This is a genomic window from Mammaliicoccus sp. FSL K6-3158 (assembly GCF_038005105.1).
Classification (GTDB): Bacteria; Bacillota; Bacilli; order Staphylococcales; family Staphylococcaceae; genus Mammaliicoccus; species Mammaliicoccus sciuri.
This window is the reverse complement of record NZ_JBBOSL010000001.1, coordinates 346,028-576,713: the sequence shown is the minus strand read 5'-3', so window position 1 is coordinate 576,713 and position 230,686 is coordinate 346,028. Positions and strand designations below refer to the sequence as shown.

Annotated in this window: 222 protein-coding genes, 6 tRNA genes, 3 rRNA genes, 1 pseudogene and 2 riboswitches (2 of these 234 cut by a window edge); of the genes and pseudogenes, 77 read left to right on the top strand and 155 right to left on the bottom strand. The window is 33.0% G+C overall.

Going from position 1 to position 230,686, the window contains the following annotated elements; genetic code table 11:
* The 23 genes from glmM to MHH94_RS02560 all read right to left on the bottom strand — a co-directional run.
* On the bottom strand, positions 1-944 hold the 5' portion of the coding sequence (gene glmM / locus MHH94_RS02670; RefSeq protein ID WP_058592390.1) for a phosphoglucosamine mutase. It extends 409 nt beyond the left edge of the window; only the first 944 of its 1,353 coding nucleotides appear in the window; the start codon lies at positions 942-944; its stop codon lies off the left edge, out of view.
* Positions 945-965: 21 nt separating this feature from the next.
* Positions 966-1,901 (bottom strand): CdaR family protein, encoded by a 936-nt coding sequence (locus tag MHH94_RS02665; protein ID WP_058592391.1) that lies wholly within the window; start codon positions 1,899-1,901, stop codon positions 966-968.
* The gene (cdaA, locus tag MHH94_RS02660; protein WP_025907437.1) at positions 1,902-2,708 is read right to left on the bottom strand and encodes a diadenylate cyclase CdaA; all 807 of its coding nucleotides are present in this window, start codon (positions 2,706-2,708) and stop codon (positions 1,902-1,904) included. It abuts the gene before it with no gap.
* 142 nt (positions 2,709-2,850) lie between these two features.
* Positions 2,851-3,756, bottom strand: coding sequence for an arginase (gene rocF / locus MHH94_RS02655; RefSeq protein WP_058592392.1), 906 nt, complete (start codon positions 3,754-3,756; stop codon positions 2,851-2,853).
* A 186-nt stretch (positions 3,757-3,942) separates the two neighbouring features.
* Positions 3,943-4,015, bottom strand: a tRNA-Lys gene (locus tag MHH94_RS02650).
* A gap of 4 nt (positions 4,016-4,019) precedes the next feature.
* A tRNA-Gln gene (locus MHH94_RS02645) sits at positions 4,020-4,094 on the bottom strand.
* Positions 4,095-4,098: 4 nt separating this feature from the next.
* Positions 4,099-4,182 (bottom strand) — tRNA-Tyr (locus MHH94_RS02640).
* A gap of 16 nt (positions 4,183-4,198) precedes the next feature.
* Positions 4,199-4,274 (bottom strand) — tRNA-Val (locus MHH94_RS02635).
* An 8-nt stretch (positions 4,275-4,282) separates the two neighbouring features.
* Positions 4,283-4,354, bottom strand: a tRNA-Glu gene (locus MHH94_RS02630).
* Position 4,355: 1 nt separating this feature from the next.
* Positions 4,356-4,430, bottom strand: a tRNA-Asn gene (locus MHH94_RS02625).
* Between the two features lie 19 nt (positions 4,431-4,449).
* Positions 4,450-4,564 (bottom strand): 5S ribosomal RNA (gene rrf, locus MHH94_RS02620).
* 199 nt (positions 4,565-4,763) lie between these two features.
* Positions 4,764-7,690 (bottom strand): 23S ribosomal RNA (locus MHH94_RS02615).
* A 249-nt stretch (positions 7,691-7,939) separates the two neighbouring features.
* Positions 7,940-9,492: ribosomal RNA gene (locus MHH94_RS02610) — 16S ribosomal RNA — on the bottom strand.
* Together the 16S, 23S and 5S rRNA genes with 6 tRNA genes alongside form the textbook arrangement of a ribosomal RNA operon.
* 415 nt (positions 9,493-9,907) lie before the next feature.
* A complete protein-coding gene (locus tag MHH94_RS02605; RefSeq protein ID WP_048540107.1) occupies positions 9,908-10,558 on the bottom strand; it encodes a KinB-signaling pathway activation protein in 651 nt (216 codons plus the stop codon).
* A gap of 15 nt (positions 10,559-10,573) precedes the next feature.
* Positions 10,574-11,635 carry an Mrp/NBP35 family ATP-binding protein gene (locus tag MHH94_RS02600; protein ID WP_049321026.1) on the bottom strand — a complete coding sequence of 354 codons (1,062 nt, stop codon included), beginning with the start codon at positions 11,633-11,635 and terminating at the stop codon, positions 10,574-10,576.
* A gap of 129 nt (positions 11,636-11,764) precedes the next feature.
* On the bottom strand, positions 11,765-13,234 hold the full coding sequence (locus MHH94_RS02595; RefSeq protein ID WP_048540103.1) for an MDR family MFS transporter: 1,470 nt from the start codon (positions 13,232-13,234) through the stop codon (positions 11,765-11,767).
* Between the two features lie 70 nt (positions 13,235-13,304).
* On the bottom strand, positions 13,305-13,772 hold the full coding sequence (locus MHH94_RS02590) for a SepA family multidrug efflux transporter (RefSeq protein ID WP_048540101.1): 468 nt from the start codon (positions 13,770-13,772) through the stop codon (positions 13,305-13,307).
* Between the two features lie 32 nt (positions 13,773-13,804).
* A complete protein-coding gene (gene sdrM, locus MHH94_RS02585; RefSeq protein WP_058591252.1) occupies positions 13,805-15,145 on the bottom strand; it encodes a multidrug efflux MFS transporter SdrM in 1,341 nt (446 codons plus the stop codon).
* 3 nt (positions 15,146-15,148) lie between these two features.
* On the bottom strand, positions 15,149-16,738 hold the full coding sequence (locus MHH94_RS02580; RefSeq protein ID WP_119469685.1) for an amidohydrolase: 1,590 nt from the start codon (positions 16,736-16,738) through the stop codon (positions 15,149-15,151).
* Positions 16,739-16,848: 110 nt separating this feature from the next.
* On the bottom strand, positions 16,849-17,250 hold the full coding sequence (locus MHH94_RS02575) for a TipAS antibiotic-recognition domain-containing protein (RefSeq protein WP_119469684.1): 402 nt from the start codon (positions 17,248-17,250) through the stop codon (positions 16,849-16,851).
* 130 nt (positions 17,251-17,380) lie between these two features.
* Positions 17,381-17,623 (bottom strand): hypothetical protein, encoded by a 243-nt coding sequence (locus MHH94_RS02570; RefSeq protein WP_048540094.1) that lies wholly within the window; start codon positions 17,621-17,623, stop codon positions 17,381-17,383.
* Between the two features lie 9 nt (positions 17,624-17,632).
* The gene (trhA, locus tag MHH94_RS02565; RefSeq protein WP_048540092.1) at positions 17,633-18,331 is read right to left on the bottom strand and encodes a PAQR family membrane homeostasis protein TrhA; all 699 of its coding nucleotides are present in this window, start codon (positions 18,329-18,331) and stop codon (positions 17,633-17,635) included.
* Between the two features lie 14 nt (positions 18,332-18,345).
* On the bottom strand, positions 18,346-19,533 hold the full coding sequence (locus tag MHH94_RS02560; RefSeq protein WP_119469683.1) for a UTP--glucose-1-phosphate uridylyltransferase: 1,188 nt from the start codon (positions 19,531-19,533) through the stop codon (positions 18,346-18,348).
* A 180-nt stretch (positions 19,534-19,713) separates the two neighbouring features.
* On the opposite strand from MHH94_RS02560, the gene MHH94_RS02555 reads away from it, so the two are divergent.
* Positions 19,714-19,866 carry a hypothetical protein gene (locus tag MHH94_RS02555; protein ID WP_167388692.1) on the top strand — a complete coding sequence of 51 codons (153 nt, stop codon included), beginning with the start codon at positions 19,714-19,716 and terminating at the stop codon, positions 19,864-19,866.
* 50 nt (positions 19,867-19,916) lie between these two features.
* Here MHH94_RS02555 and MHH94_RS02550 read toward each other — a convergent pair whose 3' ends face one another.
* Positions 19,917-20,408, bottom strand: a complete 492-nt coding sequence (locus tag MHH94_RS02550; protein ID WP_048540088.1) for a metal-dependent hydrolase — start codon at positions 20,406-20,408, stop codon at positions 19,917-19,919.
* A gap of 275 nt (positions 20,409-20,683) precedes the next feature.
* Entirely contained in the window at positions 20,684-21,415 is a 732-nt protein-coding gene (locus MHH94_RS02545; RefSeq protein WP_058591256.1) for a hypothetical protein, read from the bottom strand.
* Between the two features lie 157 nt (positions 21,416-21,572).
* On the opposite strand from MHH94_RS02545, the gene hutG reads away from it, so the two are divergent.
* Positions 21,573-22,562 carry a formimidoylglutamase gene (gene hutG / locus MHH94_RS02540; RefSeq protein WP_058591257.1) on the top strand — a complete coding sequence of 330 codons (990 nt, stop codon included), beginning with the start codon at positions 21,573-21,575 and terminating at the stop codon, positions 22,560-22,562.
* Between the two features lie 3 nt (positions 22,563-22,565).
* On the top strand, positions 22,566-23,477 hold the full coding sequence (rarD, locus tag MHH94_RS02535) for an EamA family transporter RarD (RefSeq protein WP_078355139.1): 912 nt from the start codon (positions 22,566-22,568) through the stop codon (positions 23,475-23,477).
* Between the two features lie 60 nt (positions 23,478-23,537).
* Here rarD and argF read toward each other — a convergent pair whose 3' ends face one another.
* Positions 23,538-24,539 (bottom strand): ornithine carbamoyltransferase, encoded by a 1,002-nt coding sequence (gene argF, locus MHH94_RS02530; protein WP_048540081.1) that lies wholly within the window; start codon positions 24,537-24,539, stop codon positions 23,538-23,540.
* 226 nt (positions 24,540-24,765) lie between these two features.
* Here argF and MHH94_RS02525 point away from each other — a divergent pair, with 226 nt between their 5' ends.
* The 3 genes from MHH94_RS02525 (at position 24,766) to MHH94_RS02515 (ending at position 26,238) form a co-directional block, all read left to right on the top strand.
* Complete coding sequence (locus MHH94_RS02525; RefSeq protein ID WP_025904965.1) at positions 24,766-25,032, top strand: SunI/YnzG family protein; 267 nt, start codon at positions 24,766-24,768, stop codon at positions 25,030-25,032.
* A 145-nt stretch (positions 25,033-25,177) separates the two neighbouring features.
* A complete protein-coding gene (locus MHH94_RS02520; protein WP_058592539.1) occupies positions 25,178-25,900 on the top strand; it encodes an SDR family NAD(P)-dependent oxidoreductase in 723 nt (240 codons plus the stop codon).
* 11 nt (positions 25,901-25,911) lie between these two features.
* Positions 25,912-26,238, top strand: coding sequence for a heme oxygenase (locus tag MHH94_RS02515; protein WP_107617029.1), 327 nt, complete (start codon positions 25,912-25,914; stop codon positions 26,236-26,238).
* A gap of 55 nt (positions 26,239-26,293) precedes the next feature.
* Here MHH94_RS02515 and MHH94_RS02510 read toward each other — a convergent pair whose 3' ends face one another.
* A complete protein-coding gene (locus MHH94_RS02510) occupies positions 26,294-27,652 on the bottom strand; it encodes a YjiH family protein (RefSeq protein ID WP_048540075.1) in 1,359 nt (452 codons plus the stop codon).
* A gap of 359 nt (positions 27,653-28,011) precedes the next feature.
* Between MHH94_RS02510 and MHH94_RS02505 the strand changes: the two genes are divergently transcribed.
* On the top strand, positions 28,012-29,169 hold the full coding sequence (locus MHH94_RS02505) for an MFS transporter (protein WP_119650274.1): 1,158 nt from the start codon (positions 28,012-28,014) through the stop codon (positions 29,167-29,169).
* A 43-nt stretch (positions 29,170-29,212) separates the two neighbouring features.
* On the opposite strand, the gene MHH94_RS02500 is transcribed toward MHH94_RS02505, so the two are convergent.
* From MHH94_RS02500 to MHH94_RS02455, 10 genes are all read right to left on the bottom strand, one after another.
* Complete coding sequence (locus MHH94_RS02500; protein ID WP_058592199.1) at positions 29,213-29,725, bottom strand: Asp23/Gls24 family envelope stress response protein; 513 nt, start codon at positions 29,723-29,725, stop codon at positions 29,213-29,215.
* 61 nt (positions 29,726-29,786) lie between these two features.
* The gene (locus tag MHH94_RS02495; protein ID WP_369919472.1) at positions 29,787-30,014 is read right to left on the bottom strand and encodes a DUF2273 domain-containing protein; all 228 of its coding nucleotides are present in this window, start codon (positions 30,012-30,014) and stop codon (positions 29,787-29,789) included.
* A gap of 21 nt (positions 30,015-30,035) precedes the next feature.
* Positions 30,036-30,575 carry an alkaline shock response membrane anchor protein AmaP gene (amaP, locus tag MHH94_RS02490; RefSeq protein WP_048540111.1) on the bottom strand — a complete coding sequence of 180 codons (540 nt, stop codon included), beginning with the start codon at positions 30,573-30,575 and terminating at the stop codon, positions 30,036-30,038.
* Between the two features lie 179 nt (positions 30,576-30,754).
* Positions 30,755-31,771: a FecCD family ABC transporter permease gene (locus MHH94_RS02485; RefSeq protein ID WP_048540071.1), complete on the bottom strand. Its 1,017-nt coding sequence runs from the start codon at positions 31,769-31,771 to the stop codon at positions 30,755-30,757.
* A complete protein-coding gene (locus tag MHH94_RS02480; protein ID WP_048540068.1) occupies positions 31,768-32,772 on the bottom strand; it encodes a FecCD family ABC transporter permease in 1,005 nt (334 codons plus the stop codon). The genes MHH94_RS02485 and MHH94_RS02480 overlap by 4 nt, the downstream gene beginning before the upstream one ends.
* Positions 32,773-32,786: 14 nt before the next feature.
* Positions 32,787-33,590 (bottom strand): ABC transporter ATP-binding protein, encoded by an 804-nt coding sequence (locus tag MHH94_RS02475; RefSeq protein ID WP_232156825.1) that lies wholly within the window; start codon positions 33,588-33,590, stop codon positions 32,787-32,789.
* Between the two features lie 207 nt (positions 33,591-33,797).
* Positions 33,798-34,634, bottom strand: a complete 837-nt coding sequence (locus MHH94_RS02470) for a YitT family protein (protein ID WP_048540065.1) — start codon at positions 34,632-34,634, stop codon at positions 33,798-33,800.
* A 425-nt stretch (positions 34,635-35,059) separates the two neighbouring features.
* Positions 35,060-36,013: an L-lactate dehydrogenase gene (locus MHH94_RS02465; RefSeq protein ID WP_048540064.1), complete on the bottom strand. Its 954-nt coding sequence runs from the start codon at positions 36,011-36,013 to the stop codon at positions 35,060-35,062.
* 23 nt (positions 36,014-36,036) lie between these two features.
* A complete protein-coding gene (locus MHH94_RS02460) occupies positions 36,037-37,635 on the bottom strand; it encodes an L-lactate permease (RefSeq protein WP_058592200.1) in 1,599 nt (532 codons plus the stop codon).
* A gap of 284 nt (positions 37,636-37,919) precedes the next feature.
* Complete coding sequence (locus MHH94_RS02455) at positions 37,920-39,641, bottom strand: ABC transporter ATP-binding protein (protein ID WP_075578423.1); 1,722 nt, start codon at positions 39,639-39,641, stop codon at positions 37,920-37,922.
* Between the two features lie 185 nt (positions 39,642-39,826).
* Here MHH94_RS02455 and pbp4 point away from each other — a divergent pair, with 185 nt between their 5' ends.
* Both pbp4 and MHH94_RS02445 read left to right on the top strand, forming a co-directional pair.
* The gene (gene pbp4, locus MHH94_RS02450; RefSeq protein ID WP_058592202.1) at positions 39,827-41,194 is read left to right on the top strand and encodes a penicillin-binding protein PBP4; all 1,368 of its coding nucleotides are present in this window, start codon (positions 39,827-39,829) and stop codon (positions 41,192-41,194) included.
* Positions 41,195-41,282: 88 nt separating this feature from the next.
* On the top strand, positions 41,283-42,032 hold the full coding sequence (locus tag MHH94_RS02445) for a M50 family metallopeptidase (protein ID WP_058592203.1): 750 nt from the start codon (positions 41,283-41,285) through the stop codon (positions 42,030-42,032).
* 357 nt (positions 42,033-42,389) lie between these two features.
* On the opposite strand, the gene MHH94_RS02440 is transcribed toward MHH94_RS02445, so the two are convergent.
* The gene (locus tag MHH94_RS02440) at positions 42,390-43,040 is read right to left on the bottom strand and encodes a metal-dependent transcriptional regulator (RefSeq protein WP_058592204.1); all 651 of its coding nucleotides are present in this window, start codon (positions 43,038-43,040) and stop codon (positions 42,390-42,392) included.
* Positions 43,041-43,184: 144 nt separating this feature from the next.
* Here MHH94_RS02440 and MHH94_RS02435 point away from each other — a divergent pair, with 144 nt between their 5' ends.
* From MHH94_RS02435 to mntC, 3 genes are read left to right on the top strand one after another with little or no spacing between them, the layout of a single operon-like run.
* On the top strand, positions 43,185-43,898 hold the full coding sequence (locus MHH94_RS02435) for a metal ABC transporter ATP-binding protein (protein ID WP_058592205.1): 714 nt from the start codon (positions 43,185-43,187) through the stop codon (positions 43,896-43,898).
* Positions 43,895-44,719: a metal ABC transporter permease gene (locus MHH94_RS02430; protein ID WP_058592206.1), complete on the top strand. Its 825-nt coding sequence runs from the start codon at positions 43,895-43,897 to the stop codon at positions 44,717-44,719. Before MHH94_RS02435 ends, MHH94_RS02430 begins: the two co-directional genes overlap by 4 nt.
* 10 nt (positions 44,720-44,729) lie before the next feature.
* On the top strand, positions 44,730-45,647 hold the full coding sequence (gene mntC / locus MHH94_RS02425) for a manganese ABC transporter substrate-binding lipoprotein MntC (protein ID WP_084756666.1): 918 nt from the start codon (positions 44,730-44,732) through the stop codon (positions 45,645-45,647).
* Between the two features lie 160 nt (positions 45,648-45,807).
* On the opposite strand, the gene MHH94_RS02420 is transcribed toward mntC, so the two are convergent.
* From MHH94_RS02420 to MHH94_RS02385, 8 genes are read right to left on the bottom strand one after another with little or no spacing between them, the layout of a single operon-like run.
* Positions 45,808-46,299, bottom strand: coding sequence for a Na+/H+ antiporter subunit G (locus MHH94_RS02420; protein WP_025906003.1), 492 nt, complete (start codon positions 46,297-46,299; stop codon positions 45,808-45,810).
* Positions 46,277-46,570: a monovalent cation/H+ antiporter complex subunit F gene (locus MHH94_RS02415; protein ID WP_078355149.1), complete on the bottom strand. Its 294-nt coding sequence runs from the start codon at positions 46,568-46,570 to the stop codon at positions 46,277-46,279. The genes MHH94_RS02420 and MHH94_RS02415 overlap by 23 nt, the downstream gene beginning before the upstream one ends.
* On the bottom strand, positions 46,570-47,052 hold the full coding sequence (locus MHH94_RS02410; protein WP_048540046.1) for a Na+/H+ antiporter subunit E: 483 nt from the start codon (positions 47,050-47,052) through the stop codon (positions 46,570-46,572). The genes MHH94_RS02415 and MHH94_RS02410 overlap by 1 nt, the downstream gene beginning before the upstream one ends.
* Before the next feature lie 2 nt (positions 47,053-47,054).
* Positions 47,055-48,551: a Na+/H+ antiporter subunit D gene (locus tag MHH94_RS02405; RefSeq protein WP_058592208.1), complete on the bottom strand. Its 1,497-nt coding sequence runs from the start codon at positions 48,549-48,551 to the stop codon at positions 47,055-47,057.
* On the bottom strand, positions 48,544-48,891 hold the full coding sequence (locus tag MHH94_RS02400) for a Na(+)/H(+) antiporter subunit C (protein WP_048540042.1): 348 nt from the start codon (positions 48,889-48,891) through the stop codon (positions 48,544-48,546). The genes MHH94_RS02405 and MHH94_RS02400 overlap by 8 nt, the downstream gene beginning before the upstream one ends.
* The gene (locus MHH94_RS02395; RefSeq protein WP_025906014.1) at positions 48,888-49,313 is read right to left on the bottom strand and encodes a monovalent cation/H+ antiporter subunit B; all 426 of its coding nucleotides are present in this window, start codon (positions 49,311-49,313) and stop codon (positions 48,888-48,890) included. Before MHH94_RS02395 ends, MHH94_RS02400 begins: the two co-directional genes overlap by 4 nt.
* Positions 49,300-51,699, bottom strand: a complete 2,400-nt coding sequence (locus MHH94_RS02390; RefSeq protein ID WP_058592209.1) for a DUF4040 family protein — start codon at positions 51,697-51,699, stop codon at positions 49,300-49,302. Before MHH94_RS02390 ends, MHH94_RS02395 begins: the two co-directional genes overlap by 14 nt.
* 18 nt (positions 51,700-51,717) lie before the next feature.
* Positions 51,718-52,269 (bottom strand): tyrosine-type recombinase/integrase, encoded by a 552-nt coding sequence (locus tag MHH94_RS02385; RefSeq protein ID WP_048540039.1) that lies wholly within the window; start codon positions 52,267-52,269, stop codon positions 51,718-51,720.
* Between the two features lie 136 nt (positions 52,270-52,405).
* Here MHH94_RS02385 and MHH94_RS02380 point away from each other — a divergent pair, with 136 nt between their 5' ends.
* Complete coding sequence (locus MHH94_RS02380) at positions 52,406-52,615, top strand: DUF1659 domain-containing protein (protein WP_025906021.1); 210 nt, start codon at positions 52,406-52,408, stop codon at positions 52,613-52,615.
* Between the two features lie 31 nt (positions 52,616-52,646).
* Positions 52,647-52,862 carry a DUF2922 domain-containing protein gene (locus tag MHH94_RS02375; RefSeq protein WP_048540037.1) on the top strand — a complete coding sequence of 72 codons (216 nt, stop codon included), beginning with the start codon at positions 52,647-52,649 and terminating at the stop codon, positions 52,860-52,862.
* 54 nt (positions 52,863-52,916) lie between these two features.
* Here MHH94_RS02375 and MHH94_RS02370 read toward each other — a convergent pair whose 3' ends face one another.
* Positions 52,917-53,246, bottom strand: coding sequence for a MarR family transcriptional regulator (locus tag MHH94_RS02370; RefSeq protein WP_048540035.1), 330 nt, complete (start codon positions 53,244-53,246; stop codon positions 52,917-52,919).
* 263 nt (positions 53,247-53,509) lie between these two features.
* On the opposite strand from MHH94_RS02370, the gene MHH94_RS02365 reads away from it, so the two are divergent.
* The gene (locus MHH94_RS02365) at positions 53,510-55,690 is read left to right on the top strand and encodes an AraC family transcriptional regulator (protein WP_088592181.1); all 2,181 of its coding nucleotides are present in this window, start codon (positions 53,510-53,512) and stop codon (positions 55,688-55,690) included.
* A gap of 79 nt (positions 55,691-55,769) precedes the next feature.
* Here the strand turns inward: MHH94_RS02365 and MHH94_RS02360 are convergent, their stop codons facing one another.
* From MHH94_RS02360 to panD, 9 genes and pseudogenes are all read right to left on the bottom strand, one after another.
* Entirely contained in the window at positions 55,770-56,732 is a 963-nt protein-coding gene (locus tag MHH94_RS02360; protein WP_049320945.1) for an LCP family protein, read from the bottom strand.
* A 246-nt stretch (positions 56,733-56,978) separates the two neighbouring features.
* Positions 56,979-57,275, bottom strand: a complete 297-nt coding sequence (locus MHH94_RS02355; protein ID WP_058592212.1) for a hypothetical protein — start codon at positions 57,273-57,275, stop codon at positions 56,979-56,981.
* A gap of 419 nt (positions 57,276-57,694) precedes the next feature.
* Positions 57,695-58,546 (bottom strand): MurR/RpiR family transcriptional regulator, encoded by an 852-nt coding sequence (locus MHH94_RS02350; protein ID WP_340839541.1) that lies wholly within the window; start codon positions 58,544-58,546, stop codon positions 57,695-57,697.
* A gap of 5 nt (positions 58,547-58,551) precedes the next feature.
* Positions 58,552-59,988: a PTS transporter subunit EIIC gene (locus tag MHH94_RS02345; RefSeq protein WP_107603445.1), complete on the bottom strand. Its 1,437-nt coding sequence runs from the start codon at positions 59,986-59,988 to the stop codon at positions 58,552-58,554.
* A gap of 19 nt (positions 59,989-60,007) precedes the next feature.
* A complete protein-coding gene (gene murQ, locus MHH94_RS02340; protein WP_179135360.1) occupies positions 60,008-60,892 on the bottom strand; it encodes an N-acetylmuramic acid 6-phosphate etherase in 885 nt (294 codons plus the stop codon).
* 27 nt (positions 60,893-60,919) lie between these two features.
* Positions 60,920-61,942 (bottom strand): annotated as a pseudogene (locus tag MHH94_RS02335) (MupG family TIM beta-alpha barrel fold protein); the annotation flags it as partial.
* 430 nt (positions 61,943-62,372) lie between these two features.
* Entirely contained in the window at positions 62,373-64,799 is a 2,427-nt protein-coding gene (locus MHH94_RS02330; protein WP_232156832.1) for an MMPL family transporter, read from the bottom strand.
* A 186-nt stretch (positions 64,800-64,985) separates the two neighbouring features.
* On the bottom strand, positions 64,986-65,345 hold the full coding sequence (locus MHH94_RS02325; RefSeq protein ID WP_048540020.1) for a DUF1304 domain-containing protein: 360 nt from the start codon (positions 65,343-65,345) through the stop codon (positions 64,986-64,988).
* 12 nt (positions 65,346-65,357) lie between these two features.
* Complete coding sequence (gene panD / locus MHH94_RS02320; protein WP_058592217.1) at positions 65,358-65,741, bottom strand: aspartate 1-decarboxylase; 384 nt, start codon at positions 65,739-65,741, stop codon at positions 65,358-65,360.
* Positions 65,742-65,935: 194 nt separating this feature from the next.
* Between panD and MHH94_RS02315 the strand changes: the two genes are divergently transcribed.
* Complete coding sequence (locus tag MHH94_RS02315) at positions 65,936-66,769, top strand: aldo/keto reductase (protein ID WP_078355157.1); 834 nt, start codon at positions 65,936-65,938, stop codon at positions 66,767-66,769.
* 350 nt (positions 66,770-67,119) lie between these two features.
* Positions 67,120-67,476 carry a transcriptional regulator, SarA/Rot family gene (locus MHH94_RS02310; protein ID WP_078355158.1) on the top strand — a complete coding sequence of 119 codons (357 nt, stop codon included), beginning with the start codon at positions 67,120-67,122 and terminating at the stop codon, positions 67,474-67,476.
* Positions 67,477-67,627: 151 nt separating this feature from the next.
* Here the strand turns inward: MHH94_RS02310 and MHH94_RS02305 are convergent, their stop codons facing one another.
* The 7 genes from MHH94_RS02305 to MHH94_RS02275 form a co-directional block, all read right to left on the bottom strand.
* Complete coding sequence (locus MHH94_RS02305) at positions 67,628-68,236, bottom strand: AAA family ATPase (protein WP_084756660.1); 609 nt, start codon at positions 68,234-68,236, stop codon at positions 67,628-67,630.
* Positions 68,233-69,090, bottom strand: a complete 858-nt coding sequence (locus tag MHH94_RS02300) for a class II fructose-bisphosphate aldolase (RefSeq protein WP_048540012.1) — start codon at positions 69,088-69,090, stop codon at positions 68,233-68,235. The genes MHH94_RS02305 and MHH94_RS02300 overlap by 4 nt, the downstream gene beginning before the upstream one ends.
* A 13-nt stretch (positions 69,091-69,103) precedes the next feature.
* Positions 69,104-70,393: a PTS sugar transporter subunit IIC gene (locus MHH94_RS02295; RefSeq protein WP_340839536.1), complete on the bottom strand. Its 1,290-nt coding sequence runs from the start codon at positions 70,391-70,393 to the stop codon at positions 69,104-69,106.
* A gap of 15 nt (positions 70,394-70,408) precedes the next feature.
* On the bottom strand, positions 70,409-70,714 hold the full coding sequence (locus MHH94_RS02290; protein ID WP_048540009.1) for a PTS sugar transporter subunit IIB: 306 nt from the start codon (positions 70,712-70,714) through the stop codon (positions 70,409-70,411).
* Positions 70,711-72,795, bottom strand: coding sequence for a BglG family transcription antiterminator (locus MHH94_RS02285; protein ID WP_232156840.1), 2,085 nt, complete (start codon positions 72,793-72,795; stop codon positions 70,711-70,713). Before MHH94_RS02285 ends, MHH94_RS02290 begins: the two co-directional genes overlap by 4 nt.
* Before the next feature lie 571 nt (positions 72,796-73,366).
* Positions 73,367-74,251 carry a 5'-nucleotidase, lipoprotein e(P4) family gene (locus MHH94_RS02280; RefSeq protein ID WP_058592221.1) on the bottom strand — a complete coding sequence of 295 codons (885 nt, stop codon included), beginning with the start codon at positions 74,249-74,251 and terminating at the stop codon, positions 73,367-73,369.
* 122 nt (positions 74,252-74,373) lie between these two features.
* On the bottom strand, positions 74,374-75,342 hold the full coding sequence (locus MHH94_RS02275) for an ABC transporter substrate-binding protein (protein WP_078355162.1): 969 nt from the start codon (positions 75,340-75,342) through the stop codon (positions 74,374-74,376).
* Positions 75,343-75,447: 105 nt separating this feature from the next.
* Here MHH94_RS02275 and MHH94_RS02270 point away from each other — a divergent pair, with 105 nt between their 5' ends.
* Positions 75,448-75,939, top strand: a complete 492-nt coding sequence (locus MHH94_RS02270) for a GNAT family N-acetyltransferase (RefSeq protein ID WP_078355163.1) — start codon at positions 75,448-75,450, stop codon at positions 75,937-75,939.
* A 13-nt stretch (positions 75,940-75,952) separates the two neighbouring features.
* Positions 75,953-76,948, top strand: coding sequence for an LLM class flavin-dependent oxidoreductase (locus MHH94_RS02265; RefSeq protein WP_058592224.1), 996 nt, complete (start codon positions 75,953-75,955; stop codon positions 76,946-76,948).
* A 318-nt stretch (positions 76,949-77,266) separates the two neighbouring features.
* On the opposite strand, the gene pruA is transcribed toward MHH94_RS02265, so the two are convergent.
* From pruA to MHH94_RS02235, 6 genes are all read right to left on the bottom strand, one after another.
* Positions 77,267-78,817, bottom strand: coding sequence for an L-glutamate gamma-semialdehyde dehydrogenase (gene pruA, locus MHH94_RS02260; RefSeq protein ID WP_107616852.1), 1,551 nt, complete (start codon positions 78,815-78,817; stop codon positions 77,267-77,269).
* Between the two features lie 229 nt (positions 78,818-79,046).
* Positions 79,047-79,949 carry a homocysteine S-methyltransferase gene (gene mmuM / locus MHH94_RS02255; RefSeq protein WP_107616853.1) on the bottom strand — a complete coding sequence of 301 codons (903 nt, stop codon included), beginning with the start codon at positions 79,947-79,949 and terminating at the stop codon, positions 79,047-79,049.
* Positions 79,933-81,261, bottom strand: coding sequence for an amino acid permease (locus tag MHH94_RS02250; RefSeq protein WP_058592254.1), 1,329 nt, complete (start codon positions 81,259-81,261; stop codon positions 79,933-79,935). Before MHH94_RS02250 ends, mmuM begins: the two co-directional genes overlap by 17 nt.
* 401 nt (positions 81,262-81,662) lie before the next feature.
* Entirely contained in the window at positions 81,663-82,175 is a 513-nt protein-coding gene (locus MHH94_RS02245; RefSeq protein WP_058592227.1) for a thioredoxin domain-containing protein, read from the bottom strand.
* Positions 82,176-82,325: 150 nt separating this feature from the next.
* A complete protein-coding gene (locus MHH94_RS02240) occupies positions 82,326-82,526 on the bottom strand; it encodes a cold-shock protein (RefSeq protein ID WP_025905033.1) in 201 nt (66 codons plus the stop codon).
* 205 nt (positions 82,527-82,731) lie between these two features.
* The gene (locus MHH94_RS02235; protein WP_058592228.1) at positions 82,732-83,418 is read right to left on the bottom strand and encodes a 2,3-diphosphoglycerate-dependent phosphoglycerate mutase; all 687 of its coding nucleotides are present in this window, start codon (positions 83,416-83,418) and stop codon (positions 82,732-82,734) included.
* A 150-nt stretch (positions 83,419-83,568) separates the two neighbouring features.
* Between MHH94_RS02235 and MHH94_RS02230 the strand changes: the two genes are divergently transcribed.
* Both MHH94_RS02230 and MHH94_RS02225 read left to right on the top strand, forming a co-directional pair.
* Positions 83,569-83,955: a CidA/LrgA family protein gene (locus MHH94_RS02230; RefSeq protein WP_058592229.1), complete on the top strand. Its 387-nt coding sequence runs from the start codon at positions 83,569-83,571 to the stop codon at positions 83,953-83,955.
* A complete protein-coding gene (locus MHH94_RS02225) occupies positions 83,952-84,635 on the top strand; it encodes an LrgB family protein (RefSeq protein WP_058592230.1) in 684 nt (227 codons plus the stop codon). Before MHH94_RS02230 ends, MHH94_RS02225 begins: the two co-directional genes overlap by 4 nt.
* A 297-nt stretch (positions 84,636-84,932) precedes the next feature.
* Here the strand turns inward: MHH94_RS02225 and MHH94_RS02220 are convergent, their stop codons facing one another.
* On the bottom strand, positions 84,933-85,778 hold the full coding sequence (locus MHH94_RS02220) for a MurR/RpiR family transcriptional regulator (protein ID WP_232156844.1): 846 nt from the start codon (positions 85,776-85,778) through the stop codon (positions 84,933-84,935).
* Between the two features lie 205 nt (positions 85,779-85,983).
* On the opposite strand from MHH94_RS02220, the gene MHH94_RS02215 reads away from it, so the two are divergent.
* From MHH94_RS02215 to MHH94_RS02190, 6 genes are all read left to right on the top strand, one after another.
* Positions 85,984-87,471: an aldehyde dehydrogenase family protein gene (locus MHH94_RS02215; protein ID WP_107603317.1), complete on the top strand. Its 1,488-nt coding sequence runs from the start codon at positions 85,984-85,986 to the stop codon at positions 87,469-87,471.
* Positions 87,472-87,489: 18 nt separating this feature from the next.
* Positions 87,490-88,380: a 4-hydroxy-tetrahydrodipicolinate synthase gene (gene dapA, locus MHH94_RS02210; protein ID WP_078355170.1), complete on the top strand. Its 891-nt coding sequence runs from the start codon at positions 87,490-87,492 to the stop codon at positions 88,378-88,380.
* Positions 88,381-88,396: 16 nt separating this feature from the next.
* Positions 88,397-89,746 (top strand): protoporphyrinogen/coproporphyrinogen oxidase, encoded by a 1,350-nt coding sequence (locus MHH94_RS02205; protein WP_088592172.1) that lies wholly within the window; start codon positions 88,397-88,399, stop codon positions 89,744-89,746.
* Positions 89,747-89,819: 73 nt separating this feature from the next.
* On the top strand, positions 89,820-91,145 hold the full coding sequence (locus MHH94_RS02200; protein WP_078355172.1) for an MFS transporter: 1,326 nt from the start codon (positions 89,820-89,822) through the stop codon (positions 91,143-91,145).
* A gap of 9 nt (positions 91,146-91,154) precedes the next feature.
* A complete protein-coding gene (locus tag MHH94_RS02195; RefSeq protein WP_078355173.1) occupies positions 91,155-91,922 on the top strand; it encodes a threonine/serine exporter family protein in 768 nt (255 codons plus the stop codon).
* Positions 91,923-91,931: 9 nt separating this feature from the next.
* The gene (locus MHH94_RS02190) at positions 91,932-92,393 is read left to right on the top strand and encodes a threonine/serine exporter family protein (protein ID WP_078355174.1); all 462 of its coding nucleotides are present in this window, start codon (positions 91,932-91,934) and stop codon (positions 92,391-92,393) included.
* Positions 92,394-92,705: 312 nt separating this feature from the next.
* Here MHH94_RS02190 and hxlB read toward each other — a convergent pair whose 3' ends face one another.
* A complete protein-coding gene (hxlB, locus tag MHH94_RS02185) occupies positions 92,706-93,245 on the bottom strand; it encodes a 6-phospho-3-hexuloisomerase (RefSeq protein ID WP_048539985.1) in 540 nt (179 codons plus the stop codon).
* Position 93,246: 1 nt separating this feature from the next.
* Complete coding sequence (gene hxlA, locus MHH94_RS02180) at positions 93,247-93,879, bottom strand: 3-hexulose-6-phosphate synthase (protein WP_025905795.1); 633 nt, start codon at positions 93,877-93,879, stop codon at positions 93,247-93,249.
* Positions 93,880-93,991: 112 nt separating this feature from the next.
* Between hxlA and MHH94_RS02175 the strand changes: the two genes are divergently transcribed.
* The 4 genes from MHH94_RS02175 to MHH94_RS02160 all read left to right on the top strand — a co-directional run bounded on the left by MHH94_RS02175 (position 93,992) and on the right by MHH94_RS02160 (position 95,971).
* Positions 93,992-94,345, top strand: a complete 354-nt coding sequence (locus MHH94_RS02175; RefSeq protein WP_037589866.1) for a winged helix-turn-helix transcriptional regulator — start codon at positions 93,992-93,994, stop codon at positions 94,343-94,345.
* A 60-nt stretch (positions 94,346-94,405) separates the two neighbouring features.
* Positions 94,406-94,960 carry a DUF4256 domain-containing protein gene (locus tag MHH94_RS02170; RefSeq protein ID WP_078355177.1) on the top strand — a complete coding sequence of 185 codons (555 nt, stop codon included), beginning with the start codon at positions 94,406-94,408 and terminating at the stop codon, positions 94,958-94,960.
* Positions 94,961-95,118: 158 nt separating this feature from the next.
* Entirely contained in the window at positions 95,119-95,574 is a 456-nt protein-coding gene (locus MHH94_RS02165) for a LytTR family DNA-binding domain-containing protein (protein WP_049320586.1), read from the top strand.
* Positions 95,575-95,587: 13 nt separating this feature from the next.
* Positions 95,588-95,971 (top strand): DUF3021 domain-containing protein, encoded by a 384-nt coding sequence (locus MHH94_RS02160; RefSeq protein WP_107603314.1) that lies wholly within the window; start codon positions 95,588-95,590, stop codon positions 95,969-95,971.
* Between the two features lie 442 nt (positions 95,972-96,413).
* Here MHH94_RS02160 and MHH94_RS02155 read toward each other — a convergent pair whose 3' ends face one another.
* Positions 96,414-96,749 carry a hypothetical protein gene (locus tag MHH94_RS02155; protein WP_078355179.1) on the bottom strand — a complete coding sequence of 112 codons (336 nt, stop codon included), beginning with the start codon at positions 96,747-96,749 and terminating at the stop codon, positions 96,414-96,416.
* 391 nt (positions 96,750-97,140) lie between these two features.
* The gene (locus tag MHH94_RS02150) at positions 97,141-98,934 is read right to left on the bottom strand and encodes an AIPR family protein (RefSeq protein WP_232156845.1); all 1,794 of its coding nucleotides are present in this window, start codon (positions 98,932-98,934) and stop codon (positions 97,141-97,143) included.
* Positions 98,935-99,192: 258 nt separating this feature from the next.
* Between MHH94_RS02150 and MHH94_RS02145 the strand changes: the two genes are divergently transcribed.
* Entirely contained in the window at positions 99,193-99,573 is a 381-nt protein-coding gene (locus MHH94_RS02145; protein WP_107603294.1) for a hypothetical protein, read from the top strand.
* 33 nt (positions 99,574-99,606) lie between these two features.
* Here MHH94_RS02145 and MHH94_RS02140 read toward each other — a convergent pair whose 3' ends face one another.
* From MHH94_RS02140 to isdC, 7 genes are read right to left on the bottom strand one after another with little or no spacing between them, the layout of a single operon-like run.
* A complete protein-coding gene (locus MHH94_RS02140) occupies positions 99,607-99,957 on the bottom strand; it encodes an antibiotic biosynthesis monooxygenase (protein ID WP_232202367.1) in 351 nt (116 codons plus the stop codon).
* Positions 99,958-99,977: 20 nt separating this feature from the next.
* Positions 99,978-100,697 carry a class B sortase gene (gene srtB, locus MHH94_RS02135; RefSeq protein WP_107601822.1) on the bottom strand — a complete coding sequence of 240 codons (720 nt, stop codon included), beginning with the start codon at positions 100,695-100,697 and terminating at the stop codon, positions 99,978-99,980.
* Entirely contained in the window at positions 100,681-101,466 is a 786-nt protein-coding gene (locus MHH94_RS02130; protein ID WP_340839508.1) for an ABC transporter ATP-binding protein, read from the bottom strand. The genes srtB and MHH94_RS02130 overlap by 17 nt, the downstream gene beginning before the upstream one ends.
* Positions 101,447-102,421, bottom strand: coding sequence for a FecCD family ABC transporter permease (locus MHH94_RS02125; RefSeq protein WP_075578398.1), 975 nt, complete (start codon positions 102,419-102,421; stop codon positions 101,447-101,449). The genes MHH94_RS02130 and MHH94_RS02125 overlap by 20 nt, the downstream gene beginning before the upstream one ends.
* Before the next feature lie 12 nt (positions 102,422-102,433).
* Positions 102,434-103,318 carry a heme ABC transporter substrate-binding protein IsdE gene (isdE, locus tag MHH94_RS02120; RefSeq protein WP_078355183.1) on the bottom strand — a complete coding sequence of 295 codons (885 nt, stop codon included), beginning with the start codon at positions 103,316-103,318 and terminating at the stop codon, positions 102,434-102,436.
* Positions 103,315-104,865: an NEAT domain-containing protein gene (locus MHH94_RS02115; RefSeq protein ID WP_340839505.1), complete on the bottom strand. Its 1,551-nt coding sequence runs from the start codon at positions 104,863-104,865 to the stop codon at positions 103,315-103,317. The genes isdE and MHH94_RS02115 overlap by 4 nt, the downstream gene beginning before the upstream one ends.
* A complete protein-coding gene (isdC, locus tag MHH94_RS02110) occupies positions 104,865-105,548 on the bottom strand; it encodes a heme uptake protein IsdC (RefSeq protein ID WP_084756644.1) in 684 nt (227 codons plus the stop codon). The genes MHH94_RS02115 and isdC overlap by 1 nt, the downstream gene beginning before the upstream one ends.
* A gap of 230 nt (positions 105,549-105,778) precedes the next feature.
* Positions 105,779-105,887, top strand: a riboswitch (TPP riboswitch).
* Between the two features lie 67 nt (positions 105,888-105,954).
* Here isdC and MHH94_RS02105 point away from each other — a divergent pair.
* From MHH94_RS02105 to MHH94_RS02085, 5 genes are read left to right on the top strand one after another with little or no spacing between them, the layout of a single operon-like run.
* The gene (locus tag MHH94_RS02105) at positions 105,955-106,548 is read left to right on the top strand and encodes a thiamine phosphate synthase (RefSeq protein WP_445668858.1); all 594 of its coding nucleotides are present in this window, start codon (positions 105,955-105,957) and stop codon (positions 106,546-106,548) included.
* Positions 106,541-107,650 carry an NAD(P)/FAD-dependent oxidoreductase gene (locus tag MHH94_RS02100; protein ID WP_084756643.1) on the top strand — a complete coding sequence of 370 codons (1,110 nt, stop codon included), beginning with the start codon at positions 106,541-106,543 and terminating at the stop codon, positions 107,648-107,650. Before MHH94_RS02105 ends, MHH94_RS02100 begins: the two co-directional genes overlap by 8 nt.
* Positions 107,647-107,847, top strand: coding sequence for a sulfur carrier protein ThiS (thiS, locus tag MHH94_RS02095; protein WP_025905802.1), 201 nt, complete (start codon positions 107,647-107,649; stop codon positions 107,845-107,847). The genes MHH94_RS02100 and thiS overlap by 4 nt, the downstream gene beginning before the upstream one ends.
* A 1-nt stretch (position 107,848) precedes the next feature.
* Positions 107,849-108,616, top strand: a complete 768-nt coding sequence (locus MHH94_RS02090) for a thiazole synthase (protein WP_340839496.1) — start codon at positions 107,849-107,851, stop codon at positions 108,614-108,616.
* A complete protein-coding gene (locus MHH94_RS02085) occupies positions 108,616-109,614 on the top strand; it encodes a ThiF family adenylyltransferase (RefSeq protein WP_058592246.1) in 999 nt (332 codons plus the stop codon). Before MHH94_RS02090 ends, MHH94_RS02085 begins: the two co-directional genes overlap by 1 nt.
* Before the next feature lie 284 nt (positions 109,615-109,898).
* Here MHH94_RS02085 and MHH94_RS02080 read toward each other — a convergent pair whose 3' ends face one another.
* Positions 109,899-110,252, bottom strand: coding sequence for a DUF488 domain-containing protein (locus MHH94_RS02080; RefSeq protein WP_078355188.1), 354 nt, complete (start codon positions 110,250-110,252; stop codon positions 109,899-109,901).
* Between the two features lie 149 nt (positions 110,253-110,401).
* Here MHH94_RS02080 and MHH94_RS02075 point away from each other — a divergent pair, with 149 nt between their 5' ends.
* Positions 110,402-112,357, top strand: a complete 1,956-nt coding sequence (locus MHH94_RS02075) for a fructose-1,6-bisphosphatase (protein ID WP_078355189.1) — start codon at positions 110,402-110,404, stop codon at positions 112,355-112,357.
* A 550-nt stretch (positions 112,358-112,907) separates the two neighbouring features.
* Here MHH94_RS02075 and MHH94_RS02070 read toward each other — a convergent pair.
* The 8 genes from MHH94_RS02070 to MHH94_RS02035 all read right to left on the bottom strand — a co-directional run bounded on the left by MHH94_RS02070 (position 112,908) and on the right by MHH94_RS02035 (position 127,077).
* Complete coding sequence (locus MHH94_RS02070) at positions 112,908-114,908, bottom strand: CocE/NonD family hydrolase (protein WP_106417874.1); 2,001 nt, start codon at positions 114,906-114,908, stop codon at positions 112,908-112,910.
* 94 nt (positions 114,909-115,002) lie between these two features.
* Entirely contained in the window at positions 115,003-116,766 is a 1,764-nt protein-coding gene (locus tag MHH94_RS02065; RefSeq protein WP_058592249.1) for an ABC transporter ATP-binding protein, read from the bottom strand.
* A complete protein-coding gene (locus MHH94_RS02060) occupies positions 116,750-118,540 on the bottom strand; it encodes an ABC transporter transmembrane domain-containing protein (RefSeq protein WP_078355191.1) in 1,791 nt (596 codons plus the stop codon). Before MHH94_RS02060 ends, MHH94_RS02065 begins: the two co-directional genes overlap by 17 nt.
* 422 nt (positions 118,541-118,962) lie before the next feature.
* Positions 118,963-119,589 (bottom strand): LysE family translocator, encoded by a 627-nt coding sequence (locus tag MHH94_RS02055; RefSeq protein ID WP_048540705.1) that lies wholly within the window; start codon positions 119,587-119,589, stop codon positions 118,963-118,965.
* A 68-nt stretch (positions 119,590-119,657) separates the two neighbouring features.
* Entirely contained in the window at positions 119,658-120,464 is an 807-nt protein-coding gene (locus MHH94_RS02050; protein WP_119650192.1) for a glutamate racemase, read from the bottom strand.
* A 15-nt stretch (positions 120,465-120,479) separates the two neighbouring features.
* Positions 120,480-120,875, bottom strand: a complete 396-nt coding sequence (locus MHH94_RS02045) for an acyl-CoA thioesterase (RefSeq protein ID WP_088592162.1) — start codon at positions 120,873-120,875, stop codon at positions 120,480-120,482.
* A gap of 212 nt (positions 120,876-121,087) precedes the next feature.
* Positions 121,088-125,278: an SdrD B-like domain-containing protein gene (locus MHH94_RS02040; protein WP_340839485.1), complete on the bottom strand. Its 4,191-nt coding sequence runs from the start codon at positions 125,276-125,278 to the stop codon at positions 121,088-121,090.
* Between the two features lie 359 nt (positions 125,279-125,637).
* On the bottom strand, positions 125,638-127,077 hold the full coding sequence (locus MHH94_RS02035) for a 6-phospho-beta-glucosidase (protein WP_119650189.1): 1,440 nt from the start codon (positions 127,075-127,077) through the stop codon (positions 125,638-125,640).
* A 143-nt stretch (positions 127,078-127,220) separates the two neighbouring features.
* Here MHH94_RS02035 and MHH94_RS02030 point away from each other — a divergent pair, with 143 nt between their 5' ends.
* On the top strand, positions 127,221-127,922 hold the full coding sequence (locus MHH94_RS02030; protein WP_078355197.1) for a GntR family transcriptional regulator: 702 nt from the start codon (positions 127,221-127,223) through the stop codon (positions 127,920-127,922).
* A gap of 42 nt (positions 127,923-127,964) precedes the next feature.
* On the opposite strand, the gene MHH94_RS02025 is transcribed toward MHH94_RS02030, so the two are convergent.
* On the bottom strand, positions 127,965-128,555 hold the full coding sequence (locus tag MHH94_RS02025; protein ID WP_216352661.1) for a histidine phosphatase family protein: 591 nt from the start codon (positions 128,553-128,555) through the stop codon (positions 127,965-127,967).
* 171 nt (positions 128,556-128,726) lie between these two features.
* On the opposite strand from MHH94_RS02025, the gene MHH94_RS02020 reads away from it, so the two are divergent.
* The 5 genes from MHH94_RS02020 to MHH94_RS02000 all read left to right on the top strand — a co-directional run bounded on the left by MHH94_RS02020 (position 128,727) and on the right by MHH94_RS02000 (position 133,673).
* Positions 128,727-129,362 (top strand): FMN-dependent NADH-azoreductase, encoded by a 636-nt coding sequence (locus MHH94_RS02020; RefSeq protein ID WP_025906904.1) that lies wholly within the window; start codon positions 128,727-128,729, stop codon positions 129,360-129,362.
* Positions 129,363-129,702: 340 nt separating this feature from the next.
* The gene (gene ahlS, locus MHH94_RS02015; RefSeq protein ID WP_048540794.1) at positions 129,703-130,551 is read left to right on the top strand and encodes an AhlS family quorum-quenching N-acyl homoserine lactonase; all 849 of its coding nucleotides are present in this window, start codon (positions 129,703-129,705) and stop codon (positions 130,549-130,551) included.
* Between the two features lie 26 nt (positions 130,552-130,577).
* On the top strand, positions 130,578-131,708 hold the full coding sequence (locus tag MHH94_RS02010) for a zinc-dependent alcohol dehydrogenase family protein (RefSeq protein WP_208182632.1): 1,131 nt from the start codon (positions 130,578-130,580) through the stop codon (positions 131,706-131,708).
* Between the two features lie 276 nt (positions 131,709-131,984).
* Entirely contained in the window at positions 131,985-133,268 is a 1,284-nt protein-coding gene (kynU, locus tag MHH94_RS02005; protein WP_078355200.1) for a kynureninase, read from the top strand.
* A gap of 27 nt (positions 133,269-133,295) precedes the next feature.
* Positions 133,296-133,673: a GtrA family protein gene (locus MHH94_RS02000; protein WP_058590670.1), complete on the top strand. Its 378-nt coding sequence runs from the start codon at positions 133,296-133,298 to the stop codon at positions 133,671-133,673.
* A 51-nt stretch (positions 133,674-133,724) separates the two neighbouring features.
* Here MHH94_RS02000 and lrgB read toward each other — a convergent pair whose 3' ends face one another.
* The 4 genes from lrgB to MHH94_RS01980 form a co-directional block, all read right to left on the bottom strand.
* Positions 133,725-134,426 (bottom strand): antiholin-like protein LrgB, encoded by a 702-nt coding sequence (gene lrgB, locus MHH94_RS01995; protein WP_058612607.1) that lies wholly within the window; start codon positions 134,424-134,426, stop codon positions 133,725-133,727.
* Positions 134,423-134,839 carry an antiholin-like murein hydrolase modulator LrgA gene (gene lrgA, locus MHH94_RS01990; RefSeq protein ID WP_058590672.1) on the bottom strand — a complete coding sequence of 139 codons (417 nt, stop codon included), beginning with the start codon at positions 134,837-134,839 and terminating at the stop codon, positions 134,423-134,425. The genes lrgB and lrgA overlap by 4 nt, the downstream gene beginning before the upstream one ends.
* Positions 134,840-134,959: 120 nt before the next feature.
* Positions 134,960-135,682 carry a response regulator transcription factor LytR gene (locus tag MHH94_RS01985; protein WP_058612605.1) on the bottom strand — a complete coding sequence of 241 codons (723 nt, stop codon included), beginning with the start codon at positions 135,680-135,682 and terminating at the stop codon, positions 134,960-134,962.
* Positions 135,682-137,436, bottom strand: a complete 1,755-nt coding sequence (locus tag MHH94_RS01980) for a sensor histidine kinase (protein ID WP_078355202.1) — start codon at positions 137,434-137,436, stop codon at positions 135,682-135,684. The genes MHH94_RS01985 and MHH94_RS01980 overlap by 1 nt, the downstream gene beginning before the upstream one ends.
* A gap of 132 nt (positions 137,437-137,568) precedes the next feature.
* Between MHH94_RS01980 and MHH94_RS01975 the strand changes: the two genes are divergently transcribed.
* A complete protein-coding gene (locus tag MHH94_RS01975) occupies positions 137,569-138,351 on the top strand; it encodes a putative hydro-lyase (protein ID WP_078355203.1) in 783 nt (260 codons plus the stop codon).
* Positions 138,352-138,593: 242 nt separating this feature from the next.
* Here MHH94_RS01975 and kynA read toward each other — a convergent pair whose 3' ends face one another.
* The 5 genes from kynA to MHH94_RS01950 form a co-directional block, all read right to left on the bottom strand.
* Positions 138,594-139,436 (bottom strand): tryptophan 2,3-dioxygenase, encoded by an 843-nt coding sequence (kynA, locus tag MHH94_RS01970; protein WP_025906919.1) that lies wholly within the window; start codon positions 139,434-139,436, stop codon positions 138,594-138,596.
* Positions 139,437-139,438: 2 nt separating this feature from the next.
* Positions 139,439-140,059: a cyclase family protein gene (locus tag MHH94_RS01965; RefSeq protein ID WP_080964666.1), complete on the bottom strand. Its 621-nt coding sequence runs from the start codon at positions 140,057-140,059 to the stop codon at positions 139,439-139,441.
* A 125-nt stretch (positions 140,060-140,184) separates the two neighbouring features.
* Positions 140,185-141,546, bottom strand: coding sequence for a gluconate:H+ symporter (locus MHH94_RS01960; protein WP_107609315.1), 1,362 nt, complete (start codon positions 141,544-141,546; stop codon positions 140,185-140,187).
* A gap of 24 nt (positions 141,547-141,570) precedes the next feature.
* Positions 141,571-142,938, bottom strand: a complete 1,368-nt coding sequence (locus MHH94_RS01955) for a four-carbon acid sugar kinase family protein (RefSeq protein ID WP_340839458.1) — start codon at positions 142,936-142,938, stop codon at positions 141,571-141,573.
* 9 nt (positions 142,939-142,947) lie between these two features.
* Positions 142,948-143,823: an NAD(P)-binding domain-containing protein gene (locus MHH94_RS01950; protein WP_088592156.1), complete on the bottom strand. Its 876-nt coding sequence runs from the start codon at positions 143,821-143,823 to the stop codon at positions 142,948-142,950.
* 114 nt (positions 143,824-143,937) lie between these two features.
* Between MHH94_RS01950 and MHH94_RS01945 the strand changes: the two genes are divergently transcribed.
* Positions 143,938-144,540: a GntR family transcriptional regulator gene (locus tag MHH94_RS01945; RefSeq protein ID WP_058590681.1), complete on the top strand. Its 603-nt coding sequence runs from the start codon at positions 143,938-143,940 to the stop codon at positions 144,538-144,540.
* 153 nt (positions 144,541-144,693) lie between these two features.
* Here MHH94_RS01945 and abc-f read toward each other — a convergent pair whose 3' ends face one another.
* Positions 144,694-146,307: a ribosomal protection-like ABC-F family protein gene (abc-f, locus tag MHH94_RS01940; protein WP_340839454.1), complete on the bottom strand. Its 1,614-nt coding sequence runs from the start codon at positions 146,305-146,307 to the stop codon at positions 144,694-144,696.
* 233 nt (positions 146,308-146,540) lie between these two features.
* Entirely contained in the window at positions 146,541-147,053 is a 513-nt protein-coding gene (gene isaB, locus MHH94_RS01935; RefSeq protein WP_078355212.1) for an immunodominant staphylococcal antigen IsaB family protein, read from the bottom strand.
* 614 nt (positions 147,054-147,667) lie between these two features.
* On the opposite strand from isaB, the gene MHH94_RS01930 reads away from it, so the two are divergent.
* Positions 147,668-148,405 carry a transglycosylase family protein gene (locus MHH94_RS01930; RefSeq protein WP_340839450.1) on the top strand — a complete coding sequence of 246 codons (738 nt, stop codon included), beginning with the start codon at positions 147,668-147,670 and terminating at the stop codon, positions 148,403-148,405.
* Positions 148,406-148,484: 79 nt separating this feature from the next.
* Here the strand turns inward: MHH94_RS01930 and MHH94_RS01925 are convergent, their stop codons facing one another.
* Entirely contained in the window at positions 148,485-149,045 is a 561-nt protein-coding gene (locus MHH94_RS01925; protein WP_340839448.1) for an RBBP9/YdeN family alpha/beta hydrolase, read from the bottom strand.
* Between the two features lie 18 nt (positions 149,046-149,063).
* A complete protein-coding gene (locus MHH94_RS01920; protein ID WP_048540757.1) occupies positions 149,064-149,426 on the bottom strand; it encodes a helix-turn-helix domain-containing protein in 363 nt (120 codons plus the stop codon).
* A gap of 266 nt (positions 149,427-149,692) precedes the next feature.
* Here MHH94_RS01920 and MHH94_RS01915 point away from each other — a divergent pair, with 266 nt between their 5' ends.
* Positions 149,693-150,610, top strand: coding sequence for a nucleoside hydrolase (locus tag MHH94_RS01915; protein ID WP_107616994.1), 918 nt, complete (start codon positions 149,693-149,695; stop codon positions 150,608-150,610).
* Between the two features lie 426 nt (positions 150,611-151,036).
* On the opposite strand, the gene MHH94_RS01910 is transcribed toward MHH94_RS01915, so the two are convergent.
* Both MHH94_RS01910 and MHH94_RS01905 read right to left on the bottom strand, forming a co-directional pair.
* Positions 151,037-152,419, bottom strand: coding sequence for an amino acid permease (locus MHH94_RS01910; RefSeq protein WP_058590689.1), 1,383 nt, complete (start codon positions 152,417-152,419; stop codon positions 151,037-151,039).
* Between the two features lie 213 nt (positions 152,420-152,632).
* Entirely contained in the window at positions 152,633-153,823 is a 1,191-nt protein-coding gene (locus tag MHH94_RS01905; protein WP_058590690.1) for a CynX/NimT family MFS transporter, read from the bottom strand.
* 116 nt (positions 153,824-153,939) lie between these two features.
* On the opposite strand from MHH94_RS01905, the gene MHH94_RS01900 reads away from it, so the two are divergent.
* On the top strand, positions 153,940-154,500 hold the full coding sequence (locus MHH94_RS01900; RefSeq protein WP_058590691.1) for a helix-turn-helix domain-containing protein: 561 nt from the start codon (positions 153,940-153,942) through the stop codon (positions 154,498-154,500).
* Between the two features lie 32 nt (positions 154,501-154,532).
* Here the strand turns inward: MHH94_RS01900 and MHH94_RS01895 are convergent, their stop codons facing one another.
* From MHH94_RS01895 to MHH94_RS01885, 3 genes are all read right to left on the bottom strand, one after another.
* On the bottom strand, positions 154,533-155,393 hold the full coding sequence (locus tag MHH94_RS01895) for a fructosamine kinase family protein (protein WP_058590692.1): 861 nt from the start codon (positions 155,391-155,393) through the stop codon (positions 154,533-154,535).
* 76 nt (positions 155,394-155,469) lie between these two features.
* Positions 155,470-155,769: a winged helix-turn-helix transcriptional regulator gene (locus tag MHH94_RS01890; protein ID WP_048540747.1), complete on the bottom strand. Its 300-nt coding sequence runs from the start codon at positions 155,767-155,769 to the stop codon at positions 155,470-155,472.
* A gap of 45 nt (positions 155,770-155,814) precedes the next feature.
* Entirely contained in the window at positions 155,815-156,729 is a 915-nt protein-coding gene (locus MHH94_RS01885) for an LCP family protein (protein ID WP_340839439.1), read from the bottom strand.
* 163 nt (positions 156,730-156,892) lie between these two features.
* Here MHH94_RS01885 and MHH94_RS01880 point away from each other — a divergent pair, with 163 nt between their 5' ends.
* Genes MHH94_RS01880 through MHH94_RS01870 form a run of 3 tightly spaced genes read left to right on the top strand, consistent with a single transcriptional unit; the run spans position 156,893 to position 159,162 of the window.
* Positions 156,893-157,468 carry a phosphatase PAP2 family protein gene (locus MHH94_RS01880; RefSeq protein ID WP_058590695.1) on the top strand — a complete coding sequence of 192 codons (576 nt, stop codon included), beginning with the start codon at positions 156,893-156,895 and terminating at the stop codon, positions 157,466-157,468.
* A 50-nt stretch (positions 157,469-157,518) separates the two neighbouring features.
* Positions 157,519-158,211, top strand: a complete 693-nt coding sequence (locus tag MHH94_RS01875; RefSeq protein WP_058590696.1) for a GNAT family N-acetyltransferase — start codon at positions 157,519-157,521, stop codon at positions 158,209-158,211.
* A 57-nt stretch (positions 158,212-158,268) separates the two neighbouring features.
* A complete protein-coding gene (locus tag MHH94_RS01870; protein ID WP_058590697.1) occupies positions 158,269-159,162 on the top strand; it encodes a VOC family protein in 894 nt (297 codons plus the stop codon).
* Between the two features lie 47 nt (positions 159,163-159,209).
* On the opposite strand, the gene tenA is transcribed toward MHH94_RS01870, so the two are convergent.
* From tenA to MHH94_RS01855, 3 genes are all read right to left on the bottom strand, one after another.
* Entirely contained in the window at positions 159,210-159,887 is a 678-nt protein-coding gene (gene tenA / locus MHH94_RS01865; protein ID WP_325880319.1) for a thiaminase II, read from the bottom strand.
* A 256-nt stretch (positions 159,888-160,143) separates the two neighbouring features.
* Entirely contained in the window at positions 160,144-160,875 is a 732-nt protein-coding gene (locus tag MHH94_RS01860; RefSeq protein WP_084756183.1) for an epoxyqueuosine reductase QueH, read from the bottom strand.
* 96 nt (positions 160,876-160,971) lie between these two features.
* Positions 160,972-161,490: an NUDIX hydrolase gene (locus tag MHH94_RS01855; RefSeq protein WP_153654030.1), complete on the bottom strand. Its 519-nt coding sequence runs from the start codon at positions 161,488-161,490 to the stop codon at positions 160,972-160,974.
* 134 nt (positions 161,491-161,624) lie between these two features.
* Here MHH94_RS01855 and MHH94_RS01850 point away from each other — a divergent pair, with 134 nt between their 5' ends.
* A complete protein-coding gene (locus MHH94_RS01850; RefSeq protein WP_107602969.1) occupies positions 161,625-162,404 on the top strand; it encodes a class I SAM-dependent methyltransferase in 780 nt (259 codons plus the stop codon).
* A gap of 86 nt (positions 162,405-162,490) precedes the next feature.
* On the opposite strand, the gene MHH94_RS01845 is transcribed toward MHH94_RS01850, so the two are convergent.
* The 13 genes from MHH94_RS01845 to MHH94_RS01785 all read right to left on the bottom strand — a co-directional run bounded on the left by MHH94_RS01845 (position 162,491) and on the right by MHH94_RS01785 (position 177,230).
* Positions 162,491-162,838: a DUF2200 domain-containing protein gene (locus MHH94_RS01845; protein WP_107602970.1), complete on the bottom strand. Its 348-nt coding sequence runs from the start codon at positions 162,836-162,838 to the stop codon at positions 162,491-162,493.
* A gap of 68 nt (positions 162,839-162,906) precedes the next feature.
* Positions 162,907-163,302, bottom strand: a complete 396-nt coding sequence (locus MHH94_RS01840; protein WP_107602078.1) for a PTS sugar transporter subunit IIA — start codon at positions 163,300-163,302, stop codon at positions 162,907-162,909.
* A gap of 18 nt (positions 163,303-163,320) precedes the next feature.
* Positions 163,321-164,178 carry a PTS system mannose/fructose/sorbose family transporter subunit IID gene (locus MHH94_RS01835; RefSeq protein WP_232156874.1) on the bottom strand — a complete coding sequence of 286 codons (858 nt, stop codon included), beginning with the start codon at positions 164,176-164,178 and terminating at the stop codon, positions 163,321-163,323.
* A complete protein-coding gene (locus MHH94_RS01830) occupies positions 164,165-165,067 on the bottom strand; it encodes a PTS mannose/fructose/sorbose/N-acetylgalactosamine transporter subunit IIC (RefSeq protein WP_048540851.1) in 903 nt (300 codons plus the stop codon). Before MHH94_RS01830 ends, MHH94_RS01835 begins: the two co-directional genes overlap by 14 nt.
* 27 nt (positions 165,068-165,094) lie before the next feature.
* A complete protein-coding gene (locus tag MHH94_RS01825; RefSeq protein ID WP_107609371.1) occupies positions 165,095-165,571 on the bottom strand; it encodes a PTS system mannose/fructose/N-acetylgalactosamine-transporter subunit IIB in 477 nt (158 codons plus the stop codon).
* The gene (locus tag MHH94_RS01820) at positions 165,572-167,356 is read right to left on the bottom strand and encodes a glycoside hydrolase family 35 protein (RefSeq protein WP_107609370.1); all 1,785 of its coding nucleotides are present in this window, start codon (positions 167,354-167,356) and stop codon (positions 165,572-165,574) included.
* Between the two features lie 22 nt (positions 167,357-167,378).
* Positions 167,379-168,320: a tagatose 1,6-diphosphate aldolase gene (locus MHH94_RS01815; protein ID WP_340839425.1), complete on the bottom strand. Its 942-nt coding sequence runs from the start codon at positions 168,318-168,320 to the stop codon at positions 167,379-167,381.
* Complete coding sequence (locus MHH94_RS01810; RefSeq protein WP_088592145.1) at positions 168,317-169,252, bottom strand: 1-phosphofructokinase family hexose kinase; 936 nt, start codon at positions 169,250-169,252, stop codon at positions 168,317-168,319. Before MHH94_RS01810 ends, MHH94_RS01815 begins: the two co-directional genes overlap by 4 nt.
* Before the next feature lie 12 nt (positions 169,253-169,264).
* The gene (locus tag MHH94_RS01805) at positions 169,265-170,365 is read right to left on the bottom strand and encodes an SIS domain-containing protein (RefSeq protein WP_107609368.1); all 1,101 of its coding nucleotides are present in this window, start codon (positions 170,363-170,365) and stop codon (positions 169,265-169,267) included.
* Between the two features lie 55 nt (positions 170,366-170,420).
* Positions 170,421-171,131: a GntR family transcriptional regulator gene (locus tag MHH94_RS01800; protein ID WP_058592184.1), complete on the bottom strand. Its 711-nt coding sequence runs from the start codon at positions 171,129-171,131 to the stop codon at positions 170,421-170,423.
* A 98-nt stretch (positions 171,132-171,229) separates the two neighbouring features.
* Entirely contained in the window at positions 171,230-172,408 is a 1,179-nt protein-coding gene (locus MHH94_RS01795; RefSeq protein WP_119493424.1) for a YbfB/YjiJ family MFS transporter, read from the bottom strand.
* 387 nt (positions 172,409-172,795) lie between these two features.
* Positions 172,796-176,032, bottom strand: coding sequence for an NEAT domain-containing protein (locus tag MHH94_RS01790; RefSeq protein WP_340839417.1), 3,237 nt, complete (start codon positions 176,030-176,032; stop codon positions 172,796-172,798).
* A gap of 196 nt (positions 176,033-176,228) precedes the next feature.
* Positions 176,229-177,230 (bottom strand): NADP-dependent oxidoreductase, encoded by a 1,002-nt coding sequence (locus tag MHH94_RS01785; protein ID WP_048540835.1) that lies wholly within the window; start codon positions 177,228-177,230, stop codon positions 176,229-176,231.
* A 259-nt stretch (positions 177,231-177,489) separates the two neighbouring features.
* Between MHH94_RS01785 and MHH94_RS01780 the strand changes: the two genes are divergently transcribed.
* The gene (locus tag MHH94_RS01780) at positions 177,490-178,869 is read left to right on the top strand and encodes an amino acid permease (protein ID WP_088592142.1); all 1,380 of its coding nucleotides are present in this window, start codon (positions 177,490-177,492) and stop codon (positions 178,867-178,869) included.
* Positions 178,870-178,966: 97 nt separating this feature from the next.
* The gene (locus tag MHH94_RS01775) at positions 178,967-179,254 is read left to right on the top strand and encodes a putative quinol monooxygenase (protein ID WP_325882349.1); all 288 of its coding nucleotides are present in this window, start codon (positions 178,967-178,969) and stop codon (positions 179,252-179,254) included.
* Positions 179,255-179,751: 497 nt separating this feature from the next.
* Here the strand turns inward: MHH94_RS01775 and MHH94_RS01770 are convergent, their stop codons facing one another.
* Positions 179,752-181,245: a CoA transferase gene (locus tag MHH94_RS01770; protein WP_340839412.1), complete on the bottom strand. Its 1,494-nt coding sequence runs from the start codon at positions 181,243-181,245 to the stop codon at positions 179,752-179,754.
* 126 nt (positions 181,246-181,371) lie between these two features.
* Between MHH94_RS01770 and MHH94_RS01765 the strand changes: the two genes are divergently transcribed.
* On the top strand, positions 181,372-181,962 hold the full coding sequence (locus tag MHH94_RS01765; protein ID WP_142242764.1) for a TetR/AcrR family transcriptional regulator: 591 nt from the start codon (positions 181,372-181,374) through the stop codon (positions 181,960-181,962).
* A gap of 27 nt (positions 181,963-181,989) precedes the next feature.
* On the opposite strand, the gene MHH94_RS01760 is transcribed toward MHH94_RS01765, so the two are convergent.
* The 4 genes from MHH94_RS01760 to MHH94_RS01745 all read right to left on the bottom strand — a co-directional run bounded on the left by MHH94_RS01760 (position 181,990) and on the right by MHH94_RS01745 (position 187,096).
* Entirely contained in the window at positions 181,990-183,309 is a 1,320-nt protein-coding gene (locus MHH94_RS01760; protein WP_048540826.1) for an Nramp family divalent metal transporter, read from the bottom strand.
* Positions 183,310-183,438: 129 nt separating this feature from the next.
* A complete protein-coding gene (locus MHH94_RS01755) occupies positions 183,439-184,707 on the bottom strand; it encodes an MFS transporter (protein ID WP_048540824.1) in 1,269 nt (422 codons plus the stop codon).
* 196 nt (positions 184,708-184,903) lie between these two features.
* Positions 184,904-185,722, bottom strand: coding sequence for a MetQ/NlpA family ABC transporter substrate-binding protein (locus MHH94_RS01750; protein ID WP_078355234.1), 819 nt, complete (start codon positions 185,720-185,722; stop codon positions 184,904-184,906).
* Between the two features lie 82 nt (positions 185,723-185,804).
* Positions 185,805-185,910: riboswitch (SAM riboswitch) on the bottom strand.
* Between the two features lie 475 nt (positions 185,911-186,385).
* Positions 186,386-187,096 (bottom strand): MerR family transcriptional regulator, encoded by a 711-nt coding sequence (locus tag MHH94_RS01745; RefSeq protein WP_340839407.1) that lies wholly within the window; start codon positions 187,094-187,096, stop codon positions 186,386-186,388.
* 287 nt (positions 187,097-187,383) lie between these two features.
* On the opposite strand from MHH94_RS01745, the gene MHH94_RS01740 reads away from it, so the two are divergent.
* From MHH94_RS01740 to MHH94_RS01705, 8 genes are all read left to right on the top strand, one after another.
* Positions 187,384-189,012 (top strand): APC family permease, encoded by a 1,629-nt coding sequence (locus MHH94_RS01740; protein ID WP_078355236.1) that lies wholly within the window; start codon positions 187,384-187,386, stop codon positions 189,010-189,012.
* A gap of 347 nt (positions 189,013-189,359) precedes the next feature.
* The gene (locus MHH94_RS01735) at positions 189,360-191,345 is read left to right on the top strand and encodes a BglG family transcription antiterminator (protein WP_232156889.1); all 1,986 of its coding nucleotides are present in this window, start codon (positions 189,360-189,362) and stop codon (positions 191,343-191,345) included.
* Positions 191,346-191,364: 19 nt separating this feature from the next.
* On the top strand, positions 191,365-191,832 hold the full coding sequence (locus MHH94_RS01730) for a PTS sugar transporter subunit IIA (protein WP_106417298.1): 468 nt from the start codon (positions 191,365-191,367) through the stop codon (positions 191,830-191,832).
* Positions 191,833-191,889: 57 nt separating this feature from the next.
* The gene (locus MHH94_RS01725; protein ID WP_058592174.1) at positions 191,890-192,168 is read left to right on the top strand and encodes a PTS sugar transporter subunit IIB; all 279 of its coding nucleotides are present in this window, start codon (positions 191,890-191,892) and stop codon (positions 192,166-192,168) included.
* A gap of 84 nt (positions 192,169-192,252) precedes the next feature.
* Positions 192,253-193,512: a PTS galactitol transporter subunit IIC gene (locus tag MHH94_RS01720; RefSeq protein ID WP_048540810.1), complete on the top strand. Its 1,260-nt coding sequence runs from the start codon at positions 192,253-192,255 to the stop codon at positions 193,510-193,512.
* A 20-nt stretch (positions 193,513-193,532) separates the two neighbouring features.
* Positions 193,533-194,564, top strand: a complete 1,032-nt coding sequence (locus MHH94_RS01715) for a zinc-binding dehydrogenase (protein ID WP_058592173.1) — start codon at positions 193,533-193,535, stop codon at positions 194,562-194,564.
* Positions 194,565-194,605: 41 nt separating this feature from the next.
* Positions 194,606-194,764: a hypothetical protein gene (locus tag MHH94_RS01710; protein WP_088592136.1), complete on the top strand. Its 159-nt coding sequence runs from the start codon at positions 194,606-194,608 to the stop codon at positions 194,762-194,764.
* 26 nt (positions 194,765-194,790) lie between these two features.
* A complete protein-coding gene (locus tag MHH94_RS01705; RefSeq protein WP_340839397.1) occupies positions 194,791-195,828 on the top strand; it encodes a galactitol-1-phosphate 5-dehydrogenase in 1,038 nt (345 codons plus the stop codon).
* Positions 195,829-196,078: 250 nt separating this feature from the next.
* Here MHH94_RS01705 and MHH94_RS01700 read toward each other — a convergent pair whose 3' ends face one another.
* Both MHH94_RS01700 and MHH94_RS01695 read right to left on the bottom strand, forming a co-directional pair.
* A complete protein-coding gene (locus MHH94_RS01700; protein ID WP_340839396.1) occupies positions 196,079-196,957 on the bottom strand; it encodes a nuclease-related domain-containing protein in 879 nt (292 codons plus the stop codon).
* Between the two features lie 104 nt (positions 196,958-197,061).
* Positions 197,062-197,568: a hypothetical protein gene (locus MHH94_RS01695; protein WP_075578358.1), complete on the bottom strand. Its 507-nt coding sequence runs from the start codon at positions 197,566-197,568 to the stop codon at positions 197,062-197,064.
* Between the two features lie 117 nt (positions 197,569-197,685).
* Between MHH94_RS01695 and MHH94_RS01690 the strand changes: the two genes are divergently transcribed.
* Positions 197,686-198,270 carry a LysE family translocator gene (locus MHH94_RS01690; protein ID WP_058592169.1) on the top strand — a complete coding sequence of 195 codons (585 nt, stop codon included), beginning with the start codon at positions 197,686-197,688 and terminating at the stop codon, positions 198,268-198,270.
* Between the two features lie 43 nt (positions 198,271-198,313).
* On the opposite strand, the gene MHH94_RS01685 is transcribed toward MHH94_RS01690, so the two are convergent.
* A complete protein-coding gene (locus MHH94_RS01685) occupies positions 198,314-199,099 on the bottom strand; it encodes a MurR/RpiR family transcriptional regulator (protein WP_078355241.1) in 786 nt (261 codons plus the stop codon).
* A 112-nt stretch (positions 199,100-199,211) separates the two neighbouring features.
* On the opposite strand from MHH94_RS01685, the gene pfkB reads away from it, so the two are divergent.
* The 3 genes from pfkB to lacD are packed head-to-tail and all read left to right on the top strand — an operon-like array spanning position 199,212 to position 202,959.
* Entirely contained in the window at positions 199,212-200,147 is a 936-nt protein-coding gene (pfkB, locus tag MHH94_RS01680) for a 1-phosphofructokinase (protein WP_078355242.1), read from the top strand.
* Between the two features lie 5 nt (positions 200,148-200,152).
* Positions 200,153-202,027 (top strand): fructose-specific PTS transporter subunit EIIC, encoded by a 1,875-nt coding sequence (locus MHH94_RS01675; protein WP_232156893.1) that lies wholly within the window; start codon positions 200,153-200,155, stop codon positions 202,025-202,027.
* Positions 202,024-202,959 carry a tagatose-bisphosphate aldolase gene (lacD, locus tag MHH94_RS01670; RefSeq protein ID WP_078355244.1) on the top strand — a complete coding sequence of 312 codons (936 nt, stop codon included), beginning with the start codon at positions 202,024-202,026 and terminating at the stop codon, positions 202,957-202,959. The genes MHH94_RS01675 and lacD overlap by 4 nt, the downstream gene beginning before the upstream one ends.
* A gap of 197 nt (positions 202,960-203,156) precedes the next feature.
* Here lacD and MHH94_RS01665 read toward each other — a convergent pair whose 3' ends face one another.
* Positions 203,157-204,800: an alpha-keto acid decarboxylase family protein gene (locus MHH94_RS01665; protein ID WP_106417655.1), complete on the bottom strand. Its 1,644-nt coding sequence runs from the start codon at positions 204,798-204,800 to the stop codon at positions 203,157-203,159.
* A 214-nt stretch (positions 204,801-205,014) separates the two neighbouring features.
* Here MHH94_RS01665 and MHH94_RS01660 point away from each other — a divergent pair, with 214 nt between their 5' ends.
* A complete protein-coding gene (locus tag MHH94_RS01660; protein WP_025906982.1) occupies positions 205,015-205,461 on the top strand; it encodes a MarR family winged helix-turn-helix transcriptional regulator in 447 nt (148 codons plus the stop codon).
* 56 nt (positions 205,462-205,517) lie between these two features.
* Here MHH94_RS01660 and MHH94_RS01655 read toward each other — a convergent pair whose 3' ends face one another.
* On the bottom strand, positions 205,518-205,739 hold the full coding sequence (locus MHH94_RS01655; RefSeq protein WP_048540559.1) for a hypothetical protein: 222 nt from the start codon (positions 205,737-205,739) through the stop codon (positions 205,518-205,520).
* A gap of 7 nt (positions 205,740-205,746) precedes the next feature.
* Positions 205,747-206,922, bottom strand: coding sequence for a DUF418 domain-containing protein (locus MHH94_RS01650; protein WP_232181819.1), 1,176 nt, complete (start codon positions 206,920-206,922; stop codon positions 205,747-205,749).
* Positions 206,923-207,056: 134 nt separating this feature from the next.
* On the opposite strand from MHH94_RS01650, the gene MHH94_RS01645 reads away from it, so the two are divergent.
* The 3 genes from MHH94_RS01645 to MHH94_RS01635 are packed head-to-tail and all read left to right on the top strand — an operon-like array spanning position 207,057 to position 209,551.
* Complete coding sequence (locus MHH94_RS01645; protein ID WP_058592166.1) at positions 207,057-207,716, top strand: response regulator transcription factor; 660 nt, start codon at positions 207,057-207,059, stop codon at positions 207,714-207,716.
* Between the two features lie 4 nt (positions 207,717-207,720).
* Positions 207,721-209,184, top strand: coding sequence for a sensor histidine kinase (locus MHH94_RS01640; RefSeq protein WP_058592165.1), 1,464 nt, complete (start codon positions 207,721-207,723; stop codon positions 209,182-209,184).
* A 13-nt stretch (positions 209,185-209,197) separates the two neighbouring features.
* Positions 209,198-209,551: a hypothetical protein gene (locus MHH94_RS01635; RefSeq protein WP_078355249.1), complete on the top strand. Its 354-nt coding sequence runs from the start codon at positions 209,198-209,200 to the stop codon at positions 209,549-209,551.
* Between the two features lie 224 nt (positions 209,552-209,775).
* On the opposite strand, the gene yidC is transcribed toward MHH94_RS01635, so the two are convergent.
* Complete coding sequence (gene yidC / locus MHH94_RS01630; protein WP_048540554.1) at positions 209,776-210,534, bottom strand: membrane protein insertase YidC; 759 nt, start codon at positions 210,532-210,534, stop codon at positions 209,776-209,778.
* Positions 210,535-210,563: 29 nt separating this feature from the next.
* Positions 210,564-210,833, bottom strand: a complete 270-nt coding sequence (locus tag MHH94_RS01625; protein ID WP_037590157.1) for a hypothetical protein — start codon at positions 210,831-210,833, stop codon at positions 210,564-210,566.
* A gap of 169 nt (positions 210,834-211,002) precedes the next feature.
* Here MHH94_RS01625 and MHH94_RS01620 point away from each other — a divergent pair, with 169 nt between their 5' ends.
* Entirely contained in the window at positions 211,003-211,926 is a 924-nt protein-coding gene (locus tag MHH94_RS01620) for an ABC transporter substrate-binding protein (RefSeq protein WP_107609362.1), read from the top strand.
* Positions 211,927-212,086: 160 nt separating this feature from the next.
* On the opposite strand, the gene MHH94_RS01615 is transcribed toward MHH94_RS01620, so the two are convergent.
* The 6 genes from MHH94_RS01615 to MHH94_RS01590 form a co-directional block, all read right to left on the bottom strand.
* A complete protein-coding gene (locus MHH94_RS01615; protein WP_232181818.1) occupies positions 212,087-213,451 on the bottom strand; it encodes an MFS transporter in 1,365 nt (454 codons plus the stop codon).
* A 16-nt stretch (positions 213,452-213,467) separates the two neighbouring features.
* Positions 213,468-214,031, bottom strand: a complete 564-nt coding sequence (locus MHH94_RS01610) for a cysteine hydrolase family protein (RefSeq protein WP_340839374.1) — start codon at positions 214,029-214,031, stop codon at positions 213,468-213,470.
* A 117-nt stretch (positions 214,032-214,148) separates the two neighbouring features.
* On the bottom strand, positions 214,149-215,120 hold the full coding sequence (locus tag MHH94_RS01605; protein WP_106417806.1) for a FecCD family ABC transporter permease: 972 nt from the start codon (positions 215,118-215,120) through the stop codon (positions 214,149-214,151).
* Complete coding sequence (locus MHH94_RS01600) at positions 215,117-216,103, bottom strand: FecCD family ABC transporter permease (RefSeq protein ID WP_058592158.1); 987 nt, start codon at positions 216,101-216,103, stop codon at positions 215,117-215,119. Before MHH94_RS01600 ends, MHH94_RS01605 begins: the two co-directional genes overlap by 4 nt.
* 70 nt (positions 216,104-216,173) lie before the next feature.
* The gene (locus tag MHH94_RS01595; protein WP_078355254.1) at positions 216,174-217,112 is read right to left on the bottom strand and encodes an ABC transporter substrate-binding protein; all 939 of its coding nucleotides are present in this window, start codon (positions 217,110-217,112) and stop codon (positions 216,174-216,176) included.
* A 210-nt stretch (positions 217,113-217,322) separates the two neighbouring features.
* A complete protein-coding gene (locus MHH94_RS01590) occupies positions 217,323-218,672 on the bottom strand; it encodes an amino acid permease (RefSeq protein WP_048540547.1) in 1,350 nt (449 codons plus the stop codon).
* A gap of 242 nt (positions 218,673-218,914) precedes the next feature.
* Here MHH94_RS01590 and add point away from each other — a divergent pair, with 242 nt between their 5' ends.
* Complete coding sequence (gene add, locus MHH94_RS01585; protein WP_084755960.1) at positions 218,915-219,892, top strand: adenosine deaminase; 978 nt, start codon at positions 218,915-218,917, stop codon at positions 219,890-219,892.
* A 56-nt stretch (positions 219,893-219,948) separates the two neighbouring features.
* Here the strand turns inward: add and MHH94_RS01580 are convergent, their stop codons facing one another.
* The 3 genes from MHH94_RS01580 to MHH94_RS01570 are packed head-to-tail and all read right to left on the bottom strand — an operon-like array spanning position 219,949 to position 221,398.
* A complete protein-coding gene (locus tag MHH94_RS01580; protein ID WP_084755962.1) occupies positions 219,949-220,323 on the bottom strand; it encodes a hypothetical protein in 375 nt (124 codons plus the stop codon).
* Positions 220,324-220,351: 28 nt separating this feature from the next.
* Complete coding sequence (locus MHH94_RS01575; protein WP_232179647.1) at positions 220,352-220,741, bottom strand: hypothetical protein; 390 nt, start codon at positions 220,739-220,741, stop codon at positions 220,352-220,354.
* A 27-nt stretch (positions 220,742-220,768) separates the two neighbouring features.
* The gene (locus MHH94_RS01570) at positions 220,769-221,398 is read right to left on the bottom strand and encodes an NDxxF motif lipoprotein (RefSeq protein WP_232181814.1); all 630 of its coding nucleotides are present in this window, start codon (positions 221,396-221,398) and stop codon (positions 220,769-220,771) included.
* 173 nt (positions 221,399-221,571) lie between these two features.
* Here MHH94_RS01570 and bioB point away from each other — a divergent pair, with 173 nt between their 5' ends.
* Both bioB and MHH94_RS01560 read left to right on the top strand, forming a co-directional pair.
* Positions 221,572-222,534, top strand: coding sequence for a biotin synthase BioB (gene bioB, locus MHH94_RS01565; protein WP_078355259.1), 963 nt, complete (start codon positions 221,572-221,574; stop codon positions 222,532-222,534).
* Between the two features lie 148 nt (positions 222,535-222,682).
* Complete coding sequence (locus MHH94_RS01560) at positions 222,683-224,044, top strand: CitMHS family transporter (RefSeq protein ID WP_048540542.1); 1,362 nt, start codon at positions 222,683-222,685, stop codon at positions 224,042-224,044.
* 426 nt (positions 224,045-224,470) lie between these two features.
* Here MHH94_RS01560 and MHH94_RS01555 read toward each other — a convergent pair whose 3' ends face one another.
* The 4 genes from MHH94_RS01555 to MHH94_RS01540 form a co-directional block, all read right to left on the bottom strand.
* Positions 224,471-225,409, bottom strand: a complete 939-nt coding sequence (locus MHH94_RS01555) for a mechanosensitive ion channel (RefSeq protein WP_048540541.1) — start codon at positions 225,407-225,409, stop codon at positions 224,471-224,473.
* 206 nt (positions 225,410-225,615) lie between these two features.
* Positions 225,616-225,945, bottom strand: coding sequence for an excalibur calcium-binding domain-containing protein (locus MHH94_RS01550; RefSeq protein ID WP_058592151.1), 330 nt, complete (start codon positions 225,943-225,945; stop codon positions 225,616-225,618).
* A gap of 154 nt (positions 225,946-226,099) precedes the next feature.
* Entirely contained in the window at positions 226,100-226,579 is a 480-nt protein-coding gene (locus tag MHH94_RS01545; protein ID WP_058592150.1) for a GNAT family N-acetyltransferase, read from the bottom strand.
* Positions 226,580-226,691: 112 nt separating this feature from the next.
* Entirely contained in the window at positions 226,692-227,021 is a 330-nt protein-coding gene (locus MHH94_RS01540; RefSeq protein ID WP_025907313.1) for a DUF4889 domain-containing protein, read from the bottom strand.
* Between the two features lie 192 nt (positions 227,022-227,213).
* On the opposite strand from MHH94_RS01540, the gene MHH94_RS01535 reads away from it, so the two are divergent.
* Positions 227,214-228,104 carry a fructose bisphosphate aldolase gene (locus MHH94_RS01535; RefSeq protein ID WP_058592149.1) on the top strand — a complete coding sequence of 297 codons (891 nt, stop codon included), beginning with the start codon at positions 227,214-227,216 and terminating at the stop codon, positions 228,102-228,104.
* A gap of 87 nt (positions 228,105-228,191) precedes the next feature.
* Here the strand turns inward: MHH94_RS01535 and MHH94_RS01530 are convergent, their stop codons facing one another.
* The 4 genes in view from MHH94_RS01530 to srlE are tightly spaced (at most 17 nt apart) and all read right to left on the bottom strand, a layout consistent with a single transcriptional unit that may run on beyond the window.
* Positions 228,192-228,581, bottom strand: a complete 390-nt coding sequence (locus MHH94_RS01530) for a transcriptional regulator GutM (RefSeq protein ID WP_232181813.1) — start codon at positions 228,579-228,581, stop codon at positions 228,192-228,194.
* Between the two features lie 17 nt (positions 228,582-228,598).
* Positions 228,599-229,594, bottom strand: coding sequence for a 2-hydroxyacid dehydrogenase (locus MHH94_RS01525; protein WP_325880336.1), 996 nt, complete (start codon positions 229,592-229,594; stop codon positions 228,599-228,601).
* A 5-nt stretch (positions 229,595-229,599) separates the two neighbouring features.
* Entirely contained in the window at positions 229,600-230,658 is a 1,059-nt protein-coding gene (locus MHH94_RS01520; protein ID WP_232181811.1) for a zinc-binding dehydrogenase, read from the bottom strand.
* A 16-nt stretch (positions 230,659-230,674) separates the two neighbouring features.
* A protein-coding gene (gene srlE, locus MHH94_RS01515; RefSeq protein WP_232181810.1) for a PTS glucitol/sorbitol transporter subunit IIB crosses the window boundary here: on the bottom strand, positions 230,675-230,686 show its final stretch. Its footprint extends 1,011 nt past the window's final position; only the last 12 of its 1,023 coding nucleotides appear in the window; its start codon lies off the right edge, out of view; its stop codon occupies positions 230,675-230,677.

Sequence of the window (230,686 nt, the reverse complement as noted above, 5' to 3'; positions counted from 1 at the left end):
TCTACAACATATCTATCTCCAACTTTAGTTTTGTTAGATTTAATGCCTTTTTCTTCTAGTGCTTTATAGAAACCTAAATTACTCATCACTGTTGAAACGACCATGTTATCTTTTAATTCACCATTTTGTGCCATATCTTCAGCTAACACATACATGATTTGGTCACCGTCAACGATTTGTCCTTTATCATCTACAGCAATGATTCTATCCCCATCACCATCAAAAGCTAAACCAAGATCTGCACCATGTTCAATAACAGCTTTTGCTAATTCTTCAGGGTGTGTAGAACCAACATTTAAGTTAATATTATAACCATCTGGCTTACAACCAATTGTTTCGCTAGTTGCTTCTAAATCACCGAATAAATATGGCGCAAGAGAATAAGTAGCACCATGTGCACCATCTAGGACAATTTTCAATCCATCTAAATCTCCATCAACAGTTGATTTAATATAGCTTATATATTTTTGTGCACCTTCAAAGTAATCCGAAATATGATTTAATTGGTTACCTGTTGGTCTTGGTAAATTGTCTTCTGTAGAATCTAATAAGTTTTCAATTTCTAATTCTTCATCATCCGTTAATTTGAAACCATCTGGACCAAAGAATTTAATACCATTGTCAGCTACTGGATTGTGTGACGCACTGATCATAACACCTAAATCTGCATCCACTTCTCTCGTTAAATAAGCTACACCTGGTGTTGAAATAACGCCTAATCTCATGACTTCTGCACCAATTGATGAAAGACCTGCGATTAGAGCTGCTTCTAACATTTCCCCAGAAACACGTGTATCTCTACCTACTAATACTTTAGGATTTTCACTACCATGTTTCTTCGATAATACATAACCACCAAATCTACCTAATCTAAATGCGATTTCTGGTGTTAACTCTGAATTAGCTACACCTCTAACACCATCTGTACCAAAATATTTGCCCATTATAATTCTCCTTTAATTCCATTAGTTTTTAGAAGTTTCTATTTTTGCTTCAACATTTTTAAATTCTGCTTCGTCCACACCATCAGGCAAGCTAAGATTTATTTTCTTAGTTGTATCACCGTCAACATTAGAAATATCGACAGGTACATCTATTGATCCTATACCATCAATCACGTTTCTCGAACCATATATTTTAACTTCGTTTTTATCTAAAGTAATATCATCAATATTTATATTTTTAGATGCACTACCTTTTGTAACAGGATTTAATGTCACAGTTTTACTAGATCTTGCAACTTTAATATTTACGTTAACAGTATCTGGTCTAATCTGAACGTCAAGTTTATTTAAATTGCTATCAAGCACACTGATACCCGCTTTTTCGGTCGTATCATCTGTTAATTGCTTCGTTTCATCTAAAGTAGCTTTAACATAAGCAATTTTATTAAGTTCTTCTTGTCCACCTGTAATTGTTACTTGTGATGGATTAACAGTTTCTCCTACTAGCTCATATCCAGAAGCAATTCTGTTTTGGTTAATCTCTGCTTCAATTGGATATTTTTTAGAAACTTTGTCTTGTAACGTTACATTTGCGCTTTTAGGCACAACTGTCGCTTTAAGTTCATCACTTAGTCCTTTGATTTTAAAGTTTTCTTTATATTGTCCTACTGATTTATTTTTCAAATCCAATTCTACTTTAAAATTCAATAATTTTTCAGCCTGTAATATTGTTGATTGTGGACCAGAAACTTTTACATCTACTGTTTTAGGTGCGCCAGATAAATATAATTCTTTTGTATTATAGATTGTATCTACCGGAACATCTTCTATTACATGATCTGAACTTTTCAAAGCATTTTCTGAAAACAAGCTACCGAACACATTATTCACAGATAAGAACATGAGTAGCGCTAAAATTAAAGCTACAAAACGTAAACCCCATTTAGATTCTAGCATCTACTTCACATCCTTTCTGTTTTGAACAGAACCAAACCAATGCTCAACTAGTAACTCTCTAAAGGCTTCACTTGATATTTCTTTTCTTAACCGACCATCAATTGTTACAGATATTGAACCTGTTTCTTCTGATACTACAACTGTAAATGCATCTGATACTTCTGAAATTCCTACAGCTGCTCTATGACGCGTCCCTAAACTTTTAGAAATTTTTTGACTGTCAGATAACGGCAAATAACTTGCTGCTGTAGCAATTTTTTGTTCCCGTATGATCATCGCACCATCATGTAATGGTGTATTTGGAATAAAAATATTTGTGAGTAATTCTTGAGAAATATCAGCATTAATAGGTATACCAGTTTCTATGTAGTCTTGAAGTCCTGTTTCTTTCTCAAATACAATTAATGCACCTATTCTTCTTTTGGCCATATACTGAACAGCTTTATCAACACTATCAGTTAACCTTTCTTGTTCTGCTGATGTCGCTACATTTACTCGTTTAAATAGACTTCCTCGCCCTAATTGTTCCAACGCTCTTCTAAACTCTGGTTGGAATATTACAATGATTGCTAAAAATCCCCATTGCAATACAAAATCAAATAAAAGCGTAGTAGTCGTCAAATTCAAAAAATTACTTACTGTTCTACCAATTATGATGAAAAATATACCTTTTAATAGTTGTATCGCTTTTGTACCTTTAACGACAGTTATAATTAAGTACAATACATACCATACAATAATTAAATCAAGTATACCTGTTATAACTTTTAAGGCACTTAATTCACCAAAAATGTCAGGTAACTGCATAGTATCTCCTCCGTGTTTCATTTACCTAGTGCTTATTATAACAATTTTTGAGATATATTGTTAATTTAATTATATATAAAACAAAAAAAGCCTCTATAAAAGAGACTTCTTCATTAAAGTATATTTTATCCGTGATTGTCAATTATAATAATTTCTCTCCAAAGAATGATCCCATTAATCCAATTGCTTGATGAGCCGTTTTATTATATTCATCGATAAGAGGATTTACTTCAACTAGATCAGCAGATACAATTAAGTTTGACTCATGAAGTAACTCCATAGCTAAATGACTTTCTCTATATGTTGCGCCTCCCGGTACTGTTGTGCCCGTACCAGGCGTTTCGACTGGATCTAATGCATCAACATCCAATGAAAGATGTACACCATCCGTTTTATCTTTTAAGTAATCTATCGTTTCAGATATAACTTGATTCATGCCAAGTTTATCTATATCTGCCATTGTATATGTACGTATGCCTGATTTTTTAATATATTCCTTCTCACCATCATCTAAATCTCTCATACCAATTAGAACGATATTTTCAGGTTTTACTTTATTCTTATAACCACCGATATTCATTAATTCATCATTACCTTCACCTAATAAGACTCTTAATGGCATTCCATGAATGTTCCCACTCGGTGAAGAATCTAATGTATTTAAATCTCCATGTGCATCATACCAAATAACCCCAAGATTACTATAATGTTTACTGATACCAGCTATTGATCCAATTGATAATGAATGATCTCCACCTAAAATTAAAGGAAAGTTACCATTATTCATTGTTTCATTTACGGATTCATATAAGTTATTTGAAAATGAAATCACTTCATCTAAATTTCTTAAACCTTCTTGTTCGCTTTTATATTTTTTCATATCTATAGTAGGTGATTCAACATTACCTTTATCTATGACATTGTGACCTATATTTTCTATTCTCTCAATCAAACCAGCATATCTCAATGCATCTGGCCCGAAATTAACACCTAATTTCCTTTGACCAAAAGCAGTTGGCGCACCGATTATTTCAATGTTCTTTTTCATAATTTCAAATCCCCCTTAATTTGCATTACTATTATATTCTAGTATATGTAAGCACTTACATCAAGATATATAAGGTTTTATGGATAATATTAATATATTCCAAATATTTATACGTATATACATCATTTTATGCATATTTTTCTTCAATAAAAAAGAGACATTAGTTAAACTAATGTCTCTTACATATGAGCCATAGAGGATTCGAACCTCTGACCCTCTGATTAAAAGTCAGATGCTCTACCAACTGAGCTAATGGCTCTTAATGGCTGGGCTAGCTGGATTCGAACCAGCGAGTGACGGAGTCAAAGTCCGTTGCCTTACCGCTTGGCTATAGCCCAAAGATGGTGGAGGGGGGCAGATTCGAACTGCCGAACCCGAAGGAGCGGATTTACAGTCCGCCGCGTTTAGCCACTTCGCTACCCCTCCAGCTTATGAAATTAAATGGTGGAGAATGACGGGTTCGAACCGCCGACCCTCTGCTTGTAAGGCAGATGCTCTCCCAGCTGAGCTAATTCTCCATAAATAATGACCCCTACGGGATTCGAACCCGTGTTACCGCCGTGAAAGGGCGGTGTCTTAACCGCTTGACCAAGGGGCCATGGCTCCACAGGTAGGACTCGAACCTACGACCGATCGGTTAACAGCCGATAGCTCTACCACTGAGCTACTGTGGAATAATAAAATTAAATATTTGCCCGGCAACGTCCTACTCTCGCGGAACGTAAGCCCAACTACCATCGGCGCTAAAGAGCTTAACTTCTGTGTTCGGCATGGGAACAGGTGTGACCTCTTTGCTATCGTCACCAGACAAATTATTGCTTGAGTCAATCGTTTACATAATTCCTCATCACTGCTGTCTTCCTCATTCATTTACGAAAGTAAACTCATTTGTCATCCATTGTGATTCGTTGTCTATAAGCGTTTTCTCTACGCAATACAAATTGAAATGTATTACACATTCAAAACTAGATAGTAAGCAAATTTTACGGCTAAAACCGATTTAAAATTTGATTAAGTCTTCGATCGATTAGTATTCGTCAGCTACACACATTACTGCGCTTACACCCCGAACCTATTAACCTCATCATCTTTGAGGGATCTTATAACCGAAGTTGGGAAATCTCATCTTGAGGGGGGCTTCATGCTTAGATGCTTTCAGCACTTATCCCGTCCATACATAGCTACCCAGCTATGCCGCTGGCGCGACAACTGGTACACCAGAGGTATGTCCATCCCGGTCCTCTCGTACTAAGGACAGCTCCTCTCAAATTTCCTACGCCCACGACGGATAGGGACCGAACTGTCTCACGACGTTCTGAACCCAGCTCGCGTACCGCTTTAATGGGCGAACAGCCCAACCCTTGGGACCGACTACAGCCCCAGGATGCGATGAGCCGACATCGAGGTGCCAAACCTCCCCGTCGATGTGAACTCTTGGGGGAGATAAGCCTGTTATCCCCGGGGTAGCTTTTATCCGTTGAGCGATGGCCCTTCCATGCGGAACCACCGGATCACTAAGTCCGTCTTTCGACCCTGCTCGACTTGTAGGTCTCGCAGTCAAGCTCCCTTGTGCCTTTACACTCTGCGAATGATTTCCAACCATTCTGAGGGAACCTTTGAGCGCCTCCGTTACTCTTTAGGAGGCGACCGCCCCAGTCAAACTGCCCGCCTGACACTGTCTCCCACCATGATCAAATGGTGCGGGTTAGAAAGTCAACACAGCCAGGGTAGTATCCCACCAGCGCCTCCACGTAAGCTAGCGCTCACGTTTCAAAGGCTCCTACCTATCCTGTACAAGCTGTGCCAAATTTCAATATCAGGCTACAGTAAAGCTCCACGGGGTCTTTCCGTCCTGTCGCGGGTAACCTGCATCTTCACAGGTACTATGATTTCACCGAGTCTCTCGTTGAGACAGTGCCCAAATCGTTACGCCTTTCGTGCGGGTCGGAACTTACCCGACAAGGAATTTCGCTACCTTAGGACCGTTATAGTTACGGCCGCCGTTTACTGGGGCTTCGATTCGTAGCTTCGCAGAAGCTAACCACTCCTCTTAACCTTCCAGCACCGGGCAGGCGTCAGCCCCTATACATCACCTTACGGTTTAGCAGAGACCTGTGTTTTTGATAAACAGTCGCTTGGGCCTATTCACTGCGGCTCTTCAAGGCTTGCACCCTAAAAAGCACCCCTTCTCCCGAAGTTACGGGGTCATTTTGCCGAGTTCCTTAACGAGAGTTCGCTCGCTCACCTTAGAATTCTCATCTTGACTACCTGTGTCGGTTTGCGGTACGGGCACCTATTTTCTAACTAGAGGCTTTTCTTGGCAGTGTGAAATCAACGACTCGTCGGATACATGATCCAACTCCCCATCACAACTCAACCTTACGAGTGCCGGATTTGCCTAACACTCAGTCTTATTGCTTGGACGTGCACTCCAACAGCACGCTTCGCCTATCCTACTGCGTCCCCCCATCGTTCAAACAATCATAGGTGGTACAGGAATATCTACCTGTTATCCATCGCCTACGCCTATCGGCCTCGGCTTAGGTCCCGACTAACCCAGAGCGGACGAGCCTTCCTCTGGAAACCTTAGTCAATCGGTGGATGGGATTCTCACCCATCTTTCGCTACTCACACCGGCATTCTCACTTCTAAACATTCCACATGTCCTTACGATCATGCTTCGACACGTTTAGAACGCTCTCCTACCATTATCCTTACGGATAATCCACAGCTTCGGTAATATGTTTAGCCCCGGTACATTTTCGGCGCAGTGTCACTCGACTAGTGAGCTATTACGCACTCTTTAAATGATGGCTGCTTCTAAGCCAACATCCTAGTTGTCTGGGCAACGCCACATCCTTTTCCACTTAACATATATTTTGGGACCTTAGCTGGTGGTCTGGGCTGTTTCCCTTTCGACTACGGACCTTATCACCCATAGTCTGACTCCCAAGTTAAATTATTTGGCATTCGGAGTTTGTCTGAATTCGGTAACCCGAGAGGGGCCCCTCGTCCAAACAGTGCTCTACCTCCAATAATCATCACTTGAGGCTAGCCCTAAAGCTATTTCGGAGAGAACCAGCTATCTCCAAGTTCGATTGGAATTTCTCCGCTACCCACACCTCATCCGCTCACTTTTCAACGTAAGTCGGTTCGGTCCTCCATTCAGTGTTACCTGAACTTCAACCTGGACATGGGTAGATCACTTGGTTTCGGGTCTACGACCAGATACTCATTCGCCCTATTCAGACTCGCTTTCGCTACGGCTCCACATTTACTGCTTAACCTTGCATCAAATCGTAACTCGCCGGTTCATTCTACAAAAGGCACGCCATCACCCATTAACGGGCTCTGACTATTTGTAAGCACACGGTTTCAGGTTCTATTTCACTCCCCTTCCGGGGTGCTTTTCACCTTTCCCTCACGGTACTGGTTCACTATCGGTCACTAGAGAGTATTTAGCCTTGGGAGATGGTCCTCCCAGATTCCGACGGAATTTCACGTGTTCCGCCGTACTCAGGATTCACTCAGGAGAGAAATGACTTTCGACTACAGGACCTTTACCTTCTATGGTTGGCTTTTCCAAAACCATTCGTCTAATCATTTCCTTTGTAACTCCGTATTGAGTGTCCTACAACCCCAATAGGCAAGCCTATTGGTTTGGGCTCTTCCCGTTTCGCTCGCCGCTACTCAGGGAATCGAGTTTTCTTTCTCTTCCTCCGGGTACTAAGATGTTTCAGTTCTCCGGGTGTGCCTTCTCACATACTATGTATTCATATGCGGATAACATGACATAACTCATGCTGGGTTTCCCCATTCGGAAATCTCTGGATCAAAGCGTACTTACAGCTCCCCAAAGCATATCGTCGTTAGTAACGTCCTTCTTCGGCTTCTAGTGCCAAGGCATCCACCGTGCGCCCTTAATAACTTAATCTATATTTCCTTATACATAACGTTTAAGAAAATAACTGTTATTAATCTGTGATGTCGTCTATAAAGACGACGCGCGATTATTAAGCTTGTTGAATTTCGTTAGAAATTCACTCGGTTTTTTGCTTGGTAAAATCTATTGCTTACTTATCTAGTTTTCAATGTGCAATGTTGAATGTTATAAACATTCAAAACTGAATACAATATGTCTCCGTTATTCCATGACCTAATGGTCATTCCGTAATATCCTTAGAAAGGAGGTGATCCAGCCGCACCTTCCGATACGGCTACCTTGTTACGACTTCACCCCAATCATTTGTCCCACCTTCGACGGCTAGCTCCTAAAAGGTTACTCCACCGGCTTCGGGTGTTACAAACTCTCGTGGTGTGACGGGCGGTGTGTACAAGACCCGGGAACGTATTCACCGTAGCATGCTGATCTACGATTACTAGCGATTCCAGCTTCATGTAGTCGAGTTGCAGACTACAATCCGAACTGAGAATAATTTTATGGGATTTGCTTGGCCTCGCGGATTCGCTGCCCTTTGTATTATCCATTGTAGCACGTGTGTAGCCCAAATCATAAGGGGCATGATGATTTGACGTCATCCCCACCTTCCTCCGGTTTGTCACCGGCAGTCAACCTAGAGTGCCCAACTTAATGATGGCAACTAAGCTTAAGGGTTGCGCTCGTTGCGGGACTTAACCCAACATCTCACGACACGAGCTGACGACAACCATGCACCACCTGTCACTTTGTCCCCCGAAGGGGAAGACTCTATCTCTAGAGCGGTCAAAGGATGTCAAGATTTGGTAAGGTTCTTCGCGTTGCTTCGAATTAAACCACATGCTCCACCGCTTGTGCGGGTCCCCGTCAATTCCTTTGAGTTTCAACCTTGCGGTCGTACTCCCCAGGCGGAGTGCTTAATGCGTTAGCTGCAGCACTAAGGGGCGGAAACCCCCTAACACTTAGCACTCATCGTTTACGGCGTGGACTACCAGGGTATCTAATCCTGTTTGATCCCCACGCTTTCGCACATCAGCGTCAGTTACAGACCAGAGAGCCGCCTTCGCCACTGGTGTTCCTCCATATCTCTGCGCATTTCACCGCTACACATGGAATTCCACTCTCCTCTTCTGCACTCAAGTTTCCCAGTTTCCAATGACCCTCCACGGTTGAGCCGTGGGCTTTCACATCAGACTTAAGAAACCGCCTACGCGCGCTTTACGCCCAATAATTCCGGATAACGCTTGCCACCTACGTATTACCGCGGCTGCTGGCACGTAGTTAGCCGTGGCTTTCTGGTTAGGTACCGTCAAGACTTGTTCAGTTACTAACAAATTTGTTCTTCCCTAACAACAGAGTTTTACGATCCGAAGACCTTCATCACTCACGCGGCGTTGCTCCGTCAGGCTTTCGCCCATTGCGGAAGATTCCCTACTGCTGCCTCCCGTAGGAGTCTGGACCGTGTCTCAGTTCCAGTGTGGCCGATCACCCTCTCAGGTCGGCTACGTATCGTCGCCTTGGTAAGCCATTACCTTACCAACTAGCTAATACGGCGCGGGTCCATCTATAAGTGACAGCCGAAACCGTCTTTCACTATTGAACCATGCGGTTCAAAATATTATCCGGTATTAGCCCCGGTTTCCCGGAGTTATCCCAGTCTTATAGGTAGGTTACCCACGTGTTACTCACCCGTCCGCCGCTAACATCAGAGAAGCAAGCTTCTCATCTGTTCGCTCGACTTGCATGTATTAGGCACGCCGCCAGCGTTCATCCTGAGCCAGGATCAAACTCTCCATAAAAGAAGTAAGCTTGATAAGCTCATTTTTGATTGGTTAAGCCAATCACTCTGAAGTACTTTCAGTACTCAATTATTGGAATTAACGTTGACATATTGTCATTCAGTTTTCAATGTTCATCTAATTTGCGTCTAAACAATATTGTACTAAAAACAATGTTTGTTTTCAACTAATTTTGTTAACTTATTTTTAACACGTTTATAAATATATAACATTTATTTCGTATTAACAAGAGTCAATTTTACACTTTCAAGAAAAAGTTTTGATAACTTTTTTCGTTGTTGTGCTGTCGTTTTCAGCGACTTTTATATAATATCAAGCGAGGTTTTAAAAGTCAACACTATTTAGCATCTTTTTTAACAAAAAATTAAAAAGCACAAGATTAAGGTGTAAATAGAATTTAATCTTGTGCTTTTTATCATTTCTTCAATGATTTACTGTCATTATTTAACTTTGATTTCTTTGCTTTTCTCTCTTCAAGAGACAACGCATTATATTTAGGTAATGTAATTAATTGATAAGCATTACATAATAATAATCCAAAGATTGTAAGATAAATCCAACTTGTATCTTCCACTCTTAAAAATGGTATAAGTTCTACAGTTGTCATAACAACCATAAAAAACATAGATGGAATCCATAAATTCTTTTTAGATTGTTTGTTTTTTATATTACTTGTGATGATTGCAAAAATAACAACAACTATTGGTAGCCATATAAATGATATGATTTGATCTGTTCCACCAAATCTTAAAAATCTAAAATACACTAAATCAAATATAGCAAATACAGTTACAACGATTTGTACATGTGGCCATATCTTTCCAAAGATACCTATGCCTAATTGATTAATGAATAAATAGATGAAATATGCAAGCTGACTTATAGTTGCTACAAGTAGTCCTACAACTAAGAACCATATTGAAGCTGCTATAAACTCACCTATTTCTCCAGCAAATAAATATTTCGTTACTTTATCATATCCAAAGATAAGTGACGCAATATATGTCACAACTACACCTATTAAAAGTGTATTTCTGTAAAATTGAATTAAATATTTTAAAGTCACTTGCTTACCTCCGCACTAATCTTCCTCTGTTATATTAATGATATTCTTAGCAATTTGACTATAAACTTTACCTAAATCTTCATGTTCTTTATAGATTGAAGGTGAAAAGTTATTTTCATCCCACTCAGGTTGGCTTAATGGAAGTTCACCTAATAACGTCGTTTGAAGTTCTTGTGCTAATTTTGCACCGCCGCCTTTACCGAATACATATTCTTTATTTCCTGTTTCTTTACTTTGGAAGTAAGACATATTTTCGATTACACCTAAAATAGAATGTTCTGTATGTTTAGCCATTGCACCAGCTCTTGCCGCAACAAATGCTGCAGTAGGATGAGGTGTCGTTACAATAATTTCTTTGCTTGAAGGTAACATTGTATGTACATCTAAAGCTACATCACCAGTACCTGGTGGTAGATCAAGTATTAAGTAATCTAATTCTCCCCATTTAACTTCTGTAAAGAAACTTGTGATCATTTTTCCTAGCATTGGACCTCTCCAAATGACAGGCGCATTTTCTTCGACGAAAAATGCCATAGAAATAACTTTAACTCCTTCACGCTCAACAGGAATAATTTGTTCGCCCTCGACTTCTGGCTTTTCTTGTATGCCCATCATATCTGGAACACTAAATCCATAAATATCAGCATCAACAAGTCCTACTTTCTTACCTTCTCTTGCAAGAGATACAGCTAAGTTAACAGCTACTGTTGATTTACCAACACCGCCCTTACCTGAAGCAATCGCAATAAATTCTACTGGATTATCTTTAGATAATAATCCTTCTATAGTTTGTTCTTCCATTACACCTTTGAATTTTTCTAATGCATCATCAGATAATTCGTCAAATCTTATCCCAACAGTTTTCGCACCATTCTCTTTTAAGAGATCTACAATTTCCATTTGTAAATCAAGTTGTGGTTGCCCACCTAGTTTAGCTATGGCAACTTTAACGCTCACATGTTCTTTTTCTTCTTTAATGCTAACTTCAACTATGCCGCCTGTTTCTTTAAGTGGTACATCTACAATCGGATCATGTAACGCTCCCACAAGTTCTTTAACCTGTTCTACTGATAACAAAATCTACGACTCCCCTTCTAAAATAATTATCTACTTATCATTATATTAAGTGTAACAAAAAATTTAAACATACAGGTAGTTTATTGTTCAAAAAAAGGCTGAGATCATAATCTCAGCCTTTAAATCTACTTATTTTGAATGATTAGGTATTCTTGTGTTGCGATGTTTATTTTCTGATTTAATAAATATAGATAAGACAACTCCGAAAAATACAATAACAGTCAATACTAAGAAAGCAATATTGATACCGTGAATCATTGCTTCAGATTGTAATATCTTCGCAGTATTACCAGCATTGGCATGTTCTAATTGTGTTTTTGAAGGTTCAAAATTCTTAGCACCAATTGACATAATTGTTACTAATATACCTGTACCAATTGAACCAGCGATTGTTCTTAGTGTATTCATCATCGCTGTACCATGAGATAACACTTCGTTTGGAATTGCATTTAATCCTGCAGTATTAACAGGCATCATAATCATAGAAACACCAAACATTCTAATTGAATAAACAACTATTAAATACAATAATGACGTACTATCATTTAGAAATGCAAGCATGAACGTTGTCACTGTAATGATTGTAAAACCTATGATTGCCAACCATTTCGCACCATATTTATCGAATAAACGACCTGTCACAAGTGACATAACACCTGTAATGATTGCACCTGGCAACAATAGTAAACCAGAGATTAATGCTGAATAACCTCTTGCATCTTGCATATACATCGGCATTAATAAAGATGGTCCTATTAAAGATACCATTGAGAACACACCAATGATTGTTGTTAGTGCAAATGTTTTATACTTGAATACTCTTATATTCAATAATGGGGTTTCTAATTTTAACTGTCTAAATACAAAGATTACTAACGTTACAATACCAACAATTAATGTAACGATAACAATTGGTGATGTGAATCCTAGAGATCCTGCGCTACTGAATCCATATAATAAAGATCCAAAGCCTACTGTAGATAGAATAATAGATGGTACATCTAAGTGAACATCTTTTGGTTTAGAAATATTCGTTAAGTATTTCGCACCAAAAGCTAATGCTACAACCGCGAATGGAATGATTGTGTAGAATGGACTTCTCCAACTAAAGTTATCAACGAGATAACCAGACAATGTTGGACCTAATGCTGGGGCGAATGAGATAACGAGACCTGCCATACCCATCGCAAAACCACGTTTCTCTTTAGGGAATAAATTAAAGAGTACAAATTGCATAAGAGGCATCATAACACCTGCACCCATTGCTTGAAGTACTCTTGCTAACATTAATATTCCGAAGTTAGGCGATAAAGCGGCAACTAACGTACCGATTGTAAATGATAACATCGCCATTAAATAAAGTGGTCTTGTATTAAATTTATCCATTAAAAATGCTGTAGCCGGTATCATAACACCGTTGACTAACATAAATCCTGTCATTAACCATTGACCTTGGTTGGCATCGATTTTTAAATGTACCATGATTTCAGGTATTGCTGTATTTAATAAGGTTTGGTTTAAAATCGCCACAAAGGCACTTACTAACATAACAGCTACTACTAAATTTCTTTTACCTTTTGAAATGTCCTGAACATTCATGGTTTCAACTCCTTCCAAATATACCTTTGCTATTATGCACTATTTTATTTCGGAAATCAAAATAAATGTTTCATCGGTTTAAATTTTTGCTATCTGGATAGAAAATTTCAGTACATATATATAGAACAGTGATAATGACTAATATCACCCAAAACTCAATTTTAATTTGTGAATAATATATATGTACTGTGAAATAAAACATAATTGTGCTAACAGTTATCGTTAATAAATGAAAAGTCATGCCCTTGAAATACGGATTATCATTCAGTCTATTTTTAAATCTATCTAATAAAAATTCTATAGCGACAAGTGTAAAGTACCCAAACAATATATAACTACCATAATAGAACAAATTATCTATCATACTTTTATTGTAATTGAATTCCGCTAAGCCATAATAAATTAAAATTCTGCTTAATCCAAACATACCAAAAGAAAGTAGTACAATAAAAATTGCACCAGACAATGTGAAAATACTTATTATAATCAATATGGACAATAAATGAAAAATATCAAAACGCTTATTTTTTCTTTTCATACATTGTGACTCCCTCTAAATATGTTTTACCTTTAAAAACTTTTTCTTCTCTTTTCTTTAAATATAGTTGCCCAAATAATTGTCAATATAATGACTACTAACATAATATACAACATAATATTTTGAACACCATAACTTAAAAATGAAATATTCAATACATATATTGAAGAAACGATTAAAGATCCTGTTGTACTACCAATCGTCTTAAATAATGTATAAATCGACATCATAGAACCTAGTTGGTGATGTGGCGCTTCTTCTTGAACAACGACAACATCTTTTGTATATACTGTACCAAAAGATACTCCCATTACAAAAACAGCAAATGGAATGATTACAATCCATTCAACGCCTGTTAAAATAGCAAAGCTACCAACAAACATTGCCAGGAAAGCTAACATATAAATAAGTTTCAATTTAAGTTGATCTAATCTGCCAAGTACAAACGTGATAAACAACCAACCTACCGACATTGGAAAAATGATTAAACCACTTTGTAATGGTGTAAAGCCTTGTTCATTTTGTAAATAGATTGGCATAAAAATAGTGTAGCCCATTAACATTGTTGAATAAATCATATCTGTAAACAACACGAGAATGATTTTTCTATTAAATGCTTCAACGGGTACAAATGGATTTCGCATACGTGTCTCCACTTTATAGAGTAATACGACAAATCCAACTAATAATATGAAGCAAATCACACGTACAATAAATGGTATATGTTCTGCAACGATTAGTAAAAAGCTTGCGACTACGCCATAAAATATAAATAACCCTTTATAATCTAATTTAGTTTTCTCTACTTTCTCTTGTTCAAAATTAAAATACTTAATAACCAACCACATTGAAACTAAAGCTATAGGTACGTTGATATAAAATAGAAAGCTCCAGTTTAAAGATTCTAATATTGCGCCACCTAACAGTGGTCCTACAATACTAGATATCCCCCAAACACTACCAACAATACCCATCACTTTATATCTTCTCGGAATTGGAAAAGCAAGTTTAGGTATAACTTGACCTAAAGTCATCATGACACCTGCACCTAAACCTTGGATGATTCTAGAAATGACAAGCAACGGGAAACTATGTGTCATTTCACTTAACCCACAAAATATACTTCCAATAATAAATACAGATATCCCTAATAACACCACTAACTTAATATTAATTCTCTTTACAAGTTCACCAACTATTGGTGTCATAAACACAACCGCTATTAAATATACTGTAAAGATTAATGCAACTTCCGTATCAATATTAAAGTCTTTTTGCATTGTTGGTGTCGCTAAAGATACGATTGATGTTTCTATAGCACTCATAAACATAATAAGTACTAAAGCCAACACAATTCCTTTGTTCTTAGTCATAATTCACGCTCTTTCGTATACAATATTTCCGTTAACAATTGTTAATTTAGCTTGAATTTGTGCTAAATCTTGACGGTTAACTTTAAATGGATTTTGATCTAACACAGTGAAATCCGCTTCATATCCTACTTTAATTTTTCCAGTACGGTCAGTTGTTTGACCAATCTCACTCGCAAGCGTTGTATATAACCGTAACGCATCAAATACGGATAGTGCTTCTTCTATGAAATACGCACCTTCTTCACCGTACGTTTGTCTATTAACTGCCGCATGAATACCTAGCATCGGATTCGGAGTTTCAATCGGTGCATCTGAACCGCCACCTATTATAATACCTAAGTCTAACATTGACTTGAATGGATATAAATATCTAGCTCTCTCTTTGCCTAATTTATCTTGAACCCATGGAAAATCACTTGTAATAAATTGTGGTTGTACATCACAAATCACTGGTAAATTCGCAACGCGTTGTAATAACGCTTCATTTAACGTACTAATATGAATTAATCTATCTCTGAGTCCGTTCTGCACAGGATATTTTTCTATTGCATCCAATACCATTTCACAAGCTTTGTCACCAATCATATGAACTGCTATCGCACCATTATATTTTCTTGCGATTTTTACTTTTTCTTCGAGTTCTTCTTGAGTAAATATCGCAAGTCCATAATTTGTTCCAGTCGGATCATTAGAATAAGGTTCTTTCAACAATGCTGTACTGCCACCAAAAGCACCATCTGCATAAAATTTCATAGCATCAGGTTCTATCCATTTATCAATAAAAGTCGCCTGTTCTTCCATCATTTGTTCATAAACACTAAAGTGGCGTAACAATCGTACTCTAAATGGCTTTTGATCTTCACCTGGTCCTACAACTGTTTTATAAGCATTTAAGACATCTTTATAATCTTCGTAATATCCTAAATCTTCTGTATGCGATCCTGTTATACCATATTGATATAAATATGTAATCGCGTTATTTAAATGTTTAGTAAGAGACTGTTCATCTTCATTTGAAGCTAATTCTTCAAATGGTTCCATAGCTGTATCATATAGCCAACCAGTCAGTTCACCTTCTTGTTTTTCATATGAACCACCGTCAGGATTTTCTACATCATTTGTCATATCTAAAATCTCTAATGCTTTTGAATTTACGATTGCTGCATGTCTACATACTCTTTTAACAATAACCGGATTATTTTTGCATAACGCATCTAAATCAAATTTATTAAGTCTAATGCCATTTAATAAATTTTCATCATAACCTTCAGCAACTAACCATTCACCTGGTTGTAATGTTTGGGCTTTCTGTCTAATTTTTTGTTTTACATTTTCAATATTGGTCTCACCATTTAAAATGACTGATGATAACCAAACACCAGTCCCCATAACATGAATATGTGTTTCAACAAATCCAGGAAACATCGTTCCACCTTTTAAATCGATTGTTTCATAATCCGTTGTTTGAAGTTGGTTTAAATCTTTTTGTGATAAAACAGCTTCTATCATACCATTGTCTACAATTACACCTGCATATGTATCATCTGGTTTTTCCATTGTATATATTGTTCCGTTCTGATATAACTTTTTCATTCGATTCAGCCCCTTTATACATTCAAGTTTATTCTAATTCTACATATTTAATAGTAAAAAAGACACCGATAAAATCGATGTCTCCTATTTTAATTTTATAAAGTTGATTTTTATTGTATGACATGCTTTACGGCAGCAACTAATGCTTCCGTTCTTTCTTCACCAAAATATGCTTTATATCTATCATCTGCATCATACATATTTATGATTTCTATGTGTTTCTCTTCTGTATAATTTGGCCAACTATATGTTAACCATTCTCTGTGTAACTTAGTCACTTCTTCTTGTCTTTCCAATGTTGCTCCTTGGTCTACAATATTATCAAGTTCTTCTACTAGTTTCTTTTCAATTTGATTTTTACCTTTAATTTCATCTTTGGTCATATCGAGAAACTGATCATCAGTCTGGTCAATTTTATGGCCACTTCTATCTTCAACTGTTTCTCCCTGAATCTCTTCGTTAATATTTAGCTTGTCACGATCGAATGTTTCAAAACCTCTTTTTTCTGACATTATGATTTCCCCCTATTCATATCGTATAACATTTAATATTATCTATTTACCCGTTTTGCAAAAAAATAACAAAAAGAGCGGGATAGAAATCTCAATATTCTAAAGAGATTACATATCCCGCTCACTATTCTTATTTCAATCGTCTTTGTTCACCTTTTTTAAGATGTTCATTAAACGTTTGTTTATTATTTCTACGTTGGTGTTTAATCAGTAATACAAATGCATATATTAATATTAGACCGAATATGAGTGAAACAATGCCCATAAACTGTAAACCATTTTGTTTACCGCCACTAAATACAAAGTAATAAAAGAAATAGCCTTGAATTAAAATAATAATTGTAAGAACCGTATAATACAAACGATAGTTCATCTTATCCTCCTACATAAAGTACATAATTGCTAGAAAATGAAATACTGAAGCAATCAAAATGAAGAAGTGCCAAATCATATGGAAGTACTTTTTATCTTTTTGAGCATAGAACCAAGCACCTACTGTATAACTAAGACCACCAAATAAAATAAACAACATAAATATTAACGATGTCTTATTGATAACTGATGGTAACATGAGAACACCCATCCAACCCATGATTAAATACATCGCTAAACTTAATTTATGATTAACGTTCTTAGCTGTTGATTTATATACAATTCCCCAAATTGTAATCCCCCATTGGACTGCCATAATAAGCCAACCTAACCAGCCGCCAACTAAAGATAATGCAATAGGAGTATAAGTCCCACAAATTGCGATATAAATCATACTATGATCAATAATTCTCATAATGTATTTCTGAGGTGATGAAGATGACATTGAGTGATAAACAGCAGATGATAAAAACATCAGCATAATACTGATAATATATATAGATACACTCGTCGATTTAAGTGCACCATCACTAATATAACTTTCTACTGCTGCGTATGGTAAGAAGAATAACAGAAAGAAAGCAGGGACACCATGTGAAACTGCATTTCCGACTTCTTCGCCAAAGGAAAGTGGCATAATATCTTTGAAAGCTTCTTTAACTTTCCCATTTTTTCTAGGATGAGACTTTGTATAGTTGATTTGTTCCATTCATATACCTCTTTTTATAATAGTTGATTGTTCTCTAAATCTCTTTGAGCTGTTTCAATACTGTCTTGTCCTTCTTTATTCTTTAAAGGACTAAATTCTTTCGTTCTATCTACTTGTAGTGTAGCAAATGTGTCTGCATATTGGAAAATATCAAAATAAAACAGTTCGAATTTCAATGACTCTTCTTCTACAACGCTGAAGTCTTCATCTAATTGTTTTAACTTCTTAACTGCTAAATGATACGGCAATGGTTTAGAAGCCGCTTCTATAAGGAAATCTAATTTAAATACATGAATACCTATATTAGCATTCTCTAATTTATCAACATCATCTTCAGATAGCTCAGAATACTCTAATACACGTTTTTTACCATCTATTGATACAAGGCGACCAACTTTTTCACCACTATGTGCTTTAATAGATTTAGTTGTTACATCACTATTATGCTTTACTGTAAATCCAACAAATTCAGGATCCAGAACTTTTACGAGCGCGTTATCAATGTTGTTTAAAAATAAGTATTCCACGCCATTTTCTTTCATTTCAGCAAGTAACTTTGTTTTCTCTAGAGATTTGAATACACCACCATTACCATTAGGTGTACGCATCACTCTTTTATTTGTATCTAAAATTAATTGACCATCTGTTGTTAAAGATACAATGTGATCTTGCTTGAAGAAGTGAATATAATTTTCATCGTAATCAAAGTATTTATTCTCTAAGAAAAATGACAGCGTATCTTTATGATTTACGTCACTTGTCATAATATACCAATGAATAGGTGTACCAATTTCTTCTTTTAATTGCTTTAATTGTTCTGCTTGTCTTTCGAATAAACTTTTGTCATTAAACGAGAACGTACCCTTTGGTCCTTTATGACCTAATCTTGTACCTTGCCCACCAGCCATTAATAATACCGCAAATTTACCATCTTTAATCGCTTGTATCCCAAGTGAACGGTAAGATTTCAGTTGTTCTTCTGAAAGTTGATCTTTAACTTCAAACTCAACTTGTTCTATATTATCTGCAACATCTATTGTCTTTCTATTTATGTATACATCTTGATATAGTTTATCTATTTCATCTAAATCTAATTGATTAATATCAGATTCTAATTGTTCTTTCTCACTTTGGCTCATCACTTTAGTATATTCTAAAATGTGATTTTGACCATGTTCTATCAGGTTTGTTTCATCTAGCATTATAATACCTCCGAAAATTTGACTCATTCTTATTATACGACTTTAGAACGATTTGTCTAAAAATATCATAAAAAATTTATAATTAAAATGATTATTTCAAAATTAAATGGGTATTTATAATAATGTGTTGCTTTAAACACAAAATATCCCTATATATAATAGGCCAAGGAGGATTTTATTATGAGTTTAGGAGATAAGTTTAACGATGCAAAAGACAAAGCAGTTGAAAAAGGTAAAGATCATGTAGAAGAGAATAAAGACGAATATACTGAAAAAGGTAAAGACTTCGCTAAAGATAAAGGCGAAGATTTAAAAGGTAAATTCGGAAAATAACATAATGTTTAATGGAAGCTAAGACACTACCTTTTGTCTTAGCTTCTTTTTTATATAAACAATCGATAAATATCTTTCCACCATAAAACGACCGTGATAATGGTAAATGCAGATGATAGACTTAAATCCATAACACCGCCTGTTCTAAATACAATGGGTAATTTAACTGAGACATTTAAAGGATAAAATAGTTTAACGCCTCTTGGTGTTAACATATCTAAAATAATATGCGATAACATACCTAATATAATCGAAACTAAATATGGTTCTGGTGCGGATATGCTTCTCAATCCCCAAAATATTAAAAATAGAAATAATAATGAATGGGTAAACGTTCGGTGTCCAAAAATTAATCTAACAATAAAACTAATAGGAAATATTTTCTTGCCTAGATTACTTTTGAAATGACAAATATCTGGGACCAAACTTGCTACGCCACACAAACTTACAATCGTAAATGAAGTAAAAATATCTTCTCCATAATAAATACTTAATGATGACCCGATGAATATACCGCATGAAAGATGTGTTTTTCCTGTCATATTAATGTTTCCTCTTTTCAATTACTTTATTTTATTTTACCACAGAATACCGAACAAGTATACGAACACTTTGTGACTTTATAGTGATATACCTCACATAATTACAATTCAAATGACAAAATTGTGAAAAGAATCACATAAGTATTGATTTGTTATTAATCCCTGTTAAACTATAGTTGTAAGTCATATTAAACATAACCCTATACCATTGTTGAAATAACCCCCTTATTTCACAATAAAAAAACGTTCATCAATTACGATGAACGTTTTTTTATTTAGCTTGCTTTATTTAATTGCGTTTCTTGATGATAATCACTTTGAGTGGTTTCATTGTTGCTTGATTGTTGAGCGCGATTTTGACTTTGCCCTTCTCTATTTGTATTCTCATCTTGTTGGTTCGTGTTTCGAGAAGGATCTGTTTGATTATTATCCTCTTCGTATGGTTCATTACTTTGTTCATTTGATCCTTGACTAGAATCTTCATTTGTGTTTGAGTGTTGTTGATCATGATGACCTTGATTATTTTGATCATTTTCTTTAGGTAATGAACAGCCATCATCATTACATAAGTAACCATCACGTGATAAATTTTGCCAAGCTCTCGTAAATTCTATTGTATTTTCTGCTTTATCACATTCCGCTTGAGAGTTACCTTGATTTAATAAACAATTTCTAGCTACTGTATAAGCTTCTGTATCAAACGTTTCAGTTTCATTGTGATTGTTTGGTTTAACACCATTTACATTTTCTTCTACTGGAATTTCATCTGTAGATTGTTGATTGTTATTATCATTTTGTTCGTTCTGATTATTATTATTATTTGGTTTTGATTTTTCTTCTTTAGTTTTAACATCTTCACCTGTCGATTCTGCAGTTGTTTTTTCTTCAGTAGTAGTCGTTTCAGATGATTTTTCGTTATCATTATGTTCATTATTCTTAGAAGTTTGGTTGTCACATGCTACTAGAAATAATAAGCAAACTGTTAAGAGACCATAAATCCATTTCATAGAATCACTCCTCGGCCTTTTTGCTTTTTCTTTCTTACTATTCATTAAAGACACTTCTTTCTTATAAAATAATTAAGCATTTAATAAAACATAAGAATATCATACATGATAAACTAACATTAGTAAAAACTATTGTAACATGTAGGAGGTATTAAATATGTATAGAAATGTTAAAAAGGATGAGTGGACAGGTAGAACAGATAGTACAACATTGCGTTCTGCTTTTAGATTTCATCAAATCGTTGATTCAATTCATATTGAGAAAGAAGACATTACACCAAAGAAAGAATTCGAAAATCAAGTTAATATGGCACTTATAGGTTTTGAATGCGATGAAGGTGTTTCTAGAAATAATGGTCGACCAGGTGCTGTAGATGGTCCTAAACATTTTAGAAAAGCCTTAAGTCCTTTACCAATACATAATGAGTATTTACATTTAACTGACTACGGAGATATCATTTGCCACAAAAATAAAATGGAAGAAGCGCAATCAGAACTTGGAGATAAAATCTCAAACATATTATTACATAATGACTTTACAGTTATTATCGGTGGTGGTCATGAAGTATTATATGGCCATTATTTAGGCGTAAGAAAAGCCAACAAAGACAAAAAAATTGGCATCATCAATATAGACGCACATTTTGATATGAGAGATTACGATGAGAAACCATCTTCTGGCACAATGTTTAAACAGATTTTAGATCAAGACGATCAAGTTGGTTATTTCGTGCTAGGCATTCAGAAAAATGGTAATACAAAAGCACTCTTCGAAAGAGCTGATGAATACGGTGTCCAATACATTCGTGAAGATGAGCTTCGTAGCCATTTATCAATAGAGACTATTACTTCTATTAATTCATTTATTGAAGGATATGACGAAATCCTCATTACATTATGTACAGATTCGATAGATGTAAGTTATGCGCCTGCAGTAAGTGCACCTTGTATTATGGGCTTACAACCTCAAATTGTTCAAACAATTTTACAATTAGTTACAAACTCAAACAAAAGTTCAAGCATTAGTATTGCTGAACTATCACCAAGATTCGATATAGATAATCGAACTGCAAGATTACTTGCTAATATTGCATCGAATATTTATCACGATCAAGCAGAAGTTATTCAATCACAGTGGGAGTCCTAAATCATGTCAGAATTTAAAAAAGGTATTATTTATGCAATATTTGCATATATTATTTGGGGTGTCCTACCAATTTATTGGAACCTCGTAAGTGAAATTGGACCATTCGAAATTTTGGCACATCGTATTATATGGTCAGCAGTATTCATGTTATTACTGCTATTATTTACAAAACAATTTCCAATGTTCAAAGCAGCAACGATTAAATTATTTAAACAAAAGAAAATGCTATTCGCTATTATCATTGCTGGTTATATTATTACAGTGAACTGGGGTACATTTATCTGGGCTGTTAATAATCACCATGTACTACAAGCAAGTCTTGGTTATTACATCAATCCGTTAATGAGTATTTTCTTAGCTTTTATTTTCTTAGGAGAACGATTCTCAAAAGCTCAATGGGTAGCTATACTATTAGCATTTGTCGGTGTTATTTATATGACTTTTCAAGTTGGCGAATTTCCATTCGTTTCAATATTACTCGCAACATCATTTGCGCTTTATGGGTTAATCAAGAAAGTTGTAGATATTGATGCATTTAGTAGTATTACGATAGAATGTATCGTAACATTACCAGCAGCACTTATTTATATCTTCTACTTATCACAACATAATACCGTTACATTTGGTATGAACAGTTCAAGCGGATGGTTATTACTTTCTGGTGCTGTTACAGCTGTTCCATTAATTTTATTTAGTGCTGGAGCAAGAAGAATACCACTATCATTAACAGGCTTTATACAATATATCGGTCCAACTATCATGTTCTTTATCGGTATATTCTTGTTAAACGAACATTTCGATGTTGATCAATTTATTACATTCATATTTATCTGGGCAGGTATTATCATATATAGCTACAGTAAATATGTAGAACTTAATCGCAATAGAAAAAAATTAACAAAAGAAGCTAGCTAAAAAACAATAGAAGCAATAAATAAAGGGTGAGACATTTATTGATGTCTCACCCTTTATTTATTAATATATATCGCCACAAGTTGTAGCTAATAATGCTTTAATTGTATGCATTCTATTTTCTGCTTGTTGGAATACTTTCGAATAATCTGATCTAAATACGTCATCTGTCACTTCCATACTTGTTACACCAAATTTTTCGAAACAAAGCGCGCCCATTTCAGTATTCAAATCATGAATAGCTGGTAAGCAATGTAAAAATAAAGTTTCATTTTTACCAGTTAAATTAATTAAGTTTTGATTAACCTGGTAATCTTTAAGTAATTCAAAGCGTTCTTCCAATTGTTGTTCCTCACCCATTGAACACCAAACATCTGTATATATGATATCACTGCCGTAAATACCTTCTTGGATATTATCTGTAATTAATATCTCACTTCCAGATTCTTTACTAAATGACAATGCCATATTTTGAACTTCTTCATTTGGTTGGAGTGATGATGGTGCAACAATATGAATATTCACACCTAAAATTGCACTCGTAACGAGCAACGAGTTCGCAACATTATTGCGTCCATCTCCTATAAACGTCAAAGTCTTTCCTTCGTATGTACCAAAGTATTCTTTAATTGTCATAAAGTCTGCTAACATTTGTGTAGGATGCCACTCATTTGTTAAGCCATTCCATACTGGTACGTTCGAAAATTGAGCTAAATCTTCTACTGTCTTTTGTTCAAATCCTCTAAAAGCAATACCATCAAACATAGATCCAAGTACGACTGCTGTATCTTCAACAGATTCTTTCTTACCTAACTGTAAATCATCTTTACCTAAATAAGACACACTTGCACCCATCTTAGTTGCAGCTACTGTGAAAGCTGAACGTGTTCTCGTTGATTGCTTTTCAAATAATAAAGCGATATGTTTCCCGTTTAAATAACGGTGTGGGATTTGATGCTTTTCTTTGAATTTTAATTCCATTGCCAAATCAATAAGCGATTCTAATTCTCCTTTAGAAAAATCAACTTCTTTTAAAAAACTTGTCTTGTTTAATTCCTTTAACATAGATAACTTCGTCCCAATGAAACCAGCTCCTCATTTATTTATAAAGATAATATTACAACATAGCATTCTGTTTGTAAATAGTTATTCAATATATTGCATAAAAATACTATCATCAATTAGTATGACATAATAATTAAAAAATATAACACATTTTCTCGTTTTTCTATTGAAAACGGATACATAATGCGTTATGATGTAGTCATCAAACAAAAGGATGTGTTTAGATATGGCAATGAGAGTATCAAAGGACAATAATCAAGTTCATATTCAATGGAGAGTAGCGGACATTACAATTCCAAATAATGAAATTAAAAACATTAAAGAGGATCAAGATATTCACGCTTTGTCTAATGAAGCCCAAGATCATATCGTAAGAATTGGCTCAACTTTTGGCAAAACAAATCGTGTGATTATCGAAACAAATGATAAAGAATATATTATTTATACACATGCTGATAAGAAAGTTTACAACGAACTTACTAAAGAAGCTTAAGTTCAAACTTTCAGGCATTTTAAATAAACACCTCGAAGTCATATAAAGCTGACTTCGTGGTGTTATTTATATGGCATTTTCAAATTGAATTATTATGATACATTTTTAAAGCATGCTAACATATAAGAAAGGAGTGATGATCAATATGTTAAGAGACTTAAAAGGGCTCAATGCAGTCATTACAGGTGGCTCTAAAGGTATCGGTAAATCAATCGCGATTGCATTAGCTCACGAAGGCGTCAACGTTGCAATTGCAAGTAGAAATATTGATACTTTAAAAGCAACAGCCGATGAACTTAAACAATATGACGTCAAAGTATTTTATAAAGAAACTAATATTGCGCACCAAAAAGATGTGCAACGTTTTATAGAAGATTCATATCATGCATTAGGCTCTATTGATATCGTGATAAATAATGCAGGTATTATGAAGAACAATTCATTTTTAGATGTAAGTGAATCTGAGTTTGATCAATTATTCAAAACAAATGTTAAAGGTATATATTACGTTTTACAAGAAGCATTACCACATCTCGTAAGACAAAAAAGCGGAGATGTTATTAATATCGCTTCAATGTCTGGTTTAAAAGCCAGTGCAACAAGCAGTATCTATTCTGCTACTAAATATGCAGTAATTGGTATGACTGAAGGTATTATGCAAGAAATGAGAAAACATAACATCCGAGTATCATATTTAACCCCTTCAGCTGTATTAACAGACTTAATTGGAGAAACACAATTACAAGAAGATACAATGACGCATCCAGAAGATATAGCAGACGTAGTCATATCACAATTGAAACTACAACCAAGAACATTTATGAAGACAGCACAAATCTGGGCTACTAACCCAACACCAAAAGAATAGGAGAGATAACAATGTATGTTGTAACAAATAGAATTAAAATGAAAAAAGGTTATGCAGAAAAATTAGCACCAATGTTTACTAAAGGTGGCGCATTACAAGAAATGAAAGGTTTCATAAAAGTTGAAACTTGGAACATGCAAGACATTGATGAAAATGACGAATTACATGTAAATATGTGGTGGGAAGAACTAGAAGACTTTGAAGCATGGAAAACGAGCGATGCATTTAAACAAGCACATAGTCGCGGTGGAGACAGTAATAAAGACAAAGGTGAATCACCAATGTTAGGATCTGAAATCGCAATCGCTAAAGTCGAAACAACAATCGATCCAAAATAATAATATAAAAACGGACAAACTGAACTATTTAAGTTCATTTTGTCCGTTTTTTAATTTAAAAGAAAATATGAGCTAATATTACAATTATCGGTAATGCAATAATTGTACGCATAATATAAATCATGAAGAGTTTCCCTAGGCTTACTGGTATTTTCGAACCGAGTATAACGCCCCCTACTTCTGATAAATATATTAATTGTGAAATACTTAAAGCACCTACGATAAATCTTGTCATATCACTTGGTACATTACTAATAAGTAATGATGGTAAGAACATATCTGCAAAACCGATTAATAATGTTTCAGACATTTCTTTTGCATATGGTATTTGCATTAATTCTAATAATGGTACAAATGGTGCACCTAAAATACTAAATGTTGGTGTATATTCAGCAACAATAGTTGCTAATGTACCGATTGTCATAACGACTGGTAGTACTGCTAACCACATATCCAATACAGTTTTCACACCATTGATAATGAATTGTTTAAAGTCAGGTGATTTTACAGCTTTTTGAGTTGCTTGTTCAAATCCCCATGATATTGGATTATGTGTTTTAGGAATTGATTCATTTAATTGCTCAGTGCTACCGTTTGAATACTTATCTGGAATTTGTTTAAGTGGCCAAATTCTAGGCATTATAAAAGCTGCTACAACACAAGCTAAAATAACGGATAAATAAAATTTAAAGAAATAATCCATTAAGCCAATTGTTTGAGCAATGACAATTGCAAATGTGATGGATACAACAGAGAATGTTGTCGCAATGACAGTTGCCTCTCGACGTGTATAAAAGCCTTGTTCATATTGTTGACTTGTGATCATTACGCCTACAGTTCCATCACCAATAAATGAAGCTAGATTATCAACAGTTGATCTACCAGGTAATTTAAATACTGGTCTCATAATTGGCGCAAACATTGGTCCTAAAAATTCTAATAAACCAAAGTCCATTAATAATGGTAAAAACAAACCTGCAAAGAAGAATACTGCAAGCAATGTTGGTAATAAATCATTGTAAACCATTAATCCAGTATTTTCATTTACAACTATACCAGGTCCAAAATCGAAATAAATGAATATTGCAAATATCGCACCTATTATTCTGATTACGACCCAAATCCAATTGACGTTAAACAATTCGTTCGCTATAGATCTCTTAGTAGAAGTACTGAATATCGTAGAATAGATTAATGTCATTACTGCAGAGAAACTAATTAAAAGCATTATAATTAGTCCGGCATAGTCACCTATCCAATCTAAAGCTGTATTTGCAAGGTATGCAACAGGTAAACTTGTTTCTTTCTCCCCTTTATCGTCAGTTACCGTAACGGGAACTAAAAATAAATATATTCCTAACACTGATAATATAATAAACTTTAACCTTCCTACTAAAACGCTCGTCTCTTTCATACTTTCTCTCCTTTTCGCAAGACTAACTATACACAAAAATTAATAAATATTCAATACTATTCATCTCTAATTGTATTATATATTTTTATGTAAGCGCTGTCATTATTTTTAGTAAAAATAAAAGAATTATTAATCATAATATACCAATGTATTTATTATAATTTTTCTTTAAATATTTTTAATTTTCAAACATCTATTTATTATCCGTATAATATATAGATCAATTCCAATTAAATCTTTCATTTTATACCTTAAAAACACCTTAAATTTCTGATTGTTCGGGTATTAAATTTTATCTGTATTTTTACAAATCACACTGTTATAATCATGATTATATGTCAAAGAGAAGGAGTTATATGATGTCGAAACCTCGATTAATTACATTTATGTTAAGCGTATTTGTTGTGGGAATGGTTGAACTAATGATTGCAGGTATACTTACTTTAATGAGTAAAGATTTGAATGTATCAGAAGCAATTGTAGGACAACTTGTAACAGTTTATGCATTAACATTCGCAATTAGTGGTCCCATACTTGTTAAACTCACTAAAAACGTCTCACCAAAGACTGTATTATTAGTAAGTATGGCTATATTTATTTTAGGAAACGGAATAATTGCGATTTCACCTAACTTTACAATACTAGTAATAGGTAGAGTATTATCTTCAGCGGCTGCTGCTATTATTGTCGTGAAGATTTTATCTTTAACTGTTGTGTATTCAAATCCAAGCGAACGCGGGAAAATGATTGGACTTGTTTATACTGGTTTCAGTGCAGCTAACGTACTTGGTGTTCCTCTAGGCACTAAAATAGGTGATTTAGTAGGTTGGAGAATGTCATTTGTATTTATATCTACAGTAGGGATTATTGCACTTATACTTATTATTTTTAATGTAGCAAGCAATAAAATAGATACAGTAGAATCTTCTAGTCAAAGCCAAGATTACAAAGTCGTTCATCCGTTAGAAATTGTAAAATATTTAAGCATAACTTTCCTTATATTAGCGGCAAATTATGTTGTCGTAACGTATATTAGTCCGTTACTATCTGTGTATGGATATGATTTAAATATCGTATCACTCGTACTACTCGTAGCTGGTATCGGTGCAATTATTGGTACTTCATTAGGTGGATATATTACAGATGCATTAGGCAGTAAAAAGTGGCTATTAATTTCATTAAGTACTTATACAGTACTAATGCTTGTATTTGAACAATTCTTACCTATACTTGTTATTACATTAATAGGCGTATTTGCTTGGAATATTGTCCAATGGGGATCAAATCCACCTATCCAAATCGGTATCATCTCTCAAATTGAAGGAGATACAAGTGCGGCAATGAGTTGGAACATGTCTAGTTTAAATGCAGGAATAGGCGCTGGTTCATTATTAGGTGGTATATTTGTATCATACTTTAATGTAGTATCTAGTCTATATGTAGCTGGTGCATTGAGCTTCATTGCATTCCTAATTTGTTTAACGATTAAGAAACAACCAAAGACGCAAAAAGTATAAAAAAAGCGAGTGAGATATTTATCTCACTCGCTTTTTTTATACTTTATTGTAATTCTTTATTGCTTTTTGATTGGCTTTCTTCATCTGATGATGCGTTCTTTTGTTCGTATTCTTTTCTACTCATAACATCATCAACGTGCATATTTACTTCAACAACTTCAAGTCCAGTCATATGTTTAACTTGCTCTTTAACTAAGTCCGCAACTTTTTTGAAGATTTTAGGAGCTGATTCACCATATTCTAAAATTACTTTTAAATCTACAGCTGCTTGTTTTTCTCCTACTTCAACAGAAACCCCTTGCGTTACGTTATTTCCAGATGTGAAACGATCAGTTAAGCTAGAAGCAAAGCCGCCTTTCATATCTAAAATACCTCTAACCTCTCTAGCAGCAATTCCAGCAATTTTTTCTACTACTTCATCTGAAAATGATAATGTATTTGAAAATTGTTGCTCTTGAGCTTGAGCTTGTTGTTGTTGAGCTTCGCGCTCTTGTTCATTTACCCCTGTTTGTTCATTGTAACTACTTTTTACTTTGTTGTTGTCTACGTTTGCCATAATAGATTCTCTCCCTTTAATTTATAATTTGTTTATTTGCATTATTTATATTGTAAGCAGTCTAACTTATTCTATTTAAGAAATTTAAGAACTGCTGTGTACAATCTTTAATATACCCCAATCCTACACCTATTAAACATAGGACTAGGATTAAAACTGTTTTCCAAAAACCAATTGTTAAAAATAGTACTGCTAATATTAACATTGCGATAAAACCAATAATTCTCCATTTATATTCTTTAATAAAATTAATGAATTGATTTGGATCTTGATTTTCATTTGGCATAATCGGAACCTCCTATCCTTAGTCTTATAAAACTCTTGTGTCACTCGATTTTTGATCTCTGACATTAATCTCAATATTTTTTACAGGTATTTCTGAGAAATGCTCAACATTTTCCTTAATATCTGATTTAATTCGATCCGTTAATGTTTGAATTTGGCCTGTATCTGAAACCACAAAGAAATCAGCTTTGATTGTTGCATAAGATTTATTTTTCTTATTATACAGTTTAGAAATAACATTTGGTTGACGTACTTCATCGTATTTTTGAATAGTACGATAAACACATTTTTCAACTGAATTTCTCGTAATATAAATGTGACCATCCTCATAGTCACGATGTAAGCCTGGCTTTTTATGTGTTGGTTTAAATGTTGCAAAGAACATCAATATACCAAAGAATATTAATACACCTGCACAAGCAATCAACGTTGGTTCAAACCAATTATATTTTAATAATTCTTGTTGATAGCTCTTAATTTGGCTAATATCCAAGTACATAAAAAGAAGCGTGCCTACAACTACTATTATGAATAAGCCTAGGAAAAAATTCTTTAATCTTCTCACTGGCAACTGCACCTCCTATGTAAAGTTCTATTACTACTCATAGTTATACCCCTAAAACGATTTTGAAAACTAAATTTTATAATTTAAGTAAACTTTTTTGGAACATGTTAATAAATCTTAAAATTTGTAGTAATTAAAAAATAAAAAACTCTCTTCCATTATAGAAAGAGAGTTCATTATTATATATGCGTTGATTTTTGCATTAAGTATAAGAAATAAGGAGCACCAACTATTGCAACAATAATACCTGCTGGAAGTCCGTTAGGTTCTAATACAATTTTACCAATTGTATCTGCTACAACAAGTAAAATCGCACCGTTTAACACTGCAATTGGTAAATATAATTGGTGTCTCGGTCCAACAATACTTCTTGCTATATGTGGTCCCATTAAGCCGACGAAACCAATTCCGCCTGCTACTGAAACTGCAGCTGATGATAATACAACAGCTAAGAATACAAGTAGTATTCTTTCTCTATTATTATTAATACCGAAAGAAACGGAAATTTGTTCATTCGTACTTAATACATTTAATACATTTGCTTTATAGAATAAGAATGGCATGACAATAGCTAACCATGGGATAAATGCGAACACAAACGGCCATTCATCTCCCCATATATTACCTGCAAACCATCTTGCGATAAATTCCATTTGATCTTGATCAAATGTAGACATAATTGTAATAGATGCACCACTCAGAGCAGTAGATAAACCTACACCTATTAAGACCATTCTTACAGGGTTTATACCTTCTCCACGTTTATGACTGAATATGAAAATAACCATTGCAGTTGCTAAACCGCCGAGCATACTTACAATTGGTAATACATATACAAAATCTCCTGCTTTTATCGTACCAACAACAAGAAATAGTGTAATCATAAACCCGCTTCCTGCATTAATACCAAGAATACCTGGTTCTGCTAAAGGGTTCTTGGTAATACTTTGTAGGATTGCACCACTTAACGCTAAACTTGCACCTGCAAGTATTGTGATGAGCATTCTAGGCATTCTGAATTCAAATAATACCATTGTATCTAGTTCATTACCTTGTCCAAAAATCGTCTTAAAAAATTGTGTAAAGGACATATTAAATTCACCAGTTGTCATAGCAAATCCCATAGAAGCAATAAGTGCGATAACTAATATAATAAATGTAATACGCTGCTTTTTAATTATTTTAGGATGTATCATAATATTTTACCGTCCCTTCTTACAAGATAAAGGAAGAACGGCACACCGATAATTGAGATAACAGCTCCAATAGGTGCTTCTCCTAACATTCTTGCAATCATATCTGCAAATAACAGGATAAAACCTCCAAGAACTGCTGATAAAGGTATCACACGTTTATAATCAGTTCCAACCATGAATCGAACAATATGTGGCACCATTAATCCGACAAATGCGATTTGTCCAACGATTGAAACCGCTATACCTGCTAGGAACATTGTAGCAATTAGACTCGTGTATCTAACAAATGTACTATTTTGACCTAATCCTTTTGAAAGTGTATCACCTAAACTAAGTATTGTAAGTTGTCTACTCATGATAATAAGGACAATTAAAATAACAATAACAATCGGTGTAGAGATCATAAGTTGTTTCCAAGTTGTACCACTTACACCACCAACACTCCAGAATGTTAATGTTTGATTTAATCTAAATATTAAAGCAATTCCTTCACTTGCAGCTGTTAAAAGCGCAGATACTGCAGCACCAGCAAGTACTAATCTCATTGGGCTGAACCCACCTCGTTTAGATGAGCCTACACTCATAACGAGTATGCCACCTATACCAGCACCTACAAATCCAGCAAGCATTAATGTGAAATAACCTGCATTAGGTATAACGGCTAAAGTTAAAGCAAGCATCATACTCGCACCAGCATTAAGCCCTAATAAACCAGGGTCAGCTAAGCCATTACGTGTAACACCTTGCATGACAGCACCGGATACAGCAAGTGCCATACCAACAATGACAGCACCTATTTCTCTCGGAATTCTTATTTCTCTTAATATATTATGTTCTTCTATTTTTGGATTATAATGAAAAATCGCATCATAAACCACTTGTATCGAAGTCGTCTTTGCACCAAATAAAAATGACAGAAGTAAAACAGCTACAAGTAACATGATTGTAACTGTTAATATAATGGGATAGCGATTAACTTTTAATGATTTAGTCTGAGTCATTGAGTTGCCATCCTTTATAACTTCGTATAGTGCTTACATAATAAATTATATGTTACAAGCATTGGTTTTCCAGTTCGTGGGTCTGTAGAGAGCTCTGCATCAATATTGAAGACTTCTTCCAATATTTCATTTGTTAAAACTTCTTCTGTTTGACCTTGTGCAACAATTTCACCAGATTTCATAGCAATTAAATGATCTGAAAAACGAATTGCTTGGTTAATATCATGTAATACCATAATAATTGTACAACCTTGTTCTTTATTTAATTCTTGTACAAGCTCTAAAATTTCTAATTGGTGTGAAATATCTAAATAAGTAGTTGGTTCATCTAAAAAGATGATATCTGTTTTTTGTGCGAGAGCCATTGCAATCCAAACACGTTGTCTTTGACCACCACTTAAATCGTTAATCGATCTATATTTAAAATCATGCGTACCTGTTACATTTAAAGCCCATTCAATTTCCTCTTTATCTTGTTTAGATAATCTACCGAAACCTTTTTGATGAGGAAATCTACCATAAGATACAAGTTCTCCAACTGTTAATCCATCTGCAACATCAGGAGATTGTGGCAAAATAGCAATTTTTTTAGCTATTTCTTTAGTTGAAGTTGAATGTAAATTCTTACCATCTAACAACACTTGACCCGTTTGTACATTTAATATACGGCTTAAAGCTTTTAATAAAGTAGACTTACCGCAACCATTTGGTCCAATTATAGAAGTCACTTTGCCATCTGGTATTTCAAGATTCAATTCATTAACTATTAATTTTTCACCATAACCTATTGAAATAGCTTCTCCCGTTAAACGATTCATAAAGAACCCTCTTTCCATTAAAATTAACTCTATTTATATGACATTTTCATTAATTGTATATATCTGTAAATGATAATCATTATCATCATTCATATTCATGTATTATAGCATTTAATAGTATCTTTTTCTATCATTTTCTGAATATTTTCGTATTCCGTTCACAAAAAGAGGTTGGAACACTTAACGTATTCCAACCTCTTAACATTATTATTCATCTACTAAAAATCCATTTCCAAGAACGTCTCTTACGTCATGGACAACGACAAATGCATTTTCATCAAATTTTCTAATCATGCGTTTTGTTCTAGAAAGTTGTGTCTTCGCAATAACGACATATAAGACATCTGTATCTTTCTTAGAATAATAGCCTCTACCATTTAGAATCGTACAACCACGACCAATTTGTTCATCAATCATTTTAGCGATTTGATCGGGATTTTGAGAAATGATTGTAACGGCTTTTTTAGGATTTAGACCTTCAATTACAAAGTCCATCACTTTTGTTCCTACATATAATGAAATCACTGTAAGTAACGCTTTTTCTAAAGGCATTACAGTAAGTGAGAACATCACGACGATAAGGTCAAAGAATAATAGAGCATATGATGTATTAACGTCTAAATACTTATGCGCTATTCGAGCAAGAATCGTCGTTCCAGCAGTCGTACCACCAGATAATACAATTAGTCCTATACCTAGACCAACCATGAAACCACCAAAGATTGTGTTAATTAAAATTTCATTCGTATGCACAACCCAAGAGTCAGTTAGACCTAGAAATACAGAAATAGCAATAACAGCTATTATCGTATAAACAGTACTTCTCTTGCTTAAAAATTTATAACCTAACGCAATTAAAATAGCATTTAAAATAAACGTAGACCATGCAGGTGAAATGTCGAATGCATAAAGTAAGATTAAAGAAACCCCAGTTACGCCACCTTCACCTAAATTAGCAGAAATGATAAAGGCATTAACACCCGTAGCAAAAATAAAAGATCCTGCCAAAATTAATATCATATCTCGTAAAATTCTATTTTTCATGACCTTACCTCCTCTATATTTTTTAACAGACATATAGATACTACCACAATCCTCAAATCCCCTCAACATGCCGATTATAAATAGAAGACGAATCATATAATGGATGTATAACGGTGATGTGAAGAAAGTAGTTTGAATTGAGTGAAGTGATAGAGGAGAGAGAAATAGGTGATGTCTTGGCTTAATTAGAGCGTTAAGCCATGACTTAGGCTATCTCTTGGCTTTATTCAGACATTAAGCCACAACTCGTGTGTTTATTCCTCCTTTAACTCACATCTTCCACTATCTTATATCTTCAATCCCCTTCATTTTCACATTCACCACTTAATTCAAACTGTCATCACCAAAAAAGTACCGACAAAATCGTTTCTAGATTTTGTCGGTACTACTGTCTTCGTATATTAAACCCCTGATATATCTTCCTCTTAAAATTCTTTTTCAAAGGGTTCTTGTATATCTTTTAACACTTTAACAGAGTTATCAAATAATGATTTTTCTTCTTCATCTAATGGCATTTCGATAACTTCTCTAATGCCTGATCTGTTTATAAGTGCTGGTACGCCTATATATACACCTTCATGTCCATACTCGCCTTCTAAATATGCAGACACTGTTAACACCACATCTTGGTTGTTCAAAATAGCTTTTGTAATACGCATTAACCCCATTGCTACTCCATAATAAGTTGCACCTTTTGCTTCAATAATTTCATATGCTGCATCACGAGTTTGTACAAATATTTCTTCTACTCTATGTTTGCGTGTTTCATCTTTTTCAATAATACTTCTTAATGGTTTACCTGCAATATTGGCATGAGACCAAACTGGTAATTCTGAATCACCATGTTCACCAATAATATTTGCATGAACACTTTGTGGTGCGACATCGAATTCTTCACTTAATAAATATCTAAATCTTGCTGTATCTAATATAGTACCTGATCCGATTACACGTTCTTTTGATAAACCTGAGAATTTCATAGTTGCATATGTTAATACATCTACTGGGTTAGTTGCAATTAAGAATATACCATCAAATCCTGAATCCATAATTTCAGTAACGATTGATTTGAAAATTTTCATATTTTTTGCTACTAAATCTAGTCTTGTTTCACCTGGTTTTTGAGCTGCACCTGCACAAATCACAACTAAGTCTGCATCATGACAATCTTTATAATCACCTGATTTAACTTTAATTGGTGAAGGACCATATACTGTACCATGATTTAAATCCATTACATCCCCGATTACTTTCTTTTTATCTAAGTCTATGATGACAAATTCATCACAAATACCTTGGTTTATCATTGAAAATGCATAACTTGAACCTACTGCACCATTACCTACTAATACGACTTTTTTACCTTTGAATTGTTTCATTATAATCGCTCCTCAATTTATATTTATAAAATTATTGTTAAAATAAATGTCCATATACAGATGAATATTAAGAATCCTACGCTATATTTCAAAGTCATTTTGAGCAATTCAGACTCTTTACCAACTTCTTTAACAGCAGCTGTTGCAATTGCGATAGATTGTGGTGAGATTAATTTAGCTGCTACACCACCTGCTGTATTTGCAGCAACTAACAATGGTCCACTTGTACCAATTTGACTAGCTACTGATGCTTGAATTGGTGCAAACAATGTGTTGTTATTTACAACTGAACCAGTCATGAATACACCTATCCAACCTAATACTGGAGATAGTATCGGGAAGATGTTACCAGCTTTTGCAATACCTTGTCCCATTGCACCTGTAAGTCCACCATAAGTTGTAATTTTCGCGATAGCTAAAATAAAACAGATTGTCAAAATTGGTAACCAAAGTTCTTTAATTGTTACGCCTAATAAATTAAAGGCATCACTGAACTTAAAGTGTTTCGAAATGAGTATTGTGATCACTACTGAAATTAATATTGCAGTACCTGTTGCACTAAATATGTCGATTTTTAATGTAATCAGTTTATTTGTAATTTCATTAAATGTTCCTGGAATATTTATATTCCATACTAATGAAGAAAGTAAACCACCTTCAGCAAATAAAGCTTTGAAAAATGGTGCACTCCATATCATGACAAAAATCGTTAAAATATAGAATGGGCTCCATGCATACATAATGGATTTAACAGAATGTTTCTTTGTTTCCAATACTTCTTGATCTGAAACTCTGAAAATATTTTTAGGTTGGTAATATTTTGAGAAAATTGCTAATGCAACCATTGATAATAATGGTGGTATAATATCAGCCAATTCTGGACCTTGGAAATACGTAATCAATATTTGTAAGCCAGTATATGTTGTACTTACAACAAGTATCATCGGTAAAATTTCTTTCACACCTTTAAATCCATCTAATATCATGACAAGTAAAAACGGAATAAAGAAGTTCAGGATTGGGAGTGTAAGTGTTGAAATCTGTGATACTTCAAGCGCTGAGATATTACCGTGAAGACCTAAACTATCTATAATACCAACTGGAATACCTATAGCACCAAAAGCGCCTGCTGCTCCGTTAGCAATTAAACAAAGCATTGCTGCCTGTAAAGGTTTAAAACCAATTTGAATTAACAATACACTACATATTGCGATAGGGACACCAAAACCAGCGGCACCTTCTAAAAATGCATTAAAGCTAAAACCTATTAATAATAATTGGATACGTTGGTCTTGAGAAATACCTGAAATACTATCTTGAATGATACTGAATTGTCCTGTACCAATTGAAACTTTGTATAACCATACTGCCATTACGACAATATAGCCTATTGGAAGAATACCTTGAAAGAATCCTTCTGTTATAGCACCAATCGCCACAGTATGTGGTAATTCGAAGATAAATGATGCAATGACTAAAGTTACAATAAGTGTCGTAATAGATGCATAAATACCTTTCATTTTAAAAACTGTTAAACATAATAGAAATAATATAATCGGTATACTAGCAACAATTGCTGATAGTGTAACGTTGTCTAATGGATTTATATTATTTAGTAGCACAATGAACAACTTCTTTCTTATTTTTATTTTTCAAGATGCGCATCTTTAACTTTTGTGATTCTTTTCACAATGTAAATATAGCACCTCAATTTCTTGAGGTCAATAGGTTTTATGCATATTTTGTGAAAATATTCACGATTTATTTACTACTGATTTTTTGATTTTTATTGAATCCTTTGCCCTATCTAAATGGTTGCGTTTTCATTATTTCTCATATTTTTTTAACTTTTTATAATAAAAACAAGATCCTGAAATATTTTTCTAAGATCTTGTTCAATACTATATTATTCAGTTAAACTTTGCGTATTTACAAAATGTCTATACTTTTCATGAGATGCTAATAATTCTTGATGTGTACCTACACCTGTAATTTGACCTTTATCTAAAAATACAATTTGATTGGCTTTTTTAATCGTAGCAAGTCTATGTGCAATCACAATAGTTGTGCGATCTTTCATTAATTCATTTAATGCTTGTTGAATGTAGAATTCACTTTCACTATCTAAATTAGCTGTCGCTTCATCTAATAGTAAAATATCTGGATTCTTAATGAAACTCCGTGCGATATCTATACGTTGTCTTTGCCCGCCAGATAATTTTGTACCTCTTTCACCGATTTCTGTATCAAACCCTTGTGGAAATGCCATTATAAAATCATAACATCGTGCCATCTTCGTATAGTGTACAAGTGTTTCTTCTTCTACTTCTGAATAGACACCATATGTTAAATTATCTCTTATCGTCCCTGACATCATTGCATTAGATTGCATAACATATCCAATTTTCTGTCGCCAATATTTTAAAGATATATCATCTATTGGTTGGTTTCCATATAATATTTGGCCGTGATCGATTGGATAAAGTCTTTCAATTAAACTAAACAGCGTACTTTTTCCTGAGCCAGAAGGACCAACAAATGCCGTAACTTCTCCAGATCGAATAGATAAAGATAAATCTTTAATAACGGAATGAGCTTCATATCCAAATGAAACATTTTCAAATGTAATATCTTGATGATTCGTAATCGGTTGATTATGATCATCACCTCTTTTTTCCGCTTCTTCTTGATAAATCTCATAGATACGTTCACTTGCGCCGACAGCTTTCTTATAATCCGTTAAAAACATTGAAAAATTCAAAATTGGCGCTGATAATTGCACGACATAGAATATCATTGCGACCAATGTACCTGCAGTAATCGCTCCACTCGAAACTCTAATACCACCAAAACCAAGTATCACAGCCACTGTTAACGTCATAATAACGCCTGAAAGCGGGGAAATGATTGCTCTGATTTTAGCTTCTTTTAAACCAAGATCATATATACCTAATAAAGTTCCTTTTGTTTTTTCGAGTTCTTTTTCTTCTGATGTTGTCACTTTAACTAATTTCATTTCAGTCAGCACTCTTCCTAATATACCGCTGAATCTAGAAATCTCAGTTTGTGTGTCTCTTGAGATTTTACCCATTTTTCGTCCTAAAGGTACCATTATTCCTATAAATATTGGTAAGATTAGGAACGTCATGAGCGTCATTTGCCAATCTAAAATAAATAACATCACTATCGAACCAATAAGTGTTAACAATGATGGTAATACGCTAGGTGCTTTTTCAGAGATAAATAAGTTAATCACATTCGTATCATCTGTAATTCTACTCATCAATTGTCCACTTTCATTTTTGTCAAAGAAACTCATTTTCAAATTGATTAAATGCTTCCAGAGCTTTTCCCTAATTGAATAAATTGTTTTTTCACCAATCTTGCTTAGTAAATATGTCCCGATACCACTCAAGACTGCATTTACTAAAAATACGCCTATAAAAAGCCAAACCATTCTTAAATCTAAACTTTCTGCATTAAATGTATCTACTAATTTCCCAGTAAATAATGGTACAAGCAAACCACTAAGACTACCTAAAATTGAAAGTGTCATAGCCGTAAACACTAATTTTTTAGGCCAGTCTACCTTTTTTAGTAAATAAAGCAGAGGATTTTGTTTTGTCATTTTAATAACCTCTTCACTAAAGTTAATGATATAGTTATATTTTACAGCATTGAGATTATACATACCAAATTTAAAATATGTTCACAAAAAATTAACGTTCATTTGTTATCTTATTGTAGGGTAGTTAATTAATATATGTTAGAATGATATAGTTAATTTTAAAAATAAATAAAGAGGTCTTATCCATGAAAAAAAGTCTATTATTATTTTTTGCATTACTTATATTGAGCATATCGGTAACTCAAAATACTTATGCAGCGGATAATCCGAAATCACCAACACAAGTAGCCAATGAAAATGGATACTCACTCGGTGAAATCTATGAACCTGAAGGCGCTATTAACTATAGTTCTGAGACTGGTCAAATTATGTATGAATATAAAATAGATGCTAAATGGTATCCAGCAAGTATGTCTAAATTAATGACATTATATTTAACTGAGAAAGCAATCAATAGTGGTAAACTTGATAAAAATGCTAAAGTTAAAATGACGGATGAAGAATATCGTTTATCTACATTACCAGAATTAAGTAATACAAAATTGTATCCAGGAGATGTATATACAATCTCTGAACTTATGCAAATAACCGTTTCTAACTCTTCAAATGCAGGTGCGATGATTTTAGGAAGAGAAACGATGAAAGCTGAGAACTTAGCTTCTGCTAAAAAGATAGATAAAAAAGATAAAGACTCCAATAAAAATACTGCATCTAAACAACAAAAAAAGGATTTAGATTCTGACTTTGTTGACTACATGAATGAAACAGCAAAGAAATTAGGTATGGAACATACAAAATTCTACAATGCCAACGGTGCTTCTAATAATTTATTATTAGAATATAAAGCAAAACGATATCAATCAGATGAGGATAATTATTCAACATCTAGAGACTATGCAATTTTAACGCAACACCTTGTAAAACAGTATCCTGATATTTTAGAATACACTAAAAAAGTTGCCCCTACTGTTCACTACGTTACATATTATACGTATAATCATTCACTTGAAGGTGCAGATATGTCACTTAAAGGTACAGATGGTCTAAAAACGGGTTCTAGTGACACAGCGGACTATAACCACAGTCTTTCTACTAAAAGAGATGGATTAAGAATTAATCAAATTCTCTTTGGTGCCGGAGACTATAATAGTGTCGGTGGTGAGAAAGAACGTAATATGATGGGTAATAGCTTGATGGAAAAATCATTTAAAGAATATGAATGGAAAAAAGTATTATCTAAAGGGACTCAAAAAATTAATGGCAAGAAATATTATGTAACAGAAGATTTATATGATGTCGTTCGTAAAGGCGTAGATTATAAAGTTGTACTTCAAGATGGACGTGCAAGCATTGATTATAACCGATCTTATATCGATGATAGCTATGGTCCACCATCTGTAAAAGTAGAAACACCAAGTAAACATAAATTTAACGAAACAAAGAAAAAAGTTACAAGCACTGATAATAGACCTATTATTATGACAGCATCTATTTTACTTGCTGTCGGTATTATCCTTTTATTAACTTGGTTAATCAAACGTAAGAAAAAATAATAACGGATATTAAGTCTTAAGTCCGACAACAAAAACGTCACTTTAGTGTAGAATAGTCTTAAACTATTCAATACGAGGTGACGTTTTTTTGATTCAATTTTTACCGAATTTTCTATCAGAACCAATTAATTTATCCTTAACAACGATAACGATCATCGCGCTTATATATGTATTTGTTCATCATAGAAGACAACAACCCATTTTAAGTTTAATCGATATTATTCTAGGATATTTTCCAATACTCATCCATGAGATGGGTCATGTTATAGCAAATAAACTATCAGGTGGTAAGCCTAAAGACCTCGTAGTTGTTTGGCGTCGTAAAGAGCGTATGGAAACCGGTAGACAAGGTTACGCCGTTACTGGTTCTAAATCACGATTAAATCAATTTATAACGACTTTATTCGGTTATATCATGCCGCCAATTATGTTGATTTTAGGTGTATGGCTTAAACATCACACATTCGGACCAATTTTCTTAATCATTCTTCTGATTATGTTTTTATTCTATGTCATATTAACATCTAAGAAATTTATCCCAAGTATCATTCTCGTCATTATTGCAGTAGCTTTATATGAAGTACTGTCTGCACCGAATATACATGACTTTGGACAAATCATTACGTATATTTATCACATTAGTTTAGGAACATTATTAGGTGAAGTCGCACAATCAAGTATTACAATATTCCTATTAACATTCTCTCGTTCAAGACAAGAATGGGATGGTAGTCAGTTAAAACAGCTCACTAAAATTCCAACTATTTTCTTTAGTGTCATATGGATAGCAATTAATGTATATGCGGTTATGTATACTTTTAATATTTTATGGCCATAGATATTGGAACTTTTAATATGAAGTCTTCGCGTAGTATAATTCGACTTTATACTTTACTGCACGATATCTCGGAGTCTTCGTGCGTTACACTCTGATTTTGCACCTTAGCGCACGATATCTCTCAGTCTTCGTGCGTTACATCCTGATTTTGTACCTTAGCGCACGATATCTCGGAGTCTTCGTGCGTTACACCCTGGTTTTGTACCTTAGCGCACGATATCTCTCAGTCTTCGTGCGTTACACCCTGGTTTTGTACCTTAGCGCACGATATCTCTTAGTCTTCGTGCGTTATATTGTATCCATTAACAAAAAACCAGCAGAAATTCATTCGTTTGAATTTCTGCTGGTTTTTACTTATTAAGCTGTTTTTATACCAAACAAATATGATGCATTTGTTTCGCTTATCATAATTGTTTTATCTTCAAGTTTAAGTTCTATGAGTTGGTTTAAGCTATCTTTATTGCTAATTGTTACTACATCTCCAATATGCAATTCTTGATTACTTAAATAATCTAGGAGATTCACGTAATCCATTACACGTTTAATTTCAACGTCATCTCCAATTTCAAACTCATTTAATGATGTGTTATAAATTTCTTCTATTTGATTCTCTCTTGGAATAATACCACCATGCGGACAAGTTGTTGGGTAACCCATTAACTTATCTATCTTATCTATAAAACGGTCAGATACACGATGTTCAAGTATTTCTGCTTCTTCGTGAACCTCATCCCAAGTATATTCAAGTTCTTCTATTAAGAATCGCTCTATTAGTCTATGTCTTTTAATAATATTTGTTGTATGATCTAAACCCTTTTGAGTTAATTTCACACCTTTATATGGACGAATATCTACATAATCATCCTTTTTCAAACGTAACATCATTTCACTTACTGATGAAGGTTTAATATTTAAATCTTGCGCTAAATTCTTATTGGATACGTAATCTGTTGTGCCATTTAATCCAAAAATTGCTTTTAAGTAGTCTTCTTGTTCTTCAGTCAACATCTACTCTGACCTCACTTTTATTATCGTATATTTATTGTACCACGATTTATTTTTACAGGCTATCTCTTGACTTTAGATAATTTTCTAATATAATCAAATTATAGTTTAGGTTAACCTAAACTTATTTTTAGAAAAGGTGATAACATGTTGCAGGTAAAAAATTTGAATTTATATTTAGGTCAACAGCACATATTGCATGATATTAATTTAACAATTAAATCTACGGGTGAATTAATTGGCATAATGGGACCAAATGGTGCAGGAAAATCTTCATTTATTAAATCGATTTTGGGTGAATTTAAGGCATCAGGTGAAGTTTATTGGCAAGACAAACCGATAAACCAACAGTTGAAACAGTTAACGTATATTCCTCAAAGAAATCAATTAGATCTAGATTTCCCTATCACTGTTCAAGATAGTTTGTTAACAGGCTACTATGCTACATCAGGTTGGTTTAGACCGTTAAAAAAGGAAGCTTATCAAAAAAGGGATCAATTAATGTCAGAGTTACAACTTACTTCATTAAAAGATAAGACATTAAATCAATTAAGTGGTGGACAATTACAACGTGTTCTTTTAGCAAAGTCTTTAATGAAAGACAGTGATTTATTATGTCTCGATGAACCATTTGTCGGCATTGATTTTAAGAGTGAAGAAATCATGATAAACATGCTTAGAAGATTAAAGTCAGAAGGAAAACTCATCATCATTGTTCATCATGACATTCAAAAAGCCAAATTATATTTTGATAGAATCATCCTCCTCAATCGAACTATTAAATTTTTTGGCTCAGCATCTGAAGCTTTAACAGAACACAATATTAAAGAAGTATTTCTAAAGGAAGGCGTTACACCATGATTAATGAATTTATCTCATCCCTAATACAATATAATTTTTTAAGTCGAGCACTGATTACTGCAATTATAGTTGGTGTTGTCTGTGGCATTGTAGGTAGCCTCATAATATTAAGAGGTTTATCTTTAATGGGTGATGCTATGAGCCACGCTGTACTACCTGGTGTTGCAATAAGCTATGTATTAAACATCCCAATGTTTATAGGAGCCTTGTTCACGGGTATGTTAACGAGCTTTCTGATAGGTTATATTGCCCAACACTCTAAAACTAAAAATGACGCAGCTATTGGTATTATCTTTACTGCATTCTTTTCCCTTGGAATTATTATCATAAGTCAAATTAACTCCTCTACTGATTTATATCATATTTTATTCGGGAACATACTAGCAGTAACTTCAAGTGCATTTTATACAACGAGTATTGTCAGTCTGATTGTTATCGCTTGTGTCATATTATTTTACAAACCCTTGCATTTATCAACATTTGACCCTATTGCAGCTAGAATGAGTGGTTTAAATGTAAAATTCATTCATTATTTTGTCATGATGCTATTGGCGCTCGTAACAGTTGCTAGTTTACAAACAGTGGGCATTATACTTGTCGTTGCACTACTCATTACACCGAGTTCAGCTGCATTTTTAATAACTAAATCATTAAAATCAATGATGATTGTCGCAAGTATTATCAGTGCAATATGTGCGGCCTGTGGCATGTATGTTAGCTACCTTTATAACTTACCAAGTGGCGCGTGTATCGTATTAGTCTGCTGCTTTGTATATATGATTACATTCACCATACATAAAATGAAAATAAAATTTGCTTAGGAGGTTAAACATGAAAAAGTTATTTATGCCTTTACTCGTTGTTATTATTTTATTAAGTGCTTGTAATGCGTCGTCTTCAAATGACGATAAAAATTTAAAAGTTGTAACAACAAACTCAATATTAGCTGATATGACAAAAGAAGTAACAAAGACTGACGCAAAAGTCACAAGTATCGTTCCTATTGGACAAGACCCTCACGAATATGAAATCAAACCTAAAGACGTCAAAGCTTTAACAGATGCAGATGTCATTATATATAATGGTTTTAATCTTGAAAGTGGAAATGGTTGGTTTGAAAAAGCATTAGAACAAGCAGGTAAAAAAATCTCAGACAAAAATGTTATTCAAGCAACTGAAGACGTTACGCCTATTTATTTAAAAGGTGGAGAAGGCGATAAAAATAAAATCGATCCACATGCTTGGTTAAGCATTGAAAATGGTATAAAATACGTAAATACAATTGAAAAGCACTTAAGTGATATAGATAAAGATCACAGTAAACAATTTAAAGATAATGCTGAGAAATACACGAATAAATTAGATAAACTACATCATAAAATGATGACAGCATTCAATGATATTCCTGAAGATAAACGTGCTTTTATAACAAGTGAAGGTGCATTTAAATACTTTGCGAAAAGCTATCATATTACACCAGGATATATATGGGAGATTAATACAGAAAAACAAGGTACACCAGACCAAATGAAACAAGCCATTAAATTTGTGAAAGACCACGATTTAAAATCATTAGTCGTCGAAACAAGTGTTGATAAGAAAAGTATGCAGACATTAGCAGAAGAAACAAACCTCAACATTAAAGATGAAGTATTTACAGATTCAATCGGTAAAAAAGAATCTAAAGGTAACTCATATTACAACATGATGGAACACAATGCAGAAGCTATTCATAACAGTATGAAATAATAAAAAAAGAGGTCGAGATTTAATCATCTCGACCTCTTTTTTTGTGTATTTAACTATCATTATTCTGAATTCTGGTAATTAGAACTCGTATCCTTACGGACATTTCTCAGAATTCTGTCCCTAACGACACCCATAACATACACTTCTCAAACAATATCTATTATTTTAATGTTGGATCATCTTTTTTCATGACTTGTTTATATTTACTAAATGTTTCTTTATCATTTTTAGAAAATGCTTCGTTCATCATTTGTCTTTTTTCGGCTCTTCTTCTTCTGTCTTTTTTTGTTTCTTTACGATCATACCTGAAGTTTAGTGAAGTACCTTTTTTAGTAAATTCTTTCATATACATATATGATCCTGAATTATAAGCTGCTCTAATAATCATATGTCCTGCTACTGGAGATGTTAAATATAAGAACAGTATTGTTAATAATGTTCGGACACTAAAGTATTCTTGTGTCACTAAGAAATATATAAACACACCTGTCAAAGTAAGCAACACAGATAATGTAGAGCTTTTAGTAGCGGCATGACTTCGAAGAAATGTATCTCTAAAGCGTACAATTCCTATCGCACTAATGAGCGCTGCTATTGAACCTAACAATATTGATAAAGCGGCAATTAAACTAACGATCTCGCTTAGATTCAAAGACACGACCCCCTTCTATGAAACGTGAAATACCTACTGTACTCAAGAAAGAAAGTATTGCGATAATTAAACTCGCTTCTAAATAACTGAATGTATCATAAATAATGCTTAATACCCCTACTACGGAAACTAGAATCGCACCGATAGCATCAAAAGCAATGACTCTATCTGCGGTAGTAGGACCTATGATCATTCTGAGAAGTACGACAACAATGGAAATACCATATATAACAAGCGCTGTTTTGATAATTGCTAAAATGATAAATGACATTATTTAAGCACCTCCCAGATTAGTTTTTCGTATTTCTTAATTTGCTTCGTTAAAATTTCTTTTTCTTTATCTGAAATATCAATTGCATGTATAAAGAATCTTCTACCATCAGGTGAAAGTCTAAGCACGACGGAACCTGGTGTAAGCATAATAAGCAATGTTAACAATGTAATCGCCCAATCTTGTTTTAACGTTGTTTCATAAGTTACAAGACCTGGATTAACTTTGTTCGTTTTAAATAAAATATAATTGATTGTTGTCATACTTGAAGTCACAAGTTGATAGTTATAAACACATATAAACTTGAAGATTACCCAAACCTTTTTCAAGTAGAAGACATGTCCAAAGAATCTATGCATTAAATAAACAATAAAGATACCAATGAGATATCCACCAACAAAGGTTGATAAATGAAATTTATCTTCATCTTGGAACAGCGTCCATAAGAAGGCGATTAAAATATTTAATAACAACTGTGCCATTATTACTTCGCCTCCACTTCTACGTTTGGAATAATTTCTTTAATATATGACTGTTCATGTATGTTAAATTGTGCTGCTAATTCTGAAATGTTTAATACATATTGTGATGCAATACCTAATAATATGGTAGCTACTGTTAATATAATCATCGCGTATAATTTATGTTTAGAAAGTGGGACTTTTTCAACTTTAGGAATATCGTTTCTACCGAAGTACATCACTAAGAAAATTCTTAGTAAACTGTACATTGCGATGACACTTGTAATTACCATCACGATGACACCAATTGTATAACCATTATCTAAAGCACCTTTAATAATTAATAATTTCCCAGGAAATCCACTAAATGGCGGCACACCACCGATTGATAAAATCGTGATAAAGAATATAATCCCTAGACTCGGATAATATTTAATTAATCCACCAAATTGATCATAATATCTCGTGCCAGATAATAATACGAAAGTACCAATGATTAAGAATAGTAATGTTTTGATAATCATATCGTGACTGACATAGAATATTGCGCCCGTGATGCCATCACTATTATTTGCACTTAAACCGAGAACAGCAAATCCTATTGATAAAATAACTTGGTACGCTGCAATCTTTTTAATATCTTTAAATCCTAATACACCGATACTGCCGATGATCATTGTGATGATAGCCATGATATATAAAAGGAAGTGTGTAACTTCTGGCTTTTCATCGAACATCAACACCATAACTCTTATCAATGCATAAACCCCGACTTTAGTCATAAGGCTGGCAAACAATGCTGCTAACTCAGTGTTTAAAGCTGCATATGCTTTCGGCAACCACATAAACATGACTAAAGCTGCTTTACCACCAAAGACAAAAATCATAATAACTGCTACTAAAGTAACGGTCGTTGGTTGATTACTTTCAGTAATACGCATTGCGATATGTCCAAAGTTCAAAGTACCTAACGTTCCATATAAATATGCTACACCCATTAAGAAGAACCAAGAACTGACAACGTTAATAACAACATAGATAACACTCGCTCTTAATTGTTCAATAGATTGTCCAAGTGTTAATAATACAAATGAGGCTAATAACATAATTTCAAACATAACGTATAAATTAAAGATATCTGCCGTTAAGAAGCTTCCGTTTACACCTGTTAATAAAAATAGTATAAAAGATGGTAAGAAATATCTATTTGCTACTCTTTCTCGCTTACCAAAACCAAAATATATAATAACTGTTACAACAAAACAAGAAACAGTTGTAAATAGAAGTGCCAATTCATCTCCGACAAATTGTATACCAAATGGAGGTTGCCAATCACCAAAGTTAATAACGAGTACTTTATTTAAACTGACTTCTACCAGAAGCCATGCTGTTATGATTGTTGTGATTGCTAAACTCGTTATCGCGATACGTCTTGTTAAAGCTAAACGTTCTTTAAAGAAGAACAATATTAATCCAGTAATTAAAGGTACGAGTAATGGTACTAATATTAAATTATTCATCTACATCTTCATCCTCACCGCGTAACGCTTCTATTCTATTTACTTTCGTCAACTTAAATGTTCTATATATAAGCACGAGTAAAAATGCTGTAACAGCAAAACCAATAACGATAGCTGTTAAGATTAATGCTTGTGGTAAAGGATCGACATAATCTTTTCCTTCTCCATTAATAAGTGGAACATTATTTCCACCAAACTCGCTCATTGATAAAATCATTAAGTTTGCTACGTGTGTATAAATTGCTGTACCAATAACAATTCGAATTAAGTTCTTAGACAAAATCATATATGTTCCTACAAACGTGAGTACGCCTATTATAATGACAAGTATTAAATTCAACTGTTATCACCACTTATCGCAAGCATGATTGTTACAACAGCCCCTACTACAGTAAGTAGTATGCCGAGCTCGAATAGTGTAACGCTTGATAAATGAATCTCACCTAACAACGGCCAAGTCATATAGCCATCTTCATGTGTTAGCATCGGATGCCCAAAGAACATAGGAATAATACCTGTACCAATTGAAATGAGACATCCAATAATCGTAACTGCTCTAAAGTCTAATGGCATAGATTGAACGACTGTTTCCACATCAAAAGCTAAAAACATTAAGATAAAGGCTGAGCTAAAGACGAGTCCACCTATAAACCCACCACCTGGGTTATCGTGACCAGCAAGAAAAATATAAAATCCAAACGTCAATATTATGAATATAGCAATTTTAGATATCGTTTCTAATACAACATCATTTTCTTTCATTTGGCTCATCCTTTCTTATCTTAAATTTAACTAATGTAAATATACCTAATCCTGCAATTAATATAACGATCCCTTCAAGCATTGTATCTAATGCTCTAAAGTCTCCTAGAATACCATTGACGATATTTTTAACACCTGCTAATTCGTATGCATTATCATAGTAGAAAGAAATTTTGTCGAACAGACTATCTTGTTGCATCATAATAACAAAGACAACAACAAAGACTGCCATTAATAAAGCAATTGTTAATTTCACAATTTCACTGATAACATTTGGTGTATCCTTCTGAACATTTGGTAAATGATAGAAGACTAATAAAAATAATACTGTCGTAATCGTTTCTATAACAAGTTGAGTTAAAGCTAAATCAGGTGCTTTCATAAATATGAATACGACCGCGATTGAATATCCGATGACACCATTTAAAATCGTCATTGTCATTCTTTCTCGAATAAACATTAATGCTGTTGCAGTAATCACAATATTAATTAATATAATGATTTCAAATGTTGTCGCTTCAGTAATATGGTAATAAGCAATATCATAAATACCTACTTGATAAATACCATATCCCATAATGACAAAGAAGATTACATAGATAATGTGTAAATATTGGTTCAATTTATTATTCATAATACCTTGAATTGAAAAAGTACTGATACGATCTAATGCATCCATACCTTTTGTATATAGCGTATTGATTTCTAATTTTTTAGAAATCTTACTATAAATAACATCCCATTTTGGCACGAGTATAAGAAGAGTCCCAATAATGTATATGCCAAGTGTTAAGAATAATTCCACTGTAAATCCATGCCATGCTTTAATATGTGGTAAATGAGCCATAATCTCGCTATCGTGGAAGATATCTCTTAATGCTGGACCAATTAGATATTCCCCTAATACATTCGGTACAAAGAAAATAATTGGAACAAACAATACGATAATAAATGGAGAGATTAATAACCCACCCCCATCATGACGTGGTACTTTCGGTAGTTGGTCTTTTTTTAGTTTACCGAAAAATGGTTCTTTAATGAGTTTAATACAATATACAAATGTAAATATACTGCCGACAAAGCCAGCTAATATCATAACGATAGACATCGTTTGATTAAATATATCTGTATGACCTGTTTCTACTAAACTCGTAAAGAACTTCTCTTTACTTAAGAAACCATTAAATAACGGAATACCTGCCATAGATAGAGCACTGATTGTCATGACAATTGTTGTTAAAGGCATGATTGTTTTTAATCCACCAAGCTTTTTAACATCTCTTGTTCCTGTTTCATGGTCGATAATACCGACACCCATAAATAGAACACTTTTAAAAATCGCATGATTAATTAAATGGAATAATGCCGCAAATAAGCTTGCTAAAAAGATTTCATTATCTGCTTTAAAATTACTATTTAATGCTAATAATCCTAAACCGATCATCGTCATAATCATACCGAGCTGACTGATTGTTGAATAGGCAAGCATTGCTTTTAAATCTTTCTTGTTAACTGCAAAGAATGAACCTACTAATAACGTCACTAAACCAATTGTGACAACTGTATAAACGACCCATGTACTTTGACCGATAATTGGTGTAAATCTTAATAATAAATATAATCCTGCTTTAACCATTGTTGCTGAATGTAAATAAGCACTGACAGGTGTTGGTGCTTCCATTGCATCTGGTAACCAAATATGAAATGGAAATTGTGCAGATTTCGTGAATGCTCCGAGTAAGATTAAAATGACTGCAAGTACAAACCATGGTGATTCATAAATTTTATCAATCATACCGACTTGTTCAGTAATTGTATTCGTACCCGTAATGCTGTATAGCAAAATCAAACCTACTAACATTGCCATACCGCCAAACACTGTAATTAAGAATGATTTCAAAGCACCGTCTTGACTCTTTCTACGTTGATACCAATATGAAATGAGCAAGAATGAAGAAATACTTGTTAACTCCCAAAATGTATATAACAATATCGTATTATTTGAAAGTACGACACCTAACATTGCTAACATAAACATTAACAAATACGTATAAAATCTTGGAAGATTCTCTTTTTCATGGGAAAGATAATAAATGGCATATAAGAAGACACCTGCACCAATTAATGAAATAAGTAGTGCAAAAATTAAAGATAGACCATCTAAACGTAAATCTAAATTAACATCTACAAGTGGAATCCACTCTTGGAAATAAGTAATACTTTGGCCAGCATATATCGTCTTAATCTGACTTAAGAAATATATGGAACTTAGAACTGGCGCAATTAAACTTAGCCATCCAGCAAATCGGCTAAACTTTGTATTCATCGTCATGAGCACGATCGACATCACAACGATAATCATTAAAAACAGCCATATTAAAGCCATACATTGACCCCTTTCTCTTTATATATTAAGTTCAATTGTCGTTTCTTTTTTTATAGTCGTGACATCAATGAATTTTAAAGTTTCTATTAAAGATTGATGTCCGAGGTATTTTTGAATAATCGAAACAGATACCCCTGATTTGAAGGCATGATATGCAAAAGTCTTTCTTAACGAGTACAACCCGATATTCTTCAACCCTACTTCTTCAGCTGCAACATGTATAATTCGATAAGCTTGTTGCCTTGATAATTGTTTTTTTGTTTTGATGGACATAAACACAAAGTCATCTCTTTTTAATCCTTCTTCATATATAAAAGTGGATAAACTTGATCTCAAATGTAACGGTATAACAACTTTAATTAAATCCTGTTCGTCATTTATCCAATCTTGCTTTATATCATTGTCCTCATCAAATAAATCTTGGACCGTTAAATTAAGTAGCTGGTTTACTTTCATACCCGTATGAATAGCTAAGCTAAACAATAAATAGTCTCTTTCACTATGTGATTTCAATACTTCATACATTGCTCTAATGTCATCTTTATTCTTAATTGGAGATACTTGTTGCATAAATTTGGTCCATCCTTCCTAATTAAGGTACATATTAATAATAATATATATTTGAGTAACATGAAAGTAATTTATACATTTTTTTGTCGTTTTTACATACTTGCTTCGATATATAAAGTGAAAAGAGGTTTTAATCATGGAAACAGTTAAAGATATCAACATCATTTTATTGCATCAGTATTTAGATGAAGCTTCTAAAGTAAAAACTGTTCAACGTAAATTTAATGCAATTAATTTAAATGTTACACCCGAACAAGTTAAAACTTTTAAAGGCATTATCGAAACATTAAGTGACGAGAAATTTAAAGATGCATATATCGTCAAAACAATACAGATAGAGAATTAATGCTATCTAAAAAGATTTAGGAGGTGAAAATATGAAAAGAGTATTAGAATTAACATTTAAAACATCTTTAGATAAAACATTCACATTACAAATTCAAAATCCAAAAGCAGACTTATCAAGTGATATCGTTGAAAATGCGATGAATAAAATTATGAATCTTAACTTATTTAACTTAAACAAAGGTGAGCTCGTATCAATCCATTCCGCACAATATATCGAGCGCAGCACACGCCAATTGATTAAATAAATATGCTAGAGTAACAGAAAAGGCAAGGACATTAATTTTGTCCTTGCCTTTTTCTTATATATCTTTAACGAGTGTTTCGTATTTTTCTTTATGTGACGCATCCATAAAATAGTAAACTTTTCTTTCGTCGAGATTACTTCTATATTTATCGATTAAACCTTTTCTATATAATTTTGCTAAGTTTGTACCTATATTAGAAGGTCTTGTTGTTAACTCTAAAAGTTTCCCACTAAGAATTTCTTTGATTGTAATTTCTTTTGCAGTATATATTTCTTCTAAAATAATGAAATCCACGAGTGATAATTTCTTTTCATTTTTTAATGTTGTCAATTTATTCTCATAGTCGATCATTTGTTGAATGGTTTTGTTGAATGTTTCTATCAAGTAAAGCCCTCCCAATTTAATTTTTCCCGATTTTTAATAGTTCACAATACACAAATTACATTAATTATTATTTTAACGCGTTTTAAATTCATATTTTGATTAAATCGATTAACATATTTGATTTATTATAAAGTATCTTCTCCATTTTATTAAATTAGGTAACATTTACATACGATTTTTGATATCATATTGTTAAATAAAGAAATATATTGACGGATTTTGATGTTTTATTCCATAATTTGTCTATATTTAGAGGTGATTATTTGTACAATTATAAGATTTCACTCCATAAAGAAAGTATCATTAATCCGAAGTTACTTGGATTTGGTGCTTTATGTTTTGTTTTAGAAGGTCACACAGAAGTTACATTAAATCAAACGACTTATGAATTTAATGTCGGTGACCTATTTTATCTTCAAGATAACGATAATTATTTGCCGATTATTAATAATGGATTAGTCGCTATACTTCATATTAGTTATGCAATGATGGAGAATTTAAGTGGAGAAGAAGCATTTGTCTTTAGGATTCCACGTACGACGAAGACAAATGAATTAGATAGATATAAGCATGAAATTAAAGAATTATATATTAGAGCCATACTTGCAAACTTAACAAACGTTAAAATTAGATGTAGTAATTACGTTGTTGAAATTTATAAAATCATGTTTGAACGTTTTCAAGTGGATACTAAAAATTATGGTCATATTGAAATTGAACTCAGCAGCCTTATTTATAAAGTAAAACAATATATTGATCAAAATTATCACGAAAGATTATCACTTAATAGTGTCGCGAGTCATTTTTATATTTCTCCTGAACATCTATCTAGAGAATTCTCTAAACAAATGGGTACTACATTCATACAATATTTAAAAGAAACAAGACTTTTTCAAGCGACATATGCACTACTGTTCACTCAGTTTAAAACAGAACAAATCGCAAATAGTCATGGTTTTTCTAGTTATCATAACTTTAATAGACAATTTAAAGAACAGTTTCATGTAACGCCTAATCAATATCGTCTTCAATATAGACGTCATAAAAAAGATAAAGAAAATGAAGTGATTTCTAAAGAGGAAAAAGCTTCATTGATTTCGAAATTACAAAAATTGATGCATAATAAATCGTTTGTTCATGAATATAAAAGGATGGCATTTAGTGATGTACCTTTTAAGACACTCTCAGCAAATCATAAGACATATTTACATATCGGTGATGTTTATGATTTTTATACACCTTTTCTTGGAGAAATTTTAGAAAATGTAGAAAAAATGACGGATATGCCGATTATTGTCATTCACTGTTCTATGAAGACATTCTTTAGTGAAGAACACCAAAATCATTATAAACAAAATTTGGCATTTTGTTTAAGTATGTTTTCAGATACGAGAATTATACCTGCCATAAAAATATATGATATTGATTATGACGACGACAACTTTAAAAACAACTGGCATGAATTAATAGATGCCATTTATAACTATTTCTATAATAAGAACGGAGAAATCTTCTTCGATCTAGATTATAATGATATTCATCATATTAAAAAGCAAATTAGAGAAACAAAGATGAAATTACCTGATATACATATTGGATTAAATGCGCCAAATCCATTTATGCATATATATGAAGAATTAGAGATCGATTTCTCGCAATATGAAGACATTGATGCCTTTGCATTAAGTTATAACTTTAATGACTTGTATAACTTAGATGAGATCAATAATTATGATATCGCAGACATTACAAATCAATATACTAAACAACTCATTCAAAATATGGCTTATTTAAAATCAAAAAATAAACATGTTATCCCTATTGAATGGAATATATTAAACGGTGATACGTATACAAGTAAAAGCTTTTATTTTAATGCGTCAATTATGTTAAAGCATTTAATGAGTATTACAAATTACATATCTGGTATAGGATTTTGGTTAATGGAAGAATCATCTGCTAAATATTCAACCATCGATCAACCTTTATCTTTATATTTAAAATATCACTGTAAAAGTCCAACGAATTATTTATTATCTATACTGAGTCATTTTAACGGTCATGAATTTTCTGAAGGTCCAAACTATATTAAATTTGAAATTCATAATAAAATATTCTATTTATTATTTAACTATGAGCTGTACCACCCACATGATATCAACTATCAAAATAATATCGGGATTATACTATCTTATCGAGACATTCCATTCAATAATTTCAGAGTCACTAAAATTACTTTCGATCAAGACAATGGAAATATCTTTAAAGCTATTAGAAAGTTAGATCATACTCATGGTAATTTGGACTTCTTAAATACAGTATTATTAGATAGATATTGTTCACCAGATATAGAAATGGCAGATTATAATACAAATAAAATTGACGAAACTTATTTCTTAAAGACGAACGCTGTACAACTATTAATTGTACAAAATAGAGGATAGAGAAACACATATTAAAACAAACGAAATAAATATTCAAAAAAATCTTGGGCATCGAATAGATGTCCAAGATTTTTTATATTTAATCTAATTCTAAGTTAGTACGATAATTATCTACGACTTCTTTCTTGCTTGAATCGCTAGGTACAAAATAATACAATCCATCATCTAGAATGGCATCTTGACCTTCTAATTGATTTCTATCAACATTATCTAATGCGTCACTATATTTAGATCTTAGGCTATTGATTTGTGAAATTTTTAAATCTGTTTGAACATTATCGCCTAATGTATCAAAGATTTGGTTGATTTTCGGTAATGAACCGATACTTACTAATTCTTTCGCTAATGCTTGGATAACAAGTTGTTGTCTTTCTTGTCTACCAAAGTCTCCACCAGCGCCATCTTCTTTTCTACTTCTAATAAATGCTAAAGCTTCGTCTCCATCAAGTTTATACTTTTGGTCTTTAACATATGAATTCCCTTTAACTGTAAATGTTGCATTACTTTTAACGGTTACGCCACCTGCTTGGTCTACTAATTCTTTAACACCATCCATATTAATTGTCGCATAGTGGTCAATCGGTACATTCATTAATTTCTCTAAAGAATTAATTGCCATTTTTGGTCCACCATATGCATATGCATGGTTAATTTTCTCGACAGAATCTCTGCCTACGATTTGAGCTCTTGTATCTCTAGGTACACTTACCATTACAGTCTTTTTCTTATCAGGGTTGATGGATAATAGTAAGATTGAATCTGATCTTTCTCCGCCACCTTCTGCTGCTCTTGTTGAATCTGAATCAATTCCGAATAATGCGATAGATATCGGATCGCCATTCGTATCTACTGCTTTCTTTCTTAATTCTGATTTATCTCTGTCTAATGGATTATGTATTGAATTACCTAATGCAAAGAATTTATAGACAAAAAATGCGATCACTAATAAAAATACGAGTAATAAAATAATAATGATTGTCGTTACTATTTTGAATGCTGTTGACTTCTTTTTCTTTGTAGAACGCTCATATTGGTTTGCCACGTGTTCTCAGTCCATTCTATTTTTTCTTTATTATACATTTATTTATACCATATTTCCATATTGAACATAATTATGTGCACAACTTAAATGCACCTATAATGAATATTTAAGTTATACAAAGATTCCATACTTATTTCTGGAAAGTCTATACATTATATGATAGAGTATTATTGTAAATCTACAACGTTACTTGTTTTTTAATTTATATGACATATTAAACGGGAAAGAGGATGAGATTCGGCGATCTCATCCTCTCTTTTTGCGTCTATTTCTATTTGTTTTAGATTTAATAACTTTTGTTTTTATATTAAACTCATCTGGATATCTAATTCTGACAACTTCCCCATAAAATAACCTTTGTTCTCCATATCTTGTACATAAAGATAACTCAGGATATACTTCTTCCACTTTTGCAATATAATTATATGACTTATCTCTTTTCAATACATCAATATAATAGCCAGGTTTAATACCTTTATCTGTTCCTGCATTAATAATAAATGACGTATCATCTAATATTCTTATAATTTCCACTTGTTTCATGATTTCACGCTAACTTCCTTTAATTCTTATTATATGAAATGGTGATGATAAGCGCTTAGATGACTGCTACTATTGTTTCATAGAGTTGAAGAATATTTATATAATTTGTCTTATGCCATTTCTTTTTCTTTAGGATATATAAACTTTTTACATTATTAATATCATTACATTACATTTTTTGGCAATAGGATTATTAGTTAAATTGTACTATTTTTTTATTGTTTTTTCAATATAATACTTAATTCAAAGAGACTGGGACATAATGGAATGTCTCAGTCTCTTTTAGTATCTTGGCAGTAGATGACTGAGTTGAAAATGCACTTGTAGCAAGCTTTTTTCAACTCTAGTCATCCTTGCCCGGGCGAGACTACGAAATCTTTTTTTTAAATTAGATTTCTGTCTCGCTCCCTTTGATAATCCTATTCTAGATACAATTCTACTGCATCTCTTGTTTTACTCATTGTTACGACATGTTCATCATAATTTCTTGATAAGTAACTATAGAAAAGAATATCTATAGTCAAAAGTTGAGATATAAGAGAACTTGTCGCTGCTAACCTCAAACTTTTTTCAGAACTTGCGTCATGAATTAAATATATATCAGAAGCTTTTGCTAATGTAGACTGTTCTGACTGTGTTAAACCAACTATTTTTACACCATATTTTCGAGCTACTTTTGCTAAAGATAACGTCTCATGATTCTCGCCTGAATTGGATATACCTATCAGCACACAACTATCACTATGTGAAGCAATGGCTGTCGCTAAAAAGTGTGTATCTAATGAATGAATCACTTGTTTACCTATTCTTGTGAACTTCTGATACAAATCTTGAGCAACCAAACTTGAAGCACCGACACCAAATACGATAATCGTATCTGTATCGTATAATTGATCGACAACCTGCTCAATATGTTTACTCGAAATATTCTTTTCGGTCATTTCAAGTGTATGAGAAGCTCTTGTAATAAGCTTCTTACTAATTGAGTCGACTGTTTCATCTTGTTTAATTTCTTGATAAATACTTTGTTCATGTTGCGGTAAATATCTAGAAATTGCTAACTTCAAGTCTGTGAACCCTTTAAATTCAAGTTTATGTGTACATCTAATAACAGAAGCTGCACTCGTATTCGTTAATTTGCCAAGTTCTTTAGCGCTCAAGTTAATTGTTTTTTCAGGATGTTCAATAAAATATTCTGCAATACGTTTTTCATGTTTCGTTAAACGTGGCATTTGTTCTTTTATAAATATGAGTAAATGTTGATGTTCCATATGATTTAATCCTCTTCTAATTCTTGTGGTGCCGTCATTTCTTTATTTGTTCCAAATAAATATGTGGCAATGAATCCTCCAAGATATGCTGCAAGCAATCCTGCGATATATCCTAAATACATATTATCAGAAATAAGTGGAATAAGTGAAACGCCACTCGGTCCAATTGCTGATGCACCAATATGACCAATGCCACCGATAACTGCACCACCAACACCGCCACCTATACATGCTGTAATAAACGGTCTACCTAAAGGAAGTGTTACACCGTAAATCAACGGTTCTCCAATGCCTAAAATACCAACTGGTAATGCACCTTTAAGTAAGTTGATAATCTTTTTATTTTTTCTACATTTAAACCATAATGCAAATGCTGCACCTACTTGACCTGCACCAGCCATAGCTAGAATTGGTAAGAGGTAAGTTGCACCAGATTGATTAATCATTTCGATATGAATCGGTGTTAATACTTGGTGTAAGCCAAACATGACAAGTGGTAAGAACGTTGCACCTAGTACAAATCCACTAAATGCACCACCTATATTTAGAACCCAATCTATTACGCCTAATAAGCCATTTGAAATAAATCCGGCAATTGGCATGATTAAGAAAATTGTTCCTAGTCCCATAATAAATAGTGTAATCGTTGGCGTGACAATGATATCTACCGCACTCGGAACGACTTTGTGTAACCTTTTTTCAATTAAAGATAAAATCCAAACTGCAATGATAACTCCAATGACACCACCTTGACCGGCAGCTAATGGTTCTCCATTAAAAATATTTTTAAGTGGACTTTCTGGATCCATACCCGTCAGCATGGTTGTACCACCAATAACACCACCCAATCCTGGTGTCGCACCAAATTCCTTTGCGGCATTAATCCCAACATAAATCACGAGATATGCAAAAATACCATCTTTAATGATATTAAATACTAATACGAATTGTTCCCAAGTCGCACCATCTATTGTACCTGCTGTTAACATATTAGACAGTACTGCAGAAATACCACCAATTAAACCTGCACCAACAAAAGCTGGAATTAACGGTACAAATATATTAGCAATAGATCTTAATACTTTTTTAAATGGTGTTTGATTCTTCTTATTAATACTTTGCTTAAATAAATCCGCTTCTTTTTCAACTTGTTCTTTATTAGATGCTTTATGCTTTATATCTTCACCTAAAGGAACCCCTATAATTGAACTCATTTCATTAGCTACTTTATTAACAGTACCTGGTCCAATTACAACTTGAAGCATATCATCTTCTACTACACCCATTACGCCCTTTATATTCTTTAAACCTTCGACATCGACCTTACTGTAATCCACGATATTCATTCTGACACGCGTCATACAATGTATCACTTTGTCTAAATTATCTCTTCCGCCGACTTCTTTAAGAATATTTTGTGCAATCTCTCTTTCTTTTGACATAGCCTACACACCCCTTAATTTACGTGTTTCTCACAAACCCCTTAGCTTGTTTAAGTCTTACTAATGCTTCCTCTTTAGAAATTCCATGCATCCCCATTACAATTGCAACTTTCACTTGTTCATCACTTTGATTGAATAATCTCTCACTATCTTCATCCGTTGTTTGCAATACTTCTTGAATCATGTTTATAGCTCTTTGCTTTAATTTTTTATTAGTTGGTTTTACATCAATCATTAAATTCTCATATACTTTTCCTATACCAACCATAGACCCTGTTGATATCATATTAAGAATTAATTTTTGAGCAGTACCAGCCTTCAATCTAGTTGAACCTGTCAATACTTCAGGACCTACATCTACTTGGACCGGATAATCTGCATGTTTACCAACTTCAGATGCTTTGTTGCATGTCACACAGCCAGTAGGTACATTTATACTTTGTGCGTATCTTAAACCACCTATTACATATGGTGTTCTACCACTGGCAGCTATCCCGATAACCGTATCATGTTCATTAATATTTAAATTTCTTAAATCTTGTTCTCCTAGACTTTCATCATCTTCTGCACCCTCAACAGCTACAGTCATCGCACTTGGACCACCCGCAATAAGTCCTACGACAACATCAGGTGTTACACCAAATGTTGGTACACATTCAGCTGCGTCTAATACACCTAATCGACCACTTGTACCTGCGCCCATATAAATTAATCTTCCACCATTGTTTAATCCGTTAATAACTTGTGTAATTAATTGAGCAATTGCATGATTTTCTTCTTTAATAAACTGAGCTACTTTTTGATCTTCGTTGTTCATAACATCAACAAATTGCTCAGGTGTTAATGTGTCTAACTTAGACGAGTGCTCATTTCTTGATTCTGTCGTTAAACGACTGATATCCATTTTTTCTTCCCCCTTCACAAACTGAAAAGCTGTACCTGCATCAATTAAATCTATGCATGGTATATCTTGTTGGTATACATGTCCAATAACATTAACAGCTTCATGACGCTTTAAATCTTTATTGACGATTTGTAATTCATTCATATAGCGACCATACTTGTTATTATCTAAAGTGATCGCACCCCTTGTTCTTGCAACCGTGTTTTCAGGTAATATTTCAGATTGAAACATTTGCCGTCCTTCTTCCGCTCTAATCACATCTCTTGCTTTGTCTTTTCTATTATGAAAAATTCTCCCAATATAACTTTCTAAATGCTTTGTTTCAGATTGCACATGAAGTGACACGATTCCTTTATGAAAGAAGTTGTTGAATTGATTAATCGTTGTTGTATCGATACCTGTATCCCCTATACATATATCATCTACTCCTAATGCCGCTAATTCATGAGCAGCAATTAATGGGTGGCAATATCTATGATCTTCTAATGTAGGTAAACCTTCATATACCGGACCTCTATATACCGTACCTGTTACAAAAGCCATAATTGAAATATCCGGGAATGAAGTCTTTAATTTTGTGTTTTGCTTTATAAAGTAACCTTTATCCAGTCCAGTTTCAGGACGTGGGTAATAATTATGCGCAACCATAATACGAGACATATCAATATCTTGATCTTTAAGTTCATCCAACAAACTAATAGCATCCGTACTAGCATTACAGACAATTTTAACTTCACTTAATAATGAAATAATATCTGGAATCGCTAGAGAAATATCTAACCTTATATAATCAATACCTAAACCTTTTAATACATCAGGTTGCTTATAAGAAAGGCCAAGGTTTTGAAAAGCATGAGGACTCGCATCAGCTATAATCTCAGCTTTATCACCTATAAGTAACTTTAATGCTTTTAACCTATCAAAATACAATTCCGAATTCTCTTCAGGAATTTGAAGAGAAGTAAACACATATTTGAAACCATGATTTAACATCGTTTCAATATATAATTCATCAAACGCCTCACCTAAATATACCGAAAACCCTAACATAGCAACTCACCCCTATTGGAATCGTTTACATTATCTCATTTTTGAAACAATATTTCAATAGTTAAAAGTTTGTATGAATATTTGCGAAATATCGTTACAGAATGTGGGGATTGTAGGTAAATTTGAAAGTAATGGGCTATCTCTTGGCTTTACTCACTACTTAAGCCATGACTTCAGCTATCTCTTGGCTTTATTCAGTAATTAAGCCATGACTTGAGCGATTTCTTGGCTTTATTCACACTTTAAGCCATGACTTGGTCGATCTCTTGGCTTTATTCACACTTTAAGCCATGACTTGAGCGATCTCTTGGCTTTATTCACACTTTAAGCCAAGACTCTATTTAAATTTAATACATTCAATCTCTAAGATTACTCCCCACCCCAAAAAAACGCCGGAACTTCTGCAGTTCCGGCGTTCTTCATTATTCTATTATTTCTTATTTATCAAACGTTCTACTAATTGGTTTACTTGTTCGATATTTTTAGTTTGTCGATTCAATATTTCTACGATCTCTTGGTTGTCTTTGTTTGTTTTAATATCATCTTGAGTATTATTTTCTTGCTTGTTACGATGTTGACGCAATGCTTCATATAATACTTCATCTTTATTTGTTTCATCTATCTTATCGTATATTGCTTTTGTTTTTGGACTTACTTCTATTGTTGTCGCATTTGTATTGTCTGTATCTGCTTCTTCAGCAACTTGATTATTTTCACTTAATGCATGTCCTTCTATATCGATTTTAGGTAAAATTGAATTTAGCCAATTTGGTATATACCATGATACTCTACCAAATAGTTTCGTCAATGCTGGAATAATTGTCATTCTTACGATAAATGCATCGAATAATACACCGAATGCTAATGCTATACCCATCGATTTAATCATAACATCATCTTGGAATACAAAGCTGATGAATACACTGAACATAATGAGTGCTGCTGCGACAATAACCGGTCCACTTTCTTTAAGACCAACTTTAATGGACTTCGTATTATTCATTGTACGTACATATTCTTCATGTACACGTGACATAAGGAATACTTCGTAATCCATGGCTAAACCAAATAACAAACCTATTGTGATAACTGGTAAGAATGCTAATAGCGGACCTGTTGTATCTACCCCAAACAGGCTACTCATAAAGCCATCTTGCATGATAAGTGTTGTGAATCCTAAAGTCGCTGCTAATGATAATACAAATCCCAGTACTGCCTTTAAAGGAATAATAATTGATCTAAATACAACCATTAATAATATGAAGGCTAATAATATAATAACACCTGCAAATAACGGTATCGCATCGTTAAGTTTTTCAGACATATCTATATTAATAACACTTTGACCTGATATTTCTGTATCTAAATCATATTTGTCTTTAGCATCTTTATTATAATCTCTTAAATCATGAACTAAATCATATGTTGATTCTGCATTTGGACCTTTTTTAGGTAGAACTGTCACAAGTGCATAGTCTTGATCTTTGTTCAATTGAGGTGGTGTGACAGTTTCAACATTTTTAATATCGTCTACATCTTTCATCAAATCTTGTAAATCATTTTGTAATGCTTTTGGATTATCTTTTTTATCAGAAGTATCTACAAGCATGACGATTGGACCATTAAAGCCTTCTCCAAAATCGTCAGAAATAATATCATATGCTTTCTTCTCTGTAGAATCATTTGGTTTCATACCATTATCTGGTATACCTAAACGCATATGTGTCACCGGTAGTGCTGCTGCAATTAAAATGACAAATCCAATGATTAAAGCAATCCACGGTTTACCTACTACAAATTTTGACCATGGTGTATCCAAACTTTCATTTGAATGTATTTTACGTTTTTTCGGATGAATTTGTTTATGGAAGACACTAATTAATGCTGGTAGTAATGTAATCGCACTGAGTACAGCAAAGATAACACTTAGTGCTGATGCAAATCCCATTGTAGCTAAGAAATCAATACCAACTAATGCTAAACCACAGACAGCTATGACAACCGTAACCCCTGCAAAGATAACAGCACTTCCGGCTGTACCTAATGCTAATCCAATTGCTTTAATATGATTTTTCTCAGTCTTAATAATTTGTCTATATCTAAATAAAATGAATAAAGCATAATCAATACCTAACGCTAGTCCAATCATAACTGCTAATGATAGCGTAACGTTTGGAATATCAAATGAATACGTAAGTAAAGCGATTGTACCAATACTAGAACCAAGTCCGATAACCGCACTTAGTATTGGCATGCCTGCAGCAATAAATGATCCGAAAGTCACAAGTAACACAACGAAAGCAATTACAATACCAATAGCTTCAGAAGCGCCACCAATTTCAGTATTCGCAGTTAAAGCATTACCTGTTAATTCAGTTTGAATATCATCATCTTCTAAAGTTTTAACAGCATCTTTAACTTTGTCAACTGAATCGGATTTAATAGAAGTTTGAGATACTTTATAATTGATATCTGCAAAAGCAGTTGTTTGATCTTTATTAATTTGTTTATTTTTATAAGGATCTGTCACTTCTTTAATATCATCATCTTTATCTTTTACATCTTTTAAAGCTTTTTGAATATCTTGCATAACTTTTTGATCCGTTATGCCTTTTTTATCTTCACTTTTAAAGACAACTCTTATATTTGCTTTTTCACTATCTTGATTAAATTCTTTCTCAATCTTTTCATTCGTGTCGATTGATTTAATACCACTCATTGTAATATCGTTGTCAAATGTGGGTTTATTAATCGTTAATGGCGTCACGATTCCAGCTAATAAGATGACCCATATAAATATTGTTAACCACTTATGTTTAGCAATAGAAGAACCCAATTTGTATAAAAAGTTCGCCAAAAATATTTCCTCCCTTAAATCTACTATATAGTTTATGCATACAGTGTATACAGCATAACGTTTATACTAGCACCTGTAATGTTCCATAAAAAGAGATAAAATCCCAAATGTGTATACTTTGTCTACACTTTTCAAAAATTGTAGAAAAGCTGTTAACAAAACGTTCACATTTGGGATTTCTTAGATCTATATTAATAGTAGAATTAATGCAAGAATTGCTGGTCCACCTTGTTTTAAAATAATAGACTTTGAACTTGTAAGGCTGCCATATATGGCAGCTAATATAATGAATATTAACAGAACCGCTACAAACTCTTTAGGATTACTTGATAAAAAGGCACCATAAAATAAAGATAATGCGAGTAAACCATTATAAATACCTTGGTTTTTAAGTAGTGTTTGAATATTTTTATCTTTTAACACTTGTTGCTTTATATTAAATGTTTCTGCCGTTTTTTTAGAAGTCGTAGCGATTGTTTCTAAATACATAATGTACAAATGTTCAACTGCTACAATAACGACAAAAATTGTTGCTAGAATACTCATATTTGGTCACCTCTATATAATAATTTGACTTTCTTTTTCATGAATCATTTCAATAATTTCATTTTTCTCATTCATAACTGCTACTTTCGGCGCATGTGACCTTGCTTCTTCATCAGTTACTTGAACATAGTTCATAATAATTATGACATCATCTACTTGTACAAGTCTAGCTGCAGCACCATTAAGACAAATTTTACCAGTTCCTCTTTCACCTTCAATAACATATGTTTCAAGTCTTGCCCCATTGTTATTATTGACAATTGCTACTTTCTCATTAGGCAAAATATCTACCGCATCTAATATGTCTGCATCTATTGTTATACTACCTACGTAATTTAAATTAGCTTCCGTTACTCTAGCACGATGAATCTTCCCGTTCATCATTGTTCTTATCATGAAATTCATCTCCATATATATTTTTAATTTATAAATTTTGATACTCGTTATTATCATACAATGATATTTCAATCCGTCAACTATTAAGTTTGAATATTACTTTTTTGTAACTATGGAACTAAATAGTGCGTACTTACATTCTGATATATTTACATTTATACTAACCCCTATAATAATAAAAAGGAGTTTTGAACATGAATGATACAACATTTCATAATGGTAACAATATGCCTAGTGTAGGACTAGGTGTTTTTAGAGTGGAAAATGATGACACAGCAAAAGATGCAGTTAAACACGCTATCATCTCAGGTTATAGAAGTATTGATGCAGCATTTATATATGGAAATGAAAGTAAAGTTGGAGAAGGTATTGCAGAGGGAATTAAAGCAGCAAATATCTCAAGAGAAGATTTATTTATAACTTCTAAATTATGGTTAGAAGATTACGGTAAGGAAAATGTTAAACGAGCATATGAAAAGTCATTAAAGTTATTAGGTCTAGATTATTTAGATTTATATTTAATGCACTGGCCAGGTACAGATGAAAATCTTATGATAGACACATGGTCAGGTCTAGAAGAATTATACCAACAAAAATTAGTTAATAATATCGGTGTAAGTAATTTCAATATAGATCATTTAGAAAAATTATCAAACAAAGCGACATATAAACCCGTCTTAAACCAAGTAGAATTCCATCCATACTTAACTCAATTAGAACTTAGAAATTATTTATATAGAAATGGCATAAAAATGGAATCTTGGTCTCCTCTAATGAACGCAGAAATATTAAAAGATAAAGTCGTTAATCATGTTGCCAAAGAAATTAACAAAACACCTGCACAAGTCATTATACGTTGGAATATAGAACATGGTGTCATCACAATTCCTAAGTCTGTTACACCATCACGTATAGAAGAGAACTTTGAAGTATTTGATTTTAATTTAAATGATGATCAAATACAAATGTTGGACGCACTTAATGAAGATAAACGCATTGGACCAAATCCTTCGGAATTTAATGGTTAAGTAAAATAACTATAAACTTAAATATATACTTTATTAATCTATTTTTTAAAATCTCGAACAATTGTTCGAGATTTTTTATTTTTCATAACTCATTTTTTACATTTCGCAAAATATATATATTATTTCAATTGTATTATACAATTATTTTTAATACTTTTTATTTTAATAAAATACATATGATTTTTTACTTATTATATTGCGTAAGTAGTTAATTTTTTGGTATTATTTAGGAGTAACTATTTCCACTTATAAAATTTCAACAAGTTTTAGACATTACAATTTTACTTTTTTAGAGATACGAAATACTTAAATAACAATTAAATTTAAAAATCAAATACTTGGAGGATAATATGGAAAACATTATTCATTATGAACTACTTAAAAAAGATATCTTTAATAGAATTTTTGATGAAATGCATTTAAAACGTATGGATTTAATCACACTATTCTATCTTAACGAGATCAATGAAGAGGAAGTCTACGTACGTAAATTGCGCAGACTCATGTTTGAACCTTCTTCTTCAGAATTAACAGGAGCATTAAAATCACTGGAAGAACTGAAATACTTCAATAAAGTAAGAGACCCTCAAGATGAGCGTTCTATCATTTTAAAAAATATCAATTACGAGGCTATTAATAAAACATTAAACAAATGCAAAAGTATCACTTATGAAAATTTATCTAAAGTTGAAGAAACATCAAAATAAAAAATTTCCAACCAAACAGGCTGGGTAATAAAAATTTCACCCAGCCTTTCCTTTTTAACTTAGAACTCGCTAACTTTCACTATTACGAATTGTAGTTGTTAGAACGAGGCTCGTCACGAACATTTCTATATACTTTGTTCCTTAAATTACTTTAATTTTCTATATTATGATTTATCCATGATAATATTTCATTTACATTAACATTTTCAAAGTGCGTAACATTTATTTTCTTATAATTTCCGATATGGAAATGGTCATACTGTCTATCTTCGCACCTAGATTTAAATTGTTCGAAATCATCTAAATCATCTGGTGTATTCGGAAAATCACCATCTTTATAACATGTAACAATATGTCCTACATGCCTGGCGTTATCAAGATCTCTTTCTTTCTGCCTCTTATAAAGCTCATGCATCTCTCCGTACAAAATTAATGTCTTAGGCTTGTATTGATATTGATTTATCATACTTGTTAACATGTCTTCTTGTTTATAACTAAAAGGATAATCAATGATGACTTTCTTAGAGTGTTGAAACAAATCATCTAATTGAATATAGAATGTTTTCCAAGCTTTGTCACCAAGTGTTGCTTTCTCAGACAAATTATTAAATCCATATTTATCAAAATAACTTTCTTTAATATCGTCATAAGACAAGATGTGCCAATTATCATTTGCTTTCATAATTTGATTTGCTAAGTAAGTCTTTCCTGTACCTGGTGGACCGGCCAATATTAATATAGACTTTTGTTTTTCTTTCATACTTTAACACGTTCTTTATTCATAAAGAGATTTATTTTATGCGCAACGATATTTTTCACCGCTTCATTACAAGGAATTATATTATGTCTTAAAGACTTATTGACCTTCGTTTCTCCAAAATATTTTTTGGCCGTTTCTGTCCAAGTAACAAGTAATTCTGTACCCACATTAAACTTTCTTATACCATTATCAATGAGTTCAGGAACATCTTCTTCTTTAACACCTGTACCACCATGTACGACTAACGGTGTGTCTACGATTGCATTAATCTCAGCTAACAATGGAATATTGACATTTGTCTTTGATTTAAATTGCCCATGATTCGTACCAATTGCAACAGCTAACGCATCTACCCCTGTTGATTCTGCAAAATACTTTGCATCTTCTGGATCTGTGTATCTTACTTCAGAACCATCTATTGTAATACCTTCTTCTGTACCACCAATAATACCGAGCTCACCTTCAACAGATGTTCCATGTTGATGTGCATAACCTACAACTGCTTTTGTTTTCATGATATTTTCTTTTAATGGTAATGATGAACCATCAAACATGACAGATGAATATCCTGCATCAATCGCTTCTTTTATATCATTAAAGTCTTTCGCATGATCTAAGTGGAGTACAACATCTACCATTTCTGAATTTGCGATGCTTTTAGTAACGGTTACTAAAGTCTTATATCCAATATATTTAGCAGTATCCACACTTGTTTGAATAATGATTGGACTGCCTGCTTCTTTTGCTGCTTCAATCATACTTGGTAACATTTCTAGATTATGTGCATTAAAAGCACCAATTGTACAATTTAGACGTTCTGCTTTTGCTGTTGCTTCTTTCAAATTAATATACATAATATTCGCTCCTTTAGAATGCTTTCATTAATGGTCCAATAATCCATGCATAGAATAATGCTGCTGCAACTGTATCAACATCTGTAGCGGTTGCATTAACAAATCCCATATTACTTAAGACGGTTATTAATAGTGCCGGTAATAATGTAATAAACAGCCCGTGTGCGATACCGCCAATAATGGCACCTCTTAAACCACCTGTTAAATTACCAAATATACCTGCCGTACCACCTGCGAAAAAGTTTGTCAGTATACCAGGTATAATCATTGCTAATCCGATAGTTGGGAATAAGAACATTGCAATAACTGTACCGATAGTCGTTGTAATAAATCCAATAATTACAGCGTTTGGTGAGAAAGGAAATAGTACTGGACAGTCTAAGGCGGGCTTTGCATCAGGTACTAATTTCATTGCAATACCTTTAAATGCTGGAACAATTTCGCCTAATAGTAATCTCACACCTGCTAATAGTACATAGACACCAACTACAAACTGAATAGATTGTAAAAATGCATACATAATATAGTTTGTATCACCTGATAATTTAGATGAGAAGTCTTCTCCTGCAAATAATACAGTTACTAAAAAAAGTGGTGCCATAACGACCATTAAAGATAAATATGTGTCTTGTAAAAATTCAAAGTTCTTAGGTAGCTTTAAATCTTCTACTGATTTTCTATTTTTTCCTCTTTTGCCGAATACGTAGCCTACACCTGCTTCAAATACATAGCCAAGCGTACAAAAATGACCTAAAGCAATATGATCGCCACCCACGATTTTTCTTACAAATGGTTGTGCAATAGCTGGCATCATTGTCGCGAATATACCACCAATTAAACCGCCAATAATAACGAGTGAAAGACCTCTTAAACCTGCAAAATATCCACCAATCGTCGTCATTGTTGCCATCCATAATAATGCTTGACCAGTTAGAAAAATATATTTCCATGGTGTAAATCTTGCGATCAAAATGTTAAAAATAAAAATTGCTAAAAATGTAAAAGCAATTTCTCTTCCGAGTCCTAAATCACCCATTGCTTGACCATTAATTGCTTCAATTGAAGGAACAATGCCCTCCATATTAAAACCTTGTGAAAATATTTTCCCGAAATAGGTTAAACTTCCTACAATAATAGCTGAACCTGCAGTTAATACTTGAAATCCGAGCAATGTTTTAAATGAACCCGATATAATTTGACCGGGCGTTTTCTTTTGTAATATCAAACCTAACATTGCAATTAAAGCGACAATTATTGCTGCTTGTGTCAAAATATTTTGTATAATAAAGTTTATAATTTGCATAGCATCACTTCCTTATTAAATGATCCCTTTTTCTTTTAATACTGGTGAAAGCTTTTCTTCAATTTCTTCAGTTGAGACAATATTTTTTAAATACACAATAGAAGTTGTATTTTCATCTATTGAAAAGTTATTAAATTGTGATTTAAAGTTTTCTCCTGTAATGATAATTTCAGCATTTCTAGATACTGCTGATGAGATTGTGTCATGATCTAAATCTGCTTCAACACCTAACTTGTTCAACACATCCTCAGCTGCCATTTGACACGCAAAGCTACTTCCTAAACCTGCTCCACAAACGAATAATATATTTAATTTACTCATGATATTTCCTCCTTTAATAAATAATCGATAAATTGACTTTTATCATCAAAGCTTAATAAGCGATTGACTTTTTCTTCATTTCTTACAAGTGAAACAATACTTTTCATAATATTTAAATGTGAAAATGAATCTGTAGCGGATAAGCAAAATATAATTTTTACTGGATCATTGATTTCATTTCCAAATTCTATATTTGGATTAAGTGTCGCAATACTAACACCAAGTTCATTAGCGCCTTCTTCTGGTCTGGCATGTGCTAAAGCAATGTGCTTACCTATTACGATATATGGACCATATTCTTCAACTGATTGAATCATCGCATTTTGATATTGTGATGTGATAATGCCATCTTCTAAAAGTGGATTAGAAACTTTTTTGATTGCATTTTTCCAATCTGTACAAGTTTCGTTTAATAGTACGTGATGATCTTCCAATACTTCATTTAACATAGGCTGCACCTCTTTATCATTGAAATTAAAATTGTTTGTTTCGAATAAATGTTTCATATCTTTATAATCTGTTTCATTTAATTTCATTCCTTTATTCTCTAACCAAATAGATATATCTCTGAATAAGGAAACTTCATTTCTTTTTACCTTTTCGTTATTTCTAGATAAATAAGCATGTTGTTCTAAAAATCCTTCTATTTTCTTTATATCTGTTTCATTCACAATGGCATTAACGTAACAAGTCGGTTTATTAAATTCAGTATCAATTGTCGTAAACACAATATCGACATCATCATTTTCTATAAAATCTTCTTCATTTGATGCTAATATTCTTATGATATTTACGTTAAAGTGCGACTTTAAAATTTCAGCTAATAAATTACTCGTTGCAATACCAAAGCTACAGACAATAACAGCATTAAAGAAATGTTTATTTTGCTGTACATATTTAAAATATGCCGTTGAAAAGTAAACAGTAATAAAGGCTATTTCATCTTCTGTAAAATCTAAATCAATATAACGATTCAAGCGGTTCATAGAATATTTTTTAATGGTTTTAAAGAACTTGTAATGACTATTTTTAATATTTTCTTTTAGTGGATTATAGATTTGAATCCCTTGTTGTAACCGACTAATTAAGCCGGATATATGTTTGTTCAAACCTTCAAATAAATAACTTTGATAACCATTAAAATCAATCGACAATTCATGTTCGACATATTCTATCAACTTAAGACTGACAAGCTGAGACAATGCGTCATGTTTATCATCTGACACTTGCTTCTTATTACCTATGAGTACATCCAGCCTATTGTAAATATAATTAAACTCACCTAAACTCACTTCTTGAAAATTCCAATCCATTACTTCGTCTACAAATATATTGATAATGCTGAGTTCTTTCTGTTTATCATCTTTTTCAGTATCTAATATATGACCGTTCTGAACTCTACAAATCCAAATAGCTGTTAAAATAATCACGGATAATTTAATATCATTTTGTTCTATCGCAATAACTTTAGAATAGTTGTCTCTAATTTTATTGATATGGTTCAAACCAATGTAAGCAACTAAAGGGTTATATTGATCATACAAATCGTCAATAACCACTTTATCTTCAGTTATTCTTCTTACGAGATAATCATATAAAAAAGTACGAATATCGATTTCGTTTCCATCAATAGATAAACCAGTTGAAACATTAGAAACAATCTTCAAATTATACTTATCTAACGCTTGGCGAAGTAATTTCATATCTTTGTCCATCGTACTTTTAGAAATCTGTAAGTCTTCACATAACTCATAAATCTTCTTGTGAGAATGATTCATTAAAGCATGACTCAAGATATATGCCCTACGATATACAGGATTATAAGTTTGCTCTTCAATCCTCCCAGAAACAATCTCTTTTAACTTAACCCTTTCCGAGTTAGTTAAATTTAAAATAAACGAACCACTTTGATTATTAATTTCCAAAAATTCATAAGTATTCAGAAATTCATTAATATCTCGTAAATCATTTCGAATCGTTCTTTCTGTTTTGTTGAACATAATACTGAGTTCCTTAGCAGAAACACTTTCTTTACTATTAAGAAAAACATTCAAAATATTTATCGGCCGACTTTTTAACATTTTTAACATCTCCCTTAATTAATATTGTAAATTTATACTTTGACAATTGTTAGTATTTTTATATTCTTATTGAAAACGGAAAAAATGTAAGCGTTTTAATAGAGTGTAATAAAAACGCCTTACCCGCTAGTGATTAATAACGAATAAGACGCTTAGTGTATATTCATTTAAAGTCAGAATTCTGTATCTAGTACTCTATTCTTAAAAGCTTATTTTTCTTATAACCAAAGTCTAGTATGTTATTTCAACATTTTCTGAAGTAATGTGCAACTGCTTTTGGTATTCTTTCTCTTATATAGATACCTTTATGATTTTCTTACACGCGAATGACACCATTACTTGTTTCAAAGTCTGCGATATTTCATACTTACACTCCTACAAAATTAGGCAATGATCAATCATTTCATGGTTTGCTTTCTAATACTTAACTTGGTATTCTTCTGTAAACATAATATCGTCTATTGCATGTAAAACAACAACATTATCTGGTCCATATTCTGTGAACATAAATGAGAAAAATTGCCTGTTATAACCTCTTCAATTCGGTTATAACAGGCAATTTTTATAGTTATTATTTCTTACTTTCTTTTTCTAATTTATTTGTTTCTGGATTATAATATGTGAGTTCTTTTTTTCTTAATTTATTAATGTCTTCTGGGCTTTGCTCATAATTCCCATTATAAAGTGTTGCTTCCCAACTACCGTACATTGGATTTGGTAATATAATATATTTTTCTCCAAAGTCTTTTTTATGTTTCTTAACAAATTCAGTTCTTGATTTTAATGTACTTTCTTTTGGATCATCAAAATCAAGTATGTTGTCCCCAAATAACATAACTAAATCGTGATTTTTACGTACTTTGGCTCTTCTTTCTTCTTTACCTTTTTCATTTTCACCTTTTAGTAGTATATGATGTTTATCTGATTGTGGCATATCAAGGTCTTTCATATTTTTCAAAGTACCTTTAAAATCTTCTTTTTGGTCTCTATCTGACACATAGAAAATTTCTACCCCTTTTTTATCAGCATATTGTAAAAATTCTTTAGCCCCATATACTGGCTTTGCTTTTCCTGCTGCAATCCATTCATGCCAACCTTCAGGGAAAGTCTTATGTTTGAGCGATGCGTATGCTTGATAAGGTGAATTATCTAGAACTGTTTCATCTAAATCTAATACGATAGCAGGTTTCTTTTTACCTTTATGGTGCTTTAATTTTTCATCTAATTTATCTTGAGCAGTATTATAACCTTGTAGATATAATGCTTTTGCTTCAGCTGACGTTTGATACCATGCAACACTCATTACATTTTGTTCTGCTAAATCCTTTTTAGTAACTTTATCTTTCTTAACTTCTTTAGTTGCTGTTTGATTAGCTAATACATGATCAGCATTTGAAACACCTGTTACACCCCCTAATAATACAACTAAAGCTGAACTTGCAATTAATTTTTTCATACTTTCATCCCCTTTTTATTTTTTCACATCCACTTTACATTTAATTAATATTTATTTCAACCTTCAAAAAAATTCCAGTATAGATTAATTTGAAGGTTCATCTATACTGGAATCCCGTTATATTATTCAGCTTTTTTAAGAATTTCTTTTTTAAGTTTTACTCTAAGTTGTTCTAATGTAAGTGGATCTGTAAACCAATAATCTTCTGCTTTATACGTAATAACTCTGTCATTTTTTACAGCGTCTAAGTTTTTCCAAGTTGCTGTTTTTTCAAAATCAAAGTTACCGTATGATGGTTTACTTAAGAAGATATAGTCTCCGGCATAATCTGATATTTCTTCTTTAGAAATAGATTCATAACCTTTTCCGCCTTTTTTAACTTTAGCTTCATATTCTTTAGTCATTGGCATACCAAATGCATCATGTACAATGTCTAATCCACGTCCCCACGTGCTTTCATATATAAAGATTTCTTTGGAGTCTGGTTCAAATACTGATGCAGTTGAATCGCCAACTTTACTTTGAATCTCGTTTTTATCTTTAGCTGTTTCTTTATTCCACTTGTCGATCCAATCTTTAGCTTTATCTTCTTTACCAGTTAACTTCCCTAACTCTGTTAAAATTTCTTTATGGTTATACTTTGTATAAGTATAAGGAACAGTCGGTGCAATTTTTTGATATTTTTTAAGATTTTTATCCATTGAATCCGCAATAATTAAATCCGGTTTCTGTTTCGCTACTTGCTCAACATTCCCATCACCAACGAATTCTACACCATCTAAATGTGGTTTAATAATAGATGATTCCTTTGCCCAATCCGGAACAGCAATTGGCTTAATACCTAATTCAATAAAATCCCCTACATAAAAAGCTGTTAAGACAGCAATTTTCTTAGGTTTTTTTGGAACTTGAATCGTTTTCCCGTTCTCTAGTTTGTAATCTTTTGTTTCATTCGATTCTGACTTTTTCGTATCATTTGAACTATTTGAGCATGCACTTAGAAGTAAAATACAACTTAACAATCCTATAATAAGCTTTTTCAAATTATGCTTCCCACTTTCTAATTGATATACATTATCAATTATATACATTTTCTAAAAAATAACCAGACACATAAGCAAAAATGCTTAAAATTTTTAAAGATAAGATATACTAGAATTAAATAAATTATGAAGGTGATACATATGGAGTATAGAATGGCCACAATTAATGATGTACAAGGTATTATAAAAGTTTGTTCTGATGGATATCATGTGACATATAAAGATATACTACCTGAAAAATACATCACACAAATTATTAAAGAATTTTATAATGAACAACGGGTTTCTAACGAAATAACGCATATTGATCAATATTGGAATGGATGGTTTGTTGCTGAAGATAATGGACAAATTGTTGGCGCTGGTGGCGGCGGTTTTAGAGAACCACATATCTCTGAATTATATGTCCTATACTTGGATCCAACGCGTAAACGAGAAGGCATCGGTTCGTGTTTATTAAATATTATTACAGAAGATCAAATAAGAAGAGGTGCCACAGAACAATGGGTTTCAGTAAGTAAAGGAAACCATATGGGAATTCCTTTTTATGAAGCCAAAGAATTTAAATACCAATATGAAAAACCAATGTATACTCTACCAGAAAATGAAAACTACATTTCATTAAAATACAAACGTCAATTATAAGGAGCGTTATAACGTGAAATTAAGTGTATTAGATCAAGCACCCATTTCTAAAGGAAGTACGCCTGAAGAAACATTACAAAATACTATCGCATTAGCACAATGGACTGAGTCGTTAGGTTATCACAGATATTGGGTTGCTGAACACCACAATACGAGTGGTCTTGCAAGTTCATCACCAGAAATCTTGATGACTCAAATTGCAGCTTCAACTAAACATATTCGAGTTGGCTCTGGTGGCATATTATTACCACAATATAACCCTTATAAAATTGCAGAGAACGGTAAGACTTTATCTGCATTATTTCCTAACCGTATCGACTTAGGATTTGGTAATTCACCAGGTGGTTCTCCAATTACACAAAAAGCTTTAACTGATGATCATATTAAACCCATTGAAGACTTTTACAGACAAGCATCTGACTTACAAGGATTCTTGCATAACTCGTTACCTAGAGATCATAAATTTAGACTCGTTAAAGCAGGACCACGCATAGACAATCCACCAAGTATGTGGTTATTAGGTTTAACTGAAAATGGTGCTAGAAACGCAGCACAACTAGGAATTGGATTTGTATTCGGTCACTTTATTAATCCTAAATATAAAGAAATCGCAATAAAGCGCTATTATGAAGACTTTATACCATCCGTTAATATGAAAGAACCAACAGCCATTGTTTGTATTTTTGTAGTATGCGCAGAGACAGACGAAGCAGCAGAACAATTAGCCATTTCACAAGACAAATGGTTATTAAACGTAGGTAAAGGATTAGGAACAAAAGTTCAACCACCAGAAGAAATCAATATAGACGATTATACAGAAGAAGAATTAGAACTCATTAAGACGAATCGAAAAAGAAGTATTATAGGTTCACCACAAACAGTAAGAAAGCAACTTAATCAACTAGCAGAAGAATATCAAACTAACGAATTTATGATTATAACAAATATTTATGATTTCGAAGCTAAGAAAAAATCATATCAATTACTAGCAGAAGAAATCTTGGCATAAATGAGATTTGCTGGAGAAGATTTGGGATGTGTATTGAGATCTGTGCTGGGATGTAACTTCCATTATTCTGAATTCTGGTTGATAGATGAGCGCTCATTTAGAGACACTTCTCGAAATTCTATCCCTAACGACATCTCTTACGGACATTTCTCGGAATTCTGTCCCTAACGACACCTCTTAGAGACATTTCTCGAAATTCTGTCCCTAACTGCTCCTCTTACGGACATTTCTCGGAATTCTGTCCCTAACAAATCAAAATACGCATCAAAAAGAAAGAACCTGAGGCACATCGTGTGCCTCAGGTTCTCTTAATCTATACTAGAATTGTTCTGATAAGATTTTTTGTTCTAAGAAGTTTAGCATATAGTCTGGGCTACCTGTCTTAGCATCTGTTCCTGACATTTTGAAGCCTCCGAATGGATGATAACCTACTACTGCTGATGTACAACCTCTGTTCAAGTATAAGTTACCTACGTCATAATCTTCACATGCTTGTCTCCAATGTTCACGATTATTTGTAATGACTGCACCTGTTAATCCGTAATCTGTGTCATTAGCAATTTCTAATAATTCTTCAAAGTTATCGCCTTTAGTGAAGCCAACAACTGGTCCGAAAATTTCTTCTTGCATAATTTGATCACTTGATTTAAGTCCAGAAATGATTGTTGGATGTACGAAATAACCTTTACTGTCATCAGTCTTACCGCCAACTTCTAGCTTACCTTCTTTACTACCAATTTCGATATAATTTTTAATTTTATCAAATTGTTTTTTATTAATAACTGGTCCCATGTATACATCAGAACCGCCTTCTGTGTGATCAATTGAAAGTTCTTTTGTTAATGCGATTGATTTTTCTAGAACTTCATCATAAACATCTTTGTGCACGATTGCTCTTGAACATGCAGAACATTTTTGACCAGAAAAGCCAAATGCAGAATCTACAATTGCTTTAGCTGCTAAATCAGTATCTGTATTTTCATCAACTATAATTGCATCTTTACCGCCCATTTCAGCGATAACACGTTTTAAGAAGTTTTGGCCTTCTTGAACTTTAGCTGCTCTTTCAAAGATACGTGTACCTGTTGCTCTTGAACCTGTAAATGTTACAAAGTGCGTATCTTTATGATCGACTAAGTAATCACCGATTTCTTTCGGATCACCTGGTACAAAGTTTACAACGCCTTTTGGAAGACCTGCTTCTTCTAAAATTTCCATTAATTTATATGCAATTAATGGTGTATCTTCTGCTGGTTTAAGTAATACTGTATTACCTGCAATAATAGGTGCAACTGTCGTACCTGTCATAATTGCAAATGGGAAGTTCCAAGGTGGAATTGTAACACCAGGACCCATTGGTTTATAAATATATTGGTTATGCTCCCCTTCTCTATCAAAGACTGGCTTACCATTAGCCAATTCCATCATAGAACGCGCATAATATTCAATAAAATCAATACCTTCATTTGTATCTCCATCTGCTTCATTCCATGGCTTACCTGCTTCATAAACCATTAATGCAGAAAGTTCATGTTTTCTTCTGCGAATGATTGCAGAAACTCTAATTAATAATTCGGCTCTTTCTTTATGAGACCATTTTCTCCAAGTCTTATAGGCTTCTTTAGCCGCTTCCATCGCTTGGTCAATTTGTTCTTTAGAAGCTTTTGAAATTGTACCTAGTACTTGTTGGTGGTTTGCTGGATCTACAGATTCAAACTTATCATCTGTATAAATCTTCTCACCATTAATTACTAGAGGAATTTCTTTCCCAAATTCAGATTTAACTTTTATTAATGCATCTTTAAACGCTTGTTGATTCTCTTGATTTGTAAAATCTGTTGCTGGTTCATTGTGAAATTCTACTACCATCCTTCATACCTCCTAAAAATATAAACCTAATAAGAGATAAATACCTCTTATAAAACATTTTACTATTGTATTTTAAAAATTATCAAGTAAAGGGCTTTCATAAAAAAATGATTATTATTCAAAAATCTTATAATCCCTATAACAGCAGTACTTTAGAGAGTCACACATACAAAAATGATGAGACATCTCAAGATGCCTCATCATTACTCAAATAGAGAAATTATACACTTTATTTAATAGCTTGATGTATGTGTTGAATATCTTGTGGCGTTGTTTCACAACATCCACCTACTATTTGAACGCCTTGCGGTATCCACTCTTTAGACTTTTGAGCAAGCAATGCATGATCTCCTTGACCTACCCAAACTTTTTCTACTGGATCAAATGTCTTACCACCATTCGGATAAACAGCAATGACTTGTGGTAATGCTGTTAATCCCTTTTTAATTGCTTTATCAACACTTTCAATCTTTGAACAATTCACGCCAAATACAGGTAGTCGCTCTTCATAGCCTTTAATATATTGGCACACTGTCTCAAATTCAGTACCATCGGATAGATTACCTTCATCACTTACGGTACATGATATCCAGAATGTGATGTCATCTGAATATTGAGGAATGATATGTTCAACGATTGATTTAATTTCATTAAAGTTAGGCACAGTTTCAAATACAAAATCATATATACCTCTATCAATAAGTGCTTGAATACGTGCTTGATGAAAGTCGATATAATCTTCTATAGATACTTCATATGCTCCAGTATATTCTGAGCCATCACTTAAATATGCGCCGTATGGGCCTAAACTGCCTACTATAACTTGTTCATCTGTCACAGATGCTTTTATTTGTTCGACAGCAACATCAAATAAATGTTTTATTTCTGACGTTTGCATACCAATAGATTCAAATGTAGCAAAGCTTGCTTGATAAGTACTTGTTAATACAATATCAGCACCTGCATCTGTAAATGCTTGATGCGCTTGTTTCACTTTATTAGGTTCATGAATGATTACTTCACTAGACCATAATGACGAATTCAAATCACATCCATAACCTTCTAATGTTGTGGCTAATCCACCATCTAATACTAAAGTGCGTTCTTGTTTAATTTTATTCAGAAGTCTCAATGATCTGACCGTCCTTTTTATGATATTTTACAAAATAAAATACAATCGCAATAATCGCAAACGGAATACCGAAATATAATGCTGGTGATTGGTTCGGATCAAAAATCATACCAATACATGACACTAAACAAAGTATAAAGCCAATGATTGGTACACTTTGATGAATTTTCAAATGTTTATTTGCTCGTTTCGCATTGAAATAAGATAAACAAATACTCATCCATACTATTACGACAGCTAAACCTGCTATAGAAACAAGTACGATATATAATGTATCCGCAGTATAAATACTTGAGAATAATGCCAGTAAACCACCACACATACTAAAAATAGTAGCGCGTATCGGCATTTGATGTTTGTTTAGTTTCTTAAAATATTTAGGGAACATGCCTTCATTTGAAAGACTCCAAACCATTCGACTAGCTGCATATAACCCTGAATTGGCCGCTGATAATAATGCGGTAATAATGACTAAATTCATAATATCACCAGCATACGGGATACCCATATTTTGAAAGATAACAACAAATGGACTTTCTAATGATTTCCCTTGATAACTCGGTATGAGAATAGAAATAATAACCATCGTTCCAATGAAGAAAATGATTAATCGCCATAACGTTGCATTAATTGCTTTCGGAATTACTTTTTTAGGATTTTTCGTTTCACCTGCTGCAATACCTATCAGTTCAGTACCACTAAATGCATAATTAACAGCTAACATCGTTAAGAATACGGCGCCTAAACCATTTGGAAATGTTGGATTCGTATATCGTGATTTAATTGTATCTAGACCGCTATAACCATTGTAGTGAATAAGCCCGAATAAAGTGAGGGCACCTAAACAAATAAACAGTATGATAGCTAAGACTTTCACTAAAGAAAAATAAAATTCAACTTCAGCGTAGAATTTCGTAGATACAATATTAAAAGCTAAGACAAGTATAATCGCAATACTTGAAAATATGTATACAGGTACATCCGGTAGCCACTTCTGCATTAAAATACCCACTGCCGTAAATTCAGAACCAAGTGCTACTGTCCATGTTAACCAATAAAACCAAGCGACTATATATCCTATTGAAGGATGTATATATTTTGAAGCATATACATGAAATCCACCTGTCACCGGATGTTCAATCGCTAATTGTCCGAGACATAGCATAACGAGATACACGAGAATAGCACCAACCACATAAGATAACATCGTACCTAATGGACCCGCTTGTTGCAATGTATAACCAGAACTTAAAAATAACCCTGTCCCAATTACACCACCAAAACTTAATAACATAATATGTCGTTGTTTCATATCACGTTTATATGACTGATTTGACACGATATACCTTCTCTCTAAAATTAAAAATATCTTCAATTTTATATCTTTCGAATAATTCAGTCAACTTATAATTTTCTGTAAATATAAAAAAACCTCTGTATAGTATGGTTTTTATAGCATACTATACAAAGGTTTTAGGTCAGAAGTCTTCGTGCGTTACACCCTGATTTTGTAGCTTTGCGCACTATATCTTGCAGTCTTCGTGCGTTACACCTTGATTTCGTACCTTTGCGCACTATATCTTGCAGTCTTCGTGCGTTACACCCTGATTTTGTACCTTTGCGCACTATATCTCTCAGTCTTCGTGCGTTACACCTTGATTTCGTACCTTTGCGCACGAAATCTCTCAGTCTTCGTGCGTTCTCACCACTTCATCATATACCTTCTAATGCATTTCTTAATTTTTCTTGTATCGTCTCTTTATCATCTTCTACAGGATTAAATTCAAATTTTTCATCATTTATAAAAACGGTTGGCACGCCTTTAATCCCTCTTTCAAATGTTTCTTGCATAATGGCTAAGGATCGATCGTCTGCATTTTTTTGTGGTGATAATCCTAATTCATGTTCCATTTTTCTTTCTATCGTTTCAAAATTCAATGTCCATTCGTCTTGTGTTTCATATAGGTGTCTTACTATTTTAAAACTTTCTTCGGGGTCATAGTAATCCAAATAAATATTCGCAACAGTTCCTTTGAGCAGTCTTTGTTTCGTCTTATCAAAATGCTTGACGATATATTGTACTTTATTCTCATTAATATAAGGTTCTAAAACTTCGTCAGCTGCTGCAAAATAATTTAAACAATATGGGCATGCAAAATTAATAAATGCCTCTATTGTTATGTTTGCGTCTTTGCTTCCTACTGTTAAATGTTGGATTTTTGTCATAACGTTTACCTCCTATATGTTGTTATACTTATTTAACCATTTCACAGCCGATAAAGCGAATGATTATATTCAGAATTGTTCACCAATTTTAAGATATACAAAAAAACACTTCATAACAAAGTTATGAAGTGTTTAACTAATGGTTAAATATTAGTTTTTGATAACGTTAACTGCTTGAGGTCCACGTTGTCCTTCTTCGATATCGAAAGTAACTGAAGCACCTTCGTCTAATGATTTGTAACCTTCAGTTTGGATAGATGAGAAATGTACGAATACGTCGTTACCATTTTCTCCTTCGATAAATCCGTAACCTTTTTCTGCGTTAAACCATTTTACTGTACCTTTATTCATAATAAAAGTCCTCCTATTGTGCTTTTGCACGTATATTTGCAATAATCAATCTTCAAACTTAAATGGACTTTATTAACTATGAATAAAACTACCAATTAATTTAATCTCGAAATATCACTTGCTACCCACTATACGCTATAAATGATTGAAAGTAAAGCTTTAAGTTAAATTAAACTTTTATTTTACTTTTATCATGTGCTAAAACCTATACATAATACTTGTCTATCACTTTTAATGATTCATCTAATTCATATATCAAGGGTGCGCCTGTTTTGATTTCTAAGTTTGAAATTTCATCGTCTGGAATATCTTCTAAATACTTAATAAGTGCTCTTAAAGAATTACCATGTGCAGAAACTAAAGTCGTTTGATGGTTTAATAAACTTGTTGAAATATGATCTATCCAATATGGAATAACTCTATCCAATGTATCTTTAAGACTTTCTGTAACAGGCATGATTCTTCTATCTAACATTTCATATCTTCTATCATTCAAGTATTCTTCTCGTAACTTTTCATCCGCTTCTGGAGGTCTTGTATCATAAGAACGTCTCCATATATGAACTTGTTCTTCACCATATTCTTCACGTGCTTGATCTTTATTTTTACCTTGAAGACCACCATAGTGACGCTCATTTAAGCGCCACGTTTTGTAAACAGGTATCCAAAGTTGGTGAGAATACTTCAATAATAAATATGTGGTTTCAATTGCTCTTGTTAAAAGTGATGTATACACAACATCTATTTCGATATTTTGCTTTAATAATTTTTCACCTGAGATTCTCGCTTCATTATACCCTTGCTCTGATAACTCTACATCTGCCCAACCTGTAAATAAATTTTTCGCATTCCATTCACTTTGCCCATGTCGACATAAAATTAATTTTGGCATATGATTCGCTCCAATCTTTTAATTGTTAAGTCTATTGAACCACTAATTGTAAATTTTTAAAAATAAAAAGACCTTCCGATAGCATTTCAAAATATCCAAATCAGTTCTATAATAAATATCATCATAAAATGTTAAAAGGATTGAGTTGTCATGATTTATAAATTCATAAAAATCATACTCCAAATATGTATGATTTATTTTATTACCGTACTAGGTAGTTGGATACAAGAAACATTAAACATACCTATTGCAGGTAGTATTATCGGACTTGTGATACTTTTCTTATTATTACAATTTAAAATTATAAAAGAAGAGTGGATTAAAGACGGTGCAAATTTATTATTAAGTACGATGATTTTCTTTTTCATTCCATCAATCGTTGGTGCTATGAATTTAGTTAACCAAATAAACGCGCAATTTATCTTTTTAATTGTATTAGTCATCGCAAGTACATGCATTGTTGCACTCTCATCAGGATACATAGCTGAGAAAATGTTAAAAAGGAATCATATAGAAGAAAGTGGTGATCAATCATGATGATTAAAGGACTTTTAATGATTCTTTTAACAATTGTCATGTACATATTTGCATTATTTATACATAAAAAATTCAAGATTGCCATCCTACATCCTGCACTCGTTTCATCCATTGCAATTATATGCGTACTTGTGTTGTTTGGATATAATTACAACGACTATATGGTAGGGGGTCAATGGATTTATGACTTTTTAAATTGCACAGTTGTCTGTTTAGCATATCCACTTTATTTATATAGAAAAATGATTGTTCAACATTTTAAAGTCATTATCACAAGTGTATTAGTTGGGATAACGATTAATATTATTTTAATGTTTACGATTTTAAATATATTCGGTTATTCGAAAGAAATGATTGCATCATTGTTGCCAAGATCTATAACAGCAGCAGTCGGTGTACAAGTATCACAACAAATTGGCGGAATAGATAGCTTAGCCGTGTTGTTTATTATAGGTACAGGATTAATTGGAAGTATGTTGGGATCATATCTTATCAAAATAGCAAAATTCCAAACATCCATTGCCAAAGGACTCACTTATGGCAATGCATCACATGCTATTGGAACAGCCAAAATATTAGAAACTGATATCGAATCAGCAGCCTTCAGTTCAATCGGCATGATTCTAACAGCCTTAATCAGCTCAGTCGTGATACCATTGTTTGTTATACTAGTATATTGAAAATTTAGAGATGAAGATTATACAAAGATAGAGGCTGTAGTGAGTTTGTAGGTCTGTATGAGGTGCTATGTTGCTTGTTTGAGGAGTCTTGCAACATACGAGGCGCCTATTTATCTTGTTTCACCAGTCTTGATAAATACGAGGCGCCTATTTATCTTGTTTCACCAGTCTTTATAAATACGAGGTCCTGAACATTGCTTGTCACGCCTCACTTGCAATGTTCAGCCTCCATCATCACCAAAAATGAAAAGAGTGAGACATGAACATTATGTCTCACTCTTTCTCTATAACCATTCTTTATATAATATCGTAGTCTTTTAGTGTTTTTTCTAATCGTTTTAGTTTGTCGACGGATTGCTCAGATTTATATTTACCCATTTCGATAACGATAGCGTCTATCAATGCGATGATTGGCAATATTGAAAAGTGATTTTTACTTACTGCTAATTTCAGTGTTTCGCTTGCATACTGAACGATTGGACATGAATCATAATCTGTTATTAACAGTATTGGCACTTGATTATTATGAGCTATTTTTGCTACTTTCGACACTAATTGAGAGTAAGGTTCAAAAGCGAACATAACGATTAAATCACGATTGCCCATTTGTAATACTTTATCAATTACGGTTTCTGTATCATGACTTAATTGCGCAATTTGATTCGTAAATTCCCCTAGTAACTGCTCTAAATATAATGACGCTGCTTTATATGGTCGCGTCCCAATGATTCCAATCATTTCCGCTTCTTTCATAAGTTTCACAGCATCTTTGAAATATTCATCCAACTCTTCGTTGTAAGACTTATTTAATAATTCAACACTTTTATCCCATACATCAACGAGCGTTTTATTCTTTTCTACTGAATCCATCAGTGATGTTTGCATAACCCATGTTGACTCTGACGGCATTACTTCTTCATAAATATCTTTTTTGAAATCATTAAAATTTTCATATCCGATTGCTTTCAAAGTTCTCATGACTGTAGAAATCCCAACATCTGCATCTTGAGACAACTCTTTTATTGTAACAAGTCCTAGTGATTGAAAATTTTTAAGAATATAATCACATAACTTTTTTTGTTTTTTCGGTAATTGATCTTTAATGTCGATTAATTTCAGTTTAATCGTATGTTGATTGTCCATACTCATAAATCACCTCATACCCACTTTATTTATCTTCATCATAACGATAATAACTTCTTAAATCAATTTCACCCTTCACAACAATGTAATATTATACCATTTTAGAACATAAAAATTCCCTTTTTAAATGAAAGGGTTTACATTGTTTCAAACTAGTGTTAAGATTCTAAATAATCAAAATATAAAAACAGGAGGTTATTTTGATATGGCAACACAAAGTTTAAAACCGAAAGTAAAAGTATTTTTAGAACAAGACATAGGTTTATATATTAACGGATCGTATGTTCAATCTTCTGAAGGGAAAACGTTTGATGTTATCAACCCCGCTACAGAAGAAAAAATAGCATCGGTTCATGAAGCGAATGAAAAAGATATCGATATTGCTGTCAATGCAGCGAGAGAGACTTTTGATCATGGTTCATGGACAAATTTGGAAGCGCATACACGTTCTCAGCTGATTTATAAGTTTGCTCAACTTGTTGAAGAAAATCGTGAAGAACTTGCACAACTAGAATCTTTAGATAACGGTAAGCCTTATCACATCGCACTTAGTGATGATGTTGGCGGAACTGTACAACAATTTGAATACTATGCAGGCTTTGCAACTAAGATTTCTGGTAAGACAACACAAGTTTCACCTGACTATGTTAACTACACACTTCACGAACCAATTGGTGTTGCAGGACAAATTATTCCATGGAACTTCCCATTGTTAATGGCGGCATGGAAATTAGGTGCCGCTTTAGCAGTAGGATGTACAGTTGTAATTAAACCTGCTACAGAAACACCACTTTCATTACTTTATGTAGCTCAATTATTTAAAGAAGCAGGTTTCCCAGATGGTGTTGTAAACGTTGTTCCAGGTAGTGGTCGCATTGCTGGTGAAGCATTAATCAAGCATGAAAAAGTCGACAAAATTGCATTTACAGGTTCTACAGAAGTCGGAAAGAATGTTATGAAACAAGCTGCCGATCAAGTTAAAAACGTAACGTTAGAACTTGGTGGTAAATCCCCTTCTATTATTTTAGAAGATGCAGATTTAGAAGAAGCTATTACAGGCGCTTATAACGGTACGATGTATAACCATGGTCAGAATTGCAGTGCTTGTACAAGAATATATGTTCAAAGAAATGTTTACGACAAAGTTGTAGCAGGTGTTAAGAAACTTGCTGAAGAAACTAAACTCGGTCCTGGTTTAAATAGTGATACTGATATGGGGCCACTTGTTTCTCAAAAACAACAAAATACCGTTCAACAATATATTCAATCTGGTATTGATGAAGGTGCAACACTTGTAACAGGCGGCATTCAATCATTTGATAGAGGATATTATGTACCACCAACGATATTTGCTGATGTTACGGATGATATGACAATCGCTCGCGAAGAAATATTCGGTCCAGTTATGTCTATCTTAATATTCGATACAGTTGAAGAAGCCATCGAAAAAGCGAATAACAGCGAATACGGATTAGCAGCAAGTGTATGGACAGAAAATATTAGAAAAGCGCATTACATTTCTGGCAAACTCCAATCTGGTACTGTTTGGATCAATGATGTTGGATTGGAATTAGAAACAATGCCATTTGGTGGCTATAAACAATCTGGTATTGGTCGAGAAATGGGCGGCGAATATGGATTAAGTAATTATACAGAAGTTAAAAGTGTTTACGTGAATATGCAACAAAAATAAATTAAAGAGGTGCTTATTATGTTTAAACCATATGGTGTTATACCTGCATTACCTACTCCAATGAAAGAAGGCGGCGTCATCGATTATGACGGCCTTGCTCAGTTAATCGAACATGTTATCAAAAACGGTGTTCATGGTGTTCTAGTTGGCGGAAGTACTGGTGAATATTCTTTAATGTCACTAGAAGAACGTCAACAAGTGATTCAATTCGTATGTGATACAGTCGACGCACGTGTTCCAGTAATGGCTGGAACAGGCTGTCATAGTACTGAAGATACAATTAAATTAACTCAATTTGCTGAAGAAGCTGGCGTATCAAGTGCTTTAGTCATTAATCCATATTATATGGCAACGAGTGACGAAGGTATCTTAAATCATTACAAAGCTGTCACTGAAAACAGCAAAATCGGTATCGTTATTTACCATTACCCAGATGCTACAGGTATCGAGCTATCTCCAGAACTTATACATGAAATCAGTCAATTAGATGGAATAGTTGGTATTAAGAATACAGCAGACGGTGTACATACATCTAAATTATTAAATCTGACAAAAGATAATGACCGCTTCTCATTATTAACAGGATTTGAAGATTTAATACTAGCGACACTTGCTTCAGGTGGTGTTGGTGCAATTGGTGTCGTCCATAATTTAGTGCCAGATAAAATTGTTAAACTTTATGATTTGATCGTGAAAGAAAACAACATAAAAGAAGCAGCTGAATTAAATAAAGAACTCATCCCTTTATATAATTTAATAGAAGAAGAAGTTATTCCAGGCACTGTAAAAGCAGGACTAGAAGCAATCGGATTACCTGGTGGACCTAGCCGCTCACCATTAGTGTCTGCTTCACCAGAATTCAAAGAAAAAATTGCATCAAAATTAAATGAACTTTATCAAAACTCATAATAAGAAGGTGTTGGAAATGAAAGATGTCGTTATTATAGGCGGAGGTTTAGCGGGTTTATCCGCCGCTTGGAGATTAAAACATCATGATATTTTACTTTTAGAATCAACAAATAGAGTTGGTGGACGTGTAATGTCTGAACGAAGAGGCTCATATTGGCTAAACTGGGGCGGTCACGTATACGCAGGAACTGGTTCGGCGACAGATGAATTATTTAAATCTGTCGGCATTTCCTCTATGCCAGTCCCAGGTAAATTAACAGCCATGTCTTTAAATGGCAAATTACTCACAAGCGGACCTGTTGAAACATATCCTTTCCGTGTCAATATGTCATGGAAAGACCGTTTCGCATTAATTAGAGCTGGTGCTAAAGTAAGAGCTTCCGTTCTACGCTATGGAAAAATCGCGAAACAAAAAAGTCTAGAAGATAAAAGTGTTCAACAACAACGTATTTTAGACTTTATGAACCATAAAACTTTTACAGACTTTACAGGTCATTTACCGCTTGATGCCGATGCTATTTTCAGACCGACCGTGAGTCGATCAACTGGCGATCCTGAACAAATATCTGCAGGTGCAGGTGTAGGATACTTCCATATGATTTGGAACAAAGATGAAGGTTTATCACGAAATATTATGGGAGGTCCTTCTACATTAACAGATACAATCGCTTGTTCACTTGGCGACGACGTACTACTAAATACTGACGTACAAGAAGTGATTCAAGACCACGATTCAGTAACTGTTAAATATGTTCAAGATGGACAAGAACATGAAGTACAAGCTCGGTATGCCGTACTTGCTACACCAGCACCTATCACTAGAAAAATCGCAAAAAATATCAGTCCTGAAGTTGGCGCTGCATTAGATCAAATTAAATATGGTCCACACGTAAGCGCAGCATTTTTAACAAATGAAACAGGCAAACAAGTTTGGGATGATATATACTCATTTGCAACACCAAAGAAATCATTTGATGTATTAATTCATAGCTCTAACCTTGTACATTCTCTTTCTAAAAATAGAACTAAAGGTAGTACCTTTATGACATTTTCCCCCGCAGGAAGAGGACAAAAATTACTAGACAAAACAGACGAAGAAATTATCGATATTTATTTGAATGACTTAAATGAAATGTTTCCAGGTTTCAGTGATAAAGTTGTTGAAGCTCACGTTCAAAAATTTCCATTAGGATCTGCTTACATCTTCCCGGGAAGAGCTAAAATTCAACCTATTCTTACGAAACCTGACAATCGATTATATTTAGCTGGCGATTATTTAGGTACTTTATATACTGAAACAGCCATTCAAACAGGTTTTAACGCAGCACAAGATATTAACAGTTTATTATCATACAGTTATCAATAAAACCCTTCACCCCTTTATGTAAGCGCTATCTTTAAAAGTAATGATGCACTGGTCTATATTAGGAGGACATTTAATGAATAAAGATTGCACAATGGAAGAAATGCCATTCTCAAGATTTCACATGAAGATTTTTGCTTATTCAAGTGGAAGTACATTTGTTGATGGATACAGTTTAGGTATTATCGCAATAGCGCTTGCTGTTATGCAAAATAGTTTTGATATGTCCGTTACAGTTATTGGTTTATTAGGTACGGCAACTTTAGCAGGCATGGTTCTAGGTGGTATGTTCGGCGGTTACTTCACAGATAAAATTGGCCGAAAAAAGATGTTCATCTTAGATATGCTCGTCTTAGCAATTGTTACGACATTACAGTTTTTCGCAACTGATCCAGTACAATTAATCGCATTAAGATTTGTTATCGGAATCGCTTTAGGAACGGATTATCCAATTGCCGGTTCACTTATGAGTGAGTTCTCTCCACAAAAAAAACGTGGTGCTTTACTCGGTGGTATTAATGGATTCTGGTTTGTAGGTTATGCTGTTTCATTCTTAGTTGGGTATCTACTAATACCTCTTGGAGATACAAGTTGGAGATGGATGCTATTAAGTGGTGCGTTCCCTATCATATTATTACTACTTGCGCGATTAAATATGCCAGAATCACCTCATTGGCTCGTACAACAAGGTAGAAAAGAAGAAGCAGAACAGATCGTCCAAAAAATATTTGGTGATAACGTTGTTGTTTCCAAAGATACAACTGGACATAAAAAGACGAACTTCAAAGATATTTTTAGAAATGGTCAAGGTAAATGGACGTTCTTTGTTTCAACATTCTGGTCTTTACAAGTTATGACAACATTCGCAATCGGCACATATATACCGTCTATTCTTTATGAATTTGGATTCCAAGACGGTTCTCAAGAGTATTTGGGATCAGCCATTATTAATATCTTCTATTTAATCGGTGTTATCCCTGCACTTTATTTAATAGAACGTTATGGAAGAAGACCAACATTAATTTGGCCATTCTTAATCTCAACACTTGCATTATTTGCATTAGGATATGCATCTGGTTTAAATGCACCATTCATAGTTATACTGTTACTCTTTATCATATACGGAATTTTCAACACAGCTATGGGTTGTCATCAATGGATTTATCCATATGAGCTTTTCCCAACTAATATACGAGGTACAGGTGGAGGATTTACAACGACGATTAGTCGTGTAGCATCAGCAATAAGTACATTCTTCTTCCCTGTTATATTAACGAATTTCGGTGTTAGTAATACAATGTATATCGCTGGTTTCTTACTACTTATAGGATTTGTTATTTCTGTTATGATGGCCCCAGAAACTAAAAATATGAATCTACAAGAAGCAGGTTCTATTAGATAGAGGTGTGGCATGATCCGAGATACATCTAATAATCACATTGATGAAAAGCTTTTAACTAAAGTCATATTGTTAGCAGGTCGAATTTTATTAGAATGTAGTGCCGAAACCATTAGAATCGAAGACACTATGAACCGTATTGCGAGGAGTTTAGGTTATCAACATAGTAACGGTTATGTCGTGAATATTTTTATTACATTCTCATTATCACAGAATTCAGAAGTTCAAATCATTAGAATTCATAAGAACAATACGAATCTGATTAAAATAGCAAATGTAAACACGATATCACGCAAACTCGTTAATAAAGAAATCACCCTAGAAGAAGCTTATAAAAAATTGAAAGATATTGATTTAAACACTAAAAATTATCCATTACTTCTTAAAACTTTAGTATCAGGCTTAATATCTCTCAGTTTCTTATATCTTTTTGGTGGTGAATTTGGTGATATCATCCCTGCCTTTATTGCAGGCTCTATTGGTTTTTCAATTGTTGAAATCATCAAGATGCGAATACCTACATTATTTATCCCCGAACTAATAGGATCCTTTGTAATAGGTCTTATCGCCATTTGGGGTCACCACTTGATGGCAACAGGAGATATAAGCCCTATTATTATATCTTGTGTCATGCCAATTGTACCTGGTGTGCTTATTACGACTGCCGTACAAGATTTATTCGACCGGCATATGGTCATGTTTACAACGAAGATGCTAGAAGCCATCGTCACTTCATTTGGTATAGGATCAGGTGTCGCAACATCATTCTTAATTTTATAGGAGCTTGATATGTTAACTATCATATTACACTTTGTATTTAGCTTTTTAGCATCTTATCTATTTGCACTCGTTTATGACGCACCACGTAAGTTATTTTTAGCTGCAGGCTTTGGTGGTGGTTGTGGCTATCTCGTTAATTATTTATTATTAGAAAGTACAAATATGGATGCCATCTATACAAGTTTGCTAGGCAGTTTAACACTCGGCTTAATCAGTCACACCATGGCAAGAACATTAAAATCCCCAGTCATCATATTTATGATTCCTGGTATCATCCCTTTAGTACCAGGAGGCATAGCATTTGAAGCAACAAGGAAACTAGTAGAATTAGAATTTAATAGCGCCGTAGATATATTTATTAGAGCATTATTGATAGCGGGCGCTATAGCAGTAGGCTTATTAATGGCAGACCAAATATTCAAAATCATTAATCATACAAAAGTAAATATTAATAGAGAGACTGGTACATAAAATGTGCCAGTCTCTCTATTAATATGGGAAATATGAGAGGCGCTACGTTGCTTGTTTGGGCTGTCTTGATAAATACGAAGCCCTGAACATTGCTAGTCATGCTCCACTTGCAATATTCAGCCTCCCAACATTGCTTGTCGCACCCCACTTGCAATATTCACACCTCCAACATTGCTAGTCACGTCCCACTTGCAATTCTCAGCCTCCCAACATTGCTAGTCACACCTCACTTGCAATATTCACACCTCCAACAACACTCATCTCTATCTAAAAAGTAAGAAACCGTCTGAAAATTTCAGACGGTTTCTTTTATTATTCCAAATTCGCGTGTTTATTTTGCATAAATGTTTCACTTACGTTTAATTGTTCCATTAAATCCATTACGATACTATCTAAATATAATTGAGTGCTTTGTTCGAACAGACTTCCTAGTGGTTGTTCTGATCCTTTTTCATCATATTTAGTACCTGCTGGTAAAACAATCACGTCATCTGCTATTTCAGCAATTGGTGATTGTTCTTTTGTAGAAATTAATATGATGTTCGCTCCAATATCTTTTGCTGTTTGTGCGAGTAATTTTAAGTGAGCTGTTGAGCCTGAACCAGAGACAATCAATAATTTATCTCCTTCTTTAATAGAAGGTGTACTTGTTTCACCTACTACATAGCTTTTCTTACCTAATTGGTTCAATCTCATAGCAAAACTGTTCGCGACAAATGCAGAGCGTCCTTTAGCTGCTACAAACACTGGAACTTCTGACTGCAAGCTATTTACGAATTGCTCAGTATCCTTCAAGTCTACTTGATTTAATGTTTGCGTGAGTTCATTCAATATTAATTGATAACGGCTCATATTACTTACCTTCGATTATTTCTCTACATAATTTTGCAGCTGCTTTTGGATCGTCTGCGTTAGCAATTCCTCCACCAACAATAATTAAATCTGGATTTTCATCAGCAACAGATTGAATTGTTTCTGGTGTAATACCACCAGCTACTGCTACTTTTGAATTTTTGATAACTGATTTAACTGTACGTAAGCTTTCTAATGGTGATACACCTTCAGCTTGTAAATCGTAACCAGTATGCACAGCGATATAATCTGCACCTAATGCATCTAATTCTTTCGCACGTTTTTCTAAATCTTGAACTGCGATCATATCCACTAATAATTCTTTACCATGTTTATGCGCTTCTTCAACTGCACCTTTAATTGAAGCATCTTCAGCTACACCTAAAATTGTTACGATATCTGCTCCAAATTTAACAGCTTGGCTTACTTCATAACCAGCAGCATCCATAATTTTTAAGTCAGCTAATACTTGAACATCTTTAACAGATTGACTTAATTTTTCTACTGCACCTAATCCTTCATTAATAACGATAGGTGTACCGATTTCTACTATATCTACATATTCCTCAACTTGTTGCGCTAATTGAGCTGCTTCTTCTTTATTTAATAAATCAATTGCTAATTGTAATTTCATATTAATCATATCTCCTTTATCTATATTACTTTACACTTATAATTGTGATACAATGTATAAAATTATGCAATACTGACAAATATGTCACTTAGTGAAGAAATGGGGTTGTATTATGGTATTAATTAACTATAAAGAAACGGAATATTATAATTCTAAAGACTTAGCATTATCTGTTATTGGCGGTCGTTGGAAAATACCAATCATCTGGCATTTACTACAAGCGTCACCTCTTAGACTCAATGAATTAGAAAAGAAACTACCAGATATTAATCAGCGTATGCTTATTAGACAGTTGAGAGAACTCGAAGACGATCATATCGTAAACCGTACTGTATATCCGGTCGTACCACCTAAAGTTGAATATAGTTTGACACAAATAGGTAAAGATTTAGAACCTGTTGTTAATGGCATTTGTGACTGGGGAGACGAATTTTTAGACTTTTTAAATACTAAAGATAAAGCCTAATCACATATTACTTTTAATCGCTTCATAGTTTGCTACAATAAAATAAAAAAGGGGTATTTTATGACAACTCAAAAACTTTCACAAGAAGAACAAGCTGAACTGCTTACAACTTTACAAAAACGATTCGAAAAATTTCCAGAACGTCATAAAAATATAGAATGGTCAGATGTAGAAAAACGATTAAATGAACATCCAGAAAAATTATGGTCACTTAATCAAATGGAACAAACTGAAGGAGAGCCTGATGTAATAGGATTAGAAGATGATGCTTATATATTCGTAGACTGTTCTAAAGAAAGTCCTAAAGGCCGTCGAAGTGTTTGTTATGATAGAGCAGCATTAGAATCTAGAAAGAAACACAAACCAGAAACAAGTGTAATGGACATGGTTCATGAAATGAACGTTACATTAATTAATGAAGAACAATATAGACATTTACAAACACTCGGTGAATTTGATAAGAAAACATCAAGCTGGATTGAAACACCGACAAAAATTAGAGACCTTGGTGGTGCATTATTCTGTGATTTACGGTATGACACAGTATTCACTTACCATAATGGCGCTGATTCTTATTATGGCGCAAGAGGTTTTAGAAGCATGTTAAAAATATAAAATAAAGCTTCCTCAATTTGTCTCAAGAAGACAAGTTCAGGAAGCTTTTTCTATACAATCATTAGCTAACCACTTACACCGTATATTAAACCGGTTATGACATAACTACTGACAAATTTTTAGAAACAACATACCATATAAGCAAAGGAGGTTATGCTATGACAGAGCCATTCAACGTTCAACTAAACATCGACACTTCACAAAAGACGACGGATATTTCAATCAAAACCTTTGAACAGGAACTTGGTCATAACCTATTAACGTATATTCAACAATTTGAAACATCCAACCATAAAATAGGTATTAAAACATCACAAGGTACATCACTTATTTTAAAGGAAGACATCATTTTTGCAGAAATTTTTGATAAACAACTGAACATCATAACAACCAGTGAAACACTCACAACTCGAATGTCACTCACTGCCTTACAACAAACTTTGCCTAAGCAGAAGTTCGTACAAATTAGTAAATCGTCTATCGTAAACATTGAACATATCAACAAAGTATCACCGTCATTCTCAGGGAATTTATATGCAACTTTATCCAATAATAAAAAAGTAACCATTTCAAGAAGATATGTTAAAAATTTAACTGAAATATTAGGTATATAAGGAGGAGACCATTATGAACAAAATCTTTAAATCTATTCTACAAGGTATCGGTATAGGAAGCAGTATTATGCTCATATTCATCGCAATATTTGAAGTAACAATTGACTTCCAAGCAGTCTTCAGCGTTTATATATTCAGTGCCATTTGTGGATTTCTACCAATAGTTTATGAAATCGATCAAATACCACTCTTATTCAAGCTCATCATTCATTTAGGTGGTAGTATCATTACATTCTTTATCGTTTCAACAATTAATAACTGGATACCATTACAACCAGCAACACTTATCGGAGGCCTCACAACCTTCGCATTAATATTCCTCGTTATCTGGTTTATATTTATGTATCTCAATATTCAACAAAGCAAAAAAATAAATACAAAACTTAAAAAAATGTAAACAAAGACCCTTAAGGTTCACTCCTTAAGGGCCTTATTTTCCGTTTTTCCATATTTTACTGAAATAAATGTAATTCACACGATATAGATTCCGTATTACACAAATGTGTAATCAATATTAAAATATATTATCTATTCATATCTTCTAAACTCATAATCGATTTCCCCATTGATTATGAAAACTTCTCTTATTTAGTGCTTAAAATCTTATAGAGTATCATTTTAGCGCCATGAATAATTTATAAACCTAAAACTCCCCTAAACATTTCTTAAATTCACTAAATTCCTCTAAATCCTCTTTATAACCTATAATAACCCATCCGAAAAGAAGAAATGTACAATATCAAATCAAAAATCAAGCTCTTTCGCAAAAACCATCAATCAATATCAAATCATAAAGTGTGCTATGAAAAGTATGTGCAACGCTAAAATACAATGTAAATCTAAGTACCAATCGCATCTTCAAAATGACGATTCAAATATAAACAAATTTCATTTATTGTATCAATTGTCTCACCAAACAAAGTAGAACTTCGTTTAAGAATCTTAAAATGCTTTTGGTCTTCTTCCAATCTCACGCATGCAAAGACAAAAATAGAATTAAAAAATTCAGTCTGATCATTAAGAGACTCTCCATATCTCTCATCCAAATCATCCAAAATATCATCTAAACTAATATCTTTAGGAATCACCAGTTCCTCCACTCTATGCATGCCAATCTTACCTTCAGTAATAAACCCCTGAATATCGTAAAACTCAAACTTAATAATATTGTACATTTTAGCCTCCTTTCTAAGGGATGTTATAGGTTATATTTTTATTATATTTAGGAATCATTTATTGTCAATAAATTTCTATACTTTTTTTATACAAAATATTTAAAATACAATGAAACCCCGTTAAATAAACGTTTTATAAGACTAAAAATTTCAAAAAATCTCGAAATAAGTAGTTCAAAATCGTAAAATTCTCAAAAAAATTTATTAAACATAATTTACGTAAAAGTAATATTTAAGACACCATAAACTTCAAAAAATGTAATATAAAAATTAAATTTTTTCCCAAAAAAGTGAAAGAAAAACAAAAAAATCTGCAAAAAAAGACACGACGTAAGAAGTCGTGTCTGGGAGTTTGAATAGTTTATTCAAAATACAGAACATTATTTATACTCTATGATTCTCTTCTTTTAAATATATCACTATAAGGGCTAATTAAGTCCTTATAACTTCTCGTTACTTTTCTTTTATTAATGATCTTATTTGCAATTTTATCTATATATTTTTTATCAGTCTTAAAGAAATTACTAGGGCTTGTAACAGTACCTAATGTATATTCATCATCATAAATTTCTTTTAACAATTGTACATATTCAACTATCAAATCTTTCAGCTTATCGTCAAGATCATCTTCTTTATAATTAGACAAAAATTCCCCAAATACAAAATCATCTCCTACAAGATCATCTTTATTTTTCGAGCTTGGATCATTATTAACGATTCTATAAATAAGTCCTATTATTGCAATTAATGCATATCTACCATTATTTAATATTATCATTTCTTCATTATCAAATATCACGTTTCCTTGTTTTTTATCTTTTATTTCTTGTATGATGTGTCCAATTCGTTTATTTAAATCAATCAAGTCCTTAATAAATTTTACTTTATTTTTATCTGCTGCATAATTTAATTTGAATATACTTTTATAATGATTATTGTTCGCAAACAAACTTCTTTTCGCTGATCTTGCTGTACCAGGTTTTTGATAAACAAAAGAATAAAATATTTGTGCAAATTCTTCGTTTTTAATTTTATTAGTAGCATACTTCCTAGGCGTGTTAATCCCTCTTTTTATTTCTAAAAATATTCCATGATTCAATAATATATCATGCAATTGAATCATCTCAGGAGCATTTGCTTTTAAATCCTTTGGTTGTATGGCTTTTTGAGAATTTGTTGCTTCAGCAATACTATTGAAAAATGACCTCTCATCAACTTTACTATTTTTCTTTTTAATGATTTTGCATATTAAATAAAAATCTTCCTTACTTGAATCTAAATTTTTCGCGATTAAATGTGTTGTTTGCCCTCCATTTACAATTGAAAAATCATATACTTTTATGTTATCTCCATCGGGTATATAGTCCTTACAAGCAATAGTTATTCCGTTATTCATTACCCAAAAATCTTCAGGATTTTTTCTCATACTACGTATAATAGATTCATCAACATTTTTAGATTTAATATATCTTCTAATATTCATGTTGAATAAACCATCTCTCTCAAATTTCTCATATGCAACTTTTAAACTATTGGCACTTATATTTACAACTAGCCCTTCATAATTATCTGATTCATATTTCAGAGCATTTTTAGACTTATCTATTTCAAATTTAAACTCTTTAGCAACTTCTAAAGTTTGCTGCATTTCTTCAATCATTTTATCAATATCAATTTTATTTAATAAGTTAAAATCACCAAACTTTGCACTTTGTATATTATCTATCTTACGACCTACATCTTTCTCATTAACTTGACTTGTCGATGAAAAGATTATTTCAATATTACCTTCTTCTTCTTCTGGTAAACTGTCTAATGCATTTCTTAAGTGTTTTTTTACTTCTCTACTATATATATTCGTATTCTCTTTTTCAAAATCACTTAAAGTACTATTTATCTTACTAACTTCTGCATTTACATCATTGACTTTAATATTTTTTGAATACTTATTCTGACCAATAATCACTTTAGAATTTTCATCATCGTAAAATACAAAGTCAATTCCTCCATCATTTTTACCGTCAGTGATATTTTCATTGATCAAGTCGTACCAATTCTTTTTGTATTCTAGAGATTTATAGCAATAAATTGAACACATAAGAATATCAAATGCTCTTTCTCTAGAAATTGCATAGTCATCTTTATGCGCTATATCCATGATTTTATCCAATTCATTTTCAATCATATGTATTCCCCCTTCACTTATAAATAATTTTATTATTTAATAAATTAAATTTATTAAGCTAATTTTATAACATTTATTCTTTCTGTGCAATTTGAATGTAAACGTTTAACCACTTATTATAAAAACATCCTACTTCAAATAAAATCCAGCCTAAATTTCTAATAAATAGTTAAGTAAAATTTAAGGTTGTGCGCATATTATCATGCTAAGTTTTTATGTAAAATTAGTTATAGGTATGTTAAATAAACAGGAGGACTTATGAAATTTATCATAAAATATTCTACATTAATCAGGATTGCTTCTCTCATTCCGTTTGTTCTAGTTGGTCTTATGTTACCTATTGGTGACAACTTCATATTATATTACTTATCTTTAATATTTGTTTTTGGATTCGTTCATGTGTTATTAACGATTGCTGAAAATAAATATAAGGCTATTAATCATAAGATATTCATACGCAATGTTATTTTGAGAATGATTCATTTTATTATAATTGCAGCGTGCTCTTACGTTATATTCTTTGCTTCTCATCTACATAACAATCCGATTATTGCATTATCATTTATTTTTATAGCTGGTTTTTCAGGATATTATTTTGATTATTTAGATACGAAAAATTCTGAAGTAATAAAAGAATAGAATATATAGAAAAAATCCAGCATGACTTCAATGTCATGCTGGATTTTTTTCCTTAACTTCTACTTCATTATCAAAGTGATAACCGATTGTATATGTTGTGACTGTGTTTTCTAATATAGGGCTTTCGCTATCTTCTCTGTTATGTCGTACGTTCTTGTGTGCTTCTTTGAATACGTCTGATTTTAACCAGTTTTTAAAGTTTTGTTCTGATTCCCAGATTGTGAGTATTTTTACTTCGTCATATTCCTCGAGGTCATTTGTTTTTGTAACATACATTTTCTTGAATCCTTCTATTGTTTCTATTCCTTGTCTCATATAGAATCTTTCTATTGTTTCGTCTGCTGTTCCTTTATAGAGTTGTAATTTATTTTCTGCCATAAACATGTTATTGCCTCTTTTCTATTTTATACTTTTACGAGTTTGGCTACGACGACGATTCGACCTGATGTGAGTGAATATGGATCTTCACATGTTGAGAGTGTGACAATCTTGTCGTCTTTATTAACTTCTGTCGTTGTTGAGATTTGTGATTTTTTTAATGTTTGTTCTAGAAATTGTTCATATGTTGCTTTGTCTTTAAAGTCTGTTTGTATGTAATTATCTTTTGTTGTCGTTTCATATGCGCTAATGACTTCTAATTGATATTTACCGTATTGTGTATCGTACTGGATCGTTTTATGTTGGTTATAAAATGATTGATCTAAATATTTTTCTACGACGTCAAACATGGTGTTATCTCCTACGTGATGTCCATATATGACGGTATTCATTTTATCATGCTTAGGTGTATTACGATAATCCATAAAGATACTACCTTTTCTACTATCTTGTTGTTCAAAGTCTTTCTTTAAGTAGTCCTTGTTGTCTTTCGATTGTAGTATTGGATAGTTCAATGATGTACCTTCTAGATGTATCCATCCTATAATATCTTTGTTGATGTTACTAAGTTGTTTGAATTGTGGTCGCACGGTATTGGTGTTTGTCATTTGCGTATAATTTTGTTGTAAATGAATGTAGCGTTCTTCCGCTTCTTTATCTTCTTGTTTATTGTGATACATGACATATCCAGACCATATGATGACAGCGACTAATGCTATTTGAATGATTTTAATGATGATTTTCACGTGTTGCTCTGCCCTTTCTCTTACAAATCAGCATGCCACATTCTGGGTCATGGATGATTTTCGCATCGATATTATATACGTGTGAAATAAAGGATTCTGTTACGACTTCTTCTGGAGGTCCTTGGATGACTTGATTGTTATGTATACATACGATTTCATCGCTATATTCTATCGCTTGGTTAATGTCATGTAACACCATAATAATGGTGATATTAAAGTTCTCATTCAGTGACCGGATAATATCCAACACTTGATATTGATAATTTAAATCTAAGTATGTCGTTGGTTCATCTAGCAACATATATTGTGGTTCTTGCGCAAGTGACATTCCGATAAACACACGTTGTAATTCTCCGCCTGACAATTCACTAATTGGTTTATCTTGAAAGTCTTCTAATTCTAGTTGATGTAACACATGCTGAATGACTTCTTCTTGTTTGATATCTTTCTTAAATATGGATTGGTAACTATATCTTCCACACAGTATGACTTCTTTAACTGTAAAATCTTCTGGCGCACGGTTATTTTGATGTACGGTCGCTAACTGCCTTGCTAATGTTTTTCTATTTAATGATGAAATAGCTTGATTATCTATGTAAACAATACCTTCACTCGGCTCTAAATTACGTGATAATATTTGTAACAATGTTGATTTACCCAATCCATTAGGTCCAATGATAGTTGTAATGGCATGCTTTTTGAGTTGTATTTTTAACGATTCAAAAATATGCTTTCTCTGGTATTTGAAACTAACGTTCTCTGTTCGCATGGACATACGCTCCTTTACAAATAAGGTAAATCAAGAATGGTCCACCTACTACAGTCGTAATCGTACTCGCTGGTATCTCTAGAGGTGGTGCTATTGTTCGACCTACCGTGTCTGCTAATAATACGAGCCATGCACCAAATATAATGGAATATGGTATGACCTTTTTATAATTCGTTCCAACGATACGTCTTATAATATGTGGCACGATTAAGCCTACAAAAGCTAATTGACCTACTATAGCTGTTGCACTACTTGCTAAAAATACAGCAACTAAACCGATGATAAGTCGATATTTCGTAATATTAAAACCAATATTATGCGCTTGTTTATCTTCAAATGATAACAAGTTCACTTTGTTTACTAACATGAGCGCGAATATAATCCCTATTGTTGAAGTGACGGCAATTATATAGACATCTTGCCATACTTTCATCGTTAAACCTGTTGGTAACTGCATAACAGGACTCATAGATAAAAGTTCTATTACACCATTTAACATGGCGTATATCGCAACACCTACTAATATGAGTCTTATCGGAGTAATCTGATAACGTGATACTAATAGGAATAATATGAGAAACGGTATAACCCCACCAATAAAGACGAATATCGGTAAATAGAAATACAAGGTAGGTAAAAATATAAGTATGACACCTCGTGCAACAAGTGCACCAGATGTCACACCAATAATATTCGCTTCAGCTAGAGGATTTTGTAATACCGCTTGTAGCAAAGCCCCTGATACACTCAGAGCAGCTCCAACAAATAACGCGATGAATATTCTTGGCATACGTAAATCAATAACTGCATCTACTTGAGGTTCAGTACCTGTTGTGAGTTTCGTGATGATTTGTTCTATACTTAAAGGTAACTTTCCACTTACAAGCGATATATAAATTGTTATGACAAGCATACATAACATGATCCAGAACGTGAGTTGCGAATATTTTTTCATGTTTTAACCTCTTTACTTATGATATAAAATGTCATAAAGCTGTACTAACGCATCGTCAGCTTTAATACTTGCTGTTATGCCAAATGGTATTTCTTCTAAATCATAAACTCTATTATTTTTAACTGCGTCAAAATGTTTCCATATATCATTTGTACTAAACTCTTTCTTAAACATTTCTCTTACTTGGTCTGGAAAACCATGTGGCAATCTTAAAATAATATCAGGATTGACTTTATAAAGTTCTTCCGTATTAGAGGCTAAATATGCTCTTGATTCATTTTGTATAACATTCTCTCCTCCGGCAATTTTCACTAAATCACCAATATAAGAGTGTTCTGTTGCTACAAGATAACTACCGGGTACACCCATAAGAATCAGTACTTTAGGGCGTTTTTTACCTTGAATCTTAGCTTTAATTTCAGCTTCGGCATTATCAAACTTTTTATTAAGCTTTTTAGCCTGTTCTTTACGATTGAACGTATTACCCATTTCGGTGATAGATTTCTTCAAACCATTTAAACTGTCGTAATCATAATAAGTACCTTTCATTTTAAGTTGTTCAAACACTGGATCCATCTCAGATTTAATTGTTGTAACAGTTAATACATGTGTTGGATTAAGTGATTTCACAACTTCAATATTCGGTTTCTTAGGCTGACCAATTTCAGGTACATCTTTGTATCGCTTCGGTAAATCTTTATAAGTTGTCGGTTTACCTACGATATCTAAATCTAATGCATCTAAAGTTTCCGTTAAAGCTACAGTAGTTGGTACGATTCTAAATTCTTCTTTCTTTTGTTTACTTGAAGGTTCTGATGATTTACTAAAGTTGATGTTACAAGCCGCAAGTAGACAGCTACATATAAGCATTAAAATTAATAGCGATTTGATCTTCATTTAGATGCTCGCTTCTTACCTAAGAAGAATGAACCAGCTAATAACAATACTGCACCACTGAATATAAGTGCATATGTCATCGCATCTCCACTGCTACTTGTTGAAGGATTAACGAGTTTCATGTTTGTTGAACCATCTGCATTACGATCGAAACTTGGACTCACTTTATCTGCACTTGTAGTACTTGTTTCATTGTTACCACTTGTCGTAGCTTGATTTGAAGGTGTGACAGGTGATGAACTATAATTTGTTGAACTATTTGCTCCAGATGAAGCATTTGAAGATTCGGATTTTTGTTCATCTGTCGGTGTTATCTGATTGTGTTGAACATTTTGAGCATCATGACCTTTAGTGTCATCATCTTTACTTGGTGTGTTTACAGGTTGTTGCTGTTCATCACTTGTGTCTGTATTTACATTGATAGACGTCTCTTCTTTATCAAATTCAATACGTGTTGTGTAATGATTGTCGTAGTTAATCGCTGGTACAACAATATGCACTTTAGATGTTAATACTTTTAAATCTTTCGGCTTTTCAAAGCGAATGATTTTTGTATCTGCAGATTTGTCTTCTGAAACGGTTGTGACATTTAATTTCTTATCATGATCAAATAATTCAAACGACTTCCAATAAGAAGCTGATTTCAATGTTAGTTCAACATATTGTTTACCATTTTCTTCAACAATACGTGCAGGTTTCACCATATATTGGTCCATATAAGATATTTCACTTGAACCATTTTTATAGACCATGTAACCTAACGTTGAAGTTGCTTTTTCTTGAATAGTTGATCCTTGGTTGGAGCCAGTCGGATTTTTAACTTTATCAGGAATTGGCACTTCTTTTTTTGTTATCTGCTTTTCATCGTTCTTTGGTGTATCTTGCTTTGGTGTATCTTGCTTTGGAAGTTCTGTTTGTGGTTTCTCATGATTCGAATCCTTTGCAGGTGCTTGTTGTGTATCTTCATTATTCTGATTTGCATTATCCTGCTTTTGGTCAGTCGTTAATTGGTTTGAATCTACTTTTCCTGTATCTTGTTGATTTGAATTCTGAGTTGTCGGTGCACTAGGAATAACTTCTTTAAAATTTACATGAGTCGTATATTTGTTGTCATAATTGATTGCCGGTACAACAATGTGAACTTTTGAAGTAAGCGATTGGCTACCTGGTTTAACTTTAAACTTGATGATTTTTGTATCAGCTTGATGATCTTCTTTAACTGTTTGAATGGCAATTGCGCCTGATTCATCATACAGTTCAAATGACTTCCAATAAGAAGCGCTTTTCAAAGTCATCTCAACATACGTTTCCCCATTCTCAAAATATACCTTTGCTGGTTTCACCATATATTGATCCATATAAGAGATTTCATTTGATTTATCTTTATTAACTACAAAATCAATTGTCTTACTTTCCACTGCTGATGCTTGTTCTTCTGCTGCTTCAACTTTTTTCATTGTCGTATGACTAAGCGGTTCATAAGTGTTGAATGAAAGAGTTGAGAATAATAAAGAAAACGCTAATAGTGACTTAACACTTTTCTTCATTAATTATGACCTCTTTTCAATTTTTTATTGAACATAAACGTAACGACTAATAACATACCCGCAACAATTGGAAGGACTGTGATCATTACCGGTGTGCCTGCGCTCGTTTGAGGATTTTTCACATCTTGTGAAGTAGTAGTAGAACCATCAGATGGCGTACTACTATTAGAACTAGAAGATGCTGCTGTTGTTGAATTCTTAGAATCATCATTAGATGAAACTGCTGCAGCTTGGCCAGAAGGTTCTTTCACGTCAAATGTGATCTTGTATTTGTTATCGTATAAGAACGGTTTACCATCGACTTTTTCATTGATATAAACATCAATTGTTCCAGCAAGTTGTCCAGATGTAGAATTCACTTTAAAGCTAGACGTTCTAACGTCTGAACCTTTGTCTTCACTTACGATACTTTCAGCAGATCCATCAACTGTAATACCTTTTATCCAATGGCTGTGATTCATCGTTAAATGAAGTTGCTTTTCGCCATTCTTAACTACTAACTTACCTGGTTTATTAAAATAATCATTTGCAATCGAAACATCTGAAGTACCATGTTTCAATACTGTGTAATCAACATCATAAGTACCATCCTTAACATCAGCAGAAGCCACCTTACCTACGCCTACTGATAATAAAATAAGTACTAATAACCCAATATTTAAAACTTGTTTAAACCTTTGCATAATATACCTCCTTTGTAAATTTCTTGAAATTCTCCTTCCACCTTATAATTTAATTGATAATGGTTATCAATGTCAATATTATTTTCTATTTTAATAAATAGTTAGTTATACAAATTTTATTTCTCAAAATTTAAAAATTAATAGAATGGAATAATTTAGGTTGTAACTAAATAACATATAAATTTGAACATTTTTACTTTTATATGTACAATGGATGTAATAACTGAATAAATGTCCACTGGAAGTGCCTTATTATAGGCTGAGACTGAAGTAGTGACTTCGGGATTCCTTGAACCTGATCCAGTTCATACTGGCGTAGGAAAGTGGCGTATATAAGCTTACTTATACTTATAATTAAATTTTTACGCTATTTTTCTATACAGAAAAATAGCGTTTTTTATTTGGAGTGATTTCATTGTTTATTGCTGTTACACCGTATAAAGACTTAGATGTTGATGATTTAGAACATTATATAGAGATTGCAGAAGAGATTGATTTGTTATTACTGAGAGTGCCTATGACACATGATGATCTATGCTGGGCGCTTGATTATTTATTAGCAAATGGCTTTTCGCAAACGAAATTAATGATTCATTCTGATATGACCATACTTGAAAAATATGATTTAAATTTTATTCATTTTCGTGAAGATGACGTGCAAGCATTTGAATTTAAAAAGCTTCACCCTCATATATCCGTTAGTATGTCTACACATTCAGTTGAAAGTGTGAAACGCGCACGTGAATGGTCTTTAGATTTCGTATTCTTTGGTCATGTGTTTGAAACGCGTTCTAAATATGGTCTTAAACCAAGGTCTTATAAAGAAATAAAGGATGCTGTATCTATAGATATTCCTGTTTATGCAATTGGTGGCATAGATACACATTCTATTAAGTCATTGCCTCATGGTTTCGAAGGTGTTTGTGCAATTTCATTTTTCAGAGATCGAAGTTTGCGTGAAATTCAGTTGTTAAGAGAGGAGTGGCTTGCATATGTATGACGTGTTAATTGTTGGCTCTGGCGTCATGGGGATGTCTATTGCGCGTGAATTAGCCCTTAAAAATGATTCGTTGTCTATCGCTGTGATAGATCGAGATGTTCCTGGATTACACGCATCTTATAAAGCTGGTGGGATGTTAGGTGCACAAAATGAATTTATTGAAGATACACCCCTTTATCAACTTGCATTACGTTCGAGAGATTATTTCGAATCACTCAGTCACACGTTATATAAAGAGACGAATATCAATATTGATTATCAAGCACACGGTTTAATTAAAATGGCCGCATCACGAGATGATATCGACAGTTTAACTGAGCAATATCGTTTTTTAAATAAACGTGATCGTTCAGTTACTACATTAAATAGTCAATCACTTCGTCATCTTTCAAATCATACGATTGCCTATAATCATAAAGCGATTTATATTCCATTTGATGGCCAAATTAATGCCAATCAATATGCTAAAGCTTTATTGAAATCCATTGAGTATAAAGGGATTGAACGCATTTATCATACTGAAGTTAAATCCATACATCGCTTAAATGATTCGTTTAAAGTACTCACTGCAAACCAAATTTTACTTTCCAAAAAGGTCATTGTTGCCGGAGGTGCATGGAGTCATCAGTTATTAGCAGACTATGAAATTGAGCCAAAAGTAACAGGTGTAAAAGGCGAAGTTCTACTGTTGGAACATCCAGACTTAAAATTAGAACAAACACTGTTTATGACGAATGGCTGTTACATTGTGCCGAAACGTGGCAATCGATTTTTAGTGGGTGCAACGAGTTATGTAGATGACTATACTGTTGGCACATCAGTTGAAGGAGAAAATTGGTTAATGCGTCAGGCATGTAAATACATTCCATTATTATCAAGTAGTCGACTCATTCATAAATGGTCGGGCATTAGACCATACACTGATAATGAGTGGCCCATTATGGATGAAATCGATGAAGATTTATATATTGTTACGGGCCATTATCGTAATGGCATATTACTGTCACCTATCATCGGCAAATTAATGGCTGAATGGATTGTTTATGAAGTAAGACCTACGTTATTAGAAGCGTTTAAAGTGAGGAGGTGTGTCCATTTATGAAATGTATCATTAATGGTGATGAATTTAATTTTGAAGATGCTTTAACATTGTCAGATTTACTAGACTCACTGGAATTAGATAAAGATAGAATCATCGTCGAATGGAACGATACACTCATCAAAAGTGAACAATTTAATGATATTACTGTTAGAGAATCAGATAGATTAGAACTACTAGAATTTGTTGGAGGCGGATAAAATGTTAAAAATAGGACCATATGAACTCAACTCAAGATTATTATTAGGTACTGGTAAATTTAAAGATGAAGAAATACAATCTAAAGCAATCCAAGCATCAGGCGCAGAAGTGCTGACTTTTGCTGTTAGAAGAATGAATCTATATGACAAATCACTACCCAATCCATTAGCAAATGTTGATTTAAATCGCTTTATTACTTTTCCTAATACAGCTGGTGCACATACTGCAGAAGAAGCTGTACGTATTGCAGAAATTGCCAATCATGCTGGGCTTTGCAACTTAATTAAAGTAGAAGTCATTGGAGATGATAAGACTTTACTACCAGACCCAATTGAAACTTATAAAGCGTGTGAAATATTATTAGATAAAGGCTATATTGTCTGTCCCTATATTTCGTGTGATGTTGTGTTAGCTAAACGACTTGAAGCATTAGGTGTTCACGCGATTATGCCACTAGCTTCTCCAATTGGAACAGGCAGAGGCATTAATAACCCACTTAATTTAAGATATATCATTGAACAATCTAACATTCCCGTTATCGTGGATGCTGGTATTGGTTCACCGAAAGATGCTTGTTTCGCGATGGAACTTGGCGCAGATGCAATTTTATTGAATACTGCCATTTCTAGTGCGAAAGACCCTGTAAAAATGGCTGAAGCGATGAAATTAGGTATTGAAGCCGGTCTATTTAGTTATGAAGCAGGAAGAATTCCTGTTAAATATACAGCACAAGCATCAAGCCCAACTGAAGGATTAGGATTCTTGTAATGGAACGTTACGAACGACAAATGAAGTTTCAACAGTTCGGTGAGCATAGTCAAGAAACACTGCAGAATACCCATATATTGATTATGGGTGCAGGTGCATTAGGCAGTCATGTTGCAGAACTACTCGCCCGCATGGGTGCTCATCAATTAACAATAATCGACATGGATATCGTTGAGCTTTCTAATTTACATCGTCAAGCACTCTATGATGAACGTGATGCACAGGAAATGCTTCCTAAAGTCGTTGCTTTAAAAAGGAAAGTTAAACAAATTAATCATCATGTTGAATTGAATGCTATCAACCAAGAATTAACGACACAAAACATTGAAACCATTATTAAAAATGTCCAACCAGATATTGTAATCGATGGCATGGATCAATTTGATATGCGCTTTTTAATCAATGAAGTTTGCCATAAATTAAATATACCATGGATATATGGCGCTGCAGTCGGAAGTAAAGGGACCGTTTATGCAATTGATTATAGTGGCCCTTGCTTAAGATGTATTTTGCAAAGCGTACCTCAAACTGGAGAAAGTTGTGCTATAAACGGCGTGCTACCACCAGTCGTTCAACAAGTAGCCAGTTACGAAGTGTCAGAATTACTCAGATATGTTTCAGGAAAATCTTTTTCTAAAAAGCTCATAACAATAGATACATTTGAAATGAACATACGGTCAACAAATATCAATTTATTAAAAGACAATGACTGCGTTGTATGTGAACAAGGGATATATCAAGCATTAAACACACCACCCCTTTCATCAATAGAAGCATTATGTGGAGATACGTTCCTGTTTAGATTTAAACAACACGCATTTGAATTAGCACATCATTTTCCAGGACAAATTGCTAAAGAAAACGCATATGTAAAATTTATAGAATATGATGATATGACCATGACCTTATTCAAAGACGGTCGTATGAACGTACGCGGCATAGAATCACAAGAAACCGCAGAAGATATATATCAACAGTTTAATAGGTGTATAAAGTAGGGAGAAAGATGGAGTTGGACCAAGACTAGGAGGCAATTGCGGGTGAAGTCATGGCTTTATTCGGCACTTAAGCCATGACTTCGGGCACCTCCTGGCTTCATTCAGTACTTAAGCGAAGACTTGGACTATCTCTTGGCTTTACTCAGTACTTAAGCCATGACTTTAGTCATCTCTTGGCTTTACTCAGTACTTAAGCCATGACTTTAGTCATCTCTTGGCTTTATTCAGTACTTAAGCCATGACTTACCCTATCTCTTGGCTATATTTAGTACTTAAGCGAAGACTCACCCATCCACTATTTCTTTCAACACGATTGCTTGATTGTGTTTTTCGTCTTTGGCGCCATACAGTATGATGAGTGTTTGTTTATTTTCTTTATAAATTTCTTTTAGTTTATTTAAAGCTTCTTGTTGATCTCCTGATTCGAGTTCTTGTTTATATTTTTCTTTAAATGCTTCAAATTTACTTGGTTCGTGATTGAACCATTTTCTTAATTCACTAGAGGGCGCGATGTCTTTTAACCAATGATCTAAATTTGCTTTGTCTTTAGATATCCCTCTTGGCCATACTCGGTCCACTAATACTCTTATACCTCTTTCATCAAGATTATTATAAATTCTATCTATTTTACATACCATGAATAATCGACTCCTTTATATATAATTAGCCTATAGAAGTGAATCTTAAACCATAAAAGAAAACGCTTAATGTGTTATACTATATCTCAAATGGTAGGTTTAATTTCTAAATAAAAAATCTCGAAATGATGAACGGAGTGAATTTTTTTATGACTCAATACGACAGCCAGAATTTAAAAGAAAAATACTTAAATTTATTAGCAGAAAAGTTTGATGAAGAAGAAAAAGTAGCAACTGAAATTATTAATTTACAATCTATTTTAGATTTACCTAAAGGCACAGAACATTTCGTAAGTGACTTACATGGTGAATATCATGCATTCCAACATGTTTTAAGAAATGGTTCTGGTAATGTGAGAGCTAAAATTAATGACATATTTAAAGATACACATTCTGAAGAACATATTAGCGACCTTGCTGCACTCGTTTATTATCCAGAAGAAAAATTGAAAATTGTTAAAAATCAATTTGCTTCGAAATCGGAATTAAACGAATGGTATATTGAAACAATTCAACAGATGATTCATCTTATTTCATACGCTTCAAGTAAGTATACACGTTCTAAGTTACGTAAAGCTTTACCAAAACAATTCGTATACATAATCGAAGAGTTACTATATAAAAGTAATGTTTATAACAATAAAACGACTTACTACGAAACAATTGTTCAAAAAATCATTTCACTAGGCCAATCAGATAAACTGATTATTGGTTTAGCATACACGATTCAAAGATTAGTCGTTGACCATTTACATGTTGTAGGAGATATTTATGATCGTGGTCCTGAACCCGATAAAATTATGGAGACGTTAATCAATTATCATTCTGTTGATATCCAATGGGGTAACCATGACGTATTGTGGATTGGCGCTTATGCTGGTTCAAAAGTATGTTTAGCTAACATTTTAAGAATATGCGCACGTTATGATAATTTAGATATCATTGAAGATGCATATGGAATTAATTTGCGACCATTAGTTAATTTAGCAGAAAAATATTACGGCGATAATGCTGCATTTCATCCAAAAAAACATGCCGACAAAGAATTATCAGAAGAAGAAAAACTTCAAATCACTAAGATTCATCAAGCCATCGCTATTATTCAATTTAAACTGGAAAGTCCAATTATTAAACGTCGTCCTTCATTTGATATGGAAGAAAGACTCGTACTTGAAAAAGTAAATTACGATAACAATGAAATTACCATTTACGGTCAAACGTATCAGTTAGAAGATACATGCTTTGAAACTGTTGATCCTACAAATCCAGCACAACTAAACGAAGAAGAAGAGGAAGTTATTAATAAACTTCTACTTTCTGTACAAGAATCCGAAAAACTGAAACGTCATATGAACTTTTTAATGAAAAAAGGTAACTTATACTTAAAATATAATGGCAATTTACTTATCCATGGCTGTATACCCGTAGATGAACAAGGTAATATGGAAGAAATGGAAATTGACGGTAAAGTCTATAATGGGCGAGAGTTATTAGACCAATTCGAATATCATATTAGAAATTCATTTAGTCGTAAACATGAAACAGATGATTTATCTACAGATTTAATTTGGTATTTATGGACAGGTAAATATTCTTCATTATTTGGTAAACGTGCCATGACAACGTTCGAAAGATATTTTATAAAAGATAAAGTATCACATAAAGAAGAAAAAAACCCTTATTATTATTTAAGAGAAGATAGCGATATGTGTCGCAAAATGTTAGAAGAATTTGATTTAGACCCTGAACAAGGTCGTATTATCAACGGTCACACACCTGTTAAAGAAATTGATGGTGAAAATCCAATTAAAGCAAATGGCAAGATGATTGTTATAGACGGTGGATTTTCAAAAGCTTATCAATCTACAACAGGTATCGCAGGCTATACATTATTGTATAATTCATTTGGTATGCAACTCGTTGCCCACAAACACTTTGGTACAAAAGAAAATGTACTACTCAACGGTGCTGATGAACTATCCGTTCGACGTGTTGTTGATGAAGAACTCGAAAGAAAGAAAGTTCGAGATACAAACATCGGTGCCAAATTGCAAGAAGAAATTCAGATGCTACAAGAATTAATGTCATATCGTTATATAGACTAAAAGAACCGCGAAAACTAACAGTTCACGTTAGTTTTCGCGGTTTTTCTTATATGTTATTTGAAAAAGAACATATGACTTTTCAAATATTAGCGCACGATATCTCATAGTCTTCGTGCGATACACCCTGATTTTACACCTTAGCGCACGATATCTCTCAGTCTTCGTGCGATACACCCTGATTTTGTACCCTAGCGCACGATATCTCTCAGTCTTCGTGCGATACACCCTGATTTTGTACCCTGGCGCACGATATCTTCCAGTCTTCGTGCGTTATGCCCCTTTTTTGTACCCTAGCGCACGATATCTTCCAGTCTTCGTGCGTTATGCCCTTTTTTTGTACCTTAGCGCACGATATCTCTCAGTCTTCGTGCGATACACCCTGATTTTGTACCCTGGCGCACGATATCTTCCAGTCTTCGTGCGTTATGCCCCTTTTTTGTACCCTAGCGCACGATATCTTCCAGTCTTCGTGCGTTACACCCTGATTTTGTACCCTAGCGCACGATATCTCTCAGTCTTCGTGCGCTATTCTTCTATTCAAATTTCATCTTCAAGTAAAGTCCCGTTCTATTTTCTTTTTCCATGTTTTTGAGAAGCATTGTTCGCCTTCATTATAAGCTACGACTTTATTATATAAGTAATAATAGTCTTCATCGCATGTCATTGTACTAAATGTTTCTACTTCAGTATCTATATCATCATCTTTAACGATCACTTTCCAATCACATTGGACTTTGGCTGATAATGGATCGTCTTCTTTAATTGTGTAGATATTTAAGTTCTCTGTTCCATATGTGATATGGCTATCTTTTAACGTTCTCAATCCTTCATCTGAATAATCTCTTAATTCCCATTCATTGGTCGTTAACCGCTTCGTCACATCTCTCGTTCGAGACCCTTCTCTATGAATGATTTTTTCTAGAGGCTGTGCAGTTTCTGATAAAGGATAATCTAATTGAACTTCTTCAAAATGATCAATTAAAGGTAATATCAATTGTGAATACTCTAAATCCACTTTTATATTTGCTACCTCTTTGCTCGGCCAAATTTGTGGCCAATATGTAGGTGAGATAGACACTTCTATTTTATGTCCTGCTGGTACTTGATAGCCTATAACATCTAGTGGTACTTCTGCATTGATATACTCGTTAATCGGTAGTGTCTCTGGTGTTTCATGACTCTTATAGTGATTTAGATTCAGCTGACCTTTCGTAATCAATGTCTTCTTGCCGTTAGGATGCACGTCCGAAATACGCACATGTATATTGCCATAAGCACAATCTGATTTAACGTGAAGCTTTGCGACAGGTTGTCCAATGACATTCAATGTTTCACCATACGTTTCAACCATAAATGAGCATGCTAAAGCATTATCGATTGTTTGATCATCAGGTAAGTCCCCTTCTTGGCCAAAAGGACAGAACACGCCTGAATAAAGACCATGTTGTTGATTATTTTTCAACGTGATTTCTTGCGTCATACTACTAAAAATATCTTTCGTCTTGATGTCTTCTTTTAATAAATCTAGCCATTTTCCTTCTCGATAATCGTATGAAGTTTGTGGTTCTACACTATCTTGAACATAAACAAGAAATTCATCTTTATAGTTAATATGTTCATCCGTTTCCATCCATTTATCTAACCATGCGACAACTTCTTGTAAATATCCAAATTGAGGTCCAGGAATTGCGACGTCTGGAAATTCATGTGCCCAAGGTCCTATAATACCTTTCTTTGGAACATTCAAATGACGCATTAAACGAAACACAGTATTTGTGTAGCCGTCTGCCCAACCACTCATCGTTAATACCGGAATGGTAATGTTTGAATAGTCTTCATTGATAGAGCCATGCTTCCAATAATCATCTCTTGTTTGATGACTAACCCATTCTTCCACAAACGGTGGTGTATGTTCTAAACGTTCCAGCCAATTTTCATACCAATTATCACCGAAATATTTCGGAAAAGCTGGTCGTGCATTATATGCAAACATCGTTGAAGCCCACCAAAGCATATCAGAAGCCATAAGCGTTCCGCCTTTATAATGAACGTCATCCGCATACCGATCATCCGTTGAACATAATGAGATAATGGTCTTCAATGCTTCTGGTTGTCTCGCAGCAACTTGTAATCCGTTAAATCCTCCCCACGACTTACCGATCATTGCTACCGAGCCATTTGACCATTCTTGGTTTGTTATCCAATCTATAATGTCCAATGCATCATCTTGTTCTTGTAACGGATATTCGTCTTCGATAATACCTTCAGAATCCCCAGTTCCTCTTATATCAACTCGAATAGCAGTATACCCAAAACCCGCAAAATATTTATGTCTAATTTCATCCCGTAAAGCTGTAAATTCATCTTTTCTATATGGTAAATATTCTAATACCGCACCTTTAGTCTTAGTGTCAGTCTTAGGTTGCCAGATTTTAGCTGATAATTTCGTACCATCTTGCATCGTTATCCAAGTGTGATGAATCACTTCGATTTCATATGGAAATTGTGTTCGCTCAGTTATTTTATTATAATCTACATCAAAAACACCCATGTAAAATCCTCCTCTATTTATCTATTACTGTTTATTATACATAATTACATATATAAAAACTGACCAGACACTTTCATCTGGTCAGTTCGTACTTTTATCCATTTTGAAGTAAATACATTTTGTGATAAATACCGTCTTGTTTAATCAACTCGTCATGTGTGCCTTTTTCAACAATTTCACCTTTATTCAATACAAGTATTTGATCGGCATCTTGAATAGTTGATAGTCTATGCGCAATCGCTAATGTTGTTCTGCCTTTTCTCATTTTTTCTAAAGATGCTTGAATTTGCGCTTCTGTTTCTGAATCAATATTAGCTGTTGCTTCATCCAGTATTAATATTTTTGGATCACTTGCGATTGTTCTTGCAAATGCTAACAATTGTCTTTCTCCACTTGAAAATGCACTACCTTTTTCGATTACTTTATGTTCATATTTCCCAGGTAATTTATTGATAAATTGATCTGCATTTACAAATTCAGCCGCTTCTTGCACTTTTTCAAAAGTCATCGTCGGGTGATACAATTTAATATTCGATGTAATCGTTCCGTAGAAAATAAATGCATCTTGAAGCACAAGCCCAATATTAGATTTGAGTTCTTTTTTCGGGATTTGCTTAATCGATTGTTGATCTATTAAAATTTCACCTTGTTCAAATTCATAAAATCTCATAAACAAGTTAATGATTGAACTTTTCCCGGAACCTGTATGCCCAACAAGTGCAACTGTTTCACCTGGGTTTGCGGTAAATGATATATTTTTTAATACATCTTTTTGGCCATCGTAACTAAATGTTACACCTTTAAATTCAATTTTACCGTCAGTAATATGAAAATCTTGACGCTCTTGTTGATCAGGTTCAAGCATATCATTATCGATAAGTTTAAATACACGACTCGCTGATACGAGTGCTTGTTGAAGTACGTTTAAATTTTGACTGACTTGGTTAATCGGTTCAAAGAAACGCTCCATATATTGTACGAATGCAAATACAACACCTGCTGTAATGCCACCAGAAAAGCTCAATATACCGAAGTAACTTAAGATCATAATGACCGCAAATACAGAAATCATACTGATTGCCGGTCTCAAAAGTAAGCCATCAATTTTGACAGTCTTCATATTAAATTCATAGTGATCATCGTTAATTTCATTAAATTCTTTTTGTAATCTCTTTTCTTGATTAAATACTTGAATAATCCTCATACCTTCGATAGATTCAGCTAACTTCGCATTTAAATCTGATAAAAGCTGTCTCGCTTGAGAAAAGTATATAGCAGAATATTTTCTATAAAGTGCTAATATGACAACTATAATGGGTACAAATACAAGTGCCATCAAAGCCAATTTAAAATCTAAAATAAACATCATGACATAACTTGAAATAACCATAAATAATGCCATTAAAAATGATGAAAATACACCAATAAACATTTCTACAATGGCTTCTGTATCATTCGTTAACCTTGATACAATACTACCACCAGGCTCTTTATCAAAATAGCGCATGCCTAGTTGGCCAATTTTATCAAAAGCATCAATTCTTAATTGTTGAATGACTTTAAAAGCTAAATATTGAAACAAGTATACATTCCAATATGTTGTTACAGCACCGATGATTTGAACGACAAAGAATATCACAATAAGTAATGTCATATCAGATTCTGGAAATACACGCGGTGTTAAATAATCATCGATAAATACTTTTACTAAATAAGGTGTTGCGACACTTGCAACTGTCGAAATCGTCAGCATCAAGAAAGCAAGTGCAATGATACCTTTAAAGGGGAACGTATATTTAATTAATCTTTTGAGTACATCAAACTGATCTTTGGCAGTTAAATTATGATTTTGTGCCATCGTTGTCATCCCCCTTTGCCAATTCATCTAGACTACTCGCAATCTTTTCATGTAATGCTTGTGATTGATACGTGTCATAATACCAACCTTTAAGATTCATCAACTCGTGATGTGTACCTCGTTCAATGATTGTGCCTTCATCCATCACGATAATCATATCAGCATGACTGACAGCACTCATTCTATGAGCTGTAATAATATTTGTCTTACCTTGTCTAACGTTCTGCATATTTTCAAGTATATGTTCTTCAGTTTCTGCATCTACTGCTGATAATGAATCATCTAATATCAGTACAGGTGGATTCATAATTAATGCTCTTGCAATAGATATCCTTTGCTTCTGACCGCCTGATAATGATACACCTCTCTCACCGACAACTGTATCGTATCCTTCAGGAAAGCTTAATATATCTTGGTGAATATAACTAATATTACTTGCGTTATGAATAATGTCATCATCGATAGTAGGATCGCTAAAAGCAATGTTATTTCTTATCGAAGTCGAAAATAAAAAGTGGTCTTGAGGAACATAACCAAATTGAGCTCTTAAATGACGAATATCAAAATAACTCAATGGATGACGACCGTATATGATTTCATCCACTTCTTTCGTATCAAATTCGCGTAATAATAGACGAATGATTGCACTTTTACCTGATCCTGTTCGACCGACAATGCCTAATGTAGTACCTTTTTCAATCGTGAAATGAATGTCATGTAATGCCACATTATCATCGTTTGGAAATTTAAAAGATTGAATGTCAACGTGAATATCCCCTTCAGGAATCATATCAGTCTTAACTTCCGTATCGACATCATTTTGAACATTGGTAATTTCATTAATTCTTTCATATGATGCATGACCTCTTTGAACAATATTAAAGAATAATCCAAGTGCGAGTAGTGGCCAAACCATCATTCCTAAATAAGTTGTAAATGTAACAAGTTGTCCAATTGTAATATCATCTTGAATCACCATTCTTGCGCCAAAGAATATTGCTAAAAAATAACTAACACCAATTACTGACATAATAGTTGGATCAAACAACGCATCAATTTTAGAAACTTTTAAATTTTTGTATACCACATCATCACTAAGTTGCTTAAAATCTGCTTGATCATCTTTTTCATAACCGAATGTCTTTGTGACTTTTATCCCAGCAATACTCTCTTGAGTCTTATCATTCAATTGACTAAACGCAGCTTGTGCTTTTTTGAAACCGCGGTTAAGCAACTTTCCATAATAACTCGTTAATATAATCATAATAGGAAGTGGAATCATAACAATTAAAGTTAAACGCCAATCAACTGTAATCGCCATAGTAATCAGAACAGCACCACCAGACATCAGTGAATCAGCAATTGTCAGAACGCCACCCCCCGCAGTATTCTGAACAGCTCTAATATCATTTGTAGCATGTGCCATTAAATCCCCAGTACGCCTTTCTTGGAAAAAAGAAGGACTCATCGACGTATATTTATGATACAGTCGCTCTCTTAATATCTTCCCTAATCTCATACTCGCCCCGAATATCATAATGCGCCAGTAGTATCGAAATACATATGTTAATACAGCAGCAAGAAATAAAATGATGAGATAAATAAGAAGCGTCTTTCCCGTTAAAGTATTAAAGCTAATACCATCAATTACACGACCAATAATTTGTGGAGGCAACAAATCAATCAGCGCAACAAGTAATAAAATGAGAATGCCAAAAATATAATTTTTCCGTTCTTGTTTAATAAACCAGCCCAATTTTGCAAATACTTTCATAATCGTCCACACTCCCCTTATATCTACACATCTAAAATTTTAGCACAAAAAATTCATATAAAAATTGAAAGTTCGTAATTTTCATACATTTATATAAAAATCATCCGAATGGCGTATAGGGGATTTTAGAGGTGAGGGAGATGAAGTGGGGAGGGTTCTGAGGTTCGGGGATTCGGCGGTTTGGAGGAGGTATGTTGCTTGTTTCGGGAGTCTTGCAACATTCAAGGCTCCAATGTTGCTAGTCACGTCCCACTTGCAATGTTCACGGCTCCAATGTTGCTAGTCATGCCTCACTTGCAATATTCAAGGCTCCAATGTTGCTAGTCACGTCCCACTTGCAATGTTCAGACCACTCCATCCAACTATCAATATAAAAAAATGGCCGGGACATCATTCAATGTCCCGCGCCATTTTATTCATCTTTATGATTTTGTACCGAATAGACTTATTCCTAATATGACAAATACTGCTCCACTTATTTTATTAATAATTTTTTCTGCTACGATATTATCTCTTAATTTTGTTGTTAAACTACTTGAAAAGATAGCAATGATAAATGATGTTATCGCACCCATTACTGCAAAAATACTGCCCAATATTAAAAATGGTATTGGTCCATACTGATTATCCACTGAAATAAACTGTGGAATAAAGGAAATAAAGAATAGTGCTACTTTAGGATTCGTAACGTTCGTGATCACACCTTGTACAAATAATTTTCTACGAGACTGATACACGGTCTTATTTATAGAGATTGAAGATTGTTTACTTATAAACATTTGTATACCTAGATAAATTAAATAAACTGCTCCGACAATTTTAATAATCGTGAACAAAACAACGGAAGTTTGTAAGATAACGGACAAGCCTAATCCTGACAGTATAGTATGAACGACTGCACCTACCGAAACACCTAATGCTGAATATATACCTGCATCTCTACCTTGTGAAATACTTCTATTTAGTATAAACATCATATCAATACCGGGTGTGATACAGATGATTAGCACTGTGATTAAAAACAGTTGAAAAGATACGATATCAAACATCATTTACCCCCTTTAAATTAATCGTTAAGATATACTAACATATAATCTAAAGTTGTAAAATGAAAATTTTAATTTATTTCAATTTTTTCAATGTCCAAGTCTATATTTAACTTTTCAAGTATGGATTCAAAACCTTCTATAGTATAGTTCTCATTTTCAGTTACTAATGTCTTAATCATTCCATGACCGTTGGAAGTGAATGATGCTGCTTGTTCAATAACAGTTTGAGCATGATCAATAAACATGATATGTGGATATAATTCCTTAAAATAACTATACAACCACGGTAGATGTGTAGAAGATAATGTGAATATATCAATTTCTTCATGTTGGTCTAAAATATCATCTATAAAATTCTTCACAGTTATTAAAGTACGATATTTATCTGATATAAATGATCCGTCTTCAACTAATTCAACTAAGGAAGAAGCATTAAATTGATATACATTTCCTGAAGAAACTTCATTGGCTATAAATTCTTTTAATGCATCACTTTCAATTAAAGATTGAACACCTAAAATACCTATTTGTTTAGTGGAAGATTTTTCTAATGCTTCTTTCACTGGTGGATACACACCTATGATTTCAGTATCAAATTCATCTTTCAAATCATCTAGAATTGTAATCGTTGGTACATTAGATGCCACGATAATCAAACGAGGATTCCACTTTTCTAAATAATGAATGGTTTCCGTAATCAAAGTTTTTAATTCATCGATAGATTTTTGACCATAAGGAAACTGATTGCGATCTGCCAAATATATTAAATCTTGATTTGGATATGTCTTTTTTAACAATTCTACAATTGAATAACTGCCAATTCCCGCATCAAAAACAGCAATAGGTTGAAATAACGTATCTTGATTATTTGTCATATATGCCACCCTAACTTAAATTTCTAAAAATACTTTCGGTGTTTGTGCTATTTTCTCATCCACCACATTATAAAATCCACCTTTTTGATATCCTGTACAATGCACTTTGTCTTCAGTAGCAATTTCGAATTCTAGTTCCCACTTCATTCTACTCACTTTAACTAACCAACATCTACCAACCGGTTTGTCATGAATCGTCAATGGTACTTTGTAGTCTGCCTCAGTCCTCATCAATATTGGTGATATATTAAATCTCATCATTTCTGAGTAAGTCATATATTGGTTGATAAAAGCCGTTCTTAAATCTTCAAACCATCTTACATAGACAATATTACTCACAATGCCCATAGCATCAATATCATAAACATTAATTTCGATTTCTTTTTCAGCGACTAATTTTCTCTCTTGCATTAAAAAGACTCCTTCATACATCATTTTTTATTATTTCAAAATAACTTTATACATATTATCACTTAAAGTTATTCATTAAATCAACCTTTAGCAATACTAGGAATCTTTAAATACTTTATAAAACAAACTCTCTATTGTTCAACAAGCTATTTGTATGAAAAAAAGTGGTTAAGCCCTATGACCTAACCACTTTTATATTACTTAAGAAAAAATTAGTTATTCTCTCTGTTATCTTTTTTGCGACGACCAAGTAAGAATAATGATCCAACTCCAGCAAATAAACCGCCAAATAAAGCGCCATTATTTATTGGTTGTTCACCAGTGTCTGGTAATTTCTTATCATTATTTGATTTATCATGATCATCTGTAGTTGCAGCTTTTGCAATACCGTTTCCATCATTGTTGTTTGAATCAGTTGAACCCATTCCCATATCTGAATCTGAATTGCTGTCAGAGTTTGAATCGCTGTCTGAATCTGAGTTGCTGTCTGAATCTGAGTTGCTATCTGAGTCTGAATTGCTGTCTGAATCAGAGTCGCTACCTGAGTTTGAATCACTGTCTGAATCAGAGTTACTATCTGAATCAGAGTCGCTATCTGAGTCTGAATTGCTATCTGAATCTGAGTCGCTATCTGAGTCTGAGTCGCTATCTGAGTCTGAATTGCTATCTGAATCTGAGTCGCTATCTGAGTCCGAATCGCTATCTGAGTTTGAATCGCTGTCTGAATCAGAGTTGCTATCAGAGTTTGAGTCGCTGTCTGAGTTTGAGTCGCTATCTGAGTCAGAGTTGCTATCAGAGTTTGAGTCGCTGTCTGAATCAGAGTTACTATCTGAGTCTGAATCGCTGTCTGAATCTGAGTTGCTGTCTGAGTCTGAATCGCTGTCAGAGTCTGAATCTGAGTTGCTATCTGAATCTGAGTTGCTATCAGAGTTTGAGTCGCTGTCTGAATCTGAGTCGCTGTCAGAGTTTGAATCGCTGTCTGAGTTTGAATCGCTGTCTGAGTCTGAATTGCTATCTGAGTCTGAATCGCTGTCTGAGTCTGAATCGCTGTCTGAATCTGAGTCGCTATCTGAATCTGAGTCGCTATCTGAGTCTGAATTGCTGTCAGAGTTTGAATCGCTGTCTGAATCAGAGTTGCTATCAGAGTTTGAGTCGCTGTCTGAATCTGAGTCGCTATCTGAGTCTGAATTGCTGTCTGAATCTGAGTTACTATCTGAATCTGAGTCGCTATCTGAGTCTGAGTCGCTGTCAGAGTTTGAATCACTGTCTGAATCTGAGTTACTATCTGAATCTGAGTCGCTATCTGAGTCTGAATTGCTGTCAGAGTTTGAATCACTGTCTGAGTCAGAGTTGCTATCAGAGTTTGAGTCGCTGTCTGAGTCAGAGTTGCTATCAGAGTTTGAGTCGCTGTCTGAGTCAGAGTTGCTATCAGAGTTTGAGTCGCTGTCTGAGTCTGAATTGCTATCTGAGTTTGAGTCGCTATCTGAGTCTGAATTGCTATCTGAGTTTGAGTCGCTGTCTGAGTCAGAGTTGCTATCTGAGTCTGAATTGCTGTCTGAATCTGAATTGCTGTCAGAGTTTGAATCACTGTCTGAATCAGAGTTACTATCAGAGTTTGAGTCGCTGTCTGAGTCAGAGTTGCTATCTGAATCTGAGTCGCTGTCTGAGTTTGAATCACTGTCTGAATCAGAGTTACTATCTGAATCTGAGTCGCTATCTGAGTTTGAGTCGCTGTCTGAATCTGAGTCGCTATCTGAATCAGATTCTTCTTCCATATAGAAACCTGTGTCAATTGTTAAATCGTCAGCATCTTCGATGTGAACTGTAACAGTTAATCCATCAGAATCTTTTGCATCATCACCTTGATTTTCGACAGTTGGTTTGTAACCTTCTGGCGTTTCGAATTCTACAGTATAATCACCATTTTCAAGTCCTCTGAAAATGTATTTACCTGTTTCATCTGTTGTTGTTCTACCAATTTCTTGTCCATCTTTATCTTTCAAGATAACTGTTACATTTCCAATTCCTTTTTCATCTTCACCTTGTATACCGTCTTTGTTTGTATCTTCCCAAACGTAGTCCCCTAGATTGTACTTAGGCGTTTCTTTGTAGAAACCTGAGTCAATTGTCATGTTATCAGCGCCATGAATTCTTGCATCTACATTAAGACCATCTGAATCTTTTGCATCGTCACCTTGATTTTCTATAGTTGGTTTATATCCTGTCGGTGTTTCAAATTCTACCTTATATTCACCGTTTTCAAGTCCTCTAAAAATGTATTTACCAGTTTCATCTGTTGTTGTTCTACTGATTTCTTGTCCATTTTTATCTTTCAAGATAACTGTTACATTTCCAATTCCTTTTTCATCTTCACCTTGTAAACCATCTTTGTTTGTATCTTCCCAAACGTAATCCCCTAGGTTGAATTTAGGTCTGTTTTCACCATCACCGTTACCTGATCCCGCTTTAAGAATATTACGGTTATCCCAATAGAATGAACTTGGTGTACCATAATAATTACGGTTTGTTTGTGTAACTCGTGTTAATACATCTTTATCACTGTCGTCATAATGACCATCAACTAAAATAACATAAGCTTTATTAATATCACCAAATCTTATATCCATAGAGTTATCATTATTATCTGTGATATAATTTCTAAAGTTCGCAGTAACATCTTTAAAGTTTCCATTATTAGGATCAACATAATAGCTTTCATTCAACTGATTAGGATTAATTACTTCATAAATTTTATAACTAGTGTCATCTGAATTAACTAATGTGCTACTAACCTCAGGGTTATCATAATAACCTTTGATATTAACATTTGCTCCATAAAGTTGTTTACCTAATGAGTTAACATATATTACTTGTTTATAAGTTCTTTCACCTGAACCAATATCTATTTTATTAATAAATGATGATACATTTGCTCCATTTGGACCCGGAGCACCAACAAATGGTGAACTGTGGTTAAGATTAATTGTTGTATTGAATTGCTTTCCAGCTATATTAAAGCTCACTGGATAATTTCCACTTCTTGGAGATACTTTTCTATCTGTAAATACTGGAATTTCAAATCCACCTTTTACATTTTCTTTCTCATTAACGAAGTTTGTAAAAGTATATTTACCTTGCTTTGTTTTAGTATTGTAAGTTCCAGTAGCTATAATATCTCCATTAGCATTTTTCAAGTCAGCTATACCCATTTGGTCTCCAACTTTACTGTAATCGATATCACCATCTAATGATAAGTTATTAGGTACGTCAAATGTAAAATAATCGCCTTCTTTAATAGAATCAGTCACTCTAAATGACACATTCATATTAGTATATCCAGATTGGTTTGGATCAAAAGTTCTTTTATCAAAATTGAACTTATCGATAACTACTTTATCATTCACATTTTCGCCTTTAACTTCTGCATTTGAATCTACCATTGATGCAGCTCTAAATCCTGTATAATTTCTAGTAGTTGTAGCTGGTACTTTGTTTTTATCAATCTTCTCAGCTGCATATCTAATCGCTTCTAATGCAATTTTCTTTCTTGCATCTTTAATTGAGTCTTTACTGTAATCAATCTTTGCATTAGTAATGATTTGCTTACGGTCAGCATCAGATAAATAATTGATTTTGTCATTTACTTCATTTGTTAATTGTTCTTCAGTAAAATTACCAAGTTGGTTATTTATTTTTGATTGTTCAATTGGCGTTTTCTCTGTTGTCGATTTTTCTTCAGTAGTTAGTGCTACTGTTGTAGGTTGCGATTCGATTTTTGGTTCTTCTTCTGGTGTTTTAACCATGGATACTTTTTCTGCGCTCAATCTTTCTTGTGTTTTAGCTTCTGGTGCTTTTTCTTCTATGCTCACTTTTTCTGATGTCTTAGTTTCTGGTGCCTTTTCTTCTGTGCTCGCTTCTTCTGGTGTATCAGTTTCTGGTGCTTTTTCTTCTGTGCTCGCTTCTTCTGGTGTCTTAGTTTCTGGTGCCTTTTCTTCTGTGCTCGCTTCTTCTGGTGTCTTAGTTTCTGGTGCTTTTTCTTCTGTGCTCGCTTCTTCTGGTGTCTTAGTTTCTGGTGCTTTTTCTTCTGTGCTCGCTTCTTCTGGTGTTCTAGTTTCTGGTGCTTTTCCTTCTGTATGCTCTTGATTCAAAATTTGTTCTTCTGTTGATGTTTGTTTTTCTATATCCTCATCAGAATGACCATCGTCTTTTAAATTATTTGACTGTGATTGTACAGAATTACTTTGTTGTTCATCCGCTTTTGCTTCTTCACCTATCCCAAAAAGTAAAGTAGCTCCCACTAAAATAGAAGCAGTTCCTACAGTAAATTTTCTAATAGAATACTTATTGAGTCTATTAGGGATAAAATCAAGTCTTCTACTTCCTGATTTCCCTTTTTTGTTCATTCCACATTCCTCCTAAAATATCAATTAAATTATTGATAAGTCTTATTTATATTTGAGCACTTATCACAAAATATTATATTTTGCGATTTTAAATTATTCAATACTTAATTTTAAAAGAAAATATTTTAAAATAAAATTTGTATTGTACAATGTTGTAATTTACAAATAATTATCTTGAGTATTTGTAAATTACATAAATAGAAGAAATTATAAAGTTAAATCTCCAATAAACTTGTGTGTATGTTTCAATCAAAAAAGAGCTCAAGACATTATTTACTGTCTCAAGCTCTATATTAAATTAGCAATATTGCCACATATGAAATTTCTGTACGTATACTTATATACATTTAATTATTTACTTAAAGTTCTTCACCGTTTGTATCGATGACATTTTTATACCAATAGAATGAGTTCTTCTTAGTACGTTTTAATGTTCCTTTTCCTGCATTATCACGATCTACGTGAATTAAGCCGTATCGTTTTTTCATTTCACCAGTTGTAAATGACACGATATCAATGACGCCCCATGGTGTATAACCCATTAATTCAACACCATCTTCATCAACCGCTTCTATTGACGCTTCTATATGTTCTCTCAAGTAATCGATTCTTTCTTGGTCATCTATCGTACCGTCTTCTTTAAATTCATCTGTTGTACCGAAGCCATTTTCAACGATAAATAATGGTAACTGATAGCGATTGTACAAAGCATTTAAAGTATATCGTAAACCAATTGGATCTATTGCCCAACCCCATTGACTAACTTTAATGTATGGATTCTCTACTGAATTTGGTAATCCACCATTCACAATATTACCATCAACACTTTGTTCTGCATCATGTTTAACGACTGTAGACATATAGTAACTGAAGCCGATATAATCAACCGTACCATTTCTTAAAATTTCATCATCGCCTTCTTGCCACTTAATGTCGTAACCTTTTTTCTCGAACATTTTTAATGCATAACCTGGGTAACATCCTCTTACTTGAACATCTGGGAAGAAATATCTCAAACGACTTGCAACTTCCGCTTCTAAAATATCTTTAGGATTACATGAATATGGATAAATAGGTACGTGAGAAATCATGTTCCCAATAACAAAGTTTGGATTAATTTCTTTACCCTTTGATACAGCAAGTGCACTTGCGATTAATTCGTTATGCGCAACTTGATATAACACTTCTTCAGCATCTTCTTCTTCTGTTAAAGTGACACCAGAATTCGTCCATAAGAAAATAGGATTACTTGTATCCATTTGGTTATTAATCTCATTAAATGTCATCCAATATTTCACTTTATCTTTATAACGGTTGAAGACAGTTTCAGCAAAATGCACGAAAAAGTCTACAACTTTACGATTTCTAAATCCACCATATTCTCTTGCTAAGTGTAATGGCATTTCAAAATGAGATAACGTTAATACAGGTTCAATGTTATATTTTAAAAGCTCATCTATCACATTATCATAGAACTTTAGACCTTCTTCATTCGGCTCTGTTTCATCACCATTTGGAAAGATACGCGTCCATGCAATAGATGTTCTTAAACACTTTAATCCCATTTCATTGAACAAACCAATATCTTCTTTATATTTATTGTAAAAATCAATACCTTCATGATTAGGATAATATTTGTCCGCTTCAACCTTTTCAGTAATTTCACGTGCTTTACCATGCTCACCAGCAGTCATCACATCGTGAACACTTAACCCTTTACCACCTTGATCATATCCACCTTCAAATTGATTAGCAGCTAAAGCGCCACCCCATAAAAAGTCTTTGTTTAATTTAGCCATTTAAATACCTCCGCATATTTTGTATACACTTACATTATAATTATACCGGTACAATTTGTAAAGGTAGGTATAGATTTAGTTGGTGTTATTAATTTAACAAGTGCTATAATATGGGTAATATCTATCATAAAGTGGGGATTAATATGCTTAAGTACGAGCTTATTGCTGAACGTATTGAGTCGCTTATCAATAATGGGCATTATGAAGCTGGGGATAAATTACCAAGTGTTGAAGTTTTAAGAAGTGAATTTAACGTGAGCAAGAGTACGATTATCAATGCTCTCAAAAATCTAGAAAAAACAGGTTTAATCTATCAAGCTAGAGGCAGTGGCATCTATGTAAGAAATCCGAAAAGAGATGGATTTGTTAACTTATTTACTGCTGATGGATTTTCAGATGAATTTAAAGGGCACGATGTAACGAGTAAAATCTTAAAAGTCGCGGAAATTCAACCTGAAGATGATATTAAACAACAATTAAAGTTAAAAGACAATGATACTGTTTATCTTGTAGATCGCATTAGATATCTTGATGGAGAAGTATTCTGTATTGAAACTTCTTATTTTAGTAAAAATGTTGTCTTATACATGAATGAAGAAATCGCCAATGGTTCTATCTTTCATTACATTGAAAATAACTTAAAAGTCAAAGTAGGATTCACTGATATATATTTCAATATTGGTAAATTAAATAAAGAAGATGCGACACACTTAGAACTAAATGAAGGTGATCCTTCGTTAGAATATGAACAAATATTCTACACTAGCACAGGTATTCCTTTCGACTACTCTAAAATCATATTCCATTATGAAAATTCTAGATTCTATATACCTTCAATTAAATAATAGAACAGGACAGTTATCATGTACGATGGCTGTCCCGGTTTTTTATGCCATTTCTGTCGGATTAATGGCTTGTACAAATTTAAATGTATTGTCTTCAAATTCAAATTCTAGTATGCAACAATTGGAGAATTTCACTTCTTTAACTTTTTCAAATGGTAACCATAATTGTAAAAACATATATAATGCTCCCCCATGACTTACTGCTAAAATTGTATTGGCTTCGTCTGTATTCATAATTTCTGTTAATGTTTCATTCATCCTAATTTGCAGTTCTTCACTAGACTCACCGCCATAATCAACAAAGAAGTCTCCATAAGAAGTTTCACCTGGCTTATGTGGAGGATTTAATGTTTCACTTTCAGCTTCATAAAGCCCAAAGTTCCATTCTTTCAATCCTTTTAATCTTATATATGGCCTTTCTGGACATATAATTTCAAGCGTATCACTCGCGCGTTCTTGTGTAGATGAGTATAACGATTCAAATGTAATATTCGATTCATCGAAATATTTTTTTGCCATACGTGCTTGTTCAATTCCTAATTGTGTTAAAGGTGAATCAGATGCACCTTGAATTTTTTTCTTCTCATTAAATAATGTTTGTCCATGTCTCATTAAGTATAATTTCTTACTCAAAAACCATCATCCCTCTTATCAAATTATCTTTCATTACATTTATCCTACCATTATTAAAACTTAAGTGTAAAATAACATTTATTTTCATGAGCATTCCTATTGATTTGCTAAAAAATTTAAGTATAATAATTATAGTTAGTTTAATTTTTATCACAGAGGAGAAATATTATTATGTCACAAGTATTATTTATTACAGCTCATCCACATGATGAAACTGTTTCTTTTTCGATGGCAACAGCGAAATCATTTATCGAAAGTTATAAAGCTTCAAACCCAAATGATGAAGTCGTTCATATCGATTTATACAATTCATACATTCCACAAATTGATGCAGATGTATTTGCTGGTTGGGGTAAATTACAATCAGGACAAGGCTTCGAAGAACTTTCAGAAGGCGAACAAGGTAAAGTACGTCGCTTAAACGAATTAAGTGATCAATTTGTTAATGCAGACAAATATGTATTCGTTACACCTTTCTGGAACTTCTCATTCCCACCAGTTATGAAAGCATACTTAGATTCAGTATCAGTAGCTGGCAAAACATTCAAATACACAGCTGAAGGTCCAGTTGGTTTATTACCAGATAAAAAAGCATTACACATTCAAGCACGTGGTGGATACTATAGTGAAGGTCCAGCAGCTGACTTAGAAATGGGTCACCGTTACATCGGACAAATGATGAACTTCTACGGAATTACTGACTTTGACGGTTTAATTGTTGAAGGCCATAATGCTAACCCAGAAAAAGCAGAAGAAATCAAAGCAGACGCAATCGAACGCGCAAAAGCATTAGGACAAACATTCTAATTTAATATTGTAATATTGAACCTGAGTCATCATGCGATGACTCAGGTTTTCATTTATCGGCCTGTAAAGCTCGTTTTCGGGTCGATATTTTATTTTATCGGTCCGGTAATCTTGTTTTCGGGTCGATAAATTTTTTTATCGGCCTGGTAATCCTTTTTTCGGGTCGATATTTTTATTTATCGGCCTGGTAATCCTTTTTTCGGGTCGATAAATTTTTTTATCGGTCCATATTCCAACCTCATCACCCTATTCATTCTCTTTTACATTTGTCTTTTTGATTGTTCTTGAAAACGATTACAACTATAATGTAATTATACACTAAAGATTGAGGTGATGATTTATGGTAAATGTAAATAATCAAGGAATAAAGCTTTATGTGCTCGATAATGGTCGTATGAGAATGGACAAGAATCTAATGATTGCTGGGTCTAATCAAGCTACTTTGGATAATCCTAATGCACCTAATGAAATGTTTGAATTCCCTATTTACACCGTATTTATTGATCATCCTGAAGCAAAGATTTTGTTCGACACAGCTTGTAATCCTAACTCTATGGGGGAAAACGGTAGATGGATTAACCAAACTCAAAAAGCATTCCCTTATACTGCTGATGAATCTTGCTACTTACCTAATAGACTTGAACAAATTAATGTCGATCCAAGCGAAGTTGATTATGTCGTAGCTTCTCACCTTCATTTAGATCATGCGGGTTGTCTTGAATATTTTACAAACGCAACTGTAATTGTGCACGATGATGAACTTAATGGAACGATGCAGACTTATGCGCGTAACCAAAAAGCTGGTGCTTATATTTGGGCGGATATTGATGCTTGGATTAAAAATGATTTAACATGGAAAACGATTAAACCTTATGAAGATAATTTAGAAATTGTTAAAGGTGTTAAAGTGCTGAATTTCGGTAGTGGTCATGCATGGGGCATGATTGGATTAGAAGTAGAAACTCAAGAACTCGGCACACTTATACTGGCTTCAGATGCTATTTACACAGCTGAAAGTATGGGAGACATTTTAAAGCCACCTGGTATTTTATATGATTCTATTGGCTGGGCAAGATCTGTTGAAAAGATTAAAAAACTCGCTAAAGAGAAAAATGCACAAATTTGGTTCGGCCATGATGGCAATCAATTTGAAGGCTTTAGAAAATCAACAGATGGATATTACGAATAATGTTAATCATATAGGAGTGAAAGCTAATGAAGACACGAGCAGCAGTATTGCACGAAATGGGTTTACCTAGTCCATATTCAGAAAGTAAACCGTTAAAAATTGAAACACTTGAATTAAATAAACCGAATCAAAATGAAGTGCTCATTAAAATTGGAGCGGCAGGTTTATGTCATTCAGATTTATCTGTTATTAATGGAAGTAGACCACGTCCTACTCCTATGGCACTTGGACATGAAGCGGCAGGAGAAATTATTGAAATTGGAGACAACGTAACAAACTTTGAAGTTGGTGATCATGTTGTCTGTACATTCATTCCAAACTGCGGTCATTGTCTACCATGTAGTGAAGGTAGACCTGCACTATGTGAGAATGGCGCCGCTTCTAATGAGCAAGGAGAACTACTTGATGGTGGCATAAGACTACATAATGATGAAGATAATATGCATCATCACTTAGGCGTTTCTGGCTTTGCAGATTATGCTGTTGTTTCGCAACACTCTATCGTTAAAGTTGATAAAGACATTCCTCTTGAAAAAGTAGCCATATTTGGATGTGCTGTTATTACAGGTATAGGTGCAGTTATTAATACAGCACAAGTAAAACCTGGCAGCTCAGTTGCAGTTGTTGGATTAGGCGGTATCGGTTTGAATGCAATTTTAGGCGCTAAATTAGCTGGAGCAGGAGAAATCATTGCATTAGATATTAATCCAGGCAAATTTGAATTAGCTAAAAAACTCGGTGCAACTGCAACTTTTAATTCAGGAGACGATGATGTTGTTGAACAAGTTAAAGAATATGTAAAAGGCGGCGTTGAATATGCATTTGAAACTGCCGGTGTAGTGCCAGCAATGGAGGTTGCTTACAAAATCACTAAACGTGGTGGATCAACAGTAACAACAGGATTACCAGACCCTAAACATGAATTTTCATTTCCACAAGTTACTTTAGCAGCAGAAGAAAGAACCATTAAAGGTTCATATGTAGGTAGCTGTGTACCAATGAGAGATATCCCAAGATTTATCGCGCTTTATAAACAAGGTCGCTTAGATATTGATTCATTACTAACAGACACGTTGGCTCTAGATGAAATTAATGAAGGATTCGACCGACTAGCAAAAGGAGACGCCGCAAGATTAGTAGTCAAAATGAATAATTGATAACTGAGATACAAAATATGGACCGATAATTTTTCGTATCGGTCCAGAAACTCCATTTTCGGGTCGATAATTTATTTTATCGGCCTGAAAACTCCATTTCCGGGTCGCTATTTTTATTTATCGACCTGAAAATCCCAATCCCAACCTCACACTTCCTGATCTCACACCCTTATCCTACATCCACCCATCACAAATATCATTATCTTTGTGACTTTTACATGGAAAGTATACAATTATATTTAAAGAATGATTCATTATTTATAAGGGGATGAACAAATGGATACTTCATTTAATACAACAAAAGAATTTGCCGAAGCTTTGGATAAAGCGGATGTGTTATATCATGTTCGTGATCGATTTTATATACAGCCTAACGAAATTTACATGGATGGGAATTCTTTAGGTCTTGCTTCTAAAGATGCTGAGGCATCATTACTCAATGCGTTAGAAGATTGGAAAAAAGAAGGTATCAAAATTTGGAATATTGAAGACAGCAAATACTATCATTATTCTAAGCACATTGCTTCAAACATGGCGCCATTAATTGGTGCCAGTCCTGAAGAGGTAGTTGTCGTTGGTAGTACGACATCCAATATACATCAAGCTATCAGTACTTTTTACGAACCGACTAAAGATAAATACAAAATTTTAGTTGATGACTTAAACTTCCCTACTGATCGTTATGCAGTAGATAGTCAAGTACGTCTAAAAGGATTAGATCCAAACGATGCAGTTAAAGTTGTTAAAAGTTCAGATGGTGTATTCATTGATGAAGATGCCATTATTGATGCAATGACGGATGATGTTGCACTTATTCTATTGCCTACTGTACTCTATCGAAGTGCCCAAGTATTAGACATGGCAAAAATTACAATGGCTGCAAAGGAACGTCAAATCATCATTGGATGGGACTTATGTCATGCAATCGGCGCGATTGAAATGGACTTAACTCAAATTGATGCAGATTTTGCTGTATGGTGTACATATAAATATTTATCAGGTGGACCTGGTTCAACTGCCGGATTATATATCAATAAGAAACACTTTAATCGCAGTCCTGGTACTGCCGGTTGGTTTGGGAATAAAGACGAAACACAATTCCAACTTAATCATACATTTGAACATCAACGAGATGCTTCAGGGTGGCAAGTTGGAACGCCAAATATTCTATCTATGGCACCATTAGAAGGTGTGCTTAACATTTTCAACGAAGTTGGTATGCATGCTATTAGAACAAAATCACTTCATATTACGTCATACTTAATGTATTTAATTGATGAAAAGTTAACCGATTATGGTTATTCAGTTGGGAACTTACGTGATGATTTTAAACGAGGTGGACATGTATGTTTAGTACATGATGAAGCATATAGAATCAGTTTAGCGTTGAAAGATAAAGGCGTCATTCCTGATTTCAGAGAGCCAAATGTTATTCGATTAGCACCTATTGCTTTATATACATCTTATGAAGAAGTATATAAAGTCGTTGAGATTTTAGAAGAAATTGCACAAGACCATTTATACGAACAATATAGTACTAAACGTGGCCTGGTCGTATAATAAATCGCGTACTTAAGGAGTAACTATATGTTCAAGAAACACGGTGAAATGATTCGATTTATACTTGTAGGTGGCATCAATACAATTAATTATTATTGGATATATTTATTATTATTAAAAGTGCTCGACATTCAATATTTAGTAAGTCATATATTGAGTTTCATAATAAGCTTTATCATTTCATTTTATTTGAATTGTTATTTTGTTTATCGTGTTCAACCTACCGTAAAAAAATTCATTCAATTTCCTATTACTCAAGTTGTAAATATAGGATTACAGACATTATTATTATTTGTGTTTGTAGAATTACTTCATGTAAACGAAACTTTTGCACCATTTATCGGATTAATTTTTACAATTCCTATAACGTTTATATTATCTAGATGGATTTTAGTAGATAAATAAAACGACAAGCGCCTGTAACATGTTTATGTTACGGGCGCTTGTCATTTTTTCCTATAATAAGAACATAACAAAGAATGGAACGACTGCTACCACTACAATACCAACTAGAACGAGTGAAATACTGGCCATTGATTCTTCTACTTCACCTAATTCTTTTGCTGCAGCGACACCGAGTGTGTGTCCACTTGTACCTAAGGCTAATCCTCTCGCAATCGGATTTGTAATATTAAAGAGTTTCAATAATTTATTACCTAATGCCATAATAATAACGGCGTTTAAAATTACGGCTAATGATGTGAGTTCTTTAATACCCGAAATACCTTCAGAAACTGGCAATGCAATTGCAGTTGTTGCTGCTTGTGGTAACATTGATGCGATAATATCATCACCAAATTGGAATGATTTCGCTACAATATAAATAATAACAAGTGCTGCTACTGTTCCAATCGCAATACCACCCATGATATGATGCCAATGTTTTTTAAGTACTTCACGTTTTTTGTATAAAGGAATTGCGAAACAAATTGTTGCCGGTTCTAAGAAGAAATTAATAATATCTCCACCTATTTTATAATTTTCATATGGTATACCTGTCGCTTTTAAGAATACAATGCCACCAACCATACTGAAAAATAATGGTGCAAACAAGAAGAATCCATTTGATTTTTTAAATAAATAAGTACCGACTAAGAATAATGTTACAGATAATCCGATACCGAAATATGGTGTATTAAGGCCAAAATGTTCCATCATGCATAATCACCTGCCACGCGTTTATTGTTAATTTCTTTCGTACTTTTAGCTGATTTTTCACTTGGTTTAATAATCATTTGTGAAAAGATACCCGTACAAACAAGTAATAAAATTGTAGAAATAATAATCAGTAATATGATAAGTATTGGACTCGTACTTAAAATTCCTAATGAGTTGATTACTGAAATACCCGCTGGAACGAATAAGAATCCGATATTATTCGTCAATGCTGTACCAACCGCTTCTACTTGTTCTAACTTGATAACACCTGTCGTCAATGCGATAAACATCAGCACTAATCCGATAACAGATGCCGGCATTGGTATAGGCATAAAGCTTTCTATGACATGTGAAATTAATAATACAATTGATATTGTTAATACTTGATGAAAGAAGTTATTGACTTTTTTCATTTTGACAACCTCCCGAAGTAATCTCTTAAGGTTATCTTAATATGAAAATCATTTTTTAAAGCGTTTTCAATGCGAAATGCAATAATTGACCTCTAAGTTACAAAATTTATACTCTGAAAATTATACTAACCCTATTTCTGATTTAAACGACTTCATATATGATCGACTAACTTGTAATTTGATGTTCCCCGTCAACGTCACTTGATACGTCGAATTAAACCAATGTTCAACCGATTGTATATGCCATTTATTGATAATACTAGCACGATGAATACGAATAAATTTAGCGTGACTGAGCTTTTTCTCATAGAAACTGAGTGGCTCGTTTGTCGTATATTCATTGTCAGTCGTATTAATCGTCGTAATACCTTGGTTGACAGATATCGCAATAATATCATCTACATTCAATACATAAATACGATCATCGATTTCAATAGGTAAGACTTCATCATGATTGACCGGTTTCGGATCAACCGATTGTTGTGTCTCGATATTCGTAATTTTGTTAATCGCTTGTTCAATTCTTGATTTCTCAAATGGCTTCAAGATATAGTCTGTTGCTTCTAATTCAAATGCTTGTACAGCATATGTGTCATGAGCAGTTGCAAAGATAATATGCGGAACATGTTTCATTTTATTGATTTTCTTCGCTAAATCTAATCCACTTTCTTCCATCAAATTAATATCTAAAAATATAACATCAAATTCGTATGACAATAGCTGTTCCAATGTCTCTTCAATATTCTCTGCTTCTTCAATTTGACTAAATGAACCAATTTGATTCAATAAATATTTCAGTTCATTACGTGCTAAAGGTTCATCATCAACAATTAACGCATGCATTACATTTCCTCCTCTCGATATTTGTGTGGAATAATCGTACATACTTTCGTTCCTTTATCACTTGAATCGAATTGTAATTCTGCATGATTTCCAAATAATCCTATTAATCTTCTATTTAAATTCTCTAACGCACTTCCAGTTCCAGACTGAGAGGCAACCGTTGTCTTACCTAAAATAGCTATTTTATCTTCATGAATACCTTGTCCATTATCTCTTACACATAATTGAATCGATTGATGATTACGAATCACTTTAACCCAAATACGATTATCATCTTTTCTACTTGTAAAGGCATGTTTAATCGCATTCTCCACTAATATTTGTATAACAAAAGGTGGTACAAGTGCAGAATAATGTTCTTCGGGTATATCAAATTCAATTTTAAAGTGATCGGGATATCTCGCTTGTTCTAAAGCAATATAAGCACGTACTTGTTCTAATTCTTTTTCAATAGTAATTGTATTATTTCTCGCACCTTGTAAATTCGAACGGAAGAAATGACTCAATTGTAATAGTAATTGACGTGCTTTCTCATGATCAATTCGAACCAATGCTGAAATTGTATTAATCGCATTAAAGAAGAAATGCGGATTAACTTGAGCTTGTAACGACTTAATTTCAGCATCTTGTAATAATTTTCGTTGTGTTTCAACAGCACCAAGTTCTAACTGACTAGAGAATATTTTAGCGAGCCCTTCAGCTAGTTGTTTCTCTACAAATGTTAAATCATGATGATCTGTAAAATATAACTTCAATGTTCCTACAATATCATCATGTACATATAACGGAATAACGATCGCCGCTTCAAGTGGACAGTTCGGATGTTGGCACCCTATATCTTTACTAGAATAGACTTCTTTTTGTTGACCAGTTTCAATAACTGCTTTAGATAAATCAGTAATAATCGTCTTATCAGGTGTGTGATGATCACTAGCTACACCAACATGTGCCAATATATGCGTCTTATTTGTAATAGCAACAGCAGAAACTTTCATGAGATCTTTGATAACTTTTGCGGATTGATGTGCAGATGATTCTGTTAATCCTTCTTTAAAATAAGGCAATGTCTGATTGACGAGCTTTAATACATCATGCGTTTGGATTGCTCTCATTTGTTCTTCTTGTTTAACTGTCGAAATAATTATAGACATAAATATCGCAGTACCTAATCCATTAATGATAATCATTGGCAATGCAATGAGTTGAACAAGTTCCCATGCATCTGCTTTTTGAGATGAGAATATCAATATACAAATCATTTGAATAACTTCCGTAGATGCACCAACTAACGCACTTTGTTTCACTGATAAATAACTTTTAGACTTCATTGCTTGTGCACCAAAATAACCTGCGACAAGCCCAATGACGATAGATGATATTAAATATGTATATGCATCTGCACCGCCAATATAAACTCTAAAAATACCTGATAGCACACCTACAAACAGACCTACAAATGGACCACCTATCAATCCTGAAACGCCTATAGTTAACACACGTGTATTCGCAAGTGATACTTCCGGACCGAGATGTAAATAAATCATACTCGAAACAATTTCACCATTATGAATCGCTACACCTGTAAAATTAGATAGTAATGCAAATGATGAAAATACAATAATCAATCGCCATTTTACATACCATTTATCACGCTCACCCATCATATTTTTAAAATAAGTGGTATTCATTAATATGTATGCGACGAGTATAATTAAACCAACACGTTCTAATAATAAGACAAATAAATTTAACATATAAACACCTATCGTTTCTTTACTATTCTATACGTTCATACCAACAAATAGTTTACCATATGATTGTTAGAAATCTCGAAATAATGTTTAAATGATATAATAAGATGAACCATGCAGAAAGGGGATAATATGATGAATTTACAAACTGCATCACCAAATGAAATTAGAGCAAGTATAAGACAACGCGCATTAACACGACCAACTAGTGGGATGGCTAAAGGGTATGTCCAAGCAAATGTCGTCATCTTGCCTTCTAAATATGCCTATGATTTTTTGAAATTTTGCTTTAAAAATCCTAAGACATGTCCATTACTTGATGTATCCGAAGTAGGATCACCCTCATTTAGTAAATATGGAAAAGAAGCGGATATTAGAACAGATGTTGGATTGTACAGACTTTATAAAGATGGCAAATTCGTACAAGAATACGAAGATATTAAAGCGTTGTATTCAGATGATATGGTCAGCTTCTTAATTGGATGTAGCTTTACATTTGAACATGCTTTGCTTGAAGCGGGTATTCCAGTACGTCATATTGAAGAAAATCATAACGTTCCGATGTACATAACAAATATACCTGCTGAACCAAGTGGTACTTTTAAAGGAAACATTACAGTAAGCATGCGACCTATGACGATGACAGAAGCAATTAAAGCTACTGAAATCACAACACATTTCAAAGAAGTACACGGTACACCAATACATATTGGAAATCCAAGTGAAATCGGTATCGGAAACATTGACCAACCTGATTTCGGTGAAGCTGTAACAATTAAAGACGAAGAAGTTCCTGTATTCTGGGGATGCGGTGTAACACCACAATCCGTAGCATTAGATGCCAAACCAGACATCATGATTACGCACGCACCCGGACATATGTTTATAACAGATATTAAAGACAGTGAAATGAGCTAGAATTAGAAGGACTTTGAAAGCAGAAAGCTGAGGCAACGTTAATTGCCTCAGCTTCATTTTGTTTCTGGACCGGTAATATTTTTTATCGGTCCATATTTCTCGTTTCTGAACCGGTAATATTTTTTATCGGTCCAGAAACTCCATTTTCGGGTCGTTATTTCTTTTTATCGGCCTGATAATCTCGTTTTCGGGTCGATATTTTTATTTTTAGGCCTGGAAATCTCTATACTTCTATTCTCAACTTATAATTCTGTACGCAATTCCCACAATTCAGGAAAGAAGTTCTGGTCAATAACGCGCTTTAAATAATTTACGCCTGAACTTCCACCCGTTCCTGTTTTAAACCCTATTATTCTTTGTACGGTTTTCATATGTCTAAATCGCCATTGACTATATCTATCTTCTACATCTGTTAATTTCTCTAGTAGTTCATACAATTCAAAGTATGCGTCTGATTGTAAATATATTGCTTTAAAAGCTTCTTTCACTGAATCATTTCTCATATAATTCTGTGTAACTTCCCTATTTAACACTTCGGAATCTATGTTAAATCCTGCTCTATGTACTGCTTTAATTGTTTCATCATAAATACTTGGTCGTTCTAGTTGTGTTTTCAGCTGCTGATAAATATTTGGGTCTTTTTCATAGATTTTTAAAGCATGTGTTGTTTTATATCCTAAGCTATATTCAATCATTCTATTTTGAAAAGATTGAAATCCTGAAGAATTTCCTAAGTCATCTCTAAATTTCAAATAATCACTTGGTGTCATGGTTGATAATACTTCCCATACTTGAATGAGTTGTTTTTGTATATTACCTACACGAGCTAATTTTTTAAATGCTTGTTTATATTGATCAGATTTAATATCATCACTTGCAGAATTTAATTCATGAATAATCAAGTTCATCCACAGTTCTGATACTTGATGGACAATTATGAATAATTTCTCATCGTGCGCATCTGTTAATGTATGTTGTGCTGATAATACTTTATCTAAACCTAAATATTCACTATAAGTCATGTCCTTCGAAAAATCCGTCTTCACACTTTCCCCTTTAAGTGATTCATCTTGAAATTCGCTCACAACTACTCCCCCTTTTTAGAAATGACCGCTCTTATTGGTGACCCGTCTGCACCTACTATATTTAAAGGTAATCCAATGAAGTTATAATAACCTTCTGAAACATTTTCTAATAATAGATTTTCAATATTAATGATGTCGTATTGATTAAATGCATGATGATTGTCTAAAGTTTTAGAGTCGATATCATCTACTGATGGCACGTCTATACCAAATACTTTAATCCCTATTGAAGATAAATATTGAATGGCGTCTTCTGTTAAGACAGGTACTGACTCTGGGAACACTTCAGAATGTGCTTCTGATTTAGTCTTAATCATAATAATAGTCCCTTTAATCTCAAATTGCTTGAGTATTTCCTGGGTTATTAATGTTTCATCCATAATTTCAATTAATGTTGCATCGCCAATTAAACGATTGACGTCAATTTCATGAATCTTGATACCTTCTTCATCAAAGTGATATGGCGCATCCATATGTGTGCCTATATGTGTGCTTGTTGAAATACTACCAATATTTACAGAACCCGTTTCTTCTTTAGTCGCTGAAAGTTTAAAATGAAAAGGCTCATCACCTGGCCAGTGTGCAATATTGTTCGTCAATTGCTGTGTAATATCAATCCACATAATCATGCTCCTTTATTAATGTAATCGCTACCATATTACCTTTTAATACAACTTTTGTACATTAATTTGTAATGATGAAAAAAGTAAAGGCCAGGACATTTACCTATGTCCCAGCCTTTTTATAGTTATACGATTAAATTGACAATTAATATTAATATCAATCCTAATACAGAAAGTACAGATTCTAGAAGTGTCCATGTTAAGAATGTTTCTTTAATTGTTAAACCAAAGTATTCTTTGAACATCCAGAATCCTGCGTCGTTTACATGTGAGCAGAATATACTGCCTGCACCAATAGCAAGTACGACAAGTGAAATATTCACATCTGAAGCTTGTAATAATGGTAATACAATACCTACTGAAGATATTGCTGCTACTGTTGTTGAACCAAGTGCTACCCTTAATAAAGCAGCAGCTAACCATGCTAAAAATATTGGTGACATTTCTGTACCATGGAATATTTCTGAAATTGTATCACCAACACCACCATCAATGAGGATTTGTTTAAATGTACCGCCCCCACCGATAATTAAAAGTAACATTGCTATTGGTCCAATAGCTTCTTCAAATGATTTCATAATCGTTGTCATATTCTTAGATTGTTTAATACCCATTGAATATATCGCAAATAATACAGCTAATAACATTGCTGTAACTGATGAACCTAGTAGGTACACGATAGATTCAAACCAGTTTGTTGGTTCTTGATCATGACCAGTTATGAGTTGAACTACCGTAGCAAATAACATTAAGATAACTGGGAATAATGCTGTTAATAAACTGATACCAAAGTTCGGTAATTTTTCATTACTAAAATCATTAATTTTCCCAATACTTGCTGTTTTTCCTTTCTTTTCAAATGCTACAGGTGCTATAGCATAAGCAAATTTAGGGAAGATCCCTCCAACTATGATTGCTAAAGGTACACCGATGATAAGACCATACATCAGCACTTCTCCAATATTGGCATTAACCGCTTCTGATATCGCTACTGGACCTGGATGCGGCGGTAGGAATCCGTGCGTTACGGCAATTGAAGTCGCCATTGGAATACCAACTTGTAAATTAGATATTTTCATTCTTTTAGCCAACGTAAACACTAAAGGAATTAATAACACAAATGCAACTTCTAAAAATAAAGATATCCCGATAATAAATGATGCAATAATCATTGCCCAAGTTACATATTTTTTACCAAACGTATTAATCAGTGTATCTGCAATTCTTGTTGCACCACCACCGTCAGATAATAACTTTCCTAAAATCGAACCTAATCCAAAAATAATCGCAATATGACCGAGTGTATCGCCCATACCTTTTTCAATGGTTTCCACAATTTTATCAAGTGGCATACCTAAAATAATACCTGTTAACATTGAAGTGATAATTAAAGCAACAAACGTATTTAATTTAAAGTACATAATAAGCGCTAATAAAATTAATACACCAATTACAACACTAATCAGTGGCCAGTATTCTCCCAACATTTGAATCCCTCTCTCTTTATATATTTAACGATTTAATTCATATACACTGCTTAAAGTTTCTTCATCTCCGACATTTCCTGGGAATATAACATAAGGTATATTTTGATATTTCGCTTCAGGACCTGTTAGCCATACTGGAACCCCTTGTGTAATTTGACCGATGACTTTTGCTTTTTCAATTTTTAACCCTTTTGTCGCAACATCGCTTGAAGTTATACCACCTTTAGCGATAATAAACTTCGGTTGTACATCTAAATTTGAAACGATTGATACTAAACTATTTGAAATTGCAGTAGAAATACTTAAATTATGTTGCAAATTCTCAGTTCTAATAACATCTCTTGACGTATAAATGACAACATCTTCACCGTTATCAATATATCTTTCAACGAGTTGTGTCATATCATCAACATAAGCTTGTAAATTGGATGACGCTATTTGCGTAACGTCAAATTCTATTTCACTAATAAATGAATGGTCTAATAAATATTTCAGTTGATCTGATGACTTTTTAACATGTGAACCAACAACAATGATGCCACCATTATCATTTTCTTTATACGAATTTAAATTAATAATTTCTCCAGGTGTTTCACAAATTGCTTTAACAAAAGATGCTGCTGTTCTAAAGATAAAGCGTTTATCATGTTGTGCTAAAAATACAGTCAAACAAGCTACAAAGAAATCCATATCCTCATCATTTACAGCATCTACAACGACTTGATCAAAGTCATTTAAATTTGAAAATACATTAAAAATCGTTTCTTTATCTCTTTGTCGTATGTTTTCTAATGTGATGTGATAAACTTCGTCAGATTGAACTTCGCCATTACTTTTTTCGCTTATATAGTCATTCATATGTTTAGACTTAAATCCAAATGTTGTATCTTGTGCAAATTCACTTCCAGATACCGGGATATATTGCTCGCCTTCTTTAAGATAATGAATGCCTTCATATGTATATCTACTACCTTCAAAGAAAGCTGGAATATAGAATACAGCATCAAAAGCTTGGTCACTAGACTCACTTAACACTTTAGGTTCTATATAGAAATGACCTCTTAATGTAGAATCTCCTCTACTAATAATTAAATAAGGAATATCCAATTTATTAGCTACTTTTTGTATGTTAGCGCTTACCTCTTGGTGTAAAGAAATCGTCTCTTGCTCGTTTAACGCTCTAGAATTTGTCAAAACGTAAAACATATTATGGGATTGAAAGAAGCCATCTTCAATCCATTCCTCAGTCCACTTCGTATATACAGGCAAATCTTTAACTGTTTGAGTGCCTGTAGGATCATCATCTAGTACGATAATTTTATATTTTAAATCTGCTAAATGCTTGTTTATATCATCATGCTTAAATTCATTTATTAATTCTTTTGTTAACATCATTATCACCTACATATTATTTATTTTTTCGAAGTATTCAATGATACCAGAATGGTCATTTAAACCATTGCCTTGTGCAACTTCTGATTTATAAATTTCTTTAATTTGATTAACAACTGGTAATGTTAATCCTGCTGTATCTGCTGTTGACGATACATTTTTCAAATCTTTTAAATTAATATTTAAAGTGCCACCTGGTTTATAATCTTGTTCAATCATTTTAGGGAATTTCGCTTCCATAACTGCTGAACCTGCTAAACCATTTTTGATTGCTTCATGCATTTCTGTCAGGTCAATATCAAATTTCTTAGCGAGCACCACCGCTTCAGACAATGCTGCAATATTTGTATTCACGATAATTTGATTTGCCAATTTAACGACACTACCAGAACCAACGTGACCAACTCTTACAACAGATCCAGCAATTGGACGAAGCACTTCTTTAATATCTTCTAATAATCCTTCATCACAACCTACCATTACAGCTAGTTCTCCTGTAATCGCAAGTGGTTCTCCTCCACTAACTGGTGCATCTACATACTGAATATCTTTTTCCCCAAGTACTTTACTGATTTCTAAAGATTCATTGGGTGTTAATGAACTCATATCAATAACCATTTTGACATTCATTTCACTTTGGTTTAATACTGCGGTTTCACCACTATATAAAACTGATTTAACAATAGCGCCATTAGGCAACATCGTAATCATCACTTCAGCATCTCTAGCCATTTCTTCAATAGATACAACTTTCGCACCTAATGCTGCTACCTCTTTTTCAGCTTCTTTATTTAAATCATTCACTAATACATCTTTATTAGCTTTGATTAAGTTCTTCACCATTGGCTTACCCATAATACCTAATCCAACAAATCCAATTTTCATTTTTATGCTCCTCTTCTGTAAACGTTTACAGGTATTGTATACTAAAATTTAATAAATGTATACATTTTATTTCAATTTTTTTTATAGTAAGATGAAGTTAACGAGGTGAGAACGATGGCAAATAAGGAATTATCCATATATCAAAAAATTAGAAATGACATTATAAATGGTGACTTAACACAAAATGAAAAAATAACAGAAAGCAAACTTGCACAGAGATATCATGTTAGTAGAACACCGATAAGAGAAGCTATAAAACAACTAGAATTAGAATACTTCATAAGAGACGGTTATATTTATGTACCAACAGTAGAAGAATATCGAAATATCTTTGAAATGCGTATTTTAATAGAAACACACGCAATTAAAAAAGCGAGTATCGTATTCACTCAAGGCGATATTGAAGAATTAAAAAGCTATGCATCAATTGGAGACGACAAAACAGAAGAAGAAATCATACAAATTAACGATCAATTCCATCAAAAAATTATGAGCGCCACAAAAAATAGTTTTATAATAGATACGTATAGTAAATTAAAAAGTTATATATACCTATTCAGTAAAACAGTTATCAATAAAAAGCGCCCAGGTCTTATAGAAGAACATCAAAAAATAGCAGAAATGCTAGAAAAAAGACAAACCGAAGCGGCAATAGAACTCATGAAAGAACACTTATTAAACGACTTAGAATTCAGTCTATACTATTTGAAATCATAGGAAGAAATAGTGTGGGAAGAAGGATAAAATTGCGCTAACGATCTTGTTTCACACTCTTGAGCGCTAGCCGGTGCAAATTCGGTGCAAAATTCGATACAAAACCTAAATAAAATATTAAAAGCGACGCCTATTTCGGGCGTCGCTTTATTTGTATCATGATAACTTCTCTTTTACGTAATCATAATTTCCTTCATATTTTGTTAATTGTTTATCTTGTAGTAAATACGTTATATAAAATAGTTTATTTAAGAAATATCGATCGTGTGATACGGCTATTATGGTACCTTCGTATTCTAACAGTGCTTCTTCTATTGTTTCTTTTGAATCTATATCTAAATGGTTTGTTGGTTCATCAAGTATGAGCACGTTAAAGTCTTGATTAACGATTTGTGCCCACCTTAGTCTCATTTTTTCTCCACCACTTAAACTTTCAACTGTGTTAAATACATCTTCTCCATAAAACATAAATTGTGCAAGTATGTGTCTTGCTTGTCCTTCTGTTACATTCACAACATCTCTAAAGGTTTCTATGACTGTTTGATTTTCTATATTTTCAAATGTATGTTGAGATAAGTAACCTATTCTTAAGTTTGAAGCACAATGAACTTCTCCATCGTCTGGTTCTATTTGCTGCATCATCATTTTCAATAGTGTACTTTTCCCTGTACCGTTGTTACCTATAATGGATACGTGTTCTTTTCTTCTAATAAGTAAATCGATATCTTCGAATAGTATATCTTCATACATTTTAGAAACTTTTTTGAATTCAATCACATCGTTTGAGACACGTTGTCCTTCTGTTAAGTTTACATTCATTTTTTTATTTTCTAGTACTGGCTTATCTAACCTCTTGATTCTATTTAATGCTTTTTCCATACTTTTCGCACGTTTATACATTGCTGCATTGGGTGGCTTTGCTTGACTCGCCCATAACCTTAATTGTTTAATGGAATCTTCCATTTTTTTAATTTTCTTCTGTTGTGTCTGATATGCTTCAAATTCACGTATTATGCGTGCTTCTTTTTCTTTAACAAAATAACTATAATTACCGTGATAAATGTGCAGATGTCCTTGATCGATTTCTAATATTTGATTGACTGTTTCATCTAAGAAGTATCGATCATGTGATACGATCATAACTGCACCATTATATTGTTTAATAAAATCTGCTAGCCAATCAACAGAGGAAATATCTAAATGATTGGTTGGTTCATCTAATAATAGTAGTTTAGGCTGTTGCAATAATATTTGAGCAAGGCCAACTTTAGTACGTTCTCCTCCAGAGAGTTTCCCCCACGTTTGATTTAATAATTGATTAATTTTCAAACCATGACTGACTCTTCTTATGAGTGCGTCTCTTTCATACCCACCTATTTCTTCGAATGTTTCTTGTAATGCGCCATATTGTTTTAATAATCGTTCTAAATCATTCGTATTATTTGCCATTTCATCTTCCAAAAATTTCATTTTTTGAGAGATGTGATTAATTTCTTTAAATACTTCTGATAAACATTCATAAATTTCTTTATCTTCTTCATACTGTGGTAACTGGTTTAAATAACCAATTGAAATGTTCTTTTGCCAGCTTATTTGCCCCTCTGTCGGCACTTCGACACCAGCCATCAATTTCAATAATGTACTCTTACCCTCACCATTTCTTCCAACTAGCCCTACACAATCTCCTTCATTTAAGTCATATTTAATATCCTCAAAGATGAGATCACCTGTGTAAGACTTTGATAGTTTAGACATATTAATAATATTCATTTTGCTTCCTCCAAAATCGGTCTATAAGGAAGCTGGTGTTAGACATTCCTTATAGCTATATTTTTCTTCAAAAAAGACATACTCCGCCAATTTTGGAAGAACATCCGCAAATTTGTTGCGTACGATTAAGAAAAATCTGCAACTATGAGCTAATAGAAACATCTAAAACACCTCCGTTCGTTTAAGTTAGTTTCATTATATAGTTGTGAAAATAATAATTCAATGTCTTTATGCTATTTTAAATTCTCACCAATATTAACAGTTGTGACGTAATTATTATCTATTGTAAATATGATAAGATTGCCACCTACTAGAAATCTATATTCTTCTCCATTACGAGTTTCTTCTATAGTATAATCATTTCCGTAAGCTTTAAGAATTTGTGCTTTTGAAATGTGATGCTTTTTCACTGGGAATTTAGCACTTGCAGCATATTCTTCTTCATATTTTCCACCGAAATAGAATGTTTGATCATATGATGTTCTATGCGTATAAATATTTCCTTCATAAGATTGTGGCTGAACGATTCTATAATTATTCATTGTAACGTTCTTATACACTAAAGCATTGATGAAAGCTGAATCTAAAATAAAACTACCGTCATGGCCAGTGTAACCTTTATAAGTGTAGTAAGGTGTTGTTGCTGCTTCAACCTCATGACTGTCTTGACCAGGAAAATCTACAATACCAAAAATTGTTCCGAAAGAAATTCCTGTTGCAATTGTTAATTTAGTTAATTTATTCATTATCATCACTCCCTTTTAGTATAATTGTACACCTTAATATTACAATAATATTACAAAGTTATCAAAATCATTACACAAAGGGATTGTAGGTATACCATCAGTAATATTACTGACAATTCAGTCTATTGTCGACATAATCACTCTGAAGCATACGCGGACTAAATATAGAAGCATTATAGAAAACATCCAATTCTTACTATGAACTTTTTATAAACAAAAAAATATTGATTCATTTTACATATCTAAAATTTTACATTTTTATTCTCTGAACATATTTCTTAGTAATGAAATCGAATTTAAAATTTTATATACCTCCTTTCAAAACCGACATGAAAGGATTCTATTTCATTATATAAAATCCGACTATTTTATCATCCAATTGTATACAATCGGTAAATATAAGTGTAATATTACAAAATATAACGAGTGTAATTCATTATTACATTATTTCTTCTACATTGTAATCTTTTGTTATTTGACTGTAATTTACAAAGCCTCTATATATGTTATTGTTGTCTTGTCCCATTTTTAGGGAAGAATTTTTAACTAACAAAGAAATTATCATCTTAAAAAAGATACTATAAATAAAAAATTATTCGGAGGGTTTTAAAATTATGAAAAAAGCATTTTTAACTTCATCATTAGCAGTAGCAATCGGAGCAACAGGTGTTGCATCTACACAAGTAGCAGACGCAGCTGAACAGGACGTAAATAAAGAGCAATTAGCTCAATTAGCTCAATCTAATGCACCAGAACTTAATGATCATGCGATTCAAGAAGGCGCATATAACATTAACTTCACATTAGAAGGTTACGAGTATAACTTCCAATCAGATGGTCAAAACTTTACTTGGGAATACCATGCAACTAATGCAGCTGACTCTGAAAGTACTCAAGCTCCTGTAGCTGAGCAACAACAACCAGTAGCTGAAGAAAACGTAGCTGAACAAACTCCAGCTCCAGCAGCAAACAACACAGCTAATGAACAAGCAACTCAAGAAGCACCTCAACAAGTAGAAGCACCAAAACAAGAAACACAACAAACACAAGAAACTACTACACAAACAACGCAAACATCTACAACTTCATCTTCAGCTTCTGAAGGTTCAAGTGTAAATGTTAATGATCACTTAAAACTTATTGCTCAACGTGAATCTGGCGGAGACTTAAAAGCTGTTAACCCATCTTCAGGTGCAGCAGGTAAATACCAATTCTTACAAAGCACTTGGGATTCAGTAGCACCAGCAGAATATAAAGGTGTATCTCCAACAGAAGCTCCAGAATCAGTACAAGATGCAGCAGCTGTTAAATTATACAACACTGCAGGCGCTTCACAATGGGTAACTGCATAATATAAAAGCAGTATTAAAATTTTATTCAACACATTAATCCAACGCCCCCGGCAATAGCCGGGGGCGTTTTTTGTATATTTTATTTATTAAACATATCATTTACGATTTCAGCAACTTCTGGAAACTCAGTATAACCGTCTGAATCACAGAAATGGCCAACATTCTGAATGATAACTTCTTCAGATTGAAGTCTTTCTGCTAATCGCTCACTTAAATGACGTGGAACTAAACGATCATGAGATGCTATGACACTTACAATGTTTGGGACTTGTTTAATAATCTTTTCAAAATCTACTTGTGTTTGATCCATATAAGCATCAATTTTATTTAAGTTAGGAATCTTTTCATAAAAGCCTGCTACAAGAACAAGTCCTTTAACATTCCATTCTCCTTCATATCTAGATAGGTAATCTAATACCGTCACTACACCTAAACTATGTGCAACGATTACATTATTTCCACTCGATATATCTACTTCATCTAATAAAGTTTTATTCCAATCTTCTAACACAGGGTTTGATGAATTAGGAAAGTCTAAAATTTTACTATCTATATCTTCAAATTGTTCTGTTAACCATTTAAACCAATGCTTTTTACTGTCTGCAGTATAGCCATGTGCTATATATAATTGTTTATCCATATTCATCACCTCTTCTGTTTATTGTACGAGTGCATTAATGATACCTATTATAATACCTCCGAATGGAAATACGAGCCACCAAAATCTTGATAAGAACTCCCATCCGTTCATCGGACGATCGTAATAATTTTGATTATGATTAGGTTCATTTCGATAAGTCTCAATAATCGTGTGCTTTAAATTTTTATCCCCTTTGATTAACTCATCTAAAGATACATCAAAGATATCACTCATTTGCACCAATATATCTATACCTGGATATACTTTACCGAGTTCCCATTTAGAAACACTTTGTCTTGTGACATGTAATTTGTTAGCGAGTTCTTCTTGAGACCATCCATTAATTTCTCTCTCTTCTTTAATTTTAGCTCCAATATTCATATCAACCAACTCCTTATGTTTACTATATAACGACTACTTTAAAATATCCCGATACTATAGTTTGCACCCCAAGCAACTTGAAGTTGCAAACGCATAATAATAACCTTTAACACCATTATATACTTTTTTAACAATACGTCATTTATTTTTAAGAGGGTACTCTGCCTTCTGTCTTATTTTCAAAAAGGGTTAATAATCGTTCATTCCGTAATTATAATTGTACTTTGTTATACTATATATATCATACCGATAAAGGAGCGAACAACATGACAATCCCGATTATTATAGACACGGACCCTGGAATAGATGATATTATAGCGATTTCTGCAGCACTACATAGTAAAGAATTAGATGTTAGATTAATCACAACTATTGGAGGTAATGTAGGCATTAAACGAACAACTCAAAATGCATTAGATATTGTAAATTACTTTCATTCAAATACGCCAGTCGCTAAAGGTGTAGATAAACCACTCATCAATACACTTGAAACAGCAGAACATGTACATGGTCAAAATGGTATAGGTAATGCTCAAATTAAGACCACTTTACATAATGAATTACTAGAAGAACATGCTGTTATCGCAATGAGAGATACTATCTTGAATTCTGAAGAACCTATTACGCTCGTACCAATTGGACCACTAACTAATATAGGGCTGTTATTCTCACTATTTCCTGAAACTAAAAAAAACATTAAACGAATCGTGTTAATGGGTGGTGCAGCAGTTGGTGGAAATGCTACGCCAGTTGCAGAATTTAATATTTTTGTAGACCCACATGCAGCAAAAATTGTCTTTGATCAAGATATTCCAATCGTAATGTGTGGACTTGATGTAACGAGAGAAACTATGATCAATAAAGATGATTTAAATATCATTCAAACACAAGGAGATTTTGGAAACATCATTATAGATATGTTATCTTCATACAACGATGTAAATGCCGGCGAAGAACATGAACATATCATTCATGACTTATGTACAATTTTCTACTTATTATATCCAGAAATGTTTACAACACAACGTGCCATTGTATCTGTCATAACTGAAGGACAAGCAGCAGGATGTACATACACGGAATTTAGCGATGAAGGAAAAGTCGAAGTATGTATGCATGCTCAAAATAAACAATTCCGAGAAAAATTTGTAGACTTTATTAAAGCAATACATCAAAATCAATGACCATACATTATTCATATTAAAAAAAGAGACAGGTGCATTAAATGTGCCAGTCTCTTTCATATGGAAAATGTGAGGATGAGGAGTGAGGAGGCTCTAAGTTGCTTATTTGGGCAGTCTTGATAAATACAAGGTCCTGAACATTGCTTGTCACGCCTCACTTGCAATATTCAGCCTCCCAACATTGCTTGTCACGCCTCACTTGCAATATTCAGACCTCCAACATTGCTTGTCGCTCCTCACTTGCAATGTTCAGACCTCCAACATTGCTTGTCACACCTCTCTTGCAATGTTCAGCCTCCCAATATTGCTTGTCGCAGCCCACTTGCAATGTTCTCCTTCCTATCAGCATCGCCCTCACCCCATATTTCTGAAAAATACGAAAAAGCGTCTAGAACATTTCTGTTCCAGACGCTTTATGTTAAAGGATTAATATTCACCTTTATCTTCTTTATGATAACCTCTTAAGAAGTATATGATTGCCATTACTGATAAGAATACAATACCGATAATAACAGAAACTCTTGTTTCTGAATTGAACAACATACCGATTAATACTAAGATAAAGAATCCTAATGTTAAATAGTTAGAGTATGGTGCAAACGGCATCTTGAATGGATGATCTTTAATTTCATCTGAATGATGTCTTCTAAATTGAATATGACTAAATAAAATCATAAACCAAGGAACCATACCTGGTAGTATTGATGCACTGTATACATATACAAAGATATTTTCAGAACCATCAATTACTAATGGTAATACGATATTTAAAATAACACCTACAAAAATACCAATTGAAATGGCTAATACTGCAAAGAATGGTACCCCTGTTTTCATAACTTTAGTGAAAATACGAGGCATTTGTCCTTTTTGAGCTAATGTATAAACCATACGGCTTGAACTGAATATACCTGAGTTACAACCTGACATTGCTGCTGTTATAACAACGAAGTTAATTAATCCTGCAGCAATCGTAATACCTACTTTTGCAAATGTTGCAACAAATGGACTACCTACGTTACCTAATTGATCCCATGGATAAACTGTTACAATAACGAAAATTGCACCTATGTAAAAAATTAAAATACGCCAAATTACACCATTAACGGCTTTTTTAATATTTTTCTGTGGATCTTTCGTTTCACCAGCTGTAATACCTATTAATTCAACACCTTGATATGAACCTACAACCATTGATAATGCAAAGAAGAAACCTACGATACCTTTAGGGAAGAAACCACCATGTTCTGTTAAGTTTCCTAATCCTATAGCATTCCCGCCATTTCCAAGTCCAAAGAAGATTAGACCGAAACCAGCTATAATCATTAAAATAATTGTTACAACTTTAATCATTGCAAACCAGAATTCAAATTCACCGAAAGCTTTAACTGACGCTAAATTTGCTGCAGCTAAAGTTACAACTACTATTACCCCTGGTATCCACGTTGGTAGATCTGGCCACCAGTATTGCATATATTGACCAACAGCGATTACTTCACTCATACCTACTACTATCCACTGGAATATGTTACTCCAAGCTGTCACATAACCAGCTACTGGATGTAAATAATCACTCGCATAGTTGGCGAATGATCCTGTAGTTGGATACAAATAAACTAATTCTCCCATTGCTCTCATTACTAAATACAAGAAAAGGCCTGCTACTAAATAAGCGAGTATTGCAGATGGTCCCGACCATTTTATAGTGCTTGAAGCACCCATAAACAAACCAACACCTATTGTTCCACCAAGTGCAATCATCTGTACTTGACGTGAACTCAGACCCCTTTTTAAATGATTGTCTTCCATTCTTTCGTGTCACTCCTCATTAAAACTTTTCAGTTAAGATTTATCTATTTAATTTTATTCAAACTTCATGGGACAATTATACTATAAATAATCAGAAAATAAAGCACTACTAGAAAGCGTTTTCCTTTTTTTATAAAATTATATGTATTTTGTTCATAATATTGTAATTTATTTATAATTAATTAATAGAAATAAAGAAAACGAGACATTAATTTAATGTCTCGCTCCTAAAGTTTGTTCTATTGTGATGTTTCTACCAGCACGTGATCCTATAATCATAATGATAATTGAAGTAACAAGCAGTATTCCAAACGACGTATTCCAACTGTTTGTAGCATCGTGCAGTATACCGAATAGTAATGGACCAATCGCAGCAAATAAATACCCTACAGACTGTGACATACCTGATAATTTGGCTGCCGTTAAACCATTTTCTGTTCTTAATCCAAAGAATGTATTTACAAGACCAAATGCCAAACCACTGGCAACACCAATCAATATAATACCTAAAAATGCCCAGTTAGGTTGTAACATTAATGTTAATATACCTAATACGAAGAGTAATCCCGTCACAAAAGTAATCAGAACTTGGTTCTTCAATTTTTCAGCAAATATAGGTGTGACAAAAGTTAATGGAATAATGGCTAATTGAAGAATAGATAAATAAATCCCCGCTTCATTAATCGGTGTACCATGACTTAATAAAAATTCTGGTAACCAATTTATCAATGAATAAAATATCATTGACTGACCACCCATTAATAGCGTAATTTGCCATGACAATGGTGATTTCCAAACATTTATATTTGTCGTGGTTTGAGAACTATTAACCGTTTCATGTTTATTTAACTGGAATGACCATGTAATAATACCTATAAACGTTACAATACCTATTAAACTGATTGCTATGTTGTAGTTAAAATGTTTAACAAGTGGTGCTGTAACATATGATGAAACACTTCCAAATATATTCATCACAACTGTGTAATAACCTGTCATGATACCTATACGTAAAGGGAAGTTCATTTTAATAATACCTGGCGTTAACACATTTCCAAACGCAATACCTACACCTATTAATATCGTACCGACATATAACCAAGACACGCCTGTAATCGCTCTTAAAGCAATACCTACACATATTAATATAAGTGCTCCAAAAACTGTACGCTCTAATCCGAATTTGTGGCTAATTTTAGCAGCGAATAGTGAAATAACCGCAAATGAAAGTAACGGAATAATCGTAATTAAACTGACAGATGTATTGGATAAATTTAAAGTATCTTTAATTGAAGGTAGCGCAATCCCTACTGAAGTAATAGGTGCTCTTAAACTTGCTCCAATTAATAAGATGCCAATAAATAATATTAAACTTTGTTTTTTATTTCTATTTATATGATCCATCTTTTTATTATCTCCTTAAACTGAATTTCTGTTATACTGTTCTTAACGTTCGTTATAAAGAACACATTATATTGTACATCTCGTTCGTTATAAAGTAAATAGGAGTGTTTATATTTATGAAAGATATCCATACAATTGTTGCACATAATTTATCACAGTACCGAACATCGCAACAATTAAGCCTAAGTACAGTATCTAAATTGACAGGTGTTAGTAAAACAATGCTCAATCAAATTGAGAATGGACAATCTAATCCTACCATTACAACTTTATGGAAAATAGCAAATGGCTTACATTTACCTATATCCGATTTAATTTCTAACAAAGAAGATAACATTAATTGCGTGTCTAAATCAGACATCACACCTATATATAACGATAATCAATCCGTCACAATATATCCATATTTCCCATTTAATATAGATAAAAATTTTGAAATGTTTAATATGATTTTACTCAGTGGAGCTGAAATGATATCAGAAGGACATCACAATGGATCTGAAGAATATATCATTGTTCATAGTGGCATACTTGAAGTCGATATCAATGGCGTTAAACACACAGTTCGTCAAGATGATGCTATCCGTTTTGAATCTGACGTTACACATACTTATCGTAATATCGGTAAAGAGGATGTTCATTTAACAGCAACTATACAATATCAACAACATAAATAAAGGATTGGGATAAATTTTTATCCCAATCCTTTTTACTTATCATTTAATATATCATCCATTGTTCTCTGAACACTACCTGCATACATTGAACCAAACTTCACTAAGTGCACCATTAATAAGTATAGTTCATAAAATTTAATTCTTTCATTTGCACCCTTACTTAATGGTAATGCTTCATCATAAGCTTTATAAAAGGCTTCCGTGAAACCACCAAAGACTCTCGTTGCTCCTAAATCAAATTCACGATCTCCGTATAATGGAGAAGGATCAAATAATGCAGGTTCCCCGTTAGATAAGAACATATAATTGCCTGCCCACAAGTCTCCATGTAGTAATGAAGGTTTGCTTTTATGTTCTGTTAAGGCTTCAATAATGACTGTACGTACTTGTTCAAATTGTTGAAGTTCGTCCTTGGACCAAAGTCCTCGCCTTACAATTTCGTCTCTCAGTTGATCTAAGCGTTGCTCGACAAATATATTAATCCATGTATCTTTCCAACCATTTTCGAACGTAATATCACTACCATGATAAGGTAAATGAAATCCAAATTTATCATCCTGTTGATAATGACTATGCAATTTCGCTACAAGTTTGCCGAGTTCACTTTGGCTACCTCGACGACCTTCTTCAAGATAACTCAATATTAAATATGCATCTCCTTTAATTTGACCATAACCTTTAACAACAGGTGCCGTAACGCCCGCTTCTTCAAATGCTTCTAATCCAGCAATTTCTGCAGCATAAAAATCTTCGCTTCTATTATGTTGAACAAGTAGAAAATCCGTTCCACTTTGCCTTTCAATTCTATATGCTTCATTCACATCTCCACCACTAACTGGTATGAGTTCTTTAATATCATCTATAGGTAATTGTGATTGCCAATCTTTATTCATGACGATCCCTCCTATGTGTTATTGTATTAAAAATTAATCAAACTTCAAAACAACAGCAATTTTATTATTATGTACCCTACTCAAAGTTTAATGATTCGAACTTATAAATCATCTGTAAAATCAACTCGCCATCTTTCGTAAGATGATAATAGATGTTCGGGGGCATAATCTCTTCAGTTCTAATATTTATAAGATTATTTTGCTTCAACAATTCTAGAGATGCTTTAATAATTTGATCATCCACTTTATCAAACACTGAAAGTAATGCTTTTTCTTCTCTTTCACAATCACTCATATAATTTAATAACTGAATACCGTAATTTTGAATAAGATGATTTATATTTTGTTTGATTTTCATTTCATTAATTGAAGTCACATAAATAACCCCATTTCATATTAAGTATATTGATACATCCATATGTTAGCTTTTTAAATTATTTTTATACGTTTTCACAATTTGCTGTTTCGCATCTTTATCTGCTTCGAAATACCAAATACCATCACTCTCTATTTCATTCACACCATCGATAGATAACTTCTCAAAATATTCTGTAGCACTTTTATAGTCAGTGATCAGTTTTCTCGTGTCATTTAAATTAAAGCTTGTTGTAATGTTATCTTGAGCGACATTCATTAACTCATTAAAATTATTGACATTCAAATTATTTTTAAGCTTTTTACTTGTTGCTTCTATTACAATACGTTGTCTTTCTTGTCTTCCTTCATCATCTCCAGCACCCGCTTCTTTACGACTTCGTACAAAGTCTAATGCTTCTTGACCATTTAATTTCACTTTCTCTCCAGCTTTAAATTTTGTACCGTTAAAAGTAAATGATTTATTACTTTTAACATTTACACCGTCTAGGGCATCGATTGTCTTTTTAAAGCCATCCATATCTACTGTTATATACCCATCTATCGGTATATTGAATTCATTTTTTAATGTTTGTACTGCTGTTTTTGAGCCACCGTATGCATATGCATGTGCGACTTTATCATGACTACTATATCCAGGAATATTTACTGCCATATCACGTGGAACACTAACGAGTTTCGTTGTTTTAGTTTTAGGATTGATTGAAGCTAACATAATTGAATCCGTTCGTTCACCTATATTTTCAGATTCTCTTTCTTTGTTAGAATCTACACCAAAAATCGCGATAGAAATCGGTTTATTGTTTTTAATTTTTTCTTTCACGTGTTTTGTATCTTGTTTATTAATCGGTTGATAAACTTTGTTATTTATATTAATGGCCTTTACTGTTACAAATATACCAGTAATTAAGACGAGAGCTGCAATTATAATTGTTACTTTACCTTTTCTTGTTAGCTTCATAGCCACACTCCTATTTTTTATTTATAATTACCATAATAGCACTTTTAAGTAGATTACTAAATGATATTTAGGTAGTCCTAAAGTCCTATTGTCTAAAATTATTTTTATATTTACAATAGAAAATAAAGTCTAAATATTCACGCTCAAAGGAGCTTTACGCACAATGAAGAAAGATTCCAAGCTCATTATTTGTTATGCTATTTTATTAATTTTAATCGTGTCATTGATTTTTACAAATTATATAAATCCTATTGATCAGTATGTCTATCAATTTATACAAACCGAAACATTAGCATTTAGATTACATAATTACTTATCGATTATTTCATTTTTATTTTCACCTTTACATAGTGGTATATTAATATGCATATTATTAATTGGATTATACTTTTATGATAGAAGAAATTTGCTTCAGTATTTCATTTTCTCTTTCTCATCACTATTTATCGGAACAGCGTTAAAGTATATTATTCAACGACCAAGACCATCTGATTTAATTGATGGATACAGCTTTCCAAGCATGCATACACTAACGTTATTTGTAGCTATTTTTCTAATACTTGCGTTATACAATCATGTAACGGTCAAATGGATTACTGCTATATTAATTTTATCTATGATGTGTTCAAGAATTTATTTAAGTGCACACTTCTTTTCTGATACTGTCGCAAGTCTAATCATTGTTCATTTAGTTTACTTAAGCGTTACTAAATTTATGCATCAGTCCTCGCGCTTGTAAATTTCACCTCCTTTATTTTATGCTATGATAAAAATAAAGGAGGATTTTTTATGAGATATAATACTTTTAATCAACCAATTGGTGATGAAATCGAATCATTTAAAGAACCAAATATGCCTAGTATTGATATGCTTGAAGGTAAGTACAGTAAACTTGAACATTTAAATGAAAGTCATATCGATCAGTTATTTCCTTTATTATGTTCATCAGAAAATGATGCAAACTGGACTTATTTACCTCATGAACCGATTCATGATAAAGCTTCATTTACTCAATTAATCGAAGAAAGAATCATTTCTAAAGATCCTTATTTCTTTGCGATTGTCGACAAAGAAACACATCAAGCATTAGGAATAATGTCACTTTTAAGAATTAATCCTAAAGCTTCAACGATAGAAGTTGGCCACATTCATTATTCATCACTACTAAAAAGAACGCGAATTGCTACTGAAGTACAATATTTACTTGCTCAATACGTTTTTGAAACTTTAAAATATAGACGCTATGAATGGAAATGTGATAGTTATAATGCACCTTCAAAACACGCTGCCGAAAGACTTGGTTTCAAATATGAAGGTACTTTTCGACAAGCACTCGTATATAAAGGAAGAAACCGCGATACAAATTGGTTCTCTATCATAGATAAAGAATGGCCATCTATCAAAAAGCAATATGAAGAATGGCTAGATGAAAGTAATTTTAACCATGATGGTACACAAATCAATAAACTCTCAATGAACTAAATGTTTATATTTATCACGATGGGTATAATAAATAAAAAGGATTGAGGAGATGAAGAAATGAATAATCAAAGAATTGTTCCGCATTTATGGTTCGATAATGAAGCGCAAGAAGCCGTCGATTATTATATGCAAACTTTTCCAGAATCAGAAATCATTTCAGATGTAACGTTTACAGATACACCATCCGGAGATGCAAAACAGCTCACTTTTAATATTTTTGGTTATAAATTTATGGCAATCAATGCAGGTCCTTATTTCACAAAAAATCCTTCCATATCATTTACAGTTCTTTTCAATCAATCTGAAGCAGCATTGCTCGACAAGGTTTGGACTGCACTTGCACACAACGGGAAAATTATGATGGAACTTGATACTTATGACTTTAGTGAAAAATATGGCTGGTTGGAAGATCAGTTTGGTGTTTCATGGCAACTCCTCATTACAGATCAACCATTCGACGATCGTATTAGACCATCATTTATGTTCATTAATAATAATGTAGGTAGAGCTGAAGAAGCGATTAACTACTATACAAGCGTATTTAAAAATAGTGGTGATATTAGTAAATTTTATTATCCAGAAGGCATGGATCCAGACAAGCCAGATACACTCGCTCATGCCGAATTCAAATTAGAAGACCAATATTTTGTCGCACTTGATAGTGCGCATAAACATGAATTCAACTTAAATGAAGGTATTTCATTAATGCTATTTTTAGAAGACCAACAAGAAATTGATTATTATTGGGATAAATTATCTGCTGTACCAGAAGCAGAACAATGCGGATGGGTTAAAGATCAATTTGGTGTATCTTGGCAAATTGTCCCTAAAATCATGGATCAAATGGCAGAAGAAGGAACACCAGAACAAATCAGTAACGTTACAAAAGCATTTCTTAAAATGAAGAAATTCGATGTAGAAACTTTAATAAAAGTCTATGAAGGCAAATAATAGTATTAAAAAGACAGAAGCGTTGTGCACGCTTCTGTCTTAATTATTTATTTAATTGGTACTGGCCATGTTTCTAAATGTTCAGCCATATCCCAGAACATATATTCATAGTAACTCGTTTTAACAATAATATCTTCTAAGCGTTGTAATTCTGTTTCAGTCTTACCTTCTGCAATTTGATCCATCAACTGTATACAATCTTCCTTGTACTGACTAAATTCGTCTGAAGCATACATATTGATCCATTCTCCATATAAAGGATGGTCTGATGCTCCTTCAATTTCAACTAATTTTAAACCTATATAATTATAACTCCAAGTACATGTCAAAATAGCTGCAATAACATTCTCTATACCACCTTGTTGTGCCATATTCAACATATAACTCGTATAGCCAACAGTCGTTTGAGCAGGTTCTGTCTCTTCTAATTCCGCTTCTGTAATACCAAATTGCTTAGCATAACCTCGATGTAATGACATTTCAGTATTTAATGTACCATTCGCTAAATCAGCATAAGTCGCCATCATTTTTAAGTCAGTTGATTTAGCTGCACCGATTGAAAATAGTCTCGCATATTCTATTAAATATATATAATCTTGTTTCAACCAATGTTTAAATTTATCTTGATCTAACGTGCCATCACCTAATCCTATAATAAAAGGATGTTCCATATAAGATTGCCATATGGGTTCAATTCTATTGAATACTCTATCTGTAAATTTCATTTATAAATCCTCCTTAATAATAAAAACGTCTGGGACATAATATAGATACCCAGACTTATTATATATATTGGCAGTAGATGACTGAATTGAAATGCGCTTGTACCAAGCTTTTTCAACTCTAGTCATCCTTGCCGGGGCCGGACTACGAAATCTTTTTATATAAATTAGATTTCTGTCCCGCTCCCCAGTGGTTTAAAATTATTTAATTTCTATACTCTTTCAACATATCTGTTTTATCATGGGATTGCAAATAAAATTACATGCAACTTTTATTACATGATTCTAAATAAGCTTTAGCCTGTTTATTCACTTCTTTAAAATCTATACCTTGCTTCATAGCTGCAAACACACAACCACAATAGCATTGTCTAAAAATTTCATACTCATTGCACATTTTAATCGATCTTTCATACCCCTTGTTCTTCTTAAAATCACTCGGTAAATAGTAAACATGATATAAATCTTGAACATCCATACCAAGTTCATTTATCAATTGTGCATTTTTCTTAGGTGATAACGTTAACGCACTTGCGAAATAATCATATCCAAGATCAGCTGCCGCTTCTGCAACGAGTTCTAAACGCATTTCGAAACAAGCCGTACATCTTAGCCCACCTTCATTTTCATCAGCTAAATCTTTACTTTTAACCATTTTCATAAATTTATGAGGTTCATAAGCCGCTTCAATATATTTAACATTTGAATTTGTACGCTCATTAAACTGTTCAACAAACGTTTCTTGAACTCTCGCCCTACGTTCATATTCACTTTTCGGATGAATATTTGGATTAGCAAAATAAATCGCAACATCTGCATATTGTGTTAATAACTCTAACGTATAAGTACTACAAGGTGCACAACAACTATGAATTAAAATAGACGGTCTTGTTTCAGAACGTTCCCATTCAGAAATCATTTTACGCATAACCTTATCATAATTAATCTTTTGATTTTTCATCTTAGCAATAATACCATCAGCTGAAATCACCATATCCCTAACCATTCCTTTATACAAAAATTGTCATTTTTACAATATTTTATAACATACAAAAGATGATAGCAATATGATTAAAGCATGGAACTGTTACTCACGTATTGTTCCTAAACCGATATTCATTTCAAATATAAATTCTATAAGACTATTCCTATATGGAATAAATAAACCTTCTTTAATCATGTCTAATAATTCATATTTTGTAACCCATTTTACTTCTTGTACTTCTTCTGTTGGAAAGCTTAGTTTCTCTATATTTATATCTTGATGCACTATGAAAAAATCATCATATCCGTCGTCAAAATTAATTGTGAAATGTGGTCTTCGATTAGTTAAATCTAATTGAATACCTAGTTCTTCATATGTTTCTCGTTCTGCTGCATCTCTATTTGTATCACCTTGAACAGCACTACCTCCTGCTGAAAAGTCCCACTTACCTGGCCATCCTTGTTTGTCATCTCTTCTTTTTTGTATTAGCAATTGTCCCTGTTTATTAATAATACAAACATGAATCACAAGATGATATCGATTAGCAGGCACTTCATTTCCTCTTGTCATCGTTTCATTTAATAACTGCCTATTTTCATCGTATAAATCCCAATTCTCCATTCTCACCACTCCGTAATCATAGTAATCATATTTTATCATATTGAAATTAACACCTTGTTATAGCTATTCATAAGTTATGTGTATTATTACAACCATTCATTTAGGTGTATGGTGTATGGAAAGGGGATGATATTTTGAATAATATTTTTCATGATGAGCAGAATAAGTATATGTATAGTGGACGAAAGGTTGATTATAAATGGGTATCTTTGATAAGTAGCATCATCAAACAATCTAATGTTGATATGGATGATGCACTAGACATTGGTTCTGGTGGCGGCATTTATACAAATCAATTAAGTGAATTTGGATTCAAGCATGTCTTAGGTATAGACCAATCTGAAGTAATGATCGCATCAGCTAATGAACAAGCTTACAATAACCATATACAATTTGAAGTTGGAGATATTTTCAATAATCATTTAGCCAACCAGTCACAGAATTTTATACTTTCAAGAGCACTCATTCATCATATTCAAGATTTACAAAAAGCTTTTTTAGAAACAAAGCGTATTCTAAAAGATAACAGCATATTTGTTATTCAAGATCGAACTATTGAAGATTTAGCGATTCCTGCTTCTTCAAACAATCTACGCGGATATTTATATGAGCATTTTTCAAGACTTCGGGATTTTGATTCAAAGAGAAGACATTCAGAAGTAGATGTTACAAACGCATTGTATGATGTTGGATTTAATAATGTTGAAACTTTAAAAATTAATGAAATTAGACAATCATATGCAACGATAGAATCCTTACAGCATGATTATTTATCAAGAAAAGGTCGTAGTATTCTATTTGAATTATCAGACCAAGAATTAAAATCATTTGTAGCACAATTTCCCAAATATGTAGGAGACGATTCTCCCATAATAGAAAAAGATCAGTGGACACTTTGGGTAGCATATCATTAAAAAAGCATGGGATATTATCCCATGCTTTACACTTCTTCGGACTTTTGTTACTAACGGCTGCCTTATCCCATGCTTTTACTACATATTCACCTAAATATGTTTTCTTTTTTCTTACCTCTTGCTAACTCATCTATTAATTTGTCTAAGTATCTAATTTCTTGCATAAGTGGTTCTTCGATTTCTTCAACTCTTATGCCACATATGACGCCTTTGATCAGTTTTCTATTTGGATTCATATTTGGTGCTTCTTCAAAAAATGTTCTAAAATCAGTTTTGTTTTCTAATTTCTGATCTAATGATTCTTGACTATAACCTGTTAACCAAATGATGATTTCATCTACGTCTGCTTTTGTTTTACCTTTTTTCTCAGCTTTTGTGACGTAATGTGGATAAACATTTGATACTGGCATGTCATATATTTTTTCATTCTTCATTATGCATCCCTCATTTTTATCTTTACTCTATTATAAAGGTAACAGCATTTCTTGACTAATTTTTATCGTTATTCATCATCTTCATCTAAGCCTTGTAGTAAATCATTTACTTTTACGATACTTTTTTGTGTTTCATTAATGATGTCCGCTTCTTGATTCAGCATTTCTCCATTTAAATATGCAATAACCATAGGCAAGTTCATTCCAGCATATAAATCAAACTGTTTTCCAGTCATTAAAGTTTTAGAAATGACATTGGCTGGTGTACCACCTAGTAAATCTGTAAATACAGTTACTTCTTCATCAGTGATTGCTGCTAGTAATTTCTTTTCAAAGTCTTCTTGTCCTTCATCAGGCAAAAGTGCAACAGTTTCAATATTATCTTGTGGTCCTAATATCATTTCAACACTTTCTTTTAAACCTTCACACATTGAACCATGACTTGCTAAAATTAATTTTCCCATTGTGAAAACTCCTATTGATTAAATTTTTGCTAATACGCCTAATGCAGATAATATAACCGTTACAATGATAACGATAAAAATTGCACGCGTTGAATTCATATGTTTTTTGCCTAATAACCAATAAACACCTAGTACAATTGCTAATGGTAATAATTTTGGTAAAATCATATCGACATTATTTTGAATATTAACGGTTAAATCACCAATTTTTGGTTCCCATGCAAATTGAACTTTAACCATCGTGGCGACGAGTGCTCCGACCATAAATACTCCGAGCAATGTAGCAGCATTTGTTAATGATTCGAGTTTATGTTGCATCGTTGTTACTAAAGATATACCTTCTTTGTATGCAAATTCTAATTGTTTCCATCTAAAGACCATAACGGCAATTTGTGTTGCTAACCATATAAAAGCACCAAAAGGATTTCCGTTAATCGCCATATTGGCAGCTAACGCCCCAAATATAGTTGGAATTAATGAACCGAATATAGAGTCACCTACTGCTGCGAATGGTCCCATTAAACCTACTTTCATACCACTTACAGATTCTTTAGATTTAATCTGTTCTTGCTCTTCCATCGCGACATCAATACCCGTCACAATTGTGTTGAAAAAGTTACTCGTATTGAAGAACTGAGCATGTGTATGCATCATTTCTTTTAGTTCTGGTGTATTGTCACCATAAATTTTACGTAATTGTGGAAGCATAATATATAAATAACCAGAACCTTGCATACGTTCATAGTTCCATCCGGCTTGGAACCCTAATAAACTTCTTCTATTAATTTGTCTAAAATCTTTTTTAGTTAATTTATACTGACCTTCTGATATGACATTTTGTTCTTTAGGATCAACATTTTGATTATAGTTCGTCATCTTCAATCTCCCCTTCATCATCATTTTGAGAATTAGAAGTATTCATTTCTCCAGGTTGTACTGGTTTTGCTAAAGAAGTACGTTTGTATTCCATTGCAGCAAACGAAAATCCAATTAACGCAATGGCTAACATAGGTAGAGGATTGAATACAGTATCAAATTTCTTATCAAGTCCTGAAACAGCTGTACCTAAACCGCTCATACCATCAAATACTGTAGCTAATAACGCTGTTAATACAAATCCTAAAATGAAATACATATAATGTTTCTTAATAGGTAAGTATCTTAATAAGATTGCAAAACCGACTGCTGGTAGTACAGCTCCTGCAGTTGTTAATCCATCTCCTAGCCACTTTAAGTCGGAGTTTAAATAGTTCACAACTGTCTTAACGACAGAACCGCCGAAAGCTAATGCTAAGAATACTGGAATCATTCTTGATAATGCCCATGGAATAATACCTGCAATATAATAACGTTCAATGCCTTTATAATCCATTTGTTCGATTTTTGCGTCTATACGATGTGCAAAGAATGTGTTTGTAAATCGAGCTAGAATATCTGTTTGAATCATCAAACTCGCAACAGGTACAGCTAATGTTGCAATTGCTTGAGTCGGCTGCATACCTAATGCAACTGAGAAAGCTACCGCTAAAATTGTACCTGAGTTCGCATCAATTCTAGATGCACCACCGAATGTACCAACACCTAAAATAGTTAACTGCATGCTACCACCGATAATTAAGCCAGTTGTTACATCTCCCATGATTAACCCTGCAATTAAACCAGCGAATACGGGTTGACTTATTGAAGAATAAAGATGAAGTTCATCCCATATTTGATAACCCGCATATAATGTTAAAAGCAGAACTTGCCACCATAATATTTCCATAATTAAAAACCCCTTTTTGTTTGAATATTATTTAATCAATGACATGAAATCCTCACTGTTATCATTTGGAACCATTTGCGAAATAATTCGAATACCTTTGTCGTTAAGCTGTTTAAACATTTCTATATCTTTATCCGTAACATTAATCGAACGCTTGATTGATCTTGTTTCCTTCGTTTGAGACATATTACCAACATTTAACTCATCAATTTTCACACCGCAGTTTACAAGTTCTAAAAATTGATCAGGTCCTTTGGCAATCACCATTAATCTTTGAGAGTCATATTTACCATTTAATATGTTATCCGCAGCCTTTTTAACAGGTAATACACTTAATTTAACACCAGCTGGCGTTGCTAATTTAAGCCCACTTTTATCCACTGTACTTTCTGCGACAACATCATCAATAACCATAAGTCTTGTAATATCTAGCTTTGTCGTCCACAAATTTGCTACTTGCCCGTGAATCAGCCTACCATCAATTCTATTCGCTATAATTGTCATTTAAATCTCTCCCTTTTTTTGAATAAATTTAGGTTTTTTCACCAAATTAATTTCTTGGTTATATGTCCCTTCAGTATCAAAAATAATAATTTCATTTTCCCCTTCATGAAGCAGTGTTTTTGATATATATAGGGATGCTGTTGGTCCAACATTCCAATATCTACCTATATTCACGCCATTCACTAATACTACGCCTTTAGAGAAAGCGCTTACATCAATGTGCGTATTGTTTGCTTCATTTAACATAAACACATACCTGTAAAATGCAGGTGTATCTTTAATCCATTCTTCTTCAAAATGCTCCTTGTTTAGTTGCTCTAATTGAATATGGAATTGTTCATAGTCTTGAACAAAGTGCAAATCTTGCATTAAACCTTGTCCTAAACCTTTTCTTTGTGTACTTGCAAGCAATTTATATCCATAATTTACACGTCCCATATTTTCAACGAGTATATCAATTTGAGGTTCTTCTGATTGTAATTCAGCTTCAAAAGTATCCCCGATTTCTTGTTGATAGGCCGTATAAACATGTTCACCATCTATATACATCTTTACTCTATCTCTTGCATCAACAATTCTAAATTTTTCAATGGATGAATCTTTGTGTACTTTCGTGCGATAAAGCATGTAACCAAGTCCATCACCCGCTTCTTCCATCGTTTCTGGATATTTAGAAGTCGTCTTGTACGATATTTCATCTAGAACATTAAACAAACTGACTTTATCCTGTAGTTGAATATGTTTCAATTCAATAAAATCTTTTATTAACGGTTCTGCTTGTTCAATATGTGGTATTTCTTCTTTGAGCATTTTCTGCAAATCATAATACTTTTGAGTCGGATTGCCCATTTCATTAAGCGGTGCATCATAGTCATAAGAAGTAATTTGAGGCAAGTCTACCGAACCTCTAGCTGAGCAACCGTTCCAGAATCCATAATTCGTACCACCATGAAACATATATAAATTGATATGTCCTTGTTGAACGGCAGTTCTTACTTCAGCAACTAAATCATCACTTTCTCGTTTAATAATGTCGTCGCCCCATCGATTAAACCAACCATCCCAAAATTCCATACACATGAGCGGCCATTTTTTCTGAAATTCATCATGGAATGATTTTAAATTTTGAAAGTTTATATCAGTCTTAGATCCAAAGTTAGCGGTTGGTAAAATATGATCTTCAGCCATACTGCCTGCCCTCAAAGTTTGTGCCCATCCGCCATCAGATGTAAATAGTGGCACTGTTGTACCATGTTTAATCATTAAACCTTTAATCATATTTAAATATGATTTATCTTCACCGAATGAGCCATATTCATTTTCAATCTGCATCATAATAATCGGTCCATTATGATCAATTTGTAACGGCTTTAATATTTTAAATAATTGTGCATAATATCGATCTACTTTATCGATAAATCTTTGGTCTGATGAACGAATTCTCATGTCTTTGTAATTGAGCAACCATGAAGGTAAACCTCCAAACTCCCATTCTGCACATATAAATGGAGATGGTCTTATAATCACGTATAGACCTAATTCTTCAGCCAACTGAATAAAGTATTGAATATCTTTTTCGCCACTAAATTCAAAGTGTTCTTCCCGAGGCTCGTGATAATTCCACGGAATATAGGTTTCAACTGTGTTAAAACCGAGTGCCTTTAAATTGTATAATGAATGATACCAGTCATCCTTAGGTACTCTAAAATAATGAATAGCACCAGACAATATTTGAATAGGCTTATCATCTAATAAGAAATCAGTGTTAATTTCAAATTTATGCATCTTTACACCACCTGTTCTTTGTTTATCTTATTGGAGTTCCTGTCTTCTGTATGATGTTATTGAGCGTCTCTAAATTATGAATGCCTTCACTGTTCAACCATTCTTTAGCAGCTTCTTGACCTTGTTCTTTGAGTACAACAGTTCCACCTTGCCATGTTGCACGTCCGCATAATACACCATTGAAATGCGCACCACTTTCATGTGCAAAGACAAGTGTATCTTTAAATTGTTGTGAAGTTAAACCCCCACTTAAATATATGTAAGGTATTGAAGTTGCTGTCTCTTGCTCTTTAAAATATGATGCCGCTTCATCTTTACTAAAGACATATTCTTCTGCAAAACCTTCGACATAGTTCATATTAACGGGTGTTTCAACTTTAAGTACATCGACGTTATACTTTTCATCACTAAAAGCTTTCATCGCCTCTATCACTTTATGTGGTCTTACTTTAGCAAATGACCCGCTTTTTACATCACCTATTTGATCATCATAAGTTAAGATTTCTAATAGGAACGGAATATTCTCTTCGACCGTTTCTTGTCCAACTTGTTGTACTAAATCTTTCTTTACATTGTTAATATCGTCCGGTTCATCAACATCGTAATAGATGAGTAATTTAATACCGTCAGCACCCATCTCTTTTAATTGTTTAACAGATAAACCTTCAACTAATCTTGGTAATCTACCAACTACTGATTTATCGTATCCTGTTTGTTCATAAGCTAAAATTAATCCAGCGTCTTTAGCCATAGCTTGTATGCCCTCTTTACCATATTCAGGGTCTAATAAAATACTAGAACCACTTGGTGAAAGTGTTTCAGATACAAGTTTTTTAAATAATGCAATATTGTCATCCGTTCCTTGTTCACCTAGTAATCTTTTGAGTGCACCTCTTTGGTCAACAGCAATTGCAGCGAATATCCCTTTGTCATCGACGAGTTTATTAATATCTTTATTTGTCATCCTAATTTCTCCACTCCCACTTTTTTGATTAAATCATCCACTTCTTGTTGAATGATTTTTCCCGTTGCAGCTTGCATCGCATTTGAAGTACCACATGCTAAAGCTGTTTGAATTGTCGTTACAGGATCTAAATCATGCTCCACACTATAAGCGATACCTGCTACAGTAGCATCTCCTGAACCTACAGGATTAACCGCATTTATGTTTGGTAAAGTTGCTTTGTAAATCGACTGTTTCAATTTAATAATCGCACCTTCAGAACCAAGCGTTACAAATACATCCACTTCTTTAAATAACTGATTTGTTTTTAGAATCTTGATAATGTCTTGGTGACTTAACTTCTTTTGATGAACTAAGTCTTCAAATTCTGATTGATTAGGTTTTATCGCATGAATATGAGCACACTGTCCTAAAATTCCTTTTAACGATTGTCCATCTATATCGACAATGTTGTAACTATTCGTTAATGTATTTAAAATTTTGATCATATATGCGGTCTTTGACTGATTTATTAACTTTGGTGTACTTCCGCTGATGGTTACAACTTTGTACTGATGCGCAATATCCGTTAATTGCTTAAGATACAATGCTTGGGATGCTTCAGATATTTCAGGTCCAGCTTGAAGAATTTCAGTTTGATGTTCACCATCGTTAATCGCGATACACTGTCTTGTATTGCCTTCTATATCTATGAATTGAAGTTGAATATTTCTTTGTTCGAGTTGAGTTTGGATCCATTGTCCATTCGCTCCACCTAAATAACCTGTAGCTGTCACGTCTGCACCTAAATCATTCAGTACTTTCGTCACATTTATACCTTTACCGCCAGCATTTTTAATCATTTGTGTCGGTCTATGCACTGCCCCAATTTCAAGACTTTCAACTTGATAGCTGATATCGATAGATGGATTTAATGTATTTGTCAAAATCATTCTTCTCACCCTTTAGCTATATGGATATATTGTTACCCCTTTAACAACACGATTGATAAAGCCATCTGGACTCGGATTATCAGGATTCAAGCCAAGTTCGACAGATTTTTTGCTTGCTAGTAATTGACCAAACATTAAATAAATCAGCCCTATTTCAAAGTCATTATAATACTCGATATTTGGTATTTGTGTACTTTCATCTGAAGATTGACCATCTAAAATAAGCAACTGGTACTTATCTTTAACTTTGTTTACTTCATTTAATAAGTCACTTTCATAGTCTCGTTTATATGTTTCATTACTTCTAAGTAATATAAAAATAGAACCTTTCTTTAATCCTGCTTTTGGACCATGTCTAAACCCTAATGTCGTTTCTCTAGCAATCTCAACATGACCACCTGTTAGTTCATTTAATTTTAAGCTGACTTCTTTAGTAAGCTCACCTAACAAGCCAGTTCCTACGTAGAATACTTTTTCAAATGATTTTTGTAATGTTTGATCTGCTAGTTCTTCCAAATATTCGAAAAGCGAATCTGCAGTATCATAAAAGTCATTTGTAATCGATCCGTTAAATAATAAATAACCTGCTACAAGCATTGAAGAAAAGCTTGATGTCATGGCTAATGATTTATCATTTGTTTGTTTAGGAAGTATGACTTTAAAAACATGTTTTAAACTTTCTTCAGTTGCTAAATAACCACTTTTATTATTTGTGATAAATAAATGATGTACTTTATCTGATAACTGCTCGATTAAATCAATCGTTGCTTTCGTTTCAGGACTGTTACCAGATCTAGCAAATGACACAATTAAATACGTCGTTTCTGAATCTATATACGTATTCGGACTCGTAACAAAGTGTGTCGTTGGCACAGATTCAAAATCCCACTTAGGCATTTGTTTCGTATCAATTGCTGTTTTTAAAATATCACCGACATACGCAGATGACCCTGCACCCGTAAATAGTACCTTTAACTTCCCAGTTGTATTTTTCTCTATATCTTTAATGAATTCATCAAAATCTGATTTAGTGTCTCTAATAATCTCTTCTGTTAATTGCCACATTTCAGGTTGTTGTTTTATCTCCGAATATGTGTCTGTAGTGTTTAACAATACTTTCCCCTCCAATATTGGTAATGTTGTCATAACCAGTTTGTATGTATAAAGACTATATTAAGTCTACTGTGTACTTATAGTCTTTACCGCTTGCAACACTCTCTGTGTATTCAATAATCTCATCATTTACAAAACTATATCTTTCAATAAACATACATGGATCATTAACATTTTTCTCTAAATGTTGCGCTTGTTCTTTAGTTATATTTTTTGCTGTTAATGTTTCATAAGCATGATTGATTTGAATTTGGTAATGATTGTTTAATGTTTCGTATAATGAAACTTCATTAAAATCAAATCGATCTAACCCTTCGCAATTCTTTAAAGGTAAGTAACTAGTCTCAAATACTAACGGTTTATCGTTGGCTAATCTTAACCTCTTAAGTTCATACACTTCTTGAAATGATTTGAGCTGCATTTTTTCTTGAATATATATACTTGGCTTTACTCTTTGAATACTTATTACCTTTGTACTTGCTTTGTCACCGCTTTTTTCAACTTCATCTTTGAAGCTATAAAGATTGTTCATCTTCTGATTATATTGATTACCTAATACAAAAGACCCTTTACCATGCTCTCTTTGAATTAAACTTTCTGCTTCTAAGTTATCAAGCGCTTCTCTAATCGTGATTCTGCTAACATCGTATTCATCGCAAAGCTTTCGTTCTGAAGGCAACTTGTCGCCTTCTTTGTATTCACCAGAAATAATCTTATCTTTAATTTTTGCATAAACTTGATAATATAAATGTGTATTTTTTAACATCTCAATCATTCCTATCCTAACTGGTTATAACCAGTTTTAATTATAAATCATTTTCTTTAAAATGTAAACGCTTTATAAAAATGTATATTTGCACTACTCTAACTTTTAGGTTGATATGGTTTTATGCTCATAAATATCGCTACAAGAGCGAGTATTAATAAGGAAGATGCAAATATCAATGCACCGTTATAGTTATTAGAACTTCCGATAAGGATACCTGCAAAATATGGTGCCACAACTTGTCCGAGACTATATATAAATGTAAGTAAAGCGACTAAATTTCTTCCTGAGACAGCACTCATGAGTTGACCACGAGACATAAATAAAGTCGTTAATCCTAAGAATGTCCCACCAAACAGACATGAACTTATGATTAAGGCTATAATATTATGCGAAAACACTGGTAAAATCACGCCGATAATTTGAAGAATGAAAGCTAAATATATCGCTTTAATAAATCCAATCTTATTGCCTAAAATAGACCACAATACACATGAAGGTATTGCTGCCATACCAACAAACATCCAACTAAGTGCTGCGTATTCTTTTAAATCAGGAATAGATTCAACAATCGCAACTAAGAACGTACCTGTGACAATATATCCTGCACCTTCTAATAAATAAGCAATTGAAAAACATACCATAAACCATTTTGTATATAATGCGCTATTTTGATCATTTATATGTATTGCCTTTTGTTCTAAGTTGACAGGTTCTTTAATTTCTTTCATAAAGAATATAACTATAAAACCTAATATTAATGAAGCGATGCCTAAGATAATCCATGTTGATGCCCAAGTATTATAATCCGTATAAATTTGAATAAATATACTACTTGTAAATATACCAATCCCTACACCACTATATAAGAATCCAGATAAATGAGATTTCCCACCTTTATTTAAAGACTCGAGCACAACATTTGAAGCTAACACAAATACAGTACCACTTGTAATGCCAGCAATGAATCTTAAAATATTCCATACAAGAAAACCTTGCGTAACACCCATTAATAGAACAGAAATAATATTGATTAATAAATAAATTTTTAAATCTACCACTTTACTTTTAATAATTAAAAAGGTCGGAATCATCGCACCAATTAAATATCCTAAGTAATTTACCGTAGCCAGTAAACCAGCATTTTGGTTTGTTAAATGAGTCGCCTTTTGCATAAAAGGTAAAATAGGCGTGTACGAAAATCGCCCAATTGCCATGACAATAAATAGTGATAACATTCCTAGTAGTAATTGTTTATATGCTTTATTTGCTGACAATTTATGCACCTCATTTTCTATATTTAAACATTATTATCCTCCTCATAGCATTAATATACAAGATGAATTTATAGCAGAAATATGAGGAAAATGAGGAGAATTATTGGTAATGAGTGTGGTAAGGGCTCTTGTGAACACTTCTGGCTAACTTGTTCATAACGGGGGCGTTAGTTACAAAACTCGAACGAAGTGTTACTATGGATAGCCTTAATTACAAAACTCGGCTGAAGTGTAACTAACACACTCAGTATTTGCACTTTCAGCCAAAACTGCTCGTAACGGTATCAGTATTTGCACCTTCAGCCAGAACTGCTTATAAAAAATGCCAACAAAATCACAGTTGTGACTTTGTTGGCATGATACGAGACTATTATTTAGGTCTCATTTTTATTTACTATTTTTTGTTTTTCTTCTACCTATGAAGAACAATGAACCTAATCCAGCTATAAGTGATCCAAATAATGCATATTGTGTATTATCAAGCTCACCTGTATTTGGCAATTCATTTTTATTTTCTTGTTTCTTAGCTTGTTCTTTTGGTTGCTCAGTTGTCGCTTTATCTTTACTTAATCCTTGTTTTGTTGATTCAGTTTCTGCTTTTTCTTTATTTGGTTCTTGTTTTGTTGCTTCAACTTTATCTTTGCTTGCTACTGGCTCAACTGATTTTTGTTCTTCTTTATTTGTGTTAACTTGTTCTTTTGCTGGTTTAGTTGTTGGTTTAGTGCTTACATTAACAACAGGCTCAGCTTTTTGATCTGGTTTAACTGTTGGTTGTTGGTCTTTAGTTGGTTCTTGTTTTTGATCAGTTGTTGGAGCTGTTTTTTGATCCAGTGTTGCTGTTGATGGCTGATCTTTTGTTGGCTCTTGTTTATTATCTGGAGCTGGACTTGGTGTTGGTTCCGGTGTTGGTTCCGGACTTGGTGTTGGTTCTGGACTTGGTTCCGGTGTTGGTTCCGGACTTGGTGTCGGTTCTGGACTTGGTTCCGGTGTTGGTTCCGGACTTGGTTCTGGTGTCGGTTCTGGACTTGGTTCCGGTGTTGGTTCCGGACTTGGTTCTGGTGTCGGTTCTGGACTTGGTTCCGGTGTTGGTTCTGAACTTGGTTCTGGAGTCGGCTCTGGACTTGGTTCTGGTGTCGGTTCCGGTCTTGGTTCCGGTTCTACTACTGATACCCCTGGAATAGCTTTATCAAAAATAACACGTGTTGTGTATTCTTTATCAGTATTATCATAAGGATTGACGATACGTGATTTAGATATTAGTGATGTCACACCTGATGGTACTTCAACTTTCACAATACGCTTCTCACTATCTTCTGCTAATATTGTTGTATTTAGTTTTTCTTCACCATTATATAATTCGAAATTTTTCCAGAATTCAGGACGTAATAATGTGAACTTAATAAATGTTTTTCCATTTTCATGGCTTACTTTTGAAGGATGTTCAAAAAATCGGTCTGTTATTGAAGTTGAATCATTATTTTCTTTTTTTACAACGAAACCAAAGTCTTCTCCTTCATTGTCTGCAGATACAGTAGTTCCGTCTGTATTAGTTGGCTCCGAACTTGGTTCTGGAGTCGGCTCCGGACTTGGTTCTGTATTGTCAGTAGCTTCTCCTAAGTCTTTAATTCTTACATGGTATGAACCTTCGTAATCAATATTTGGTGTTATTAAATGAATTTTAATGATTGCATTATAGAAATCTTTACCTTCTACAATTGGGAACAAGATTGTTCTTGTATCTTTTTCACCATCTTTGTTAATTGTGATTGGGCGTTTATAACCATCTTCACCTTCAACTTGGAAATCTTTCCACATTGAATCATGTTTTAAAGTAATGGCTAACATTTTCTTACCGTTATGCTCAACTACTTTAGCAGGATGTTCAACTTCAAAGTCCATATGAGATTGATCTTCCTTAGAACTATGTAATACTTTAAAGTTTCTGTCTTTCGCTTTCGAAGTATCTACATTTGTAACTGGTGCTTTTTCAAATTCTATAACCGCAGATTCTAATTCTTTAGCTAATTTATCTTTAAGTCCTTTTAATTCTTCTTGAAGTTGTGGTTTTTCTTCATCAGAAACTTTATTGATTAATTTCTCTAGCTCACGAACTTTATCTTCTAAAGTAATAGCTTTATCATATTTCTCTCTATCTTTCTGTTTCTTATAATCATCTGCCGTGGCATAATTAGATGCGTCTTTAGTTATTAGTTTATCAAATACTATATGACCAAGTTCAAGTTCAGTCTTACTATCAAGTGCAAGTGCAGTCCCTTTTACTTTTAATTCTTGCGTATTTTTATTAACTTTAACTCTTATAGTTGCTACTTCGTTATTAGTATCATATGAAACAACTTCATAGTCTAACTTTTTATCGCCATCAAATAAATCAAATTCAAGCCATGTAGAAGGTGCATCTACTCGTAATTCTAGAAGAGGTTGATCACCATCAAAAACAATATTTGCCGGATCTTTAATCATAGCACTATAGTAGAACATTTCTGAATTATCTTTAGGATTAATAACTTTAAAGTTAATTGGTCGTTTTTCACCATCAACTGGTTTATTATGAATTTCTTTGTTTTTAACACCTTCTCTTAATTTAGAAGTTTGCTCTTGATCTGCTTTAGGTGCCTCTGTATCAGATTTTGGTGTTTCCTCTTTCGGTGCTTCTGGTTCTACTTTTGGTGCTTCTGGAACAGCTTCATCAAAAATAACGCGTGTTGTATATTTGTTATCATAATTAATAAATGGTACAACGATATGTACTTTTGATGTAAGTTCTGAAACGCCTGATGGTACTTCAACTTTCACAATACGCTTCTCACTATCTTCTGCTAATATTGTTGTATTTAGTTTTTCTTCACCATTATATAATTCGAAATTTTTCCAGAATTCAGGACGTAATAATGTGAACTTAATAAATGTTTTTCCATTTTCATGGCTTACTCTTGAAGGATGTTCTAAATAATCATCCATTACTGATTTTGCATCTTCTGCTTCTTTCTTTACAATAAATCCAAAGTCATGTGCTTCATTTTCTTCAGATACAGCACTTTCCTCTTTATCGGTAGTCGCTTCAGTTGTTGAATTGTCTTCCGCTTCATCAGATCCAACCGCTGATTCTAATGTTTCATCTTCATGAGATAGGCGTGTTTCATTACTTGAATCTGTTGTATCAGATTCTTCTTTTGCTTCAGATTCTTCTCCCGAACTTGTTCCATCATCTGCAGTTGAATCGTCTGCAGATACACTATTTGCACTTGCATCATCTGCATTTACATCTGACGAGTCAGTCGCATCAGAACCTTGAATTTCTTCAGTTACACCGTCATTACTTTCTGTTTCATTAACTACATTTTCTGCAGCTGGTGCTTCTGCTGTTTCAGCAGCCGAAGCATCGTCTGCCGCTACTGGCTCACTTTGACTATCTTCAGTAGTAGCCGCCGCTTCATTTACTGTATCAACTTTATCTTCCATTGCATTAGCTGTTTGACCTGCTCCCAAAAATAGAGTCGCACCAATAGCAATAGAAGCTATTCCTCCCGACAATTTTCTAATAGAAAAGTGATGTTGCTTCTTAATTGTTGAACGATTCTTGTTGTGCTCGTGTTGTGTTGTCATACTCATCTCTCCCGTAAATTAAAGTCGATAATGATAATCGTTATCATTTGTCAATTCAAAATTATACCATCTAATCAAAATTTTAGGAATATACAAATGGATATTTTTGTCATTTTTTTGTTAGATTATACTCGTCTAAATGAGACATAAAAAAATCAGCTTAGGATATGTTCATCCTAAACTGATTTCACATTTCTTATTCAGCTACTTTTATAACTTGTTTACCAAAATTATCACCAGTAAATAACTTACGGAATGCATTTGGAATTTGATCAAACCCTTCGTCTATTGTAACTTCGGATTTAATTTTCCCTTCTTGTACCCATTGTGCTAACTGTTCACTTGCTTCTTTAATATCTTCATTAAATTGTGCAACAATGAATCCTTGCATCAATGCTTGGCTTTTAATCAATGTTTGTTGAATACGTGGTCCAATGTCTTCGCCTTTAAGATTGTATGAAGAAATTGCGCCACAAACTGGTATACGTGCAAATTTATTTAAATGTTTAAACACTTCATCTGAAAGTGCACCGCCAACGTTTTCAAAATAAACATCTATACCATTTGGAACTGCTTGTTCTAATGCCTCAGCAAAATTATCTTTCTTATAATCTATACCTTCATCAAAACCTAATGTTTCAGTTAAGTAATTTACTTTCTCTGATCCACCTGCAATACCTACTACGTGCGCACCTTTCAACTTAGCAATTTGTCCTACGACAGATCCAACCGCACCGGATGCAGCTGAAACTACAACTGTTTCTCCTTCTTGAGGTTTACCAATTTTCAAGAGTCCTTGATAAGCTGTCATACCAGGCATACCGAGTACACTTAAGTATAGATATAACGGTACTTCATTTGATGGAATTTTAGTAACATATTTTTCATTGATTGTTATATATTTTTGCCAAGGTAAAATACCTGTTACAATATCGCCTTCTTTAAGGTCAGAAGCATTTGATTGAACGACTTCTGCAACGATATGGCCGTTAAATGGTTTATCTAATTCATAAGACTGCGTATAACTTTTAGAATCATTCATACGTCCTCTCATGTATGGATCTACAGAAACATATATTGATTTTAATAACACTTCTTCATTATTTGGTTCTTTCACTTCTATTTCTTCATAACGAAATACATCATCTTGAGGGATACCTTCAGTTCTTTTAGCTAATACAATTTGTTCATTTTTCATGGATTATCCTCCTCATTTATAAAAAGTAATTACTTACTTTACGCTTGTAAATATTAAACATGATTATGAATTGAGTCAAACAGTCTGTTCGTAATTTAATTTTTTTATAACTTTTATCATATTTTATTTATAATTCACTAAATTTTCAAATTAAATACATAATAACTCCTTTTTTAAGACAAAATTACACTAATTGAATTATTTAAACATATAGAATTTTTAGACAAATCTCTGTATAATTGTCTGCCGGAGGTGCAACATGAATCAATTTTTCAAGAAGAAAGAACACCTTTCTTCTCAATCAAATAAAAAACTTAAAAAAACACTCGGCGCTTTTGATTTAACCATGCTTGGAGTCGGAGCTGTTGTTGGTAGTGGTATTTTTATTTTACCTGGTGAAATATCTTCAACAATAACTGGACCAGGAATTATGCTTTCATTTATTATCGCTGCAATTGGATGCGGTTTAGCAGCTTTATGTTACTCTGAATTTTCATCAAAAATTCCTCAAGCTGGTAGTGCCTATACATATAGTTATTATGTTTTTGGTGAAGGTATTGCATGGATATTAGGTTGGGCATTATTACTTGAATATGGTTTAGCAATCGCGGCAGTCGCAAGTGGCTGGTCTTCATACGTCGTTAATTTACTATCTGGTATGAATATCCATATTGTAAAAACATTATCTGGTTCATATGACCCATCTAGTGGTCATTATTTTGATTTACCAGCATTTATTATCATTATGATCATTGGCGCATTATTAATTATTGGCGTAAAAGAATCTACACGTATCAATAATATTATGGTTATTGTCAAAATAATGGTTGTCCTACTCTTTATAATAGTAGGTATTTTTTATGTTAAACCTGATAATTGGAGTCCTTTTTTACCATTTGGTTTCAATGGTGTGTTAACAGGTGCTTCAATGGTGTTCTTTGCGTATATTGGATTTGATGCAGTATCATCTGCAGCTGAAGAAGTTAAAAATCCTCAAAAGAACATGCCAATCGGAATTATTGGTGCATTAACGATTTGTACCATTTTATACATTATTGTTTCAGCTGTACTTACAGGTGTCGTACCATATCAAAATTTAGAAGGTGTCGGTGCACCAGTTGCATATGCATTACAATCTATTAATCAAAATTGGATAGCTGGATTCCTATCACTAGGTGCAATCGTTGGTATGACAACAGTTATCTTCGTCATGTCTTATGGTGGAACGCGTTTAATATTCGCGATGAGTAGAGATGGTTTACTACCAAAAGTCTTCTCTAAAACGAATCAAAAACAAACACCCGTACAAAATACTGTCATACTCACGTTATCTATGGGAATCGTATCAGGTCTTGTACCTTTATCGGAACTCGCTTCACTAATTAATATCGGTACATTATTTGCATTTTGTACAGTTTCAATAGGCGTTCTGTTCTTAAGAAGAAATCGATCATTACCATCAGAAGGTTTTAATGTACCTTTATATCCCGTATTACCAATCGTATCCTTTATAATCTGTTTATACCTGATGACAAACTTAACACGTACAACTTGGATTGCATTTATTATATGGTTTATTTTAGGTATTATCATGTACTTTACGTACGGAATAAGACACTCAAAATTAAGAACCAAATAAAATTTTCAATTCCAAGATTTCAAAATTTACAATTCTATCGCTTTCTGTCATGATTCAAATATAGAAATCAAATTGATAGAGAGAAAGAGGTTATCTTATGTTAATCATAAATGCGAAGTTTGAAGTTCAAGCACAAGCAGTTGAACAATATGAAGCATTGATTAAAGATTTAGTAGCATCATCAAGACAAGAAACCGGAAATATCGGTTACGAACACTTCAAATCAACTGAGTCAGACAATACTTATTTAATGTATGAAATTTGGGAAAGCCAAGAAGCTATAGAAACACATAATAATAGCGAACACTTCCAACAATTTATTAAAAGTGTGAAACCATTATTAGCCGGCCCTTCAGATATTAAAGCAAGTGCAAGCAAAGAATAGAACCTATTCGTAGCTGAAGAATTCTATAAATAAGCGAATAAGCATACCACTTATCTGAGAAACTCAGAAAACAAAGTGATATGCTTATTTTTGTGTGATTATGTTGGACTAACTATCATTATTTCGAATTCTGGTAATTAGGTGGGCGCTCACTTAGAGACATTTCTCGGAATTCTGTCCCTAACAGTACCTCTTACGGACATTTCTCGGAATTCTGTCCCTAATGACATCTCTTACGGACATTTCTCGGAATTCTGTCCCTAACGACGCTTCTTACAGACATTTCTCGGAATTCTGTCCCTAACTGCTCCTCTTACGGACATTTCTCGGAATTCTGTCCCTAACAGTACCTCTTACGGACACTTCTCGGAATTCTGTCCCTAACGACACATCTTACGGACACTTCTCGGAATTCTGTCCCTAACAGTACCTCTTACGGACATTTCTCGGAATTCTGTCCCTAGTGACACGCCTAACAAACTAAATTCAACCAATTTCTACTTCCAAGCTGGTTTATCTGATCCTCTGACCATCAAAACTGTATCGTAATGTCCTGGTGTTTCACTCATTTCTACTTGATCTGTCACACCTACATAAGTTCCAAGTGGTGTTTCTGCTTCAAATTGTTCTGGCGCTACTGCACGATGTTCTTCATTACTATTTGCTACTTCTTGTGCATAATCTTTATCAAATATACCTAAAGACATTAAATACGCAGACACTTTACTTAATGATACAGACACACTATAACTACCACCTTCTACTGCTCGTCTTTCTAATGCTTTAATTGTACCGAGTTCTAACAACCATGAAATAACGTAATCATTTACAACGACAATTGGTGGCAATGCGGGTTGTTCATCTGTTCCTTCTAAACTCATAACACCTGTGACACTTCCTGCCGTCTGATCAAATCCATTTCTATCTGACCATGGTCCTGCATGTCCATGTAAATTAACAGACGCATGTATGATACCGGGTTTCTTCTCTGCTAATGCTTCAGCTGTCACATTATATTTTTCCATAAATCCATGTCTTTTATTGATGAAGAATATATCTGCATCACTTAACAATTCATCAAATTTATCTCTATGTGGCTGTTGATTTGTGATATCTAAATAAGTTGAACGCATTCCGACATTAGAAGTTAAATACATTGTTTCTACTTCTAACTCAGTTGGTCGCCATACATTGAGTACGTCCGCACCATGAAGTGCTAAACCTCTACCTAGTCCTGCTCCTGCTATAACATGCCCCATTCCTAATGCTCTTATACCACTTAATGGTTGTTCTGGGTTCTCAGTGAATGGTATCGGTTCAGATTCTCCTATTTTCTTAATTTCAATCAGTTCTGATTCTGCAATATATTTAAACTGTTCTTCTTCAACAAACTCTTCAACAGAACGTATGAGCGGCATCACGATACCTTTTTTAGAACCCGATTCCTCTAATTCTTTACCATTCCACTGTTTAATCGCTTTAGTAACCGCTTCTTTCGTTCCTCGACAATCTAATAAATCCAATACATGTTCTTTAGCATTTGGATAAGGGTTTAATGGCATTACCCATCTATTATCTTTCGTTTCATAAAAATTAAATCTAAATGGTGTATGTGGATCTTCTTGACCTTTTGCTGGAAATCCATTTAATGTTTCCCATTTTCGTTCGTAAAAAGGGGATAACCTTTTTAATGCTTTTCTAATATCGACATGAATATCTTGTCCTTTACCACCTCGAACTTGCCATAAATGAGCTAAAGCGACTGATTTAGCTGCCAATCCCAATCCTGCTAATCCGGCAATTCGTAATGTACTTGGTAACACTGGATCTTTACCATAGAATGTAACGTTGCCACCACTATCTGCAGTCGTATAACCAACTGAATTAAGAATTTCTTCTAAAGCTGCATTTAAATCAAAGTGATCGTCAGTTACTCTATTCTGTTTATTATTTAACAACGTTTCTTTCAACATTTCGGCATCTTGTTTCAATATGTTCTCCTCCAATATTTTTCATATTATTATTATAAAAATGTTCGACTTAAAAAAACAATGTGTGTAAAATGAGAAAAGCAACACATTTTCAAATTATGTTGCATTCATAAGAAGGTGAATGATTTGGACAAGAAACAAAAACAATCCAGAAACAAAATACAGAATGCATTGTTAACATGTTTAAATACAACGAGCATTCAGTCCATAACAGTTAAACAATTATGTGAAGAAGCTCAAATCAATCGTTCAACGTTTTATAGACATTATCCATCAATTGATGCATTAACGTCTCATACGATATCAAGTTACTTTCAATTACTATTCGGTGAGCCTTATAAATTTTATTTAAAACATCACAGCATTAGCGAATCACAATTCTATATTGCTAATAATATCTTTAGCCATATATCCCACAACGCATTTTTCTATCAAACGATGTTCAAACACTACCCTAATTTCTATATTTTGCTTAAAAATCATATTCATCAAAGATACATTATCTTTTTCGAAGATACTGGCGTTCAAAATGACATGATATTAGATAAAGACATTGTCGCTGAATATGTTGCGGCGGCTTATGCAGGTATGATACAAGGATGGGTCATTAGAGCATTAGACACCCCACCTGATGAAATGGCACAAAGATTAATCACTTTGAATTCGACAGGTCCCATCAAATTATTAATAGACGCAGAGAAAAAGCCAAGGCAATAAAATCATTTGCCTTGGCTTTATTATAAATTACATAAATTCTGATATTGTTTCTACTATTAAATATATATTAAGCACACTTAGAACTACTGCGAGTATCCAAGATATAATATTAACCCATCTTTTATTGACGAATTGTTTACCCATGATCTTTGGATTACTTGTCGCCATGATTAATGGAATAATACTAAATGGTAAAGCTAAACTTAAAAATACTTGTGTGAAAATTAATAAATCTTCTATTTTTGTATCGCTTGATCCATATAACCACAAACATAGAAATACTGGTATAACTGCGATAACTCTTGTAATGATTCTACGTACCCATGGTTTAAGTTTAATTTTTAAGAAACCTTCCATAACAATTTGTCCTGATAAAGTACCTGTTATTGTAGAATTTTGGCCTGAAGCTAATAATGCTATCGCAAACAGTGTACTCATAACAGCGCCACCTATAGCACCGCCTACATGAGAGTGACTTAAAGCATCATATAAATCAAAGAATCTACCTAAAGCTTCATGACTACCAAAGAATAATGCTGCGCCTAATACTAATAATAAGCAATTAATGATAAACGCAATTGTTAATTGAATATTAGAATCTATTGTTGCATATTTAATCGCACTTTTTTTACCTTTATCTGTTCTTTCATAATTTCTAGACTGAACAATTGATGAATGTAAATATAAGTTGTGTGGCATAATCGTTGCACCAATAATACCTAACGCAATGTATAAAGCGCCTTTATTCGTAACAATTTCAGAACTTGGTAAAAATCCTGCCATTAAGGAACCAGCATCAGGTGAAGATAGATACACTTCAAACATAAAGATAATAAGAACTGTAAATATAAGTACACCTACAATTGCTTCTATTTTTCTAAATCCGAGTTTAATAATTAAAAGTAGAAGTAAAACATCTAATACTGTGATCGTTACCCCTAAAGTCAATGGAATGTTAAACAGTAAATTTAAAGCAATAGCACTACCAATTACTTCAGCAATATCAGTTGCCATAATTGCTAACTCTGCTAAAATCCAAGCAAATACGCCTAAAGACTTATTAGTCATATGCTCTGTAACTTGTGCTAAATCCATCCCACTTGCTATACCTAATCTTGCACACATGCTTTGTAACAGCATTGCAGATAAACTAGATATTAAAATCACAAATAATAATATATAACCATACTGAGCCCCACCAGACATTGACGTAATCCAGTTACCCGGATCCATATATCCGACTGCTACAAGCAAACCAGGACCTAAATACATTAGGAACTTTCTAAAAGCATTTGCTTCAGCATCAAAAGAGACCGTACTATTAATTTCTTCTAAACTTTTGTCCATTTCTAACACCTCTATATCAAGAGGATATACCTATTTATCTAATTTGTAAACATTTTAATTAGGGTAACCTAAACTTTTTGTTATAAAAAAGAATCCAAAGCACATAATGTGCCTTAGACTCTTAAAATATTATACATTTTCTTCTTTTACTAAAGGATTGTCAGGTTTAATAAAGAACCACATGATGATTGCGAATGCTACTGGAACCATCATTAATTGTAGTGTCATTGTCCAACCAATTTTATCTGCTAATAAACCAGCTAAGATTGGACTTAATAATGCACCAATATTACCCCATAAATTCATCCAACCTGAAACTGTACCTGAGAAATTACGTCCTAAATCTGTAGCAGTTGCCCAGCTCATGCCCATTGATAAACCTACACCACCAAGACATAAAGATAACCAGAAAATATTCATATATAAGTTATCTGTAGCTAACGCAAAGTATAGTGATATACAGAATACTACAAATCCAGTAATTGCGATTACACCACGTGCAACAAATTTAGATTTACCTGTAGATAAAATTTTATCTGAAATTGTACCACCTAGCATAATCAATATAAACATTGCTAACCAAGGTGCACCAGCGATAAAGCCCATTTCTTTAAATTCCACATGATATTCTTCGTGAATATATGTAGGTAACCAAATTAAAAATAATGTGATAACAAATTGTACAACGAAATATTGTGCAGCAATTGCATAGAAACTGAAACGTTTGAAGAATACATTCCAAGGTGCAGTTGTTTTACCTGTATTTACAACGTCACGTGTTTCCATAATAAATCTTTTTTCAGCTTCATTAACCATTTTATGTTGCTCTGGTAAATCTTTAGCAATAATTACCCATAAAATCGCAATTAATATACCCACTAATCCGAAAATATAGAATACTGCTTGCCAACCAAACGCGTTCATAATTGCGATTGTAACAATTGGTGCGATTACTGGACCGAAGTATGAACCTGCTAATAATGCAGAAGATGCACGACCTTTTTCATTCTTATTAAACCAGTAACTATTAAATACAGCATTTGATGGATACATTGGCGCTTCACCTACACCAAATAAGAAACGTACAAAGTATAGTAAGCCATGGTTTTTCACAATACCTGTAAGAATTGTGAAAGCACTCCACCATAATAATGCGATTGTTAACATTTTCTTAGGACCAAACTTTTCAGCTAATATTCCTGAAGGTACTTGCATTAAAGCATAACCAAGTGAGAAGAATGATGCCAATAGCCCGAATTGAGCTTTACTCATATTTAAATCTTCCATCATAGGTCCGGCGATAATAGAGATGTTTGAACGATCCATATATGCGATAATTCCTATAATAAAGAATGCAATTGCAAAAAACCATCTTATATTAGTTCTTTTTTCTTTCATAAATATCCAACTTTCTTAATTAATTTCCCTTCAAATTCATGTGGTCATATGATGACTCTATTTATTAATAAGTTGAATATAGCACAAACAGGAAACGCTTACAACATAAATTTTAAAGATTTATAATATTATTTCATTGTGAATAAATACACAAATATATAAAATTAAAACCCAGACATATGCCTGGGCTCATGTATTATTCTTTTTCATATGGAATAACATTATCACCATATTCATCTTTAATATATTTCTTCATTTCTTTAGACTGAAGTACTTTCAGAAGTTCTTGGAATTTCTTATCATCTTTATGACCTTCTTTTACAGCTAATATATTCGCAAATGGTGATGATTTATCTTCAATTGCTATCGAATCTTTTACTGGATTCAGTCCATTATCAATTGCATAGTTTGAATTCATAATCACTAAATCACCTTCACCACTGTTATATGTTTTAGGTAAAAATTCTGCGCCTTGTTTGTTATTAAAGTTCAAATTCTTTTTATTTTCTATAATATCATCAAATTTAGCATCTTCAATTTTCACCTTTGGATCTATTTTGATCAATCCTTCATTAACAAAGAATGATAAAAATCTTCCTTCTTCTGCTGGGTTGTTAGACACATAAATTGTTGCGCCATCAGGTAAGTGTTTCAAATCTTTATGTTTTTTACTATAAACACCCATTGGCGTTGTGAAAACTTTTCCTACCTCTTCAATTTTATATCCATGTGTTGCTTTTTCAGCTTTTAAGTAAGGCACATGTTGAAATAGATTTGCATCGACGTCACCTTTATCCAATAATTTGTTTGGCACTTTATAGTCGTTTACTGTTTTAACTTCTAAGTCATAACCTTTTTCTTTCATTTTTTCCTTCGCATGTTCAACCACATCGCCATGCGGAGCCGGAGAAGCTGCTACCGTAATCTTTGTATTTTCACCTCCACTAGATTTCCCACACGCAGATAATAATAAAATAATACCGATAAAACTAACGAACTTTACGAGTTTCCTCATATGTATACACGCCTCTTTCCAAAATAAAATTTAAAATAAAAAAACTTCCCCTAAAAAAATTAGAGAAAGTTAGATAAACCTCCTCTCATCTTCAAAAGTTTAGACAAACTTTATGTGAATTAGCACCTTTCCAAATAGAAGGTTGCTGGGCTTCATAGGGCACATCCCTCAGCCACTCTTGATAAGAGTCTTTTATTATTTTTATTAATCCTATCATTGTACTCAAGATTAGTCAATTTAAAATTTTATACCGGAGAATGAGGGGATGGTTTGGATGGCGGTGATAAGAGCATTAAGATATGTGAGTTTGGTGAAAGTTGTGGGTAATATAGGTATGAAGCCATGACTTAGTCCATCTCTTGGCTTTATTCAGTACTTAAGCCATGACTTGGGCCATCTCTTGGCTTTATTCAGTACTTAAGCCATGACTTGGGCCATCTCTTGGCTTTATTCAGTACTTAAGCCACGACTTGCCCTATCTCTTGGCTTTATTTAGTACTTAAGCCATGACTTGGGCCATCTCTTGGCTTTATTCAGTACTTAAGCCACGACTTGGGCCATCTCTTGGCTTTATTCAGTACTTAAGCCATGACTTCCCCATTTTTCTATACTTATCTCTCAAATCTTCTTTAACTACGCGACTCTATTAATCGAATTCTACTATTATTCATGTGTCTCGATACAAAAACTTTCTACATTACAATGTGGACATAATAACTTTCTTGTTTGATAAGTATGATTAGATTTGAACCATTCTGAGAAAATCGGTTTAAATTCATTTTGGCAATTTGGACATAAGTAACTTACAACAGCATAATATTTTTTAACGGCAAATGCTGCATACAATAGTACGAACGGATAAACGATGATAACCGGCTTCCATTTTTTCTTTGTTATCGCCATGGCAATGCTTGTATATTGGCCAATACCGACAATCATAGATACAAACATAAATTTACTTCTAAATTTTTTCATTAGTTGATGCTTTTTAGATTTATTTTTTAAATTCAAGATATTAGATACTGGATATTCGCTTTCTTCACTTATATTCTTTTTAATAAACTGAATTTGTTTCAATTGGTCACTTTCGTTTCGAATATTTTCCTCTAGCTCAATGATTTTTTCACTTAACAGTACATTGAGTGTGTTGATAGACTCATTTGATTTCAACAAAGCTTTAATTTCTTTCAAAGAAAAATTCATATCTTTCAAAATCAACACAATCTTTAATTGATTCAAATCCGCTTCTGTATATAATCTTCTGTTATTTTCTGATGTTTCACTTGGACTGACAATTCCTTTCTTATCGTAATACTGTACTGTACGAACTGTTATATGACATACCTTGGCTACTTGTCCTGTAGTCATTTGCATACTAACCACTCCTCGTATTAATAGATTTTATACTTATATTCTATTTTATGACGTAGCGTCACAATCAACTTAAAAATACAAATTAATTTACTTTATAGCCAGTCAGACTGCCGGAACTCTAAAAACCTTTCATCTCCATAAAATTGGTATATACAGCCATTTGAAAACGTTTGATATTTACAACGAAATTTGACTATTAATTTCATAAGCGTATAATATTGACCCGTGCTTTAATTTTAACAATAAAAACAAATAAAAATTGATTAAAAATTAGAATGGGAGATTGGATGAGTAATCATAACGAAAACAAAAAAATTAACCTGACCCAACTCGTACTATTAGGACTTGGTTCATTAATCGGTTCTGGATGGTTATTTGGGGCATGGGAAGCATCATCAATTGCAGGTCCTGCTGCAATTTTATCTTGGATTATAGGCTTTGTTGTTATAGGATCTATCGCTTATAACTACATTGAGATTGGAACAATGTTCCCACAATCAGGTGGTATGAGTAACTACGCGCAGTATACACATGGTTCACTGCTTGGTTTCATAGCATCATGGGCTAACTGGGTATCATTAGTAACGATTATCCCTATCGAAGCTGTATCAGCTGTTCAATACATCAGCTCTTGGCCATGGGATTGGGCTAAACCTACTAGCCAACTTATGCATGATGGTTCAATTAGTAATATTGGATTATTTGCAGTATTTATTATCATTATTATTTTCTCATTATTAAATTATTGGTCAGTTAAACTATTAACATCATTTACAAGTTTAATATCATTCTTCAAATTAGGTGTGCCACTTGTAACGATTATTATGTTAATTATTTCTGGATTTGATACAGGAAACTATGGTTCGTCATTAGGAGAATTTATGCCGTATGGTAGTGCGCCAATATTTGCTGCTACAACAGCATCTGGTATTATATTCTCATTTAATGCCTTCCAAACAATTATTAACATGGGATCTGAAATTCAAAATCCTGAAAAGAATATCTATCGCGGTATCTTAATTTCACTTTCTTTAAGTGCTGTATTATATATTATTTTACAAAGTACGTTTATCACATCTATGCCAACAGACATGCTTTCTGAAAGTGGTGGTTGGAGCGGTATTAATTTCGACTCACCATTTGCTAACTTAGCCATCATATTAGGTTTAAACTGGTTAGCTATTCTATTATATTTAGAAGCCGTTGTATCACCATTTGGTACAGGTGTTTCATTCGTAGCGATTACTGGTCGTGTATTACGTGCAATGGAGAAAAACGGTCATATTCCTAAATTCTTAGGTTCTATGAATGAAAAATACAACATTCCACGTGTTGCAATTGTATTTAACGCTATTGTCAGTATGATTATGGTTTCATTATTTAGAGATTGGGCAGTATTAGCAAGTGTTATCTCTACAGCAACACTTGTTGCATATTTAACTGGTCCAACAACTGTTATTTCATTAAGAAAAATGGCACCGAATATGCATAGGCCATTCCGTGCGAAAATGCTTGGCTTTATGGCGCCATTTTCATTCGTTGTTGCATCACTCGCCATATATTGGGCTATGTGGCCAACAACAGCACAAGTTATATTTATTATTATTTTAGGTTTACCAATTTACTTCTTCTATGAATATAAGACAAATTGGACAAATACTAAAAAACAAATCGGTGGGAGTATTTGGATCATTGCATATCTTATCATACTTGCTTTCTTATCATTTATCGGAAGTAAAGAATTTAACGGACTTAATTGGATCCACTACCCATATGATTTCATCGTCATTGCAGTTGTTGCACTTGTATTCTATAAATTAGGTACAACAAGCTACTTTGAAGGTATTTATTTCAAACGCGCGAAGAAAATTAATAAAAAAATGAAAGAAAACTTACCTGACGAATCACAAGAATAATTATTATTTAAAAGCAATCGCTAATCGAGCGATTGCTTTTTTTATGTTCTTATCCCCTTTTCACTCCTTTCTTCACATAAGTTATCCCTACTATGTATTCAATTTTAATAATATTCATGCATTTGTAATTATTCGTTGTGTCTTACAAACGTTGTCATATCAGAATAATCACAAAGGTGTACACAAAAGTTAATAACATTTGTGATTAAAGCTTGTACAACTCTTTGATGACCTGTGTTAAATTATGATTAACAACAAAGGAGGTATTCAAAATACAAAAAGAAAACTTTAATATCATTTCAGAAATGATTAAAAACCCAAAAGTAAAAGGCAAAGACTTAGAATCAATGTTTAACATTTCACGAAGACAGCTTGGGTACAGGATTCAAAAGTTAAATGACTGGTTTAAAGAACATGATTATCCGGAAATCGAACGAACTAGCCAAGGTTATTTTATCGTTGATGACACCATTAAAGATTTTCTTAATGTTCCAATTGAATCCACCTATCAAGAGAATGAGCAGGTATATACGGCATACCAACGTGCACACCTCATTTTATTGATGTTGTTTAGTGAGGAAGAAGGCCTTTCATTAAATCACTTCTCAATTGATTTAGAAGTCAGTAAAAATACCATTCTAAATGATATTAAGAAATTGAAAGAACTTCTACAACCATACGAAGTTAATCTGAAATATAGTCGTACTAATGGTTATTACTTAGCTGGTAGTGAATTTGAAATTCGAAGACTTCTTATGAGGCTCATCGATAAAGTCTTTACAATGCATATTGCTCAGTCTGATATCATCAAAAGTTTAAGTATTATTGATGAAAAAATTGAATTAATCAATAAACAAATCACTAAAATCGAACAATATTTAGACAGAAAATTCATTGATCAAAGTACACAAACATTACCTTATAAACTTTATTTAATTTTACGAAGAATTAAGCATGACAAAATTGTTTCATCATTTTCTATAGGATACGATGATTTATCGGATACGAAAGAATATCAAGCAACAGAAATTTTGACATCGAACTACCCAAATATTCCAAGACAAGAAAAGTTATTCATTACTTTACAGTTGCTGTCTACGAGTGTTCAGTGGTCAGATGTCAGTGATGTTCAACATATTCCAGAACTCAAAAAGGCACTTATAGACATGATCGTACAATTTGAAAAAATTACTTTTATTAAATTTAACGATCGAGATTCTTTGATTAACCAATTAATGCTTCATATGGAACCTGCTTTTTACAGAATTCGATATCAATTATCTGATGTAGAAGGTTTAGAAAATTCCTTAAAAGAAGATTATAAAGAACTCTTTCATCTCGTTAAATTATCTTCAAAACCTTTAGAAAAGTTCTTCGGGCAATCATTACCCGAAAATGAAATTGCTTATTTAACCATACTGATTGGTGGCAGTTTAAGAAGGCAAGATGAAGAAATTGAACAAAAAGTAAAAGCTGTCGTTGTTTGTACACAAGGTACATCCATTTCTCAGCTCATGTTACAAGAGTTGCGAAGTGTATTCCCTGAATTTATATTCCTTGATGCTTTATCATTACGTGATTTCAATCAGTATGAATTAGACTTTGATATCGTCTTTTCACCGATGCATATCATGACACCTAAAAAATTGTATATCACGAAAACGATATTAACTGCTCAAGAAAAACATGAACTACGGCAACATGTATTCGGTCAATTAAATAATACGATGGAAACAGAAATACAAGTCGAAAAAATGATTTCGGCTATAAGAGAACATGCAACAATTCATAATGAATCAGAGCTTTTCAAAATCGTAAAAGCACAATTCGAAGATACGTATGCATATTCATCGGTTAAAGCATCAACATTATCTATCAATAGTACTTTGAACTTACAAGATTTATTACCAACCAATCATATTAATTTTGTAGAGCGCGTAGCTGATATTGGAGAAGCCATTCAATTAACGGCTAACCCGTTAGTAAGAATGAAATATGTCGACCCGCTCTATGTAGATAAGATGCATGCAGCATTTGATGATACGTATATGGTTATTAACCAAAATATCGCAATCCCTCATGCTGATGGTGATCAAGTCGTTCATAGAACTGCAATGAGTATGTTGATTCTGAAAGAGCCACTCGAGTTGAGTACTGGATTAAAGGTTCATATCTTCGTAGCAATCGCTGCTACAGATAAGTTCAAACATTTAAGACCACTACTACAACTAAGAGATATGTCTCAAGACGATAAAGCTATACAACAAATTGTTCAAACAGATTCAAAAATTGATGTATATAAAATCATTCAACACTTTTCAAAAATAGATTAAGTCAAAGGGGTTGCATAATATGCAAGATTTAAAGATCGATGCTTCTAACGTCATTCTAGATTTAGAAGCTAAGACAAATGTTGAAGCGTTGAGTAAGTTGTCAGAGATCATGTACCAAAATAATTATGTTAAAGACACTTACAAAGACGCAGTGATAGAAAGAGAAAAATCATTTGCAACTGGTTTACCAACTGTATATTGCTCAGTGGCAATCCCACATACCGACATACAACACGTTCAGACGAGATCAATAGGTATTGCAGTACTTAAAGAAACCGTTCCATTTGTCATTATGGGAGAAATTGAAGAAACAACAGACGTGAAATTAATATTCATGTTAGCAATGGATAAAGAAGATGCTCAACTATCATTATTACAAAAACTGATGGGAATCTTCCAAAACGATCAATTACTTGAATTGATTGCCAATGCACAAGATAAACAAACAATTGTAGATGCAATAGATAAAGAATTAAGCGAAGTATAAATAAATTAACAGGAAGAGTTTGATGTACACATCGACTCAAATTAGGAGGAAATTATTATGAAACAAGTATTAGTAGCATGTGGAGCAGGAATCGCAACGTCAACAGTGGTTAACAATGCAATTGAGGAAATGGCTAAAGAACACAACATTAAAGTAGATTTAAAACAAATCAAAATTTCTGAAGTTGGTGCATACGCTGAAACAGCTGATTTATTAGTGACAACAGCAATGACGCAAAAAGAATACAAATTCCCAGTTATTAACGCACGTAACTTCTTAACAGGAATCGGTGTTGAAGATACTAAGAAAGAAATTTTAGACGCTTTACAAAGTTAAACAAATTCAAAATTAAAAACTAGCATGAGGTTGGAATAAATCATATTTCATCCTCATTCTTCTAAAAAGAGGATGGTGTAGGGAATGAATGGTTTTGTAAATTTTATTCAAGCATTTCTTGATTTAGGTGCAACGGTAATTTTACCGATTGTCATATTCTTATTAGGGTTATTTTTCAGACAGAAAGTTGGTGCAGCATTTAGATCTGGTTTAACGATTGGTGTTGCATTTGTAGGTATTTTCTTAGTAATTGATTTACTTGTAAATAATTTAGGACCTGCAGCACAAGCAATGGTTAAAAATTTAGGCGTAAGTTTAAATGTAATCGATGTAGGTTGGCCTGCTACATCATCAATTGCATGGGCATCTGTTATCGCTGCATTTATTATTCCTTTAGGTATTGTGATTAATGTCATTATGTTATTAACTAAAGCAACTAAAACAATGAACGTTGATATTTGGAACTTCTGGCATTATACATTCTGTGGTGCAATGGTATATGCCGTATCGGGAAGCATTTGGCAATCATTAGTTGCTGCTGCATTATTCCAAATCGTCTGCTTAAAAGTAGCTGATTGGACTGCACCAATGATGAGTAAATTCTATGATTTACCAGGTGTATCTATTGCAACTGGTAGTACGATTTCTTATGTACCTGGTATCTTCCTTGTTAAAGGTCTTCAAAAAGTGCCTGGTATTAACAAATTAAATGCTGACCCAGATACAATTCAAAAACGTTTCGGCGCTTTCGGTGAATCTATCTTCGTAGGTTTAGTACTTGGTTTAGCAATTGGTTTATTAGCTGGATACAATGCTGGTGACGTTATTAACTTAGGTATGTCAATGGCTGCTGTTATGGTCTTAATGCCTCGTATGGTTAAGATTCTTATGGAAGGTTTAATGCCTGTATCAGAATCAGCTCGTACTTGGTTAAACAAACGCTTTGGAGATCGTGAAATTTATATTGGTTTAGATGCTGCGGTTGCATTAGGTCATCCAGCTGTTATCTCAACTGCTTTAATCTTAGTACCTGTAACTGTATTATTAGCTGTTATTTTACCTGGTAACCAAGTATTACCTTTTGGTGACTTAGCGACAATTCCATTTATCGTCGCATTCATCGTAGGTGCAGCACGCGGTAATATCATACATTCAGTTATCGTTGGAACAGTGATGATTGCTATTTCACTATATATCGCAACAGATGTAGCACCTATCTTCACAAGCATGGCTGACGGTACAAATGTGAAAATGCCATCAGGATCTTCACAAATTTCAAGTCTTGACCAAGGTGGTAACATCTTAAACTATATTATCTTCAAGTTCTTTGCATTGTTCAACTAACATTAAGGGGATGACTTTAAATGAAAGCATTAGTAAAAACAGCACCTGGTTTTGGTAATTTAGAAATTTTAGATAAAGAAATTCCAGAACCAAATGAAAATGAGATAAAAATAAAAGTTCATTATGCCGGTATTTGTGGTACAGATGTTCACACTTATGAAGGTCATTACAATGTAAACTTCCCTGTAACACTTGGCCATGAGTTTTCTGGAGAAATCGTTGCGCTTGGTGATAAAGTTGAAGGATTTGAAATTGGTGATCGTGTAACGTCTGAGACAACATATTATATTTGTGGTGAATGTGAATACTGTCAATCTGGAGACTACAATTTATGTAATCATCGTAAAGGTTTAGGTACGCAACAAAATGGTGGCTTCACACAATATCTTGTAGCAAGAGCAGCAAGTGTTCACAAGTTGCCTGACAATGTTTCTTATAAAGCCGCTTCTATGACAGAACCTCTCGCTTGTGCACATCACGCAGTGTCTAAAATTGAAATTAATCAAGGTGATACTGTTATCGTTATGGGACCAGGACCAATTGGCCTACTCGTCGCACAAGTCGTTAAAAGTAAAGGTGGAAAAGTCGTTATAACTGGTTTAGATAACGATAAAGCTCGTTTAGCAAAAGCAGAAGAATTAAATTTAGATCATGTTGTGAATATTCAACATACAGACTTAAAAGAATATGTTAACAACATTACAGACGGATACGGTGCAGATGTTGTATTAGAATGTTCTGGCGCTGTACCTGCTGCTAAACAAGGTCTTGATCTATTACGCAAAAAAGGTCTATATGTCCAAGTTGGTATTTTTAAAGATCCAGAAATACCTTTTGATTTGGAAAAAATCGTTCAAAAAGAAATTAGAGTTGTAGGTAGTAGAAGTCAGAAACCTGCCGATTGGGAACCATCATTACAACTCATGAGTACTGGACAAGTAAATGCAGAAGCACTTGTTACTGCTGAGCTTGATATTACTGAATGGGATGAAGGTTACAATCACATTAAAGGCGGCGAAGGTATTAAAGTATTACTTCGCCCTATCGAATAAACAAATAATCTTTTTAAAGATAAAAAAGGAGAATGTTGATTATGGTTGAACACATGTTAGATTTTATGCTTGGGCCAATGAGAGGTATTACACAATTCTATATGGATAATTTACTCGTATGTAATAGTGCTGTCTTCTTAAGTTATTTCGGTTCTAAACTTTTCAAGAAGAAGAAAGTGACTTCAGAACAAACCTCATAATATAAATAGAGGGGAGGATAATACTTTTGAAAGCCTTAAATTTATATGGTATTGAAGATTTAAGATTTGAAGAAACAGCTGTACCAAAGATAGATGCACCAAATGATGTCATGATTAAAGTTAAAGCAACGGGTATCTGTGGATCAGATACCTCCCGTTACAAAAAGCTTGGACCTTACAAACAAGGTATGACGTTTGGACATGAATTTTCAGGAATTGTTGAGGAAGTTGGTAGCGACGTATCGGGGTTAAATGTAGGAGATGCTGTAACAGGATGCCCCGCTGTCGTATGCCATCAATGCCATTACTGTGAAAAAGGTGAATACTCACGTTGTGAAAATTTATATGTGATTGGATCATATGAACCTGGTTGTTTTGCAGAATATGTGAAACTCCCAGCAAACAATGTACTTAAAGTACCAGACAATGTAGATTTAGATACTGCAGCAATGGTCGAACCTTCTGCAGTCGTTGCACATGGATTTTACAGAACACATATGAAGCCGGGTGCAACTGTAGCAGTCATGGGATGTGGAAGCATTGGGTTACTAGCCATTCAATGGTCGAAAATATTCGGAGCAGCTAAAATAATCGCAATAGATATTGATGACCATAAGTTAGAAATCGCTAAACAACTCGGCGCGGATTATACGATTAATTCTAAAGAAACAGACTTAGATGAGTCTATATTTGCAATACCTGAAAAAATTGATGTTGCTGTTGAATCAGCAGGATCACCGTTTACAATAGGACAAGTTCTGACATTACCTACTAAAGGTGGCGAAGTCTTACTATTAGGTATTCCATATTCAGATATCGAGATTCATCGTCAACATTTCGAAAAGATATTAAGAAATGAGCTTAATGTCATAGGTTCATGGAACGGTTTATCCGCCCCATTCCCAGGAGAAGAATGGGCAGCTACACTACATTATATGTCTACAGGAGAAATTGATGTAAAACCCATTATCTCCGATGTACTTCCTTTATCAAAAGCACCAGAAACATTTGATAACTTAGTAAACAGAAAGAAACAATACGATAAAGTAATCTTCCACCCATAAATAAACATAACCATATATCAATAATACCTTAAGAAGGGACAGGGGCACACATGGTGCCCCTGTTTTTGTTGGTGGATGAAGGGGGGAAGGTAGTTGGGCGGTATTGATTGCAATGTTCGATGCTCCAATATTGCTAGTCAGCCACCACTTGCAATGTTCGATCCCCCAATATTGCTAGTCAGCCACCACTTGCAATGTTCGATCCCCCAATATTGCTAGTCAGCTTCCACTTGCAATGTTCACTTCGGTTTTATTGATTTTTATAGTATCTTTTTGGATTCTTATTTGTACTTCTAAAATACTTTTCACACACTCTTCTTATAGTGTATTTATTCTCCACCCCACACCATTTTTGTGCTTCTGATAAAGTAAAAGACTCCCCTTTACACAAATTAAGTTCTAATAAATTAAACAAATACACATTTTGTCGTATGTCTTTGAAATCACATAATCTACATTTCAGGTTTTTCTTTCGTTCTTCTACCTCAATCGTATTCAATCTCTTACATTTTGGGCATTTCAATCCTGAACTTAAACTAGCCATCGCGACCTTTTTAATATTGTTATAAAGATGTGAAAAGTCACTATGCTCTTGTTGAAACATATGTATGATATTAGCATTTTCTATAGTATGATTATTTTTGAACATATATTTAAGTTTGTGTAATTCTGTTGGTAGTAGGATATTGAAATGATTTGGCATTGTGCCTTTTAAAGTGAATTTGGGGTTTGAAAAAATAAGATAGGAATGTAAGGGTTTATTAATATTCAAGTGGGATATTAAATGATTCAATTCATGATTGGCTCGTCGCAGTTGCTGAAAAGGTGTATAAAACATGTTTCCAAATTCGTTCATAAGCTGACCATCTTTAATCGTATAATCTCCAGAATAATGTTTAACCTCAAAGTGACATATAGCATCATCCGTTACAATTAAAAAATCAATTTGAACGCGATTTTTGTAGTTTATATGAAAATCATATAAATAATGAAGATCTGGATATTCATCAAGAATACCTTTAATGAAAAGTTCACCCTCCAGACCTTTAATATAGTTCCTCGTATCTTCATCAAGTTTATCTTGAATGATACGATTTTTGAGAGCCAGTAAGTATGTTTGACTGTTCATCGATGCACCTCCACAATTCTTTACAATTATTATAGAGAATGCGCAGGAAAAGATAAACTAAAATACTACAGTTCGTTATACTTAATTAGTAAACCTATACAACATTAACTTTCCTGCAGTTTATCACAAAATAACTTAGTGTCATATTTAGACTTTAAGATTATCCATTCATTTTGATTACTATATTTATCTTTTAAATCAAGTAATCTTTTATCATGATTGTCTTTAAAATTCCAAACAAATTTAATAAAACTCCAACTCACTCTTTTAGGATTTCCCCCTTCAGATTTTCTATAAAAACTTTGAAGAAACCTTTTAAAAACTCTAAATATACAAATTGCTCTACTATAATTTAACCAGATTACAATGTCAGCTTTCTTCATTCTCAACTCCAAGGTACTGTTATAATTGCCATCAATAATCCATTCATCTAATTGAATAATATTTTTTAATATTTCTTCAAAAGTCTCACTATCTATTGTTTTGTTACTATTTTGCCATTTTATTTCATCTAAATGATATAAAGGAATTCCTAAGTTATTATGTAATTTATTTGATAATGTTGATTTACCTGAACCTGGACATCCAATAACCATAATACGTTGTTTCATACTTTCACCTTCTTTTTATAAGATTTATATATTCTCATCCCCCGACACCAATCATTTACAATCCCTCCATCTATCGATACAATACACACAATAGTTTAACTCGAAGGGGCGTTTTATATGACTTTATTATCTATGACGATTTATGCAATTGTTTCTAGTTTCACGCCTGGACCAAATAACATTATGTCTTTATATTATTCTAAACAAACTGGTCTGCGAGGTACAGTACGTTTCTGTATCGGTGTTGCGCTTGGCTTTTTTTTATTACTACTCGTATCTAATTTCTTTAGTTCTGCTTTGTATCACCTGTTCCCTAAAATACAATTATATATGAAGATTTTCGGGGCAATTTATTTACTTTATTTAGCATACAAAATTGGAACGAGCAAAGGTACGGATGCTCAATCATTTAGTAATAGATACAATAATATTAAATTTGGTATGTTGTTACAGTTCGTAAATCCTAAAGGTGTGATTTATGCGTTAAGTGTTGTAGCTGCATTTATAACGCCAAACTATGAACATTTCTCTATCCAAATTATCTTAATTACATATTTAGCACTCATCGGATTTCTATCCTCTTTCAGTTGGAGTGTCTTTGGTTCAATCTTTAAAAAGTTTATTAATCAACATGAATTAGCATTTAATATCATAATGGCACTACTTCTCGTTTATACTGCCTTCTCCATCCTCTTCACATAAAAATGCCCCCTAATCCATGATTGATGGTAAAGGGGGTATTTTACTAACTGTTTTGATCATTTCTTATTACATATGCATCCAAAAGTATTCTGGATAAAACTTGTAATGGTAACCGTGACCTAACTTCATATTCAGGTAAATAATTTTTATCAGATTTAAATCCTAATAAAATGATATCGCATAGTTCATATAGTCTACCTTCTTTATTTGTTGTTAAACAAATTGTTTTGACGTTTAAGTTTTTACAATATTCAGCAGCTTCCACCAGTTCTTCTGTTTCACCATTCAAAGAAATAAATATTACTAAATCATCTTTTGTAAATGTTTTTGATTTTATGCGAATTATGTTCGGATCTTTATGCTCCTCAGTATATTTATTTAGTAATTGCAGTTTGATTGTCATTTCATTTGATATATGTTCTGAAAATCCTCTTGCAAATATAGTAACTTTTTTACTGTATTTAATCGCTGATATAGCATCCTCTATTATAGAAGATTGAATGTATCTAATAGTCTTATCAACTTCTTCTTTATTTTTAATAATCGCAGTTTGTATTTGACTATCAATGTATTCTACTTGTTCCAATGATTTTGGATTGGTATTAGAAATCTCTGTTGCAATTTGAAACTTAAAATCCGTAAAACCACTGTAGTCTAGCTTTTTCATACATCTTACTATCGTTGAAGTAGATACATTAGCATCTTCGCTCAATTTAATAATAGAAAGATTTACCATATCAAGATAATTTTTTTCTATATAGTTAATTAAGTATTTATCACTATCACTTAACTTACTATAAAAATATTGTACACGTTGTTGAAAATTCATGTTAACCCTCCTTATGTAAATATTTTCACTTTATTTTTACTATATCATAGAAAGTGTAAACATTTTCATTCTTGCTCATGCCATAATCATTATTAAGAAAGGATGTTTGCTTATGATATACACTTGTACATTAAATACAGCTATTGATATGTTCGTTCATATGAATGATTTTAAACCTGATTATGTAAATAGAAGTATTTATGATGAGTTTCAACCTAATGGGAAAGGTGTTAACATATCTGTAATTTTAAGTAAATTAGGTACTCCTAATATCGCAACAGGATTTGTAGGAGGATTTAGTGGGAAATTTGTCAAAGATGAATTAGAAAAAATGAAAATTCAAACAGATTTTATTGAAGTAGAAGGTAATACTAGAATTAATGTATTTCTTAAATCAAACCAGGGTGAATATAAAATTGTTAATTCGGGACCTACCATTAAGAAAAATGAGATAAATTTATTATTAGCCAAAATAAAAAATTTGAATAGTAATGATATTCTTTTTGTTTCTGGAAGTCTTCCCAAAGGCATTGATGGTGAAATTTTATTAACAATTGCCAAATTATCAAATTCAATAGGATTTAAATTAATTATTGATACCAGCCATCCTATTCTAAAAGAAATTATTAAATATAAACCGTTTTTAATCAAACCTAATGAAGAAGAGTTACAAAACCTTTTCCCTATCCATGATCTAAAATCTGATAAAGACATCGCATATGTATCCAATCTACTTATTAAAGAGGGTTGTCAAAATGTTTTAGTATCTGTTGGAGAAAATGGAGCATATTTTTTCAATAAATATTGTAGTTATCATTGTACTGCTCCTAAAGGTGAAGTTTTAAATACAGCTGGAGCTGGAGATACAATTTTAGCAACATTTTATCATACTTTGCAAGAGACTTTAGATGAAGCTACTGCTCTTAAAAAAGCTGTTGTTGCCGGTTCTTCTACGGCATTTAAATCAGGACTCACAGATTTTAGCGATACCGAAGAATTATTGAAAGAGATTAAAATTTCAACATTAAACGTTACTAAACAGGGGTGATATTTATGAAATATCAATTTTTAGGAGTTACAGGATGTCCAACGGGAATAGCACATACTTTCATGGCAGCTGAAGCACTAGAAAATGCTGCCAAAAGTAAAAACGTAACAATTAAAGTAGAAACACATGGGCAAAGAGGAACTGAAAATGAATTTAGTAAAAAAGAAATTGACGAAGCAGAAGTCATCATTATTGCAGCTGATAAAAATGTAAATATCGATAGATTCAAAGGGAAGAAAGTTATTAACGTTTCAGTATCTAAAGGTATTAAACAAGCAAATCAGTTACTCGATCAAGCTATTTCAGGTGATGTGGCAATTTATCAATCTGAGAATAATCAATTAGATAATTCTAAGCATCAAGAAAATACTTCGTCTAATATGTGGCATAAAATATATGTTCATTTAATGAATGGTGTTTCGCATATGCTTCCTTTCGTAGTAGCTGGGGGTGTTATGACTGCTATATCATTCATGTTTGGGATATACTCCGCTGATCCAAAATCTGACCAATACAATGTAATCGCTGAACAAATGAACACAATAGGCGGCTTAGCTATGGGTCTAATGGTTCCTATACTAAGTGCATATATAGCACAATCAATAGCCAATAGGCCTGGTCTAGTTATAGGTTTTATCGTTGGTATGATAGCTGATACAAATGGTACAGGATTTCTAGGAGGTATTGCAGGAGGTTTCTTAGCTGGTGGCATCGTATTATTATTACAAAAATCTCTAAAAGACTTACCTAAATCATTAGATGGTTTGAAAGCAATATTTTTACTACCTGTTTTAGGTATTTTTATCGCTGGCTTTATAATGTGGTATTTATCAATACCTATGGAATTTATTAATAAAGGTATGATGGATTTTTTAGCAGGTTTCCAAAACTCAAATCCAATAATTTTAGGTTTAATTGTCGGTATAATGTGTGCGTTTGATATGGGTGGACCAGTAAATAAAGCAGCGTATGTTACAGGTACTGCTCTATTAGCACAAGGTAACCATCTTTTCATGGCTGGAGTATCAGCTGCATGTATAGTTCCTCCATTAGCAACTGGATTCTCAGTATTACTATCTAGAAAATATTACAGTCAATCTGAGACGAGTGCTGGATTAGTCAACTTTTTACTTGGTTCAACACATATCACTGAAGGTGCGATTCCATTTGCTGCTAAACGACCATTTATTATTATCCCAATACTTATGGTTGGCTCTTCTATAGCTGCAATACTCACATATATGTTGAAAGTTGAAGTTCCAGCCCCACATGGTGGATTTATAGTATTGCCTGTAGTTACTCATCCAATTTTCTGGGTAGTATCAATAATTATTGGTGCTCTTGTTGCTGGAATATTGATGTCTATCGAACAAAAAAAATATGTTACTAAAAGTAATGAGTCTGATGAACAACCTAAAATCATATCTACTAACAACTTAGTAGACAGTAAACGAGTTTTCTTAAATAAATCTTTCAACAATAAAGAAAGCGCTTTAGAGTTTATTGCCCAACAATCAGTTGAAACAAATGTTTCAGATAGTTTCAATTCTGTCTTTGAAGGTTTGAAAGCACGTGAATCAGAAAGTAGTACGGGCATGGAGAATGGTATAGCTATACCTCATGTATCAGATAAATCAATTAGTAACGCAAGTCTAATTGTCATTAAAATGGATAATGAAATTGAATGGCCATCTTTAGATGGGAAACCTACTAATTTCTTAATAAGTATATTAGTACCTGAAAATAATGGTGAGGCACATTTAAATATTTTAGCTAACCTATCTAGAAAATTAATGGATAAAGAATTTACAAATCAATTAATATCTTCAAATTCAAAAGAAGAAATCGTAAATCTATTAAGTGGAGTGAATAAGAAATGAAATCCTTAAAAAAACTAACTAACAATAAAGGCATTATTACTGCATTAGCTATAGATCAAAGAGGTGCTTTAAAAAGAATGATGGGCGAAAATATTTCAAATACTGAAATATCTAATTTTAAAGAATTAGTCTCAAATGAATTAACACCTTATGCATCATCTATATTATTAGATCCTGAATTTGGTAAAGAAGCAGCTAATATAAGAGATGAAAATTGTGGTTTAATTATGGCATATGAAAAAACAGGTTATGATAAAAAAACACCAGGAAGATTTCCTGACTTAATTCCAAATTGTTCAGTCAAAAACTTGAAATCTAAAGGTGCAGATGCCATCAAACTTCTAATCTATGTAGACATTAATGAGTCAGAAGAAATAAATAGTCAAAAAGAAGCTTTTGTAGAAAGAGTTGGTAGTGAATGTGTATCAGAATCATTACCTTTTTTCCTAGAAATTTTAACATATGATGACTCTATTGGTGATGAAAAGGGAATTGAGTTTGCTAAGATAAAGCCATATAAAGTGATTAATGCCATGCGTCTTTACAGTGAATCAAGATTTAATGTTGATGTACTAAAAGTAGAAGTTCCAGTTAATATGAACTTTGTAGAGGGATATGCTAAGAATGAATATGTTTATACAAAAGAGGAAGCTGCTGAATTCTTCCTGGAACAATCTAATGCTACCAACCTACCGTTTATATTTTTAAGTGCTGGCGTGTCATCACAATTATTTATAGATACATTAAACTTCGCATATAAGTCAGGATCTAAGTTTAATGGTGTATTATGTGGTAGAGCTACATGGAGTGATGCTGCAAAAGTATATGTAGAAGATGGTATTAATTCCTCAAGAAACAAACTGAAATCAACCTGTAAAAATAATATTCTAGAATTAAATAAATTAGTTGAAGAAATTGCTACACCCGTCTAACCCTTCTCCATCCTCTTCACATAAAAAAATGGGAGCGGGACAGAAATCTAATTTAGATAAAAAGATTTCCTAGTCCCGCCCCGGAAAGGATGACTAGAGTTGAAAAAGCTTGCTACAAGCGCATTTTCAACTCAGTCATCTACTGCCAAGATACTAAAAGAGTCAGAGACGTTACATTATGTCCCTGACTCTTTGTATTAACTATTTTGTTTTGAGAATGCTTGTCCGATTGCGTCTAGTTTTTCTGGTGCGTCTGAAACGCCCATTTTCACTTCTATGAAATGCATTTGATTAGGTTCATTGTTAATTTTTAAGAATACATTTTCTAAATCGGCAGATGTTTCTACGTCGTGTACGGCTACTGTATCTTTACCTCCAAATACGGCTGGTAACATTTTGTAGTCCCACATTTGAATATCATTATATACTTGGTGTTCGCCGTGGATTTTTCTTTCAACTGTGTATCCATCATTATTAATAACAAAAATAACAGGTTTAAGGTCATTTCTAATCATTGTTGATATATCTTGTGCTGTTAATTGTAATGAACCATCACCAATTAATAGGATATTTCTTCTATATAAATTAGACATTTGTGTACCGATTGTTGCTGGTAATGTATAACCGATTGATCCCCATAATGGTTGTCCAATAAATGTATTATCTTTGTATAAGTTAAGGTCATACGCACCGAAGAATGAAGTACCTTGTTCTGCTAAAATTATATCATCTAATCCGATAAAATCTTGCATCATTTTAAAGTAAGTTTCTTGTGTGAGTGGTGCATTATCAACTGTGTAATCACCTTTTTCTGGACGATTATTTTCTGGGAAATGTGCTTCATTTTTATATTCTATATCAAGTAATCCGTTCATTAGACTTGGTAATGTAAATTTTGATGAAGTTGTATCATTTAATTTGAAATCTAAATGATTGATCATTACGACATCATCAATATCAAATCCATAAGAATAACCTGCAGTCGCTGAATCTGTTAATTTAGCACCAATATTTAAAATAGCATCACTGTTATCTACATAATTTCTAATATCTTCTTCTGCGATACTACCATCATAAATACCCATATAATAACGACTTTCTTCATTAAATGCACCTTTACCTAAAGAAAGTTGTGCAACTGGAATTTGTGTTAGTTCAACAAAGCGTTCTAATTCATCATGTAATTTAAAGCTATTAATTTCATGACCAGTAATGATAACAGGTTGCTGAGCTGTTTTTAATTTTTGTTGTACCATTTCGATGTATTGAGAAACATCTTGATTGATTATTTCGGCTGGTTTGAATGCTTCTTCAACTTCAATTTCTGCTTGTGCTACATCGATTGGTAAATGTATATGGACAGGTCTTTTTTCAGCTAATGCTGCATTAATTAATCTTGGAATTTCAGTCTGAGCATTTTCTACTGTTATATAACCTTGAGCAGTTGTAATTTCTTTAAACATTTTTCTATAACTATCAAACTTACCTTCACCTAATGAATGGTGAACATATTTACCCGCTTCTTCAACAACTGTTGTTGGTGCACCTGTAATAGCTATTACTGGCACGCGTTCTGCATAAGATCCTGCAATACCATTAACTGCACTTAGTTCACCAACTCCAAATGTAGTGACCATTGCACTGATACCATTCATTCTTGCATATCCATCCGTAGCATAACTTGCATTTAATTCATTCGTATTGCCTACCCATTCCATATCTTCTCTTCTTACAATATCATCTAAAAATGCTAAATTAAAATCTCCAGGAACACCAAATACTTTTTCTACTCCTACTGTACTTAATGAATCCATTAAATATTCCCCAACACGTTTTTTCATATCCGATTCTCCTTTTCTATTTTTACGAATCAATTTAAGTCAATATAGTTGACCTATTAATGTAAAAAATAAACCTTTGATTAAATATCAAATGTTTAATAATCCCTATAACAATTCTTAGTATATACCTACTTTGAAATTAAGTCAATATCATTGACCTAAAAATGAAATTTTAACAACTATCCTTTATAATAGTTGAAAAGGAGTCGACACGATGGATAATAAAAACAATTATGATCATATGCTTTTTTATTTCGCGTACAAAACATTTATCAATACAGCTGACGATATTATTAAAAATCATGGCATGAACAGACAGCATCATAGATTTTTATTTTTTATAGATCAAATGCCAGGTATAACAATTAAAGATTTATTAGATACACTTGAAATATCTAAACAAGCATCCCACGCTTCATTAAAAAAATTAAAAGAAAAAAAATTAATTAGATATGTAGATTCTGACAATGATAGACGTGTAAAACATTTATACCCTACAGAAGAAGGTAGTGCTTTAGTTCATAAATTGAACCAAGCGCAAAATGAATTATTACAGCAAACGTTTGAAGAAGCTGGTACAGAGTGGCATGATTTTATGGAACACCTTGCAAGTATGAAAAGTGGATTTAAAAATGTTAAATCTATTAAGCCAAAAGAATAGCAATCAAAAAAGGGAGCTGGACAATACGTCCTGCTCCTTTTCTTTATATATTTAAACTAATCACTTTGTCCATATGTACGCAATGAACTATAAACTACAATACAGATGAAGTATAAAATAACAATGATAATGAAACTATATGGCACATGTTCTAAATAGAACCAGCTTAAATGCAAATTAGTAAATTGATTCAGCTGCTGAATGACATATCTTGCAACTAATAGTCCTGAAAATACGACAAATAATATGCGTGCGACTTTCTTAACTATTTCTATCATTATTATTTCATCTCCTTTTTCCTACTTTAATTTTCCAATGTGTAAACATTCGAAGTATATATTCTAGCGGACCATATCGCCAATGCTTTTGATACCATGATGCTAAAAGCATTTGTAATACATAAATTAAAATAAAACTAATCGTCGTCACTAAAAGTACATCTTTTCCGAAGAATCCTAATCCATAGCCATATAATATGAGTGTTCCGATAATACTTTGTAAAATATACATAGATAACGACATTTTACCGAGACTTTCAAACCCTCTAAATATTACGTTTTGTTGATACGTTTGATATAAGTATTTAAATAAACAAATAAAGCCAATCGCTAACAATATACCGAATATCATTGTGATACTCTCAGCCGCATTTTCATTCGATAACCATAAATAAGAGGACTTCCCTAATATCGATACTGGTATAAGATATATAAACCATTTAGAAATGCGTTGGTCTTCGATACGTTTTTCAAACCATTTATATTTAGATAAACATATGCCTAGTGTGAAATATGGAACTTCTATAAAGAAAATCATTACAAATAACCATCCTATATTATCGCCAAGCATTGATTTTAATTGCATGAATTGTGGATCTTTAATATTGTCATCCGCTTCACGAATGTCCCAATAACTACCTTCACTAAATAATGTTTTAACTTCGTGCACATACGAAGCTTTATCACTTGTTTCAATAATAGGACCGGAAGTATCAAATAAAGAAACAATCGACAACCCTAATATCATCCCAAATCCAACGATCGTAACCCATTTAAAAAATTTACGATTCAATGATATAAATGGAATCACGATTAACATTGATAGTGCATAACCAAATAAGATATCTCCTTCCCATATAAAATAAGCATGTAAACTACCTAATATTAATAAGAATATGGCTCTTCTTAACAGTTTAATTCTTGGACGTTTAATTTGTTTACTTTTCATAGATTGATAAAGCTTATCTAAAGAAAATCCAAATAAAATCGCAAAAATAGGCATAAAGCTACCTTCAAATATAATCTTGATAACATAATAAATGGTTTGATTCACACCACTTAAATGATATTGATCTATGTACAATTGCCCTGTTAAACCAAATTGAAAAATTAATAAATTGGCCATAAATATGCCAAATAAACTAAACCCTCTTAGTGCATCAGCAACTTCTATTCTGTTCATTCTATTCACCTCACATATTATATTAGCAAGTTAAAATAAAATCTGACTTATATAAACCTTAAATCTGACTTAATTTTACATATACCTGTAGATACATATAAAATGAAAATATACAATTATATAGAGGTGTAAAAATGACTGCCAAAATATTAATAGTAGAAGATGACTTAGATATACAAACATTGATAAAAATATCCTTATCTAATAAACAATTAGGTGATATATATTTAGCAAGTGACAAACCAGAAGCTGAAGCGAAATTAAAAGCGCATCGCTTTGATATCGTGTTGCTTGATTTAAACTTAAAATCAGAAAACGGCTATGAACTCGTCAAATATATTAAACATGAAGATACAAAACTTATAATCGTGACAGCGAAAGATTCAGATTTGGATGTTTATAAAGGGTTTGAAAATGGTGCCGTAGATTATGTGAAGAAACCATTTGATCCTATTGAGCTTGCTTATCGCGTATCTGTACATATTAAAAATATCAATACGCATCACAATAAGAACTTGCAAGTCAATCTAGATACAACTGACGTCATTACAAATAATAAGAAAGCTAATCTGACTTCAAGAGAGTATGACCTTCTCGCATATTTTATTAAAAATAAAAATCAAGTTTTGACGAAGAGTCAAATATACGAACGTGTATGGGGGTATTCCGTAAGTGTGGATGACAATACATTAATGGTACACATTCGAACATTACGCAAAAAAATAGAAGATGACCCGAATAATCCTCAACTTATACAGACAGTTCGAGGTAAAGGTTACATATACAGAGGTTAATGAAATGAATAAAAGGTTCACATGGAAATTCACAAAATACATTTTTATTTTTCTTACGATTACTTTTATTATAGGTGTAATTGGCATATGGCTTTTCTTTACAAACGTTGTAAAAATTGCTTATTCCGATATAGAAGAAGTTGATGATTTTTATATGGATTTTTCAATATCAAATGAAGAAAACGGCTATAAACTAAATGATGATTTAAAACAAAAATTAAAAGACAATCATGTTCAGTTGTATATTGTCGATAAAGATGCCAATGTCCTTTATCCTAAAAAACAAATGAATTTAAAAAATAAAATTATTAAAAACTTATACAATACACAAGCCATTCCTTTCAGAAGTGATGACTATAGCGTTATATTAATTTATCCAAAATCGCACAACCATCACATACATTCAATAGAAGAAATTGATACTAAAAAATTAATAAGTAGCTTGTATATCAATAATTACAATAAGTATTATCATGTCGAAAAGGATAATCAATTAACATTTATAGATAATCCTGCTTATCATAAAGTTCAATATACAGATGAGTTTAATGATATCGAAAACAAGACATTTAAATTTTTAGCCCTATCTTATTTGTTATTACTTTTACTCAACATGATTTTAGTAATCATTTTCGCATTTATCATTTCTAAAAGACTTTCTAAGCCATTATTCTTCTATACGGATTGGATAGAAAACCTTTCTAAAGGTAAATTGTTTAAACCAAGCTCCAAACACTACAACAAAAGAAGCAAAAAATTATTTAAAGAACTGAATGATTCTGTAGAAAGCTTAAACCTACAACTGACTGAAGATAAAATTTATCAAAATCAAATTAATTACTACCGCGAGAAATGGCTTAATCAGCTATCTCATGATTTAAAATCACCTTTAACATCTATTTATGGTTACGCCAAACTATTATCATCAGAAGAAATAGATACTAAGAAATATGCAATTTTAATTTCAGACAAAGCTGCATATATGACTGAGTTGATTGATAGTTTAAACAATAACTTCAGATATGAAACAGATCAAATGACCATTCATAAAGAATCATTCGATATTACAGAAACATTAAAGCAGCTGAAAAGGACCATACAATACGACAAACTTGAAATTATCAATCAGTTAACAGAACAAAGATTTTATGGCAATAAACTATATTTTGAACGTATGATGATGAACCTTATAGATAATAGTATCGATCATAATAAACGTAACCCAAACATTGAAATCAACATTAAGAATATAAATGAAGGTTTAGAAATTAATTATAAAGATGACGGTGTTGGCATAAGTAAGACGACAGAGAAACATATGCTTCATTCAAATTACACCACAAAAGACAACAAAGAAGGACACGGTATCGGTTCAACGATCATTATGGATTGCATCACATTTCATAACGGAACCTTTAAAATTATGCCCACTACAAAAGGTGTAAACTTCAAAATCCATTTAAATTAAGGAGCTGGGAAGGATGAAGGAGAAGTTGTTTTATAGTGTGACGTATGGATTGTATATGATTTCAATCCTTGTATTAACCCAACTTATTATCTTCAACAAAGTGGATTTAGCGACATTAATTGGTGCAATAATAGGAATATCAGTAGCTACACCACTAGTTTTAGAAAATAATAAATATAAAAAAGATAGATATAATATCTTTACTAAAGAATACTTAATACAGTTTAGCTCATTAATTATCGCATTCATCTTAATTAGATTATTTGTTTCTTCCGATTACAGAATATACCCTATGATGGTGATTGTTGTTATTTTGATTACATATGAAATCATTAAGAGAAGAAAGAAAAAGAAGCTCGAGAATTGAGCTTCAGGTGTTTAAGTCACTAGACAAATTGTATTTTTTCATGATATTCTATAATCAAATAAAGGTAACGTGCTGGAACACGTTACCTCAACAAGCCCGTTTAAGTGACGGTATCTGTACATAATTTTAATAACCTTCTATATGCACGCTAAAGCGAATAGAAGGTTATTTTTTATGTTTTTTATTCATAAAAAGACGCTCAATTCTTGAGCGTCTTTTGTTATTTATGAACTTGTTTGAAGTTCGTCTTCGTGATAATTAAAGTACTTATTAGATATATATTGTTGAACGATGAGTACGATCGCACTTGCACTCCAATATAATGGCAGTGCTGCTGGTGTGCTCATACTTACAATAAATATCATAATTGGACTGATATACATGATGTATTTCATTTGTCCTTTTGATTCTTCTGGTAAATATTTTGTTGATAAATATGCTTGTAATAAATAGAGTGCTCCGGCAATCAGAGCCATAAATATATTTGGTGTACCAAGGTTAAACCATGCGAAACTATGACTTGCAAGTGCATCATTATGAGATATTGCAAAGTACAATGCCATTAGTATCGGCATCTGTATAATCATTGGTAAACATCCCATATTTAAAGGATTTACGCCATGTTCTTTATATAAAGCCATCATTTCTTGGCTATATTGCGCACGTTCTTGTTCATCTTTAGCTGATTTCATCTTCTCATTAATTTCATCCATTTGTGGTTTTATTTTCTTCATTTTAAATTGCATTTTCTTCTGTCCTTTAAAAGAACGCAACATAAACGGCATAACAATTAGTCTTACACATATGGTAACGATGATAATGCCAATGCCGTAACTATTATTAAAGAATGATGCAAAAAATTTAATCAAATAAATGAATGGTTCTACTAATGAAGTATAAAATACACCACCTTCTTGTGGTGCACATCCACTTAGTAATATCGATACTGCTAAAAATGCTAAAACTGTATATAATTTTTTCAAAATTTCTCCTCCAATATATTAATTATGCGTTAATATATTGGACTAGCGTCTTCTTCATCGACGGTCTTGGATAAGCAACGTGTTCTCCACCTTAAAATAGGGACTATCCATTCAAAAATGTATTGATCCTCTACTTCAGTTGAAAATCTTACAATCCAATCTTTGTGGAGCTTGATGTTTGCTTGCATTTGCAAGTAGACAAACAAGAGCGTTAATAACACAGGAATGAAATAATGTATGCTAAATGCAACATAATTAATTAATATTTCTTCACCTAATAAACCTATGAGCCATTCCATTACGCCTTCACTCCTTTCCAATCGAATTTACTACGTTAAATATACATGGTAAAAATATGATATTCAAATAATTGCACTCTTTAAATTTTACAAAACCTATTGTATAATCACAATATTTTGATACAATTGAGAAAGATTATCAATATCAATGAATTGGGGAGGTTTTTTAATGAAAAAGCTATTAATTTTAGTATTAACGTTAATTTTATTTGTTGCAGCATGCGGGAACAACAATGACAATAAAGATTCAAGTAGTAAGAAAGATTCAAGCTCTGATACAAAGTCGTTTACGATGGATAATGGTAAGAAAGTTGATGTACCAAAAGATCCTAAACGAATTGCAGTATTACATCCAACATATGTCGGCGCATTAGTTAAGTTCAAACATACACCAGTAGCAGTACCAGAATTTATTAACCAAAATAAGGTACTTAAAGATGTTACGAAAGATGCTAAAAAAATAGATCAAACAAATGTTGAACAAGTTGCAAAAACAAAACCAGATCTCATTATTACAAGTGCACAAGACAAAAACCTTAATAAACTCAAAAAAATTGCACCTACCGTTACTTTTGATGCAATGACTTCTACATATAAAGATAATACAACTAAATTAGCAGAATTAGTCGGCGAAGAAGACCAAGCTAAAGAGTGGATTAAAGAATGGGATAAAAAACTTAAAGATGATAAAAAAGATTTAGAACCACTTATCAAAGGAAAAACAGCAACAGTCTTACAACAAACACCAAAAGGACTTATGGCATTCAGTGATGAATTAGGTAGAGGTACTGAAATTTTATATAGCGGTTGGGGCTTGAAACAACCAAAAGACCTAAAAAAAGCAACAGAAAAAACAAATGCTATCACAATAACACCTGAAGAATTCGATAAATATTTAGGTGATTTTGTTGTAATCGCAGCAAACGGAAATCAGAAAGCACCATTCGAAGATACAAATGTTTGGGCAAATACAGAAGCTAAGAAAAATAATCACGTCGTTAAATTTGATGTAACAGAAACTCAATATAACGATCCAATTTCATTAGAAAAACAAAGAGAAATATTCTTAAAAGCATTTAAAGAAATGAAATAAATATGAAAAGAGCTAGGATAAATGTCCTAGCTCTTTTTTGATGAGGAATGTGAAATTGGGTGGTTTCTTGGCTTTATTCAGGACTTAAGCCAAGACATCTAACTTAAAGCAACCACTCCAAAACATCCTCCCCTCTCTCTAACTTCAGACAACCCGCAGTCTACCTTGTGCTTAATGAACGTCTACTGACAAAGGTTAGAATGATGATAACTATGCCAATCAGCATACAGAATAGACCTAATTCATGTATACCATTTGTAATGTGGTCACCTTTGAATAGAGTACTAATGAGCGTGGATGATACGATTGCACCGATATACATCGCAGTTCTTAATAATCCTGCTGACATGCCTATCATTGATTTTGGTGCTTGATGATAAAGTGCATTTTGATTTGCTAAATTTAATAATCTTTGTGGCACACCAAAAATTGCAGCTAATAATATTAATATCCATAATGGTGTATCGGCATGAATAAATTGGAAGCCTATCATTGTTATGAGTGCACAAATTGTGCCTAAATATAGTTTGAACTTAATTGATAGTCTTGTACCTGTTAATTGTGCCATAAAAATCCCAACCAAGAATTGAGGTAACATCATGAGTCCTGCATGTGCTGCAGTCAATCCTCTCCCCTCTTCCAGCCATTGAACATATCCATATAGCACACTATAAGAAATAACAGCTGTAAGAAGTGATCTTATATAAGTATTATTTAAAGCACCATTGTGACCAAGTACTCTTAGATCAATAAATGGTTTTTTAGATTTGAGTTCCATGATAATAAAAGTAATCAAACTGAACAGTCCAATTATAAATAGATAAAAAATGGATTGATTTGGCTCCATAAAGAAAATCATCCATGTTGTTAAAGTAATTGTAAACAACGTTATACCTATAAAGTCTATCTGTTCTTTTAATGCATTTAATTTCTTTGGACTTTCAACTTTTGGATAATATAAAAATCCAAATACGAATGAAAGAATGGAAAGTGGAATATTGACTAAGAATATAGCTTGCCAACCGCCACTATGAATTAACAAACCACCGATTGTTGGACCAATAACAGAAATCGTCTGATTGGATATAGATAGCATTGTTAATATTTTACTTGGACTATCTTTACCTGTGCGCTTGCCCTCATAACTGATTAAATACATTGCTGAAGGATAACCTGCGCAAGTACCAATACCTATAAGAAATCTTGCTAATACTAATCCATAAAAAGATGGTGTAAAAATCGCAATCAAACTCGCTACTCCTACTAAACTTGTAGCAAATAAAAATAATCCTCTTGGACCAAATATATCTATTAGTTTACCTATAACCGGTTGACCAATACTTGTTGCTAAATATAACGATGACACAAGCCATGTTGTTTGATAAAAAGGTATACCGAAGGCTTGTGCAATTGGTATAAGTGCAACAGCTAACATAGAAGAATTAATGGGATTCAATATTGATCCTAAAATCATCGGTGGGTATAGTTTCGTATTAAAGGCTTCTTCACTCGAAACTTGACGCATAAAAATTATTTCCTATCTATACGATTGTATTTGACCATTCTATCGTCTCAGTTACTTCCGCATACCTAGGAAAAATCTTATGAATTAGAAATTGATGTGTTTCAATATCTCTGTCTGTCATCGCATCTGATAAGACTGTTAATTTAAAGTCTTTATCTGCCGCTTCAACTAAAGTAGATAACACAACACCACTCGTTACAACACCTGTTAAAATAAGGTGATCCACTTGCATACCACGCAATAACACTTCTAAATTACTACCTGTAAACGCGCTAAAGCGATGTTTTGTAACAACGACTTCATCTTCATTTGGTGCAAGTTCGTCTATAATTTGAGTTGATGCATCATTCACACTCATTTGTTGTCCACTTGCTTTTATTCGTGAAAATGATTTGTTGTAAGGCGACACTTCATGAAATCCTTTCGAAAAAGCTACTCTCACAAAAATAACTGGAATTTGATGTTTCCTAGCACTTTCGATAGCCTTTTTATTTTTATCAATGATTTCACTCGAATTAGATAAGCTACCGACAATACCATTTTGCATATCCATTACTAGTAAAGCAGATTTATTAGACATACTTACACTTCCTTAATATTCTTTTTAATGCAATGTTATCACAGCAATATTTCTCAAGAAATATTTTTGCCTATCAAAAAGCCGAAACAATTCTGACTGTTTCGGCTAAATAACTCTCTATACACTTTGAGATTTTTTTAATAAATATAAGAAATAAGGCGCACCTATAATGGCTGTTACAACACCTGCAGGAATTTCGAGTGGAGGAAACAACCCTTTACCTATTGCGTCTGCTACTAATAGGAATATTGAACCTATTAAAGCTGACAATGGTAACAATTTAATGGCTTTTGGTCCTGCTAGTAGCCTTGCTATATGAGGTGCAATTAACCCTATAAAGCCAATTGTTCCTGTTACTGACACAACAGAACCAACACAAATTGCTGCCATTACAAGATATACATTTCTAATGAGCGATACTTTTTCTCCTAAACTGACAGCAGATTCATCACCTAAACTTAATATGTCAATTTTACGAGCAAATAAGAAAATAAGCGGCAACACCACAACTCCAGGTATAAAGAACCATAAGTCATCATAATTCCGTCCCCATACACTTCCTGACAACCACAATAAAGTCGTATTAATATTGTCTGGATATCTAATCATGAAATATTGTAGACCTGCTTGGCATATTGCACTTAACGCAACACCGATTAATGCTATTGTGTATGTACTTGCTTGGAACAATTTACTGATAAGCATTATAAGCATGATGAGTACAACTGCACCAATAAATGAAGCAATACCTAAGAAATAAAATGGTAGTGCTGGTAACAACAATGTTTGAGCGACTGCAAATAATCCTGCACCTTTTGTGACACCGATGATATCTGGTGATGCTAAAGGATTTCTCAGTAAACTTTGAACAATTGCACCTGATACACCTAATAAGCCTCCACCAATCAATGAAATAATCATTCTTGGCAATCTATAATTATAAACGACAAAATCATAATCATCTGAAAAGCCAGTAAATGTAGATATAATCTTTGATGCACCTATAAACTGAGAACCTACTTGTAGATGAATGAATAATGCGACCAATAGTACGAGTGAAACGATGATATATTTCCATTTAAGTTTCATCCTTTTTGAACACTCCTTCCATTTTTACATAAGTAAAGGAAGAACGGTCCGCCTATTAAAGCTGTTACAATTCCGACGGGTGATTCATAAGGATATGCAATAATATGTGATAACGCATCTGAATATACGAGTAATACCGCACCAATGAGTGCTGTTAATATAATATGTCTTTCATAACCGCCTCTAATCAACCTCTTAGATATATGAGGTGCAATTAACCCTACAAAACCAATTGGACCTGCAACAGATACAGATGAACCTGCTAAAATAATAACCATCAATCCAAATACGATATAAATCAGTTTCTTATAAACACCTAAACTTGTAGCTAAATCATCACCAAGTGAAATAACCGTTAAATGTCTCGCTAACATAATGGTGATAATCGTACCGATTACAAACCATGGTAATAAGACTTCCACACTATCCCAATCTTTACCGTTTAAAGAACCTGTTAACCAATATAGAATATCTGTGGCATTTTCATTCATTAATATCAATACTTCAGTGACCGAAGATAGTAACAAATGAATGGTCATACCCGCTAAGGCTAAACGAACTTGATTATTCTCATGTCCATAAATAAAGGTATAAACAATCACGCCACCTAAAATCGCACCAATAAAGCCAATATACGCACTTTGGTTACCATTATAATCAGGAAAGAAAACCAATGCCGCCACAAGCACCAATGAAGCACCAGCATTAATACCAAATGTTTGAGGTGAAGCAAGTGCATTCCTCGTAATACCTTGCATGATTGTACCTGCTAAAGCTAAACTCACGCCAACCATAATCGCAACTAATAGTCTTGGTAGTCTTACCGTTCTAATAATTAATGTATCTTTCGAGTGATCATTATGTAATAAAGCATGAAATATCGTTTTAAAACTCATAATTGATGAAGCAAAGCTTAAATTTATAAAAATCCCTAAAATTAAAATTATGACTGATACTATAATGATTACTGTTTCTTTTTTCATAACATCACCAACTCAACTCAGAAATAAAACAATGAACGGACAATTGTATGTACGTTCATTGTTCAAGTATTTATTTCTTTTCGTTATATTTTTGTAAATCTTTTATGATATATTCATTGGCATTGATACCTCTGAATCTCGTCCAGAAGTCTCTATCTACTTGATATATTTGACCTTTTTTATATGCTTTAAGGTCTTTCCAAATCGCTTTTTCTTTCCAATCATCTGTTATTGGATTCTTTTTATCAGTTGTAAAAATGATTTTATCCGGATTAATTTTAGATAAATTTTCTAAATTAACATCTTCATATGCATTTTTAGATTCTACAGCATTATCTAATCCCAATTTCGTTAATAGCTGGCCAGCATAAGAAGTAGATGTATGAGCTTGAAATGCATCTTCTCTCGCAACTGCAATCAATACTTTTTCACCTTTGTTTTCTTTAGTAGTTACTTTATCTTTAGCTTTTTTAATTTTTGCATCTTGATCTTCAAGTAATTGTTTAGCTTTATCTTCTTTACCTAAAGCTTTACCAATTGTTTTAAATGAACCATTCACATCATCATAGCTTGCTTCTCTACTTTTCAATACAAGTGTTGGTGCAATTTTCTTCAAGTCTTCACTTATACCTTTATGACGTTGAACATCCGCTATAATCAAATCTGGTTTAAGTGAACTGATAGATTCTAAGTTTGGTTGTTTACGCGTACCAACTGATGTATATTTCACATCTTCACCATATAATTTTTTAATAATTTCTTTCTTATTATCGTCCGCAATACCAACTGGTGTATTGCCAAGATTTTTAACCGCATCTGCAAAAGAATACTCTAATACGACAATATTTTTAGGATTCTTCTTAACTTTTTGAGTACCTAATTCATCTTTTATTTCTATCGTTTCAGATTTCTTAGCACCTGCTTCACTACCTTTATTATTGCCACACGCTGCTAGAAACATTGCCGAAACAACTAATACCGCCATAAAAATTCTTGAATATTTATTCATGATGTCCTCCTATTAATTGATAACTGTTATCAATTATATAATATTCAGAAAATGATGTCTATAGTCAATTTTGAATATTTATTTTATAAAACCCTTTATTTAACTGTTATATAACAATTCATAGTTATCAGATAACTTTACTATAATTTTAATTCAGACTATAAAAAAATACATATGCAAATAAAATGCACATGTATTTTTATTCATATATTATGGCTTTTTAATAAATGCGTACAAACTAACAATCGCGATAAATACGATTCCGATTATGACTGAAATTCGTGTTTCACCATTGAACATCATACCAATAACAACCAGTATAAGCATAATAATTGTGATAATATTACTGACCGGCGCGAATGGCATTTTAAATGGATGGTCTTTAATTTGTTCTCTCTTTCTAAAATTCATATGACTAATTAAAATAGCGAACCATGGCACCATACCTGGAAGCACACCTGCGCTGAACACATATACAAATATATTCGTATCTTTACCTAATAATAGTGGTAATACAATATCTAAGACGATTCCGAAGAAAATACCGATAGATACTGCGATAACAGCAATATGAGGGACACCATTTTTATTCGTTCTATAGAATATTTGAGAAATTTGTTTTTGTTTAGACAACGTATAAAGCATACGACTCGTACTAAAAATACCAGAGTTACAACCTGACATTGCTGCTGTAATTACAACAAAGTTAATAATTGTTGCAGCAGCTGTAATACCTACTTTTGCAAATGTTGCAACAAACGGTGAACCAATTTGATTCACTTCATCCCATGGATAAACCGTTACAATAACGAAAATCGAACCGATATAGAATATTAATATTCTCCATACAACACCGTTAATGGCTTTTACAATATTTTTCTGTGGATCTTTCGTTTCACCGGCAGTAATACCAATTAATTCGATACCAATATAGGAACCAAATACAATAGATAATGCAAAGAAGAAACCACTTAGACCACCAGTAAAGAAACCACCACGATCCCATAAATGACTAACACCAATCGGATTAAAGTTATTACCTATTCCGAAAATTATTAAGCCTAAACCTGCAATAATCATTAATATAATCGTTACGACCTTTACAGCGGCAAACCAAAATTCAAATTCACCAAACCACTTAACAGAAACTAAGTTTGCAGAAAGCAATATAAGAACGACAGCTAAACCTGGTATCCATGAAGGTAAATCTGGCCACCAAAATTTAAAATACGAACCTACTGCTATAACCTCACTCATACCGACAATAATCCAATTAAATGTACTACTTGCAGCTGTTACAAATGAAAATGACGGATGAATATAATCATTTGCAAACTTAGCAAATGAACCTGTATCTGGATAAACGTAAACCATTTCACCTAAAGCTCTCATAATTAAAAATACAAATACACCTGCAATCGCATAAGCTAATAACACGGATGGTCCTGTCCACTTAATCGTACTTGATGCACCCATAAATAGACCAACACCAATTGTGCCACCAATCGCAATCATTTGCATTTGTCTTGACGTTAACTCTCTTTTTAAATTATTATTCATGTCTGACCCTTCTTAATATGTATGTTCTAAATTTTCAACCTATAATTATTAAAATATTCTATAAATATAGCATTTTTAATAATTGGATACCAAGAATTTTCAAATAAAAAACTAATATTTTCATATATTCAATCACAAAATCTACACATTTGTGCTAAATACTACCAGATATTTCTGAAATTGTTTATAATATATAACTATATTTAAAAATCATACTCATAGGTAAAGAAAGGATATTCCTAATGTCTACAATAAACGAAGTAGCAAAAACAGAGTTACACTGTCATTTAGACGGATCTGTCAGCATCGAATTAATCCAACAACTCGCACGAGAACAACATGTATCTATTAATTTAGAAGATATTCAAGTAGATCAAAATTGTGAAAGCTTAGACGACTACTTAAAATCTTTCGACACCATTTTAAAAGTGCTACAAACAAAAGATAGCTTAGAAAAAGCTGTTGTCGACGTCGCACGACAAGCACATCACGACAACGTTAAATATATAGAAATCCGATTTGCACCACTTTTCCATACAGATAAAGGCTTAAACATTGAACAAATATTAGAAGCTGTTAACAACGGAGCAATCGAAGCTGAACATACATATGATATTAAAGTCAATTTGCTAATTTGTGGCATGCGACATCACGACAACCAAACAAACATCGACCTATTTAAATCAGTAGACCAGTTAAATACAAACAATCGTCATATTGTAGGTTTTGATTTTGCAGGTCCTGAAGAAGCCTTTCCAACAAAGGTCATACAGGAAGCTATACAACATTCTACAGATTCTGGCCATTACTTAACATTGCATGCCGGTGAATGTGGATGTATACATAATATAATAGAAGGAATCGAACTCGGTGCACGAAGAATAGGACATGGCGTTGCAGCAATTCAAGATAATCAAGCATTATCATATATTAAACAACACAACGCATTATTAGAAATTTGCCCAACGAGTAACTTACAAACAAAAGCAATCCAATCAGTAGAAGAACTTAATATTAGAAAGCTCATAGAGCAAGGTATCCCATTTAATATTAATACAGATAATAGAACAGTTTCGAATACAAACCTAAACCAAGAATATCAACTCTTGTACAACCATCAATTATTATCAATAGTAGAAATGAAAGACATTAATATTAAAGCATTAGATCATGCATTTATATCTGACATTGAAAAAGAACAATTAAAGACGAAATATTAAAATACCAAAAGGCTGAGACAGATCATACTGTCCCAGCCTTTTAAGTTTCTTGATTGTTATTTACTTGATTCTTTTTTTATGAAATATTTATTTTCAATAATGTCAGTAATGAATAATACAATAAACCAACCAAAAATATATAACGGATTCGTAAATTGATTATTCTGGTACATACTCAATATGTATAATGACATTATCACCAAAAATATTATCATTACAACTAATCTAAATATCATAAATTTCTTGAAATCTTTAGCTTTTTCTCGTCCTCTCAACCAATCTCTAAATAAAAGAAAAATAATAAAAATCGGAAATAAACAAATAAGTACTTGTTCAAGATTTAGGAATAAACCTAATAATAAACTTAAGGCAATAATTAGAAATACAAATACCACCGTTAATAACTCTCTATTTTTTATTAATTGTTTCATCATACAACCACCACTTTCAAAGTAACCTTTAGCTTTTATCCAAATTCGTGTTCACATTGTTTTGTTTAATGAAACCTTTCTTCTCAATAAAGTCAGCAATAAATGATATTATAAACCACGCAAACAAGTATAAATACTTTACTTCTTCTCGATACATACTTAAAAAATATTGAACCAATAATACAACACCAATTAAGAGTACAATTACCCTATAGGTCATAAAACGTTTTATGTTCTTAGCTTCTTCTACACCTCTTAACCAATCACAAAATAGCACCAATAATATAAACAATGGAACCATGAAAATAAGCATTTTCGGAAGTGACATAAATGAATATAAAAGTGCTCCAATTACAAAGATTAAAAACAAGCTTGCTCCTCTTATTAGTGTTTGATTCTCTAATAATCGCTTCTGCATACAACCACCACCTTTCAAAATAACCTTTTACCTTTTAAACGCATTCGTCTTCACATTGATTTGTTTAAGGAATTTTTCTATTTTTGCTTGTTGTCTGCCATTTACATTTTGACTATCTGGTACGATATCTTTTATACCTTTTGTTGAGATGGTACCTTTTTCTGCTTTATCTTCTATTTTTTGCACTTGTTGATCTAAATTTTTAATTGTTTGATTGTAAGTTGTAAAGTACTGACTGATTCTATTTGTTTCTTTTTGATAACCTTTTGGGAGTGTATTATTTTCTATATAATTTGAGAAGTTCTGGTCATTCTTTTCTAAAAGTTTTCTACCTTCTTCTAATTGATCTGCTTCTCTCTTCGTTAAAGGTTGTTCGTCCCATACTTTTTCTTCAATCTTTGTTGTCACTTTATAAATACTTTCATTTGTATCTAAATAACGTTGAATACTTTTATATATTTCTGACTTTGATAATTTTTCATTTGTTAAATCAGATTCAAATACAACAGTTGGCAACTTTGCATTTTCATGTTTATTTGCCTTCTGTTCTGATTGATTGTGCTCATTATCTTTACTTGCTGAACTTTCTTCGTTTCCGCATCCTACAAGCAATAAAGCTAAACTACTATATATGATGACTGACTTAAACTTTTTCATTTTATCTCTCCTATATATAATTTAAATCTTTCAGTATATATGCTATCACTAGTTCATTGTAATTTCTACCATATTTTAGTAATTAGCACTTAATTGTTAACCTTTTAATAATTTAGGTTTACAATAAAGAATATTATTAGTATTCTATTAATAATTAAAGAGGGGGAATTTTAATGACATTAGGAAATAACATCATTAATGGTCATCACTTAACTTTTGATGAGGCTTTAAAAATTTATCTAGATGAATCGATTGATACATTAACACTTGTTCAAGAAGCTTATAAAGTTCGATATCATTATTATGGTAAAAAAGTAAAACTGAATATGATTTTAAATGCCAAAAGTGGTATTTGTCCTGAAGACTGTGGTTACTGTGGTCAATCAAGAGATGTTAAACAAAAATCTCAACGATATGCACTTATTCCAGAGAATCAAATTGTCGATGGTGCTAAAGTGGCTTCTGAAAATAAAATTGGAACATACTGTATTGTTATGAGTGGTCGTGGTCCTAGTGATAAAGAGGTTTCTCACATTACTGATTCTGTTGAACAAATTAAAAGAAATCATCCTCAACTTAAGGTTTGTGCTTGTCTCGGATTAACAAATGAACAACAGGCAGAGTCCCTTAAAAAAAGTGGTGTAGACCGATATAACCATAATATAAATACTAGTGCTAATTATCATGATGAAGTTGTGACAACACATAGTTTTGATGATCGCGTAAATACAATTAATATAATGAAGGAAAAGAATATCTCTCCATGTTCTGGTGTGATTTGTGGTATGGGTGAATCTGACGAAGATATTATCGATATGGCTTTTACATTGAATCAATTAGATGCTGATAGTATTCCAGTCAATTTCTTACACCCTATAAAAGGTACGAAATTTGGTAGTATGGATGACTTAACGCCTATGAAATGTATTAGAATTCTATGTATGTTTAGGCTCATTAATCCTACGAAAGAAATACGTATTGCTGGTGGTCGTGAGGTAAATTTAAGAACGCTTCAATCATTATCTCTTATGGTAGCAAACTCTATTTTTGTTGGAGATTATTTAATTACTGGTGGTCAACCAAATCAAATGGATTATGACATGATTCAAGATTTAGGATTTGAAATTGATTATTAAATTATTATTAGAATTTTCAATTTATTATATTATTTTTTAATGTAAAATGTTACAATGAACATATGCTTTCTATTACACTTTAATGTGTTGTAGAAAGCTTTTTAATTTTTAATAATGTAAGCGCTATATTGAACTGAGGGGGATAAAAATGGAAGAACCGAATACACTGCTGACAATAGTTGGACTCGTTATTATTATTTCAATTGTCGCAATGTTAATTATGAAGAAAATTAGTCCAGTTGTAGGAATGATTTTAATACCTGTAATTGGCGCATTAGTTATTGGTCATGGATTTGGAGATATTCGAAAATATGTTGAATCCGGTATTGATCAAGTATTTAATGTCGCAATCATGTTTATTTTTGCGATTATCTATTTCGGTATTATCTCAGATAGTGGTTTATTCAGACCTTTTGTTAGAGGAATGATTAAATTAACACGAGGTAATATTATTATCGTTGCGATTGTCACAACGATTATCGGTACTTTTGCACAATTAGACGGTGCTGGTGCCACTACTTTCTTATTAGCAATTCCTGCTTTATTACCATTATACAGGGCACTAAAAATGAGCCCATACTTATTAGTACTACTTCTTGCATTAAGTGCAGCAATTATCAACATGGTACCTTGGGGCGGACCAATGGCAAGAACCGCTTCTGTCCTTAAAGTCGATAATATCAACGACTTATGGTATCAAGTTATACCTATTCAATTAGTCGGAATCGTACTCGCAATTCTATTCTCTATCTATTTAGGAATCCGTGAAAAAAGACGTATTGCTAAAGCTTTTCCTAATGAGGATGTTGTGAAAATCAATATGGATGAAATTATTGCAAACTATGAAAAAGACCAAGAAGAGAATGCTACTATTAAAGGTGAAGCTACAAAGCATACTTACATACTTTGGCTCAATTTAATACTTACAGTCATCGTCGTAGCTATGATGTTATTAGATATTGTACCGCCTGAATTTGCATTTATGCTCGGTGTTGCAGTCGCATTACCATTAAACTTTAGAGATGTCGATGAACAAATGGAGCGTATTAGAGCACATGCACCAAATGCCTTAATGATGGCAGCTGTTATATTAGCAGCAGGTGTATTCCTAGGAATACTTAATGAAACAGGTATGTTAGAATCGATTGCACTATCGTTAATTGCAGTATTACCAACAGTTGTAGGACCATACTTACACATTATAATCGGTGTATTAGGTGTTCCTTTAGATTTATTAACAAGTACAGATGCTTATTATTTCGCAATCTTACCTATAGTAGAATCAACAGCCAGTCAATTTGGCGTTCCATCACAATCAACAGCCTTCTCACTTATGATAGGTAACGTAATCGGAACATTCGTCAGCCCATTCGCACCAGCAGTATGGTTAGCCGTTGGACTTGCAGAAATAAATATGGGTAGATATATCAAATACGCATTCTTCTGGGTTTGGGGTTTTTCCATCCTAATGCTATTTATCGCTATCTTGATGGGCATTGTTACGATATAGAATGTGATTTTTGAAAAAAGTGAGGATGTTTAGGGTTTATGCTATGACTTGGACTATCTCTTGGCTTTATTCACTACTTAAGCCATGACTTTAGCTTTCTCTTGGCTTTACTCAGTACTTAAGCCACGACTTTCGCTATCTCTTGGCTTTATTCACTACTTAAGCCACGACTTTAACTATCTCTTGGCTTTATTCACACATTAAGCCATGACTTTCGCTATCTCTTGGCTTTACTCAGTACTTAAGCTATAACTTTCGCTATCTCTTGGCTTTACTCAGACATTAAGCCATGACTTCGACTATCTCTTGGCTTTATTCATACATTAAGCTAAGACTTGGGCCACAACTCTTGCCTTCACTCACCCATTAAATATTTTCACACAAAAAAGCTGAGACACGGATGTCTCAGCTTTTTCTAATCATCTTTTATTTGTCATTTGATTCAGCTTTACGTTCAATTTTTGATAATGTTTTTTCTGCAAATGACTTACCACCGATACCGAATGAGATAGCAAATGCTACTGCTACAGCACCTAAGATTAGTAAGAATGCTACATTAACAATGCTTTGAGCAAAGTTTAATTGATCTAATGTCATAAATACTGAAACGATGATTACTAAATATTTAACGATTTCAGATACGAATACGTTACCTGTAGATTTTTTAATTAATTTAGATAGTAAGTTGCCACCAATGAAACCAATTAATAAGATAATTGCTGCTGAAATTACTAATGGTAAGTATCCAATAATTGCTTCACCAATTGTATTTAATACTTCTAAATTAACTGTATTTAATGATTCAACAACAAAGAATAAACCAATGATTGTTGAAATTACCCAGCCTGCAGCTGAAGGAATATCAATACTTTCTTTATTCTCACCAAAGTTTACATAGTGATTATATTTACTAACATTTAAATTTGTTAATAAATTTTTAACTAATGTACCTAATACTTTTGCGATGAATAAACCAACAACTAATATAACAATCGCAACAATAATTCTAGGTAAGAAGTCTAATACACTACCCATCATGTTTTTAATCGGTGTTGATACAGAAGTCATATTTAATGCATCAAACACTGATGGTAAGAATAATAGGAATATAATGAAGTAAGCTAATTTACCAAATGTCTGAATTAAACCTTCAGATCCTGATTTGCCACTTCCTGATTCAGTTAACCCCTTTTTCTCTAGCCATTTCTCAAAACCAACTGCGTTTAAACCTTTCACAATAATTGTTTTAACAATTACTGCAATTAACCAAGCGACAATTAATAATATAATTGCACTAATTAAGTTTGGTATGAATGCTATAATGCTGTCTAAAGCATTTAAGAATGAATCTGTTATTTTACTCATATTTAATTCCTCCTTTCTTGATATGTTACCCTAGTATAATAATACTAATCATATTTTTATAATAATTTTTGAATTGTTTAAAAAACTATTCTGAAAGCCTAAATAATTTGAATAAGTAATTAATATTTTAAAAAAAATAAACGAGCAGATGATCAAACATCTGCTCGTTTCACGTAAAACACAATCCCCTTTAATAATACTTCTACCTAGTATCTTTCACACGCAATTTTATCTTTATCTCTATCAAATTTTGGTAAATATGCACGATGACCATAAGTCACACCATTTGGAAATACTTTTCTTAAATCTGTGCAATTTTGATAGTTACGTTTTTCCTTAGCACCCGGTTTTTTGTAATTATATCTTTGGCTTGGTGGTAACTGTGTTGTTTTCTTTTTTACAACTTTCTTAATTGTTTTTTTCTTTACAACTTTCTTTGTAGCTGCATCAACTTGACTATGAATTGAAGGCATTGTAAAAGATAACACACAGATAATAGCTAGCAGTAATTTTAAAATATTATTTCTTGTTCTCATTTCTCTTCCCCTTTAATTTTTTATAAATATAGTACAATCGATTGTAATTTTCTACTGTATTTAGCAAAATTATTTAAAATTATTTTCTTTTATTTTTTCTGGATTATTAATATAAAAAAAGACCATGAACTTTAAAATTCATGGCTACTATGTATCATATTCTTTTCATCATTCTTACTTCTTTTAATGCTTTACTAAAATCACTTATTTTACCATCTTTTTTAAAGCCATGTTTTTCATAAAATTTAATCGTAGGATGATTATCTTCAAAAACCCAAAGACTTAATTCATCATATTTATCCTTCATTTCTTCTTCCGCTTCTTGCATTAAACGTGTGCCTATTCCTTGGTTTTGATATGCTTCAAGTAAGTAAATGACCATAATTTCACCACATGTATCACTTGTATCTTCATCTTTGTCTTTACCATACATTAGAAATCCAATCACTTCTCCATCAACCTCTGCAACAATACACGGTGCATTAAATTTATGGTGTCTTTCAATATATGATGATAACGTTAATTGATCCAAATAACTATCTGGAACAATTCCTCTATATGTCGTCAACCAAGACTCATAATGAACTTTAGCAATCGCTTCAATATCTGATTCTTGTTTATTTCTGATTAACATCACTTTAACCACCCACATTCTATAGAAGTTAAATGTAATTTTACTATAAGTGTCTATTAAATAAAATAGTAAAAGTCCGAGACATTCTCATTCGTCTCAGACTTTATATTCCTTACATTTCCATATCATGTATTTTCATCATTAAACCATGTGGTATATCATCATGTTTGACGACTTCTTTTTTATAAAATGTTTTGCCGTTATCGTTTGAAATTAATTTTACAAAATCACCTTTTTTAGGTTTGAAATCACTTGTTGATTCGATTTTGATATTTTCCGTAACTTCATTATTTTTCTCACTTACTACTTTTTCTGCAGTTGTACTATTCTCCATATATCCGTAGTAAGTACTTTTTTGCGTTGAAAATAACAATAAAGCTGCGACTGCTAAAGCTACGATAGCTAAGCCACCTATTAATAATATTGCTGATTTTTTATTCATTGAGAATCCTCCCTAATGTACATCATAATGCGTATAAGCATTTTATGAAATAATCACGCATCAATCTTCTTAAATTCGACATATTTATTTAGTATTTTTCTCTCTTAAAAAAATCATTAAAAGTTGAATAACTTGCGATAAATGGTAAAAATCATCATACTATAATTGAAAATATCTAAAGGAGTGGAAAAAATGAACCAAGAACAATTTGAAAAAATAAAAAATGGTAAAGGTTTTATAGCTGCACTAGATCAAAGTGGTGGTAGTACTCCAAAAGCTCTTAAAGATTATGGTATTGAAGAAAATCAATACAGCAATGAAGATGAAATGTATACACTTGTTCATGAAATGAGAACACGTATCGTAACATCTCCAGCCTTTACTTCTGAAAAAATATTAGGTGCTATTTTATTTGAACAAACAATGGACCGTGAAGTTGAAGGTCAATATACTTCTGACTACTTAGCTTCAAAAGGTATCGTTCCTTTCTTAAAAGTAGACAAAGGTTTAGCAGATGAAGAAAATGGCGTTCAGTTAATGAAAGTCATTCCTGGTTTAGATGAGTTATTACAACGTGCAAAAGAACGTAATGTATTCGGTACAAAAATGCGTTCAAATATTCTTGAAGCAAATCAAGAAGCTATCGCTAAAGTTGTAGAACAACAATTTGAAATTGGTAAACAAATTATCGAAGCAGGATTAGTTCCAATTATCGAACCAGAAGTGAACATTAATGCTAAAGATAAAGAAGAAATCGAAGATATCTTAAAAGAAGAAATCGCGAAAGAACTAGATAAATTAAACGACGATCAATACGTAATGTTGAAATTAACAATTCCAACAAAACCAAACCAATATAAATCATTAATCGAACACCCTAACGTTGTTCGTGTCGTTGCATTATCAGGTGGTTACTCAAGAGAAAAAGCAAATGAATTACTGAAAGAAAATGACGGACTTATTGCAAGTTTCTCACGCGCATTAGTAACTGACCTATTCGCTGGACAATCAGCAGAAGAATTTAATAACGGATTACAAGACGCAGTAGATTCAATCTATGACGCTTCAGTCAATAAGAATTAAAAACATAACAAAAGGCTTGGACAATTTATTAGTGTCCGAGCCTTTTTTATATTGGGGTTAAATTCGGCATAAAACTTTTAATACTTTTTAATTCAATACACTTTTTCTTTGATTTACTTTCTGGAATACTACTTTATTAATAGCTTCTTCTACTACTTTTTTATGTTTCTTTTTCTCCCAATTCATTGAATCAATGGATTCTCCTTCATATTCTTTATATTTATAGAATTTTGATAGCACCATGATTCCTGACAAGATATTACATTCCAAAATTGTACCTTCTTTATCTGTAACTACTATCGCCACTTTACCAGGTCTTAAAAACTTTTTAGTAATCCCCACTCCTAAATAGCCTTCTGAATATTTTGAAGTGAGTTTTTTAATTTTTTTCTGATAATATATTCCATGGTAATAGTTTGCAACTGCTTGTAATAGAACAACGATAATTAATAGTATAATAAACCCGAAATTTTCCATATATTAAACCTACTTTTCTATTTAATATTTTCTAAAATGATTTTCCCTAATATAACTGGTGAGTTCGCAAAATTCCCTATTGTAGAGCCTGCAATATGCGGTGTAATCGTAATATTATCTAATTTATTATATGGATGTTCTAATGGTAGCGGTTCTTTTTCATATACATCTACTGCAGCACCTGCTATTTCTCGACTTTCTAATGCTTTAATCAAATCTTCTTCATTTATAAGTCCAGATCTAGCAGTGTTTATGACGACAGCACTTTCTTTCATGATTTTAAAGTGTTCTTTATTTAACATATCTTTTGTTGTATCTGTAAGTCTATAATGCATTGTAATGATATCCGCTTCTTTGACTAAATCATTTAGATTATTAACTTGTCTATCTTCACTTTGACCATCATAATACTCATCAAAATATAATATTTCTCCACCAAATGGTCTAAGTAAGTCAGCTACTCGTTGACCGATAGCACCATAGCCGATAATACCAACTTTAGAATTTTTAATTTCTGGTGCTAGTACTCCATTTGGATAGTGTTTTTCCCACTTACCTTGCTTCAAGTTAAAATGACCTTTAGCAATATTTCTAATTTCAGATAAAATCATACCTACTGTAAATTCGGATACACTTGTAATACTTCTACCTGGTGTATTAAAAACTTTAACACCTGCTTTTTCTGCATACGCATGATCCACATTTTCAATACCTGCACGTAGCACACCAAGTATTTTTAAACTCGTAAATTTATCTATTGTTTGTTGATTAATTGGTGCGAATTGAGTAATAACAATATCAAAAGTTTCAGCATCATTTAATAATTCTTCAGGTAGTTCAACTGCGTCTGGTCCATTTTTTTCTAATTTAATATTATCGAGTTGAAGTTGTTCTAAATCATCGTGTTTCCATTCTCGTATAGTTACATCGATACCATTATTTTTCAATTCTTGTAAACCTACGTCCATCATATCTTTATCAATAAATAAATCACTAATAGCCAAACATTTCATCGTATCTACTCCTCTGTCTGTAATTTTACTGACACTCTATAACTACCTCTTGTGCTCGCTTTTTCAAAAGCACTTTGAATATCATTGAGTGAAAATGTTTCTTCTATTAGAGGACTGACATCAATTTTTCTGCCACTAATCAATTCTGCTGCATCTTCAAAATCCTCTATACTAGATCCATATGTTCCAACAAAGTAACTTTCACGATAATGTATATAATTAGAATCGACATCAAGTTCTGGCGCAGGATAACCCGCTGCAAAAAATAGAATTTGTCCTTCTGTATTTTTGATAATATCTAATGATTGTTGATTTGCTGAAGCCGTACCAACCGCAACAATTACAATATCAGCACCTTGACCAGTTAACGCCATGATTTTTTCTTTTAAATCTACTTCATTAATATCTATTACTTCAAAACCCAGTTCTCTTGCTTTCTTCACTTTGACTGGATTCCTTTCACTCACAATAACGTTTGCTCCTTTAATTCTTGCAACTAAAGCATTTAGCAGCCCCATCGTACCTGCACCAATCACAACTAAATGATCATCTTTAGTGATCTTTAACTTCTTGATACCTCGTATAACTGATGATAGTGGTTCAACAAATCCTGCTTCTTGCGGAGATACATCATTGTTCACTTTCACGATACTTTTAGCGTTTCTTACAAAGTAATTTGCAAATCCAAATATACCAAAGTAGTCATCTGAGTAATTTTTACCGAATTGATGGATGTTCTGACAGTTTGTTATTTTTCCTTTAAGACATTCGTCACATTTCCCACAATAGTCATATAGCACACTTACTTGATCACCAATTTGATATGTTTCTGAGACTTTTTGTCCCTTATCAATAATGATGCCAGAAACTTCATGCCCTCCTGCCATAGGATAACCTTGATGTTCTCTTTTACCTTGCCATTGTTGATAATCAGTTGTACATATATTACATGCTTCTTGACGAAGTAATACGTCATGTTCACCTAATTCAGGTAATAACATCGATTTAACACTAGCTTTTCCTTGAGATTCTAAAACACCAAAGTCTATTTTTTCTATACTCATACTCAATCATCCTCACTTATATGAAAAA

Excerpts from the sequence above, each read along its gene's own strand:
- MHH94_RS02665 (WP_058592391.1), bottom strand. The coding sequence starts at position 1,901 with ATGCTAGAATCTAAATGGGGTTTACGTTTTGTAGCTTTAATTTTAGCG.
- cdaA (WP_025907437.1), bottom strand. The coding sequence starts at position 2,708 with ATGCAGTTACCTGACATTTTTGGTGAATTAAGTGCCTTAAAAGTTATA.
- rocF (WP_058592392.1), bottom strand. The coding sequence starts at position 3,756 with ATGAAAAAGAACATTGAAATAATCGGTGCGCCAACTGCTTTTGGTCAA.
- MHH94_RS02595 (WP_048540103.1), bottom strand. The coding sequence starts at position 13,234 with ATGAATGTTCAGGACATTTCAAAAGGTAAAAGAAATTTAGTAGTAGCT.
- MHH94_RS02590 (WP_048540101.1), bottom strand. The coding sequence starts at position 13,772 with ATGAAAAGAAAAAATAAGCGTTTTGATATTTTTCATTTATTGTCCATA.
- sdrM (WP_058591252.1), bottom strand. The coding sequence starts at position 15,145 with ATGACTAAGAACAAAGGAATTGTGTTGGCTTTAGTACTTATTATGTTT.
- MHH94_RS02580 (WP_119469685.1), bottom strand. The coding sequence starts at position 16,738 with ATGAAAAAGTTATATCAGAACGGAACAATATATACAATGGAAAAACCA.
- MHH94_RS02575 (WP_119469684.1), bottom strand. The coding sequence starts at position 17,250 with ATGTCAGAAAAAAGAGGTTTTGAAACATTCGATCGTGACAAGCTAAAT.
- MHH94_RS02570 (WP_048540094.1), bottom strand. The coding sequence starts at position 17,623 with ATGAACTATCGTTTGTATTATACGGTTCTTACAATTATTATTTTAATT.
- trhA (WP_048540092.1), bottom strand. The coding sequence starts at position 18,331 with ATGGAACAAATCAACTATACAAAGTCTCATCCTAGAAAAAATGGGAAA.
- MHH94_RS02560 (WP_119469683.1), bottom strand. The coding sequence starts at position 19,533 with ATGCTAGATGAAACAAACCTGATAGAACATGGTCAAAATCACATTTTA.
- MHH94_RS02555 (WP_167388692.1), top strand. The coding sequence starts at position 19,714 with ATGAGTTTAGGAGATAAGTTTAACGATGCAAAAGACAAAGCAGTTGAA.
- MHH94_RS02550 (WP_048540088.1), bottom strand. The coding sequence starts at position 20,408 with ATGACAGGAAAAACACATCTTTCATGCGGTATATTCATCGGGTCATCA.
- MHH94_RS02545 (WP_058591256.1), bottom strand. The coding sequence starts at position 21,415 with ATGAAATGGATTTATGGTCTCTTAACAGTTTGCTTATTATTTCTAGTA.
- hutG (WP_058591257.1), top strand. The coding sequence starts at position 21,573 with ATGTATAGAAATGTTAAAAAGGATGAGTGGACAGGTAGAACAGATAGT.
- rarD (WP_078355139.1), top strand. The coding sequence starts at position 22,566 with ATGTCAGAATTTAAAAAAGGTATTATTTATGCAATATTTGCATATATT.
- argF (WP_048540081.1), bottom strand. The coding sequence starts at position 24,539 with ATGTTAAAGGAATTAAACAAGACAAGTTTTTTAAAAGAAGTTGATTTT.
- MHH94_RS02525 (WP_025904965.1), top strand. The coding sequence starts at position 24,766 with ATGGCAATGAGAGTATCAAAGGACAATAATCAAGTTCATATTCAATGG.
- MHH94_RS02520 (WP_058592539.1), top strand. The coding sequence starts at position 25,178 with ATGTTAAGAGACTTAAAAGGGCTCAATGCAGTCATTACAGGTGGCTCT.
- MHH94_RS02515 (WP_107617029.1), top strand. The coding sequence starts at position 25,912 with ATGTATGTTGTAACAAATAGAATTAAAATGAAAAAAGGTTATGCAGAA.
- MHH94_RS02510 (WP_048540075.1), bottom strand. The coding sequence starts at position 27,652 with ATGAAAGAGACGAGCGTTTTAGTAGGAAGGTTAAAGTTTATTATATTA.
- MHH94_RS02505 (WP_119650274.1), top strand. The coding sequence starts at position 28,012 with ATGTCGAAACCTCGATTAATTACATTTATGTTAAGCGTATTTGTTGTG.
- MHH94_RS02500 (WP_058592199.1), bottom strand. The coding sequence starts at position 29,725 with ATGGCAAACGTAGACAACAACAAAGTAAAAAGTAGTTACAATGAACAA.
- MHH94_RS02485 (WP_048540071.1), bottom strand. The coding sequence starts at position 31,771 with ATGATACATCCTAAAATAATTAAAAAGCAGCGTATTACATTTATTATA.
- MHH94_RS02480 (WP_048540068.1), bottom strand. The coding sequence starts at position 32,772 with ATGACTCAGACTAAATCATTAAAAGTTAATCGCTATCCCATTATATTA.
- MHH94_RS02475 (WP_232156825.1), bottom strand. The coding sequence starts at position 33,590 with ATGAATCGTTTAACGGGAGAAGCTATTTCAATAGGTTATGGTGAAAAA.
- MHH94_RS02470 (WP_048540065.1), bottom strand. The coding sequence starts at position 34,634 with ATGAAAAATAGAATTTTACGAGATATGATATTAATTTTGGCAGGATCT.
- MHH94_RS02465 (WP_048540064.1), bottom strand. The coding sequence starts at position 36,013 with ATGAAACAATTCAAAGGTAAAAAAGTCGTATTAGTAGGTAATGGTGCA.
- MHH94_RS02455 (WP_075578423.1), bottom strand. The coding sequence starts at position 39,641 with ATGACAAAACAAAATCCTCTGCTTTATTTACTAAAAAAGGTAGACTGG.
- pbp4 (WP_058592202.1), top strand. The coding sequence starts at position 39,827 with ATGAAAAAAAGTCTATTATTATTTTTTGCATTACTTATATTGAGCATA.
- MHH94_RS02440 (WP_058592204.1), bottom strand. The coding sequence starts at position 43,040 with ATGTTGACTGAAGAACAAGAAGACTACTTAAAAGCAATTTTTGGATTA.
- MHH94_RS02435 (WP_058592205.1), top strand. The coding sequence starts at position 43,185 with ATGTTGCAGGTAAAAAATTTGAATTTATATTTAGGTCAACAGCACATA.
- MHH94_RS02430 (WP_058592206.1), top strand. The coding sequence starts at position 43,895 with ATGATTAATGAATTTATCTCATCCCTAATACAATATAATTTTTTAAGT.
- mntC (WP_084756666.1), top strand. The coding sequence starts at position 44,730 with ATGAAAAAGTTATTTATGCCTTTACTCGTTGTTATTATTTTATTAAGT.
- MHH94_RS02415 (WP_078355149.1), bottom strand. The coding sequence starts at position 46,570 with ATGTCATTTATCATTTTAGCAATTATCAAAACAGCGCTTGTTATATAT.
- MHH94_RS02410 (WP_048540046.1), bottom strand. The coding sequence starts at position 47,052 with ATGGCACAGTTGTTATTAAATATTTTAATCGCCTTCTTATGGACGCTG.
- MHH94_RS02405 (WP_058592208.1), bottom strand. The coding sequence starts at position 48,551 with ATGAATAATTTAATATTAGTACCATTACTCGTACCTTTAATTACTGGA.
- MHH94_RS02395 (WP_025906014.1), bottom strand. The coding sequence starts at position 49,313 with ATGAAAGAAAATGATGTTGTATTAGAAACGATATCTAAAATTGCTATA.
- MHH94_RS02390 (WP_058592209.1), bottom strand. The coding sequence starts at position 51,699 with ATGGCTTTAATATGGCTGTTTTTAATGATTATCGTTGTGATGTCGATC.
- MHH94_RS02385 (WP_048540039.1), bottom strand. The coding sequence starts at position 52,269 with ATGCAACAAGTATCTCCAATTAAGAATAAAGATGACATTAGAGCAATG.
- MHH94_RS02380 (WP_025906021.1), top strand. The coding sequence starts at position 52,406 with ATGGAAACAGTTAAAGATATCAACATCATTTTATTGCATCAGTATTTA.
- MHH94_RS02375 (WP_048540037.1), top strand. The coding sequence starts at position 52,647 with ATGAAAAGAGTATTAGAATTAACATTTAAAACATCTTTAGATAAAACA.
- MHH94_RS02355 (WP_058592212.1), bottom strand. The coding sequence starts at position 57,275 with ATGAAACAAGTGGAAATTATAAGAATATTAGATGATACGTCATTTATT.
- MHH94_RS02350 (WP_340839541.1), bottom strand. The coding sequence starts at position 58,546 with ATGGAACATCAACATTTACTCATATTTATAAAAGAACAAATGCCACGT.
- MHH94_RS02345 (WP_107603445.1), bottom strand. The coding sequence starts at position 59,988 with ATGTCAAAAGAAAGAGAGATTGCACAAAATATTCTTAAAGAAGTCGGC.
- murQ (WP_179135360.1), bottom strand. The coding sequence starts at position 60,892 with ATGGATATCAGTCGTTTAACGACAGAATCAAGAAATGAGCACTCGTCT.
- MHH94_RS02325 (WP_048540020.1), bottom strand. The coding sequence starts at position 65,345 with ATGAGTATTCTAGCAACAATTTTTGTCGTTATTGTAGCAGTTGAACAT.
- panD (WP_058592217.1), bottom strand. The coding sequence starts at position 65,741 with ATGATAAGAACAATGATGAACGGGAAGATTCATCGTGCTAGAGTAACG.
- MHH94_RS02315 (WP_078355157.1), top strand. The coding sequence starts at position 65,936 with ATGAATGATACAACATTTCATAATGGTAACAATATGCCTAGTGTAGGA.
- MHH94_RS02310 (WP_078355158.1), top strand. The coding sequence starts at position 67,120 with ATGGAAAACATTATTCATTATGAACTACTTAAAAAAGATATCTTTAAT.
- MHH94_RS02305 (WP_084756660.1), bottom strand. The coding sequence starts at position 68,236 with ATGAAAGAAAAACAAAAGTCTATATTAATATTGGCCGGTCCACCAGGT.
- MHH94_RS02300 (WP_048540012.1), bottom strand. The coding sequence starts at position 69,090 with ATGTATATTAATTTGAAAGAAGCAACAGCAAAAGCAGAACGTCTAAAT.
- MHH94_RS02295 (WP_340839536.1), bottom strand. The coding sequence starts at position 70,393 with ATGCAAATTATAAACTTTATTATACAAAATATTTTGACACAAGCAGCA.
- MHH94_RS02290 (WP_048540009.1), bottom strand. The coding sequence starts at position 70,714 with ATGAGTAAATTAAATATATTATTCGTTTGTGGAGCAGGTTTAGGAAGT.
- MHH94_RS02285 (WP_232156840.1), bottom strand. The coding sequence starts at position 72,795 with ATGTTAAAAAGTCGGCCGATAAATATTTTGAATGTTTTTCTTAATAGT.
- MHH94_RS02280 (WP_058592221.1), bottom strand. The coding sequence starts at position 74,251 with ATGAAAAAATTAATTGCAAGTTCAGCTTTAGTTGTATTATTAGGGGGT.
- MHH94_RS02275 (WP_078355162.1), bottom strand. The coding sequence starts at position 75,342 with ATGTATATAATTGATAATGTATATCAATTAGAAAGTGGGAAGCATAAT.
- MHH94_RS02270 (WP_078355163.1), top strand. The coding sequence starts at position 75,448 with ATGGCCACAATTAATGATGTACAAGGTATTATAAAAGTTTGTTCTGAT.
- pruA (WP_107616852.1), bottom strand. The coding sequence starts at position 78,817 with ATGGTAGTAGAATTTCACAATGAACCAGCAACAGATTTTACAAATCAA.
- MHH94_RS02250 (WP_058592254.1), bottom strand. The coding sequence starts at position 81,261 with ATGAAACAACGACATATTATGTTATTAAGTTTTGGTGGTGTAATTGGG.
- MHH94_RS02245 (WP_058592227.1), bottom strand. The coding sequence starts at position 82,175 with ATGACAAAAATCCAACATTTAACAGTAGGAAGCAAAGACGCAAACATA.
- MHH94_RS02240 (WP_025905033.1), bottom strand. The coding sequence starts at position 82,526 with ATGAATAAAGGTACAGTAAAATGGTTTAACGCAGAAAAAGGTTACGGA.
- MHH94_RS02235 (WP_058592228.1), bottom strand. The coding sequence starts at position 83,418 with ATGCCAAAATTAATTTTATGTCGACATGGGCAAAGTGAATGGAATGCG.
- MHH94_RS02230 (WP_058592229.1), top strand. The coding sequence starts at position 83,569 with ATGATTTATAAATTCATAAAAATCATACTCCAAATATGTATGATTTAT.
- MHH94_RS02225 (WP_058592230.1), top strand. The coding sequence starts at position 83,952 with ATGATGATTAAAGGACTTTTAATGATTCTTTTAACAATTGTCATGTAC.
- MHH94_RS02220 (WP_232156844.1), bottom strand. The coding sequence starts at position 85,778 with ATGGACAATCAACATACGATTAAACTGAAATTAATCGACATTAAAGAT.
- MHH94_RS02215 (WP_107603317.1), top strand. The coding sequence starts at position 85,984 with ATGGCAACACAAAGTTTAAAACCGAAAGTAAAAGTATTTTTAGAACAA.
- dapA (WP_078355170.1), top strand. The coding sequence starts at position 87,490 with ATGTTTAAACCATATGGTGTTATACCTGCATTACCTACTCCAATGAAA.
- MHH94_RS02205 (WP_088592172.1), top strand. The coding sequence starts at position 88,397 with ATGAAAGATGTCGTTATTATAGGCGGAGGTTTAGCGGGTTTATCCGCC.
- MHH94_RS02200 (WP_078355172.1), top strand. The coding sequence starts at position 89,820 with ATGAATAAAGATTGCACAATGGAAGAAATGCCATTCTCAAGATTTCAC.
- MHH94_RS02195 (WP_078355173.1), top strand. The coding sequence starts at position 91,155 with ATGATCCGAGATACATCTAATAATCACATTGATGAAAAGCTTTTAACT.
- MHH94_RS02190 (WP_078355174.1), top strand. The coding sequence starts at position 91,932 with ATGTTAACTATCATATTACACTTTGTATTTAGCTTTTTAGCATCTTAT.
- hxlB (WP_048539985.1), bottom strand. The coding sequence starts at position 93,245 with ATGAGCCGTTATCAATTAATATTGAATGAACTCACGCAAACATTAAAT.
- hxlA (WP_025905795.1), bottom strand. The coding sequence starts at position 93,879 with ATGAAATTACAATTAGCAATTGATTTATTAAATAAAGAAGAAGCAGCT.
- MHH94_RS02175 (WP_037589866.1), top strand. The coding sequence starts at position 93,992 with ATGGTATTAATTAACTATAAAGAAACGGAATATTATAATTCTAAAGAC.
- MHH94_RS02170 (WP_078355177.1), top strand. The coding sequence starts at position 94,406 with ATGACAACTCAAAAACTTTCACAAGAAGAACAAGCTGAACTGCTTACA.
- MHH94_RS02165 (WP_049320586.1), top strand. The coding sequence starts at position 95,119 with ATGACAGAGCCATTCAACGTTCAACTAAACATCGACACTTCACAAAAG.
- MHH94_RS02160 (WP_107603314.1), top strand. The coding sequence starts at position 95,588 with ATGAACAAAATCTTTAAATCTATTCTACAAGGTATCGGTATAGGAAGC.
- MHH94_RS02155 (WP_078355179.1), bottom strand. The coding sequence starts at position 96,749 with ATGTACAATATTATTAAGTTTGAGTTTTACGATATTCAGGGGTTTATT.
- MHH94_RS02150 (WP_232156845.1), bottom strand. The coding sequence starts at position 98,934 with ATGATTGAAAATGAATTGGATAAAATCATGGATATAGCGCATAAAGAT.
- MHH94_RS02145 (WP_107603294.1), top strand. The coding sequence starts at position 99,193 with ATGAAATTTATCATAAAATATTCTACATTAATCAGGATTGCTTCTCTC.
- MHH94_RS02140 (WP_232202367.1), bottom strand. The coding sequence starts at position 99,957 with ATGTTTATGGCAGAAAATAAATTACAACTCTATAAAGGAACAGCAGAC.
- MHH94_RS02130 (WP_340839508.1), bottom strand. The coding sequence starts at position 101,466 with ATGCGAACAGAGAACGTTAGTTTCAAATACCAGAGAAAGCATATTTTT.
- MHH94_RS02125 (WP_075578398.1), bottom strand. The coding sequence starts at position 102,421 with ATGAAAAAATATTCGCAACTCACGTTCTGGATCATGTTATGTATGCTT.
- isdE (WP_078355183.1), bottom strand. The coding sequence starts at position 103,318 with ATGAAGATCAAATCGCTATTAATTTTAATGCTTATATGTAGCTGTCTA.
- MHH94_RS02115 (WP_340839505.1), bottom strand. The coding sequence starts at position 104,865 with ATGAAGAAAAGTGTTAAGTCACTATTAGCGTTTTCTTTATTATTCTCA.
- isdC (WP_084756644.1), bottom strand. The coding sequence starts at position 105,548 with ATGCAAAGGTTTAAACAAGTTTTAAATATTGGGTTATTAGTACTTATT.
- MHH94_RS02100 (WP_084756643.1), top strand. The coding sequence starts at position 106,541 with ATGTATGACGTGTTAATTGTTGGCTCTGGCGTCATGGGGATGTCTATT.
- thiS (WP_025905802.1), top strand. The coding sequence starts at position 107,647 with ATGAAATGTATCATTAATGGTGATGAATTTAATTTTGAAGATGCTTTA.
- MHH94_RS02090 (WP_340839496.1), top strand. The coding sequence starts at position 107,849 with ATGTTAAAAATAGGACCATATGAACTCAACTCAAGATTATTATTAGGT.
- MHH94_RS02085 (WP_058592246.1), top strand. The coding sequence starts at position 108,616 with ATGGAACGTTACGAACGACAAATGAAGTTTCAACAGTTCGGTGAGCAT.
- MHH94_RS02080 (WP_078355188.1), bottom strand. The coding sequence starts at position 110,252 with ATGGTATGTAAAATAGATAGAATTTATAATAATCTTGATGAAAGAGGT.
- MHH94_RS02075 (WP_078355189.1), top strand. The coding sequence starts at position 110,402 with ATGACTCAATACGACAGCCAGAATTTAAAAGAAAAATACTTAAATTTA.
- MHH94_RS02070 (WP_106417874.1), bottom strand. The coding sequence starts at position 114,908 with ATGGGTGTTTTTGATGTAGATTATAATAAAATAACTGAGCGAACACAA.
- MHH94_RS02065 (WP_058592249.1), bottom strand. The coding sequence starts at position 116,766 with ATGGCACAAAATCATAATTTAACTGCCAAAGATCAGTTTGATGTACTC.
- MHH94_RS02060 (WP_078355191.1), bottom strand. The coding sequence starts at position 118,540 with ATGAAAGTATTTGCAAAATTGGGCTGGTTTATTAAACAAGAACGGAAA.
- MHH94_RS02055 (WP_048540705.1), bottom strand. The coding sequence starts at position 119,589 with ATGTTTGATATCGTATCTTTTCAACTGTTTTTAATCACAGTGCTAATC.
- MHH94_RS02050 (WP_119650192.1), bottom strand. The coding sequence starts at position 120,464 with ATGACAAATAATCAAGATACGTTATTTCAACCTATTGCTGTTTTTGAT.
- MHH94_RS02045 (WP_088592162.1), bottom strand. The coding sequence starts at position 120,875 with ATGCAAGAGAGAAAATTAGTCGCTGAAAAAGAAATCGAAATTAATGTT.
- MHH94_RS02040 (WP_340839485.1), bottom strand. The coding sequence starts at position 125,278 with ATGAACAAAAAAGGGAAATCAGGAAGTAGAAGACTTGATTTTATCCCT.
- MHH94_RS02035 (WP_119650189.1), bottom strand. The coding sequence starts at position 127,077 with ATGGCTAAATTAAACAAAGACTTTTTATGGGGTGGCGCTTTAGCTGCT.
- MHH94_RS02030 (WP_078355197.1), top strand. The coding sequence starts at position 127,221 with ATGCTTAAGTACGAGCTTATTGCTGAACGTATTGAGTCGCTTATCAAT.
- MHH94_RS02020 (WP_025906904.1), top strand. The coding sequence starts at position 128,727 with ATGTCACAAGTATTATTTATTACAGCTCATCCACATGATGAAACTGTT.
- ahlS (WP_048540794.1), top strand. The coding sequence starts at position 129,703 with ATGGTAAATGTAAATAATCAAGGAATAAAGCTTTATGTGCTCGATAAT.
- MHH94_RS02010 (WP_208182632.1), top strand. The coding sequence starts at position 130,578 with ATGAAGACACGAGCAGCAGTATTGCACGAAATGGGTTTACCTAGTCCA.
- kynU (WP_078355200.1), top strand. The coding sequence starts at position 131,985 with ATGGATACTTCATTTAATACAACAAAAGAATTTGCCGAAGCTTTGGAT.
- MHH94_RS02000 (WP_058590670.1), top strand. The coding sequence starts at position 133,296 with ATGTTCAAGAAACACGGTGAAATGATTCGATTTATACTTGTAGGTGGC.
- lrgB (WP_058612607.1), bottom strand. The coding sequence starts at position 134,426 with ATGATGGAACATTTTGGCCTTAATACACCATATTTCGGTATCGGATTA.
- lrgA (WP_058590672.1), bottom strand. The coding sequence starts at position 134,839 with ATGAAAAAAGTCAATAACTTCTTTCATCAAGTATTAACAATATCAATT.
- MHH94_RS01985 (WP_058612605.1), bottom strand. The coding sequence starts at position 135,682 with ATGCATGCGTTAATTGTTGATGATGAACCTTTAGCACGTAATGAACTG.
- MHH94_RS01980 (WP_078355202.1), bottom strand. The coding sequence starts at position 137,436 with ATGTTAAATTTATTTGTCTTATTATTAGAACGTGTTGGTTTAATTATA.
- MHH94_RS01975 (WP_078355203.1), top strand. The coding sequence starts at position 137,569 with ATGAATTTACAAACTGCATCACCAAATGAAATTAGAGCAAGTATAAGA.
- MHH94_RS01965 (WP_080964666.1), bottom strand. The coding sequence starts at position 140,059 with ATGTGGATTGATATTACACAGCAATTGACGAACAATATTGCACACTGG.
- MHH94_RS01960 (WP_107609315.1), bottom strand. The coding sequence starts at position 141,546 with ATGTTGGGAGAATACTGGCCACTGATTAGTGTTGTAATTGGTGTATTA.
- MHH94_RS01955 (WP_340839458.1), bottom strand. The coding sequence starts at position 142,938 with ATGTTAACAAAAGAATTAATAAATGAATTTAAGCATGATGATATAAAC.
- MHH94_RS01950 (WP_088592156.1), bottom strand. The coding sequence starts at position 143,823 with ATGAAAATTGGATTTGTTGGATTAGGTATTATGGGTAAGCCAATGGTG.
- MHH94_RS01945 (WP_058590681.1), top strand. The coding sequence starts at position 143,938 with ATGGCAAATAAGGAATTATCCATATATCAAAAAATTAGAAATGACATT.
- abc-f (WP_340839454.1), bottom strand. The coding sequence starts at position 146,307 with ATGAATATTATTAATATGTCTAAACTATCAAAGTCTTACACAGGTGAT.
- isaB (WP_078355212.1), bottom strand. The coding sequence starts at position 147,053 with ATGAATAAATTAACTAAATTAACAATTGCAACAGGAATTTCTTTCGGA.
- MHH94_RS01930 (WP_340839450.1), top strand. The coding sequence starts at position 147,668 with ATGAAAAAAGCATTTTTAACTTCATCATTAGCAGTAGCAATCGGAGCA.
- MHH94_RS01925 (WP_340839448.1), bottom strand. The coding sequence starts at position 149,045 with ATGGATAAACAATTATATATAGCACATGGCTATACTGCAGACAGTAAA.
- MHH94_RS01920 (WP_048540757.1), bottom strand. The coding sequence starts at position 149,426 with ATGAATATTGGAGCTAAAATTAAAGAAGAGAGAGAAATTAATGGATGG.
- MHH94_RS01915 (WP_107616994.1), top strand. The coding sequence starts at position 149,693 with ATGACAATCCCGATTATTATAGACACGGACCCTGGAATAGATGATATT.
- MHH94_RS01910 (WP_058590689.1), bottom strand. The coding sequence starts at position 152,419 with ATGGAAGACAATCATTTAAAAAGGGGTCTGAGTTCACGTCAAGTACAG.
- MHH94_RS01905 (WP_058590690.1), bottom strand. The coding sequence starts at position 153,823 with ATGGATCATATAAATAGAAATAAAAAACAAAGTTTAATATTATTTATT.
- MHH94_RS01900 (WP_058590691.1), top strand. The coding sequence starts at position 153,940 with ATGAAAGATATCCATACAATTGTTGCACATAATTTATCACAGTACCGA.
- MHH94_RS01895 (WP_058590692.1), bottom strand. The coding sequence starts at position 155,393 with ATGAATAAAGATTGGCAATCACAATTACCTATAGATGATATTAAAGAA.
- MHH94_RS01885 (WP_340839439.1), bottom strand. The coding sequence starts at position 156,729 with ATGAAGCTAACAAGAAAAGGTAAAGTAACAATTATAATTGCAGCTCTC.
- MHH94_RS01880 (WP_058590695.1), top strand. The coding sequence starts at position 156,893 with ATGAAGAAAGATTCCAAGCTCATTATTTGTTATGCTATTTTATTAATT.
- MHH94_RS01875 (WP_058590696.1), top strand. The coding sequence starts at position 157,519 with ATGAGATATAATACTTTTAATCAACCAATTGGTGATGAAATCGAATCA.
- MHH94_RS01870 (WP_058590697.1), top strand. The coding sequence starts at position 158,269 with ATGAATAATCAAAGAATTGTTCCGCATTTATGGTTCGATAATGAAGCG.
- tenA (WP_325880319.1), bottom strand. The coding sequence starts at position 159,887 with ATGAAATTTACAGATAGAGTATTCAATAGAATTGAACCCATATGGCAA.
- MHH94_RS01855 (WP_153654030.1), bottom strand. The coding sequence starts at position 161,490 with ATGGAGAATTGGGATTTATACGATGAAAATAGGCAGTTATTAAATGAA.
- MHH94_RS01845 (WP_107602970.1), bottom strand. The coding sequence starts at position 162,838 with ATGAAGAATGAAAAAATATATGACATGCCAGTATCAAATGTTTATCCA.
- MHH94_RS01840 (WP_107602078.1), bottom strand. The coding sequence starts at position 163,302 with ATGGGAAAATTAATTTTAGCAAGTCATGGTTCAATGTGTGAAGGTTTA.
- MHH94_RS01835 (WP_232156874.1), bottom strand. The coding sequence starts at position 164,178 with ATGACGAACTATAATCAAAATGTTGATCCTAAAGAACAAAATGTCATA.
- MHH94_RS01830 (WP_048540851.1), bottom strand. The coding sequence starts at position 165,067 with ATGGAAATATTATGGTGGCAAGTTCTGCTTTTAACATTATATGCGGGT.
- MHH94_RS01825 (WP_107609371.1), bottom strand. The coding sequence starts at position 165,571 with ATGACAATTATAGCGAATAGAATTGATGGTAGGCTGATTCACGGGCAA.
- MHH94_RS01820 (WP_107609370.1), bottom strand. The coding sequence starts at position 167,356 with ATGCATAAATTTGAAATTAACACTGATTTCTTATTAGATGATAAGCCT.
- MHH94_RS01815 (WP_340839425.1), bottom strand. The coding sequence starts at position 168,320 with ATGACAAATAAAGATATTAATAAACTCGTCGATGACAAAGGGATATTC.
- MHH94_RS01810 (WP_088592145.1), bottom strand. The coding sequence starts at position 169,252 with ATGATTTTGACAAATACATTAAATCCATCTATCGATATCAGCTATCAA.
- MHH94_RS01800 (WP_058592184.1), bottom strand. The coding sequence starts at position 171,131 with ATGTTAAAAAATACACATTTATATTATCAAGTTTATGCAAAAATTAAA.
- MHH94_RS01790 (WP_340839417.1), bottom strand. The coding sequence starts at position 176,032 with ATGACAACACAACACGAGCACAACAAGAATCGTTCAACAATTAAGAAG.
- MHH94_RS01785 (WP_048540835.1), bottom strand. The coding sequence starts at position 177,230 with ATGAAAAATGAACAAATTGTATTAGCTAAAAGAACTGAAGGTATCCCT.
- MHH94_RS01780 (WP_088592142.1), top strand. The coding sequence starts at position 177,490 with ATGAATCAATTTTTCAAGAAGAAAGAACACCTTTCTTCTCAATCAAAT.
- MHH94_RS01775 (WP_325882349.1), top strand. The coding sequence starts at position 178,967 with ATGTTAATCATAAATGCGAAGTTTGAAGTTCAAGCACAAGCAGTTGAA.
- MHH94_RS01760 (WP_048540826.1), bottom strand. The coding sequence starts at position 183,309 with ATGGACAAAAGTTTAGAAGAAATTAATAGTACGGTCTCTTTTGATGCT.
- MHH94_RS01755 (WP_048540824.1), bottom strand. The coding sequence starts at position 184,707 with ATGAAAGAAAAAAGAACTAATATAAGATGGTTTTTTGCAATTGCATTC.
- MHH94_RS01750 (WP_078355234.1), bottom strand. The coding sequence starts at position 185,722 with ATGAGGAAACTCGTAAAGTTCGTTAGTTTTATCGGTATTATTTTATTA.
- MHH94_RS01745 (WP_340839407.1), bottom strand. The coding sequence starts at position 187,096 with ATGCAAATGACTACAGGACAAGTAGCCAAGGTATGTCATATAACAGTT.
- MHH94_RS01740 (WP_078355236.1), top strand. The coding sequence starts at position 187,384 with ATGAGTAATCATAACGAAAACAAAAAAATTAACCTGACCCAACTCGTA.
- MHH94_RS01735 (WP_232156889.1), top strand. The coding sequence starts at position 189,360 with ATGTTTAACATTTCACGAAGACAGCTTGGGTACAGGATTCAAAAGTTA.
- MHH94_RS01730 (WP_106417298.1), top strand. The coding sequence starts at position 191,365 with ATGCAAGATTTAAAGATCGATGCTTCTAACGTCATTCTAGATTTAGAA.
- MHH94_RS01725 (WP_058592174.1), top strand. The coding sequence starts at position 191,890 with ATGAAACAAGTATTAGTAGCATGTGGAGCAGGAATCGCAACGTCAACA.
- MHH94_RS01720 (WP_048540810.1), top strand. The coding sequence starts at position 192,253 with ATGAATGGTTTTGTAAATTTTATTCAAGCATTTCTTGATTTAGGTGCA.
- MHH94_RS01715 (WP_058592173.1), top strand. The coding sequence starts at position 193,533 with ATGAAAGCATTAGTAAAAACAGCACCTGGTTTTGGTAATTTAGAAATT.
- MHH94_RS01710 (WP_088592136.1), top strand. The coding sequence starts at position 194,606 with ATGGTTGAACACATGTTAGATTTTATGCTTGGGCCAATGAGAGGTATT.
- MHH94_RS01700 (WP_340839396.1), bottom strand. The coding sequence starts at position 196,957 with ATGAACAGTCAAACATACTTACTGGCTCTCAAAAATCGTATCATTCAA.
- MHH94_RS01695 (WP_075578358.1), bottom strand. The coding sequence starts at position 197,568 with ATGAAACAACGTATTATGGTTATTGGATGTCCAGGTTCAGGTAAATCA.
- MHH94_RS01690 (WP_058592169.1), top strand. The coding sequence starts at position 197,686 with ATGACTTTATTATCTATGACGATTTATGCAATTGTTTCTAGTTTCACG.
- MHH94_RS01685 (WP_078355241.1), bottom strand. The coding sequence starts at position 199,099 with ATGAATTTTCAACAACGTGTACAATATTTTTATAGTAAGTTAAGTGAT.
- pfkB (WP_078355242.1), top strand. The coding sequence starts at position 199,212 with ATGATATACACTTGTACATTAAATACAGCTATTGATATGTTCGTTCAT.
- MHH94_RS01675 (WP_232156893.1), top strand. The coding sequence starts at position 200,153 with ATGAAATATCAATTTTTAGGAGTTACAGGATGTCCAACGGGAATAGCA.
- lacD (WP_078355244.1), top strand. The coding sequence starts at position 202,024 with ATGAAATCCTTAAAAAAACTAACTAACAATAAAGGCATTATTACTGCA.
- MHH94_RS01665 (WP_106417655.1), bottom strand. The coding sequence starts at position 204,800 with ATGAAAAAACGTGTTGGGGAATATTTAATGGATTCATTAAGTACAGTA.
- MHH94_RS01660 (WP_025906982.1), top strand. The coding sequence starts at position 205,015 with ATGGATAATAAAAACAATTATGATCATATGCTTTTTTATTTCGCGTAC.
- MHH94_RS01655 (WP_048540559.1), bottom strand. The coding sequence starts at position 205,739 with ATGATAGAAATAGTTAAGAAAGTCGCACGCATATTATTTGTCGTATTT.
- MHH94_RS01650 (WP_232181819.1), bottom strand. The coding sequence starts at position 206,922 with ATGAACAGAATAGAAGTTGCTGATGCACTAAGAGGGTTTAGTTTATTT.
- MHH94_RS01645 (WP_058592166.1), top strand. The coding sequence starts at position 207,057 with ATGACTGCCAAAATATTAATAGTAGAAGATGACTTAGATATACAAACA.
- MHH94_RS01640 (WP_058592165.1), top strand. The coding sequence starts at position 207,721 with ATGAATAAAAGGTTCACATGGAAATTCACAAAATACATTTTTATTTTT.
- MHH94_RS01635 (WP_078355249.1), top strand. The coding sequence starts at position 209,198 with ATGAAGGAGAAGTTGTTTTATAGTGTGACGTATGGATTGTATATGATT.
- MHH94_RS01625 (WP_037590157.1), bottom strand. The coding sequence starts at position 210,833 with ATGGAATGGCTCATAGGTTTATTAGGTGAAGAAATATTAATTAATTAT.
- MHH94_RS01620 (WP_107609362.1), top strand. The coding sequence starts at position 211,003 with ATGAAAAAGCTATTAATTTTAGTATTAACGTTAATTTTATTTGTTGCA.
- MHH94_RS01615 (WP_232181818.1), bottom strand. The coding sequence starts at position 213,451 with ATGCGTCAAGTTTCGAGTGAAGAAGCCTTTAATACGAAACTATACCCA.
- MHH94_RS01610 (WP_340839374.1), bottom strand. The coding sequence starts at position 214,031 with ATGTCTAATAAATCTGCTTTACTAGTAATGGATATGCAAAATGGTATT.
- MHH94_RS01605 (WP_106417806.1), bottom strand. The coding sequence starts at position 215,120 with ATGAAACTTAAATGGAAATATATCATCGTTTCACTCGTACTATTGGTC.
- MHH94_RS01600 (WP_058592158.1), bottom strand. The coding sequence starts at position 216,103 with ATGAAAAAAGAAACAGTAATCATTATAGTATCAGTCATAATTTTAATT.
- MHH94_RS01595 (WP_078355254.1), bottom strand. The coding sequence starts at position 217,112 with ATGAATAAATATTCAAGAATTTTTATGGCGGTATTAGTTGTTTCGGCA.
- MHH94_RS01590 (WP_048540547.1), bottom strand. The coding sequence starts at position 218,672 with ATGAATAATAATTTAAAAAGAGAGTTAACGTCAAGACAAATGCAAATG.
- add (WP_084755960.1), top strand. The coding sequence starts at position 218,915 with ATGTCTACAATAAACGAAGTAGCAAAAACAGAGTTACACTGTCATTTA.
- MHH94_RS01580 (WP_084755962.1), bottom strand. The coding sequence starts at position 220,323 with ATGAAACAATTAATAAAAAATAGAGAGTTATTAACGGTGGTATTTGTA.
- MHH94_RS01575 (WP_232179647.1), bottom strand. The coding sequence starts at position 220,741 with ATGCAGAAGCGATTATTAGAGAATCAAACACTAATAAGAGGAGCAAGC.
- MHH94_RS01570 (WP_232181814.1), bottom strand. The coding sequence starts at position 221,398 with ATGAAAAAGTTTAAGTCAGTCATCATATATAGTAGTTTAGCTTTATTG.
- bioB (WP_078355259.1), top strand. The coding sequence starts at position 221,572 with ATGACATTAGGAAATAACATCATTAATGGTCATCACTTAACTTTTGAT.
- MHH94_RS01560 (WP_048540542.1), top strand. The coding sequence starts at position 222,683 with ATGGAAGAACCGAATACACTGCTGACAATAGTTGGACTCGTTATTATT.
- MHH94_RS01555 (WP_048540541.1), bottom strand. The coding sequence starts at position 225,409 with ATGAGTAAAATAACAGATTCATTCTTAAATGCTTTAGACAGCATTATA.
- MHH94_RS01550 (WP_058592151.1), bottom strand. The coding sequence starts at position 225,945 with ATGAGAACAAGAAATAATATTTTAAAATTACTGCTAGCTATTATCTGT.
- MHH94_RS01545 (WP_058592150.1), bottom strand. The coding sequence starts at position 226,579 with ATGTTAATCAGAAATAAACAAGAATCAGATATTGAAGCGATTGCTAAA.
- MHH94_RS01540 (WP_025907313.1), bottom strand. The coding sequence starts at position 227,021 with ATGAATAAAAAATCAGCAATATTATTAATAGGTGGCTTAGCTATCGTA.
- MHH94_RS01535 (WP_058592149.1), top strand. The coding sequence starts at position 227,214 with ATGAACCAAGAACAATTTGAAAAAATAAAAAATGGTAAAGGTTTTATA.
- MHH94_RS01530 (WP_232181813.1), bottom strand. The coding sequence starts at position 228,581 with ATGGAAAATTTCGGGTTTATTATACTATTAATTATCGTTGTTCTATTA.
- MHH94_RS01525 (WP_325880336.1), bottom strand. The coding sequence starts at position 229,594 with ATGAAATGTTTGGCTATTAGTGATTTATTTATTGATAAAGATATGATG.
- MHH94_RS01520 (WP_232181811.1), bottom strand. The coding sequence starts at position 230,658 with ATGAGTATAGAAAAAATAGACTTTGGTGTTTTAGAATCTCAAGGAAAA.